Genomic DNA, 230,686 nt, shown 5'->3' on the forward strand with positions numbered 1-230,686 from the left:
CTTGCGCTTAGTTTTGGATCTCGGTTGGGCTTGAACAGCTGGATAGAGGCTGCTCCACCCGGTGGAGATAAACCTGGCTTTATCATTTGATCTCGGCGAGTCTCTTGACTCGAACCTGAAATATCTTAAGAATCGCAAAGTAAGGTTTGTTACCTTGTATCAAAATAAATACGTTGAAAGCGGTCTTGTGATATTCCAAAAAAAGCTAAAGATTACTGCCGCGTCCATATTGGTTGGCATTTCCATCAGCGCGGGCGCGTGTGTTTTGCCTGCTCAGGCGGATACCCTCGACGACGAGTTGGCCGCTGTTAAGCAGAAGATTGCTGCTTCGCAAAGTACCATCGACGAGCATACATCTAGCCTCGAAAAGGCAGACCTCGACGTTAATGCTGCTCAAAAAGATTTAGACGAAGCCAGAATCAAGGTAGCTGAGTCCCTGAAGCGTATGGAAGCTGCCCAGAGTGAAGCCGATGATGCACAGACAGCGTTGCAAAAGGCGCAGCATGATTTCGAAGAGTCCGTCGCTGCGGTCGATTCTGCTAAGGCCGAGGTCGAGGAGCAGAAGAAGCTAGTCGGCGAAGCAGCTAGGAGTGAATTACAGCAGAAATCCACTCTCTCCGGCATATCTATCTTTTTCAGCAGCCAGAACAGCAGCGATCTTGCGAAACGTGCACAGTGGGCCAAAAATGTGGCTGGTTCGACGGATAAAAAACTTACTGAATACGAAAATTCACTGAAAAAGCTTGAAGCGCGTCAAAAAGAGATGGAAGAGGCCAAGGGCGTGGCTCAAAGTGCTAGGGATTCTGCAGTTGCTTCTCTAGTAAATACTCAATCGATCGCCGCTGAAGCTAGACAGGCCGCAGACTCGTTTAACGAAAAACTTCAGGCAGTCAAAGATTCCTATGATGCAGCTTCAAAGCTGCTTGCGGCTGCCGTCTCCGATAACGAGGAGTTGAAGGCGCGATCGCAGAAATTATCTGCTGAGATCTCTGAGCGGGATCGAAAATTAGCGGCAGAAGCCGAGGCTGCTAGGCAAAGAGCAAATAGGACTGCGGCGCAAGCAGTAGGCGATTGGGTAACAACCAATATTGCTCCGGGTCAGATACCTCCGGTTAGTGTGCAGCAAGCTCTGGCAAATGCGCAAGCGCTCAATGGTAACCCCGGATTCGAGGGACTATGCCTCGCACTTGTCGCCAATATGTATGGTTACTCTACCTCGGGCACGATGAGCGCTCAGTTGGCCGCTAACGACATCCAGGCAGCCGGCCAAATGCATACCGGCGGAGATATCCCAGTGGGCGCGCTAGTTTTCTACAATGGGTGGCCGGCCGGCAACCCGTACGGGCACGTGGCTCTTTACGCTGGTAACGGAATGGTTTGGTCTAACGGCGCAAACGGCGGGGTAGGGCTCATGCCTATTTCTACTCCAACCGTAGCTTGGGGCGAACCAATGATTGGCTGGTCTAGCGTTTGGCTGCCGAACGCTAGGTAATTTGTGGCCGTCAGAAGACGGCCACAAGTTCATGCGTTGGGGTTTCGTTCTCCACCGGGAAGCCACAGCACTTCTTCTTTGTGCTCGTTAGCGCACACTTTGCGAGCGAGAATGAAGAAGAGGTCGCTTAATCTGTTCAAGTACTTGATTGCGAGCGGATTAATACCTCCGCTTGGTTCGGTTCCTTCTTCCTCGAGGCCGTAATCCTCTGCAGCACGCCAGGCCGCCCTCTCCGCTTTTCTGACTGCGGTACGGCAAACATGCATCTGAGCAGCGGCTAAGCCTCCGCCAGGCAAGATGAAGGAACGAAGATTCTCAATGCCTTCGTTGAACTCGTCGCAGTATTTCTCCAACCTGTCGATTGACGATTGGATAACGCGCAACGGCTCCCATTTTGGGTTCGGGGTTACGGGATTGGATAGATCAGCACCGACGTCAAAGAGCTCGTTTTGAACTATTCCAAGGGCTTCACGAATTTCTTCAGTTATTCCGGGAGCTAGCTGTTCGGGGAGGCTGAGGGCAATGCCGATGGCGCAGTTGGCTTCATCTACACATCCGTATGCCTCAACTCTTGAGTCAGTTTTGCTCGCAACTTCGTTGTTTGAGAGTCGGGTATTCCCGGCGTCACCTGTGCGGGTATAGATCTTGGTGAGGTTAACCATGCCTAGATCCTACATTCAGCGCCATAACCTGCGTTTCAGGAGTCTTCGCATCGCTGTAGTTACGCGTTCGGGGGCCTCGGCATGAACCCAGTGACCAGCCTGCATGACTACCTCTATGCCAACTGCAGGGAAGAGACGATAGATTTTCGGCAGATCTCTTCTTGTAATGTAATTGGACTGTCCGGCTGCGATGAATTCGCTCGGACCAAGGAAGCGTTTATTAGTGATATCGGGCCAGTCATTGAAATTCTGCATCTGGTTCTTGAGCAGCCTGATGTTGGGCAGCCATCTCCACCCCGTCGCCGAATCTGCGTCGCGGTGCAAGTTTTGTAGCAAAAAATTGCGTACCATCGCATCAGGAATGAATGGTTCTAAGAACTTCGATGCCTGAGCTCGACTTTCGAGCGAGTTCAGGTCGATACTGAGCATCGAGGTGGCATATTTAACGTATAAGTCTACATCGAAGCGTTCTCCTGGAGACATATCCAGCACACCAAGGCGCGAGATCAAATTAGGGTGGGCAAGGGCAACCAGCATTGCGATTCGTCCACCTAAGGAGTGCCCAACCAGGTTAAGCGGGGATTTTTCCGCACCCAACTCGACCAATTTTTCTGCCACTAAGTCAACGTAGTTGTCGTAGCTGACCTCAGCAGTCCAAGGGGATCTTCCATGATCTGGTAAGTCGACTAAATAGACGGTTGCTAGATCGGAAATGTTTTTGGCTATCTGACCGAAGTTTTTCCCTTGTCCGAAAAGGCCATGAAGGAATACTAACTTTTGCGGCCCAGCGCCGATAGTCGTGTGGAAAAGCGTCATAGTTTTCTTTCCCAGCATGCCTTATGCCAATGCCTGCGATGGTCGAGGCCTGAGGAAGATCCGATAGGAGGAGTATGTGGCCATACGACTAAGTGTGCGACTCCTGCGAGGATGTCCTGGTTGCATCCGGGACAAATATAAGTCTTTTCACTTTTACCTTGCCTGATTGGCCTCATAATCCACTTACCGTCTGATTTTGTTGTCGTGGTTTGAGTCGTTCCTAGCGAAAGCGGCCTAAACGGCCTGGAGTACTTATTAGTTCTACGAGCCACATACCCAACAATATCCGCTCAGCATGTCTTCATCTGTTCGAAGCGTTTTATTTATGCTGCAGAGAGTTTTGTTACGAGTAGCAACGGTAAATGGACATATTTTATTGCCCTGTAATAATTAGGGATGTGACGAAATCCCATGTTGTAATTATTGGCGGAGGGTTTGCTGGCCTACACGCGGCCCGCGAACTGACCAGAATAGACCATGAAGTAACAGTTATCGATAGGCACGCCTACACCACCTTCCAGCCGTTGCTTTATCAGGTTGCAACAGCTGGTTTGAACCCGGGTGATGTCACTTATTCTTTGAGAAGGTGGGCATCGAATGACAAGACTAATCTGCTTAGTTTCAGAAGAGCCACGGTTACGGCCATCGATTCCGAGAATAAGCAGGTAATCGTCAGCCGCGGTAAGCCCATTAGCTACGACAAGCTAATTGTCTGCCCTGGCGTTGGCGCCAACTATTTTGGTGTTAAAGGTGCGGCTGAAAATACCAAGCTGATCTATACGCGCAAGAAAGCTCTAGAGGTCCGTGACATTGTGTTCTCGGGGCTGGAACTGATGGCAGCCGAGCGCGATCCGAACAGGAAATTTACTGCGGTCGTCGTTGGTGGCGGGCCTACCGGCGTAGAAACGGCTGGAGCCCTTGCAGAGTTGAAGACGCAAGCATTGCCTGAGCTCTTCCCGGAAATCGGAGTGGACAGCTTCCACGTCGTGCTCGTCGAAATGACAGATAGGCTGCTTGGCCCATTCAACCGGAGACTGCAGCGCTACACAAAGCGCGCGTTGTCCAAGCTAGGCGTCGATGTGAGGCTTGGCAGCGCTGTGCAAGAGGTGCACCCAGACCATGTGGATTTTGCCGATGGCACCTCGCTGGAATCCGACATTGTTGTTTGGGCTTCAGGCGTTGGAGCTCATCCAATTGTCAGCAACTGGGGGTTGCCTCAGGGGCGTGGCGGTCGTATCTTGATCAATCCCGACCTAACTGTTGTAGGTCATGATGACATCTTTGCGGCTGGCGATGCCGCATTGTGCGAGTCGAATCCTTCCCCGCAGCTTGCTCAGCCGGCAATTCAGATGGGCGAGTTGGTGGCGAAGAACATTGCCGCGCAAGAAGAAGGCTCAGCGCTCGAAGACTTTACCTACCACGACAAGGGCATCATGGCGACTATCGGCAGGAATGCTGCTGTTGTCGAACTGCCAAACGGGATAAAGATGACTGGATTCCTGGCTTGGGCAGCGTGGGTTATCGTCCACCTGATGACCTTGCTTGGGGGGCGCAACCGTGTCTCTGCGCTTTTGAACATAGCGGTCAGGTATATGGCTTGGCCTAAATCTGCGGCTGGAATCATCGGTGACTTCGCTGAATCTCCTGCAGCTATTAAGCGCAGCACCGAAAAGCAGGAGGGGTAACTCTCATTGTGCGGTGCGCTAACCTGGTTTAGTGCGTTTAGTAATTGCTGATTGCCAAGTTGATTACGCGGGTAAGCTCACAGCTCACCTGCCCATGAGCAAGCGCTTGATAATGATCAAGGCTGACGGCTCGGTTTCTATACACGCCGATGACCGAGCCTACAAGCCGCTCAACTGGCTAAGCGCACCGTGCACAATGTCTGTTTCTGATCCTAAGGACGACGAACAGGCCGCAGCCCAGATGAATAAATCTGTAAATGAGATCTGGACTGTTAGTTCCAATTACGGGGACACCCTAAAAATCGGCGTAGGTGAAATCTATCTAGACGAAAGCGTCGAACTCGGAATCGACCCTGGTCTACAAAAAGATGGAGTCGAAGCCCACCTACAGGCACTTCTAGCCGAGAACCCAGAAACCTTTGGCGAAGGCTGGACCACGGTGCGTCGTGAATATCCCACCGCAATCGGTCCTGTCGATCTTTTGTGCCGCAATTCAGAAGGCGCTTATGTGGCTGTCGAGGTTAAGCGCCGCGGGGAAATAGATGGCGTTGAGCAGCTGACCAGATACCTGGAATTGATGAACCGGGATCCGCTTCTCGGAGAGGTCAAAGGAGTATTTGCTGCCCAGCTGATTAAGCCGCAGGCCGTAACATTGGCACAAGATCGTGGCATTAAATGCGTGACTGTAGATTACGACGCTTTGCGTGGTATGGACCACTCTGAGGACCGTCTTTTTTAGCTCCAGTCGTGGGTAGGCGTGTTCATGTTTTATTCCAATATGTGAGATGGACGAAATTGCCTAAAAAGGGCTAATCTGTCTCTGTCTGGCAACGATAGACAATATCTGCCGTATTTCCATCGTGGCTAGACACGCGTTATCTCATAATGAGAAACTTCTACCACACAACTAATTAATATCTATTACGAGGAGTGCTAGGTGTCCGAGACACTTGAAAAGCAGACCCAGCCCGGCTGGGAAGGCTTCGTAACAGGTCACTGGGCGTCGGAGATCGACGTTCGAGACTTCATCCAGAAGAACTACAAGCCATATGAGGGCGACGATTCTTTCCTCGCCGGCCCCACCGATAAGACCAAGCGACTCTGGGAAACTCTGGATAGTAACTATCTCAGCGTGGAACGCAAGAGGCGCGTTTATGATGTTGACACCGATACTCCGGCCGACATCGATGCTTTCAAGCCCGGCTACATCAGCGAAGATGATGACGTAATCGTTGGTCTTCAGACCGACACGCCTCTTAAGCGCGCGATGATGCCTAATGGCGGTTGGCGTATGGTCGAAACCGCAATTAACGAGGCGGGTAAAGAGGTAAACCCTCGCGTGAAGGAGATCTTCACTAAGTACCGCAAGACGCACAACGACGCAGTTTTCGATATCTACACCCCTCGAATTCGCGCCGCACGTTCTTCCCACATCATTACCGGTCTGCCTGACGCATACGGACGTGGCCGCATTATTGGCGACTACCGTCGTGTTGCCCTTTACGGCATCGACAAGCTGATTGAGTGGAAGCAGGCGGACAAGGAATCCGTTGCTGATAAGCCCTTCTCCGAGCACTGGGCTAGGTTCCGCGAGGAGCACTCGGAGCAGATCAAGGCTCTGAAGAAGCTTAAGAAGATGGCAGCCGATTACGGCTTTGACATCTCGGTGCCCGCTAAGACTGCTCAGGAAGCCGTCCAGTGGACATACTTCGGCTACCTGGCATCGGTTAAATCTCAAGATGGCGCGGCAATGTCGATCGGACGTCTTTCCGCGTTCTTCGACATCTACTTTGAGCGTGACTTCAAGAATGGAATCTTGGATGAGGCTGGAGCTCAGGAGATCATCGATGCGCTTGTCATCAAACTAAGGATCGTTCGATTCCTGCGCACGGAAGCATACGATCAGATCTTCTCTGGGGATCCGTATTGGGCCACTTGGTCTGACGCTGGTTTCGGCGAAGACGGCCGCACTCTGGTCACTAAGACTTCGTTCCGTCTCTTGCAGACTTTGGCTAACCTTGGGCCTGCGCCTGAGCCGAACATCACGATTTTCTGGAGCCCCGAGCTTCCGGAAGGGTACAAGAATTTCTGTGCCAAGACTTCGATCGACACCTCTTCCGTCCAGTACGAATCCGACGAGCAGATTCGAGCTCACTGGGGTGACGATGCTGCGATTGCTTGCTGCGTATCTCCGATGCGAGTTGGAAAGCAGATGCAGTTTTTCGGCGCTCGAGTTAACTCCGCAAAGTCGCTGCTATACGCGATCAATGGCGGCCGTGACGAGATGAGTGGAAAGCAGATCACCCCGGTTGGCGAGTTCGAGCCAATCCAGGGCGACGGTCCGCTGGACTTTAACGAGGTATGGGATAAGTACGAGCGGATGCTCGATTGGGTCGTCGGAACCTATGTAGAGGCTCTGAATATCATCCACTACTGCCACGACCGCTACGCATACGAGTCTGTTGAAATGGCACTGCACGATCCTGAAATCGTCAGGACCATGGGTTGCGGCATCGCAGGTCTTTCGATCGTTGCAGATTCCTTCTCGGCTATTAAGTACGCGAAGGTTTACCCCGTTCGTGACGAAACCGGTTTGGTCGTCGACTACCGCACTGAGGGCGATTTCCCACGCTACGGAAACGATGACGACCGCGTCGACGATATTGCCGCCACGATCGTCCATACGATCATGAGCAAAATTAAGGCAATCCCGATGTACCGCGACGCCGTTCCGACTCAGTCGGTACTGACGATCACGTCAAACGTCGTTTACGGCAAGGCTACCGGCGCCTTCCCGTCCGGTCACGAGGCTGGAACTCCCTTCGCTCCGGGTGCTAACCCCGAGAACGGTGCTGACACGCACGGAATGCTTGCATCCATGCTTTCTGTCGGAAAGCTCGACTACAGCGATGCTCTAGATGGCATCTCTCTAACCAACACCATCGTTCCTTCTTCTCTCGGTAAGACCGAAGAGGAACAGATCACCAACCTTGTCGGCATCATGGATGCTGGCTTCATTCCAAAAGATTAGGAGAAAAATATGACTATCAAGACTTTTGACGAGCGTCTTGCTTCCATGAAGGCTAGCCGTCCGAGCGAGAACGGTGGCAAAGGCCTCTACCACGCGAACATCAACGTTCTGAACAAGGAGACTCTTGAGGACGCCATGGAGCACCCCGAGAAGTATCCGCAGTTGACCGTTCGCGTATCCGGTTACGCTGTTAACTTCGTCAAGCTGACTCGTGAACAGCAGCTGGACGTAATCTCGCGTACTTTCCACCAGGGAATGTAATTTGGCTACCAATGAGGTAACAAACGAAAGGTCGTACGAGGAATCTCGTACGACCTCCGTTTTTGCTGGCGAAGGATCCACGGGGGAGTATCGTCCCGAAAGAAGCGAAATTGATGTTCCACGAATGACCGGTGCTGGTTTAGCAGGTGTCCAGGACGCCCCACAGATGAGCCGGGAAGAGCATCACAAGGCGGTAAGGAATGGCGAAATAGGGTCGATCCATTCCTGGGAGCTCGTTACCGCTGTAGATGGACCAGGCACGAGGTTGACAGTATTTTTCAATGGCTGCCCGTTGCGCTGTGTCTATTGTCACAACCCAGACACGTTTAAGATGCGCGACGGCAAACCCGTTCTCGCCGAAGACATCGAAAAGCTACTGCTCAGGTATAGGCCAGTTTTCAAGGCATCAAAGGGTGGAGTGACTTTTTCGGGTGGAGAGCCGGCTATGCAGCCGGCGTTTCTAGCGAGGCTGCTGCGATTCGCCAAGGAAAACGGTATCCATACCACGATCGACACGTCTGGCTATCTGGGCGTGAACATAAGCGATCAGATGCTGGCAGATATTGATCTGGTGTTGCTAGACGTCAAGAGCGGCGATGAAGCCACCTATGAAAAGGTGACTAAAGCTAAGCTGGCGCCGACCGTCGCCTTTGGAGATCGGCTAGCTGCGACCAACAAGGCCGTTTGGATCAGATTTGTGCTCCTGCCTGGATGGACCGACAACCCGGAAAATATCCGCGAAGTTGGCAAGATTATCCAGCGCTGGTCGAATGTCGAACGCGTCGAATTGCTGCCGTTCCATCAAATGGCGCGAGATAAGTGGTCAGATCTGGGCTACGACTATCAACTTGAAAACGTCGAGCCGCCGAGTAAGGAAGATGCAGAAAAAGCTCGCGAGATTCTCAGATCGATGGGTCTTACCGTTTACTGATTCTTAGTACTCACTAAGCGCGACGCGGTGTCTCGTAGCGTGTGGCGTTAGAGTCGTTTTGACTGGAGAGGAGATTCTGTGCCACATCCCGGACATTTGCATGGCGGACACGGGCCTGTCGTCAGAAAAATTAAACACGACATCAACAAAAAGCCCTTCATGGTTATTTGGGAGGTGACTCGTGCTTGCCAGTTGGTCTGCAAACACTGTCGTGCGGAAGCTCAGCATCGCCCGTCGCCCAGACAGCTCTCCAATGCTGAGGGAAAGAACCTGCTTGAGCAACTAGCAAGTTACGAAAAGCCACGACCGATGGTCGTGTTCACAGGTGGTGACTGCTTCGAGCGACAAGATCTCGTCGAACTTGTCCAGTACGGCACTGATCTTGGCCTGCACATCTCAATTTCGCCATCTGTTACGCCTCTCTTCACTAAGGAACGTCTAATCGCCTTGCGAAAAGCCGGTGGTAAGGCGATGAGCGTTTCATTGGATGGTGCATCTGCTAAGACGCATGACGCATTTCGTGGTTTCGCTGGAACATTTGAAAAGACAGTCGAGGCAACCAAGATTATTAACGAGGTTGGCTTCAGGCTCCAGATCAACACGACTCTGACTAAGGGGAACATTCACGAAGCCCCTCAGATGCTAAAAAATGCCATAGACCTAAATGCTTTCATGTGGTACACCTTCATGCTGGTCCCGACTGGTAGAGGTTCTCATCTTCAGATGCTCAACCCCTCAGAAAGGGAGGACGTCATGCACTGGCAGCATGACGTTTCCGACCGGATTGCTATTAAAACTACAGAGGCTCCGCAGTACCGCAGGATAGCGATTCAGCGAGCAGACGCAGCTGATGCCGGTGTTCCTCCGGAGGAATTAGCTCGACCAGCGGAACGTGGCGAGCTGTACCACTGGCTGACTAATGAGACGGCCAGAATCATGGGCGAGCATGCGCCAAATCCGCGAACTCCTCGTCCTCCGATGGCCATCAACTCTGGATCTGGTTTCGCGTTCGTAGATCACGAGGGGAACGTTTGCCCATCTGGATTCCTCCCAATTGCGGTGGGAAATATTCGAGAGAATCCTTTCGACGAACTGTATCGGAAAACCAAAGTGATGAAGGACCTTAGAAGCCCCGATCAGTTTGAGGGCAAGTGCGGAGTATGCGGTTTCAATAGGATATGCGGGGGATCACGAGCAACCGCATACGCCATGACAGGTGACTATATGGCGGCAGATCCAAACTGCATCTATATTCCTGATGCATGGGCAGCAAAGCATAGTTAGCGCACATAAATCTTTTGGCTGGCCATATTGACCAGCCAAAAGATTTATGTGTTATTTCTTCTTGTCGGTTTTCAAAATTTTTGTTTTCTCGTCGTCGACTACAAGAGTCTGCTCAGGCTGACCATCTGCTAGCCATTTTTCGTCGTCTGCAGGTCGATCGGGCAGTTCGACCTCGGGAAACGGATCCTCGTCGGGGAAGTCATTGAGCGATTCGAGACCAACCTGTTGCAGTGCCTCGAGCTGACCAATGATCGACTTCTTCCTGCCAATCAAAACGTTTATCTCTCGCTGCAGCTGTTCCTTGCGCCATTCAAATTGTTGCTCGAGACGCTCACGAAGCATCGCAGATTGGCGATGAGCCGAAGCTAACTGCGCCTCGCTCTCGCTAGCTGCACGTGCACGGGCCTCATCGGCTTCCTTGATCGCATCGGCTCTAATAGCTGCTGCCTGTTCTGTATGCTCGACGACAATAGCAGTGGCTTTCTCTGCCTGTTCACGAGCATCTGAAAGGATCTTCTCGACCTCTTCCTTAATGCTGGAGGCTTCTTCGTTAGCTTTGGCTAATTGTTCGCTTGCTGCCTGATGGGCTTCGGCTAGGGTCTTAGAGGCTTCTTCCTTTGCCGTTGCTAACCTGCTCTGTGCATCGTTATCGGCGGTAGCCATGATCGCGTCTGCGTTAGCTCGTGCCTGAGAAACGGTCTTTTTTGCTTCTTGATCGGCGAGGCTAAGAGTTTTGTGAGCATTATTTTCTGCTTCAGCAAGCATCGAATCGGCCACCGTCCTGACCTGCTGCAGGGTTCTGTTGGCTGTTGCTTCGGCATCACCAAGAGTAGTGGAAGCAGCCGCTTCGGTTTCTAAAGTTTTTTGAGCCGCTTCTTGCTCGGCTGCAGCGGTTAGCTGTCTAGCCGTTGCCTTGGCCTCTGTCAGCGCCAGATGAGCTTTGTGATTTGCCTCAGAGACGATCGTTTCGGCCTGCTGACGCGCAGCGGTGACAATGCTGGCCGATTCGACTTGAGCGCTTTCTCGAGCTGCTTGAACATCGGCATCTAATTTTTCTCGGGTCTTGCGAAGATCTTCCGCCGTGGAAACCCGAATGTCGTCTGCCTCACTTTGCGCGTTAGCCCTGAGGTCTGAAGCGTTGCGGCGTCCCTCTTCACGAATTCGCTCTGCTTCTAATCCAGCCTTTGCAACAAGATCTTCGGCCTGGGTTTCAGCGGAACGAAGAATCGAAGTGGCGTGAGCGCCTAGCCGGCTGAAGTCGGTTTCACCCTGAGAAGACTGCGTGATCGAAAGCTCTCGACGTAGATGTCGAGTCAGCTGACGCAGTGTCGAGACTTGTTGTTCTACATCCCTGACATAGGTGTCAACTGCGGTGCGGTCGTATCCAAGCATCGCGTGTGGAAAGCTGCCAGCGGCGCTGGCTCGCTCATCGAACAAGTTGAGCCCGGTCATGTCGGTTTCTTCCGAGACTTCGTAATTGGGCTGCTCATCGTTAGTCGCCATGCGCTCAATTATAGGGAGACCTGCGAATTTGCCTGAGACACTTGCCGCGCACCTGGTGAAAAAATAAATAACCGATGTTCTTCCAGGGAACATTTTGGCTTTTTACAACAAAGATGAACATGTGAGTCAATCAGAACGAGCATTGTGTCTTGTAAAGAATATTTTGGAAGGTGCTGCAGATCTATTTTTAGGTTCTGCGTGTCCCGGATGCGGATTGCCCGGGTTAGGAATCTGCCATGAGTGCCTAGCTAACGCTTTCGCCCAGCCCGTGATTAATAGGAATCTGCTTGGTGATCTGAGTGTGAGCGCTGCTTGCGAATATAAGGAGCCTGTTAATCGACTGATTTTGGTGCATAAGAATCGGTCTGGATTTTGGTTGAAGAAACCGCTGGCAAGGCTCGTCGCGGAGAAGCTAGAAATAGATAAAAGCGCGATCTTGTGTCCGATCCCCTCAGATCCAGCAGCTGTGCGAAGACGCGGCTACGACCATACATATTCGTTGGCGAAAGAAATTTCTTCGATAACTGGTTGCAAAGCTTTGCGTTTGTTAGAACGATGCCGGGCTGCGGGAGACCAGATCGGACGTAATAAAAGTAGCCGTTCATCAGCTCAGAAAAACACGATGAGAGCACGTTCAGGTTTTAATATGCCCGTGCTTCTTTTCGATGATGTCGTTACTACTGGGGCCACACTGAGGGAAGCTAAACGTGCTCTTAGAGATGCAAAAATTTCTTGTGAACAGGCTGTGACTATTGCATCTACGGGTTTACGACTACCAAATTTTCCATGAAAAATTGTTAACAAAGCGGTAACTTCTAATTAAGCGGTTTAAAGCCACTAATTAGTCCGCCACTACCTAGGAGGATGACATGGAAGTCACCATCACTGGACGTCACTGCACAATTACGGACGAACTTCGTGAGCAGATAAGTGAGCGATTAACCGATTCGATCAGCAAGTTGAAAGATCGTGTGATCCGAGTCGAGGTTGAATTCACGGCGCATCCCGCCAAGGGCGACCCCGAAGATGATATTCGCTGCGAGATTACCCTCAGAGGAAAGGGTCCGGTTATCCGTGCCTCCGCTCAGGCAGCAGACAAGCGCACCGCAATGGATCGCGCAGAAGATAAGTTGATGACCCAGCTTAGAAGGGCGGCGGACAGGCGTAAGCACAATCGTGGACTCCGCGAGGCAAGAAGCCTGGCCACAGTACCTCTAGATCTGGGGCTACTGAAAAAGCCAGAAGAAGAAATCTCCAACGAACCGGAAACAAAGACTGTTGCCGGCATAGAGGTAACCGGAGATGGCCCACTCGTCGTTCGAGAGAAGGTTTTCGATACTCAGCCATTGACTCTAGAGCAGGCCTTGGACGAGATGGAACTGGTCGGCCACGACTTCTTCTTGTACGTAGATGAGCAGACGCTGCAGCCAAGTGTCGTTTACCGTCGTAAGGCTTACAATTACGGCGTTATTCATCTAAACGTTGATGGTTCCGTAACTAAGGCAAACTCTTAGTCTGAGTCCATTAAGACTAGTGAATCATGACGTAGTTACACACTGATCGAAACAGGTTGCATGATCGGCCAGCCAATAAGGTTGGCCGATCATGCTGTTCGGATACTATCGTTATGTTGAAATACTATTAATAACAGGGGATAACACGTGAGCGTTATAGATCGCCTACTTAACTTCGGCGAAGGTCGAGTGCTCAAAAAGCTCGAAAAGATCGCCAACCAGGTCACCAGCATCGAAGATGACTACATCGCTATGAGCGATGAAGAACTTCGTGGCCAGACCGCTGAATTCAAGAAGCGTCTTGAGGAAGGCGAAACGTTAGATGACATTCTGATCGAAGCGTTCGCGACTGTACGTGAGGCATGTAAGCGAGTTCTGGGTAAACGCCCATTCGACGTACAGCTAATGGGTGGCGCAGCCCTTCACATGTGCAACATCGCCGAGATGAAGACCGGTGAAGGTAAAACTATCGTCGCGCTGATGCCTAGCTACTTGAACGCACTTACTGGTAAGGGTGTGCACGTCGTTACCGTTAACGATTACCTTGCCGAATACCAGTCCGAACAGATGGGACGTGTTCACCATTTCCTTGGTCTGACCGTGGGCGTGATCCTCTCGAACATGACCCCTGCTGAGCGTCGAGTCGCATACAACGCAGACATCACGTACGGAACTAACAACGAGTTCGGCTTTGACTACCTTCGTGACAACATGGCCATGACCCCAGAAGATCTGGTTCAGCGCGGCCACTACTTCGCGATTGTGGATGAGGTCGACTCGATTCTGATCGATGAGGCCCGAACGCCGTTGATCATTTCTGGCCCTGCCACCGAAAACAAGCAGTGGTATCCGGCTTTCGCGAATCTCGCTCTCCGTTTGACTCGCGATGAAGACTATGAGGTTGATGAGAAGAAGCGCACGATCGCTATTCTCGCACCAGGAATCGAGAAGACCGAGGACATGCTCGGCATCGACAACCTTTACGAGTCGGCTAACACGCCGCTTATCGGTTACCTGAACAACGCAATCAGGGCTAAGGAACTCTTCCACCGCGACAAAGACTACGTCGTGTCGAACAACGAGGTTTTGATCGTCGATGAGCACACCGGTCGTACCCTCGAGGGACGTCGCTACAACGAAGGTTTGCACCAGGCTCTAGAGGCTAAGGAACACGTCGAAATCAAGGATGAATATCAGACCTTGGCGACGATTACGCTTCAGAATTACTTCCGCATGTATACCAAGCTTTCGGGCATGACGGGTACTGCAAAGACTGAAGAGTCCGAGTTCCAGAAGATTTATGGTCTGGGTGTCCTGGTCATTCCAACCAACAAAGAGATGATCCGCAAGGATTATGACGACAAGATCTATCGGACAGAGGACGCCAAGTACAACGCGATCGTGAAGCTCGTCAAGCGGATTCACGATACTGGCCAGCCGATTCTTCTCGGTACTGCATCAGTCAATAAGTCGGAGGAGCTATCCCGTCGTCTGAAGATTGCTGGCATTGCGCACCAGGTTTTGAACGCTAAGCACCACAAGCGTGAGGCTGCAATTGTCGCTGAAGCCGGTAGGAAGGGTGCTGTTACTGTAGCCACGAACATGGCCGGCCGTGGTACTGACATCATGCTTGGCGGTAACCCCGAATTCATTGCTACCGAGAAGCTTAAAGAGCGTGGCTTGGATCCCGTCGAGGACGCAGAAGAATACGAAGCAGCGATGCGAGAGCTTCTTCCTGTTCTCGAGAAGCAGGTTGAGGCAGAACACGACGAGGTCGTGGAGCTCGGTGGTCTTGTCGTAATCGGTTCTGAGCGTCACGAGTCCAGGCGAATCGATAACCAGCTGCGCGGACGTTCTGGCCGTCAGGGTGACCCGGGAGAGAGCCGCTTCTTCTTGAGCTTGCAAGACGATCTGCTGCGTTTGTTTAAGCCTGACGCTGTTGAAAACGCGTTACTTCGTCTGAATGTGCCGGATGATGAGCCCATTGAGATGAAGATGATTTCCAGGGCAATCGAGAGCGCTCAGAAGCAACTGGAAGCCCAGAACTTCGAAATTCGTAAGAATGTTCTTCGCTACGACGACGTCATGAACCGTCAGAGGCACGCCATCTACGGCGATCGTCGCAAGGTTCTCGCTGGTGCAGAATTGTCGGACACCCTAGAAGAGGTCACCGACAAAATCATCGGCGCAGGCATCGAGCGCTACACGCAGGGCTTCGCAGATGATTGGGACATCGACGGTCTGTGGCAGGCGATGAACCAGCTTTACCCTGTTGGTCTGGCCAAGGAAAACTTCGAAGAAGTCGATGACGCTGACGAACTGGTTGAGGCTTTCCGCGAAGATGCGCGTCGCGTCTACAAGGAACGCGAGGCTCTTCTCGGCGAAGAAAACATGCGAGACTTCGAGCGTACGGTTTGGCTTTTCGTCCTTGATAGAAAGTGGCGTGAGCACCTCTACGAGATGGATTACCTGCGTGAAGGCATCGGTCTTAGGGCGATGGCTCAGCGCGATCCACTCGTCGAGTACCAACGCGAAGGCGCACTCATGTTCGACCAGATGCGTGAAGGCTTCTACGCTGAGGTCGTTCAGTTCTTGTTGAACCAGCCGCTGGATGGTCTCGTTAAGCAGAATCAAGAGAATGAAGCTGCTGTGGCTGAGGAAAGCTCCTCAGCTGAAAAAGCCGAGGCACAGCAGGCTCCTGCCAAGAAGAACGAACAGTTGCGATACTCGGCGCCTTCTGAGGATGGTTCTGAAGAAGAATCTAATAGGCAGGTTGTTTCAACCGAGGCAGACCAGGTAGGACGTAATGATCCATGCCCTTGTGGTTCTGGAAAGAAGTACAAAAAGTGCCACGGCCGTAATCGTGGCTAGCTGACCAAAGCAATGATGTGGCCAGTCGACCGGAAGTAGTCGGCTGGCCACTTGTTTTGTTACTTGGCTATCCGGACCTCAGGTTTTGAGAAATTGTGGAAAACTATATGTGTGGATTTAGTTTTCGTGCCTGTCAGCCGTGCCCAACTGGATGAACTTTCTGATTCGGGGAGCCTCAATGGCGCGGTTCAGGCTTTTGTAGCGAACGGACCCTTGAAAGATACCTTCGGAATCGGCGACTACAAAGAGTCTCAAGAAGAAGCAGAGTTAGCTGCCTTGCAGGTTGCTGGCGTCTGGGCGCTGGCCAAATACGGTGAGAGACTGATAGCGGTTATCGACGCTTCGAAAGCAAAACTTTCCGAAGGGTCAGAAGCAGAAAACGGGGGAGTAACCGTTTCTAACATTTCGGCTAAAGCGGTCGTCTCTTGGTTTTCCGATGACCAGGAAGCACCTAGAAGTCTGCTAGAGGAAATGGCCGGTCTAGAACTCGACGATGCCTGGCAAGCCGCGCAGGAATTTATGTCTAGTCATGATTTGGCCTGGCACACGCTCAGCGAAATTTAGCTGAGCCACTCTTTTCCGACTTCCTGCTGTTTATCGATCACTCTCATAACGTAAGGTGAAGCTGTTTCCTCGATTTTTTTGCTCAGAAGTGGAACGCTTACCGTGAAGTCGCATTCATAATCGACAACTGTGAGTTTCTCGTTTCCTCTTAGGATAGCTTTACCCGTTAAAGTGGCGGGCATGTTTTCCACGGTGGAAGATAGATCTGCTTCTGCTCTACCGTCGATTAGATCGCTCCAGGTAGCGACCATCTTGAGGTTGATGCTTTGGCCTACGAATTTTTGCGCTTTACTTGGGGCAGCAATGCCTGCTCTCAGGGTGACTTCTGAATCGTCTTCGGTGACTTCAGAGCTATCTGCTCCTGCCATTTCGGCTACCTTACTTAGGAAATTTTTATCCCTTAGCATTGCGTAGACGGCCTGTGAGCTTGCAGCAAATTCGTGACGTGATGTAATTCGCATACATACATGATGCCATTTCAGGCAGCAGGTACTAATCAACGCGTCTGATCAACTCAGGAGATTCCTTAATGCCTAGCGAGACTCGATTTCCGGAAGATCTTGCCGAATTCGAAGAAATTGCGCGCCAGCCGGACCAAACTCTCATCAGAGTTCGCCAAGGCAGCTTAGACGCTAGCGCCCATGTGACAGTCCAAGTGATAACAGCAGACCGCCCTTTTATCGTGGAGACGATACTGCAGATTGCCAACAGCCTAGGTTTTTTAAATAGAGGACTATCGCATCCTCGGCCTTGGGTGACGCGTAACGAAAAAGGTCTAATAACTGCGTTTGGTAAGAACGCCGAGAAAGCCAGTCGGGAATCCTGGGTAAGGTTAGATCTCTTGAGCCCCCTAGGCGTGCCTACCGATGAAACTCTCCCTGGGTTAGAGCGCAAGCTCAAATTGGCTCTGGACGATCTAACCATCGTCAGCAACGACATGGAACAGATGCGCGACAACATTCGTCAGGTTGCTGAGTCTGCGCAGCAGGAAACGACCAGGCAGATGCTGATTTGGCTTTCTGACCCGAGCCATTTTCTGCCTGTAGGCACCCAGGCTTATCGAATTACTGACACGGGGGCTTTCTGGCCAAGATCGAACGGATTGGGAATTCTCAACGATGTGGTTAGAGCTACAAGGCGTTTCCATGCTTCGCTACTTCCCGGCGAAGATCCCGAGGAATTGATCGTAACTAAGGATTCAGAACGGTCAAGGATCAGGCGAGGGGGATACCTCGATTACTTTGGGGTAAGGATCTTTTCTCAGGGAAAGGTCATAGGAGAACACAGGTTCTTGGGTCTCCTGACTTCCACGGCGTACTCGGAGTCAATTTTTAATGTGCCGTTGCTCGCGCAAAAGTCCAACAAGATGATGGAGGAACTGAAATACGACCCGGAGTCTTTCGCCGGGAGGAGTCTGCTCGCAGCGATGGAGACTTTCCCTCGCGAGGAACTGCTTAGGGCAACTCCGAAAGAACTGTATCCGATCTTGGCTCAGGTGGGACAACCGGAGGAGCGCAGAGAGCTAAGAATGTTCTTGCGTAGAGGGCGCTGGGGGCGGATGCTGACTGCCGTCATTTACTTTCCTCGGGACCGTTATAACACGACGGTTCGAGAAAAGATGATCGAAGTGCTGAAGGCTGCAACAGGAGCTAAAGAAGTTGAGTGGAGCCTTTTGGTTAGCGAATCCGTTCTAGCTCGCGTTTACATAAGCCTGCGAGTCGAAGAGGGCAGACAACTACCTCATGTAGATCCGACAAGACTAGAAAATTCTATTAAGCACGCAACTAGAAGCTGGTCGGATCGGTTTGCTGAGATCGCGGAAAGATTCCCCTCGTCCGCTAGGGGGATTGATTTCTCAGATGCCTATAAAGAGGCATACACGCCGTTGGAAGCGGTGACAGATTTGGCGGAGTTTAACAAAATACAAAATTCCGATGATTTAGGCCTGCTAATTTATCAGCCAATCCCTCCACAAAACGGTGTCGACTTCCGGTTGAAGATATTCCGGGTCGGTGCCGAAATGAAGCTCTCCGAATTAGTCCCTGAGCTAGTTGGGTTTGGCGTCGATATCGTCGATGAATTTCCGTTCAAGGTGAAATTGAGAGGAAAACCCGCGGTTGTCTACGACTTCGGGCTGAGCCTGCCCGCAGGAGTCTCTAGAATCGAAGAGTGGCCTTATGACGACAGGCAAAAATTTATGTCTGCGTTAGAGGCAAGCTTCAGGTTCGAAAATGTTACTGGGGGACAATGATGAAAATCGACTTACATACACACTCAACGTTTTCCGATGGCACCGACACGCCAACCATGCTTGTTGCTAATGCGCAGAAAGCCGGTGTCGGCGTTGTAGCACTTTGCGATCATGACACTTTCGACGGGTTATCCGAGGCCATGGAGATGGGCAGGCGCATTGGCGTCAGAGTCATCCCCGGAATTGAAATAAGTGCTTGCTCGGGAGAAGATTCGGTTCACCTGCTTGGCTACGGTACTGACATTCACAATGCTGATTTGCTCGGAGAGTTAAGCAAGTGCCTGAAAAGCCGTCAAGAGCGCATCCCTCAGATCGTTTCAAAGCTAACCGAAGAGGGTATAAAGATCTCAGTTGAGGACGTTCAGGAAAAGGCAGCAGGCAATTCTATCGGTAGGCCCCATGTGGCCGACGCAATGGTCGCAGCGGGCTATGTGAAGCATCGCAATGAGGCCTTTGAAAAGTATCTCGCCTACGGCAAACCCGCTTACGTGGGACGCTACGAAATTCCTGTCGAAAAGGCTATTGATCTTGTCCATTCTGCTGGCGGGGCAGCTGTTTTGGCTCACCCACTTATTAAGGGCAGAGGTGAAAATATCAGTACCGAACTCATCGAAAAATTGACGCTGGAAAATGGCTTGGACGGAATAGAGGTCGACCACCCGGAGCAAGATAACGTGAGCAGGGATCTTCTTCGGCAACTCGGGCATCGACTTGGCCTGATGCGCACTGGTGGAAGCGACTATCACGGCACCGGCAAGATCGGTCACGGCTTAGGCAGCGAGACCACAAGGCATAGCGCTCTGCAGGGGTTGGTGACTCGAATCCGCAGTCATGGCGGAAAAATCTCTGTGCTCTAGAATGATTGCCATGACAGATCAGTACAAAGATAACAAAGAGCCAATTACCGAAGATAGCGTGGAAAAAAACCTGGCTGATTCGACTTCTGAGGCTTCTTTACAGGCTAGCTTGTCTCGCAGCAAGGCAATTGAGGACGACCTCTCAGTTAATCCTGAAAAATACCGAATGCTAACGGGCGACAGGCCAACCGGTGAGCTGCACATTGGGCACTATTTTGGTTCGCTCGCTAATCGCGTGCGTCTTCAAAACGCGGGTGTCGAGAGCTTTGTACTGATTGCTGATTACCAGGTTATTACCGACCGCGATGGCGTCGGCCCTATCAAGGACCGTGTCTACTCGGCGCTTGCTAACTACATAGCAGTCGGGATCGACCCTGACAAGAGCACTATCTTCACGCACTCTGCAGTGCCGGCTCTCAACCAGTTGATGCTTCCTTTCTTGTCTGTCGTCACAGACTCGGAGCTCTACCGCAACCCAACTGTGAAGTCTGAACACGAGGCGACTGGCGGTCGTCCGATGAGCGGTCTTTTGCTCACCTATCCGGTCCATCAGGCGGCAGACATCCTGTTTTGCAAGGCAAATTTGGTGCCCGTAGGCAAAGACCAGTTGCCTCACCTGGAACAGGCTCGCGTGATCGCTCGTAGATTTGATGAGCGTTACGGTCGTGTTGATAAAGACAAGCCAGTATTTCCGTCTCCGGAGGCTTTGCTGAGCGGGGCTTCAAGCATTCTCGGTCTCGACGGTAAAAAGATGAGCAAGTCTCATGGAAACACGATTGAGATCGGCATGAGCTCTGACGAGACCGCTAAACGGATCAAGAAGGCCGTCACCGATTCCGAACGTCACATCACTTTCGACCCGAAGAACCGTCCTGAGGTATCTAATCTGGTTAATTTGGCTGCGCTATGCGCTGATCAAGATCCCGTAGCAATTGCTGAGGAAATCGGCGATGGCGGAGCCGGACAGCTGAAGAAGCTGGTTACCGAGTCCGTCAACGAGTACTTCGCTCCGATTCGTGCCCGCAGGGCAGAATTGGTGGCAGATCACGGTTATCTAGAGAAGATCCTTGCAGACGGTAACGAGGTCGCGAACGAGGTTGGCAACAAGACACTCAACGAGGTTCGCTCTGCCATGCAGATGATTTACTACTAGAAAACGTCTAAATTAGCCTTCCGCCAGCTCTGAATTAAAGTTGAAGCATGCGTTTTGCGATGATCGGAGCTGGCGGGCTAGGCGGTTTTTATGGCGCCAAACTGTTCGCAGCCGGAAATGAAGTTGCCCTAATAGCTAGACAGCGCACTGTTGATGCGATTCGGAACAATGGTCTGAGGGTTATTGGTGATACCGAGCTACATTTAGATGTCTTTGCCACAACTGATGCTAACGAAATCGGTGAGGTAGATTACGTATTTTGCACTCCTAAGCTTCATCAGCTGCCTGACGCGTTGAGGCATCTGAAGCCGTTAGTCGGGAAAGAAACGGGCGTAGTCACACTCCAAAATGGAGTTGAAGCGCCTTCGATTGTCGCCACCGAAATTGGTGAAAACCATATTATGCCTGGTGTTGCAAGAGTTTTTGCCAATGCGGATCAGCCCGGCGTTATATCCCATAGAGGGGGACCAGGCTCGCTATCTTTCGGTGAATGGGATGGCAGCCAATCCGGCAGATCTGAGCGGTTAGCTCAGGCCGCAAAGTCTGCTGGTATTCCGGTGCCGAGATTTGACAATGAGTGGTTGGACGTATGGCTTAAGTTTGCTTTCGTGGAGCCATTCGGTGTTTTGGGTGCTATGACGCAAAAACCGATCGGATTCCTCCGGAAAGAACTTCGGTGCAGCTTAGGTGCTGCAGTTTCAGAGGTGCTGAATTTAGCTACTGCTAGGGGAGTGGACGTCCCCGATGCTTCCCTAGACCAGATAATGAAATTCCTCGATGCGCAGCCAAAAGATTCGACATCCAGCCTGCAACGAGACCTATTGACAGGTGTGCCAAGCGAATTCGAAGGCCAGCCGGGTGCTGTAGTGCGATTAGCTGGGGAGTCGGGAGTAGACGTGCCTATCCATGACCTTGCATATGAAACGTTAAAACGAATCGCAAAATGAGCCCGGTCAAAGCACGGATAGGAATATCGCTTTTCTTCTTCACCAATGGAGCGATTTTCACAAACATCGTTCCTAGGCTGCCAGAGATAAAACGAGACTTTCTCCTTGGCGACAGCGCCTATGGCTTTATGATCGCCTTGATCTCTGTTGGCTCCTTGCTGGCTGTAAGCGTCACGGTGCAGCTGCTAAAGCGTTTCGGAGCGATAAATACCGGACTTTGCGGGACGTTTTTGCTGTGCGCAAGCGCTGCACTAATTGGGTGGGCTTCAAACCTCATAGTCCTCGCGTTAGCTTTCGCGTCTTTTGGTTTTCTGGACGCAATCGTCGATTCCGCTCAGAACGTCCACGGAGTGCGCGTAGAAGATTACAACGACCGTTCGATAATGAATTCGTTGCACGCCTTATGGAGCTTGGGAGCTGCCCTCGGCTCCCTTATGGGATCTGCTTGTGCAGGATTGGGTATAGGCCGCGGAGTCCATCTGAGTGTCGTAGCTTTGGCCCTGGCTATTGTGGCATTCTTTGCCTGCAAAATGGCAAAAATACCTGAGGGCTTCAGCGTCAGCTCTAATCAGAATCCTGAGCAAAAGCTTAAATTCCGGTTGCCACGGCCGGTGCTTGTGACTCTTCTAGCTCTGGGCGTTTTAGCCATCGCTGGTGTGGTGATCGAAGATCTCGGGAGCGGGTGGTCCATCCTTTATTTGATACGAGAGGTAAGCGCACCAATCGGTATAGCTGGACTGGGATATACCGCCATCATCGGAGCGCAGTTCGTAGGCAGGATCTTGGGCGACCTGCTAATCGATAAGTATGGGCGAAGAAGAATTCTGCTGGTTGGTGGTTTAGCAATTTGCGTAGGTGGAGTTCTAGTTGTCGGACTCCCAACTACCTGGACCGTCATGTTGGGCTATCTATTTGCTGGCTACGGCTGCGCCACAGTGGTTCCGACTGCCTATGCTTCGGCCGGTAGAATTCCTGGTCTCCCGGAAGGCTTCGGCATCACCGTCGCGAGCTGGATGCTAAGAATCGGGCTGCTTCTTAATCCGCCAATTGTTGGTCTCATTTCGCAAGCTACTTCATTGCGTGCGGCCATGTCATTAATGCTCGTTTCAGGTTTGGTCATTGTAGCGCTTGCAGGAAAAACTCGAATACAATCTGTTCGTTGATTTTTTTGAGAGGACATCTGATGAGAAAGATATCTGCAGCAATCGTAGGGTACGGAAATCTCGGAAAGAGCGCTGAGAAAGTTATTGCCTCGAGTTCTGACATTGACCTCTACGGAATTTTCTCCCGACGCGACAGTCTTGACACCGGTAGCCCGGTTTTCAATGTAGCCGACGTGGAGAAACATTCCGAAAATATTGACGTCTTTTACCTATGCCTTGGAAGCGCTACTGATATTCCGGAAATGTCTGAGAAATTCGCTAGGCTGGCCTGCACCGTAGACACGTACGATAATCACCACTATGTAGCTAAGCACTACGAGCAGATGGACGAGATAGCAAAGGCCTCTGGCAACGTTTCTATCGTCTCCACCGGCTGGGACCCGGGCATGTTTAGCCTGAATAGGGTATACGCCTCTGCAGTATTGCCGAACTCCGACCAGCACACCTTCTGGGGGCCGGGGGTATCTCAGGGACACTCTGACGCATTGCGTCGAATCGACGGGGTGCAGAAAGCAGTCCAGTACACTTTGCCGGACGAGGGCGCGTTAGATAAGGCTCGCCAGGGCAACGCTCAAGGTTTGACTGGTCAGCAGGCTCACAAGCGTCAATGTTTCGTTGTTGCTGATGAGAGCGAACACGCCCGCATCGAAAAAGAGATCAGGGAGATGCCCGATTATTTCGTTGGCTACGAGGTAGAGATCAATTTCATCTCTTCTGAAGAGTTCGACCGAGATCACGCAGGGATGCCACACGGCGGATACGTGATCACGACTGGCCAGGCAAACGGCACCCAAGACACCATCGAGTACAGCCTGAAGCTTGAAAAAAACGCCGACTTCACCGCCGCTGTTGCTGTTGCATACGGACGTGCCGCGGTACGGATGAAAGAGCAGGGTGTCAGTGGTGCGAAAACGGTGCTGGAGGTGGCTCCTTACTTGATCCACCCAGCACCGCTTAGCGAATTGATTTCTAAAAACGTTTAGTTGCTTCGTTCGCGAACAACTTTTCCGTTCTTGGTGCGCCGCCGCGTCCTCTTGGGGCGCGGCTTGGCGTTCCGAGTCTTCTTCTCAGCCGGCTTCTTGTCGTCCTCATCGGATGACTTCTTGAGGCGTCCCTTGGTGCCCTTGGGGATCTGCAGGTCGTTCAAGAAGTTTTCGCTGGTCGAGTAAGTCTCGGGAGGGTCTGCAAGATCCATTCCCAGAGATTTGTTGATTACGTTCCAGCGAGTCACGTCCTGCCAATCGACAAGTGTCACTGCGAAGCCGGATGCGCCAGCGCGTCCGGTGCGACCAATCCTGTGGACGTATTCCTTTGCGTCGTCCGGAACCTCAAAGTTGACAACGTGAGTGACATCACTGACGTCGATTCCGCGGGCTGCAACATCTGTGCAAACAAGGATCTTCATCTGGTTGTTGCGGAACTTCTTAAGGGTACGTTCACGCTGTGACTGGTTAAGGTCCCCGTGGATCGTACGGGCGTTGAAGCCTCTATCAACTAATTCGTCGGTCAACCTCTGCGCCGAACGCTTGGTGTGAGTGAAAATCATCACTTTGCCGACGTTCGGGGCCTGGAGCATTTTGCCAATCATCTCTGGCTTATCTAGGTCGTGCGCCTGATAAATCAGCTGTTTGATGTCGGGCACGGTCGCCTGTGCGTCTTGTCCCTCAGCGCGGATGTGTACCGGATTATGCAGTCTCGAACGGACCAGAGCCATGATTGCGGCGGGCATCGTCGCTGAGAAAAGAAGCGACTGCCTATCGTTGGGAGTTCGGTCTGTCAGATTCTCGACGTCGGGCAAGAACCCTAGATCGAGCATCTCGTCTGCCTCGTCTAACACGAGAATTCGCACGTGCGATAAATCGAGCGCCCGCTGGTTAGCCAGGTCAAGTAGTCGTCCGGGAGTGCCCACTACGACGTCTACACCTTTTTTAAGCTGGGCTAGTTGCTCATCGTATGAAACGCCACCGTAGATAGTCACGAACTTGGCTCCGGTCTTTCGAGCTGCAGAACTAAGATCTCCAGAGACCTGCTGCGCAAGCTCGCGGGTGGGGGCCATGACTAAAGCCTGCGGCTTACCGTAATGCTCGAACTCATCGAAGCCTTCATTGCCTGGAAGAATAATTCGCTGCAGCAACGGTAGCCCGAAGGCGAGAGTCTTACCCGTTCCGGTCCGTGCCTGACCAATCAGGTCGGAACCGCTAAGAGCGATCGGAATGGCCATTTCCTGAATTGGGAAGGGCTCATTAATGTTTTGCTCTGCAAGAGCCTCGCAAAGGAGAGGATTGATGCCCAAAGAAGCGAAGGTCTTCGAGTCTTTGTCCTCATATTCTTTAGTAGTTTTGCTTTCATTCATCACTAACGATGCTACTCGTAAACTTCAGATACTTCCTATAACATGCCTAACCGCTGTCTGCGCGCCTCGGTAAATACGCTCATTTTCCCGTTAAACTCTTATTTGTGAGCGAAAACAAACTGGTGAGCCTGATGTCCTACGCCAATCTTTGTCTGCACGAAGATCTAGTTTCTCGTGCTGCAAGGGCAGGCGAACTAGAGGATAGGCTCCGAATGAACACTCTCGGTGCAGGACACTTCGCTCGATTCGCTGAACACGCGGGCACGTTAAAAACCATGAAGGCGAGGTTTGAACCGATAGCTGGTCCTATAAATGAGTTCGGTAGGCTCACAGATCCTAAGGATGATGTCGAGGCAATGCTGAGGGTGTGCCTGGTCGTCGGATTTATGGCGGATCTGGTGAAAGCCGTTGAGCAAAATTTATCCAACAAAGACAAAGATGCCTTGAAAGTTAGCACGCAACTTTGGCGTAGCCACGATTTCGCTAGTTCGAAGGTAGTTAGTTCTCTCGACGACGAAGGAGCGGTTGACGTTTTGTCGTTGTACGGCCGTCGAGTTATCTCGGAACTAACTCTGACCGTACAGAGCCTCGCTGCTGCCGATCAGGAGCTAAGCAACATCCTTAGCGGAACTAAGGACGATGGTTTAGCAGACATTGCTGGCGTGAGTAATCTGATGGATCAACTGTTAGAAAAAGCCCGCTCCAGGATGAGGCATCTTGGGTTGCGGGCCTAATCTATTAAATTTTTAAACGCCGAAACCTACCGGGCGTTGATTCTGGGCACCCATGTCTATGTATCCGATTTTTTCTACCGGAACGACCAGCCGCCTGCCGTTAGATCCATCAAGGACTAACGGGTTGCCGCTGTTGCGAGATTCCTGAATCTTTTCGATGATCTGCTCGGAGGTCAACTCAGTTTCTATTTCTAGCTCTCGAGCAATTTGAGTTACGCCAATTTTGATATCCACGAGTTCAAATCTACAAGATCGTGCAAGTAGACGAACCCAATAAGGTCAGCGTGGTTATTAATCTACAATTTTTACGTGATCAGCCTGGTTCCCCTTCGGGCCGCTGACGATATCGAATTCTACCTTCTGTCCTTCATCTAGTTTGCGGAACCCGTCCGCCTCAATCGCGCTGAAGTGTACGAATACATCTTCGGAGGAGCCCTCCACGCTGATAAAACCGAAACCTTTGTCTGCATTGAACCACTTAACGATTCCGTTAGCCATGACTTTCTCCATTCAATAGTGTCGTTGGCGCTTTAATCTTATGTGACTTGGTTGCCTCCAACCTAACTGGGGAGGCCTAAGTGGTCGTTAAAAATGTCAGTGCGACCTGATTGAATGAAACTATGCAGTTTTCAAAGGCGACCTTGGTTGTAGGAGCGGCAGGCAGCGGTAAGACTACGATGCTGATAGATGGTGTTTCTACGCGTGTTATATCCGGAGAAGGGCTCACCAATCTTCTGGTCTTTGCCGCATCAAGGTCGCTTGCTCAGGAACTACGGACTCAAATCCTGGACAAGATAGGTCGGACCCAAGGCAGTCCGAAAATCATGACTATGCATGCTTGGGCAAGAAGTGTGCTTGAAAGATTCACGCCAGAGTCGGATAAAGTCCCCGTGATGCTGACTGCTCCACAGCAAGAATTCAGACTTCGCGAGCTGTTGGCCAACTTTCCTATCGAAAACTGGCCACAGTGGCTAAGACCCGGTGTTAAAACTAAGACGTTCACCAGGCAACTACGAGATAAACTCTCTGAGCTTCGGCATCGCGGCCTCGACCCCGAGGATCTAATGGCAGGGAGCGAACTTGATCGAAGCGTAGGCAGATTTTTCTCCGAGTATCTTGATGTGCTCGATAGCGAGGGCGCGCTTGATTACTCAGAACTTATTCACCGTGTCCGGCTGATTCTTGCTGATGGTGCAGCCCAGATTCTGTCGGGGGAGATATCTGCCGTCTTCGTAGACGATTTCTCCGAGTTGGACGAATCCCAAATCAGGCTGTTATCCGATTTGCACGCTGCCGGTTCACAGATAATCGCATTCGCTAATCCAGATACGAGTGTTTTCGGGTTTCGCGGCGCCTATCCCAGGGCCATCAGCGATTTCGGAAAAATTTTCGGTAGCGACTTTAAAAGAATCGAATTGGTGAAGAATTTTCGTTCTGATTCGAAGATCGCCCTGGCTGCGAAAAGCGTCGCAGCAAAATTGCCTTATCGTGGCGGGGTCCGACCTAGTGACTATGTCGTTTCAGAAAAAGATGATTCCGGCGTTGTGCGAGCCATAACAATTGATAATGAAAATTTCATATACGACGAAATTGCCGGAATCTTAAGACAGGCGCATGCGAAAAACGGGATTGCTTGGGACGAAATGGCTGTGATCATCAGGGAAGGGCGATCAGAAATCAGTCGTCTTTCTCGAGCCTTCGCTTCAGCTGGGATACCGGTTATTGCTAGGGGAGACGAGCTGGCTCTTGGCCAAGAATTAGCGGTTCGTCCACTTATTTTCTCCCTACGTCTGGCCTTGGATCTGATGCGTGGGCAGAAACTTCGAGATGAAGATCGTTTCTGGCTCTTAACCAGTCCAATCGGTTCGGTCGACACGATTGAGGCACGAAAACTTTTGCGTCAGGAAGAGGACTTCTCAAAGCAGGTGACTCCTGTTGACGAACTGCTTTCCCAATTGGCGAAAATGATCGAAGAAGGCCAAGATCTGTCAAACCTTTTGTGGCGAATTTGGACTCATACTGATTGGCCGATTCAGCTAAGATCTGCTGCTCTTCGTAACGACGAGGATTCTCAACGGGCTAATCGAGACTTAGACGCAGTAATCGCTCTTTTCGATCTTGCCGAAAGATCGCATTTGAGCGGTGAAAAGGCAGTTTCACAATTTTTGGACGAGTTAGATAGTCAGCAGATCGCCGCCGATACCACTCGCGAATCCGATCATGCCAGGGAAGGCGTTTCCGTGTTGACCACACACAGGGCTGTCGGCCGTCAATGGCGTTTGGTGGTAGTAACTGGGCTGCAAGACGGCCAGTGGCCGAGGACTGCGCCGCAAGTCAAAATTTTCGATGACGCGATGAGCGCGGCAGAGCAAGTTGCTGCTGAGCGCAGGGCCTTCCTCTTATCGATCACTAGAGCAAGCGAACAGCTTTATCTTGTGGCTGCAAACGGAGATGACGGTTCAGGCGCTAAAGAATCAAGATTTTTGTACGAACTGGGCGTTGATGTGGAGCGTCACAAGGCCGAAGAAGTGAATAGTCTGCCCGGCATGGTTGCCCTTCTCAGAACCGCGGCGAGCGATAGATCAATATCCGAAGGTCTGAGAAAGGTGGCTATCTCGAAGCTCGTTGAACTAAAAGACGCAAAAGATAGTTTCGGGAATCCGCTTGTTGAGGTTGCTGATCCCCAGAATTGGTGGGGAATACTGCCCATATCTGGTCAGGATCGGTGTGTTTTCAAAAAAGGTGCCCCCATTCGGCTTAGTGGAAGCGATGTCGAAGTATTGATCAAATGCCCGAGACGGTGGCTGCTTACTAGAAAAGCTAATGCAAACCCGAGTAATGAGTTTTCATCCATCTTGGGAATGCTGATACACGAGCTAGCCGCCAAAGCAGACGATCTGGATCTTTCTGGTCTTGAAAAAATTCTTTCTGAGACCTGGCCAAAAATTGCCCCTGAAGTTGAATGGTACTCGAATGCTCAGTACCAGAAGGCTCAGTTAATGGTGCAACGTCTAAAAGCCTGGATCGAAGAGGATGATTTTGAGTTAGTCGGCACTGAGAAGCGCTTTGAGGTCACGACCCATGTTTCGGGTGAAGAAGTGAAGCTAGTTGGTGTCGTCGACAGATTAGAAAAAGACCGTGATAATAATCTTCGGATTATCGATTTCAAGACTGGAAATAGCGTTCCGTCCAAAAAAGAAGCAGAGTCTCATGTGCAGCTTGGCATTTATCAACTTGCTGCGAAGCTGGGAGCATTTGAGGATATCGCACAGAGCAATGCTCTGGCCGATGCCCACCTTGTCTACCTGAGCGATAAAGATAGGTCTGGGACACTGCCGAAAGTCTTAACTCAGCCATCACTTGATTCCCGTCCAAAACTGAAAGATCAACAAACTGAAAGCGAAACGTGGGTGCACGAACTTTTAGAACAGGCCGTGTCAATAATCCAGCGAGACAATTTCGATGCGGTCAAATGCGATCTGTGCAGGACATGCGTTTTTTCAGTTGATTGCCCGGTTATGTCAGGGAAGGAATCGCGATGAAAATAGCCAGTGAAGCCGAACTCTGCGAAGCCCTAGGCATTCTATTTAGCGATGAACAGCTAAAAGCTATAATGGCACCCCTGAGCCCTAACGTAATTATTGCTGGAGCGGGCACCGGGAAAACCACAGTTATGGCAGCGCGCGTCGTTTGGCTGGTTGCCACTGGGCAAGTCGCGCCAGGAGAAGTTCTCGGCCTTACCTTTACCAGGAAAGCTACGGCCGAGCTTAGCGACCGGATCAGCGCATCTTTGAAAAATGCCGGTTTCGAGAATTCTGCGGAGGCAGAGGCAAGCAATGAGCCTTTTATCGCGACTTATGATTCTTTCGCTGCCTGGCTGGTGAGAGAGTTCGGATTCCACGCAGGAATAGATTCTGATTCAAAGCTGCTGACTAGGGGGCAAAGCTTCTTAATAGCATCTGAAATCGTTAATGATTCATCATGTGATTTCGAACATTTGAAGAGGCTAAATCCGTCGACGATTATAGAAAGATTGATCAACTTATCCGAAAATGTCGAATCCAATCTATTGAGCTATTCAGAGATTCGAGAATTTTCCGAAGAATTCATCAAAGAGCTTGACCAGGAGCCGTTGAACAGGCAAAAGAAGGTTTTTGCTCATATTAGAGATGCAAAGGCAACAGCGTTAGAGAGACTGGAATTACTTCGCTTAGCCGAAAAATATCAGGAACTTAAGTCCAATAGACGGCTAACAGAGTTCTATGATCAGATGGCTACCGCGGCAAAGATGGTAGAAGAAGCTCCGGTGATCGGAAAAAGACTACGCGATACATTCAAAGTAGTACTTCTTGACGAATACCAAGACACATCTAGCGCACAGGCAAAACTATTAACTGGCCTATTCGTTGATCCGCAACATGGCGGGCATGCAGTAACTGCGGTCGGGGATCCGTACCAGGCAATTTATGAGTGGCGGGGAGCATCCCCCAGTAATATCTTGAAGTTTCCGCAAGATTTTTGTGTGGCTGGACAACCAGCATCTATCTACACTCTCCAGGTAAACAGGCGCAGTAAGCCCGATATTCTCAAGGTCGCTAACGCTTATGCGCAACCGCTTAGAGGAGAAAACCTTCCGCAGGCATTTGACGAGGAGAATAACCAGATAAGCATCTATCTCACGCCTCCCGATGTCTCAGGAGAGTCTTTGAGCAAATCAGACCCACGCGTCATGGGTGTAGTAGAAGCCCACAGCTTTGTCTCATGGCCCGAAGAGGCATCTTGGGTTGTTGAGCAGATCAGGGACTGCTACGAATCAGGGGAAGTAGCTAGTTGGAGTGATATAGCAATTCTGCTCAGAGACAATTCCTCAGTTGCGCAGATCTTTAAGAACTTGGATCAGGCACAGATTCCAACCGAGCTGGTCGGTCTAAACGGACTTTTGGTGTTGCCCGGAATCAGTGATTTGGTAGATATGTTGCGTCTGCTCAATGACGTAACCGACGATCCTGCTGCTGCTCGTTTGCTAACGGGGTTGAGATGGCGTCTAGGGCCAGCCGATTTGGCCGAGCTCGGTCGTAGGAAGAAAGAGCTGTGTCTTCTGGACCGAGTAGTTGAGCTAAGCGAGTCTCCGGGAGACAAAATTTCTTCAGAAGGGCTCGAGCGGTTAAGGAATTTCCTCGGCGTCTTTAATTACTTGTTGAGATACAAAGATGAGCATGTCGTAGATCTGGTTGGCAGGGTCATAAATAAGATGGGACTTTCTTCGGAAGCCAGATTAAGTAAGGCGCAATCCTTGCAGCTCAGAAAGCTCACCGACGAGATTAACTCGTTTGCGTTAAACGATCAGAAATCGAATCTGAGCGGCCTCGTTGCATGGCTTAACTCTGAGATCGAGAACGGCGATGGCCTGGAGCAAGCTGCGGTCTCTGAAGAAGATTCTGTGAAGCTACTGACTATGCACAAGGCTAAGGGCCTTGAATGGGACGTAGTTTTCATTCCTCGCCTTGTAGACGGAACTTTTCCTTCTTCCAGAGTCACAGATAACTGGGTTAAAAATCCGGTCGAGATACCGGCACCGCTGCGTAGGGACGCGGAATGGATACCTCAACTGAACGGTCAATCTCGAGAAGAACTTGGCGAATTCGCGGATGAGTTGAAACAAAAGACTATGTATTCAGAGGACCGGTTAGCATACGTCGCCGCATCGAGAGCAAAAAATAGGCTCGTGCTTACATGCAGTCAGTGGAACGGTGGAAAATCTCCGAAACAACCATCTGAGTATTTTGAAAAGGTCATCACGTCATTTGAAGATCGCCAACCCATAGCAGGCAAGATGAGTATCGCCGAACTAACTGAAGAAGATCCACTCTCGTCTGATCAAGGCTCGAGTGCTTGGCCGCCTCCATTAGACGATTCAGAAGCATTAGAGCAGCAGGAAGTCGCGTTAGCCGTAAGTGAGTGGGAAGACGATCAAACGATTCAACTCAATTTTGATGAACAAAAAATCGCTGATTCCTGGTCTGATTCTGTGAAAATGCTTCTGGAGGAAGCCCTCGAAAATCGCAAAGGAGCAATGCCAAAGGTGATGCCGAAATCTATCTCTGCTAGCCAGAGCATTCTTTACGAGAAAGATCCTGAAAAATTCTGGGCAGACATTACAAGGCCAATGCCGCGAAAAGTTAACAAGATGTCTTCGGTTGGAACCAGGTTTCATGAATGGCTAGAAAAAAGATTCGGTCTATCAAAACCGCTCGATGAAGATTATGAAGATTTCGTTGTTTCAGAAGACGATTTTCCCGAACAACGATTCCAAAAACTGTTACATGATTTCGAAAACGGGCCTTACGCGGACAGGGTTCCAGTAGCCATCGAAGCTGGCTTCGTCCTAGTGAAGAAAAATGGCCAGCAGATTAGGGGACGGATCGACGCGGTTTTCCCCTCAGAAGAACCGGATTTTGATTATCAGGTGGTCGACTGGAAGACTTTTGATTCTCCTGGAGAACCGATGCAGCTAAGTCTTTACCGGGCGGCATGGTCTGACATGACAGGCGTTCCCGAAGGTAGAATTGACGCAGTTTTCTATCACGTTGCTTCGAAAAAAATCGAGCGCCCGCAGCTACCAGAAATTAATTAAATCTTGCCAGGAGAAAAGTCGGATTTTAATGATTTTAGATCAATTTTTTAAAGGCCAATCAGGGGTAAATTCTTGGTACGCACCAGCACTATTGGATCATGCGCAAGACGCTAGGGCCAACGGCGAGTACGAAGACTTTTTCGCCAGTGGAAAAGCTAGATTAATAAAAGTTGATGATAAAAATTTGATCGAATTTTCTTCACACAAGGTTGCTGCTGGAACTAGTTATTCGTCTGACTGCATATTTATTGGGAAAATCAAAGACGAATACTGGTTCGCAAAAAGGGACGAAATTAAAACTGGAGTAGCGCTTCGGGATGCAGAATTAAGCGATGCAGAGTTACAGGCTGCTACGTCTGCAATTGCTATTTTGAATTGGTGGGATAGAGCGAAATATTGCCCCGAATGCACTGGTGAAATCAAGCCCAGACACGGAGGATTTGAGGGCGAATGCGAAGCCTGCAATAAGCTGCACTTCCCACGTACGGATCCGGCCGTAATCGTCGCGATCCTCGACGAAGACGAAAGAATTTACCTGGCTCACAACTCGATGTGGAAAAAGAATCAAGTCTCTATCCTCGCTGGTTTTGTCGAGTCTGGAGAATCCGCAGAACAGGCTTGTTTCCGCGAGGTCGAGGAAGAGGCCAAGTTGAAAATCAACAAACTAACCTTTTTTGGTAGCCAGCCGTGGCCTTTTCCTCGGTCGTTGATGCTCGGATTCTTTGCTCGAATATCAAATCGCGACGCAGCGAAAGCTGAGACTGATGGCACAGAGCTCGAGTGGGGAGACTTCTATACCAGGGAAGAAATAATTGAATTGGCAAAAAGTGGGAAACTCATCCTTCCGACGAAAGCCTCGATCGCAAGCCGAATGTTAAAGGCTTGGCTTGAAGGCCAGGAGCCGATTCGTTAGACCAGAAGCTCGCCTAGCAGGGTTCTCGATTGCCGCGGCGACCGCTTGCTGAGTGCCGATAATTCGGATAGCTTTCTTCGCCCTAGTCACTGCTGTATAAAGCAGTTCTCTGGTGAGAATCGGGGACTCATGGCTGGGGAGAATAAGAGTGACTTTTCCGTACTGACTTCCCTGAGATTTGTGAACAGTCATTGCGTGTACTAACTGATAAGAGTCCAACATCGATGGCGGTATCAGCTTGAAATCTTCCTTAGAACCTATTGCCGCCTGCAGTGTTCCGTCTTTGAGAACCACCACTCCAGTGTCGCCATTGAAAATCCCTAGATCTGGAGAATTCGAAGTAATTATCAAAGGCATTCCAGGATAAATCTCTTCTGTGCTGGACCAGCCAGCTAATTGGGTTCGCAAGAACGCATCGATAGTTGCCTGCCAATTGCTAGCTCCATAAATTCCATTTGCGTGTGCGCACAGTAACCTGTGCGAATCTAGGGCCTGTAGCGCCTCACTGACCAGCCCCGAATTAGCGCATTTGAGCATTTGTCGAGCAGAAACTAGCACGTCGCTAGCGGCGGATTCGTTTGTGCCAAATGAGATTTCGCTGGCATCGGTATCGATGTATTCGATCCCTCCCTCGTTCTTATTGAGGATCTCAATGGCACCCTCACAATCGCCCAAGCGAATTCTCTCTGCGAGCTCAGGGATATTGCCCGAACTCCGTAAATTGATTTCTAGTCTCGAGACTAGGGGAATTTCATTGAATTTATTGCCTGGAACATCTGCATCCACGATGTCGGCAAGGACGGTTCCGACATCGATTGATGTCAGCTGATCTGGGTCTCCGATCAGGATCAGCCGGGTATTACTGCGTAGCGCAGACAGAAGCCGCTTCATCATCGGTAACGACAACATAGAAACTTCGTCAACGATGACTACATCATGAGGGAGCCGGTTAGTTGCATCGTACGTGAACCCGTTCAGCGTCCCTCTGGAGCCAAGAAGCTTATGGAGAGTTACGCCTCTATCTATCCGGATGTTAGCTAAACCGGCCGAAAGGACGTTCTGGGCTAACGACTCGTTCATACGTGCCGCCGCTTTACCACTGAACGACGTCAACGCGACGTGCAGTTTGGTAGGGCTAGAAGCTGATAGCGCAGATAACAGCGCTGCAAGAGTATGAGTTTTTCCAGTACCTGGGCCACCTGCGATTACTGATATCCAACTGCTAATGCAGTTTCTTACTGCATTGCGCTGATTGACGAGCGCACTGCGTAGGGGCTCAGGTTTCTCAGCTCCGTCGAATATTTCTTCTAACTCTTTTTCCAGAGCAGCCTCGTCGACCTCGGGCGGGGGAGTTTTAATTTTTTCTATCAGGTCGTCAACAACATCTGACTGATAAAGCCAGTTACTCTCTAAATACAAGTTGCTGTCAATAAAACGAAGAGGCAGTCGGTTAGGAGCGTCTTCTTGTGAAGTGGAGACTATCTTTGATGAGCAGAGAACTGCACGCCAACTAGAAAAATCGGGCCAGTCCAATTCGGCAAGAAGATCGAGGCGTTCCGGATCAGACAATTCTTCTTCGGAAAGCAATAAATCTCTTAGGGAGTCTTTAGATTCCATCGGCAAACATGCAGAGCCAAGTTGCGCTGCCTGGACACACAGGCTAGCGGCTAGCAGCACTAACTCGTCAGATTCTCCGTAGAGCAATTCGATCGAGCGTGAAGCGTGAACCGCGGCCTGCCCGATCAGTCCAGCGGAATTGAAGCGGGCCAGCAAGCCGCGTGCGATTACACTTTCTTTGTTTTTCATAATTGCGCTCCAGAGATTATTTCGGAAGCTCGTACAGCTATCTCGGGGTTGGGACGCCACGTGAAGACCCCGTAATGCATATCCGATTCAGTGCTCGATTGTCCCACCATTCCACGGACGAATAAGTAACCTGCGCCGCGAAGATGCTTTGCCGGATCGTACGAAGGAAGTCTCCAGCTAAGGAATCTGTGCAGAGCAACCATGTATATGAGTGCTTGAAGGGGATAGTGAGATTCGCGCATGATCTTCTCCATGCCAGCTGAATCGTATTTATCGGCTGTCAAAACTTCGTCGCCTTGCAAGGCAATGCGGTTCGTCTTGTAGTCAACCACCGCGAATGCGTCTTTCACCTTTAAAACCGCATCTATCGAACCTGTTAGGAAACCGTGCAGCGTGCTGCTCGCCGCGCTAGTCGCAGCAAGTTGTTTGCCATAGCCAACTAGCACTCCTCTAGGGTCTGCCAGAGACTCATCGTCGAAGAGCCCAGCCAACTGTTTTAGAGTCGAATAGCCTCTCTCACTTCCCATAGACATCTCGAATTCCAATTCCGCGAGCCTGTTTTTTGCGCCGATGTCGCGGAGCGAAAATCCCTCAGTGAGATCTCCAAGTCCGGTTGTCACAACTTGGGAAAGTCCCGCAGCTAGTGTGTCTGCGTCAACTCCTTCGATAGGGAGTCGGTTAAGAGCGGTGCTGCTTTTTTCAAGCAGATCCGCTTTCAGATCTTTGGCTGCAGGATCGTTCTTTTCAAGAATCGAGTGGACCAATGTGCCAAAGTTAACCCCACCCGGAAGACCAGCTAGGGCCGAGATAGGTTTATCGGTCTTTTCGTGCATAGCGGATTCCGCATTGGCCACTTCTTCTAGTGGTTCATCAACATCTTCAAGTAGAGGTACGCCATGAATTTCTGCAGTTAACCCTGAGTACGAAGTTCTACGGAACGAATTATCGATGACGCGTGTGAACTGATTGATGTGAAGAGATTTCTGGGTTCCCTCAGCTTGGTCGAATAAGACGCGTTTAGGGGGAGCGCTCGTAAAGGAATCACAGAAAAGAACATGTTTTCGATCGGTTCCGGGGCTTAGCTCGTACAGAAGTCGATGAAGCGGAGACTTGAGCGTGTTCGTCTTTGTAGATGAATACCAACATACGAGGAAGCTAGCCGCTCGCGTCGCAGAAACGTAGAACAGTCGTAAGCTCTCGGCTAGCTCTTCTTCGAAATAACTGGATGAGCGTTCAGATCCGAAGTCCAGATCGATTACCCTTTCGCCGTTCCAGTGGCCGGTGGAGAGCCTGCCGGGCTGTGGCTTTCCAGACCAGTAATACTCGCTAGCTTCTGGAAGCAAGACAATCGGAAATTCGAGGCCTTTTGCTTGGTGGATTGTAGTTAAAGTGACAGTTGGCCTGTCGGTCTCCAACCTTCTAGTAATCTCGTCGCTTTGTTCCTTTGACTTGGTAATTTGCTCGCTTAGCCATGCTGATAGTCCTGCTGAGCCTAAATGATGTTTGCGTGCAGCCTCGTCTAATAATTCCGCTGCATGCTGAAAGTCGGTAACTTGTCTTCTGCCGGAAGGCTCAGCTAAAAGACTTGAATAGAAGTCACTTTCTTCTACGATTTTCTCGAGAACCGCGATTGGTCCGAACTCATCCATCAGATTGGCATACTCGCGCATAAGCATGAATGCTCTAGTTCGACTTGTTTCGTTGTTGGCTAGCTCCACACTGGTTAGCCCGAAAAACGACGTTAGGGTCGCTCTCGTCATGTCCTGTGTACGCTGCGTGGCGAGAGCGGTCAGCAACGTGTTCCATTCGTAAGCAGCCGTAGATGCGTAGACACTGTCGGATCCGGAAAAGGTAGCTGGTATTCCTGCTTCTTGAAGAGAGCTAAGTATTTGTTCTCCTCGTTTATTCCTTCTCACTAATACCGCTATGTCGTTTAGCTTGATAGGCCTTAAAGAATCATTTGATTCGAGTTCATAGTTTTCGACCAGATCATAAATCTGGGCAATAACATCCCTATCGATAGCCTCTCTAGAATCCGAAGCGGAAAGACGAGAGCCCGGAATTCTACGTACTAGGACTGGTTTGTCTAGGCGTTCTGAAGATCGAAAAATACGGTTTGATTTCCGGTTAGCGGATACTGGAGGCAACTGAATTGGGGAGGAATCAACCCCAAGATTTGCCGAACCGAATAGTTCTAGAACTCCGTCTGCAACACCCGGATCCGATCGATAATTGACGCTCATCGTACGGATCGAAACTGGGACCCAGTCTTTTTGGGATTTTGCTTTTTGATAGGTTTCTACGTCGCCGCCACGGAACCCATAAATAGCCTGTTTTGGGTCACCGATAAGAATAACTCTGCAATGCTTGGCGAATGCTTTCTCAATAATTCGCCACTGTTGCGGATCTGTATCTTGAAACTCATCGACCATAACGATAGGGAATCTTTTTGATAGCACTCGAGCTGCCATGTTCCCGGTCTCTGGGTCATCAAGAGCATCCGTTAGCCGATCCACCATATCGTCGTAGCCATATATGCGCATGGAGCGCTTACGTCTGTCGAATTCCGAACGAACCTTATGAGCGAATATCCCCTCCTCAGTATCAGAGGGGATGATTTTGAAACTGGGTTTGAAGCAAACCTCTTTGCCGATTGTTTGTGCACGCTTCCAATCTCCCTTTGCTTTGTGGTCCCAAGAGGACAGGTATGTGTCAGCTACCACATCTTCGATCAGCTCGCTCATGTCGTCAACGAAAGTGCTCGAATCGTCGTGATCTACAAGAACACCGAGCTCGGCAATCATCCGAGAACTGTATTCGTGAATTGTCGCAATAGTGGCTTCGTCAATTTTTCCCAAAGCTGTATTTAACCGCTCACAAATTGATTCGACGTCACCTTCTGCAAGAGCCTTGTCTATTTCATCCTCAGGCTGCTTTCCGATGCTAGAAAAAGACACCAAACTAGAAAGCGTGCTCGCCAGCCTTTGGTGCACTCTCGATTTAAGCTCTCCAGCAGCGGCCCGGCTAAAAGTAACGATTAGAAGGGATTCAATGGGAAAACCTTCGGCAATGAATCTTGTGGCCAGCGCAGCAATTGCATAAGTCTTTCCAGTTCCGGCGCTCGCCTCCAGAATCGTTACTCCTTGATCTGGCAGGGGACCGGTTAACTCGAACTTTTCAGGCGTACTCATTTCAGCATCGCCCTCCTTATCGGTTGAAACAGCCAAGCAGCTAGCTGTTTAAATCTGCAATCGAAGTGGTCAGTATTGAAGGGGGTTGGGTCCAGCGGTTCTGGACGCGCTACGAAAAGTTCCTCGGGTGCGGAGAAGAAATGCTGCCAGGACGGATCGGAGTCATATTCTCCGAAGCCTTTGAAATTGTGCCATGCAGACTTCATCCTCCAGTCCGGAGAATCAGACGCTCTGCCTTTGAATATGGCCCCTGTGTAAGCAGCTGCCGTTTCGATGGGAAGCGGGATTAGTTTCTTCAGGCCGTCCTCAACGAGAAGCACCAAATCGCTCAGCCAGTGCTCTGCACTGACTGAATCTGGGACAGAAAGCTTGACCATTGAATCCGTGCACACGATTGTCGCGCCTTTAGCGCTTTCGCCGTTAACGGCCAATAGGCATAGCTGAATCCATGCCTCTATTAGAGTGATTGCTTTTAGCTTCCCTGCCCGAAAAATCACTACACGATCGTTCCAAGTCCTAATATCTGCGCTCAAGAATATAGATTCAGTTCTTCTTCCGGAGAAAGACGTAGTCACGTTAATGTCTTTACCGGAATCTGTTCCTCTGGCAGAAAGAACATCTTTTGCGATATCTGCGGCTTCATCGGCAATCGCATCGATCAGTTCTTTTCCTTGATCGTTGAGTAGCACTTTCCCAGAGAGCCCAGCGACGTATATCGAGGTGTTTATATCGACGCCAGACAGCAAATCGTCGATGATCTTTGAACGAATCGAATAAGTAGATAAGCCGTCGGGAGCTATCGGAAGCTCGTTCGCTGTCTCGTCTTCGTAGGTGTTTAAGTTTAAGTTACTCGCGCTCGACAGTAATTCGGCTGCAGGATTCCTCAAGAACTTGAGTATTCGCGGCAGAGAAAGCTCGCTGAGAATCTCATTTCCAAATTCAATTTTCCACAGTGCAGTTTCTTGATTCTGTTTCTCCAAATCGGTTTCGATGTTCGCCCCAGAAAATGCAAGTTTGTCGAAACTCGCATTTGCGCCGTCGAAATTGGTTTTGCTTTGAGAAGAAAGCGGGTGGGAGATCAGGAGGCGTTCGTCCGGACTGTCCCAAAGCTCTTGCGGGTTGTCGATGCCGCAGGCTGCCAACAGATCGAGAATAGCGATCGGGGGAGCTAACTTTTGGCCCGTCCTCGGGCTAGCGGCTTGCGTTATAACCACGAATTTATCTTTTGCTGCTAGCAAAGCATCCAACAATTGCTGCCTAGACTTACGTTTTGCATCGTTTATGCTGCTTTTGCTCGTGACTAGATCGTCACCAAGCAGCTTGTTTCGTGCAGGAAAATCTGAATCGTTCAATCCGAGTACGCAAATAACTCTGTGCTCTACTGCCTGCAATTGGCCTAATTGCGCAACCAGCAATGAACCGTTACCAAAATTGGGGCGGGCTGAATAAGGCCTATTCGCCTCAGCAATCCAACCTTTCACGTCTGCCGCGGTTAATGTGAAGCTAGAGGAGCTATCTGGGCCACTAAGCGTGGATATTTTGCTGATTGCCTGTGACATCTGCCATTCATCAAGTGGGCCTACGAATGATAATTCGCGGGCTGCAGTTGTGAGCCGGTCGATCCAATCAGTTGTAGAGCCGGGCTGGCCAAACAGGTAAATGCTCTTGCGTATCCTTGCCACGGCTTCTGCTAATTTTCCAATCGTTGAGAGCATGCTCGATTCGATCTGGGGCAGCGGAGCTACTTCTTTAACAGCGGTGGGAGGCTCGTCAGCGAATAAAACGCCCGTCAACATCCTCTGAACGCCGTTCCACCAAGTTCCGAGAGTCTGAGAGCTCAGCCCGTAGCGGCTTCTGTGCGGGGAGTCGATTCCCCAACTGACGTTTGCCTTTTCAAACAGCTCCTGAATTAGCTCGATTTCGTCAGCAGAAAAATCGAACAATGCCGAGACTGTAGGCAGCGTCAAGAAATCGAGTAGTTCTGAGACATGTCCTCGGCCCATGGACATGGCCAATAGCTGATCGATCATGTCGAGAATCGGATTCGTCTGCATTAGCGATGCTGTCGCCAGCTGAACCCTAAGTTGTTTTGCTGGATGACTCAGCTTTGTCGAGAAATCGTTCTGGAAAGCGGATTTCAGGTAAGTGGCGAACCTTTCGAGGTTGGGGACTAAAACCAGCACATCCCGAGGTTCCAGTGATTGGTCGTCTTCAAATATTTTTGAAAGCGCGTCCCTTAGCACTTCGACTTGTCGGTTAGGGCCGTGACTGGCGTGGATCTGGATCGTGCCATCCGCGGTTAAATCTCCGGGGCCGGAATCATTAAAAATGCTTGCCTGGACTGCTCGCAGCATGGCCGAGACGCCAGATTCCGGAGGGTCGATTTTTCCGTTTGGCCGTTCGACGCCATATCTAGCTAAGAAGTCATTATTAGCTGTAACAGGTAAGCCAAGCTGCCAGGTCATCAGGCCGGCATATTCTGACAGCGACTTCAGCAACTTTGAGTCAGATTCCGAAAGCGAGGTAATAATTCCAGCTAGGAAAGGTGCTGGGATATTTTCAGATATCTCTGGGATCGACTCGATCAAAGCGTCTTGACGCTCAAAAGGGTTAAGAACTTTTGTCGATTCGACAAGACGACGCCAAATTTGTGGCTGCCATTCTTGATGATCGGGGACTGCCGATCCGTCGAAATCGGCATCTTCGTTTTTTTGCCATGATGCGAGCATTAGTGGCGCTTCTTCGCAGTAGTGAAGAAACAATCTGGCGATACGACGGGCTGTTGAACTTATCCGACCTGGCCGGGTAGCGGCGTCCCCTAGGTGCTTAGATAGCGGGGCAAACCAGCTTTGGCCATTACTTTTTTGAAGTATCTCAGCTATGCGCAAAGAAAGGTTTGATACAGACCAGGGGTCTGTATCAGGTGCTATGGCCAGGTAGTCTTCGTAAAGCTTACGCTTAAAACTATGTAGGGTAACGAAATCGATCCCAGAGCAAATACCGAAGCCGTTTTGCGTAGCGATTTTTTGCGACAATTTTCGGCCATGACCGACCGAAGGAACGATGACTAGAGCCTGCTGAAGAGGATCGGAAATCCCAGAATTAAGCTGAGAAAATATCGCGTCTTCTATCTGCGCCCATGTGGCGACTAGTCGTGATTGCGCTTCGATTTCATTCACGAATTACACCCTAGTGTCTGGCACTGACAAATTTAGGACTATGCATCCCGTAGCGTGGAAAAGGATGTGTCAGTGGCAAGACATATCCTTGGTGGCATGAGTATCGATCCGGATCAAATGCTGGCAGGCCTGAACGACGAGCAGAGACAAGTAGCGACTACTTTCGGCGGGCCCGTGGCGGTTTTAGCAGGAGCAGGAAGTGGAAAAACCCGCGCCATTACGCATCGGATCGCATATGCAGTTGCTAGTGGAAGGCATAAGGCAAACGCAAGTTTAGCCGTGACTTTTACCACCAGAGCAGCGGGGGAGCTTCGAGCTCGATTAGCTAAGTTAGGCCTTCCGCAGGTTTCCGCAAGGACTTTTCATTCTGCAGCGTTGAGACAACTCAGATACTTTTGGCCGATCGTGGAAAAAACCGAATTGCCCGAAGTGACGAGTAAAACTATCGGCATCGTTTCTCAGGCCTGCAAATATATGGGTTTAGGAGACGATCTATCTCTGCTCAGAGACCTAGCGTGCGAAATTAGTTGGGCAAAAGTATCAAACGTAACTGCAGAACGGTATCCACAAATTGCTGAAAAACTCTCGCGCAAAGTGGCCGACTTGGATCCCGAACAAGTTGCAACGGTCTTTAAAAACTACGAGATTTTCAAGCGCCGCCGTTCAGTGATTGATTTTGACGACATACTTCTATGCACGGTCGCAATGCTTCATGAACATCGAGAAGTCGCCGAGCAGGTTAGAGAGGGATACAAGCACTTTACGGTCGACGAATTCCAAGACGTAAGCCCTCTACAGCACACGCTTCTTGAACTATGGGTTGGTGACAGGCAGGATCTTTGCGTAGTAGGAGACCCTGATCAGTCCATTCACGCTTTTGCGGGGGCTGATAGAGGGTTATTAACAAATTTTAAAAAGTACTATCCGAATGCAGTTGTTTTGCATCTATCGAAGAATTACAGATCAACGCCACAGATTCTTGAAACGGCTAATGGTCTCTTGGCTCACCAGAAGAACAGAGTTCCGCTAGTGGCAACTAAAGACCCTGGGCGTGTAGTTGAGTTGGTCAGTAATTCTGATGAGAGCGAGGAAGCTAGCCAGGTTGTTGAATGGCTCGTCGAGAAACACCGCAACGGTCTTGATTGGAATCAATGCGCCATCCTATTCAGAATTAATGCGCAGTCCATGGCGCTTGAAACTTGCCTTAACGACGCAAGGGTTCCATATACCGTCAAAGATTCGGAAAATTTCTATGAACGGCCAGAGATCCTACGTGCTCTCAAGCTTTTGAAGAACAGCGGCGTGAAGTCGCCGGAACTAACGGGTGACGATGCCAAGAACCAAATAGCTGAGATTCTCGCTTCGCTTGGTTGGAAACCGCTCGCACCGGAAGGCGCAGGAATGGTTCGAGCGCGTTGGGAGGCTCTAAACGCTTTACGTGATAGAGCCACACAGATTCTTGATGAAAGGAAATGTTCGTTCAGACAGCTAGTCGAAGAACTCTTAAAACTTGCCAGTATCAAACAGATCCCGACCTCACAGGCTGTCACACTTTCGACAATGCATTCAGCTAAAGGGCTCGAATGGCCTGCGGTTGCCGTTATCGGCGTTCGTGAAGGCATGGTTCCATTTTCCATGGCTAAAACGCCAGCCCAGTTGGCTGAGGAACGAAGGCTGCTTTACGTAGCTCTGACCAGAGCAGAAGAATCTCTACGAATTTCTTGGACCGGGGCAAATAGAAAATCCAGGTTCCTGAATAATTTCCATTCCCAAAAACAAGATAAGAACCTTAAAAAAGAGAAAATGAAGAAAACCTCTCGCACATGTTACGTGTGTGGGAGGGCGCTGACAGGTGGCAGCCAAAATAAACTCGGCAGACACGAATATTGCGAAGCGACCTTCGACGAAGAGTTTTTGGAAGAACTCAAAGAGTGGAGAAAAGCCCAGGCGGATTCAGAAAAAGTTCCTGCATTTGTAGTATTTACCGACAAAACGCTTCAGGCTATCGCTGAACGCAAACCTCAAAGCATGACTGAGCTTAAAAGAATCTCTGGAATCGGCCCAGTTAAGGCTGAGAAGTACGGGGAAAAGGTTTTAGACCTAGTAGCTCAAAACTAAAAAGGGAGGCGACGTGAATTATTACGTCGCCTCCATAAAGAACTTAATAAATTAAGCGCGTCCAAGAATGCGGTTTAGGTTGGTGCCGCACTCAGGGCACTTCGACTTGGCCATCTTGGTGCCACGATCGTTAACAACAACGCGGCCCTCTGCCTGACGCTTCTGCTTGCACTTAACGCAGTAGAACTCGCCACTGTAAGTCTCGTCAGCCATGCTTCCTCCTAGTTACTTTCAAACTTGGTTGACATTAGCGACTCTTGTGGCTGCTGCCAACCCCTTGCATCTCATAAGCATATAGCCCATGACCAAGACCTACGAAAATTACCAACGGTATATTTGCTTAACCTGGAATCCGAAGTCAAAGCCATATCGATCAATTATGCGCCACAGAGCGAAGTGATATTGCCCGCATACGCAACAATGCTTGGGGAACCGGAGCACAGCGAAGTAGTCGGCTTTAAGCCGTCATTTGTGCTTAACGGGATGCTGTGTCCGTACACTCGAGTCTTTACGCCCAATAGCGAAGCTAGTCCAGTTGGGGCAGAAGGCGTAATAACTTTTGTATCCTCGGGATCGACGTTATTGATCTCTGCGGCTTTTCGGAAGGCAGCTTCTCTTGGCATAACCTCGTCTATAAGTTTCTTTTCCACCGCACGATGCTCGTCGAACATGAATGCTCCCAAGTCGTTACGAATGGTTTCCGGATCGATTCCTCGTCCTTGGGAAACGATATTCACGAAATCGTCGTAAGCGAGTTCAAGATTGTGGGTGTAATTTGCCCGTTCTTCTTCAGACATCTCCCTGAAGGGGTTTCCAAAGTCTTTACCTTTGCCTTGAGTCAGGTATTCCTGAGTGATTCCACCAGATGTTGTGACTCCAGATTCCAGGATGTTTCCAGTGGTCGCAGTCACGTCTTTGTAATGCATTATTGGGCCCATGATTACGCCTATGGAGCCGGTGAGTGTGCCGTAGTCGGCAGCAATGTAGTCCGCGCCGGCCATTGAGTACATACCGCCGGAAGCCGACATCGACTGAACATATGCGAAAACTTTACGGCCTGTGCGCTCTTGGTAGCGTGCGACTGCATCGTGGATCGCTCTGGAGCCCGTGATGGTGCCTCCGGGAGTGTCCATGAGGAGAACAAGGCCTGCGTAATCGTCTGCTTCGATCTGATCGATTTGCTTGGCGATCTCGTATCCGTATACGCCAGAATTGAAGGCGCTTGCCCCAGAATTCGTCATGATCGCGCCGTTAATAGCAATCGCGAAAAGAGTGTTCTTGGCGTTACTGGGGCCCCACACGTGAGTCGTGGCGCCCGTGTCGGCGGTTGTACCGATGCTATTCGCGGCGCTAGCAGCGGTGACAATCAGGCCGAGCATCATGACTATAGACATGACGACGCTCAGTATCCCAAATCCGATTGATGCGCCAAGACCGACGCCAAATCCTTTGAAAAACGAGCTCTTGCGGGGTTTAGATGAGTTAGGTACCTTCGGGGAAACGAGAGGCGGGAGCTGAGTCGGCGGAATTTGAGTTGCGGTTTCCGGCGGATCCCACGATGGGGCGCCCTGAAGTTCTGGGCGCGCACCAGGAGTTTGTGCGTTTGTGTTTTCGTCCATATTTCCTACCTAGTTATTTTCGCTATCGTCGAGAATCTTTCGCAGCGCCTCATCAAGTTCGTCATCGGTGCTGGAAGAATGTTCGCCGTTTGCATAGCCGATTGGATCGTCCAGGTCTTCGGCGGTTGGGATTAGGTCTGGGTGAGACCAGGTCTGATCCCTCTTCTCCGCCCCCCTTTTCTCGGTGAGAGCCGCCCACAAGTTCGCTGCATCACGAATTCTGCGCGGGCTAATTTCCATGCCCACTAGATTAGAGAACGCCTCTGATGAAGGATCGTTTGTGACCCTTCTTCTTTTTATAGTCTCAGAGAGCTGATTGGCAGTTTCTTGCATCCAAGGGGTAGTTGCTCGCGAGGTGATTTCGTCCACCCACCCCTCGATGAGCGCCAGAAGCGTCTCTAGTCGTCCGAGAATCTCTTCCTGTTCAGGCGTTTTTGTGGGGGAGAAGAGCCGACCCTGCATTTTCTCGCCGATTTCAGCAAGCTTTTCTGGGTTCATTGTCTCTAAATCTTGTGGATCGAATTCTTGCGTCAGCGCAGAAGAGTCAATCTGAATTTCGCGGGCATAGTGTTCGAGCATCGTGAGCAGTTGTGGCCCGAGCCAGCCAACGGAGCTAAACAGTCTTTGTCTGGCCGCTTCTCTCACGGTCAGATAGATGAGAATGTCTTCAGGGCTATTCTCTAAACCCTCAGAGAACTCTCCGATGTTCGTGGGGATCAGAGCAACCTGTGGTTTCTCCAAAAGCTGAAGCCCGATCTCGCTACCAGAAAGCGTGGAGGTCGCCAAATTACCGATTGCTTGAGAAAGCTGCATTGCATACATCGAAGCTGCAGCATTCCTAAGCAGCGGAGCCATCAACTTGTTCAACTGGGTAAGCTGATCGTCTCCGAACTCGTTTCCGGAGCCAAGCATTTTTCCCATCGCATCAGCCAATGCGGTGACAATTGGCGAGACTATCTTTCGCCAAGCTGGCATGGTCGATTCGACCCAGTCGGATCTGCTCATGGCCTTAGCTGGGTTTGCTGGCGGGGTCATAGCAGTGACTTCGTCCAACCATTGTTGGGCAAGCCGATCCGCCTCTCCTAAAGCTCTTTGGGTCTGATAATCGACACTTGGATCTGGACCAGATTGGGATACGACACGGTTAATAGCCATCTTCATGGCATTCCAGTTGACGTCTTCCACATCATCGGGGGTTGAACTCGCGGCCTGCTCGAAACTTTTTGCTATCTGGTCCAAAATCTCTGAGAAGCTGCCTCCGCTTACGCCGAATCCGGCAGATTCGAATATCTTTTTAAGGAACTCTTCCGGGCTCTCGTCGTCGCCGGGATTGTTCTGTTGCGACATATTGCTCCTTAGTCTCAGATTCAATTGAACCGCATGGCACCAAGTTATCTACAGCCTAATGCAGATGCTCGGCTACGCTTATTCTTGTAAGTCTTAAACGATTAGATGGGAAAGACCCGAGGAATGACTCGAAACAAACGGTTTTTCGTAACTTTAACGGCTGCTTTCCTGCTGGTCGTTTGTAGCCTGATTATTGGCCTAACTCCCATACCTTTCGTGAGTTGGCAGCCCGGCCAGACCATCGACGTTTTTGGCTCTGACAATAACGGGCGGCTCGTCCAGGTTGAGGGCACTAAGACCTATGACACCACTGGCGAGTTGATCGTTCCGACCGTATCGGTAACCAGCTCTCAAACGTTCCTTAGCCTTCCACAGGCTGTTATCTCTTATTTCAAAAAAGACAGTTCGGTGCTTCCGCGCGACTATGTTTATCCTCTTGAGCCTTCCAAATCTGGCAAAGACACCAAGAACCGTCTAGAGGATGAACGCAACAAACAGATGTCTGATTCCCAGGATGCAGCTTTGGTAGCTGCGTTGAGCCTTGCGGGGCAGCCGGTTCAGCAAACGGTTAAGGTCAAACGGGTCTCGAGTTCAGGGCCCGCCGCAGACAAACTAAATGCGGGCGACACGGTGAGAAGCCTGAATGGGATTGAGGTAAAGACAAAAACCGATTCCCAGGCCATTATCAAAGGTCTTCGTCCTGGCGATGAGTTAGAGATTGCCTTAACCAGACAGGGGGAGGCGCTTACCGTGAAGATTTCTACGGTTGCCGGGAACGAGAATCCTCAGGCTGCACGAATTGGGGCCGAGTTCGAAGACAGCTATCAGCATCCTGCGTCCGCAAAATACCGCATAAATAAAGACGTAACCGGACCTAGTGCGGGGCTATTGTTCGCCTTGGGGATCTACGATTCGATTACCCCCGAAGACATTATTGCAGGACGTAGCATCTCAGGGACTGGCAAAATCTCTCCTTCAGGAGATGTCCGCGCGGTGGGTGGAATTCGTCAAAAAATATTTGCGGCGGAATCTGCCGGGGCTGAATATTTCCTTGTTCCTGCCGGCAACTGTGCGGATATCGACACAGAAACATCAATGAAATTAATAAAGGTTTCAAAGCTCGACGATGCCGTATCGAGTCTCAAACTATTAGAAGATCCGAATAACCTTGAGAAGGTGCCAACTTGCTAAATTCAGATAGCTCAGCTTCCCTAGAGGCTTGCCTACTAGAGATTGAACGATACGCGGGCAGATTTGGTTGGGATCAACCTGCCAGGCTGTTTGCACTTGTTCCGACGGCAGAATTGCTGGCTAGCTCACCGGAGCTGGCGGACCAGATCACGGAAAACTCTCCCGGGTCTTTTTCATCTGTGGAACAGGAGGATTTCCATTCGAGTACCGACCTGTTCAGCGACTTGATTAACCTGACCTGGCCATCTGCGGTAAAAGGTTGCGCTTTGGTAACAGAGAGGGCTTTTCTTTCGAGCGAATACGAGGGGCAGATTCCCGAAGACCCCGCACAAGCAGCTGATTTTGTGACTAACCATCCCGAGCGCCAAGATCTGAGGATCGTTGCAGGCGCTCTTAGAGACGGGACCTCAATCTGCATCGCAAGGCTGCGCAAGCAACCGGAGGAAATTCTGCATGGTGATCTCGTGCCAGCCCTGACGGCTGTCTTGAAACAGACTCTAAACTAATAGACTTGTAGGTAATTGTGCTTTGTGTAGTAAGTAACGAAAAGTAAAGGTAGAAATGACGACCCAACCGAATGCGCAACCGAGAAGGGGAGGCAGGGCACTAGCGCCAACGTTGGCTGTGCTCGCGGTCCTGATAATCGGTTTTTTATTGTTCTCTAGAATCTGGACCGATTTCTTGTGGTTCAGGTCGGTAGAGACTCCGCAGGTATTCACGATTAGGTGGACAAACACGATTCTGCTGTTTGCCGTTTTCTTCGTCCTAAGCGTCGCTGTGGTGCTGATTAACCTGCTGGTTGCAAGAAGGCTCGATGCAGGCAAAAGAGCCAAAAACAAGCAGCAGCAGACTGGACTTTTTGTTCTTGTCTCGATAGCTGTCGGTGTGGTTAGCGGACTTTCCGCGATAAACCAGCTGGACACGTTCCTGGGCTGGCGCAACAAAACAGATTTCGGCCGCCCCGCGCCTTTCTTTGAATCGCTTGATGCGTCGTTCTTCGTATTCGATATTCCCTGGTGGCGGTTTGTGGTTCAGCAAGTCGGCTGGATCTTTGTCTTTGGCTTGATGGCCGCAGCTGTCTATTACTTCATGAGGGCTAACTCGGGATCCATAAAGATTGATCCGATTCAGCTGCAGCGCGGTCAGATGCCTCAGATGCAGCTGAACAATCCGTTTAATGCGAAGGCTCAATCTCACTTGTCTGCGCTAGCGGGCATTCTCTTCCTAGTTTTGAGCGCCTGGATGGTGCTGCACAGACTGTCATTCGCATTCAGCGATAATGATGCGCTGTTCACTGGTGTCGGCTATACCGATCACCACAGCAGGATCGTTGCCACGACGATCATGGCTGCAGTCTTGCTGGTCATCGCCATTGCGTTTTTCGTGAACATTAAGCTGCGGCGCTGGCTGATTCCTGGTGCCGGTATCGCTGTCGCTTTGGTGACGGCACTAATCGCGCAGATGATCGTTCCTGGGCTTATTCAGAGCCTGCGGGTTAATCCGAGCGAACCTGTTATGGAGCGGCCATACATTGAAAAGCAGATCGCCGAAACTAGATTTGCTTATGGCATCGAGGACACTGAAGTTGTTGACTACCAGGCTAAAACCGACGTCAGCGCAGGTCAGCTACGTGCCGATGCCGTAGCACTTCCCGGCATTCGATTGATGGACCCCGAGGTCATCGCACCTACCTTCGAGCAGTTGCAGCAGGTTCGTGGTTACTACTCGTTCCCTGATGTCTTGGACGTTGACCGCTACACGATCGACGGTCAGGAGACTGACGCGATCGTTGCGGTACGCGAGATTGATCGCAAGGGCCTTCCTGAACAGAACCAGACATGGAACAACATCCACACGGTTTACACTCACGGTTACGCTCTAGTTGGCGCATACGGTAACCGTAGGCAGGCAAGTGGTGAGCCTGAATGGATCACTCGGGACATTCCTCCGGTTGGCGAGTTGGATCAGGATCAGGCGAGGATCTACTTCGGTGAAAAGACCGATACATATTCGATCGTCGGTGCACCTGAAGGAACCGAACCTGTTGAGCTCGATACTCCCGGTGGTAACGAAGAAAGCGGTGGCGAGACCTACACCACTTACAACGGTAAGGGCGGAGTGCCGATTGGTAACCTTCTAACACGAGCCGCGTACGCAGCTCGCTTTGGCGACATCAACATGCTGCTGAGCTCTCGAGTTAACTCCGAGTCTCAGATCCTTTACGACCGCACTCCCGCCGAGCGAGTTAGGCAGATCGCCCCTTGGCTCAACATTGACCAGGATCCTTACCCGGCCGTCGTCGATGGCAGGGTGGTCTGGCTACTCGATGGCTACACGACTTCGAACACCTTCCCGAACTCTCAGAGGGTGGATCTGCGCGATGCGACCTCCGATTCCAGTTCTAGCTGGAGTTCTACAGGAGTCGCCCGCGAAGACGTCAACTACATGAGGAATTCCGTTAAGGCCGTTGTGGATGCATACGACGGCACGGTCTCGCTGTACGCATGGGACGAGGAAGATCCGATTCTTCAGACCTGGAACAAGGCTTATCCGGGCATCTTGAAGAATAAGTCCGAGATCAGCGATGACATGCTGAACCACCTGCGCTACCCGCAGGACATGTTTAAGGTGCAGCGTCAGGTTCTTGGTCGCTACCACATGACCGACCCGATGGCCTGGTACCAGCAGTCCGATCTTTGGGTCATTCCTAACGATCCTCGTGCAAAAGACACCAAGGAACCGCCTTACTTCCTGTCCATTAAGTGGCCAGGCGAAGAAAAAGCAGTCTTCAGTCAGACTGCGGTTTTCGTTCCTAACGAACGAGAGAACCTTGGCGCTTACATGGCTGTAGTTGCAGATGCGGCGGACGAGGATTACGGAAAGATCCGTGTCTTGAGGCTTTCTGACACCCATCAGGTGCCCGGTCCTAACCAGACCTACAATGCGATCCAGACTGATCAACGCGTGCAGCAGGCTTTGCTGCCGTTCACCACTCAGGGTGCTGCAGAGGCAGTGTACGGCAATCTGCTAACGCTTCCGTTAGGTGGCGGTTTGATCTATGTCGAGCCGATTTATACCCGAGGCAAGACACAGGGCGCTTACCCTGTTCTAAGGTTCATCGCGGTTAGATTCGGCGACCATATCGGAATTGGTGAAACCCTTCAGGAATCCCTAGATATGGTTTTCGAGGGTGATGCTGGCGTCGATACCGGTGAGAAGATCACCCCGAGCGAGGGTAATGCCGGGCAGACGGAACAACCCAAGGTCGGCCGCGAAGCGTCTAAGGCTAAGTTGCAGGAAGCAGCCAGCGCATATCAGGCTGCTGACAAGGCCCTTAGAGATGGAAACCTAGGCGAATACCAAAAGCAGATCGGTATCGCCAGGCAAAGGATGGAAGAAGCCGATAAAGCGCTTGGCTAAAGCGGTTTGAATAAAATTTTTGGGCGGGTGGCCAGTTAGATCACCCGCCCAAAAAAATATGCCTAGATAAGTTCTGCCTTGTAACCTATCTGAGCCATCGCGGGGACAATTTTTTCTGCATTTCCCACGATCACGATGTTGCAATCCTTCGGCGAAACCACGCTGGTAAATGCAGTGTTAGCAGCTGCTGGATTCACCTCTTGGATGAGCGAGTCGAACCGCGAAATATAGTCGGTTTCTAAGCCAGCTGCTATCAGAGCGCCTACCTGAGAAGCGATCGCGCCGGATGTGTTGTAGACCATGGGCGAGATTCCCAAGATGTAGTTTTTCGCGTCTTCTACTTCTTGTTCAGTCAGCGGGTTGGCTTCGATGCTCAGTTGTTTGAGCGTTTGGTCGATCGCGTCGGCAGTCACCTCAGTTCTAAAGCTAGAGGAAAAGTTGTACATTCCTCTGTCACCGACTGGAGCTGCGGACAGCCTTGCGCCGTAAGTGTAGCCGAGGTCTTCTCTTAAAAGACTGTTCAGGCGCGAGCCAAAGGAACCGCCTACGGCCAGACAAGCCACTGAGAACGCGGGCCAGCGCTTGTCGTCTCGGCCGATTCCCATTGCGCCAATTTGGACGTTCGCCTGCACGGCTTCGGGCCTATCTACCACCCAAATGAACGGACCGTCTGCACGTTCCTCGATTTTTTCAGGAGTCAGGGGACCGAGAGTTTTCTTTTGCCAGACAGAAAATGCTTTTTCAGCCACTTCCAACAGGTCGTCTGGCAATTCACCCGCTATGACCAGCGTCGAACCTGTAGGGGACCAGAGACCTTGGAAATCAACCACGTCATCGACGCTAATTCGATTTAACTGTTCCGCATCGCCTAGATTCGGTCGGCTCATCCTCATCTTTTCGGCTAAAAACGCCGAAGTGAACGTCTTTGAGCACAAATAACTCGGGTTAGAGTTCAGCTGGTCGATGTTGGCGAGTTGAAGTTTCCTCTGCCTTTCTACCTCTTGCGCAGCAGTTTCAGGAGCGCCCACTACCTCCGCGAAGAGGCCGAGCGCGGCTTCGAGACGGCTAGCGGCGAAATCAGCCTGGAAGAAGGTGGCGAAATGCCCAGGCTTAGAGCTCAAACTCATGCCTTGATCCTCGACCGCTTCGGCGAATGAGATACCGGGGTGCTGATTCGTTCCAGATAGAGCCACGTTCTGGGATAAAGCAGAAACTCCTTCTTTCCCGGTGGGCTCGGCGGATAAGGGAACAGGAACTACGAGCCTGCAGGAGATTATGTATTGTCCTGGCAGGTTAAAGCCCAACACCCGTATTCCGTTGCTAAGAGATTCATCAATGCACGGTTTGGGGAAAGAGTATGGAGTAGGTTTTGCCAATTCTGGGCGGGCGATAGGCATATTAGTCCTGCCTTTCGTAGTGAAGCTCAGCTACATTTTCTGGCGATAGCCATTTGGCCGCCGCGTCAGATATCTGTTCAGGAGTTATAGACAGAAGCTTCGGTAGCTGAGTATTGACGTGTTCTGGATCACCGTAAATCGTGGCGGCTTCGCCTAATTCGTCTGCCTTGCCCGAGACGGTACCCAATAGCGCTAGGGCACTATGTTCCAGGTTTGCCATGACCCGGGATAGTTCTTTTTCGGTTGGCCCATTTTCAATTATTTCGGAAACGTCGTTGAGCATCTTTTCTGCCAACGAGTCAGTATTGATTCCAAGAGGAGCTCCCGCGCTGATCATCGCCATAGAGGTGCCACGCACTAAATCAAAATCTGCTCCGCTAACGTATTCGGCAATTTGCTCATCACGCACCAACTTGCGTACGAGCCTTGAGGATTCTCCGGAGGCCAACACGTCCAGCGCCAGCTGCACGGCGGGCGCGTCTTCGTGAGTGCAAGCTGGGGTTCGCCAAGTCAAGATGACTGCGTCTCTAGGGACGTCGCGGCTTACTCTTTGCACGGGGTGCCCAGAATGCTTATCTAGGCGCTTAGGACGAGTTTGGCTGGGCACACTCCCGGCCTCGAGATGGCCGAAGTATTTTTCTACTAACTCGAAGCCCTCCTCAGGTTTAACCGGGCCAGCGATCGAAAGTACTAGTCCATCCGGCCGATACCAGAGATCAAAGAATGCCTGCACGTCGTCCAGGCTGGCCGCGTCGAGATCATCCATGGAGCCAATCGTCGGATGACCGTATGGATGTGCTGCAGGGAAATTTAGCTCTAACAAAAGCCGGAGCATGTCGCCGTAAGGAACATTGTCGTAGCGCTGGCGCTTTTCTTCCTTAACGACTTCGCGTTGGTTATCCAGGTTTTCCTGGTTCACCTTTAGACTCGACAGCCGATCGGATTCTAGCCAAAGAGCTAGCTCCAATGCCGTGGGAGGAACGGTCTCGAAATAGTTTGTTCGATCGAAGCTCGTCGTTGCGTTGCACTCTCCGCCGATGGCCTGAATTTGGGTCAAGTGCTCACCAGAAGAAACCTGCTGTGAGCCTTGGAACATGAGATGCTCGAATAGATGAGCAAAGCCTGTAGCACCTGGTTTTTCTTCACCCGAACCCACTCGATACCAAAGGTTTACGGCGGTAGAAGCCGCATTCGGATCGGGGCTTACTTGAACTTTTAGACCATTAGAGAGCGTATGGGTGTGTACCGGAACGCTCAGGCGCGAATCTCCCATGCCGGCCATGTTACTTGATTGGCAGCCGAGCCTATCAAAGTGCCATTTTGCGGAGAATCAATGTTGTCCTCTACATCTGCGACAATGACCGTGACGTTATCTCTTGTTTTAGATAGCGCCTTATCCATTAGCTCATCGACGCAATCTTGTGGTGCATTTTTAGCTCTAACCGCGTTGAGTATTTCACTGTATGTCAGATAGCTGCTCAACCCGTCCGTGGCAATTAGCCAGCGGTCACCAACTTTGCAGCTGATCGGAGCGATAGCTGCCAAAGAGGCGTCCTGAGGGGCTCCACTGATGGAATGCAGGAGCATGTTACGCATCGGGTGGGTTGAGATCTCTTCTTCGGTGAGCATGCCTTGCTCGATGAGCATCTGCACCCAGGTGTCGTCTCTTGTTATCTGCTCTAAACGCTCGCCTCGAAGCCGGTAGATCCTAGAGTCCCCGATGTGGACCGCGAATAGGGCTGTTCCGTTGTAGAAGAGGCCAGAAAACGTTGTGGCCATTCCTCGGTAATCTGGATTCTTGAATGCTATTTCTGAGAGCTCACGGTTTGCCTTCGTCAAGGCCGCACGAAGGGTGCGCATATTTATTTTCTCTAATGCATTTGTGTACTCAGCCATCAGGGAGCAGATCGTCGAAGAAGCGACGTCTCCGGCGCTGCAGCCGCCAACTCCGTCAGCGATGAACGCACTTTTTGAACTGAAAAATCCAGAATCTTGGTTATCACGCCTGACAGGGCCAATCTCAGAGCGCCCGAAACTATGCAGTTGGAGCGCTTTAGGATCGACTTGATTCACGAGCAAGAGGTTATCTTAGTTAGTCTTATATAGCGCAATGGACGTCTCAACCTAAGGTTTAGACGTCCATTGCGCTTAATTGATTTTAGGCGTCGACGAGGTGATCACCTGCGTTATCGAACACCCTAGTTGTCCCGTCGGAGTGCTTAGCCGCAATGACGATTTTGTCTTGACCAGAGTCCTTATAGATAAGTAGCTGCACCGGGCCACCAGCTGCCTCTGCCTCGGAGCCGTAAACCTTCGCGATAGCCTCTGCAGAGAGGTCAGAAGCCGAGAACTCGGGTCGTTTCTTATCCGAATCGACTTTCTTCAGGGAGAAGGCGCTTGTGGTGCCTACCGAGTAGCCGATGGAGAATTCGTTGGCGTATTCAACGTAAATTCCCTGCTTTCCTTCTTCTATCTGACCGATTCGTATACCGGTGAGGGGCTTATCAGTCAACGCGCTGAACTGCTGAATCAGGCCTGCAAATTGGGTGTGATCGTAAAAGTCTGTACTCTTCGAGAGGTTCAAGTCGCCGATTTTTAGCTGATCATCGCTCAGCCCGCAGGTGCCCAAATAAATATCTTGAGAGATCGCCTCATGAGCATAGACACGAAGGTCTGGCTGAGCGCAGTTGTTTTTTGCGTCCGTGGCGAACGTAGCCAAATCGCTCGCATAATCCTGAAGCGATTTACTAAGGCTTTTGGATCCGCTAGCAGCCAGGTCTTCAGAAGCGGTCTTTACACGCTGGTTTTCGTCGATCTCAGCGGTATAGCTTTTGTCGGGGCCAGAGTAATTCGTAGACAGTTTATTGGAGCTCAACTGCACCTGCCATATGCTTGAGCCTTCTGCTACCTGGGGGGTGATCTGCTCGGCTAAGAAGACAGCGGTTTCGGAAGAATAAGCGTCCGAAGAAGGAGCCTTAGGCGAGCTAGAGCAGCCGGTTAACAAGGCGCCAGAAACGCACAGAGCCAGAAGCGAAAGTTTTTTTGAATTCTTGCTCATATTTTTAAAACCCTATCCGAAGCGTTACGTAAGACAGCGCTGCCAGAGCGATCACTAGCACGATAATTCCCGGCCAAGCCGTCTTTTTGCCAGATTTCATCTCGTAAAAAATCAATGCCGAGGCAAGTGCGCCACATATCAAACCGCCTAGATGTGCTTGCCAAGCGATTCCCGGCGAGATTAACGTAATAACCAGGTTAACCCCGAGTAAGGTCCAGATGCTGGTCATAGGCAGTTTCATGGCTCGATAAATCACTGCGTAAGTTCCGAACAAGCCGAAGATGGCGCCGGAAGCGCCTACTGCGAAACTCATCGGGCTCGCAAGAAGCAAGAAACAGACGGAACCGCCCAATGCCGAGACGAGATAGAGAGCTAAAAACTTTGCTCTGCCGAGCAGCGGTTCTAGATTCTTTCCCATTACCCACAGCGTAAGCATGTTACATGCGATGTGAGCCAGGCCACCATGTGCGAATGCGGAGGTGAGCAAACGCCAAGGCTGTCCTGCCGAAAGCGCTCTGTTGAGTGCGATGTCGCCAGTGAAGGATGGAACGACCAGCTGGAGCAACCACACCACGAAACAAATCGAGATGATTGCAGTGGTCACAACAGGACGTGACTGTGTCGGGACATTACTGCTGGCTTGTCTCCAGAACCGTTCGTTTGTTTCCTGACGATCGCGCTGGTTGTGATAATTGCTGCGCTGGACCTCTTCGTCGTAATGAGGGTTATACGACTGCCCGGATGAGCCTCCTTGACTAGGCGGAAGGAAATCAGGCCAGGAATCACTTTGGTGGTTAGTCACAACTTCCACATTACCTAAGGTGTCTAAGCGCTACATGTGATGATGCTGTGAATAACCGGTGCTCAAGTCGGTTATCTGAAGCGAAATGATTCCATTGGAATCGATTCGGTAGAGCTCTTCGATCGTGTCCATCTCACCGATTCGCTCTATGTCTGCCTCGGATGAGTCTTTGCCCTGCAGACTGGCGTCGTACGGGAACGTCACGGTCGCGAACGGCATGATGTCGCCGATGGGCTGCCAATCGCGCAGCTTGCTGTATTCGACGAACCGGAATTTTCCGATGTTGTGAATGGGTCGGTAGGTCCTGCGTTTTTCTAATCCATTGGCTCCCAAAACTTCGTCCCTGCTGAAAATCGGGTCGAAGGTGACTTCCGTGCCCTCTTTACCCTCACGGAAAACCCCGAAACCTCTTGAGACTCGGTCGCGCAGGGCAAAACCGCTATCTGGGTCGGCAGCAATTGCAAGTCCTATCGCTGTCGATGCGCTGGGGTAGGGAGAGCGCTGAACGCGTCGTCCGAATTTATTTCTCAGGAGCCTCGGAACAATGGGCAGTGAGCTGGCACCGCCGACGAGGTATATGCCCGCTAAGTCATCTAGGTTTTCCAGTAGTGGGGCCATAGCTTCCAGTGTTCGCCCGACAAGGCCAGTTACCGCATCGTAGAAATCTTGAACGGCGATGATTACTGTTTCACCGGCAACGTCAATCGCGATTCGCCTGGATTGAGGCGCCAAGCCTTCCTTAGCGATCTGGGTGTCGGCGATCAACTCGCTTCGCTGGTGTTCGTCGAGTTCTGGATTGCCCGCAGCCTGCAAGGCTAGGTCTGCTAGGACCTCGTCAAAATCATCGCCGCCAATGTTGTTGATGCCGACTGTGTCCATCACGTTGTGGCTCAGATCTTCAACATCGATGCGGGAGGCGTCGAATGTGCCGCCCCCAAGATCGTAAACGACGACACGGTTGCGCCTGGATGTGATCGTTTTTGGTTTTCTGTGCGTGTATTCGAAACCTGCTGCTGAAGGCTCGTTGAGTAACACGCTGACTGGCAAACCGGCTGTTTTGAACGCTTCGAGGGTCAAAAAACGCTGTGTGCTGCCTGCATGCGCAGGGACGGCCGCCACCACATTTTCGATTGGGTCGGTTTCCAACTGATCTGCGATAGAGGAATCAGTATGGAGCGCCTCGACCAGGCCCTTAAGAAAGGTAGTAAACAACTCTAGGAGGGGGTATTTTCTACCGGCGAATTCGATCTCGTCTTGAGTGGTCAGGTTCTCATCTGCGAAGTGTCGCTTCAAAGACCGAAGAACGGGTGCGCCCGATTGGGCAAGGTCCATTGCCTCGAAACCTGTCACTAGTTCACCGTCGTTAAAAGCTATTACCGACGGAAAAAACTCGTGAACATCTCCGCTGGTGTCGCAAAAGATAACCACGGGATAGTTTCCGCGGTCGGCGTATACGACGACTGTTCGAGTCGTACCTAGATCAATACCCACATGCATGCCTTAAACTTACCGGGGAAACACCGCCTTGTTGTGAAAGGGGCACGCGTGATTGCAAATCTTGATGGTCTAACTAAGCGAGAAGTTGCTGATCGCGTGGGAAAAGGGCTTTCAAATGACTTGCCGAGCAACAGTGGTAAAAGCGTCGGGGACATTCTTAGAAGCAACATTTTCACTCGCATTAATGCGATCCTCGGTGTGCTTTTAGTGATTGTCGCCCTGACTGGCTCATGGATGAACTGCGCATTCGGTTTACTCATCATCGCCAACTCGATCATCGGCATAATCCAAGAACTGCGCGCTAAAAAGACTCTGGACAAGCTTGCGGTTGTAGCTGACACGAAACCAATGGTTAGGCGAGCAGAGGCAACCCGGAGGATAGATAAGACAGCCGTCGTGGTCGACGACATAATCGAAGTCGGTCCCGGAGATCAGATCGTTGTCGACGGAGTACTCGTAGAATCAGAAAACCTGAACATCGACGAATCTCTGCTGACTGGGGAGTCCGAGCCTGAATCTAAAGCACTCGGTGACGAAGTACTTTCTGGTAGCTACGTCATATCCGGTTCTGGAGCTTACAGAGCCACAAAAGTTGGTAGCGCGTCCTATGCGGCTCAGATTACCGAACAGGCCGCTAAATTCTCGTTGGCTCATTCAGAATTACAGGCCGGAATCAACAAAATTCTTAGGGTGATCACCTGGATCCTAATCCCGGTGGGCATCGCGACGATCGCTGTCCAGCTGACCCAGACCACCAGTGGCTGGCGATCCGCTGTTCTTCGAATGGCCGGAGCCATCGTTCCCATGGTTCCGGAAGGTCTGGTGCTCATAACAGCGACCGCCTTCGCCCTGGGAATCATTCGGTTGGGGAAGAGAAACTGCCTGGTTCAGGAACTACCAGCCATCGAAGGTCTAGCGCGAGTGGACGTCCTTTGTGCAGACAAGACTGGCACTCTAACTGACAACAAGATGAGCCTGCGAAGCATCGAGACTCTAGGCAACTTCGATGAGTTGCTCGTAAACGATGTATTGGCGACTATGGCTGAGGCGGATCCTTACCCGAACTCATCTATGCAGGCGATCAAGAATGCGGTTGGTATCCCATCTGATCAGCTTGAAGTCGTCAGCAGGATTCCGTTCAGTTCCGTAAACAAGTTCTCTGGAATCGAACTTTCAAGCGGCGAAAGCTGGATACTTGGTGCCCCAGACGTTCTTGCTGATGGGCCAGCAGAGATCCGCGCTGAGGAGTTGGAGAAAACTGGCTTGAGGGTGTTGCTGCTCGGGATGGGGTCTCCAGCACGGTGTGAACCGGCCGCGCTCGTCGTGCTTAGCCAAACGATTAGGTCTGACGCGCAAGAGACCCTCGACTACTTCGCCGATCAGGGTGTGGAGGTAAAAGTGATCTCCGGTGATAACGCCAGGGCAGTAGGTGCGGTCACCAATGAGCTGGGAATAGATGAGGAAAATCCGCTAGATCTGGCGGAAGTCAAAGACGATGATTTGGTCGAAGCAGCCACCTCCCACAGGGTTTTTGGCCGTGTTAAGCCTCAGCAGAAGCGCATGCTAGTCAAAGCTCTCCAAAAAGCGGGGCACACCGTTGCAATGACAGGTGACGGAGTTAACGATATCCTCGCGCTAAAAGATTCGGACCTCGGCATTGCCATGGGCTCGGGTGCGCCGGCAACGCGTTCCGCCGCAAAGATAGTTCTTCTTGACGACAAATTTTCGACTCTTCCACACGTCGTCGGCGAGGGGAGAAGGGTACTAGGAAATATTGAGAGAGTGGCGAAGCTCTTCCTCACAAAGACCGTATACTCGGCGATTTTGGCGCTCTTAGTGGTTATCTGGCGGCTACCGTTTCCGTTCCAGCCGATTCACATCACCATCACAGGCTGGTTCACTATCGGAATTCCGGCCTTCTTGCTTTCGCTTGCGCCTAATAACGACCGAGCTCGGCCTGGTTTCGTAAAACGCGTTCTTGCGTTCGGGCTGCCAGCCGGCTGCATTGTGGGAGCGGCCACATTCGTCACTTATCTGTTGGGGCGTCACTTTTTCCCGCAGCAGGCGAATCAACTGACTATTTCGACTGGTGCGCTTGTGTGCCTCATTTTCTCCGCCACCTGGCTACTCGCGGTTGTAGCTCGTCCCTATAACTGGTGGCGAATCTGTCTTATCCTTGCCGCCTATTTCGCTTACGGCGCAATTTTTGCTCTTCGAGTTCTGCATTCATTGTTCAAGCTCGACACGAGCAATATTCAGATGATTATTCTTGGAACGGTTGTCGGGGCTATCGGTGCCGGGTTGATAGAGGTCACCTGGAGGCTTCTTCAAAGATTCAGAGAGCGACAGCCGGCTTAGTAAATTTTTCTTCTCTCTTTTCTCTAGGCAGTGATTATTCATAGGGTATTCACAGTTTTGAATTTTTCGGGATAGTATCAAACTGTGACCATGGTGGTCATTCGTTTAATAGACGTTTTTTAGTAGGAGGCGTCATGGAAGAGTTCTTTAAGGGCGTTGAGAGCCCTGGCATGATCGATTGGTCGGTTATGCCGACATATAACACGATTATGGCGGTGGCAGCAGGTGCTGCGCTGATTGCTTTGGCGATGATGCTGGGGGACCTGAGGAAGTCGCTGGAGGGCAAGCCGTTTAAGGCTGATGGCTACTCGATGGCGTTCGGTGCTCTCGGGCTGATTCTGTTGACCACTGGTTTCCACATGACCACTACCTGGCCACTAGCAGCTGGCGGCTTCCCGTATGACAACATCATCTTCGGTGAGACCTGCCTCGGTTTCGGTGCGTTGTTGATTTTCGCTTGTTTTTACCTTTGGAAGCGTCGCAGTGACCTTCTGGAGTCTGAGGACGCTTACTCAGATCTGTTGAGCACCGCTAAGCCGCTTTCTATCTTCGCAGGTGGCTTGGGCTTGGGCCTTTGGGGCTGCTCCCTGGCCGGCGTCATGTATAGGCTGTTCACCGCACCGCCTCAGGAACCAATCTCCGGTTTCTTCGCTACCTGGCCCTGGTTTGAGGCAATCTTCATGTCGGCCTTCTTCTTCGTCATCGGCCTGGCTTGCTTGTTGTTCCCGTTCGGCGTTTTCCGCGCCTCGAATGAGGCCAACAGCGAGGCTAAGGGCGGCGGCCTAATGGCTCTCGTGATGCGTTTCTGGATGGTTTGTGGAATTCTGATCGGCCTGTTCGGCTGCCTGAACTTCTACACGCACATCGGACTCATCATGAACACGATGTAGCATTTTGTAACTTCAAAAATGTGGGGGCTTTAGCTCCCACATTTTTTATGTCAGGACGGAGTAGAGAGTCCCCGTCGAGACGCCCAGAAGCAGCAACGCGAAGATTCTGGTGAGTATATTTTCCTTGACCTTTCGAGACGCCGGAGCCCCAATCAGCCCGCCCACCATTGATGCCAGGGCGAAGGCGATGATGATCGGCCATTCCATGGTGAAATCTGCCCCGATACGCGAGATCAAACCTGTTGCAGATGAGATAACCATGACCAGAAGAGAGGTGCCTGAAGCGTCCCTGATGTTGAAGCCGAGCGCTAGGATCAGCATGGGAACGACGACGAACCCTCCGCCCACACCGAAGAAACCGGTCAACAGCCCTGTCAGGCTTGCGCACGCGATGAGAGCCAAAACGCTCTTTTTAGCTTTGCCTTTCAACGAATCGTCTGCCGGCTTCTTGTTTTTGAAAGTGCTGCGGAAAAGGATGATTCCGACCACGGCTAGGAGAATCCCCAGCGCTAGCATAAGAAGATTCGCGCTGACAAGTAACGAAAGCCTGGAACCGAAAAAGGTTGCGACGGTAGATAGGGCTCCAAAGGTGATGCCCTCTTTCCATCGCACCTGATTGTCCATGGACCTGGGAATTAGCGATATCAGCGAGGTGGTTCCCACGATGATCAAAGAACCAACTGATGCCTCATGCGGAGGTTGCCCCAGCAGGAAAACAAGCGCGGGTATCGAGAGGATTCCGCCGCCAGCGCCCAGGGCACCAACGACCAGGCCGATGACCAGGCCGATAACGAGTGCAAAGACGATAGACATCTACAGAATCTCTCGCACTTTCTGCGCGAGGAAGTCGGCGACCGCGCTGTGTCCTTCAGGAGTCAGGTGAATGCCGTCTACATTGTTGGTTGGGAATCGTTCATCGTCGCAGACGCTCGCGAAATGTGTGTTGGTGTATTGCGCGGTCCACATCAGCACCTCGGAAAGCTCAACATTCTTTCCGGTCATGTCCTGAACGGAATTCGTCGACCAAGGCCAATACGGGTCGCTCTCCATCTCGACTCGTTTGCCCTCGACAGGAGCGACTAGGAGAATCTCGGGCTCGCCGCTTCGGCCACATTCACTGTTTTGGATCAGCTTTACCGCTCGTTGAGCAGCTCTTCCAACCTCTCCGGGGCTCATGCTGAAGCGATCTTTCAGGTCGTTGGTGCCCAGCATGAAGATCACAAGGTCGATTGGCCTATGCGATTCGAGGCATGCAGGTAGATATGAGATACCGGACATCCTGCCGGTCACCGGATCGTCATTGACGATCGTCCTGCCCGAGAGGCCTTCCTCAATGACGAAGTAGTCGTCGCCGAGCAGCTTTTGAAGCCTTCCGGTCCAGCGCACGTCTCGGGGGAACCTGGCTCCCTCGTTCTCACCGTCGTAGCCAAAGGTGTTTGAATCTCCGAAGCACAGGATGTTTTTCATGGGATCCAGGCTACCGTTGTGTGTGCAACATCGGTTATTCGGCGGTTGCCTTTGCATACAGCGAGAAGAGGTGAGCAACGATTGCCGTCTCGTCACCGTCGAAGTCGACTCCGTAGGCCGCCTCGACGGCACGATCCAGGCGTTTGTGGGCAGAAGTCAGCTCTGGATATAGCCAGTCGTTGTCGGGATCGTAAAGGTCGGCAAGCGTGGCGGGTGCGTTTTTTTCCCGAGCTTCCAGCACGGAGGCCGCTTCGGACTCTATTTCACTTCGCTGCTCTGGCGTTGGGGAGGGCCAGACGAACGTGTTGTAGACGGTTGTGTTGCCGTATCTATAACGCATCTCGAGTCTTCCCGCGACAGTTCGCATCCAGGCGTTGTGGAACTGAGAACTAATAACGCCGAAAAAATAGATCTCGCCTGTCGGTATGAAATAGAGCTGATTTCCAGGGATCATGCCGTTGTCGACAAAGCCGATAGGAACGTACTCTCGGCGTTCTGAAGAAACTACAGGGAAGCCGATGTAGGTTTCATCCCTGAACTTCCCGCATGGCCTTAGCAGGTGTGGTCGATCAGCAAGCTTGAACGCGTCGCCTGTTGGTGTCTGCTGTAGACGCCACTCACGACAGGCGTCAACGTGCTTGCGAACCTCAGGAACCTTCTGCAATTCAGCGCCTGTTATCTCGGGTAGCCACAAACAGTATCGGTCGACCCCTTTAATGAATTCGGCGCCCATCGAGAATGGTCTGACCCATTTTTCTGCCTCAGGTTCTTTCGCCAGCAGCTCGTCTTTCTGCTCGGAAGTGAGGAGCAGATTTTGGCCGTCTGCCGGTTTAAATCCCTGGGCCATAGCCGGAACGTCAGATAAAGGTTTTGTTTGTTTATCCACGAACACATCAGGCGCCTCTGCCAGATATCCGTTGATGTGGCTCACCTGGCGACGAATCTCCTTCTCGCCCTTGGGGTAGGCGAACAGGTATTTAGGAGTCACGTCGTCGTAGGAGAAGCCGATGATTACCACGTGCACGTGCGCCTGATCTTCGGCCTCGTTTCCCCACACAAAACTGCGGTGGGCGAAGTTGAAGCGGATTCCCTGATCGAATAGCGGCCGCCAAAGAGGGGTTACCTGTTGGCCCTGGCAGATGCTGTTCGTGGACACCAGTGCGGCGCGGATGTGAGTGCCTTGCATGTAATCGGCGGCCTTCTTGTACCAGCAGGCCACGTAGTCGAGCACGCCACCGCCCTTGCCGAACAGCTCGGCGCGATCCTTTTTCTGCTCGGGCGAGTGATTCGAATAACCGATAAACGGTGGGTTCCCGATTATGTAATTGCACTCTTTGGCGGGCAGAATATCGGCCCAATCGACCCGTAGCGCGTTTGCGCGAGTCACTCGGGCGTTGTCTTTGAGCGGTAGATCCTCGATGTCTTGGGTCACCACCACCTGGGCCTCCGCATTTGCTTGAAGCTCGGCGATCCACAGCGCGGTGTTCGAAACCTGAACCGCGAAATCATTTATCTCGATGCCGTGGAATTGACTCAGCGAAACCTTCAGCGGCGAATGGCTCTCATCGAAGACCATCGAGGTCTGGCCGTGGCTCAATTCGCTTAGAACCTTGGTCTCGAGCCTGCGCAGAGAGATGTAAGTCTCCGAAAGAAAATTTCCGGATCCACATGCTGGATCGCACAAAGGTCTGCTTTGGATACAATATCCGTGGTGTCGATGTTGGCGGATTGAAGCGTGTTTCCGCTTGTCAGCGCGCGAAAGTAGACCTGTAGGGCCAGGTGTATCGCGCGCCTCCTGCCTGTAATCTGTTTGAGCTCTCCTGTAAACGAGACGGTACCTTGGCGCCTTTGAACCTCTTGGACGCATCACCGTAGAGAGTCGCGTAAAGGTGCCCGAGTCGCTAAAAGGTAATGCTTATCGGGGATCTGACTGGATATTTAGCTGTTTTAGAGCGTGTATGTAACTGAGCAATTATCAGTCCAAGTAGGTGGTGGTACACGAATTGAAGCAGCAGATTTCAGCGCAAGGGCGTCGCATGGATTACTCGATAACGAATTTTTACCTCGACAATCTTGCTGTCGTAGGAGCTATCAGCTGTGATGAGCTTCGGGCGGCTCAAGATTTTATTTCTGCCGAGCTTAAGGTATTCAACGCAGTCCGGAAAATTGCTGGTTTCGGCAAGCCAGTCTCTTTTGGCAGGCAGCTTTCCGGGCGAATCGAATGTGAAGATTGCGGCGCTAACTACGGTCACAAGACCTGGCATTCTGGTACGCCGAACCGGGCAGACGTGTGGGAGTGCGCAACAAACCATAAGAAACGCGGCAGTTGCGTTACTCCACATATTTATCAGGAGATACTGCAGCGCAAGCTGGTCGAAAGCCAGCAGATTCTCGCAGAGCGGCATCCAGATTTACGCAAAAGAGTAGTGGAGGTTCTGCGTGAAATTGGGTGTGCCGCCACGTCTCAGTTCTTGCATGCCCGTATGCGTAGTTTTGAGCGTAGCGGTGATGCGGTGTTGTTCTTTCCTGATTTTCTTGAAATTCTCGAAGGCGGGATGGTGCTTACTAGTAACCAGCTCGGCCTGGTTTTCATCACTGGGGAGGCCGTCACTCTCGACCTCCCGCAGCGATGGACTCCTGTGCTATATGCAGATGGTTTAGCGGCTACAAGGCATTAGTGACCGGCTGGCTAAAAGCCTTGAGATCTTCCCAAGAATCCGCCCTGGCGTTGTCTTGTTCGTAGGCGATTAGGTATCCCCACTTTTGGTCCGCGTAAGCGTCCTCTGCTACCAGGCGGCGAACTAAAGCTTCTGCTGCTTTGCGTTTGGCCTGCACCTGGGCATCATCGCGGCCCAGCTCGGACTTGCCTTCGATTATCCAGTGCACGCCGTTGGTGTCTAGCGCGACGAAGTCCGGGAAATAACGGTCCTTGGAGTTGTAATAGACGAAGGCCCCATCTAGTGGGTGTAGCCGTTGCCACCACACGATTCCTGGTGAAGTGTTCAACAATCGTGCTAATACGTATTCGCCGGTGTAGGAGTCGAAAGATTCCTCAGCGAAAAGGGACTTAAAGCAGCTGCTGTATAACCGCCCGCGCACGAACTACTGCTCACGCGTATCGATCTGGTCCACTGGGACGCTCATTTTTATACAAAGTGGGCGTTCTGTTTTTGTGTTGTGGGACGTGGTGTTTTGGCTGTCAGCAAAGATTCTGAGTTTTTGCTCGCTTGTCTATATGCATCTGTTGGGGTTGCTGAAGCGCCGCGCTTAGGGCTGGTTTCAGCTCACAGGCGCGCGATTGGGCAGAGCCGATAATAAGTATTACTGGCGCTAATAGGTGTGCTGTACCGACATTACGGTCGCACATCCTGTTCACGATGAATACCAGAAATCTGTTCGGAGGGAGTCCACCATCAAGCGCTGATACCCGCTGTGCCTGGCGATTTCGTGCCTGAATAGGTGGTTGGAGTGCTGGACTACCATGCTGTCACGAAAGTGACTCCTCGAAGTACTGGATGGACGCCGTAATGATTATTTCTGATCGGTGTTGTGCTCCCCTTTGTCTTCATGTTCATCGTTCGTTTACCCGTCCCAAGCCTCCATCGCCGAGCCTCATACTCCGCGATGACGCCGCACAGTAGGCTGTTTGTGTGTATGGAAAAATGTCGCCGCTGGCAAAGGCCCTTCTAAACGAACTCAGAGACATCCGGCTAGGTCAGGGTAAAACTCCCGAGCAAGTTGAGTCTGACCTGATTATCGGACCAGGGTGGATTGAGGAAATTGAAACGGGAGTTGTCGAGCCGCTCCTCGACGATTTTCTCTACTTAGCGCACAGTTTCGGCAAAGAACTATCTGGGATCTATCCGAAAGGGCACCAATTTAGCGCAGACGCGTTTCCGACTGGGCTATCGCGCACTATGCGCGCAATAGAAGTTGACGGAGCGTTAGAGATTCATTTTAAGTATTCTCAGTATGATGCCACCTATATTTTGCCCGGGGCGACACTTTCGGAGTACGAGGAAGTTATAAGGAAACTGAGAGACGGGTTGGCCCTACTGGATGCAGAAGATGCTCAGACTCATCGCCAGATTAAGGCGAATGCTGTGACTGCTGCCTTCCTCAGGGGCGTCAGTCTATGGCCCGATGCCAACCCATCCGATATTTGGTGGTTCATAATTTATCGAGCCTATTGTGAACCGTTTAACCACCCTGCAGCGTTCTCAAGACTCTCATTTGACCAGTCATGGAAGCGAACTGGCGGTTGGGCACTGGAGAAGATACTTGTACAGCATTACCAGAACGCTCTTAAGCAGCACGACGTCAATATTGAGATCGTTGAGGGGCAAAGGAAACGTGACCTTTTAGACAGTCTAAATATTCCTGAGAGACTTGAGTCAGATAAGGTGGATGTTTACCTTACAGATGATCGTGGGAAGTGCTTCGGAATTGTCAATGTCAAGGCCAGCTTCGCTGAACGGCGAACAGACGATGTTCCCATGAGCCAGGCCCTGATTCGAGCTGGATACTACTCGGCGCTTTGGACCATGGACTGCAAATCCACGCCTAGTAAGACACCCGTTAATCGAGGTGAGCTTGGTGCTGTCGAAGGAAAAAGAAGCGCAAAACGTGTCGATATCGAAGACGACGGGCTTTTCTCAGCTTGCTTCTCCTATAATCGCAACACAGCTGCTACACCTGAAGACCGGGATGCCAAAGCGCGCGTGATAGTCTGCAATTTCCAGGATCCGAATGATGCCTTCTTAGAAAATGTGGTCGCAGCTAAAGACGCGTTTAAGAATCGCACTTCTAACTAAAAAGCGACGGGCGGCTGAGAGCTTTATTCAACCTTTCATTCGAGGCTTCAACTTGCTGAGGGTCTATCTCAAATCCGATGTAACTACAACCCAATTCAACGGCAGCGAGTCCGGTTGTGCCGCTGCCCGAAAATGGGTCCAGCACCACGACATCCTCGCCCTTTCTTCCTAGTGCATCAATGCACCTGCGCGGCAATTCTGTTGGAAATCGAGAGTAGTGAGCAACGCCATCAATTTTCTCGTTTGCAATCTCCCAAACGCTCTTTACTGGAGGTGAGGTTCGGAATGAATGCTTCTCTGATTTTGCGAATAGATATATTGACTCGTGCCCCCTGTGCGGCCGCCTTGCACGTCCCTCGGGCATCGGATTACGTTTTTTCCAAATCACCTCCCCTCGAAATACCCATCCATCATCAGACATAGCCGTAACCAGCCTGTAAGGAAGTGCCAGTAAATTTCCGTACGACAACCACGGGGATGATTTGTCAATGAAGGCTTTTCGCTTAGCTCTCGGTTTTGTGTATGCAGAATTGCTCGCATTTAACCCCTTCTTTTCTGCCCCCAGAGAGGAATATTCATAGTCTTCTCGGCGCCAATTCACAGGGGTGTTGTAAGCGTCACCAATGTTAATCCAAATGATTCCATCATCTTTGATTTTAGGCAGGACTGAACGGAATATTTTCCTGAGTGTCATCAAATAGTCTCGTGGGTCAGTCTCCACTCCCATCCCTTCGGATGTGCGCTGTCCCCAATAAGGCGGGGAGGTCACAAGCACATCAATCGAGGCGTCAGGGAGCTGTTCGATGAGAGTTTGACAGTCACCTTCGGCGACAGAGTTTATTTGAAATGGACCGATATTAGACGACATATAGTTTCTTTCTAAGTTTAAATCAAGGTGGAGACCAGGGACGTATTAGAGATTGCAATAGCTGGGTGCTAAAGTCCAGTCACAGATTGTTCGAATTATGCCTGGGGTGCTTAGTGCATCGTTGGATGGTTCGTTGAAGGTGCGGATGAGGTATTCGTAGAGGTCGCCCATTTCGGCGTTGCTGACGGTATCTGGGTGAAGATCGATGTTGGCGAAACGCTCTACCACGAGATAGAGGATTTTCTTTTCGGCCATGGTGCTGATCTCGTCGGCTAGTTTTAATCGTTCGAAAACGTCCATGTTGTCGGAAAAATCATTGACATACTGTTTCAGGTTCGCCTCGAGCATTTCCGGATCGCCCAGCAACGTGCGTAGCGTCCAGGGGCTGGTGTTGTAGAACGGCAGCCCAGTGGAGCGCTGGACTTGGGCGGCCAACAACTCAGGTTTGGTGTTGAAGCGTGCTACCAGTGGTTCGATGGTGGTTTGATGGTCTGTTAGCACGCAGTTGAGCCTGCGGAGGATCATCATTGGCAGAATAACGTTGCTGTATTGGCTGGCCTTGGATGGCGCGCGGGGTATATCGGCGGTGCTCAAGATAAAAGATCCGAGCTGGCCCATGCGTCTTGTTCTTTCACTTCGGTAGCGGGCATGACTTCTGCGATGTCCCCGATCTGGCAGTCTAAGACCTGGCAGATTCGTAGCAGAGTATCGGTTTGAATGTTGGCTCCCTTACTGAGCTTTGCGATAGAGCCCGAGCTTATTCCTGTCTTGGCTTGAAGGTCTTGTTTGAGTAGTCCTTTGGTTTTGAGAAGGTCCCAGAGCTTGTCGTAGCTCATCCGTAACCGCAGCTTTGGCGGGGTTTCTATAGTGGCCACTGTTGGCTCCTTACCGTGTTGGCTAGGTCTCGCTGGTCTTCTGCTTCTTGCTGGATCTCTTCTTCTGGTGCTGTTGCTCCTTGCCGGTTCCATGCGAATCCGTAGAGCGCGTGCTCGTCTTCTCCTAGTTGGATAACGGTTGTTTGTTCGATATGAGCTTGGGTTCGTTCGGTGTAGGACTGGTCCTTGTCGAAAGCGATGAAGATTTGCTTGGTTGTGAAGGTTCGATACAGGTCAAGAATTCTTTCGACTAGGGCATCACTAATGTTTTTGATCAACGGTGAGTCATGGATTACTGCTGGTAGATCAGTCAGTTCCAGAATCACGAGATCGAACAGAATAAGGTTCTTATCTGAGGTTCCGGTGCCGTCATCAACTGGTGAGCCGTAGCGATATTTTTTGTTCTCATCGAAACGAATAGTCGGCGGGATTCGTCGCGTGTCATAAAGCTTGGAATCAAACTCGGCAAGTTGGGTATTTATTTCCTTTGCCATTTGATCCAACAGGGATGGGCGTTCGGAATCTAGGCGTTCTTTGGTTTTCTCTTTTTCTGCCCTGACCTCTTGGCTGGTTTCCCACGCGTCTACTTGTTGTTGGAATAGTTCAACACGTTGCGCGACCTCACCGATTTCTTTGTATTTTTCGGCTGATAGCTCTACCGGAATATTCTTGCGGCGCAGTTCTGACTCGATATGTCCGATAGCGGCGTCGAGACTATCGAGCTCATTTTGGAAGACTTGCTTTTGGGTTTCTAATTCCGCCTCGAGGATTTCGGCGAGTTTTTCGTGAAAAGCTTCTACTTGTTGGATGCGACGTACATCTGCTTCGGGGAAGAAACGCTGTAGTTGGTCAAGCTGAGCTTGCTTAGTAAGGACTTTGCTGTCTTGCTGCTCTTCGATACGCCTGATGCGGTTGCGTGTGATTCCTGCCTTAATTCGCAGGGAATGGCGCTGTTGGTAAAGATTCTCGACGTCCTTTTCTTGCTGATATTGAAGGTCAAGGAGTTGCTGATCAGACTCTCCATTGAGACCAGCGAGGGTCTGACGCTCCTTTTCGAGTCGCTTCTTTGCCTCGGTATATTCGGTTTTATTTCTCAAAGCCATGGTTCGGATCAAGCCATGCTCACGAACCGCATTCAACGCACGCAACTGTCTGTCTGCTTCCCGATACGGCTTTTCCAGAGCAATAATCTGCTCGTAAACACCGAAAAGTTTCTCCAGAACTGCGATACCTGCGCTTGATGGCTCGTCTAGGTCAACTCGCATGGGCTGGGTTACCAGCCCGGCAGCGTGTTCTTGAATCCGGAAAAACCGCCCCACAATGTCGTCGAAGGTCGCATCAATGCCACGAAGCCCGTATTTCTCTTTCAGGTCACTGCGAAACTCGTCAATGCTTATGCGCTCAGCCCGCCTTAGGCCCGCGACGTCTTGGTAAGTCTGAACATATCCTGGTTCGTCGGTTGCGCGTGAATATGTGCGGTCTTCACCGTCGAAACGGAAAGTGAAAAAGATCGAGTGATGACCGACTGCCCCGATAGCGGTTGAGGTGAGGAAATCGTCGACGCCGAATGCAAAAGCAACGATTGATAAAAGTGTGGACTTACCGATTGAGTTTTCCGCTCGTGTGCCGCCCCTCACCGTATTGAGACCGAGATGAAAATCGATAGGCGGTCGAACCTCACCAGCATTCATGAACTTGTCAGACCACAGTCGGACCAACATGAGCTATCACCTGCCTTTCATCATTGATCTCCACAGCGCCGAGCGCGTAGAGACACTCCATCGTGTCAAGGAACTCGTCAACCCCACCAAAGGATGCTTCCACGCCGTGATAAAGATCAAGGACAGGCATCGGTCCAGACTCAAGCAGCTGCAAGATGACGGGCAGGTTAGCGAGTGTGGATTCCTCGAAAGAAAACAATTTATTTGGAAGTCTCATCGGAATACCTGACAATTCTGCACAAAATAGCTGATCACAGCCTCACACGCCTCCACGCCACCGTGGGTTTTGTCTTCTAGCCACGAAACAAGATGACTAAAAATCTCTGCCTCAGTTGCTTGTGTCTGATCCATACAATCAAAAAGTTCAGCGACAGTTCGGCAGAAAGCATCGAAACCTCCTGGACGGATGAACTCATTGCTTTTCAGTACCGTGTCGATGTGATCGAAATAGACAGCAACGTATTGCAAAATCTTGGCTGCCAGCATGAAGTTTTCTTGTTGAGGCAGTTTAGTTTTGACCGTCAAGGGCTGTTTGATATCGATGTAAAGGTCAGCTTGATCTGCTTCTGGCAGCTTACGGATAACTTTGGCGATTGCTTCCTCTACGTTTCGCTTAGAAACAATATCGCTGATTTTATGTTCTCGTTGCTGTGTTTCCTTGATGCCCAAAGCTTCTGCGATGTCTTCTTGTGATGGTTCTGGGCCATATTTAGTTGCGCAGTCATGACAGCAGGCAAGAAGGTTCGCTGGGTTTGCTCCATCGCTTTGGGGGTTGATGACGATGATCTCGAAATCGGTGACGGGTTTTCCAGAAGAAGTGGCTAGCAACGGCTTCTTACATGACGTGAATGAGCAGCGCCCTTGAGCCTCACCCAACAAATAGTTCGCGTACTCGGTCTTTGCGAAAGCTTCACGGGCAAGACTGACTTTCTCTGACGCGATTTCTTGTGCATAGTCTTTTTCGCTGCTGGCGGCGATCAGCTCGGCAGCTTTATCGCCAATCCACTCCGCCAGATTCGTCCGGCCAATATTGGTATCGAACTTCTTCAACGCCCTAGCAAGACGATCTTTAACTCTCGGAGTAAGAGCACGTACCTTCTTCTCCAACCCAGTCGTGTCTAGATAATCGAGGATCTGGTCAGCATAATCCGGTTGTAATCCACTGGGCTTCTCGATGATGTAACGCATCGTTGCGTCACCGTATCGATCAACTGGGTAGTCCTTGCGTGTGTCTTCGAATTTGGCCTCGTACGGCAGATCTGTAATGAGTTCGACAAAAATGCGAGCTATATCGGCATTCGAAGAGCCGAGGCGCAGGTGTTCTCCGAGAATTTTGATGAAGTCGGCGATCTGTTCTGCCACAGACCCAAGAGCGGTATCTGCCGCTACTAGAAGTGATGTTGACAACAGAACCGCCCCCTTCTTTTGCCTTTCACAAGCTTTCACAAAGAATCACAAAATCGCTTCACAAGCCGGTTCCTAAGGTCAAACCATGAAGGACATCGACTAAGTAACCGCGTCGTTAGACCCAAGTCAAAGTCTACTCGATCTTCACGTTCGTAGAGATAGCGACTGCCCATATCTATTCAGACAAAGTCTCCGCAAATCGATGTTCAGCACCCGAATGAACTGAGTGCTGCAGCACCCGAATCATTCATCTGTCCAGGCGTTGAAGAAGGATCGCTACCGGATTCACCGCAAACTACGAGGGTCTGGCGTTGATCGGCCGGGCAAAAACTGAGCTCAGGTTTCCAATCGTTCTAAGTCGGAGCGATCTGCAGGAGCCGCTGGGGCGGGCATCCCATATGGGGTGTCCGCCCACAAGCATGCTCCCAGACCAGACCTCTAACTAGATAACGAATGGCAGTGGCCCCTGTGGGTCCTCCGCATTAAGCGAGAGGAACCACAGCGATGCGCGTGGTCGACAAACAAAGTCAGAACAAGCCAAACAACGACAAGACAAAAAAGCTCTGCTACGAATTCGTCGACGGTGAGCACGTCGAAGTCGAAATCGAGGCAGGTAGCCAGCTTGCCGAACTTATCGATGAATTAGACGCCTACTGGAAGAGAATAGATCGGGCTAATTCGCGCCGAGACCGCCACTCCTCGCTTTCGGAGTTTCCGTGGGCGGGGCCGCGTTTTACTAGCCCGGTTGATATCGAGGCTGAATACATCCTCAAAGAACAAGTATCCGAAGCACTTGATCGCTTATCTGAGCGCCAGCGCTTCCTGCTATGCGCGGTCGAGCTAGACGGGTATTCGTTTGCTGAGTTGGCGCGGGCTGAGGGCAAGGACGAATCAGCTATCCGGCATGCATATAACCGCGCTATCAAGCGAGCACGAAAGATTCTTGAGCCCGGTCGTCCGGAAACGGGTGCGCAGGTGGCTTATAGCGCAAGAGGACCAGTCGTGAAAGACAAGGAGTAAAAGCGTGAAACGAAAACTATGTTTACGCCATCGGATAGCCGCCTTTTTCGGCAAACCGAGTAAACGAATCAACGGAACCGGTGTGGTTAAGGCCAATCATGAGCCCAAAAGGGTGGATTTGGTTGATGACGATGATGACCTGATGACACTGGCCAAAGCCTTGTATCCGGAACGGTTCCAGACAAGGGGTGAGGCCAGATGAGTCGCCCAGAAAACATTCGCAAACTACGTGAAGCATCTGATGCTTATTTGCAGGCTTTGGAGACCCAAATTAAGGCTCATCTTGGTGCTGCTGAAGCGTTGGGTGGGATTTGTGATGCCACTAGTGGCCTGTTGGCTGCCCAGCTTGATTGGGCAGACCCAACCGAAGGCGACTACCCATGCGCGCAAGAAGATGCATCAACAGAATCTGATGCTGTCGAGCCTTTGTTGGTTGGGTTGGAGGATGCTCGCGGTCAGCTAGCTGAGCTGTCGCGTGCTGGCCTTACAAGCAAGATCAAGGAGCTGATTGCTGCTCACGGTAAGACCCGGCTTTCGGAGTTGAGTCTGGAGCAGGTTAATCAGGTGCTCGTGGCGGCTCGGGAGGCGGCTAATGGCGCCGGCTAGTCACGCCGTGTTGTCGGCCTCGAGTGCTCATCGTTGGCTTCGTTGCCCGCCGTCTGCTCTGGCGTGTGCCGGAAAACCCGACGTTGCTAGTGATGCGGCACTGCAGGGTACGGCTGCTCATGAGTTGGCGGAGTGGAAACTACGTCGCGCACTCCACCAGGACCCGAGCATCAGGCCGGTGTCGGATTGGCAAGACACCGAGATGGAAGAAGCCACCGACGACTACGTTTCCTTCATCCAGGAACAAGTCGCTAAAGCTCGAACTAGCGGTGGGCAGCCGTTGGTGCTGGTGGAGCAGCGGGTGGATTTCTCTCATCTGGTGCCAGAGGGTTTCGGGACCGCAGACTGCATTATCGTTGCAGACCGCGTGTTGAGCGTGGTTGATCTGAAATACGGTGTTGGCATTCTTGTTGAGGCCGAGAACAATCCGCAGTTGATGCTCTACGGGCTGGGTGCGTTACGCCTGTTCGATTCGCTCTATGACATTGAACAAGTAACACTCACGATTTTTCAGCCCAGGCGCGAGAGTGTCTCAACCTGGCAGCTATCGGTGGCTGAACTAAACGAGTGGGCTTCTGGCACGTTGCGGCCTCAAGCTGTGTTGGCTGCTGAAGGTGCCGGTGAGTACCGGGCGGGGGATTGGTGCCAGTTCTGCAAAATCGCTCCAACCTGTCGGGCCCGTGCCGAGGCAAACCTGGCGCTGGCCAGGCACGAGTTCGCCAAACCAGCAACCCTGGACAACACCGAGATAGCTGAGGTGTTGGCCAAGATCCCGGATCTGACCTGCTGGGCAGGTGACGTGCAGGACTATGCACTAGCACGTGCGCTGGCTGGTGAATCCTTTGAGGGTTTCAAGCTGGTGGAGGGTCGCTCGATACGCCGCTACACCAACGAGAAAGCTGTCGCTCAGGCTGCTAGTGATGCCGGTTTCACTGACATCTACAAGCGCTCCCTGTTGCCGATCACGGGCATGGAAAAACTCATGGGCAAACGAAAATTCGCTGAGACCATCGGCAAATACGTCACCAAACCTGCGGGAAAACCCACGCTGGTGCCCGCATCCGATAAACGCCCAGAACTCACACGTAGTTCTGCGGCCCACGATTTCAAGAAAAGTAACTAACAAACAGAAAGGTTGAAAAAGCTATGACAAAAACAATCAACAACCCAACCAAAGTCGTCACCGGCGAAGTTAGGTTGAGCTACGCGAATGTTTGGGAACCCAAGTCCATTAATGGCGGCCGCGAGAAATACTCTGTGTCCTTGCTTATCCCGAAAGATGACAAGTCCACGTTGGAGGCTATCGAGAAAGCCATTGACGCGGCCATCAAGGAAGGAGCCGGTAAGTTTGGTGGCAAGATCCCACCTAAGGCCGCGTTGAAGCTACCGCTGCGCGACGGGGATGTTGAGCGCGATGACGAGGCCTATGCCGGGCACTATTTCGTCAACGCCAACAGTATTAATAAGCCCCAGATTGTGGATGCCAATGTTGATCCGATCCTGGATCGCTCTGAGGTCTACTCGGGCTGCTACGCACGCGTGAGCATTAATTTCTACGCTTTCAACCATTCCGGTAACCGAGGCATCGCTTGCGGGTTAGGCAACCTGCAAAAAACTCGTGACGGTGAGTCTCTTGGTGGCAATGTTGCGGCGTCTGCCGAGTTCGACACTTGGAGTGGCGGAGACGATTTCCTCAACTAGCCAGTAGCTCGATAGCTAGGCGGGGCGTGGCATTTTTTCAGCTACGTCCCGCCTGCCCTTTTTTAGGTTAAAGAAAAATAAGAAGATATGGATTGCCTAGCCCTAGATTTAGAAACTTTCAGCCCAGTAAGCCTCGCCAAGAGTGGCGTCTACCGCTACGCAGACGACCCAGCCTTCGAGATTCTGTTGTGCACATACGCAATCAACGACAAAGACGTTAAGACGGTTGATTTGCCTTGTGGCCAGAAACTACCCAAAGAACTCATCGAGGCGTTGCGGGATCCGGGTGTGGTCAAGTGGGCATGGAACGCCGCCTTCGAACGAATCTGCCTGAGCAGATACCTAGAAAACCAACTTGACCCGAAAGGGTGGCGCTGCTCAATGGTGTGGGCCGCCACACTAGGGCTGCCGCTTTCACTCAAAGATGCTGGTGCTGTGCTTGGGCTGGATAAGCAGAAGATGGGGGAGGGCAAAGACCTCATCAAATATTTCTGCACACAGAACAAAGACGGTGGCCGTCATTGTCCGGGCGATGACCCGGCGGCATGGGAATTATTCAAAACGTATAACGGCCGCGATGTTGAGGTAGAAACAGCGATCCGCCACAAACTCTCACACCACCCAGTACCTGAATTCGTGTGGAGCCAATACGAGACTGATCAGCGCATAAACGACCGAGGCATCCGAATCGACACCACCTTGGTGGAAAACGCGATCGTCATCGACGAACAACACCGCCAAGAAACCTTGAAACAGGCACGAGAATTAACCGGCTTGGAGAACCCGGCTTCACCAATCCAGCTTCGCCAATGGCTAAACGACCAGGGCTGCAGCATCGAGACAATGAGCAAAACCGACGTCGAACAGGCACTTGAAACAGCCGAGGGCGAGGTGCGGCGTGCCTTAGAGCTGCGCCAAGAGCTATCGCGCTCATCGGTGGCCAAGTATCAGGCCATGGCCAGGGCTACCACGAGTGCGGGTCGAGCACATGGGCTGTTGCAGTTTTATGGTGCTAACCGCACCGGCAGGTGGGCAGGACGCCTCATCCAAGTACAAAACCTGCCCAGAAACTACCTACCCGACCTGGCACAAGCCAGAGCCCTAGTGCGCGACGGAAACCAAGAAGCACTCGAACTGCTCTACGATTCAGTACCCGACACGCTTTCCCAGCTGATCCGCACCGCATTTATTCCCAGCACCGGCCACCGCTTCATCGTCGCCGACTACTCAGCAATCGAAGCCAGGGTCCTAGCATGGCTTGCAGGGGAAGAAACCACCCTCACCGCATTCCGTAATGGAGAGGATCTTTACTGCGCGACCGCTTCCTCAATGTTCGGGGTGCCGGTTGAAAAGCATGGAGCCAATAGCGAGCTGCGGCAGAAAGGAAAAATAGCGGTTTTGGCTTGTGGCTATAACGGCTCCGTTGGTGCGTTGAAAGCCATGGGTGCTTTGGACATGGGGCTGAAAGAATCCGAGCTCAAGCCGATAGTGGATGCGTGGCGGGCAGCAAACCCACATGTTGTCCAATTCTGGCGGGATGTAGAAGGAGCGGCTATCGAAGCGATTACCACTCGCAGCACCGTGGTACTTGGCAGCATTGCGTTTACGGCCACTAAAAGCATGCTGTTTATCACCCTGCCCTCAGGTCGGCGCTTGGCATATGTAAAACCTGGGCTCGGCACCAACAGATTCGGCAACACGTCGATCACATATTGGGGGCAAGGGCTGAACCGTAAATGGGTTCAGCTGGAAACATACGGCGGCAAACTAGTCGAAAATATCGTCCAAGCGACCGCTAGAGACCTGCTAGCCGAAGCGATAACGCGCATCGAAAAAGCTGGTCACCAGGTAACGATGCACGTCCACGACGAGGTAGTCATTGACGAACCGAAAGACTCTGTCACCACCGTCGCGGATATTTGTCAGAGCATGAACCAACTACCAGACTGGGCGAAAGGTCTGCCAATAGATGCTGCTGGCTACCAATGCGTTTTTTACATGAAGGATTAGAGCCACTAGCCCTCACCAGATTACGTAAGTACTGGTAGGTCGGATCATTGAGGGTTGGCTTACTGTCTCTGATGGACGAGTCTCTGAAGAATCTCAGATAGTCGCCCACTAGCTTTTTCAATCATTGATTGTTTCGTATGATCCATGCGATCACCATGACTGCGATATAGGGTTCTGGCGTTCTATCGCCTGACAGTTGGTTAGTAAACAACAGCATGGGTGTAATCGGATAGGCGCCGGGCGGATCGATCGGGGCGGGGTCACCTACTAGCTCCTACCAACGTAGCGTCGCTTCCCACTTCTTGATTTCGACTAGGTCATGCACGTTATTGTGGAGCGCCGATAGGATAATCAACTCTTGTACGCACTCGGTGCGAATAGTCTCCATTGCGGTGAGGAATTGGTTCTCCACGTTCTCGTACATGCAGATACGCGTGTGCGCCAAGTCAGCATCGGTCAGTCATTCGATCATGAACCGATCAATGACAGGTAACTGGCGGCGCGTATTCTCCCGTCCGTCGTGATTGTGACAAATATTTGTGGCCATTCCCCGATCACAATCGAACAGCCCCGCAATGGCGAGGGGATATACCCCGCATTTTCTATTTCAAGGCCGGAGGCGGCACGATGTTGCCGTGCCGGTCAATGTATCGTGCTGGCGGGAGCGGCTCTTGGTGTTCGAGTTCATCGAGCATGCGGAGCACCTCTGTGGCACATGCACGACGCTGCGCAGGATTGAAGTTAAGGGTTTGGTTACTCAGGTCGATTTCATGGCCCCATTGAGCGAGCGCTTCTTTTATCCGTAATGCTGGGTTATCTTCCAAACCCTTACCGATGAAGTTAAGGAGGTAGTGACGGCATTGTTCGACATCTGTTGGCCACTGGCGTAGCTTGCGACCCGTGAGCCGCTCAAACCATTCGTAATTGTCGCCCATCGTTTCATAACTCCAGTCCGGCCAATTCCCCTTGAACGTGTCAATGCCAAGAAGACCGTCTTGGAAACCCCACCAACGGATTTGTTCCTGGATGAAATCGATGTGAATTCCATTTTCGGGAAGATCATCAGGGTGCTGGTCTTCCCACGCCCAGGGCTCACCATTATCGATGCCGTGGCGTACCTTGAGCGCGAAACGATACAGCTCGTCAGGGCCGAACGCGAGAACGTCTTCTAGGAGTACTTCGTTGTGCCACAATAGCGTTTGCCCATCACGGTACGTCACAGCCATAGCATCTGAAGGATCGAATTCGTCCCATGGGCCAAACCACGAAGAATCCTCCATCGTTCTGTGTTCCGGATTGCCCTGTTCAATCATCGAAGCAGGATCAATGCCCATGGCTCTTAGCGCACTGTGCACGTCTTCCACATTCCATACCGCGCGCCACCCTGGCCAGGTGTGTTCAATCAAGTGGTTAATGATTCGTGGAAGATACAGCGCTTCACTTTCCTCGGCCCAAAACACGGTCTTGGTTGTTTCATCGATGACCAGAGTCCCTTCAAGAAAGATGATGCCGTCCACCTTGTTCGGATGGTCAATGTCGAAGGATGTCATGCCTCTGACGCGCTCCATCGTCGCCTCGTAACCATCGAGTGCAATATCCCCACCTATGGTCTGTGCAGCCCAATGGTCGTAATAAATCTCCCATCCGTTACTGGTGCGCACGAAAATGCCCAGTCTCGACCCCATGTCAACCACCTAACGTCCACATGCTCCTGCTCTCATTGTCCCAAAATATCTTCCGCAGTCTAGAAAGAATTGGCGCGACATTTAACTTTCAACCAACCCGTCCGGTTTTGGCTTCTGCCGTGGCTTAAGGCGAGAGCACAATCCTGCGCTCTCTGAGACCCCGATGGAAGGGAGCCACAATGGCAGCGCAAACAAGAGACAGTGAAGCAGCATGACCACCGCATCTTTAGATTATGGGATCCCGCGCTTGAACGAGAAAGGCTACCGCGACCCCACCGCCTACAAGGCATTGAAAGATATCCAGCAGACAGAGTTCGACAACCGACCGCTGACCTATATTTGCTCGCCATATTCGGGCGATGCGAAGACGAACGCAAAGATCGCGAGAGACTTGAGTGCTTATGCGGTGCAATGCCGCCGCATCCCGCTCGCACCCCACTTGCTGTTTCCACAGTTCATGGATGACACCAACCCAGTAGAGCGGGAAACCGCGATGTGGTTCAACCGAGTCCTGCTGACCCGCTGCGATTCCATGTGGGTGTATACGCCACGTGTCTCGAAAGGTATGCGGCTTGAGATCGACTGGGCACATCAACTCGTAATCCCCATCGCCTATCTTGACCGCAATTTTGAGGAGGTGCTTTCCGATGACTAAATTCCATCTCTGCTTAGCTTCCGTGGCGCGTGTGCAACGAAACCTGCATTATCCAAACCACGTAAAGATAGAGGGTGCTGACGGCCTGAAAAGGGCGGCACGCATGGATCACGTCGCCGCAGTATTCGAGGGTGATATGCGAGGTAACGGGAACTTTTTGTCTTCGGATTGCGTGGTGATGGATGTCGATAACGACCACTCTGATAACCCGGCTGATTGGGTGAGCCCTGAGAGCCTGGCTTTGGTGTTTCCGGGCGTGGGCTTGGCGACGGCCACTAGCCGAAACCACCTGAGGGTTAAGGGTGAGAAGTCTGCTCGGCCTCGTTTCCACGTCTACTTCCCGATCCAACAAACCAAGGACGTTGAAGCTTATGCGGGTGTCAAGCGCCAGCTTGCTTCTTATACAGGGGTTTTCGACCGCAACGCGCTGGATGCGGCACGCTTCATCTACGGGCACGATGCTAGCGAGATCACCTGGGTTGAGGGTGTTATGACGGTCACTGATTTCTTGGATGCTGACCGGTTCGCGGCCCTTGCTATGCCCGAGACCGAGATCCGTGAGGGGTCCCGCAACGCTACTATGTCGCGGTTTGCTGGGCGGGTTGTTGTGCGGTTCGGAAACACTACTCAAGCCCAAGAGCTGTTCGAGGCGAAAGCCGCCCATTGTGTCCCGCCGCTTGCCGATAGTGAGTTGGCGGAAATCTGGGGCTCGGCGCTCAAGTTTGGTGCCAAGGTCGCGGCCACTCCCGGCTACATCCCGCCCGAACGGTATGCCGAAATGACGGGGCTGCGCCCAGCAGATTTCACCGATGTCGGGCAGGCAACCGTCCTGGCTGATGAGTACGCAGCCAAACTGGCGTATTCAGAGGCGACGGATTGGCTGGTCTACAACGACTCGTTTTGGGAAGAAACCCGGCCCGGAGCCAGAGCTGTCGCCCAAGAGTTAACCGGCCGACAACTCGAACAGGCCCAAGGGCTGAAAGAACAGGCCCGCCAGCGCTGCGACGCCACCGGGGTGGGGCAGTTGCTGGCGGCGATGAGCCTGGCCAAAGCACGAGCCTGTTTCAACAAAACCCAGCAGGCGGCTTTCGTTCAGCTTCAAGACGCCGAAGCCTATGAGAAGTATGTGCTCAAGCGCCGTGACTCGAAAGCCATCACCGCCTCCCTAAAAGAGGCGACCGCGATGCTGCAGGTCACTCAGGCCGAGTTGGATGCTGACCCGTTCGCGCTTAATACGCCTTCTGGGACAATCGACCTGGCGACAGGGGACAGCAGGGGCCATGATTTTGGTGATTTTATTACCAAGCAAACAACGCTGGATCCTGCATACCAGGGAAGTCAGGTGTGGGCTGACGCGCTCAACGTGTTCTTTCAGGGTGATGGTGAGCTGATTGAGTATGTGCAGAAGGTTGTTGGTTTGGCGGCTATCGGCAAAGTCTATGTTGAGGCGTTGATTATCGCTTACGGGGATGGCCGAAACGGCAAATCGACTTTTTGGAACTCGGTCGCTAGGGTGCTTGGTTCTTATTCTGGGCACCTGTCGGCCGATGTGTTGACTATCTCGAATCGGCGCAACGTCAAACCCGAGCTAGCCGAGGCTAAAGGCAAACGCCTGCTGATCGCAGCAGAGATGGAAGAAGGCATGCGCCTTTCCACCTCCAACGTCAAACAACTAGCCTCCACCGATGAGGTGTATGCGGAGAAAAAGTTCAAAGCACCGTTTGCGTACCAGCCCACGCACACCCTCGTCCTCTACACGAACCATTTGCCCAGGGTTGGTGCGATGGATGCCGGTATTTGGCGCCGGCTGATTGTGATTCCATTCGAAGCGAAAATCGAAGGCAACTCGGATGTAAAGAACTATGCCGACCACCTCTTTCACCATGCCGGTGGCGCGATACTACATTGGATCATCAATGGTGCAGTCAAAATCATTAGCGAAGATTACGTGCTTAAGCCACCACCCAAAGTTCAGGCTGCTATCGCGGCATACCGCGAATCTAATAACTGGCTAGGGCACTTCCTGGATGATGAATGTGATGTGGGTGAGGGGTTATCGGAGAAATCTGGTGCCCTCTACGACGCGTACCGGGCTTTCGCACTGGGGCGCGGTGAGTATGCGCGCTCTACGACTGATTTCTACTCGGCTTTAGAGAACCAAGGCTTTGAACGGCGTCGTTCTAAGAGCGAGCGACGTGTTTTCGGTCTGCAGCTCAAGAGTGAATTTGACCTCTAGTCATGGGTGGGTGACGGTCTATGACGGTCTATTACTAATCCTTACATAGGGGCCATTTTTCAATATCCCTATATATAAAAGGTTAGTAAATGACCGTCACCGACTGTCACCACATGAACCACTAAGGACTTCATGTGATGAAAGAAAAACAAATCGAACAAGCTCTAAAGCAGGCAGTTGAGGTTCGTGGCGGAATCTGCTGGAAACTCATCAGCCCAGGCACTGTTGGTGTTCCAGACCGGATGATCCTGATGCCAGCCGGCCGCATTGGTTTTGTGGAGGTCAAAGCACCCGGAGGAAAACCCCGTCCCATCCAGAAATACCGGATGAGGCAGCTGCGACATCTCGGCTTCACAGCCCTGGTGCTTGATGACCTGGATGATATTGAGGCGGTGTGCGATGCAATACAGGCCGCATAACTACCAACAGCAAGCCACCAGCTTCATCGAAGACCACCCCCAGGCCGCACTCCTGCTAGGAATGGGTCTAGGCAAGACCGTGATCACCTTGACCGCGATCTGCAACCTAATGTTTGATGCCTTCGAAACCCGCCGTGTTCTGGTGATAGCGCCGCTTCGGGTCGCCCGCGATACCTGGCCTGGTGAACAAACCAAATGGAACCACCTAGGCCTGCTGCGTCTAGCCGTCGCCGTGGGTAACGAGGGTCAACGCCGTGCAGCACTCAACTCCGGTGCTGACGTTGTAGTGATCAACCGCGAAAACGTCGACTGGCTGGTAAACCGCTCTGGTATCGACTGGTGCTGGGACACGGTCATCATCGACGAACTATCATCCTTCAAAAACCACCGGACAAAACGCTTCACCGCGCTATTGAAAGCCCGCACCAATGTGAAACGCATCGTCGGGCTAACCGGAACACCAGCAGCCAACGGGCTAATGGACTTGTGGGCACAATTTCGACTTTTGGATGGTGGCCAGCGGCTGGGACGCTACATATCCCGATACCGCGACAAATGGTTTATGCCCGATAAGCGAAACGGTATGCAGGTTTTCACCTACAAGCCACGTGGGGGAGCGGAGCAGGAAATCTACAAGGCGATCTCCGATATCACCCTGTCCATGAAGACCAGCGACCACCTTGTTCTTCCGGAGCTCACAGTCACAACCCAACAAGTGCAGATGAACCCATGTGAGCGGCGGGCATACGACCAGCTTGCTGCCGACCTCGTGGTGGAGCTGGACGGGCAGATGGTTGATGCCTCCAATGCTTCCGTGTTGGCGGGCAAACTGGCCCAAATGGCGACAGGTGCAATCTACACCGAAACCGGCGAGTGCATCCGCATTCATGATCGCAAACTCGATGCCCTCGAAGACCTTATCGAGGCAGCCAACGGTAACCCCGTTTTGGTGGCCTACTGGTACCAACACGACCTGGCGCGCATCCAGCAGCGTTTCCCGAATGCCAGACAGCTGAAAACCAGTAGAGACATTACCGACTGGAACGAAGGCAATATCCCAATCGGGCTTATCCATCCGGCTAGCGCGGGTCACGGCCTCAACCTGCAGGCCGGAGGTTCCATCCTGATCTGGTTTTCACTGACCTGGAGCCTAGAGCTCTACCAACAGACCAACGCCAGGCTGTATCGGCAAGGACAAGCCCGGCCAGTCACCATCACCCACATCGCGACAAAGAACTCAATAGACGAACAAATCCTCAAAGCCTTGGAAGCCAAGAACACCACGCAAGCAGCGCTGATCGACGCGGTAGCGCACAACCTGAAAGGAGAAACCCGATGAGCCTGACCTACCAAGAAACCGATATCACCTGGCGCTACATAGACCGGCAAGCAGCCGCCATCAACGCGCTACGCGACTACGCCACAATGGAAGCAATAATCGCGGCCACCCCCGAGGACCTCAAAGCAATCAAAAACGACATCCCCACCACCGGATCACCTAAGTTGGACGGTGTTCCTGGCGTGTTCAACCCGCACTCGAGCGAGGATCGGATTGTTCGACACTTGGAGCGTTTCGATAACCGCACACGTAAATACCTGCAAGCCCGTGACTACATGGCGTGGTTCGACCCGGCATGGCAAGCCCTAGACGACGAAGAACGCCTCATCCTTGAGACCTGCTTCCTGTCCGGATACGAGTCCGCTACCGACGCGATCTTGGCGCTACAAGACGCGCTGCATGTGGAACGCTCCACCGCCTACAACCGCAGGCGCGCAGCCCTAACCCACTTCACCAACCTGCTCTACGGCAGATAAAACCGGCTTGGACAAACTCCGGATGAAAAACCCGATACACCCCTCTACAGTGGTAAGTGGATAAAAATAAAGAAACGACCCTCCGGCGACACAGCACTGAACTGCTGGCCGGAGGGTTTCGCTTACCCAGGCAAAAAGGACAGTGGGTGCAATGCCAAGCAAACCAGCCCGTCCCTGCTCGGCCCCCGGCTGCCCCGAGCTGACCCACGAACGGTTCTGCGAGACTCACGCGAAAGCCGAGGACACCCGCTACCGCACGTACCAACGCGATCCGAAGATCAACAAGCGTTACGGTGCCCGCTGGCGACGCATCCGCGCTGCTTACATCACCCAGCACCCCTTGTGTGAAGACTGCCTAGCGCAAGGCAAGACGACACCGGTGCAAGAGGTTCACCACATCCTGCCCTTAGAGCACGGCGGCAGCCACGACTTCACCAACTTACGCAGCTTGTGTAAACCCTGCCACTCGCGTCAGTCGGCGTTGGATGGTGACCGGTGGAGGCAAGCACCCCAGGTCTACACTTACTGATTTTTGTTGAAATCGCGGCGTGTGCGCCTTAAACGTTGCCGACCTCAAAGATGCTGGGCTGGCTCTTGTTCGTGGCTTACGGTCCGACGTGGCGCGTCTGGTTTGGGGGTGGGGCCATCGAATCGCTACGACCTTGTCAGAGGTCAGCGGGCGTGGCCAACCGTGCGCAAAAAGTCCGAATCAAACGCGGTATTGCCCCTCATTTAGGGATGTTGACGCCATGGCGCTTTAGGATCTGCATAGGTTTCCAGAATCAATTCACACCACAAGGCAGCAGCATTAACAGCTAACCGAGCGTGTCGGGGATGCAACCCAACACGTGCTGTTGCTGGACCATGACCGGTTCCATGTCCCGCATTCCTTAGTTCATTTAAACCGAACGCAATACTTGATGCGCCACCTAAAATCCGCTTTGTAGATTGCTCACCATCAACTCCGCTTACCGTACTAGGGTCGAGGCCTAACGCTGCTTGGACTTGCTTCACCAGCACATTGAATTTTGCCTTGGGTTCAACAGTCTTGTTCAGTTCATTGAGAATCACTTTTGCTGTGGATTCAATAAGCTCTTTGGCAGCACCAATAACAGCAGCAGGGTCATCTTGAGATCTGCGTAGGCGCTCAAGCTGCTCATGGATGGCACTAGCATCTTTCAGCTCAACTGCGGACAACAGAGATAGGTGGTTTATATAAGGGAGCGGAGAGATCTCTCCTTTCAAGTTTATCTCCCACCCGTCTTCTCGGAGATATCGGGTAAACACGTCCCAAGTTGTTGTGGTGTACGAGAAGCTCATCTCTGGAGAAATCGGGATGAGGATTCGTTCCATGGCCTTTATCGCGCGGTTGCACTGATTTGCATCAGTCCAGTCGATGGCATTGAGATAATCATTCGTCCTTGTACGCCGAGCGCTGGAGTCTTCGAAGCCTGCTTCTGGCACGGGATAAAACCCTTCATCTCTGAACGCATCATCAATTTGGCCAAGGGTCGATCCCGTCGACAGCGTCCTAAATTCACTCCGTGTTCTGCGACTTATTATTTCACGTTCCATAGCTACCTCTTCAGCAATTCTAAGAGGTCAGCTGATGATCACTAGCAAAGGAATAACCCAGTGGCGAAAGATGGCACTAACCGTGGCGGCCGGCGGGTGCGGGCTGGCGCGAAACCCGACCCCCTCAACGAGAAGTTGGCTAAGGGCATGCCAGCTACCCGGCTGGAGGATCCACTCGACATGCCTTTCGTTTTCGAAGGTGCCGATGTTGGTGAGGGCGCGGTGTTGGCTGGTGAGGTCATGCCCGAACCCTCCGAATACTTAAGCGATATTCAGCGTGATGGTAAGCCGCTGGGCGCTGACATCGTCTACAAAGAAACCTGGCGGTGGCTGGATGAGCGCGGCTGCACCCGCTTCGTGTCGAAACGCCTGATTGAGGCCTACGCGCAGGCCTTTGCCCGGTATGTGCAGTGCGAACAAGCAATAAGTAAGTTCGGGCTGCTGGGTAAACACCCCACCACTGGTGCCGCGATAGCGTCTCCGTTCGTTGCGATGAGCCAGTCTTTTGGTAAGCAGGCGAATGTTTATTGGTATGAGATTTTTGAGATTGTGCGGGCTAACTGTACTACTGATTATTCGGGTGCGGCTCCGGGTGATGAGGTTATGGAGCAGTTGTTGAAGGCCCGCTCCTAGCGGGGTGGTTTAGATCTTGGCGGGCCAGTTGGAGGGTTTTGTTTCGCTGAAGCCTGCCCCTAGCGCGATCCCAACTCCTGTGCCGATAGCTACACCTAAGGCAATATTGTTCATAATGAACCCAAAGATTATGCCGGTCATCATCCCGGCAATTATTCCGTAGGCCACGGCCGAACCATCGCCGCCAGACGTTTTTTGACGATCAGTGCCGGCAGTTTCATCTTCCATAGTTTTCAGTATCGCACAAAGCCCTGACCACACCGGGCTATCTTCACGCGCCGACTGCTCAGCTGCGGTCCTGTTCTTTTGTTTTCGTTTTCTAGTGAAAGGCCTGAACTAGTGTCTGTGGTTAAAACTGCTGAAGCTGTATGTATCGGTCACCCCGATAAACTCTGTGACCTTATTGCTGACCAGATCCTCGACGAAATCCTGTATGAGGACCGTAATGCCCGCGTGGCAGTTGAGGTCATGGCTGCCGGGCGGCGAATTATCGTGACCGGTGAGGTGTCGGCTAACGTGCGGGTGCGCTCTGGGATTAGGGCTTCTGTTCGCACAGCGCTCAGTAACGCTGGCTATAAACCGTGGTGGTTCCTGGTTTATGTGTGGGTGCGTCACCAATCCCAAGACATCAGCGACGGCGTGACCACTTCTTTGGAGGCCCGCGCTGGTGACGATAGCGCTTACTGCCTGCAGGGTGCTGGTGATCAAGGCACCGTCTACGGATACGCCTGCAACGAGACCCCCGAGCGCCTACCACTGCCTCTGGTGTTGGCTCACAAGATTTGCCGCCGGTTGGATGAGGCCCGTGAGCAAGGAACGATCAAAGGCATCTTGTCGGACGGTAAAGCACAGGTGAGCGTGCGTTACGACGACGCAGGAAAACCGCAAGCCGTAGAGACGGTAGTGGTGTCGATCCAGCACAGCGAACTAAAAGACTCCGATGAGTTGCGTCGTGAAATCACCTCACTGATTATCGGCCCAGCCTGCGACACGCACCTGCCCATCGGTGATGAGACGACTGTTTTGGTGAATCCGTCTGGGCGCTTCGTCGAGGGCGGGCCCAAAGCCGACACGGGTTTGACGGGCCGCAAGTTGATGGTTGATACCTATGGTGGCCTGGCGGGGCATGGTGGTGGCGCGTTTAGCGGTAAGGACCCAAGCAAGGTTGACCGGTCTGGGGCTTACATGGCACGCCTGATCGCCAAGTCGGTGGTGGATGCGCGCTTGGCTGATGAGTGCCAGGTGGCTATTTCTTATGCGATTGGTAAGGCCGACCCAGTCGCTTTCAGCGTGGACACGCTCGGCACCGGCCAATACACCGACCAGCTACTCACGGCTGCTGCGCGGGATGTGTTTAATCTTCGTCCGGCAGCAATCATCGACCAGCTCGGACTGCGGGCTCCCGGGTTTGTGCGGTATTCGACGTATGGGCATTTCGGTGACCACACACGCAGGTGGGAAAACACCCTGCCATACGCAAACAAGCTACAGGAGGCAGTGAAAGCTCATGCAGCTCAAAAACCTACCGCTCGCTGAATTATCTCCGGCTGACTACAACCCACGCAAAAACCTGAAACCCGGCGACCCCGACTACGAAAAGTTGAAGCGTAGTCTCACGGAGTTTGGGTATGTAGAACCAGTCATCTGGAACAAAGTAACCGGGCAGGTCGTAGGTGGCCATCAGAGAATTAAAATTCTGCGCGATTTGGGCTACGAGTCCGTGGATTGCGTGGTGGTTGAACTCGACGAGACCCGCGAGAAAGCCCTCAACGTCGCGTTGAATAAAATCTCGGGTGATTGGGATGAATCTAAACTCGCCCTGCTGATCGCTGACCTGGATGCAGCCGATTTTGATGCCGAACTAACCGGCTTCGATGAGGCAGAAATACAGTCCCTCATCGGCTCCCTCGACGACAGCATTGAGGATGACGGCTTCGACCTCAACGCCGCCCTAGAAGCGGCAGCCTTTGTTGACAAAGGCGATATTTGGAGGGTCGGTCGGCACCGGCTGATGTGTGGCGACGCCACCAACCCAGCCGACGTCGAAACACTCATGAACGGGAAGCGCGCGAATCTGGTGGTCACGGACCCGCCTTACAACGTCAACTTCAAATCATCTAGCGGATTGAAGATCGCTGGTGATAAGCAAGACGCAGACGCGTTTTATGAGTTTCTGTTGACTGCGTTCACCAATATGGCAGGCGCGCTTGCTAAGGGTGGGTCTGCCTATGTGTTCCATGCCGACACCGAAGGCCTCAACTTCAGGCGCGCCTTTGGTGATGCTGGTTTTTATCTGTCGGGGTGTTGTATCTGGGTGAAAGACTCCCTGGTACTGGGTAGGAGCCCGTATCAGTGGTGTCATGAACCGGTGCTGTATGGCTGGAAGAAAGACGGCCGTCACGCTTGGTATTCGGATCGTAAGCAGACGACGGTGTGGAACTTCGCCAAACCCCGCAAAAACAGTGACCATCCGACTTCTAAGCCGCTGGATTTGCTGGCGTATCCGATCCGAAACTCCACCCAAGCCAACGCGATCATTCTCGATACTTTTGCTGGTTCTGGCTCGACTTTGATGGCTGCAGAAGCCACTGACCGCACCTGCTATTGCATGGAGCTGGACGAGAAATACGCCTCCGTGATCCTGCGCCGCTATGCCGAAGCGACCGGGGATGCCGCTGGTATCACCTGTACTCGTGGCGGCAAAGAATACGCGTACCTGGATTTGGTTAAGCAGGTGGACAGGGACAAATAAATTCTTGGCATTCTTCGCGAAATGGCTGGATATTTCTGCCAAATAGAGCGTGTATGTACATGACCAAAAACAACCCCGGCAAAGGGAAACACGATGAAGGAGTGTTGGTCATGATCAGCGAACTACACCTCGAACTGGTCGAGCTACTAGAGGCAGGAATCGAACTAGAGAATCTTGAAGAAACCTACCGAAAAGCTCGCGAGCGCGGATCAGAGCTGACAGCCGAATGTATACGCCGCTACCCAGACGACTATCTAGAGATCATTCGGGCCTGGTTTGAGGATTTGGAGGTGGCGGCATGAATACCTTTGATTTCGAGAAGCCGCTGAGAAGCGAAAGATTTTCCGAGACTGGAGAGGAGCTGGTAGCAGGCCGGCGGGTGCGGCTGGTGTGTTGCGAAGACCCCTACACTGATCTGGAACCCGGCAGTGAGGGCACAATCTTGTTCGTCGATGCCGTGGGCACCGTTCACGTCGACTGGGATAACGGCTCCGCGCTGGGACTAGTTGAAGGGGTTGATCAATGGCAACTCATCTAGGTAGGAAAATACCTGAAAAATAACGGTTGACTAGGGCAAATGCGACTGGATAAGTGTGCGAACCTATGGCTGTATGTACATAACAAAACAACAAGCCGGAAGGAACCGAGATGAACAGCGAACTCACCGTCTTGAGGACTGCCGCCCAAGTCAAGAAATATTTTAAGGTTCTCGGTCACGCCATGGTCTACGGCGATCAGATTATTGCCTCCAACCGCATTTGGAACGACGAGGGCGGCGCTTACGATCATTTTGCGGCGATCTTTGACATCCTCGAGCGCGGGGACAACGATACCCACACGTTGGTCGCTCTCGCTGCCGAGTCCGACGAAGCCTTCACCGATCAGGGGCACGCTTTTGCCTGGGCTATGGGCATGGTTACCGCCCGCGACTAGCACAGGCATCGCTTGAACAATTTCAAATGAATGCGGCCCAACCAGGTGTGGTTGTGCCGCTGGTTAAGGAGGTCACTATCGCGGTGGCCATTTTTTATGCCCAAAAGATAAGGAAGCGTTGCCGTGAGTCATGAAGTTAGCTTCTATGAGCCGACCAGGTTCATGGCCGCAGGCTCCACCTACAACAAGACCAAAGCCGACTACGCGGTCGCGTTCATCCAAGCGCTCAAGCACACGAAGGGCCGCTGGGCCGGTAAACCTTTCAAACTGCTGGATTGGCAAGAAAAGATCGTGCGCGACCTGTTCGGCACCGTCAAGCCGGATGGTTTCCGCCAGTTCACGACCGCGTATGTGGAGATTCCGAAGAAGATGGGTAAGTCGGAGTTGGCCGCCGCCATCGCGCTGTTGTTGTGTTGTGGCGATGGTGAGGAGCGCGCTGAGGTTTATGGCTGTGCGGCTGACCGGCAGCAGGCCAGCATTGTTTTCGAGGTGGCCGCGGACATGATCCGCATGAGCCCAGCACTCTCACGCCGGGTGAAGATTCTGGCGTCTCAGAAGCGGATTATTTACAAACCGACCAATTCCTTCTACCAAGTCTTGAGTGCTGAGGCGTATTCCAAGCACGGCTTTAACATTTCCGGGGTGGTCTTCGACGAGCTCCATACCCAACCCAACCGGGCATTGTTTGATGTCATGACGAAAGGTAGTGGGGATGCAAGAACCCAGCCGCTGTATTTTCTGATCACCACAGCAGGCACCGACACCCATTCGATTTGCTTTGAGCAGCACCAAAAGGCTGAGGACATCCTGGCGGGTAAAAAGATCGACCCAATGTTTTACCCCGTGATCTACGGCGCTACGCAAGATGATGACTGGACTGACGAGGCGGTTTGGTACAAAGCCAACCCGTCCCTGGACGTAACCGTGCCTGTTGAGAAGGTGCGGGCGGCTTTCAACTCTGCCCGCCAGAACCCGGCCGAAGAAAACACGTTCAGGCAACTGCGGTTGAATCAGTGGGTGAAGCAGTCGGTGCGGTGGATACCCATGCACGTCTGGAACAGCAACGCTCATCCGTTTGACCTGGGTGAGCTTGAGGGGCGTGTTTGTTACGGCGGCCTCGACCTCGCCTCCACGACCGACATCACCGCGTTCGTGCTTGTTTTTCCACCCGACGGTGAGGATGACAAGTACACGGTTGCGCCGTGGTTTTGGATTCCAGAAGACAACCTCAAATTGCGAGTTGCTCGCGATCACGTCCCATACGACCTGTGGAACCAACAGGGATTCTTAGAAACGACCGAGGGCAATGTGGTCCACTACGGGTACATCGAGAAATTTATTGAGGAGCTGGGCACCAGGTTCGATATTCGTGAGATCGCGTTCGACAGGTGGGGTGCCGTTCAAATGTCCCAAAACCTGCAAGACATGGGTTTCACTGTGGTTCCGTTTGGGCAAGGCTTCAAAGACATGTCCCCACCCTCCAAGGAACTGATGAAACTTGCCTTAGAGGGCAGGCTCGCCCATGGCGGGCACCCGGTGCTGGCTTGGATGGTCGATAACATTCACGTGCGCACCGATCCTGCCGGCAACATCAAACCCGACAAGCAAAAATCCACCGAAAAGATCGACGGCGTGGTCGCAACCATCATGGCTCTAGACCGAGCGATCAGGGGTGGCAGCGCAAGTGCGGGCGGGTCGATTTATGACTCACGCGGGCTATTGGTTTTGTGAATTAGAACCAGTTGTGTATTTCACCGGAACCGATTTCCCAGTCCTGGAGGGCGGTTTTGAATTCTGAAAGTGAAGTAAATCTTGACTTGATAGCTGAGATTAGCTGGTCGTGTGTTACCTCAAGGTTTCTGCACATTTTGGCTACTTGGTCGTTAGAGAAGATCTCGACGGATTCGTATTCGTCGCTGTCTCCGAAGGTCGTTGAGCCTGAGTCATGAATTTCTATTGCAGCAGTTCCGTCACTTTGAAGCCTGAAAGCACTGTATCGACTTTCACCTGTTGAACGGGAATTCTCGAAAACGTGCGTAGCTGACAACTGAACCCACCTCCGCATTCGGTTCTTTTCGATGAGTAGCTAAAGAGAAATTCTATTGAAACCTGCAGCCTCGTTTAACAGAAGGAAACAGATATGGGTTTAATCAACTGGCTCCGTGGCACCAGTAGCCGCAAGAGTGATGATCATGTGATCGGTTCTAGCTACAGCTTCTTGTTTGGGCCAACATCTTCTGGCCGTCCGGTGACTGAGCGAAGCGCGATGCAAATGACTGCCGTGTATTCGTGCGTTCGGATTTTAGCTGAGGCGATAGCCGGCCTACCCCTGCACGTATACCGTTACAAGGACGGTGGCGGCAAGGAAAAAGCAGTCGATCATGGTTTGTACCGCTTGCTTCACGATGAGCCTAACCCCGAGATGACGTCGTTTGTGTTCCGGGAAACGTTGATGACGCATTTGTTGTTGTGGGGTAACGGGTTTGCCCAGATCGTGCGCAACGGCTTGGGCGAGGTGATCGGCTTGTATCCGTTGCAGCCAAACCGCATGAGCGTAGGCCGTGACCTGGACACTAAGCAGCTGTATTACGAGTACCAGACTTCCTGGGATGAGCCGGCAGGCGAATACAAAACTATCCGGCTGACCCCGGCAGACGTTTTGCATATCCCAGGGCTGGGTTTTGATGGTTTGGTGGGTTATTCGCCGATTGCGATGGCTCGTAATGCTATCGGCCTGGCACAAGCCACCGAGGAATACGGCGCGAGTTTTTTCGCTAATGGTGCCGCTCCTGGTGGGGTGTTGGAGCATCCTGGCACTATTAAGGATCCTTCTCGGGTGCGTGAGTCCTGGCAGGCGACCTTTGGTGGTGCGAAGAACGGCAATAAGGTTGCTGTTTTGGAAGAAGGGATGAAGTACACGCCTATTAGCGTGTCTCCGGAGCAGGCTCAGTTTCTTGAAACACGGAAGTTTCAGCTCAACGAGATCGCCCGGATTTTCCGTATTCCGCCTCACATGATTGGTGATCTTGAGAAATCTAGCTTCTCTAATATTGAGCAGCAGAGTTTGGAGTTTGTGAAGTACACGCTTGATCCGTGGGTAATCAGGTGGGAACAAGCCATCACGAAAACTCTTTTGAACCCGCGTGAAAAGCAGCAGTTGTTTGTGAAGTTCAATGTTGAGGGGCTGCTGCGCGGGGATTACCAGTCGCGTATGGAGGGCTACGCGGTAGCCAGGCAGAACGGTTGGATGAGCGCCAACGATATCCGCGAGCTAGAAAATCTTGACCGCATCGACGAAGCCGATGGCGGGGATCTCTACCTGGTCAACGGCAACATGCTGCCGCTACCAATGGCAGGCGCTTATGCCGCCACCAAACAAGCCGAAGAAGCCAGGGGTGGTGGTGAATCACCAGAAGAACAACCTGAAGAGAACCAAACTTTGAGGAGGAGAATGTGAAGCGTTTCTGGAACTGGCTACCCCCAGAAAACACTGACCCGGACGATCAAGGAGACGTCCGGGTTTTGCGTATTAACGGGGCTATCGCCGAAGAATCCTGGCTCGACGATGATGTAACACCAGCTGTTTTCGCGTCTGAGTTGAATGCTGGCTCGGGTCCGGTCACTGTTTGGCTTAACAGCCCCGGTGGTGATGTGGTTGCGGCAGCCAGGATTTACAACTTGCTTCTGGACTACCCAGGCCAAGTGCGAGTCAATATTGACGGCATCGCAGCATCCGCAGCGAGTGTGATCGCCATGGCGGCAAGCCGGGTGGCGATGAGCCCGGTGTCGATGCTGATGATCCACAACCCAGCCACGCTGGCCATGGGCGACAAGACCGAGCTATCGAGGGCTCTTGACATGCTCGAGAGCGTTAAGGACTCGATTATCAATGCTTACCAGCTCAAGACTGGGTTGAGCCGCGCGAAGTTAAGCAAGCTTATGGATGCTGAAACGTGGATGGACGCAACCGCCGCTATTGATCTTGGTTTTGCCGATGAGATTCTTACAGGTAAACGAGCACCCGTCCCGGACGAAGACGACAAAGACGAAGACGAGCCGGATGAGGATGATTCCGGCGGGGATGACGAGCAAGGCCCTGCCCGTAAGAAGCCGCCGTTGCCACCCAAAAACACAGGCAGTGGTGTGGTGTTTTCCAGAAAGGCCGCGGAACAGCATCTGGTCGCGCAGTTAGCTAGGCATGCTCCGCCTGGCTCACCGCCATCTCCTGATATCCGTTGTTTTTTGCAGCCCGCTGTCCCTTGTGGTCGGCGGGTTGTTGATTTATACGCCCAACTAACTGATCAACCCCACTAAACCTGAGAGGAACTTTTTACCATGACTACTGTTACTGATCTTTATGCCCGCCGCGCCGAAACCTGGAATAAGGCTAAGGCGTTCCTTGATGAGCGCCGCAACTCTGAGACCGGCTGCCTGAGCACTGAGGACGATGCGGCTTACGCGAAGATGGAGGCTGATATCGAGGCGCTTTCAAACGAGATCGCTCGCAGTGAGCGAGCCGAACGCCTCGAAAACTCCCTCGCGCAGGCGACTCGGGCACCCATCACTGCTACACCCGGCACCAGCCCTGATGAGGACAGCAAGGCGAAACCGGCTCGCGCTACCGCCTCTTACAGCCGTGCGTTTTGGGATGCGATGCGCCTAAACACCTCGCCGGTGGAAGTAAGGAACGCTTTAAGTGAGGGTGTGGATTCTGAGGGCGGGTATCTGGTGCCTGACGAGTTCGAGCGCACCCTAGTGCAGTCTTTAGCCGACCAAAACGTCATGCGCACCCTCGCCAAGGTCATTCAGACCACTAGCGGGGATCGCAAGATTCCTGTGGTTTCTACTCACGGCACTGCGACCTGGCTGGATGAGGGCAAGCCGTATTCCGAATCGGATGAGGCCTTCACCCAGATTTCCCTAAGCGCCTATAAGTTGGGTACTTTCCTCAAGATTTCTGAGGAGTTGCTCAATGATGCTGCGTTCAATGTTGAGCAGTACCTGGCTAGTGAGTTTGCTCGCCGTATCGGTGCGGCCGAAGAAGAAGCATTCCTTGTAGGCGACGGGCAGGGTAAACCCACCGGCATCTTCAACACCACCGGTGGAGCAGAAACTGGCGTCACCACTGCAAAACCCACAGATATTAGCGCTGACGAACTCATCGACCTGCACTATTCGCTTCGTGCCCCGTACAGGGCGCGGGCGGTGTGGTTGATGAACGATGCAACCGTCAAGACTGTGCGCAAGCTCAAGGACGGTAATGGCCAGTACCTGTGGCAGCCAGCCCTGACCGCTGGCACACCGGACATGATCCTGGGTCGGCCGGTTCACACTTCGGTGTTTGCGCCCGAGTTGAAGGCAGGGGCTCGCACGGTCGCGTTTGGTGATCTTGGGTTTTATTGGATCGCTGACCGCCAGGGCCGCTCCTTCAAACGCCTCAACGAACTATTCGCCACCACTGGGCAGATTGGGTTTCTTGCCTCTCAGCGTCTTGACGGCAAGTTGATTTTGCCTGAAGCCGTCAAGGTATTGACCCAAAAGAACGCCGGATAAAGCAAGACAGTAGTTAGGAGGTGGCAGCAATGAACAACGACGAACTCGTGGCAGTAGTGAAGCAGAACCTCATCATCGATCATGATTCCGATGATGGGCTGATTGGTTCGTTTGTGGAGGCTGCCACCTCCTACGCCACCGGCTACCAACACCTCGATGCCGGCTTCTACGACAAGCAGCCGATGTCGGAGGCGACCCGGCAGGGTGTGGTTATGCTCGCCACCCACTTCTATGAGTCCCGCGACGGCGCAACAGCCGGGTTTTGGGCTGACAAACCAGAAGCCGCCCGGGCCGTCTGGGGCGCAGTCAATACGCTGTTGCGGCTGGATCGGAACTGGAAAATCTAGGGAGAACCGTTATGGCTTCGCTTGGGAGAATGACCGAACACGTCGACCTGATAGCACCAGTAGTTACAAAGGACGCTGCCGGGTTCGCTAGCGTCCACGACGAGATTGTCGCCTCAGTACGGGCCTATATCGAGGTGCGTCACGCTTCTGGCGCGTGGGTGAACCGGGCGGCCTACTGCAAGGCTGACGTGCTCTTCCGCATTCGAGTAATACCGGGGCTGCGAGTTACTGAAGCCATGGAGGTCGCCTGCGCTAGCGGCCGGTACGTGATTGATGCGGTTGAGGTTATGGGTCGGTATATCGAGATCATGGCGCACCGTATTGAACCGGAAGGAAACAGCCATGGCTAGAGTCCAGATCCGTCTACCCAACACTTTCATCGACTCACTTGGCGCGGCCGGCAACGTTCTAGAGTCGTCGGCTGAGGAAGTCCTGCAAGCTGGTGCTGGCGTGGTAGAACCTCGGATGCGAGCAAACCTCGCCGCCGCAATAGGCTCTGGCGCTAAGCAACCTTCGCGTTCCACTGGACAGCTGCTCGCAGCGCTTGGCACAACCACGGTGAAGGTCAACAGTCGCGGTGACCATAACGTGAAGGTCGGCTTCGCTGAAAACCGCTCCGATGGCCGCTCCAACGCCTTGATCGCCAACGTCCTCGAACACGGCCGCTCCAACCAGCCAGCTCGTCCGTTTCTGGCACCGACGCGTTCACAAACCCGCAGGCCCGCAGTAGAAGCCATGAAACAAGTACTCGCGGCGCGTATCGAGGCGGTGAAACCATGACCACACCGTTGCTAGAGCAACTAAGCCGCATGGCCCAGAAACTTGAGCTGCCGTATGCAGTCGGGCTGTATGGGAACACTCCGGCACCAGACTCCTACCTGGTGTTCACGCCGCTGACCGACTCGTTGGGGGTTTTCGCTGACAACCAGCCCGGTATTGAGGTCGAAGAAGTCCGCATCGCACTGTTCACGAAGACCAACTACCTGGGGCTGCGTAACCAGCTCACCCGAGCCCTAATTGATGCAGGGCTGACGGTGACCGCCCGCCGCTATATCGGATACGAGGCGGATACCGGTTTTCACCACTATTCCATCGATGTTTCGAGTTTTAGAGCCTGTCCTTAAGAGTTTGCAATGATCAGGAAAGTCAAAAATCCGATGAACAAGATCTCCAGGACTAACCCGATGACGTTAATGACTTTTTCGCTCTTTTCAGGCCAGAATCTGGCTAGCAGAGCAAAAACTACTAAGCCAGTAGCGGCTCCAGCAGTGTTCATTATGACATCGGTGATATCGCTGATCCCAATAGCGAAAACGTACTGAACGACCTCGAATGCCACACTTGCTAAAAACGGTGGGAGCAATTGAATTAACCATGAGCGCCGTTTCAACAACATCCTCATGTACAAGCCAAACGGGATGAAAACAAGGAAGTTGACCACGATCTCATCAAAGAAGAGCGACCCGTAAAGATTCGCAGAATCTGCAAATGGGATCAGATTTAAGTAGCGCACATGCCGCATGGCCAGTATGTCGTCAACGCTGGTGGCGAATTTGAACAGCACCATCCACGACAACAAGAGCAGATAAATCCCGAACACCGCATAGGTCAAGCATCGCGTTTTCTCTCTCATGCCCCAATTCTATCTCTCGATGACATCTAAAGACCCATGTCACGAAAATCACTACCCAAAAGGAGAAACATCATGGCCACTATTGGTCTAGACAAGCTCTACTACGCAACCATCACTGAGGATCCCACCAGCGGTGAGGAAACCTATGCCACCCCGAAATCGCTGGCAAAAGCAATATCCGCCGAGCTGTCCGTTGAGGTTGCTGAAGCGATCCTTTACGCCGACGACGGGGCATCCGAGATTGTTAAAGAATTCAAATCCGGCACACTCACCCTGGGCGTGGACGACCTCGGATCAGAATCAGCCGCAGCACTAACCGGTGCAACCTTGGATGCTAACGGTGTGCTCATTAGTGCTTCCGAAGATGGCGGCACACCTGGTGTTTGCATGGGGTTTTTGAGACGTTTGAGTTTGTTTGAATCTCGTAGTGACTAGACATCACAGTTCTGCTGAAGTCAACACCGCTTTAGCAGGGATTTTTATAGTTTTTGCTTCTAATCATAAAGAGATTATTTGCGGAACTCGGGATGGTAAAAACTCAGCAAAATTGCCGCAGCTATCAGGACTGTGCAACATGTCATTGGTAGCCACGGAGAGAGTCCGTAAAGTGCGGTAGAGGCTATCGGTGCCACTACATAGGCAGCACCATTGTTAGCATTAATCAACCCGGCCAGCCCACCTTGCTCTTCGGGCTTCATTTGCAAAGTAGGCGCCGTGTTGTAGCCAGGCATCGCCAGGCCTAGACCAAAGCCTGTCAAGATGCTGGCCACGATGAACAGTCCAAGATTTAGTGGATAAACCAAGAGTAGTAACCCGAGAAGAACGATTATTAATCCTCTTCTAAAGAGTTTTTTAGCACCCCAGTTTAACCTTGGAGCCACCAAGGCCTGCGCCAGTATCATCACCACACCCATTATTGACATGCACAAAGCGGTGAGCCCTGCTGTTGCGCCGGCCGCTAGCTTCAAAACATCCTGCAGTAAAAAGCCGAAAAGTGTAGCCACGGTAGAAAAAGCAGTAAACATTAGGAAACCGCAAGCCAGGAACACGAATACTCTTGAATCAAAATAGGAAACTTTTGCCGGTTGAGCGACTTTTTCTTCGCCACCTGTGGGTTTGAATGTTAGAAGCAAAACGGCAACGCCCAAAAGCATGACCAAAGGCATCACCAGCAAGGGCATCATGAAACCTCCTATGGCTGCAAGGCTGCCACCCAATAAGGCTCCAAGAATAGACGAGAATCCTTGTGCAGCGCCCAAGACTCCCAGACCTTTTACCCGTTGCGTCTCATTGTAGGTATGAGTCACAACGTAGGTTTGCGCGGCTGGGGAAACTGATGCGATGGCACCGCCGTACAGCACGCCCCTAGTTATGACTACTCCTATGATCAACGCTATGCCGGTGAGCAGACCCTTAAATCCTAGCCACACCACCATAGCGAATCCGCCTAGAGCCAGGATTCCGGCAAGCATGCCAATAAGCAAGATACGCCGAGATCCCCATCGCAATGAGACCCGTCCCCACCTGGTGGAGGTAAGAGAAAACATTACGGCTGCTAACGAAATGGTGGCGCCAATGTGCCATTCCTTCAACCCGATTTCGCGCGATAGCGGAGCCAGAATTGGATTAAGAATCATCTGCCCCATATATGCCAGTAAAACCGTCAAAAACAAGGGAAACAGTCCCGCTATTTTTGATTCGACTTTCTCGTTTCGTTCATTAGTGGCGCACATTAAAACATCCTTTCCAAAGTGAGCAGCCAATCAAACCTCGACAATACTAGAACAATGTTCTAGTATTGTCGAGGTTAAGGATATGCTGTTTTCGTGGGAAATAAAGACAAGCGGGTAAACACGGGTAGACGCGCCTGGCTGACGCAGGAAAAGATCATGTACACCGCAATGGAACTGACCCGAGAGTGCGGTCTAGAAAAATGGTCGATTCGCGACCTTGCGCAGCATCTGGGAGTAGTTCCATCTGTCATCTACCACCATTACCAAAACCGTGACGCCATTACCGCTTCTGTAATAGGCGAAATCACTAGCACCATCGAGCTACCGGACGAGCAGCTGGAATGGAAAGATTGGTTCATCTCCCTAGCAAAAAATGTCAGGCCCGTCTTTCTTGAATTCCCCGGAGTCACCGACAAACTGATGTATGGACATATGAACGCCGCGTTTATACCAATCTTGGAGGTGGCTTACGAAAAACTACGGGACGCTGGTTTTAGCAAGTACATTCACATCGCATACTCAATTATCATCAACACGATGCTGTGGAGCATTACTGCTCGCAACTTGCGCAGCCCAACCAAGCAGGAACAGCGCCACGACCTAGGCCAAATGATTACCCAACTTCAGCCCCTAGCTGCCTGCTCCACAACGCTGGCTGACATCATCCAAGGCTACTTAATTCCGCTAGCCAACCCGAAAAACGAAGACCGCATGAGTCAGGAATACTTTGAAATCATCATAGAAGTCGTACTCGCCGGTTTAGAGATAGCAATCTTGCCTCGCGAAAACGCCTAACGAACCCGTGAACAAGAGAAATCATCAATACTCATAAAATATTTCCCAAAATCGCAAGGCATCCAGCTAAGAGCAGAGCCTTTCAGCCTCTCCCTCTATTTCCTGCGATTTTCCAATAAATACAAGAAGATCCACTATATCCAGAGCTTCCCAAACAACTGGTACGACTACATCAAATACGGCACCACCAATGAACTAGCTATCGGTCTTCACAGTACACAGGCTTCTCCCAGGAATCCGCAGCCTATATTGAAGACTGAGCCCACCCTATTGCGTATGGACGAAGAGGAAACCTCCATCTCGACTTCTGGCTTACCTCTTCGACGAACATCAACGTAAAGAAAGAAGCCGACGAAATCTTCCACTATTGGCTTCCTCTCGCTTATAAAGCTGGGAAAGTTGATCGCGGCGTGCAGAGGTGAGAATGCCCGTCCAATCCGCTATCCCCGCAGTAGCCATACCACCTGGGGTTCCATCAACCAGAAAAAGCTCTACCGCCTTACCACGCGCCATCACAACCACGCCCCTCGTTCACGCCCACCTACCCTCAAGAATAACCGAGAAAAACAGATCACCCCTCAATATGAGGATCCAAAAGAAAGGAAACACCATGGCAACTATTGGTTTAGACAAGCTCTACTACGCGAGCATTAGCGAAGATCCCACCAGCGGTGAGGAAACCTATGCCGTTCCTAAACCGCTCGCTAAAGCAATATCTGCAGAATTGTCTGTGGAGGTGGCTGAGGCAATTTTGTATGCCGACGACGGGGCAAGTGAGATCGTTAAGGAATTCAAATCCGGCACCCTCACCCTCGGCGTGGACGACCTCGGATCAGAATCAGCTGCAGCACTAACCGGTGCAACCTTGGATGCTAACGGTGTACTCATTAGTGCTTCTGAGGATGGCGGCACACCTGTTGCTATCGGTTTCAGGGCTGCGCGCTCTAACGGTAAGTATCAGTATTTTTGGCTGTACCGGGTGAAGTTTGCTCTACCTGCCACGACCCTGGCGACGAAAGCTGACTCCATTACTTTCAGTACTCCGAGTATTGAGGGCACGATCCTGCGGCGTAACAAGCCAGATAGCAATGGTCGTCATCCGTGGAAGGCCGAGGTTACTGAAGGCGCATCCGGGGTAAAGGCAGAAACGATTAGCGGTTGGTATAAGCAGGTTTACGAACCTGCAGCAGCCACCACGCCTAGCCGTGCCGCAAGCCACTAAAAGAAGGGCAGTTTTATGGGAAAGAAACCCACAACAACCAATGCGGTCGATTCGTTTCGCAGCGCCACCATAACTATCGGTGGCCAGGATTACGAGCTGGTCTTGACGACTCGTGCGACCAGGTTGATTGCGCAGCGTTACGGCGGACTCGAACATCTAGGCGATGCCCTCGAAACCTCCGAAGACGTCGATAAATCGTTGGGTGAAGTGATCTGGCTAATCACCCTGCTCGCCAATCAATCTGTCGCAATCCATAACCTCACGCACCCCGACGATCAACGCACTGAACTAACCGTGGACGCGGTGGAGTTGCTGACGGTGCCGGCTGATTTGGCTGACTATCGGGCTGCGATCAGCGAAGCACTACAACGAGGCACCAGACGAGCTATCGCTACCGAGACACCGGCCCCAAAAGACCAGAACAAGGACGAGTCCTAGATAGTGATGAGGCGGCCTTCACCAGGCTGGTTTATATCGGGCTGGCCCACCTAAACATGAGCCGCACTGAGGTCGAGCTGGCTGTGTTTGGTGAACTGCTAGACCTAGTGGATTGTTGGCGGTTAGAGACCGGCCGGGCAAAGCAGAGACGTGTCTGGTTTATTGATGATGTGATCCCGGCTGGAATCTAGTTGGCTAGGTGGGTTTTGAGTGTGGCAGCGAAAAGTTCGGGGTGCGTTTGGTGCCATTGATGGCCAGCGCCGGCAATAATGTCGAGGCATGCGTGGGGGATGAGCCGGGCGGTAGCGCGGGCGGCTGGAAGATTCGCTTTATCTTTACTGCCGCAAACCACTCTGGTTGGCACCCCAATACTTGCGAGCCCTGCGCTTAGGTCTAAATCGGTGACTGCTTTGAGGACTGCTAGTACTTCGGGCTTAGAAGTCTCGGGAGGGCACACCAGTCTTTCTGGCAATATTCGCATCACTAAAGACTGTAGGCGCATGAGTGTGCGGGGCGGCTTGTATTGGGGTGCCGAAACGAGAAGTGAAGTTACTTTTTCTGGGTGGCGGACAGCGATATTCAACGCGATCACAGCCCCCAGTGATAGGCCGACTAGATGAACCTGTCCGGCAAGAGTTTCTACGATCTGGTCGCTAGCCTCATCCAGTGACCATCCACCTGAGTGCCGGCCAGCATCGAGCACGTCGACGCAACAACTGGTGAACTCAGGAAGCTGCTGGATGACTGAAGCCCAGGCCTGCCTTGTTTCACCAAGGCCGTGAAGGAAAACAATCGTAGGGTCAGTGCTCATTTACGTAGCGCGAAAAACCCTAACGCAATGCCGGTAAGCAGGAATCCGGCGACGTTACCAATCATCGTGACAGGCGAAATCGCATCCACGATTCCAAGCAGTGCGAAACAAACTGCCGCAACAAAAAGCAGCGCGGCTGCTACCCATAGCCATATACGAGCCTGCTTGCTTCTAGTTTCCATCGTCATCCTTCCATCAGGTTTTCGCTGCTTGCAATTCCTGTTAATTATCGGCAACTGCACATTACCTGAAATGAGGTTAACACATCATGGCCGACTCGTCTTTTGGTCTCAAGATTGGTTTGGAAGGTGAGCGGGAATTTAAGCGCGCCATCACCGACATCAACCGCGAAATGCGGGTACTCGGCTCCGAGATGAAGCTGGTCGCTTCCCAGTTCGACAAAAACGACTCCTCGGCCGCAGCGCTGACGTCTCGTAACCAGGTGCTGGGCAAGGAGATCGAAGCGCAACGGGCCAAGGTCGAAACCTTGCGGTCTGCACTTGAGAATGCTGCCTCGTCTTTTGGCGAGAATGATTCGCGCACGAATAATTGGCAGATTCAGCTAAATAACGCCCAAGCCACCCTCAACTGCCTAGAAAGCGAACTCAAAGAAAACAATGCTGCGTTAGCGAAGTTTGGTGACCAGGCTGACGGGGCCGGTAATGATGCCAAGACTGCCGCTAAAGACACTGCCCATCTTGAGAACGCGGTTGGTGAGTTGGGTTCCGAGATGGACGACACCTCGGGCAAGACCCGGCTTTTCGGTGACGTTCTTAAAGCTAACCTTGCAGCCGAAGCAATCGTTGGTGGGGTTAAGGCTATCGGGCACGCCATTGCGGGTATCGCTAAGGGCTTCGCCGGGGCGATGAAGGATGGGGTGGAGTACAACGCTCGCATGGAGCAATACACCAGCTCTTTCACGACGATGCTGGGTGATCAGGCCAAAGCCCAGAAACTAGTCAACAACCTCAAACTTGAAGCCGCCAGGACTCCGTTTGGGATGGAGGATCTGGCTAAGGGCACCCAGACTCTGATGGGGTTCGGTATGAGCGCTGAAGAATCCCAGATCAGGCTCAAACAGCTCGGCGATATCTCTCAGGGTGATGCCCAAAAGTTCGAATCACTCACGCTGGCGTTCGCTCAAATGTCCTCGACCGGTAAGTTGACTGGTCAGGATCTCAATCAGATGGTTAACGCCGGTTTCAACCCCCTCGAAGAGATTTCCCGCAAGACAGGTAAGAGTATCGGTGAGTTGAAAGAGGAGATGGGTAAAGGCGCTATATCTGCGGATATGGTTGCTGATGCTTTCGCTTCTGCCACTAGTGAGGGTGGGCGGTTTTATGGTGCGATGGACGCCCAATCTAAAACCTTCTCCGGACAATTGGCCACCTTGCAGGACGGCGTAGCAAACCTCAAAGGCCTGTTGGCTGGTGGTTTGACCACGGCGTTGGCTGGGACGGTGATGCCGATAGTTAACGGTTGGGTCGATGAACTAACGAGCGCTTTCGAGACCGGCGGGGCGCCAGCCCTGATCGACACCTTCGGCGGGATCCTTCAGGAGGCACTGGCATTTATCGCCGAACAACTCCCACAAGTAGTTGAGACCGGCATGACAATACTGACCAGCCTGCTTGAGGGGATTATTGCGGTGCTGCCGTCCCTGGCCGACACCGCCGTAACCCTAATCGTGGCGCTTGTGGAGGCGATCATTGAAGCGCTGCCGAGCCTGTTGGAGGCTGCGGTGCAGATCATTACTACGCTTGTGGCCGGTATCGGTGAGGCATTGCCGCAGTTGATTCCGGCGGCGGTCGAGATGCTGACCACGATGATCCAAGGGTTAGTGGATAACCTGCCGCTGATTTTGGACGCTGCCTTGCAGTTGATTACCGGTCTTGCTGAGGGCCTGATCGCGGCAATCCCTGTGTTGATTGAGGCTTTGCCGCAGATTATTCAGGGGCTGGTGGATTTCCTTGTGGGCGCTATCCCGCAGATCATCCAAACCGGCATCCAACTACTCACCAGCCTCGTAAGCGCTCTGCCGGAGATTATTACTGCGATAGTGGCAGCCCTGCCGCAAATCATCACAGCCATCATCAACGGCGTGCTCGGTGCTATCCCGCAACTGATTCAGGCTGGTATTCAACTGTTTGTTGCGCTGATCGGTGCCTTACCGCAGATCATCACCACGATTGTCGCGGCCTTACCGCAGATCATTGGTGCGGTAATCTCTGCCGTGATTGGTGCGATTCCGCAGTTAGTGCAGGCCGGTATCCAGCTATTAACAGCACTTATTGGTGCGCTACCGCAGATTATTGGCACGATTGTCTCGGCTATCCCGCAAATTATTGGCGGGATTGTTTCTGCTGTTCTGGGTGGTGTGGGCCAGATGATCAATGCTGGTGCCTCCTTGGTTTCTGGTTTGTGGCAGGGCATCCAGTCGCTGGCGGGCTGGTTGTGGGACAGGGTTTCTAGCTGGGTATCTAGCATTTGGGATGGGATCCTCGGATTCTTCGGCATCCACAGCCCCTCCAAACAAATGGCATGGGTCGGCGACATGCTCGTAGCAGGCCTAGCCGGAGCAATCACCAGTGAGGGCCATAAGGCAGCAGACGCAGCAAAAGACATGGCCAAAGACACCCTCGATGCAGTAAGCGAACTTAGCAGTGGCATTGATGTGCCAATCAACATCAACGACACGGACTTGCACCTACCGAATGTAGATCTGGCACCAGCAGCCATTCGACACCCCGATGCCAACCCATCACCAAATAAGACTTCGCCTGTGGATGTGGAGGGCATCGTTGATACCACTGCGAGGCGGATTCTCGGTGCCCTAGATGTTCAGGTGGTGCTCAATGACGGCACCCTGGTGGGCAAGCTCGCACCCCGTATCGATCAGCAACTCTCACGCCTATCAAGGCGATCCAACCTACTGGCGGGAGTGTAGAAGTGTTTGGGTTTGTTCTCGACCACAAGACAACCTCTAGGCAGCTCGGCCTGCGGTTCACCGCACCACTAGAAATCCCTGCCGCCACTAGGCAGGTGGACGATATCGAGGTGGCAGGTCGCGCCGGTTCTTTAACCCGGTTTGCTGGCTGGGCCGACACCGAAATCAGCCTGCCACTAGCAGTCCAGGGTGGTCCGGAAACCTACCGGCAAGCATGTTTTGCATTGATGGATGCTTCGGCGATTTCGTTTAGTGGCGAGCCTGGTTTGTTCAGGTATTTGAAGCACGTCGAGGTGTCGCCGCTTGCCCGGGAAATGGGTTCTTGGGGCATGTTCCAGGCAGAGCTGACATGTGCCCCGTTTACCTATCTGGATGTCGGCTTGAAACCAGTCACGCTCAATGCTTCGGGAACCATCACGAATCCTGGGTTGTTGCCTGCTGATCCGGTCATCACTGTGTTTGGTACCGGACAGTTGGAGTTGACGATCAACAGCACCAAGCATGTGGTGGCATCCCCAGCTGGACAGGTGACCCTCGATAGTGCCCGGTTGGTGGGGCACGTGGCTGGTAAAGCCCAAAGCGACGCCCTAACCGGGGCCTTCCCGCAACTGCAACCTGGTGCTAACCAAATCGAGTTCGGTGCTGGGGTATCGAAGATTGTGGTGCAGCCCAACTGGCGCACCCTATAGCAGAAAGGCCTATTGATGATTAGCGTTCATGAGCGCAGCACAATAACTTTCACCTCGACTGGGCTAGCAGTGTTGGATCGCGAGATTATTGATCCGGTTGTGGCAGAGGAACTAAACGGGGGCTTCACGCTGAGGTTTAACTATCCGGCAGACGGCTCGGCCGCGCAGTATCTGGTGTTGGAGAATATCGTCGCAACACCGGCGCCTGGCATACAGTCTCGTCAGGGTTTCCGTATCACCGAGGTAACCACCAACCTGGACGGGTTACTCGAAATCACCGCGCATCATGTGTTTTATGACCTTGCCGCCAACCTGATCGCCGACACTTATGTCGTCAATAAGACGGTTGTTGATGCGCTAAAGCAGCTTCTTGATGCTGCTAATAGCAAGCACGGGTTTACTGCATCTAGCTCCGACACCAGCACTCGTGCTTCGGCTCGTATCGTGCGTGAGCCTCTAGCTGCCGCGATCTTGGATGCCAAAGCCGACAATAGCTTTGTCTCGCGGTGGGGCGGCGAACTGTCTTTCGATAATTGGCACATCCACCATGCACCCCGCAGGGGTGGCAATCACGGCGTGGTGATCAGGGATCGTAAAAACCTAACCGGCTACGAATCGGCACTGGATTACACAACTGTGGTGACCCGGATTCTGCCGGTCGGTTATGACGGGTTGGTGCTGCCGGAACTGTATGTCGACAGCCCCCGAATCAATGATTACCTCACGCCGCGTATCAAGGTGATCCGGTATGGGTCTGTTAAGGCTATTAAGGATGCGGAGAAGCCGCGTGAGGACGAACTACCCTTGACGCAGGCATACGAAAAGTTACGCCAGCTAGCTAAAGCAGAATTCGCGACACGTCATGTCGATCAACCGCATTGCGCCTACAAGATCTCGTTCGTGGATCTGGCTTCGACGAAAGAATATGAGGGCTTTCGTGACCTGGAAACCGTGGCCCTGGGCGACACGGTAACCGTCCGCCACGATGACCTCAACGTCGCACTCACCGCCAGGGTTATTGCCTATGACTACGATCCACTCGTCGAAGAATACCTCAGTATCGAGCTTGGGAATGTGGCCGCTAAGTTCACCGACATCACGCATACCATCAACACAGCACGTGCAGAGGCTGCTCAGGCTGGGGTGCTGGCTGGTGTGGCTCTGGCGTCGGCTGATGGGAAGAACACCAACCATTACGGCGCGACCCAGCCGGCACAGGCTCAGCTGGGCGATATCTGGTTTAAAGAGGACGGTGAGCAGACCGAGATTTGGATTTACAAGAGCACCGATACTGGCCAGCCGGGCTGGGTGGGGTTGGCTACGGATCTCAACCACGCCCAAGTGTCGGCGGAGCTGAGTAAAACCCGCGCCGAAGTATCCCAGGTTAAGCAGGCTGCTGAGCAAGCCCAAGCCAAAGCTGGTGAAGCTCAAAAGCTAATTAATCATGCTGCGTCGCAGGCGGTGGAGGCTAAGGGGCAGGCGGATGCTGCGGTAGCCAAAGCCACCAGCGCCGAAAACTCGGCCGCAACCTTGTGGCAGATGGTGAACGCCACCAATAGCCAGGTTTCTTCTCAGCTGACGATGCTTTCTGATGACATCAACCTGAGAGTCAAAAACGGTGAGATCATTGCTCAGATCAACATCAGCCCCGAAACAGTTTTGATTGATGGTAAACGGGTGCATATCACCGGCCAAACCACTATCGACAACGGCATTATTGGCTCGGCGATGATTGCTAATGCTGCAATCACGAACGCCAAGATTGGTGCGGTGGATGCTGCCAAGATTACGACCGGAACCTTAGCGGCGGGCAGGATCGCTGCCGGCTCGATCACTTCTGACAAGTTGACTATCAGTAATGGGTTTATTCAGACCGCGATGATTGCTGATGGGGCTATCACGAATGCGAAGATCGGGTTTTTGGATGCCGCGAAAATCACGACCGGATATTTGAATGCTGCCCGTATTCGGGCCGGTAGTATTTCGGCCGATAAGTTGGCTGCTAATGCGATTCAGGTTGGGTTGGCTGGCTGGGATCAGTCGATTCGTATTGACCCTGACCGGATTGAGTGGTTTGAGTCCCAGACTCGTCAGGGCAGTCTTTCTGGGCGCGGTATGCAGTTTTGGTATGGCAGCCGTTTTATTGGTGAGATGACTAGGGGCTCAAAGGCTGGAAACCCAGATGTGCAGGGTATTGGTATGTCTCTTGGTCAAGGAGGGGACTATGTGGCCTGGAGCTACCAAAATCAGCAAGACGGAAATTTTTCTAGCTGCCTGACGCTGGACCCTAAGGGTAAATTCTATGGCACCCCGGGTATCCATCTGGGTGTGGATCTGCGCACCCGGGGCCACAAGTTCTACACCTCAGGCGACAGGTTCGTTTCACTACAAGATGTGTCTTTGACCGATCGGGGTACGCACCCGGGCTGGGTCGGTCAAACAGGCCTTTCGAAGATTGTTTTCCACACCTATGACGTGATGGTTGTCACGAATGGTTCTTTTTATAACATGAGCCGGGTTATTGATCGGCTAAATGATCTGATGAACAGGGTCAATAAACTGCTGGACCTTTTTAATAGAGGCTGGGTTACCCGCATTGAGCGCAAAGGCTCTGATATCACCTGGGGCTATTTCAGCAGCACCGGCTACAACCGAATGTCTACCAACCTGACCTAAAAAGAAAGTGTTTTGTCATGAAAATTTTGCTACCAAACAATCAACTGGCAGGCGTTGCTGACCTGCTGGAGACCATGTCTTTAAAACCCGCCGCATCTAGGGCACGAACCAAACTGCTAAACCTTGTCCGTGAGGCAACAACACGTTTCGGGGCCGATGAGTACGAACTGGTTAGCCAATACGCCCGCCTAGATGAACAAGGCAGACCCCTAATCGATAAGGACGGCACGTTTTCGTTAGCCGATGAGGCTAAAACAGCAGAATTTTTCACAACCCGGCAACAACTACTTGCTACTCCCGTCGAGGTAGAAGGCCCAACATATGAAGGCCATCTCAAAGACCTAAAAGACATGCTCGATACATACGATGAAAAGCTATCTGGCGCCAAAGCGCAAGCCTACGATTGCCTCTACGAGGCTGTAGCCGAAGCAATCAACAAAAACGAAGAACACAACTAACAAACCAAAGTGTCTGTAACGTTATCCGATGCCCATACAGGCTAAAGGCCCACCGTTCATCCATGCCCGCCAGCAGGTGGGCATCTTTCTTTAACACCCAAACCCCTCAAGGGGCTGGTGGGTGTTTTTGTTTCCCTAAATTATTTTTGAAAGGACTTGCTTGCGCCATGAACATCAAAGTCATCTGGGCCACCATCCAAGCAATCTTTACCGCAACGGGAGCCTGGCTAGGGGCATTCCTGGGCGGAACCGACTCCCTGCTATACGCAATCGTCGCGTTCACCATCATCGACTATCTAACTGGCGTGCTAGCAGCAATAAACGCCCACCGACTCAGCTCCTCGGTCGGGTTTAGAGGCATCGCCCGCAAAATCCTCATCTTCACGCTCATCGGACTAGCCCACCTGCTCGACGTCCACATCCTAGGCACACCCGGAGTGCTGCGCACCGCCACGATCTTCTTCTACCTATCCAACGAAGGCATCTCCATCCTCGAAAACGCTTCGCTGCTGGGGCTGCCGATCCCAAACGGACTGCGGCGGGCACTGGATGTAATCAAACAACGCGGCGAAGACCAACCAGAGACAGAAACCACTGGTGTTTCCGGTAGCGGGGCTGCCGTTCCGGCAGGTAGCGGAAGCGGCGTGAACTATCCGATACCCGCACCTGGCACCGGGGCCACCCAATCAGGCTACCGGCCACGCCACGCCAAACCAGATGAGTTGGAGCAATCATGAAAAACCGACTGACCAAACTCGCTAAAACACTCGCCCTCATCACAGCTTTAGCGACCTTTATAGCCGGGATGTGGCTACTACTCGGGCTCATCCTCTCCTGGGCGCTAGCCCCATTGATTTACCTGCTTGCACTGATTACTTACACGATTCCCTAAACAACAGAAAACTGGAGGAACCCCTTATGAAGAACTGGAACAGTCTTGATGCTGACATCAACCTGCTACTCGAGTGCCACTACACCAAAGGCAGGCAAAGCAGGACAATCGACAAAATTATCCTGCATCACAACGCCGGAAACCTCTCCGTGCGCGGCTGCTTTGAGACCTGGCAAACCCGCCAAGCATCCGCACACTACCAAGTACAGTCCGACGGGCTAATCGGGCAGTTAGTGTGGGATGGTGATACTGCCTGGCATGCCGGCAACTGGGAGGCGAACCTCACCAGTATTGGTATCGAACACGCAGACGTCTCTAGTAGCCCGTGGCGGATCTCGGATGCTTGCCTAGAAAACGGTGCCCACCTGGTTGCAGCACTCTGTGTCTACTACAAGCTCGGCCGACCCGAGTGGGGACGCAACGTCTACGGACACAGCCACTTCAGTTCGACCGAGTGCCCAGCCTCCATCGCCGGCAACCAGCGTGCAGCTTATATGGCGCGGGCCGGGTTCTGGTATGACCAAATGAGCGGAAACAAACCTGCACCAACGCCGGCTCCAAACGTGCCGAATATTGATGTGCTGGCTGATGCGGTGATTCGGGGTGAATACGGTAACGGGGATACCCGCCGTGCTCGCCTCGGTGGTTTATATGACGCTGTCCAGCGGCGTGTGAATGAGAAGCTAGGTGCAGGATCTAGCTCTGGCGCGAATATTGATGCTTTGGCTGATGCGGTGATTCGTGGCGACTACGGCAACGGTGATGAACGCCGACACAGACTCGGCAGTCTCTACGATGCTGTTCAGGCCCGTGTGAACCAGAAACTCAGCTAACTAGCCTTTACTTTTTCTTTCTCCCTTTTGGCCCCGTTGCTGCCTCACATTCGAGGTGGTGGCGGGGCCTGTTTTTGTTTTCGGGGTTGCCCGTCCGGTTTGGGGTTTTGGTGTGGCTTATATCGAGCAGAGTGCATGCGAAAGGTTGATAGTGGACGATCAGGTCAAGCAGTTGGTGAAGAAAATGCGAATACACGGGGCTAGCACCGCTGTGATTGCAAAGCATCTGGTACTTAACCCAAATAGTGTTAAGACGCTTTGCCGCCGCCAAGGCTGGGCCCCTGATGCCTGTTTTGAGCAGGTTAGTGATCCTCGTGGGGTGTGGTGTCGACAGTGTGGCGAGAAAATCATGGTCGGTATGGGGATGAAGCGGCGGTGGTTTTGTTGTCAGGAATGCCGACGCGTTTGGTGGAAGAACCATCCAGAGGAGTCTAGGCGTAAAGCTTTCTACCATTTCACTTGCTGCTGCTGCGGCAGAGGGTTTGTGGCTTATGGGAACGTGAAGCGTAAGTACTGCACTCACGCCTGCTATATCCGTGATCGTTTCCATCGGGCAGGTGAGGTGGGGTGAACAGCGCGCGGTTAGCTGCCGAGGCAGGGTTTGGGCAGGTGAGCTTTCAAGTCGACCAGCTTGTTGAGCGTGGCATCCTCACAAGGCCTGAGTCTCTTCGTGTTTTACAGCGGCTTGCTGTCGTTTTTGGGGCTGAGATTGGTGGGCTGAAAACTGCTGTTCGACTGGATAAAGCGCGTGGTTAGAGCGTGTATAGAAGCGGCAAGGATACAAACAGAGAAAGGGCAATGGTTATGGTTCAGTTGCGAAGAATCAGCCCACCCCCAGAAGTGAAAAAGGCTAAGCGTGTAGTGGCTTATGCGCGTATATCTTTTGAGACTGAGCGCACTCCACGATCTTTGTCGCTGCAGGTTTCTTATTATTCGAAGCTGATTCAGTCCACTCCTGGCTGGAGGTATGCGGGTGTTTTCTCTGATTCAGGGGTTTCTGGTACCACGACTAACCGGGCGGGTTTTCAAGAAATGCTCGCTAAAGCCCGAGCCGGTGGAATCGATCTGATTATCACCAAATCGATCTCTCGGTTCGCCCGTAACACGGTCGACCTTCTGGAGGTGTGTCGTGAGCTTAAAGGTATTGGTGTGGAGGTGTTTTTCGAGAAAGAAAACATCTCCACTTTTAGTGACGACGGGGAGCTGATGCTCACCTTATTGGCGTCGTTTGCGCAAGCTGAGTCGGAGCAGATTTCAGCTAACGCGAAATGGCGGGTTGCTAAGAAGTTTGAGCAAGGTTTAGCTAACGGATTCCACCTATACGGCTATAGCCCATCGGCTGATGCAGCCGACGTGCAAATAGTGCCAGAGGAAGCTGATGTCATTCGCTGGGTGTTCAAGAGCTATATGGAGCAGGTGTCGTGTGAGGCCATGGCTCGCGAACTCACCAAACAAGGTGTTCGTCTGCCAAACCAACCCACAGACAATGTCGCCCCTGAATCGCTTCGTTTCATTTTGAAAAACCCCACCTATACCGGTGACCTACTGTTGGGACGGTGGTTCGTGCCCGAAGGCAAAATCGGTCGAACGATCAAGAACACTGGTGAAAAACCCAAGTATCTGGTTGAAAACGCGATCCCAGCAATCATTCCGCGTGAACAATTCGACCAGGTGCAGCAAGAGATTGCCAGACGCCGTGCTCTTGGTGCTCGGGCGAACTGGTCGATCAAAACCAGTTGTTTCACCTCACTGATTAAGTGCGGGATCTGTGGGCGTAGTTTTTCCAGGTCCGGGAAACGAAACACCCAAGGTGTCGTCAATTATGTGTGGATCTGCCGGACCAAACGAGACGGACCAAAACGCACCAAAGGACGCCGCTGCACAAACAAGACGATCCCCGAGGTAATCCTGCAAGAAACCACCACGAAAATCCTGGGGATAGAACAGTTTTCTACTCAAGCCGTAGAGGCTCGGATTGAACGTATTGATGTGCCTGAGGCAAACAAGCTGATCTACACACTCAAAAATGGCACTCAAATAACTACTGAATGGTTATCGGATCTTAAGAAGCGCTGCTGGGATGATGCGGCTAGGGCTAAGAAAAGTCGCGACTTAAAACGCTACTGGGCAAGTAAGCAACACAAAACCAAATAGAACAAATAGGGCAGAGGAGAGGAAGTAATGGCTCGCACGGTCACTGCGATACCGGCCACCAAACGCCTGCACACGCTGGCTCCGATCAACCAGCCCACCATCAGGCGGGTGGCAGGTTACGCGCGCGTGTCCACAGACCATGAAGACCAAGTATCGTCCTACCAAGCCCAGGTTGATTACTACACCAGCTACATACAAAACCATGCAGGCTGGCAGCTCGCCGGCATCTACACCGACGAAGGGATCACCGGCACCAGCGTGCGCAAACGCGAAGGCTTCAAACAAATGCTCACCGACGCACTCTCAGGGCGCATTGACCTGATCATCACCAAAAGCGTGTCTCGATTCGCCCGCAACACCGTAGACTCCCTAACCACCGTGCGCAGGCTCAAAGATGGCGGGGTGGAGGTGTTTTTCGAGAAAGAAAACATTTGGACTTTCGACGCTAAAGGCGAACTACTGATCACCATCATGAGCAGCCTGGCCCAAGAAGAAGCCCGCTCCATATCCGAAAACGTCACCTGGGGACACCGCAAACGCTTCGCAGACGGCAAAGTCACCATCCCATTCTCACGTTTCCTAGGCTACGACCGCGGCCCAGACGGCAACCTCGTCATCAACCCAACTGAGGCCGTGATCGTGCGACGAATCTACGACCTATTCCTCGACGGGCAGTCTTACACAGGCATCTGTAAAACCCTCACCGACGAGCACCTTGCCAATCCGACCGGAAGCCCCTGGTCGGTAACCAGAATCAAAGCTGTACTAACCAATGAGAAATACAAAGGCGACGCACTATTGCAGAAAAGCTACATCGCCGACTTCCTCACCAAGAAACAAGTCAAAAACCAAGGTGAAGTCCCGCAGTACTACGTGAACGCAAACCACGAGCCGATCATCAGCCCGGCCGTATTCGACTTCGTCCAAACAATGATTGCAGAGATCAGCAAGAAAGGCCGCTCTTACTCACGTCACCGGATCTTCTCAGGCAAAATCCGCTGCGGGGCATGTGGCGGCTGGTACGGACCGAAAACCTGGCATGCCGGAACAAAATACGAAAAACGCATCTGGCGCTGCAACCACAAATACAACCACGACACCCCCTGCACCACACCCACCCTGGGCGAAGACGACATCAAAACCGCATATCTGAAAGCACTCCAACAAATAGCAGCGGACGGTATGAATGCCAATCAAGCGATGCTGGACGAAGCACTACAGGCAGAACTCGACACCAGCGCTCTCGAAACCGAAGCAGACAAGCTATTCGCTGAAGTAGAAGCCGCCAGCGCAGCCATCGACAAACTCATCGACCGCAACGCCAGCACCGCCCTCAACCAAGACGAATACACCCGCCAATTCCAATCGCTCACCACTCGCCACAGTCACCTAGCCGAACAACACCAGGCCGTAGCCGCACAGATAGTAGACAAACAAAACCGGCTCAAAGCCTACGAATACTACAAACAAGAAATCAGCGAACTCAACGAGCAGCCACTCGAATTCACCCCGTACCTGTGGCACGCGCTCTTAGATCAGGCAACAGCTAAGGATTACGACACGCTCGCATTCGTATTCAGAAATGGAAGCAAAATCAATATCTTTGCCAAATAAGCTCGCTTACTAAAACCATCGAGAACCGCACCCTAATCGTTGGGATCAGCTATTACTTGCAAGTACTGGACTCCGCCCTGGTTGATAAGGTCTCGTGCTAGATCATTCACGGTCGGCAACATTTCAGCGGGTGAGCTAAGTGGATCAACCTCTGTAGTCACCGGCTGGAACCTGACAATAGGCTCCACATACTCCACATCAAGAAGCAAATTGGTCATCCCCTCAGTGGTGCGAATATAGATCGGCTCGTTGCTCATACCAACGAGCCCGGCTCGAATACGGAAACCCCCGTTCGCTGTCCGTTCTTCCGCGTACTTTCGTAGAGCCGTGATGAAGTCGATGACCGCGATCTCGACGTGTACAGACATGCAATGATTGCTCAACCCTACAGGATAGTAAGAGTTTGCTCCTTCTCCGCTAACAAGCGAACCTAACTGGTAAGCACCCAATACAGTGCCATCGTCGTACAAAAACTTGCGAAACCCATGCGACGAGCTCGAACGATTCCGCATCACCCACTGCCGCATGCCTTTCTTGACCTCGCCAATATTCCACCAGCTGTCTGCTTGTTTTCTTAGCAGTTCGGGCAAGAGTGGCCTCCCCATGAACTCGTAAACATCGTTGAGACTGGCTGATTCGCGCTTGCTCACAAGCTCGATAGGAACCGCAGCCATGGCAAGAAACACGCCATCCTCTGGACGTAGTGCTATACAGGCCCGTTCAAAACGATCCTGAAGGAGACGCTCTTTATCATCCGCATACTGGAAACGTTCTCGAAATCCGCGCTCAATCTCGCGATCACTCATAGGGACGGTATGAGGTCCGTTACGACGTGGAGCAACAAAGGCATCATCGCCCTTCTTCGCGAAATGTGGGGCATCACGAGAATCAGGAACTCGCATCGCTACAACGCACCCCTCATTTTCTGCATCATTGATTGCGATCGTGAAGAACTGTATACCTAGAACCGGAGGTCCAATTTTCGCATACGAAACCCTAAATATTCTCTGTTGAATATCGGAATTCCACTGAACTGGGTAAAGCCTGGCGGCGGCACTATTTTCTTGATCTTCTTCAACACCAAAAAAGATCCAACCACCTCCACTATTCGCCATAGCAGCGATGTCTTTAGCCGCCTCATAATCCCAGCCGGGTTTTCGTCGATCATAGATGCTTCGTTTCCAATCAAGATCCGCAGTTTCTTCAACTCTGCTATCGACAGCTTGTTGCAGAATGCCTAAGGTCAGTTCACCTGGCGGAAGTCCTAATTCCCTATGTATCGGTGTGAACATTCCTGCCTTACCTCCTTGCGCTTACGAAAACTGGAAAGTGGCTAACAAACTTAGTGAACCCTCGCTGCCCATTTTGAACCCCTTAAGCAGCTAGCACTACAGACTCGCTACTTTGTATCCAAACCAGGTGGAAAGCTTCGAAAAATGTCAGGGACGCCAACTTGTCGTGGTACTTTTCCAGCCTGTTCCTTCGAGCCCTCTCACCCAATGAAGAATCATTGAGGATGCCGGCAAGCTCACCTTTCAGATCGTCCAAGAAAAGAGGGTCGATGACCTTGTGGATGTTCTCCGGAGACGTGTAGTGCATTCCACCGCTGCGGCGCGTCTCGGGGTTGAGGGTGGACTCGAATACGCCACCGAAAATCGTGGGGGAGATCTGTGACCAGTTCGTGCCTTCGCTCACCTCGTTGAGCAGGACGCCCAAGATCTCTTCGGTGAACTGTGGGATCTCCACGTCATGGGCGAAAAGACCACCGTTTACGTAAGGGAAGCGTTTTAGCTCTTCGGAAACGTACGGGTCGCGATCTTCCGGCTTTGTGTCCAAGTATCTGAACAATTCCTTCAGGGCTACCCGCACCTGTCTGGCAGGCAGACCCTGCAGATAGTTGTAGAAAGCATCCTTAGGAAAGATCTCCGCGTCCTCGGCAAACAAGCAAAAGACCAGGCGCACGCAGAGCACGTTAAGGCTGTGCTGGCTTTCCGGCGTGTCCGGGTCGTGGTATTGCCCACGCAGCATCTCGTAGATCTTACCGATTAGGGCGCCTGCATCTAACGAAACCTTCTCTTCGCGCTTACGACGTGAATGCTGCGGATCGATTAGGAAATCGAGCAGGTAGATCTGCTCGGGAAGCTCGGAAAGCTGGAATTCGACGTATTCGTTCGCCGGGTCCTCGCTCTCGAGACTGTGGATTCTGAAGGTCTCGAAGTTGCAGACGATGATGGTGTCGGGGCGCTGCGAGTTCGGCATGGAGTCGGCGTAGGCCTTTGCCTGCTCAAAAGGCGTGACCAGGCGGCCCTGCCGCTCTTCTGGCCTATCGAGATCGACTCCTAAGGACTTCTGCTCGATGAAAGTTTTGGCGTCGGGGACTATGACGTCCACAAAGCCTTTTTTGGAGGTGCGGTGCTCGAAATGGACGTTCGAGGTAACGTCCTCCATGCCGATGACGTCTCCGAGGAGTTCTAGCCAAAAAGAACCCGTATCGCCCTTCTCGTAGCCCCTGTCAGCCCACTTATCAGCAAATTCCTTAGCGGTCAGCTTTCTGTTTCTCGCCGCCACATTCCACGAAACATCCACCCTGTGTACCTTAGCGGTTGTAGCGGCGAATAGCCGTTAGCAAAAAGGTTTTATTTATTGCGCGTGGTCAGCTCTATGAGCGACGGTACGTCAGCGACTTGACCAAGAAAAAGCCACCTGCACAAGCCAGCGCCGCTCCCAGCCCTGTATAGAAGAACGAAACAAAAGTGTCTGGCAGCACTCCTGCACCGCGAAGACCGAAGCCAGCCGTCATCATTATTGCCATGATCAAGTAGGCGCGAGCATCAAAGAAATGCCAAAATGGTCTTGCTTTGGCAGGGTTCGATCGGATCCGGTTCACGTGCTTGCCCGCTGACTTTGTGAACATCGCCCCGAACGCCGCAAACACCACAACTGGCATGAGACAAATCCACGGGGCTGGCAACGTGCTGCTGGACAGCGCGGAAACGCCGATCCGAGTCACATTGAAGCCCGCAATACACCAGACAATGCCTGCTAGTGCAATTAGAAAGGGCTTAGAGATACGAAAATGTGGGCAATCGTTCATTACAGACTCGCTAACGCAGTGGATAATTCGCTCAAGCAATCCTAGCGCGACACCCTGTCTCATCAATAAAACAAGCTCTGAATTATCAGTCATTTAGTGACAAAATCAGCCCTGGCAAAGTCCAGCACTTTACTCGGGCAAAGCCTGCTTGTAACTGCCATGACGATCAATCGCCAAGCGGTAGAACTCGACGAGCTTTTCCGTGGCACCGCGCCACGAGTGACGTTCGGCCTCTGCACGGGCGAGCTTAGACATTTCTGCTCTCTTGCCAGGATCTTCGATTAACTGATTCAGCCGATCAACATAGGCATTAGTTTTTTCTTCGCCCTCGGGCGGGACGAGAAAACCGGTCACGCCTTCATCGATGAGATCGGGAATCCCACCCGCGTTAGCGCCGATGACGGGAACGCCTGAAGCCATGGACTCCAGACCCGCAAAACCGAGAGTCTCGGTGGTCGACGGAAACAAAAAGACGTCGGCGCTGGCATAGGCCGCCGCTAGCTCGTGGCCGCGCAGATAGCCGGTGAATACGGTCTTTGTGCCGCTGAACATCACCCTCAACGTTGCGGGCAACGTGGACTCCATTCCCTCCCACGGACTCGTCCTGTCCGACAATCACTTTGTTAACGGTAATTTCTACTCCAACATGGCCACAGGATTTAGCTGGTACTTGGCTGCTATCAACTGCGAGGATCTCGACATCAACATCGGCGGCAATGTTGGTTCCGAAACGGCTTCGACAAGCCAGGTCAACTACAACGGAAAGACGGCTCCCATCACTGCCGCGTCCTATGGTTTCACCTCCCATTTCGACAGGAATCTACCGGGTAGCAATACGGCTCCCTGGAAGAAGCTGCGGGCTCAGTACCGTGACAATAACAATCCGGCTCCGCTGCGAGATACCGGGCACGTGCAGAATCTTTCCTTAACCGTCGGCGGGAACATCCAGGCGGTCTCGAACAACCTCGCCTACGCCGCTGGCCTTTCCAACGACGTGGCCTCCGCCTGGGTAGACAATGCGAAGATCGCCGTCGGGGGAGACATCGCCGCCGTGATGAACACGGATTTCAAGCATCCTTGGCGCACCGAAATGCCCTATGCCTACGGCATTGCCGAGAACACTGGCGTGTTGATGAATTCAAGCCTGAACGTGAACAACATCCGGTTCTCTAGCCCGGAGACTCTCGACGGAAGTGCGTCGTCCGCCCCGGCCAATAATGTCGGCAAGATCGGAGTGGTCGGCTACGACGATAACCACGGATACCACACGAACATCAGCAACAACACCTTCAATATCAAGGAATCGGTGACCGCGAAGACAGGACTGCACCTGATATCACACATCGGGCACGGGATGCGCTGGAACTCAAGCAGTAAGTATGGCTTGAACTGGGTTGTCGTAAACAAGGACAACAAGTACTCCGTGGGCAAGGTCGAGCTGACCGGCACGAAGGGTGCCCAGATCGTCTTTGACGCACTTGGCGAGAAGACCCGCACCGGCGAACGCGATGACGCCAGGCTCCCGAAGCTACCGGAAGCGGCCTTGGAGAACACCACGCTCAATGTAGGCGAGCTCAAGATATCGAACCTAAAGGGCTCGACCTGGGCTAATTTGGGGCAGAGCAACATCGCTGGGGCCAAGCACAACTCCTTGACATATGGGAACATTTCAGTCGAGACGAATATCCTGCCTGAGTTCAATGGCTTGGGTGGGTTGAAGAACGAGGAACCCGAAACAAACGTCTACGAGCCGATTACCCAGAACAACCATCTGGTCACTGGCGACATCATCCTCACGGCGAACGACGCCAGATATGTTTCGTTGATGTTTGGTATTCAACCCACGGATCACTCCGTACGCAATAACAGTGCTCGGGTGAAATCTTTCGCGCTTAACGTAAATGATGAAAATGCAACGCGCCAGACCCTGGTCGGAGGCATCACCCCCTTCGCAAGAGGTGAGCTCACCGGCAACCGTGTTTACGTCGGAGACTTCACCGTAAATAGAAAGAAAACTAATCGGACCTGGATTTCACCGGGCATTGCTTTCGCTACAGGCGCAAAGATCACCGATAACAGCGTTTTCGTCGATAAAAACATCAGCATCGGGCACGCTGGCAAGGGCATCATCGGCGGGTTCATGGGCCGGGCTGCAAAGGCCACCAGCGTTACTGGTTCTTCTTTCCAGCTTGGCGGTGTTCAGAAGACGAGCGGCAATGGTTTGATTTACGGTGCTTTCGCGGGACAGCTGGCAGACGGCTCCACTGTCTCAAACTCTAGCGCATTAAATCTCAATGATTTTGCTCCCTTCGTTTATCAGAGCACTGGGAGCACCACGACTCCATCTACCCTGGACGGGGTAGCGCTGTACAACAATGCAGCTCTGCCCAACAACCTGCCCGCTCTGCAGCTGTCTGGCTCCACGATGTCCGTGGTGAAGAACTCCACGCTGCTAGTTCCTGCCGAACACGCTGATTCTCCGCTCTACTTTGCCGATCGCGTTATTGGCGACCAAAGCGTGAACAACTACGTGGTTGCCGTCAACGATAAGGACGGGGAGCTGAACCGGATTGCCTACAGCGCGGCAACCGAGAAGACCGTACAGGTTGATGATCAAGGTACAGAAAAGCAGGTAATCGCGCGTGCTGCAGAAGCTGAGTCTGTGGGCTCGATCAACATTTCGGAGCGCGCCTTTCAGAGCAAGTACTGGACCAATGATGTTTCAGCCTACGTGACGGGCGCAAACGAATCTGACTTTAGCTACATGAACAAGGATTCTTCTAACAAGACGATAGAGGCATTCTTGGTGGACAAGGGGGTCGTCTCGGCTGACCTCAAGCAGGGCAAGCTAGCGGACTACTACCACCGTCACGCGGGCCTGCGGGTTGCGGGCGGGCCGGTCTACGACCTGCTTGGGATCCCGGTAGCGGACAAGTTGCTCAAGCCCACACCGGAACCAACTCCGAGCCCGACTCCGACTCCGAGCAAAACGCCGAAGCCCAAGCCCGGCAAGCCGAAGCGCAACGGGCTGCCCAAGACCGGCGGTGATCTGGTTGACGGTCTCAGGGCTGTAACGCTGCTGCTAGCTGCCGGCAGCCTGGCCATGTTGGCACGCAGGCGTCGGGGCTAAGCCAAGATAGGTTCACCCCCGGCCTAGCTGGGGGGCGAACTTGACAACACGTTTAGAACCAAGAGGGACATCAAGTTTCACAAGAACGGTTCTTGGCAAGCCGCTATTTCTGGCTAGCAAAGATAGCCAGCTTAGCTGCTCGATTTTCCAGCCGGGAGCGCGGCAACTAAAATCAACTAGAATCAACCTGTCGACAGCTACCCCTGTCCCGACAACATTTTGAAGGGGAGAAGGCATGAGCCTGCGCCGTAAACTATTTACTTTCGCCCTGGTCTTGGCGATGATTTCGCTGATTGTTCCGCAAGCGCGGGCGCAAGGCGACACTTTGCACTTTCACGCCACGGTTTATTCGCGCGAGGCGCCTACGAGCCTAAAAGTCCAGCTTGGTAGCGGCTGGTTCGGTGATGTCTATGAAGTTGATGCATCTGACGTAACAACATCAACACAGCTCGCCAACGGGTTGAATCGATATGAGATTGAATTTGGTCTTGACCCAGAATACTCAGAGGGCGAGACCGTTCCGATCAAGTTGTTGAAGCCGGGTGGCTGGCTCGGCACCACTCTCAGCGAGACGGTAAATGTTCCTGTCAAGAAGAATGCAAGCGGTGAGCTGTCCCTCAGCGTGGTATTGAAAGAAAAGATCAAGCAACGCTTCAACGTGAGCTTCGAGGACGTTTCCGGTGCCGCTATTACCGGTAGCCCAAGTATGTTTAACCTGCCGCTGACTGAGGGAAGCACCGGCTTTAGCTATCAAGTTAAAACTGATCAGAGCGGCACGTATTTCGAACGCGACGCTGACTACGACGAGAACGGCCAATTCATTTCAGCCGCGCCAACCGTTGACCAAGCAGCTACTTACCCCAACGTTACTTTCGGCAGTGGCAGCAGCTCGAAGCTATATGCCATTGAATCCGTTGCCCCCGATGGTAATAGCGGATTTAAGGTGGGCGTTCGCGAGGTCAAGCTTGAAACCATCAAGTACAAGGTAGCCATCGACCGCCCGTTCGATGTGCTGGGTTACAACGTCAACTGGCAGTTCAATTTGAACGGCGAGAAATCCACTAAGACAAATCCGAAGCTGAATATCCCTGCGGGTAGCGGCGAGTTCAGCACCGAGATTACGGCGGTGGATGTTCCTGAGGGCGCACGGCTAAGTCTCGGTGCGTTGCCCGATGAGTACATGTACTACTCGGTAGCCGATCAAAACTTTGACCCGGCCACGAATACCTTGCACGTCACGCTGGGTAAGAAGGTCTACTTCACCGCGTCTGATATTAAGGAGCTGAACTACAACGATTTTGGTGTTGAGCACGCCAGATCCGGGTTCGAGCTCGGCCTTTTTGACTCCGCGGGCAAGCTGATCGAGACGTCAGCTTTCGATAATGGATATCCGCCAAGGTGTCTATTCGAGAAGGTCGTTCCCGGTGAGTACACGGTGAAGGTACTGAAGGCTCCCGCTGACATGCAGGCAGGCTACGACCTAGAGAAGGGGCAGGCTTTCAAGCTAACCGAGGACGGCAGGCTCCAGATCAAGGCGATCTCTAGCGGAAGCCCCGAAACCGAAACCTGGATCAACCCCGACGGTGGCACCGACTCTCGCTTCGACAACACAGCGAAAGCGAAGGCGCTTATCGGGTACAAAACCCCGCTTCGCATCCTGGTGCCCAAAACCACCAAGTTCGAGAAGGCCATCTCGAACCCAGCCGATAATCCAAAACAGGCTGTGGTTAGCGTGGGCGACGAGGTCGAATTCACCATCTCCGGCACGATTCCCGGCGATCACCGCCTGATCATGAAGCATGACAAGTGGGTGGACTTCGGCGTCAAAAACGACATCAGCGTGGTCGACACCCTAGATGAGCGCTTTGAGTTCGTGGCAGGCAGCTTAAAGGTGCTCGAGGACGGGCAGCAGGCCACAAATTACAGCGCTAAATATGACGAGGGCAAGCGCCAGATATCTCTTGTAGACAACGAGAAAGCACATGTTAGTGAGTTCGATTTCAACAAGAAGATTTCCTATCGCGCAGAGAAAAAGGTCTCAGTAACTTTCAAGGCTAAGGTCTTGCAAGTTGGCGATAAGCCGCTGCTCAACGTTATTCCCGGTGACGAGGTCGAGGTCGTGCCGTACCTGGATCTGCTGGTCAAGAAACGCTGGAACGGCGGCGACGAGCTAATCAAGGATCTTGACCCAGAGAAGTACCTGGACAACTTTCAGATCGAGACCTGGCAGAACGATCAGAAGGTCAAAAGCGAACCGGTCAGGACGTATCTGAAACAAGGCAGCCTAAAGACGGAGGGAAAGAACTTCGAATTCAGGCTGGTGAAGCTACCCAAGTACTCAACAGACGAGCTAGCGAAGCCCGCAAACCAGAGGGTGCCGTTTAGCTATAAGGTCGTCGAGAATCTGCCGGAAGAGCTGCAGGGCAAGTTCGAGGTTAAGAGCTCGGTTCGGGCTGGTGAATACCCGGAAACGAGCATCGTGGAATTCGAAAATGCCTTTGTCCCGCCCACACCGGAACCAACTCCGAGCCCGACTCCGACTCCGAGCAAAACGCCGAAGCCCAAGCCCGGCAAGCCGAAGCGCAGCGGGCTGCCCAAGACCGGCGGTGATCTGGTTGACGGTCTCGGGGCTGTAGCGCTGCTGCTAGCTGCCGGCAGCCTGGCCGTGTTGGCCCGCAGGCGTCGGGGCTAAGAGGCGGTTTTCGTAATATTTGGTTACGCTCTTTACAGGTGTTGCCCAAAATATCTGACTTATATATGGTGAGCCCTAACCGAACCAATATTTTCGCCGAAAGACATTTAACGAGGAGGAGTCTCGATGAAATCGAGAGTCAGTAAAACCTTGAGCGCATCGGCTGCCATCGCGCTCGCTACTACCTTGCTGGGGGGAGTAGCTAGCGCGGCTCCTCCGCCGGCCGCCAATAACAGCTGGACTCTGGATGTCAGGTGGAAATACCTGGACAGCAACCAGTACTGGGGATTCGACGAATCTCGGATGGGACAGAAGACCAATCTTTTGTTTTACTGCAATATCAAAGGTAAAACTGCTCCTGGCGCGGAAGAGCAGGTGATTAGCCATAAGTGGCCAGCTATTCAAGTCGAATACGGGAAGAAGGCCACTTACGAAATTAAGACCGAATCTGAGGTCACCGTAAACGGCCAAAAATACGTTGATGTAAACGTCGGGCCTTGCTTCCACTACATGTGGGACGGTGATGGATTCGCGCGCGATCTAGCCACCTCGGTTTCAGAAGACGCGACAACTCGAGTGCAGGAAGTGACAATTCAGCAGATTGCAAATACTGATTTCCAGTTTGCCCTGACCGAGGGCAAGATCCACCCGGACGATCGTGGCACAGCCGTGGGGCAGACCACAGTACCGATCACCATCGGCCTGAATAAAACTTATAAAGGCCAGACAGCCGCCCACAAACTTAAAAATGGAGAACTGGCTGAAAACACCTACAATTTCGCCGACAAGGCGGTTCACCACCCCAGCGCTGAATATGCAAACGGTAAAGAAACACCAATCACTAGGGGTGCCAGTGGCAACGAATACGACCTCTATAGCTTTTACACCGGCAAATATCAGAGCTTTAAGCTGACCGCTAAGTTCGGCAACGGCAAAACAAAGACCGACGACGGGCGCTACGAGATCCAGAGCGTCACCGGCGACGAGACGACCGGCTGGACCGTGAACGTTAAGTCGAATGTAAAGGAACGCACTCCTGAAGCTCCTACCGTTACTGCATCCACCGAGGTAGGCGTGCTGGGCACGGTTAACATTCCGGTCGAGGCTGATCCCGCCAACCCGGTCTGGAAGTACGAGCAGGTTAAGGTGAACAAGGCCGGCCAGGAGGATCCGAATGGCACCTTCGTCAAGGTGACTGCCTCCCTGGTTGACCCGGTGCTGAACTACATCCCGGAGGGCACCACCACCGAGTGGACGCTGAACGTCTCGCCGAAGGCGGCCACTCTGACCCCGGCAAAGCCCATCGCGAAGGCACCGAACTGGAACGACACCAGGACGCCAGCCGACACCTCGGTGACCATTCCGCTCGACGGCGGCAAGGTGCAGCCCGGCACCACCGTGACCGCCACCGGCCCCGGCACCGCAACGCTGAACACGGATGGTTCCATCACGGTTAAGCCCAACGCAGGTGCTAAAGCCGGCGACGTCATCAAGGTTGTCGTGCTTGACCCCAGCGGAAACGTGATTGACGAGATCACCGTCACCCTGGATCCTGTGAAGGCCAAGAAGGTCAAGAAGACCAAGAAGAAGGGTCTACCGCAGACCGGAATGAACGGCGGCATCGGCGTTCTCTCCATCGCTGCCCTTGGCGTAGCTGGTCTGGCAGTTGCAAGGCGACGCAAGGTCTAGCATCAGCAGCTATCACATAACAAAATGATCCTTGGCAGAGCCAATATGTTTCTGCCAAGGATCTTTGTTTGCCCGAAAACTACTCGGTGAAATCTTCTGGTGCTCTAAAGGCCGCCGGCTAGGTCATTTACCTAGTGCAGGTCGACGGCCTGCTGGTAGAACTCCACTAGCTTCTCGGTGGCGCCGCGCCAGGAATGCTTTAGCGCCTCCTCGCGAGCCAGCTTGGACATCTGCGAGCGTGCCTGCTCATCGTCAATCAAGCGCGTGATCAGTTCGACGTAGGCCTCGGTTTTTTGTTCTCCGGTCGGAGGCACCAGATAGCCGGTCACACCGTCGTCGATCAGGTCAGGAATGCCACCAGCATCCGCACCGATCACCGGCACGCCTGAAGCCATGGACTCCAGACCCGCAAAACCGAGAGTCTCGGTGGTCGACGGAAACAAAAAGACGTCGGAGCTGGCATAGGCCGCCGCTAGCTCGTGGCCGCGCAGATAGCCGGTGAAGACGGTCTTTGTGCCGCTAAACATCGATTTCAGACGGTCGGAGGCCGGGCCGGAACCGATGAAAGCGAATCGAACATTCGGCATCTGGTGCACGACTGGCAAAAGGTCTTCAAGATTTTTCTCGCTGGACAAGCGGCCAGCGTAAATAGCCAGGGGCTGATCCGGATGCCCATCGGTCAGGCGACGACGCATCTTCTTAGAAAACGCGTCGGGGCTATAGGTCTTAGTGTCCACGCCCTTGGGCCAAAGATCCACCCGCTCCACACCAACCTGCTGGGCGCGCTCCACCATTTGAGGAGACGTGCAGAGATTGACCTCGGCCTTATTGTGCAAATACCTGGTCCACTTAGTGGCGGTATTTGTGAGCAATCCAAGATGCAGCTTCTCCGTATAGCTGCTCAGCTGGGTGTGATAACTGGCTAGGAGAGGTATATCCCTTCGCTTTGCAGACAGCACACCATACGCTGCTAAAGCAGCTGGATTGACTGCGTGCACTACGTCGGGGGCGAACTTGACCATCTTCCGTGCGATATTCGGGGTTGGCAGACCAACCTTGATCTCCGGATACCACGGTCTAAAAGAGAACGACCTAACCCTGACTATCTTGAACCCTTTGTATGACGGGGGAGGGGAGCCGGGCGCGAAGACAATAGCTTCGTGTCCCAGCTCAGCCAACTCGTCGAGAGTTCTAACTACTCGAGTCACTACACCGTCGATCTTCGGCAGGAAGACTTCGGTGAAAATCGCTATCCGCATTAATCCAGATTGTCGGGAACGCCGGCCTTTTGATTCTTGGTCCACAAAGACCGAGCAGGAATCTTGCTTAGATCCGCACGATCTTTGTACTTCATGGCGATCTCGTTGATCTCCATGAGCAGACCCTCGGAAAGAGTCGTCGGGTTGAGGCCAAGAGCCAAGAAGTTGTCGTTCTTGACGTGCAGTTCATTCTCCTGAGCTTCGTTACGCGGGTCCGGAACGTTAGCGATCTTCGCGCCTGTCAGTTTTGAAACCAGCGCAGCAAGATCGCGAACCCTGTGAGTCTCGGTCATCTGGTTGAAGATCTTGACTCGGTCCCCACGCTGGGGCGGGTTGTTAATAGCTAGTTCTATGCATCGAACGCTGTCTTGCAGGTGAATGAACGCCCTGGTCTGGCCGCCCGTCCCATGGACGGTCAAGGGGTAGCCCACCGCGGCCTGCATTAGGAACCTGTTCAAAACAGTTCCGTAATCGCCGTCGTAGTCGAAGCGGTTGATGAGACGATCATCCAGCTGGGTCTCTTCGGTGTGGGTGCCCCAGATGATGCCCTGGTGAAGGTCGGTGATGCGCAGCGAATCGTTTTTGGCATAGTACGCGAATAGCGTCTGATCCAGCACCTTGGTCATGTGGTAGATAGACCCCGGGTTAGTGGGGTAGAGGATCTGGGTTTCGATGGGGTGAGGCTCAACCTGGTTGCCGTGCTCATCCTCATCGCTCATGACCTGAATGTCGAGGTAGCCTTCGGGGATCTTCATGCCGGCAGTGCCATAACCGTAGACACCCATCGTGCCCAAGTGAACTAGGTGAATGTCGAGGCCTGACTCTACAATCGCGCAGAGCGTGTTGCTGGTTGCATTGGTGTTGTTGTCCACCGTGTAGCGCTTCTGCTTGCTGCCCTTCATCGAATAAGGGGCTGCTCGCTGCTCGGCAAAGTGGATGATGGCATCGGGGCGCTCGTCGATAAGCAGCTTAAGGAACCTGTCGTATTCCTTGGCTACATTCAGCGTCACAACATTCAGATCTTTGCCGCTAACTTCCTTCCAGGCCTTCTTGCGCTCGACCATGGAACGGATAGGGGTAAGAGACTGCACACCTAATTCCTCGTCGATTACCCGGCGAGAAAAGTTATCTACGATCGTGATGTCGTGACCAATCGCTGAAAGATGCAACGCCGCGGGCCAGCCGCAGAATCCGTCGCCACCGAGCACGAAGATCTTCATAGTGCGCAACTCCTAACTGAAAGTCTCTCAAACCACCTTAGCCGGTATCGGAGTCGCTTTTACCCTCAAAGTCTTCAGAATCCGCATCGTTAAGCGAAGATTCATCTTCAGTTATCTGACGCAAGAATTCCTCGACTTCAGCTCCGATCTGATCGGCCGTCGGAATCTCGTCACCTGATTCGGTTAGTGTGCGCCTGGCAACGAACTCGTCGTAGCGGCGTTCTAACTGTTCGATGACCTCTCTAAGATCTTCGGAGCTTTCCACCTGAGAATCGATGGCGGCATGGGTAGTCTCCGAGATCTTCTGCAGCCCGCCCTCCGGCAGATCGAGCTCCTCCATCTTTCGAAGAGTTTTGATTAGCGCTAGCGGCCCATCGACGAATTCGAGGTCTGCCAGATAGTGCGGGATGTGAGCAACCAATCCCAAAACGTCTTGGGAAGCCTCGCCTAGGCGCACAGCCAACATGGCAGTAAAGGAAGACTGAAGCTGAATGGATGCGGGTAGCTTGTCCCAGTCCGATATCAGGCCAGGCCTAGACGCGTACGCGTTAATGAAGACAGGACGCGTGTGAGGCGTGGGCGCGGGTATAGCCTGCAGAAAGATCGTCTGCTCTATACCTAGCTGCTCATTGAGCGCCTCGATACTAGAGGCCATCCGTTCCCAACGGAGGGAGGGCTCTGGACCAGTTAAAAGCAAAAATGGGACGCCCTGATCGTCAGTGACCTCATGTAGCACTATTTGTGGAGTCTGGTAGTCGGTAAAATGATCAAACTCAAAAACAATTCCTGGACGGTTATCCTTGTAATCGTGCAGCTGGTCGAAATCGAACTTGCCGACCTCGTGATTAGGCAAAGAGTTCAATATGTGATTGTTCAGAAGCCGCTGGGTATGACCCGTATCTCCGAAAGCGTTTAGGGTTACGACCAACGTTTTCAGGCGCTCATCAGCAGCCAACTCTGACTGACTGATGTGATCAGCGAATTCAAACAAGTTATAACCAGACATACTCACCTCCTGATAGTTACTTACATCAACGTAAGATGCGAGTTAACTATTCCAGAGAGCCTAGTTGATCAAACCCTCGTCGTCGCGGATATCCACTTTCAACGAATCATCCAAGTCGCCCTTAACGACTGACAGGTGGCCGCTTGGCTCGAGCAAAATGAAGTTCACCTCAGACAAGTCGTGGATGCCTTTTTCGCGAAGGTTGGAGCGAAGCTGGCTGGGCGTGATGTGGTAGCGACGCATAGTGCGATCTACCGGCTCGCCGTTCGCATAAATAATTTCTGCTCTGCGAGCCCTACGCCTGAAACCAAGAAGGTGACGTACACCGAATATGCTTTCCATGATGATCACTATGGTTAGTGCCACCATCCACCCGAATAGGGTAGGGGCATTTCCCAGCATGGCACGGGCGGAGATGGAGCCCAGAACGAGAGTTACGACAAGGCCACTGCTTCGCCTGTTGGCGTAAAACCGCTGACCAAGCGTGTAGAGCAATGCGGTAATCGCTAAGTAGATGACCACCGTAGCCACAGCCACACCCAGCAGCTGTGCGGGAGAAATACCAACTTGATGCCAAAATTGTTCCCAAAAATTCATGATTTGTATTTTAGAAAATTTTCGTCGGATCTGTTATTTGGCCGTTTACCCAGGTTGAAAAGTGCAGGTGGCATCCGGTGGACCAACCTGTTGTGCCAACCGTTCCAATTAGCTGGCCAGCCTTTACCGTTTGGCCCGGCTGCACGGCGAATCCGGAAAGGTGGTTGTATGTGGCCTTATACATACCGGAATCTACGAGAACCCTATTTCCGTAGCCTCTTTGATAGCGAGCGCTGATGACGACACCTGGCCATGCAGACTGGACCGGCGCGCCACAGGGGGCTCCGATGTCGGTGCCGTCGTGAAGTTCTGAAAAACCGACTACGGGGTTAACCCGGTAGCCGAATGGCGAAGTGATGGGGCCACTCGCTGGCCAGATTCCCTGCCCCTTTCCTGTAGGTAAGCCGGTTACTCCGCTAAGATCGAAATCTCCCTCGGCAAGCGAGCCCTCTAGAAGCTTGGAAGTCCTGTTCTTAATGGTCGTATCGTTAAGCTTCTTTAACAGATCCAATTGGCCGGGCGAGAGCTTTTCTAGCACCTCTTCGGCCTGTTTAATCTTTGCCTCGTACTCAGCCTTCAAAGCCTTCTGCCTGTTAACCTCATCGGCGGCTTTCTGAGTGAGCTCTTTTCGAATTGTCTTAAGGTCAGCGAGCCTTTCGCATTCAGACAGGCTTCGACGAAGCTGCTCATTGGTGATGTCGCCCACGTTGCGCATGGTGGCCAACTTTGACAGGAATCCTTGCGCGTCTTCGCTCTTAAGTAGGACGTTGGCCGTCGCCATAGTCTCGTGCCCTTGCTGCTGGGACATTGCAATCAGTCCGAGTGAGACTTTCGCATCATCGACTTTCTTTTGCTGAATTGAAAGCTGATCTTCTGCTTGAGAAAGCTTCTTTTCGGCCTCCTCCTGAGTCTTCTTAGACTTTTCAAGATTCTGCGTTACTCGCATCGCACGTCCCTGAATCTCGAGGATCTCATTCAAGGCATCGATTACCTTTTTATCCGTTGTTACGGAAGCAGCGTCTGCGAGTGTAATTTTGTCGAATCCGTCCACCGGTTTGATATCTGAGGAACCTTTAGAGCCAGAAGCTGATTCAGAATTTTTTGTGCTTTCTTTCTTTTCATCCTTGTTGGTTGTTCCGGAATCAGGTTTTGTCTTTTCTTCGTCCCGATTCGGCTTATCTGGGTGTCCAGAAGAATCAGTGCCATCATGATCTTTGGAGTTGTCGGCTGGATCATTATTGTCCGGGGCCGGACCGGTAGGCTCTTGCGGTGCCGCAGAAGAGGCTGCAGGGGCTGGGGTGTCTGGTTGAGCTGTTTCATTAGCCCACGAAACTGAAGTTAGCCCCGAAACTAAAAGAGCGATCGAAGCGACGCCTGAAACAAATCTGATTCCCCTAGCCATATCTGCAATTATAGAGTGAGAACTCATTAGTGGCGAAACGTCCCAATCCGCTCGTGTACTCATCAATAAATGATTAGTGGCCAAGGCGGATTGACTTGGCAACAGGCATCGAACTATTATCTTGCGCTTGTTAATAACGCGGATCGCAATCTTTTAGGAGATTCATTATGGAATCTAAGGTGCAGTTACTAGCTAGAGAGATCGGCTTCGACCGCGAAAAGTACATAAAGCTTCAAACCGAAAAGATCCTTAAGAGAAGGTCGAAGTTTGGTGGCAAACTGTACCTAGAATTTGGCGGCAAGCTATTCGATGATATGCATGCGTCTCGGGTTCTCCCGGGATTCACGCCGGATAACAAGATCAAGATGCTCGAGCAGGTCGCCGAAGACGTCGAAATAGTCATCGTCATCAGCGCAAACGATCTTGGGAACAACAAGGTTCGCGCAGACCTCGGAATCTCCTACGAAGAAGACGTGCTCAGGCTAATCGATGCCTTCCGTGGCAAAGGTCTCTACGTGGGTAGCGTGGTGATCAGCCACATAACTCCGGACAATCGTGATGCCAAGACCTTCAAGAGAAAGCTCGAAAGGGCAGGCATCAAGGTATACCGTCATTTCTTGATAAAGGGATACCCCTCAAACGTTGATAAAATCGTAAGTGACGAGGGCTATGGCAAGAACGAGTACATCGAAACAACTCGAAATCTTGTTGTCGTGACAGCTCCTGGCCCCGGTAGCGGCAAAATGGCGACTTGTCTGTCGCAGATCTATCACGACTACAAGCGTGGAATCACTTCTGGCTACGCAAAGTTTGAGACATTTCCGATCTGGAATCTTTCGCTTAATCACCCCGTGAACATGGCTTATGAGGCAGCCACAGCGGATCTCGACGACGTCAACATGATCGACCCGTATCACCTGGCCGCTTACGGCGAACAAGTGGTCAACTACAACAGGGACGTCGAGATTTTCCCTGTGCTGAATAGGCTCTTCGAGAAGATTCTTGGCGCCTCTCCATACAAGTCGCCAACCGACATGGGCGTTAACATGGCGGGCTGCTGCATCAGCGATGATCGGGTCTGCCAAGACGCCGCGAAACAGGAGATAATTCGTCGCTACTACAAGACGCTTGTCCAGGAGAGGCAGAACCTCTCTGGCTCTGAGCAGTCCGACAAGATAGCTTTGCTCATGTCCTCCTTGGGCATTAGCGGCGTAGACAGGCCGGTAGTGCAACCCGCCCTAGATACGCAAAAACGAACGAAAGGCCCGTCCTCAGCTATCCAGTTGCCAGATGGAAAGATCATTACTGGCAAGACTTCGGAGCTACTTGGTTGCTGCTCTGCGATGCTTCTGGATTCGCTGAAATATCTCGCTGGCATCGATGATTCGGTAAAACTGCTTGCCTCCGAGAATATTGAGCCCATCCAAATGCTTAAAACGCAGCATCTAGGTTCCAAGAACCCTAGGCTGCACACCGACGAGGTCCTGATTGCTCTGGCGGTTAGCGCAAATAGGGACGATAATGCGCGCAGAGCGCTCGATCAGCTTTCTGGACTCAACGGGTGCGATGCACACTCCACGGTTATCCTGGGCAGCGTCGATACAAACATTCTGCGTAATCTCGGAGTACAGATCACCTGCGAGCCGGTTTACCAGTCAAAGTCTTTGTACAAAAAGCACTAGGTTGGACTTACTGCTCGCATCCTGATCGGTGGGGGAGACGCGCTCGTTTGGATGTCTGCTATCTGTCTGATTCCAGGCATGTTCCAGTTTTGACTCAGATAAGTTCGATGTTCGGCCAATTGGGGCAGTTGGCGTCGGCTGTTGTGTTAGTGAAAATCCTTGCCTACGAAGGCTGGACTTCTTCTTTTCTAACTGTCGCGGCAGTAGCTATCGTTGCGATGATTTGTAGCGCAGCGGTTATCAACGATTCTCCGACGGGCCAGGTAACCCGAAGCGACGTTCGACTTTCAAGAGATGATCTACGAATAGTTATACGAAATCCTGGAGCCTGACTTGGTTTTTCGTGTACATGTCAGGAACATCAACATGGCTGATGTTTGCGTCGATGTGGGGATGTAACTATTTGGAGCAAGGTCAGGCAAGGACACCGCAACAGGCAAGTGGCTTCTTTACCGTCTTGGTGATTTCAAGCTTAATCGTTAGCCCGATTATCGGTGTTTTTACTTCACGCGTGGGTAATCACTGAAGCGAGCTAGCGCTAATAGGAAACAGTCCCACCAGCTGGCGTGCAGCAATGAGCTGCACGCTACCAGTTATGTGCTTATCAGTCTTAGGGATTCGTGGTGCCAGAGCCAAAGCTCTTTCTGTCAGATGAGTTCTAGCGGAACTCCATTTATCTTCACGTCTACGCTGGCCTCAGGGGATAACTGAATATGCGCCACGAGCGAATTATCACCATTCTCGACCCGGTAGGAAATCCATTCGTTCTGCTTGTCTAAAACACTCAGTTTTCCGTTAGAAAGCCACGTGTTCGCGTTTCTCATCGACGTGCATTTTTTGTAGGTCGAATAGATTCCTTGCTGCTCTCCAGTTACCTCGATGGAATCGGGGAGGGGAGGGCGAAGTGCGTCGTCGGCTGAAAGATCGGCACCCTTGGCTCCGACGTAGCCAACTTCGTCTCCGTAGTAGATGCTCGGGCATCCCGGAAGCGTGAAGAGCAACACCGCGGCCACGTTAGCTAATTCGCCAACTTGGCTAGCGATGCGTGTCACATCATGGTTTCCGATGAAAGTTTGGGGGATGAAACTCTCGCAGAACTGCTGATGGCGCTCTAATGCGTGGGCCAGCTCCCACATATTCGTTTCTTTTAGGCTGCTCCAGATTGCCTTCCAAAGCTCATACTGAGTTAGTGAGTCAATTGTGGTTTCTTCGACGATCTTCGGATAGTCCCCGTGAATCACTTCGCCGATGAATAGCGCGTCTGGATATTCCTTACGTACCTCCGAAAGGGTCTCGCGCCAAAAGTCTGCGGGGACGCTATAGGCGGCATCTAGGCGCCAAGCATCTGCACCCAAAGCTAGCCAATGCTTCATTACAGAGATGATCAGCTCTTTAACCTCGGGGGAGTCGTGGTCCAAAACGGCGAGGTCTAGATTGCCTTCCCAGTGCTGCGGGTTAGGGCCGGCTAGCTTCACTAAGCCATGACCTGCGCTCAGAGACTCGCTAACTAGTTTGTTTTGTACGCCTACGTGGTTGAAAACGCCGTCCAAGCAAATCTTCAGGCCAAGCGTTTTTGCCTCCGAGACGAAAACCTGCCAATCTTTTGCATCTCCGAGCCTGGGGTCTAGTTCGAAGTAATCGAGCGTGTCGTATCCGTGAGCCGTTGATGTGAATATGGGGCCTAAAAGAATTCCTGAGCAGCCAAGTTCTTTTGCGTAGCTCAACCAGGGAATCAGCTTGAGAATACGATGTCCTGAATCGTCTCCTTGACGGTCGCGAATGGGAGCGCCAACGGCGCCTAATGGATAAAGGTGCCACCAGGTGGTTTCCGTAAGGATCTGCTGAGCTGTCATCCAAATTCCTTTGTTGTTGGGTCAAACAAGTCTACTTGCAAAGCGATGCCTAGGTTGCTCGTTGATGCCAACTGGAAGTTGGGGAAGAGGTGCGGAAGCTGATTTGCCGGGCAGAACCGGAAAACTACCTTAAAATGACATAATGTACATTATCGGACAAAGATACGTGTTCGCGAAAGCGGTAGATCTACGCCCTAGTGCTGTTGGAATGGAATATAACCCTCACGGTCCCTGTCTCGTCTTTGTACACCTCGGCGTCTACCTCAAAAACCTTTTTGATTATCTGAGGCGTAATAACTTGCTCCGGCGTGCCTGACATCTCCACGCGTCCGTTTGAGAGCAAAAAAATTCTGTCGCAGTACATTGCGGCGACGTTCAGGTCGTGAATGGCCGCAACGACCGTCCTGCCGGAGGTCTTTATCATATCCATCAGCTGTAGCTGATACTTGATGTCCAGGTGGTTCGTGGGTTCGTCCAGGATCAGGCAATCCGTTTGTTGCGCCAGAGCCCTGGCCAGAATCACACGCTGGCGTTCGCCGCCAGAAAGCGTGCTGAAGCTGCGAGTCGAAAAATCGCTCATCTCGACTGCAGCCAGCGCCTCGTCAACGATCCTCATGTCTTCTGCATTGTCGGACTGCAGCGCGTGTTTGTATGGCTCTCGGCCCATCAAGACGATGTCTTTAACAGTGAAGTCGAAGCTATAAGAATTGTGCTGAGCTAATACCGCCAGCTTCTGCGCCGACTCCTTGTACGACATCTTGCTGATTGGCTCACCGGAAAGGTCTATCCAACCTGCGTCAGGCTTTAGCGTTCTGTATATGCACTTCAATAGCGTCGACTTGCCAGAACCGTTAGGGCCAAGAACACCGACGAATTCGTTGCTCCTCGCATCAATGCTGGTGCCGTGCAGAATCTTGTTTCCGCCGAGCGTTATTTCTACTTGGTTGGCTGAAACGTCCATGTTAATTCTCACCGAAGTTATAGCGGCTGCGCGCCAGCAGATAGACGAACAGCGGTGCGCCTATTAGCGAGGTCAAGATTCCGATCGGAATCTCCGATTGGGCAATGACGACGCGGCAGGCGACGTCCGCCCAGATCAGCAGCAACGCCCCGCCCAAAGCCGAGATCGGTAACAGCTTTTTGTGGTCCGTGCCGAAACACATGCGCACGATGTGCGGTATAACCAGGCCGACGAAGCCGATCATGCCGGCTGTAAACACCGAAAAACCGATCATCAGCGACGTCACCACTATGTAGCCGATTCGCCAGCGTCTGAGGTCGGTTCCCAATGTGATCGCGGTATCATCGCCCAAAAGCATCAGGTTCAGCCTGCGCGACTGCGTCCAGAAAAATAGTGTGCCCAGCAGGATCACCACGCCGATTACCAGGTTGGTCACCCACTGCGCACCTGCGAGCGATCCCATCCCCCAGTGCACGAGCTGTTTTGTCGCGTTTGCATCGTTGCTCAGGAATATTACGAAGTTAGAGACCGCGCCGCACAACGCGCCGACGGCCAAACCTGACAACAGCAGCTTAACCGCAGTGGTTTTGCCGCCGAGTCGGGACAGGAAAAGGACCAGGAACGACGAGCCCAGCGCCCCGAAGAACGCCATCACGCCGATCGCATTCGAGCCGAAAACCGCCCCGAAGCCGAGCAATGTGGCGAACGTAGCGCCAAGAGTTCCGCCCGATGAAATGCCAAGAATGTAAGGGTCTGCAAGCGGGTTTTTGACTATCGCTTGCATGACAACGCCGCACGTCGCGAGAGCCATGCCAACGAACGTCGCAAGGATCAGGCGTGGCAGACGAATCTGCCAGACGACATCACTGAGAGCGTCGTTCGCGGTAGGCCCGGACAGGATGTGCAGGTAGACGTCGGAGAAGGAAATGTTCACCGTGCCGAAGGTGACCGCCGCCATAAGCGACAACGGAACAGCTACCAGCAAGGCCACGAATACCGTGGTGAAAGAAATCTTCGATACCAGGCTCTTGGTGCTCCGAGGACTACCTGCCATCCCTATCCCCTACTTCTGCAGACCGGCGGCGATGGTCTTGATGCCATCGAGTGTGCGCGGACCTGCCGCGTACATGTCGCCGAGCATGATCAGGTGAACGTTGCCGTTCTTGACTGCTTCGACGTTGGCCAGCGCCGGGTCCTCGGTGATCAGCTCGAGCTGGGTCTTCTTGACCGTCTCGGGGTCATCGCCAGCGTAGGCCATGTAAACGACGAAAATAACCTCTGGGTTAGCGCTTACAATGTCTTCCTTGCCGACCTTCTTGGCGTCAGGATTAGCCAGCTTTCCGCCGAGTTTCGTCACCATGTCGCCAGCCAGGCTGGTCGTACCGTAATTGGTGATCTCACCTTTGATCGGCTCCAGAATCATCACCGACTTGGCCTCGCCGCTCTGGGCGGCAGCGGTCTTCTCTATCTCCGACTTCATTTCGTCGACCAGCTTCTGCGCCTTGTCTTCGACGTTGAAGATCTTTCCAATGTTCAGGATGTCAGTGTATTCGTTCTCCAATGTGCGAGGGTGATCCCCTGCCCTAGTGTTCGTGTTGATGTAGGTGTTGGTGCCCTTGGCGTGCCAGCCATCGACATCGCCCAGGTTCTTCTCGCCAAACAGCGAGCCCCACGACAAGATCATGTCCGGCTGCATTACGGTGACGGTCTCCTTGTCGGGAGCGAACGGTTCTTCCTTGTAATTGATCTTCTCGAAGCCCGCCTTCCACTCCGGTTTGACCTCGTTATCCAGGCCGTACGCGGCTACGACATGATCTTCAAGGCCGAGTGCGATCATGGTCTCGATGCTGCCCTGGTATACGGCAAGGACCTTCTCCGGTGCCTTTTCGTATGTGGTTTTCACCTCGTCGCCAGCGTAGTTATACGTGGTTACTTCTACCGGGTAATGGCCATTTGCGGCAGTCGCTGCGGTGGCTGACGCCTGAGGCTTTTCATTGGTCGCGTTGCCAGAGCAGCCAACCAACATCATCGAAGCGGCTAGAGCGGCACTTACAAGACCTACGATTTTGGTCTTTCCGAACTTCATCATTCTCTCCTGTAGGTTCCAAGCTGGGCTACTGAGAAAATGAAAACTGTTCGCCTGACTCGGAAGCATCGAAATGGTTAGGCAAGCATTCTGACTTCGGTTATTTCTAGTTATTTCTGAACGCGAAAATAACACTTCACAGTGACCGGCTCGTCCAAGATTCTCGCTTGGTTCCCTTGCCTATTTGCATATATTAACTGTTCGGTAGGCAGAACTCATAAAAGTTTCGTTTTTCGCTATTTGATAGGAATGGTTCTAGAAGCCTGCAGCTCGTATTTCTTGCTGGATTCGGCTCTTTCGGCTTCGGGGCGATTAGGGCATTGTTCGCACCGGTAGTGCCCCAGATGGATTAGGCAACAAGTTGTTCTGAGGAACGCCAATCGCTTTCCATCAGAACCTTCGACGACGTAGGGATCGATAAGCCAGCCATGCTTGCCATATGTCAGCGGGGATTTTGTCCTTAGCAACCGGATGGCTTTATCGATCGCAAAATCCCGATCTTGAACTTTATGGCTCCGAACAATTGTTGACAAACCGCCTGCTAGTGATGCCGCCATAGAGCCCCACACGACGTCGCTAATCAGCCTGGATTGGGTTAGCGAGAAATTTGCGATGTCGCGAAGATGCTCTACGAGGGTTGAGAGCAACTCCCCCTCGTCGCCGAAACTAATGAATCTGGGTTTGGAGCAACGAACCGATAGCGTTGCTCCCCTTTCGTCTATATCTGCGAACCATATGCCGTGAGAGCAGTCAAGAATCTTGCCAGTTTTCCACCAAAGAGCGAGAATCACCGGAACCCAGCGTCCGGAATAGTGCTGTGCTGCGCAGGCTGCGGCTGGTTCAATCGTTCGAGTGCCCAAGTAATTCTGGTAAGCACTTAAAATCTGCTCCCAATTTTTCAGTAGCTCCCCAACGGACATCCAATTTGCCCTGGCTGAGGGAAGGTCATACTCCAGCGAGGAATTTTCGCATAGGGATTTGAGAACTACGTCCGCTTTCATCACTACCCTCTTCCGAGAATATTTGGCCGCAATCATACTGCGAAGCATGAATACTTTTTATGCCGACAAAAGATTAACGGGCCGAGGCGATTGCTATCCTCGGCCCAATAATCCTTCTGATTACCAAGACAAGTGGCAGTACTCAGTAGGTGAAGTCTCGGTCTGCAAAGTTGCGTGCTCGATTGAGTGTTTAGACTGAAGTACCTTTTGCGCCATCTCGAGACTGTCTTGGGGGTCAGCGGAACCATCAATCAAGAGGTGTGCGGTCGCCACGTTCATTCCGCTGGTTAGAGTCCAAACGTGCAGGTCGTGTACTCCTTCGACACCGGGGACTGTCTCGAGATCACTAATCACGGATTCGATTGCGATGTCTTCCGGCGCCTGCTGGCCTAGAACAGCCAAGACGTGTTTCCCAAGAATTAGCGCTCTGGCGGCAACGAAAATTCCTATCGCCAAGGCGACAATAACATCCCATAGTCCGTTTCCAGTGAGCTTAATTAATACTCCAGCAAGAATCACTCCGACGCTTCCTGCTGCGTCAGAAATTACTTCCAAATAGGCGCCTTTGACATTCAAGGATTCTTTAGAACCGGAATGTAAAATGAAAATTGAAATCACATTAATAGCCAGGCCGAGAACGCCGACCACCATCATCTGGCCAGTGGCAATTTCTGCGGGATGCCCGATGCGCTGAATGGCTTCCACCACAACGTAAACAGAGACGGCTAGCATCACTAAAACCGTGAACCCGGATGCAAAAACCTCAGCCCTGAATGAGCCGTAAGTTTTCCGCCCCGTTTTATCTGTTCTAGTGGCGATGACTGTTGCTAACAAAGCAACTCCGAGGGTGATTGAATCTGCGCTCATGTGTCCGGCGTCGGAAATTAGAGCTAAAGACCCAGATAAAAATCCGAATACAAATTCGACAATCATGAAAGAAACGACCAGAGAAAATGTTATCGCCAATCGAGTTCTGTATTTGCTTCCTACGTGCCCTTTGGGTACGGAATGAGAATGATTATGATGACCCATTTATTTATTTTCCTTTTCGTTTTTTAAAATTCTAAAAGCCAGAATATAAATAATCAACACGTTAATTAGATTCATTTTCAATATCACTTTTTCGGATCAATAAGCCCGTGCTCTGACTTGAAAATTTCAAAACAGCAACTAGTCTCTTAGACCGGATGAGTCATCGACAAAGAAGGGTCTAACCATGTCTCTGATAAATACTGAAATAGTGCCGTTCACGGCGCAGGCCTACCACGCTGGTGATTTCTGCGAGGTTTCCTCCGATGATCTTGCCGGAAAATGGTCAATTTTCTTCTTCTACCCCGGTGATTTCACATTCGTCTGCCCCACCGAGCTTGGCGATTTGGCGGACCACTATGACGAGTTCAAAAAGCTCGGTGTTGAGATCTACTCCGTTTCCACCGACTCGCACTTCGTGCACAAGGCTTGGCATGACGACTCTGAAGAGGTCGGCAAGGTGCGGTACTTCATGCTTGGCGATTCCAACGGCGTACTGACCAATAATTTCCAGGTCATGCGCGAAGGCCAGGGCCAGGCAGACCGTGCTACGTTCCTGGTGGACCCGAACGGAGTCATCCAGTACATCGAACAGACTGCCGAGGGCATTGGCCGTAGCGCTTCCGAACTACTGCGCAAGGTTAAGGCTGCTCAGTACGTTTACACGCATCCGGGCGAAGTCTGCCCGGCCAAGTGGGAGCAAGGCGAAGACACTCTGACCCCGGGCATCGATCTGGTCGGCAAGATCTAGAAGATGACCAAAAAACTTCTAGACAAAAACCTCTCGGCGCAACTTTCGGCTCTCGTCCCCCGGATAGTTCACGACGTTGAATTTGTCGTTTCCTTGGACGAAAGGGAAGCCTCGGCAGAGCTCGAGCTACTTCTTGAAGATGTAGCCTCGCTGTCGAATAAAATTTCCGTTCGCCGTGATGACGAAGCTAATCAGCGCAAGCCTGGGTTTCAGATTAGGCGTGTCAACTCCGAAATCGCCGTCACCTTTGCCGGCATACCGATGGGACACGAGTTCAGCTCGTTCGTTCTGGCTCTTCTACAAGTGGGTGGAAACCCAATTAAAGAAGATCCAGAAGTTATCGAACGGGTTAAAAACTTGCCCGGCGACTTCAAATTCGTGACTTACATGTCGTTGAGTTGTCAGAATTGCCCGACGGTGGTTCAAGCTCTGAACACCATGAGCATCATTAACCCTCGGATCAAGCACACTGCAGTTGAGGGGTCTTTATTCCAAGACGAGATTGATGAGCTCAAGATCCTCTCAGTTCCTGCCATCTATCTTGATGGTGAGCTATTCAGTTCTGGACGGGCGACAATTGAGGATTTCTTGGCGAAATTGGATGAGAACGATTCGACAATTGCCGCTGAGAAGCTCTCTTCTTTGGAGCCCTTCGATGTTCTCGTTGTGGGCCAGGGGCCAGCGGGTGCGTCTGCTGCAATCTATGCGGCTCGTAAAGGGCTCAGGACCGGCATAATCGGCGACCGATTTGGCGGTCAGGTTAACGACACTATGGCAATCGAGAACTACATTTCTCAGCCGTACACTGAAGGCCCGAAGCTGGCTCGAGAACTGCAGGCGCACGTCGCTTCCTACCCGATCGAAATTATCAACTCGCAGACTGCTACAGGATTAGTTCCAGCAACCACCGGCGGAGGCAATCACACAGTCGAGGTGGGAGAAGCGAAGCTTTCGGTAAAGCAGGTGATCCTTGCCACTGGCGCTAATTGGCGTCTGCTGAATGTGCCAGGAGAAGAGGAGTACCGCAATAAAGGGGTTACTTTCTGCCCTCATTGCGACGCTCCCCTATTCAAGGGCAAACCGGTCGCGGTAGTTGGAGGAGGAAACTCTGGGATCGAGGCCGCTATCGATATCGCTGTATATGCGAGCCACGTCACGGTCGTCGAGTTCATGCCAGAATGCCGAGCAGACGAGGTTCTTCTCGAAAAGCTAAATGCTCTGCCCAACACATTCGTTGTTACGAATGCTGCCACTAAGGAAATCGCTGGTGACGGCCACCAGGTTACCGGTCTCGTGTATACAGACCGTTCTACCGGCGAACCGAAGAGGATCGACGTCTCTGGCGTTTTCATCCAAATCGGTCTGCTGCCAAACACCTCATGGCTTGCAGAAACGTGTGAGCTGAACAGTAAAAAAGAGATCGTTACGGACGGCTGTGGCAGGACTTCCATCCCCGGCATATATGCTGCTGGTGATTGTGCAGATACTGCATACAAGCAGATTGTTGTCGCCCAATCTTCGGGAGCCACTGCTGCACTAGCGGCTTGGGATGACCTAGTCAGAGCAGGATAGAATAACCGTCGGCCAGAAAATCAGCTCTCAAAGAATCGTTGCGTAAAACATGAGAGTCGAATTTTCTGGCTGATACGTGTATTCTCAGCCGTAGCGTTTTAAAGAATTCTTTGGAGGATCGATGCGGCGAATGCTCAGCGCGGGATGGGCTATCTCTCGATAGCGTCATGCCGCACGTGTAGCCATGCTTCGTAGGTCCTATCAACAAAGAGTTCAAAGTGATTGAAATATCTAATCTTACAAAGGTTTACCCGGCAGCTAGCCGTGACGAAGAACCCGTAACAGCGCTAGACAACATCTCTCTTACCGTCGATCACGGCAATGTCATGGGCATCATTGGCCCTTCTGGTGCAGGTAAGAGCACGCTGGGCCGCTGCCTAACTCTTCTTACCAAGCCAACTTCCGGAACAATAACTGTTGACGGCATCGTTATGACCTCGCTTCATGGTGCCAAACTTAGAGACGCTCGTCGTCGTATCGGGGTTATCTTTCAGTCCTTCAATTTGCTCGACTCTCGCAGTGCTCTCGGAAACGTCGAACTGCCACTCCAGCTGTCTGGCGTTGCTAAGGAAGAACGCCGTGCCAAGGCGATGGAGATGCTTGAGCGAGTTGGGCTTGCAGATAAGGCGAAAGTTCATCCGGCCCATTTATCAGGTGGCCAGCAACAGCGTGTGGCAATTGCTCGCGCCGTAGTTTCCAGGCCAAGCGTCCTAATCAGCGACGAAGCGACCAGCGCGCTCGACCCTGCGACGACAGACTCAATAATCAAATTGATTCGTGACTTGACCGACGAGTATTCGCTAACCACGATCTTAATTTCCCACCAGATGGAAGTCATAACGAAGGTGGCTGATCAGGTCAGCGAGATCCGAGCTGGAAAGATCGTGACTAAAGGAGGTCTAGCATGACCGGCGAACAAATGCTTAGCCTTCTCGGCCAAGGAACATTAGACACCTTGGTCATGGTCTTGCCGTCGCTAGTTTTAGCGACTTTGCTCGGACTCCCCCTCGGTGTCGGTGCTTACCTGACTGCTCCCGGGTCTCTTCGGCCTAATCCTGCCGTTAACAAGGTGCTCGGCGCAATAATTGATATGGGGCGTTCTCTTCCATTCATCATCATGCTGGTCATCGTCACGCCGTTAACAAAACTGCTGACTGGAACTTCTATTGGACCCATCGCAGCCATAGTTCCTTTGACTATTGCAGCTGCCCCGTTCGTCGCCAGGCTTTTTGAAACTTCGCTACGTGAGGTAGCCAAAGGCAAGATCGACGCGGGCGAAGTCATGGGGGCATCATTGTGGCAGTTGATCTGGCATGTTTTGCTGCCTGAAGCATTGCCCAGCCTGGTCAGCAATGTGACGGTTCTGTATGTGTCTTTGATTAGCTACTCCGCGATGGCCGGCGCAATCGGTGGCGGCGGTCTCGGTGACATCGCCATGCGCTATGGCTACCAGAGAAACGAATGGACGATCACCTATATCGCGGTAGTAATTTTGCTCGTGCTTACCATGGGCATGCAGTGGGTCGGCGATCGATGCGCCCGCGCACTAGCCCACCGCTGACGCTGATCCCCGGCCCTTACCAACCCTCTTCCATGGGCTGGCCATGAAGTTTTATATCTTCTTAGACTTATTTTTGAAAGGAACTCGAAATGAAAATCAACAAACTAATTGCAGCAGGTTCGGTACTCGCTCTTGCATTAGCGGGATGCTCCTCTTCTGGCGACGCAGAAGAAAAAGAATTCCCCACTAACGCCGAAGGCCTAACCGCTCTGGTTGTCGGCGCCACTCCTACCCCGCACGGAGAAATTCTCCAGCACATCATCGACACCCAGGCAAAGGACGCGGGGCTGGACATCCAAATCAAGGAGTTCAACGACTACGTTCAGCCTAATGCTGCTTTGTCCGACGGTTCTATCGATGCTAACTACTTCCAGCACAAGCCCTACCTAGATGAGGACTCGAAAAAGAAGGGCTACGATCTGACCTCGCTTGCAGCCGTGCACTTAGAGCCGCTGGGCGCCTACTCGCAGAAGGTCAAGAGCCTTAAAGATCTACCGGAAGGCGCTAAGGTTGGCGTACCGAACGATCCCACAAACGAGGCGCGCGCACTAAAGCTTCTGGTTAACGAGGGCGTAATCGAGTTGAAGGATCCGGAGGACCTGAACGCAACTCCGATCGACATCACTTCCAACCCCAAGAACATCGAAATCGTAGAGCTCGAGGCTCCGCAGGTTGCCCGTTCGCTTGGCGATCTTGACGCAGCCATTATCAACTCTAACTTCGCGCTGATCAATGGCCTAGATCCCGTAAATGGCACCATCGCGACCGAAAAGGTCGAGGGCAACCCTTATGCAAACATTCTCGTCGTTCGCACCAAGGACAAGGACAACGAGAAACTCCTCAAGCTCAAGGATCTGCTCTGCAGCACTGACACCCAAAATTGGATCAAGGACAAGTACCAAGGCACCGTGGTACCTGCTTGCTAATTTGTGATAGCTAATATTTTGGTGGTTAGCCCCAGCTGGGGCTAACCACCATTATTTTTTGTTAGATTTTTTTAATGGACGCCTACGTAGTTCCGGCAAAGATGAAACATCGGCCAGTCGAGATTGAGATAAAACGTTCTCGATTCATTGGTTTTGTGGCTCGAGTAGAAGACGAAGAAGACGCCAGGCAATTCCTCTCTAATATCCGCAACGAGCATCCACAGGCCAGGCACGTTTGCCATGCTTTCGTGATCGGAGCAGATAGGCGAACCCAGCGATTCAGCGATGACGGAGAACCATCCGGAACCGCAGGAACGCCCATCTTAGAAGCGATAACTCATCGTCAAACTAGTGAGGGGAAGACGGAGCTATCCGATGTGGCAGTGGCGGTCGTGAGATATTTTGGTGGAATCAAATTGGGCGCGGGTGGGCTCATCCAGGCTTATTCGGATTCCACCGCAAGAGCGCTTGATTCTGCGAAATTGGTGAAGCGGGCGAAACTAGGCATCGTCAGTTTGACCGTTCCTTACGAGGATGCAGGAAGACTCGAAACAGATCTGAGAAACAACTTCACTTTGCGGCAAACCCAATATGGTGCCTCCGGTGCAATCCTGACCATCTGTTATCCCTCTGGAACTTACGAAAAACTTGAAACCAAGATTGCGGAGCTCTCGGCGGGTAAAGCCATGCTCGAAAAACAGGGTTTCGAATGGATGGACTACGAAAAATAAAAGTCTGGCTCGAGAATTCTCGAGCCAGACTTTAATTTGACCAGCTTAGAGGTTGATCATGTGTCCTTCGATGCCCTCCGCGGCTTCCTTCATGGCTTCGGAAAGAGTCGGGTGAGCGTGGACCACGCGCGCAATCTCTGCGGTAGTCAGATCCCACTGCTGAGCTAGCTGGAATTCTGGAAGAAGTTCGGTGACGTCGGGTCCGATCATCGTCAGACCCAGAATTTCGTTGTAGGTGCCATCTGCGATCACCTTGACGAAACCAGTAGCCTCCCCCAGGCCCCATGCCTTGCCGTTGGCGCTGAACGGGAATTTAGACACCTTGACGTCGTAGCCGAGTTCTTTAGCCTGCTCCTCTGAGTAACCGAACGTGCCGATCTGCGGCTGACAGTAGGTTGCCCTCGGAATCATGGCGTAATTAACCGGCATGGTGTCGTGACCGGCGATAGTTTCGGCAGCGACGACGCCCTGCGCTTCCGCAGTGTGCGCGAGCATGATCTTTGCAGTCACGTCACCGATCGCGAAGACCCCGTCGACGTTCGTACGGCAGTATTCGTCGATATCGATTGCGCCACGTTCGGTTAGCTTTACACCAGTGTTCTCAAGGCCGTAGCCCTGGGTGCGAGGAGCGAAGCCCATAGCCTGCAGCATCTTATCTGCCTCGAGCACCTGCGGCTCGCCACCTCCAGCGGGTTCTACAGTTACTCGGACACCAGATCCCATGTCCTCTACAGTCTTTACCGCGGTGCTGGTCAGAACCTTAATGCCTAGCTTCTTGTAAGCCTTAAGCAGCTCCGCGGATACTTCTTTATCTTCGGTCGGAACCATGCGATCGAGAAACTCGACGATAGTCACGTCCACTCCGTAGTTGGCCAGAACATAGGCGAACTCGGTGCCAATTGCACCAGAACCACCGATGATGATCGAGTCGGGAAGTTCCCTAGCGAGGATCAACTCTTCGAAGGTAAAGACGTTCTGGGATTTGCTGGTGCCGGGAAGCATCTTCGCGGTTGCGCCTGCTGCAATGATCACGTTGTCTGCAGTAACGGTCTGCGTCGATCCGTCTTTGGCCGTAACATTGATCGTTTTCGCGTCGGAGAAAACACCAGTTCCGTGGATTTCAGTGATCTTGTTCTTCTTCATCAAGAAGTGAATGCCGTTGGTCATCCGTTCAGAAACAGACCGACTGCGATCGAAAGCAACGCCGTAATCCATGGTTACGTCGCCGTTGATTCCGAAAACGTCCTTCTTAGTGCGCAGAATGTTATAGATTTCTGCGTTACGGAGCAGTGATTTTGTGGGAATGCACCCGACGTTGAGGCAGACACCGCCCCACCACTGCTTTTCGATAATTGCGGTCTTCTTGCCTAGCTGCGCGGCGCGGATTGCTGCTACATAGCCACCTGGGCCGGCGCCTAGCACAACTACATCGTAGTGAGAGCTCATGGAATCAACTCTAGAACAAATGACCGCTGATGACAGAGGGAGTTGTTAAATATCTTATATGAGTTAAACTGGCACAATGACTAACGACTTTTCGGGTGAAGCATCTCCGGCCAACGTCGGACGTCTGATTCGGGACGCTCGTAAACAGCGCGGCCTGACCCAGTCTCAACTTTCCAAGGTTCTAGGTACCAGCCAGTCTGCAATTCATCGCATCGAGTCTGGTCACCAGAACCTGTCTCTAGATTTGATAAATCGGATCGCGAATGCATTGGAATCCCAAATAATTGTTTCCGGTGATCGCGGCACTATGAACTTCAGGATTACCGGTCAGCGAAATCTCTCTGGCGAGATCATGGTTCGTTCCTCCAAGAACGCTGCGGTCTCCTTGCTGTGCGCAAGCTTGCTGAATAAAGGAACAACCGTTCTGCGCGGCATAGCACACATCGAGGAAGTCAATCGTCTCCTTGAGGTGCTAGACAGCATTGGCGTCGATGCACAGTGGTCCGAAGATCGTAGGGATCTGACCATCAAGCGTCCGGATGTCTTAGATCTTGACAACATGAATGAAGAAGCTGCTCGAAGGACCCGCAGCATCATCATGTTCATGGGCCCGCTGATGCATTTCGCTAAGGAATTCAAGCTCCCCTATGCGGGTGGTTGCAACCTGGGCAACAGAACGGTCCAGCCTCACATGCAAGCGCTGCGGGCATTAGGGCTGGATATTGTTGCGACTGAGGGCGCCTACAGGGCAAGCGTTAAACCGGTTAATAACAAGTCTCGTAGCATCGTTCTGACTGAACGCGGAGATACCGTAACAGAAAATGCGCTCATGGCTGCCGCTATGACTCCGGGTGTGACCACAATCCGCAACGCATCTCCTAACTATATGGTTCAGGACTTGTGCGTATTTCTGCAGATGGTCGGCGTAAAAATCGAAGGCATCGGGTCTACGACTCTTCACGTAACCGGCGTTGACGAGATAAACAAAAACGTCGAATACGTCATTTCCGAAGATCCGATTGAAGCGATGAGCCTCATCACGGCCGGCATAGTTACTAAATCCGAGATCACCGTCACCAGGGCGCCGATCGAATTTCTGGAGATCGAGCTCGCTGTTCTAGAAGCGATGAACCAGAAGTACACGATTAGCCCCGAGTATTTCTCAGGAAATGGCTACACGCGGCTCGTCGACATTACGGTGCACCCTAGCGAGCTAACTGCCGCGGTGGATAAGATTCATCCGATGCCATTCCCAGGGCTGAATATCGATAATCTGCCGTTCTTCACCGTGATTGCGGCGATGGCAAACGGTAGCACGTTGATTCACGACTGGGTATACGAGACTCGCTCAATTCACTTGCTCGAGTTGGCGAAGCTTGGCGCAAACGTTCACCTCCTAGACACACACAGGCTGAGCGTTACAGGGCCCACGCGTTGGCGTTCGCGAGACATGTTCTGCCCGCCAGCCCTGCGTCCAGCAGTCTGCATCATGATTGCCATGCTCGCGGCTAGCGGCACGTCGACACTAAGAGATGTTTACGTGATCAACCGCGGCTACGAAGACCTGCCGCACAGGCTGAACGCCCTGGGCGCTGAAGTCGAGATCTTCCATGAGTAATCACTAAATCGCAGTGGCCTCGAAGCGTAAGCTCGGGGCCACTATTTCGTTCTGAGCCTGAACCAAAGCCAACTGTCGCCCCGAAGTGTTCCGGAGTATCCCATATACAGCTGAAGCGGTATGGGAAAGCGCTGCAGATAGATCGTCGCCGTTTTGCAATCGTGCTAAAAGAATCGCAGTAGTTACGTCCCCACAACCAGAAAACTTTCTGTCTAGCTTGGGAGTGCTAACCATCCACTGGCCGCTCGCATCTACCGCGATCATTCTTGCGTCTTTAGTTCCGCCAGCAGAAGTTACTACGACCGCCTCTGGCCCGAGCGCCAGAAGAGATCTAGCTGCATTAACCACTTCGGATACAGACTGCGGTTTGGTGTTCGTCATGGTGCCAAGCTCAAATAAATTTGGAGTCAGGACATTGAACTTTTCTACATTCCGGCAGAAAAAGTCTTTGACCTCGGACTTGCAATAGAAACCTGTGTCTAGATCCCCCATCACAGGGTCAACGCAAAGAAATGCTTTCGGGTTATACCTGTGTACTTTTTCTATCGTTTCTAATACGGCATTACCCATCTCCGCTGTTCCAAGGTAACCAGACAAAACTGCGTTCACCGATGCTAAAACACCTATCTCGTCGAGTCCCGAAACTATGTCAGTGATTTGGGCGGCATCTAGAACCATGCCATGGACGCTTGGGTAAGAGGTGTCATTAGAAAAAACCACTGTTGGGATCTGAATCACCTCAAATCCGAGCCGCTGTAACGGGAACACTGCGGATGAATTGCCTGCGTGTCCGTATGAAACAAGCGATTGGACGGAGAGGATCATGACTAAATTTTAGCTGCCTGTAGATGACGAGGTTACATACGGTAGCTGCGGCTAAAGTTGTTTACATGGCATTCTTTGAATCCTTTGTAGCTATGGCGCATCGGGGTGGATATGTGGATCCCGCTGATAAAGATAGAGAGAATTCTCTGTTCGCCTTCAACGCCGCAGTAGAACTAGGTTTTAAATATCTGGAAACCGATGTTCATGCCACCAGAGATGGGAAACTTATCGCTTTTCACGATGATCGTCTTGATCGCGTCACTGACCGGCATGGGTTTGTCGCAAAGCTTCCATTCAGAGAAGTGAGAAAGGCAAAGATAGCGGGAATCGACCAGATTCCGACCCTAGATGAAGTTCTAGAGGCTTTCCCAAAGACAAGGTTCAACATTGACATAAAGGCTCCCCAAGCAATTTGGCCGCTAGCGGAGACCCTTAAGAAGCACAATGCCCGAAACCGAGTATGCGTTGCTTCGTTCAGCCAGCGAAGACTCAACAGGTTCAAGAGGCTGATGCCTGACGTGGCGACTTCGTTTAGCACGCTGGCTGTTGTCTGGAACGGCTTCGTGCCTATTTTGCCTAAGCTCCTAAGCTTTAAGGGAGAGGCTTTCCAGGTTCCTGTAAGCCAGCACGTGGCCGGAATGGACATAACGGTCACAAGCAAGAGGCTCGTAGAAACAGCCAAGAGGGCTAACAAGATGGTCCACGTCTGGACGATCAACGATGCAGATATGATTAGGAAGCTGATTGATTTAGGCGTTAATGGAATTATTTCTGATAGGCCAGATTTGTTGAAACAAATCGCAATTGAAAAGGGCGTTTGGCGCGCTTAGGCAAGATATGGAAGAAAAAGCCGTTCTACGGCGTTAAATGACTTGACGGATATTTTTATTAGGAGGCAGGACGGATGTCAGATCGCGCATTACGCGGAATGGGTTTGGGCGCTAAGAGTTTCGAAGACGAAGAGGGCGTTGAGTTCGCCAGCCGACAGGTGCTTGGTTTTATATGCAAGAACGACCACGAATTTGAGATTACTTTTTCAGTAGAGGCCGACCTCCCCGCAGAATGGGAATGCCCCCGCTGCGGCGAAATTGCGTTACGCACGGATGGCACTAAACCCGAAGAGAAGAAGACAAAACCTGTTCGTACTCACTGGGACATGCTACGGGAACGCAGAAGCATCCCTGAGCTAGAAGAACTGCTCCAAGAACGTCTTGAAGCGGTCCGAAACGAATTTCACTACTAAAAATATTGGCCACAGGTTCAAACCTGAACTGTGGCCAATATTTGTACTCATTTTATTTGTTAAATAGATCAGTTAGCTGATTCCAGCGGCGTTTAGCGCCCCAACCAGCGGTTTTTACTAGTGCCTCTAGGATGATGTTTCCGCTCATCTTGGAGTCTCCAAATTCGCGATCGGGGAAATAGATAGGCACCTCCGCCACCTTGCCCCCAGCAGCTATAACGCGACGAGTCATGTCGACCTGGAAGGTATAGCCCTTGGACTCAATCGAGTCCAAATCGATTTTGCGCAGGATGCTTGACCTGAAGGCGTTGTATCCACCTGTAGAGTCTCTGACTGGCAGATCCATGGCCATCTGGACCCAAATATTTGCAGCCCGACTAAGGAATTCCCTGGACTTTGTCTGGAAAGTGGAGCCGCCCTTAACCCACCGCGAACCTTTGACCATGTCTGCGTCTTTGAGCGCTTCCAGAATGTTCGGAAGCAGCTCTGGCTGGTGTGAGCCGTCGGCATCCATTTCGACGATCACGTCGTAGTCGTGCCCCAGAGCCCACTTAAAACCAGCGATGTAGGCAGCACTTAATCCGTCTTTGGATTTCCTGTGCATTACGTGGACATTCTCGTCCTCGGAGGCTAGCCGATCAGCGATCTGGCCTGTGCCATCGGGAGAATTGTCATCAGCGATGAGGGCATGCGCACTCGGCACAGCTGAACGGAGCCTAGCTATGATGGCCTCGATATTTTCGGCCTCATTGTAGGTAGGGATAATAACCAATACGCTTTTTAATTCATCGGCACAGTCAGTCATGAAAGTTGATTTTAGTATGACGAGGACGCCTTTTTACCACTGTTGCCCCAATAGACAGCAAAGTCACAGTTAGGCATAGGTAATCGACTACTTTTCCTACGTAAACCGCAGGAGTCTTCACCGTTCCAATCGGAACCTTATAAATTCTTGAAGCTGATGTCGCCTCTTCGGTTCGATCGATGACCCGGCCATGCTCGTCTATATGTCCAGAGAACGAACTGGTCGTAGACACGACGATTGGCTGTGCCAGTTCCATTGCCCTAACCCTGGTTATTTGAAACTGCTGCTTTGGCTGAAAAGTGCCTGTGTATGTCGAATTGTTCGATTGAACGACAATCAGCTGTGCGTCTTTTTTTGCTAGATCGTAGATGGTGTCATCGAATGCGAGCTCGAAACAAATGATCGTTCCGACTTTTAGCGGTTTTTCGTTTATTAAAACGTCTAGGACTCCTGGCTGGGAGCCTTCGACAGTTTGTCTACCAACCATTTTGGCCATCGGAACCAACTTGAACACCAAGTCTTTAAACGGCGTGTACTCGCCGAATGGAACAGCGTTTCTCTTGTCATGCCTGCCGATTATGGCCCCGTCAGCGTCATACCAGAGGCTCGTGGTTTGCCTCTCGTCTTCTCCGGGGCCCTCCATCACGGCACCCATGAAAAGAGGACTCTGACCCAGCTCGATGGTCTTTTGAACCATCTGTTCGGTTTTAACGTCGACTGTTGGATCGTGGTCAGAAGAGTTCTCAGGCCACAAAATAAAATCTATTGGGATGTTCTCGGAACGTGCTTTCGCCAGCAACAAAACGGTCTCGGAAAAATGATTGTTGGTTACGGATCTTGCGTATCCAAGAGCCCTTGGGCCAGCAGAACCAGCTACGTCGCCCTGGACCATCCCTACAGATACCTGCTGTTCCCCGTCCTTAGAGGGAATGAACGTTTGGCCTATCACACCAGCAACGAAGATAGCTGATACCGGAATAAGCCAAAGGACAGACCGGTGCTTCCCCAGGACTAGCTTAGAAACCATCGCAGCCAGACAAGAGGCGCAAAAAGCGATCAGATAGCCGATCCCTGAGGCAGCTAGCAGCCAGAGAAGACCGCCAATGGGTTGATCAGGCGAGGTGAAAGCTAATCGAACCCAGCCGAATCCACCGAGCGGGAAGCGCGACCAGCAGAATTCCATCGCGACCCAAGCTGCCGGCACCAGCAGTGGCCATATTTTAAAGCGTTGAATCTTGTTTTGGACTATGCCGTAAATCGCTGTGTAGAGGCTTAGCACCGCCACGAGCGCCACGCCTATCCATATACCCATGACAGATACGTAAGAAACCGTCACACCGAATAGGCCTATCCCGAAGGAATAGCCTGCTAGAGCGCTCATGCGGCCAGAACAACGAATAGTAAAAACCATGAAAGCGGCGAGCCCGGCTATCGTCATCGGCCAGATGCCGAATGGGACGAAACCAAGACTTGCGATTAGCCCGAAACAAAACCCAAATAAGGCAGTTACGAGCACTCTCAAGGTTCTCACGATCAAGAGCCGATTCGCTCGAGAACGTATATCGCAGAGCCAGCACGCAGATTCGGGAAAACGCTACCTAAGGGAAGAATCTTTCCGCTTTCTGCAAGTGGTACTCGCCCTGCTACTCTCAACTGGGCCACTTCGAATAGAGGCGGCATGTCCACCAAAGTTGAGTGGTGAAGGTTAGGGGTTTCGTACCAATTGAACGGAAGATCCTTAGACTGAGGCATGTGACCACTCAGCAGCCTTGTGCGGTTACGCCAAAAACCGAAATTAGGCATGGTGACGATCAAACGAGGAGCGATCTTTCGCATCTGCTTCAGTGCGATATCAGGTCTACGTATCGCCTGCAGAGTTCGGCTTAAGACCACATAGTCGTATGAATCCGGGGCAAACAGATCCAGCTGCGTATCAATATCGAGGTCCAGCACCGGAACCCCAGATTCCATCGCCTTAAGTACGGAGCCGGGCTCGTGCTCGACGCCAGTACCGCTGCAGGCCCTATTCGTGAATAGCCAACGCAGTAATTCCCCTTCCCCGCAGCCCAGGTCGAGGACGTGGGACCCGAGCGGAATCCGGTTAGCGACCTGGTAGAGATCGTTCCTCACGCGCGACATTTTGCACCTCGATTCCTATCTTCCCACTGTGATGTGGAGCCGTGATCAGCCTCTACGAAAGCCTTGACGGTGCTCAAATAAGGCTTGATATCAAGCAAGAATGAATCGTGGCCCCAGGGCGAAGCGATTTCTCGGAAGTTTACGGGGACCTGCGCGCCTAGCAATTTTTGAACTATCCGCAGGCTCTGTTGCGTGCTGAAACGCCAGTCTGTGCTGAAGCTTAGAACCAAGAAATTTACTGGGCTAGCGTGCAATTTTTTGGTCGCCTTCGAATCGCTGAAGGGATCGAAATAATCCATTACGCGAGTCAGATATAGATAGCTGAGCGCATCAAAACGAGTCAGAAACGAAGTGCCCTGGTAATCCAGGTAGCTTTCGACGGCAAAGTCGATCCCGAACCCTGGCTCGCGGTCTTCGAACTGAGGACGCCTGCCGAACTTTTCTTGGAATCCTACTTCCGAAGTGTAGGTGATGTGCGCCATCATCCTAGCGATGGCAAGGCCAACATCTGGATTCTTACCGTGCGAAACAAACTCCCCGTCGTCGAAATTTTCGTCGCGCATAATCGCTTCGCGGCCTACGGCAGAAAAAGCGATGTTTTGAGCTGTGAGTCTGCTGGACGTGGCAGCGAGCACGGCGTTGCTCATTTCTTCGGGATAATCCAGCGCCCAAGCCAATACCTGCATTCCGCCGAGAGACCCGCCTACCGCAGCGTGGAGACGTTCGATGCCCAGATGTTTCAGCAATGCCCTGTGGGCCTTAACGAAGTCCCGCATGTCTAGTAGCGGGAAATCGAGCCCCCAGGGATTTCCGGTATCTGGGTTGATAGAACTTGGGCCAGTGCTGCCCTGGCATCCGCCCAAAAGATTGGAACAGATGACAAACCAGCGATCTGTGTCGATCGCTTTACCAGGGCCTATCAGGGTATTCCACCAGCCCGCATGCTTGTCGCCATCTTGCCAACCCGCAGCGTGAGCTTCACCCGTCAATGCGTGGCAAATATATACGGCGTTGTCTCGGTTTTCGTTCAGTTCGCCATAGGTTTCGTAAGCGATCTCAACTTCATTCAGCCGTTCCCCACCCTCCAAAATTAGTGGGTTATCGGCATCGAACAGCTTTACCTTCTGGACACCAGATATCCGAAGCCGGTCATTTAGTTTTTGTTTTTCTTCACTCAGCATCGTCACTAATTTCTTTTGATTTCTTATCTGAAGGGTACAAGACAGCTACTGCTATGGCAGAAACCGTCACCGCAGCTCCACAACCGATTAGCGCCCAGCTCATGCCTTCAACGAATCCTGCTTTGGCGAGGTAAATTATTTTCTCCCCAAGCGGACCAGTGAAATGATCTGCTGCGTTGACGGCACCGGCGTATGAGTCCAGCACGGCTTGTTTCCATTCGCCAAGTTGCTCAAAGATAGAACTGTTCGCCACGGTGTTTTGATACCTGGTTGAAAGCAGTGCGCCACCGAAAGCGACGCCCATCGCGCTACCAACCTGCATCAGCGAACTGTTGGTCGCAGAACCAACGCCCGATGCCCATTGCGGTAGAGCGTCCATAACGGCCTGGGTTGCTGCAGGGTTGAGCAATCCAGCACCGATACCGAACGCTAGCGCACCGATCAGCATGTGTGAATAAGTGGATTCAACGGTGACGAAGCTCATCCAGAAGAAACCGGACGCTACAAATACCAGACCAATTAAAACAGTGTTTTTCAGCTTCAGCGATGAAATTAGTTTCGGCGCTGAGAACACTCCGATTCCTAGAGCCACTGCTACGGGCAAGATCCTGATTCCCGATTCAAGAGGATCGTATGCCAAGTTGAATTGCAGGTATTGAGTCAGGATGAAAAGCGCCGCTGATCCCCCACCTGTGACAAGGCCAGCGACCGAAACCGCGACGGAAAACCTTCGATTTTTGAACAAAGATAGATCCAGAATCGGTTCCGAGAAGTTAGCCTCCCAAGAAACGAAGCCGATCATCAAAGCTAATCCTAAAACTGCAGAAATAATGATCGGAGCGGACAACAGCCCAAATCCTGGCGCGGAAATAACAGTCCAGCAAACAAGCGCAAGAGCGATAGTCGACAGTAAGGCGCCAACGATGTCTATCCCCTTCAAGCTGCTATCAGGTTTGAAATGCTGCAGCACGAATGGCCCGGCGATCACGATTATCAAGGCCACAGGAACGTTGATAAAGAAAATGGAGCCCCAAGAGAAATGTTCTAAAAGAATGCCGGATAGCAGTGGACCAGCGGCTCCCCCGGCAGCGTTTGCGCCAGACCAAATAGCGAATGCGAGAGTACGTTCTTTCGGCTCGTGAAATATCGCAGATACCAACGCCAGGGTGGAAGGAGTAAGAAGCGCTGCGCCTATGCCCATTAGTGCCCTGAATACGATTAGCAGCTCAACGTTGGGGGCTAAGCCTGCGAGCAATGAAAATAAACCGAAAACACCGGCACCCGTTAAGAACGTCTTAGTCCTGCCCCAGCGATCTACGAATGCTCCTGCCACGAGCAAAAGTCCGGCAAAAGTGACTTGGTAAGAATCAACCGTCCATTGAAGCTGCCCTGTGCTTGCCTTAAGCTCTTTAGCTAGCGTTGGCAAAGCAACATTGAGGATCGTGTTGTCCAGGCTCGCCATAAAAAGAGCCAAGCTGAGCACGCCTAAGGCGAGCCAGCGTCGAGCAAAATGCTTGTTATCTTGCTCTTCTGTGGAAGACGCAGGACTAGTCATGTTTTCGAGCGTAACGGCAATACAAAAAAATTAGATGTCTAACACTCTTGAATCGCCGAAAGCTACTACCGTTTTGGCTATGGCCAAGCTGAAAGTTGTCCTAGGGGATATAACCAAACAGCATGTCGATGCAATCGTGAACGCCGCGAACAATACGATGCGCGGCGGAGGCGGCGTCGATGGAGCAATTCATCGCGCTGGCGGTCCGGAAATTCTCAAAGACTGCATAGCTCGATTCCCCAACGGACTCGCAACCGGAGACGCAGGATATACGGTCGCAGGTAAGCTGCCTTGCCAGTGGGTCATCCACACAGTTGGCCCAAATTATCGAGCAGGTCAGACCGATCGAGAGCTACTAGAATCTTGCTACAAGCGTTCATTGAACATTGCGGACGAACTAGCAGTTGCCACGATAGCCTTCCCGCTAATTAGCGCAGGTGTCTACGGTTGGCCTAAAGAAGACGCGGCAAGATGTGCCGTCGACACCTGCCACGACACCGAAACTAATGTTGAAGAAATACTCTTCGTCGCCTTCGATGAAAAGACGTTTGCGCTTCTTGAAAAACTGGTTTAGAAAACCGTGGCTCGATTGAAGAAGATCTTCTCCTGCTAAAGGAGATAGGCACTCTAAAACGCTTGGTAGGCTATTGCCATGTCAGTTTCGGAGTTAACTGTAGCGACTCAAGATTATCTAAAAGCCATTTGGTCGCTTCAAGAGTGGACTGACAAGCCAGTAACGCTGACTGCGCTGTCTAGAAGAGTCGCGGTAGCGAAATCTACAGCTTCAGATGCGATAAAAAAACTGGCGGAGGCTGGGCTCGTAGCGCACAATCCGTACGGGGCGATTGAGCTTACTAATGAAGGAACCAAGAACGCCCTTGCTATGGTTCGCAGACACAGAATATTAGAGCTGTACCTAGTTGAAGAGCTCGGATATCAGTGGGATCAGGTAGATGCCGAAGCCGAGAAACTGGAACACGCGGTTAGTGACTTCTTAATAGAGAAAATGGACGAAAAGCTTGGTCACCCGACGCGCGATCCCCATGGTGATCCGATTCCGTCTTCGACTGGAAAGATAAATAAGCCTGACGCATTACCCCTTTGTGAAGCCAAGACAGGTTCGTACCGGGTCGAGAGAATCAGCGACTTCGATCCCGGACTGCTCAGATACCTGGATTCAAACGGGATAGATGTTCTATCAAGCTTCGAGCTTTTAGAGACTAACCCTTACAGCGGTTCATTCGATCTGCTATTCAAGGACGGCAGGAAAGTCGAGTTGAGTGAAAAAGCTGCTAACTATTTGTGGGTAAGCAAAATTAATTGATTACTTGCCCATTGAGATAGTTATTATCTTGTTTCGCGGCTGGTTACCATGATGGATGAAGCTTTTTCTGATTAGGGAGTCGAAAATGGCTGATACTCGTAGCGAAACTGATCTGCTGGGCACAATTGAAGTACCTGCGGATGCTTACTACGGAGTACACACGGTCCGAGCAATCGAGAACTATCAGATTTCTGGGAGAACCATTTCCGATGTTCCCGAGTTCGTCAGAGGCATGGTACAGGTTAAAAAAGCTTGCGCTATGGCCAACGAGGAACTAAAGGTCCTCCCCCACGACATCGCTCAAGCGATAATTAGCGCCTGCGACGAAATTCTCGAAACCGGAAAGGCCATGGATCAGTTCCCTAGCGACTTGTTCCAGGGTGGTGCCGGAACTTCCACCAACATGAACACCAACGAGGTCATCGCTAACCTCGCCCTTGAGAGGGCTGGTTTCGAGAAGGGCCGTTACGACGTCATTAACCCCAACGACCATGTCAATAAGTCGCAGTCCACAAATGATGCATACCCGACTGGACTTAAACTTGCTGCCTATGCTCTAGCCCAACAACTTGCGGAAGAAATCGATAAGTTAAATGTTTTGATTCTCGAGAAGGCAGATGAGTTCAAAGATGTTTTGAAGATGGGACGTACCCAGCTTCAGGACGCAGTGCCCATGACCCTAGGCCAGGAATTCCACGGGTTCGCAAGCAACCTTCGAGTGGAAAGCGACATCGTTCGTCGCTGCGCAAACAACATGCTCAGCGTGAACCTCGGAGGTACCGCCATTGGTACAGGGCTTAATACCCCTGTGGGTTTCGCGGAAAAAGCCGCTGAGAAACTAGCAGAGGTAACCGGTCTTCCAGTTACCAGCGCTCCCGATCTAATCGAAGCAACCTCCGACACAGGTTCCTACGTATTGATGCACTCAGCCATCAAACGTTTCGCTACGAAGCTTTCTAAGATCTGCTCCGATTTGAGGTTGCTATCGAGCGGTCCACGGGCCGGCATAAACGAGATAAACTTGCCCGAGCGAGCAGCAGGTTCTTCGATTATGCCCGCTAAAGTTAACCCTGTCATTCCCGAAGTGGTCAATCAGGTTTGTTTCAAAGTAATTGGCAACGATGTGACTGTCACCATTGCCGCTGAGGCGGGCCAGCTTCAACTCAACGTCATGGAGCCGGTGATAGCACAATCGCTGTTCGAGTCTCTCAGTCTCCTGACCCGTGCCGTAGACGCACTCGGCAAAAAATGCATTGAGGGCATTACTGCCAACAAAAAGCATGCTTACGACCAAGTGATGAGCTCAATTGGCATCGTCACCTATCTAAACGAGGTTATTGGGCACGCAAACGGAGACTTGATCGGTAAGACTGCTGCTCAAAATGGTAAAACAGTTCGTGAGATTGCCATAGAACTTGGCCTGATCACAGAAGAGCAAGCTGATATTTACCTGAGCGAGGATGCACTCAAGAAGGACCACTACTTTGGCAAGACTTACGAAGACGATGAAAAGGGATTACCCGAATGCTGATTAATGCATCGGTTTTGACGAGCTTTGACCCGTTTCGATGGCGTAGGTGAAATTTTCTAATCCACCTATTACGTCTAACTTTGGAGATCTTGTGCAAAAAGAAAGTCCGTCTGCGCTAAAGCGAGGATTAAAAAATCGACATATTCAAATGATCGCCCTAGGCGGTGCGATCGGAACAGGACTTTTCTACGGCTCTGCTGACTCGATTCAACTAGCTGGCCCTGTAGTTCTGATCGCCTATCTGCTGTGCGGCGCTGCGATCTACCTGGTAGTCCGTGCGATGGGCGAGATGTCGGTTGATGATCCGAACTCGGGTGCATTCAGCCACTACGCCTATCAAAACTGGAGCCAGCGAGCCGGTTTCGTCTCGGGCTGGAACTACTGGTTCAATTACATCGCGGTCGCGATGGCCGAGCTCAGTGTGGTCGGCCTGTACATCAACTACTGGCTTCCCCAGGTGCCGCACTGGGCCTCGGCTGCGTTCTTTATCGTCGCGATTACCACCGCGAACTTGATCGGCGTTCGTGCCTACGGTGAGTTCGAGTTCTGGTTCGCGATCATCAAAGTGATCGCCGTTGTCGGCATGATCGTGCTCGGCTTGATCGTGATTATTTTTGGCATCACTAACAACCCGGAGCTTTCTCCCCCATCGTTCAGCAACCTGATTGCAGACGGCGGGTTTGCCCCGTTTGGCCTTGTCGGACTCATCGCTGCGCTGCCCCCGGTCATGTTCTCATTCGGCGGTCTGGAGCTGATCGGCATTACCGCCGGCGAGGCGGTTGACCCCAAGCGTTCGCTGCCAAAGGCCATCAACGGCGTGATCTGGAGGATCCTGATTTTCTACATCGGTGCCATCACGATCATCATGGCGGTCATCCCCTGGCGAACCATCGACGGCAAGATGAGCCCGTTCGTGCAGATCTTCGACAACGTCGGTATCGGCGGGGCCGCGCACATCCTCAACTTCGTGGTCATCACTGCGGTGCTCAGCGTCTACAACTCCGGTCTCTACTCCAATGGCAGGATGCTTTACTCGCTGGCTTCGCAGGGCAACGCGCCTAAGTATCTGACGAAGCTATCGCGCAATGGTGTTCCCTGGGCCGGCGTGCTGACGTCCTCGCTGATCACCGTTATCGCGGTGGTCGTGGTATTCCAGTGGCCAGAGTTCGCGTTCAAGTACATGATGTCAGTGGCGGTGATCGCAGGCATCATTAACTGGTCGATGATCATGATTACCCAGGCTAAGTTTCGCAAGCGGATTGGCCCAGAGGCGGCCAGCAAGCTGACGTTCAAGCTGCCGGGTGGACTGTTTACTACGTTTGGCGTACTGGCATTCCTCGGCCTGATCGTTGTTCTGATGGCGATGTCGGAGGGTTATCGGATGGCGGTGATCGTCGGACCAGTATGGCTCCTGATACTTCTGGTCTCTTATGAGATAAAGACAAGACGAAAGCTAAAAAACTAAAGTTTTCCAACGATCCTGATTGGGAAGTTCTTTTCGGCGTTCCTACTTTTTGATCCCTTAGGGTTGATATGCTCAACCGACACTTTTCAGCATGGTTGATCTTGCCGCAGAGTTCAATATCAATCTTGAGTAAGGATTATCCAGCGAAGAAGCAGAGGCGCGTTGGATCAGTGCGACTGGTTGGATTCTTCTCGAACAAGTGGCTCTGGGCGTCGATAGCTATGGCACCGACTGTCTTTTGGAGTGAGGAGCTCGCCAAACTAATAAGGATAGCCGGAGCCAAATAGCTTCAGATTTAAATAGTGATTCTTGAATAAAAAGACTATGGTCTTATACTTTCGATTTGCCGAACTTTATTTTTTGAATCATCTAACTAAATCTATGAGGCTACTAATGGAAGACGTCTCCCCGGACGCAAAGACCGCTGTCAAGAAGAGCGTGGGCCCAATGTTGGGCCCTGCCTTTGTGGCAGCGGTCGCATACGTCGATCCTGGAAATGTTGCAGCAAATATTACTGCTGGAGCCAGATACGCATACCTATTGGTGTGGGTTTTGGTATTGGCAAACGCTATGGCTGTTTTGATTCAATATCAAAGCGCGAAGCTTGGGTTGGTTACTGGCATGTCGCTCCCCCAGCTGTTGGGGCAGAGACTGTCTAAGAAAAGCAGGATCTCGTTTTGGATTCAGGCAGAAATAATTGCTGCCGCCACCGATCTGGCTGAAGTCATCGGAGGAGCGATAGCCCTCCAGCTACTATTTGATCTTCCACTTCTCGTGGGCGGTGCCATCGTAGGCGGAGTATCTCTTACGCTCCTTATCTTTCAAAACGAAAAACGCCAGCGCCAATTCGAGGCGATAGTTATCGCTTTATTGGCGATAATCACACTTGGTTTTGTTGCTGGACTTTTTATTAAGCCTCCGGATCCGGTGGGCATGATCGGCGGTCTCGTGCCTAGATTCCAGGGCACTGAAACGGTTTTGATTGCGGCGTCCATGCTGGGAGCCACCGTGATGCCGCACGCGATTTATCTACACTCATCTCTGGTTAACCATCGTTTTTCGAGACGTGCAAAGCAAGACTTGCCTCATCTTCTCCGAGCTAGTCGCCATGACGTTGTTTATGCGCTGATAATAGCCGGGGCGGTTAACATCGCATTGCTGCTATTAGCGGCATCGGCGCTTTATGGCCAGACTGGCACCGACTCGATTGAGGGTGCGCATCACGCAATTGAATCAACTCTCGGCCCCGTTATTGGAGTGATTTTCGCGATCGGTCTTCTTGCTTCCGGACTCGCCTCCACATCAGTTGGCTCCTACGCGGGTTCCGAGATCATGGACGGGCTCCTTCACGTCAGGGTTCCGATTTTTCTTCGACGCATTGTCACTCTGATACCTGCGTTACTTATTCTTTGGCTATACCCAAACCCGACCTGGGCATTGGTTATTTCCCAAGTCGCGCTCTCCTTCGGCATCCCGCTAGCTATCATTCCTCTTGCTGCTTACACGCGGAACAAAGAACTTATGGGCACGACCGCAGATAGCAACGGAACCAAGTGGGCGATGAATGTGATTGTGTTTTTGATCGTAGCTTTGAACGCCGCACTTATTTTGTTGACTTTTCTAGGCGTGGACGCTTGAGGCCGGAAGAATTAGTTCAAAGTGCCTAGTTTCGTCTTGGTATTTTTGCGTATACCACTCCCCTAGTCCTTGGGTATAGCCAGCCTTCTTGTGTAATCTGCGCATTTCTATCCAGGTATTCTTTTGCTCGATCAGATAGAAGTTTCTGGGAATCTTTCAAAAGCGTTGCTAGCTGATTGGCTGTAACCTTTCGCTTTTCGGTAATTAGTTCGATTCCCACTGGAATTCCTAATTGGGCAAATCCGCCGGCTAACAGCAGAGTTCTAGCCTGAGTAGGTTCGGGCTCTTTGCCTTGAGAGATAGCGATAGCTTCGTCCAAAACGTTCGGTGCGCCCGTGGTGTCAATAGCGAAAGCGATGCTTCTGGTCTGCTCGACCATCGCTCTTAAAGCCCCTAAAAGATCCCTCTGCCTATATAGCGACCACGAGGCTACGGTGTATTCAAAACTCTTTTCTAGCCTTATCGGCCAAGAAGAATGTACGAATTCTATTTTCAGTCCTCGTTGTTTAGCTTCGGCCTCAGCTACTTCAAGCATGTCAATAGATGCATCAAGCGCCGTAACTTTACAACCGTGTTCTGCAAGGTCGAGAGCTATCCTCCCCGTACCTGTGCCGATGTCTAAGACGCTAGTTCCCGGTTTAATGACGGTTCGAAGATACGCAAGAGTGTTTACATGCTCAGCAGGATTGCCTGCGCGCTGATTGTAGCTTGACGAGTTTTTTGCCCAGAAACGAAGATCATCGGGCTCGGCGACTCTACGATTTTTGTCTGCCGCAAGGTCTTCTTTCCAAAGACGCCCGAAATCAACGATTTTTGTCATTGCCTAAATCACCAACAAATTAATCTGAAGTTCCAGGTTAAGCAATAAGTTTAACGCGCTCGTTTCCTATTTCCGAGTGCCTTCTAAAGCCAGCGAACTATACAGCTGCAAAAAATCGCCAGCACAAAAAATTTAGAGAATCTAGTTTCTCTAACGTTTCAAAAGATGAATTAGAGGTTTCAAAACCGCCTCTGACTAGGCATTATGCCTTGTCGGGCTGACAGGATTTGAACCTGCGACCCCTTGACCCCCAGTCAAGTGCGCTACCAAGCTGCGCCACAGCCCGCCGGGTCGTTTGTGACCCAATAGAGAAGAATAGCGTATCCAATACGCTTTTTACAAAGCGAACTACTTACGCTTCGCTCTAGGCCGCACGCTGATGGGTACAGGGCTCCCCTCAAAGCCAAATTCTTCTCTTAGCCTGCGCTCCATGAAGCGAACATAGCTCGCGTCCATGTCTCCGGTGGTAAACAAAACAAACGAAGGCGGTCGGCTCATTGGCTGTGTCGCGAAAAGGATTCTCGGTTGCTTTCCACCACGAACAGGGTGAGGATGAGCGGCAACAACTCGACCTAGGAAAGAATTGAGTTGACCAGTCGATACGCGAGTGTCCCAGCCCTCAAGAGACTTTTCGATTGCCTTGCTGAGTCGCTGCACCCCCCTACCTGTTAGAGCAGAGATGTTGACCTGGGGAGCCCATGACCACGCATTCAGGTCGCGCTCGATTTCCCGATCTAAATAGAAGCGTCGCTCCTCATCAGTAATGTCCCATTTGTTGAAGGCAAGAACTAGAGAACGGCCAGATTCCTCGACGCTGGACAAGATCTTAAGATCTTGCTCAGTCACGGGCTGGCTGCCGTCAATAACCACAATGCAGCATTCCGCACGTTCGATGGCTGCTTGCGTCCTAAGAAAGGCGTAATACTCGCTCCCGGAAGCCTCTTTAACGCGTTTGCGAATACCAGCCGTATCGATTAAACGGTATGGGGTGCCGTCGATATCTACTAGTTCGTCAACGGGGTCTACGGTCGTTCCGGATACGTCACTCACGACAGAGCGATGCTGCCCAGCAAGTTTGTTCAACAGCGAACTCTTACCGACATTTGGTTTACCTACGATGGCTACCCTGCGAGGCCCGCCAATTTCTTCTTCATGCTCGCTCTGTTCTGGAAGTATCTCTACAAGTGCATCAAGTAAGTCGCCGCTACCCCTGCCGTGGAAAGCGCTCACTGGCCATGGCTGCCCCAAACCAAGATTCCATAGTGAAAGTGCATCCGCCTCTCCCCTGGAGTCATCAACCTTGTTCGCTGCCAATACAACTGGCTTTTTCGACCTGCGAAGAATTTTTACGACTGCTTCGTCGTCATCGGTGATGCCGACCGTGGCATCCACGACAAAAAGAACTGCATCGGCAAGCGAAATAGCGATTTCCGCTTGCTCAGAGATGCGGGCAGCCATTCCTGTTGCGTCCTGGGCCCAGCCACCGGTATCAACCAATATGAAATCACGGCCGTTCCAGTTAGCGTCGTAGCTGACCCTGTCACGAGTAACACCCGGGGTATCTTGGACCACAGCTTCGCGCCTGCCAAGAATTCGGTTGACAAGAGTCGATTTGCCGACGTTAGGGCGACCAACGACAGCAACTACCGGACGGCTAGGAACATTTTCACTCACCTATTCAGGCTAGCCGACATGTCCAAAGCTGAACAAAGAAATTTAGAGCAAATCTCCGGGAACCAGAGAAATAACCTTTTCGATTACTTCTTGGAGGCTGAGGTCAGAATTGTCTAGAAGCTCAACGCCAGGTGCCGGTTTTATAAACTCATTCACCTTCGAGTCAGCTTCGTCGCGCCCAATCACCTGCTCAGTGACGGTCTCTAGATCAGCTGCCTCAGCAACCTGGGCCGCACGCCTAGCCACCCGTTTCTGCGGATCCGCGACAAGAAGAACACGCAACTGAGCATCGGGAGCCACGACAGTCGTAATGTCCCTACCCTCCACTACAATCCTGCCGGAGTTCTTGATGGTCTCACGCATCTGGGCAGTCAAAAAGTCGCGAATGGGCTGGATGCGGGCATATTTTGAAACTGACCCCGAAATATCGGGTGAATGGAGCTTAGCCGTCACGTCTTTACCGTTTAGCCGAACTCTGAAATCTTTCGGATCAGTGATGAGCTCGAGAACGATTTTCTCAATAGCCTCCTGAACCTGCTTTTCATCATCAGCTTCGACGTTATTTTCGAGACCGTACAGAGTGAACGCACGGTACATCGAACCGGTGTCCAAGTAATCAAGCCCTAGTTTTTCGGCTACGCCTTTAGAAGTTGAAGATTTTCCCGAGCCGCTTGGCCCATCCATGGCAATAACCAAATTAGTCATAAGAGAGTCTGCCTTCTTCCCAATGCTGGCGCAGAGCAGAGCGTAAGATATCGGCTTGCTCGATTGCTACCTGGATCCTTAAGAAACCAAAGTTCCTGTGTACATCGTGCTCCATCGAAATGTCTTCGATGTTCACTCCGGCCTCTTCAGCAACTCTAAACATGTTAGCCATTGCACCAGGCTTATCAGGAATCTCTGCCGTGACAGTGACCAACTGGTCAGGAGACTTGCCAGCCCTAGCAGGAAGAGCCTTCCTGCCCTGACGTCCACGTGAAAGCAAGTCTGTGACGATCCGAGGATCGTCCAGATTCTCGATTAGCCTCGACAGGTCTTTTTGCACCTTAATCAACTGATTGCGAATCTCTTCTGTATTGGCAGCGATAATTTGTGACCAAAGTTCTGGGTCCGAACCAGCGATCCGCGTTACATCTCTGACTCCCTGGCCCGCCAATTGCAAATCTTCTGAGGGAACGTCCGTGAGGCGAGCCGCTGTCAAAGAACTCATTATTTGAGGAACATGACTGATTTCGGCAACCGCACGATCGTGTTCCGTCGCGCTGCGAGTAACCGTGCGTGCGCCTGCAGCGGTGCCAAGCATGAAAGCGCGTCTCACTACCCAATCGGGGTTGCCATAGGAAGCCGTGACTACCCACGTCCGATCTTCAAAAAGATCGGACGTTGCGGTTAGCGGTCCAGTATGAGCGGATCCTGCCATTGGATGCGAGCCGATGTAACGCTCTTGGTCTGTGCTGCCATCAAGCTCTTTTTCAATTTGCTTTTTGATGGACGCTACATCCGTCACTACGGCATTTGGGAATTCTTTAAGAGAGATACGAACAACCTCTGAAACGTCCTGTGGGGGTGTAGCCACCACGACCAGTCGAACTTCATCTTGAACCGGTCTCTCCAAAACTCCTGCACCGCGAGCTGCAGCGATCTGCGCATTAGCCGTTGAGGAATCACGGAGGTGAACCTTCACACCCCTCGACATCAAAGCGCAACCTATCGAAGCTCCGATTAAACCGGCGCCGACAATTACGGTCGGCGAAATTTCCGCGAAGCTCGGTTCAGATAATTCTTTCGTATCCATCGTGATCAAAGCTTAGTCGCAAGCCCTGACGGAGGTTTTCACGTCCGGGCAAGTGGGACAAACGGCTGTCAGAACCTCCGATCAGTCCTTCATAGTGGAGAAATACTTAGCCTCTTTGTGGTGCACAACAAATGCATCTGTGGATTGTTCAGGATCCAGCTGGTACTCCTCAGATAGGTGAACACCAATTCGTTCGGCGTCTAGCGCATCGACGATTTGCCTTCGCATATGCAAATCTGGGCATGCGCCATAGCCGAAGCTATATCGGCTTCCCTGGTAAGCCTGCTTAGCTACCTGGGCTTCGATTTCCCCGTCCTCACCAGCAATTCCTAGTTCCTGACGGATCCGATGGTGAGTCCATTCGGCAAGTGCTTCTGCAAGCTGACAGGAAAGTCCGTGCATCTCCAGATATGCGCGGTACTCATTTTTTGCGTACATCTCGGCCGTCTTTTCGCTGACCTTGCTTCCGATGGTAACTATCTGAAGACCGATTACGTCTAGACCTTGCTCTTCAGCTTCTTGCCTATCGCGAAAGAAATCCGGAATGCACAATCTGCGATTACCGTTTTGGCGAGGAAATGTCCAAGTGAAAAGTTCATTCTTGGTATCTGGATCGCAAACGATCAGATCTTCGCCCTCTGAAAAACACGGGTAATAGCCGTATACGACGCCGAAGTCGAGAAGCTTTTCTGACTGCAGAGTTTCCAAAAGTCCCCTGAGCCGAGGCCGCCCCTCACTCTGAGCTAGCTGCTCATAGGTCATCCCGTCTTTGGTTCCTCGCAGGCCCCAGCGGCCCATGAGCGTTGCCTTCTCGTCAAGCCATTCGGCAACGTCTGAAAGCGTCATCCCTTTTAGAACACGATTGCCATAGAACGGAGGTTCAGGGACAGGGACGCCGCGGGCTACCTCTGAGCGTTCGGTTGAATGCTCGGTATTCTTCTTAGCTACCTTTTTCACTCGCCGTTTCCTAGGCTCGGGCAGCTCCGCACCAGGTTTTCCAGCCTTGATGTCCATGATGGTGTTCATCAGAGTCAGACCCTCAAACGCGTCCTTGGCGTACTTAACGGTGCCCTTGTACAAAGCGGTCAGATCTTCGTCAACGAACGTTCGAGTCAGCGCTGCTCCACCAAGAATCACCGGATACTTAGAAAGTCCTCTAACATTCAACTCTTCTAGATTGTCTCGCATCACCATTGTCGACTTAACGAGCAATCCGCTCATGCCGATTGCATCTGCGTGGTGCTTTTCAGCAGCCTCGACGATTGAGGAAATAGGTTGCTTAATGCCTAGATTGACTACGGTGTATCCGTTATTGCTCACGATGATGTCAACAAGGTTCTTACCAATGTCGTGTACATCGCCTTTAACCGTTGCTAGTACAAGCGTTCCTTTCGAGGTCGCCTGCTCGTCCGATGTCATGTGCGGTTCAAGATACGCTACAGCTCTCTTCATGGTTTCAGCTGCCGCTAGAACGAATGGAAGCTGCATCTTTCCCGCGCCGAATAATTCACCAACGGTTTTCATCCCCGAAAGAAGGTCCTCATTGATGATTTCAATGGGTTCTTTTTCTTTCATGGCAAGGTCGAGGTCATCCTCGAGACCCATATCGTTGCCATCGATGATTCTCTGCCCAAGCCGTTCGTTCAGCGGCATGGAGCTCAGCTTTGCTTCACGCTCAGCTTTAACGTCTGCCTTAGAGACGTTCTCGAATAGCGTCAGCATCTCGCTTAGAGGATCGTAACCATCTTTGCGTCGGTCATATATGAGGTCTAATGCCACTTCGACCTGACGCGGCTCGATCTGATCTAACGGCATAATTTTTGCGACGGAAACGATCGCAGAATCCAGCCCTGCCTTGACGCATTCATCTAAAAACACACTATTCAGCACGACTCGGGCAGCGGGGTTCAGACCGAAACTGATGTTTGAAAGGCCAAGAGTAGTGCCTACTCGCGGATGAGATTCTTTTAGCCGCCGAATGGCCTCGATGGTTTCGATGCCATCGCGACGGGTTTCGTCGGCACCTGTCGCAATCGGGAATGTAAGGCAGTCGACAAGGATATCTCCCTCATCCATCCCCCAGTTTTCCGTCAGATCTTTAATCAGTCGCTCTGCAACCTCGACCTTATGGTCTGCGGTTCTCGCCTGACCGGTTTCATCAATGGTCAGCGCAACCACGGCCGAACCGTGTTCGCTGACCAGCTTCATCATTTTGTTAAAACGAGAATCCGGGCCATCGCCGTCTTCGTAGTTAACAGAGTTTACGATGCATCGTCCAGCAAGTTTATTCAGCCCCGCTTCAATTACTGCGGGCTCGGTGGAGTCCAGCATCAACGGCAGTGTGACGGACGTGGCGAATTTGGCTGCACCGTAAGACATATCTTGCGATCCATCGCGACCCACGTAGTCGACGCACAGGTCAAGAACGTGCGCCCCCTGACGCAGCTGTCCCCTGGCGATGTCTAGGCACTCGTCCCAATTGCCCTCCAGCATCGCCTCTCTAAACGCCTTCGAACCGTTGGCATTCGTACGCTCGCCAATTGTGAGGTAGCTAGTATCCTGCTTAAGCGGAACGTCAGAGTAAAGAGATGAAACCGAGTTTATTTTCTTTACTACTCGGTCTTTTAACGGGTGGTTATCACCAATGGCCTCACGAACCATTCGAATGTGCTCGGGTGTGGTGCCGCAGCATCCACCGACCAGGCACAAACCGTCTTCGGCAATAAATTCGCTAAGGGCTTTCGAAAGCTGATCGGGAGTAAGATCGTATACCGCTCCTTGTGATGTCAACTGTGGAAGACCCGCGTTAGGCATTGCAGAAACACCCATCTTCGAGTTTCTAGATAGGTAGCGAAGATATTCCCTCATCTCTGTGGGCCCAGTAGCACAGTTCAATCCGAGAATGTCGACGCCAAGCGGTTCGAGAGCGCATAGTGCGGCACCAATCTCAGATCCAAGAAGCATAGTTCCAGTGGTCTCGACTGTTACGGAAACAAAAATTGGGAGGTCAATGTTTGCGTCCGACCTTGCGCGTTTAGCTGCGATGACAGCTGCCTTAGCCTGAAGAAGATCCTGCGCGGTCTCGATCTGGACCGCGTCGATACCGCCTCGAATCATCGCAGATATCTGCGTGTAATAAGCGTCACGCATATCAGTGAAATCGATTTGTCCAAGCGTGGGCAACTTAGTGCCAGGCCCGACACTACCCAAAACGAATCTCGGCCACTGCTCCGTCGAAAATTCGTCAGCTGTTTCTCTGGCTAGTTTCGCCGCACGAAATGCCAGATCGTCTATCTGGTCTTCGATTCCATATTCGGCGAGTGCAGCCAAGTTCGTGCCGAAAGAGTTGGTCTCAACCAGATCGCTTCCTGCCTCGAAATAGGCACGATGAATGTCCTTAACTACATCGGGTCGGGTGCGGTTAAGCACCTCATTGCAGCCCTCGAGTCCTTCAAAATCCTCAGGTTTGATGTCTGCAGCTTGCAGCATCGTCCCCATCGCTCCATCGGCTAGCAGAACTTTGCTGAATAAAACATCAGATAAACGCACGCCAACTAGACTAGTTGGCCGCCCAAGCGGCTTACTAATGCGTTTGGCATTAGAGTTAACACATGCGTATTACACCCAGCATTCTAAATGCAGATCTAGCTAACATTGCCGGCGAGGTTGCCCGCATTCCTAGCGCTGATGGCGTTCACGTTGACGTGATGGATAACCACTTCGTTCCTAACATGACCCTGGGGCTGCCAGTGGTTGAGGCGCTGAGGGATCACACCGACCTGCCCATGGATATTCACCTAATGATTGATAATCCGGACACCTGGGCTCCGGCTTTCGCTGAGGCGGGCTGTGAATCAGTCACTTTTCACGTTGAGGCTTCAAACGCCCCGATTAGGTTGGCTCGGGAAATCAGAAAAGAGGGAGCCCGAGTTTCGATGGCGTTGAAGCCCGCCACTCCCATCGAACCGTATGCCGACATGATCAATGAACTAGACATGATCCTGCTCATGACAGTTGAACCAGGATTCGGAGGCCAAAAGTTCTTAGATCTGGTTCTCCCCAAGATTCGCCGAACTCGAAAGTTGGTAGAGGCAGCAGGTAAAGAAATCTGGATCCAGGTCGACGGCGGAGTTTCGCTCGAAACGATCGAGCGTTGCGCTGAAGCGGGCGCAGATACCTTCGTAGCTGGATCCGCCGTCTACAAGGCAGACGACCCAGACAAGATGGTAAACGACCTGCGCCAGAAGGCAGAAGAAGCAGTTAAGTAATTCTTTTAGTCGCCACCGTGGCCGTTTTGGTCGCGGTGGCGCAAAAACCGTTCTAGTTCATCGGCGATTTCGTCGCCGGTGTTTTCTTTGAGGTCTTCAGTATCTTTAAGATCTTCCAAGCGATCCACGTATTCCCTAATGTCTGGGTCGCTGCCGGCGGCAATCTCAACGTTTCTTTCCCATTGGACTGCTTTTTTAGGCAACTCAGCTTCGTCTAGACAAATGTCTAGCGCGTCAGAAATCTTGCGAATCAAAGCCAAAGTCGCTTTTGGGTTCGGTGACGTAGCGACATAATGCGGAACGGATACCCACATCGAAACGGTTGGGATACCAGCCGCCTGCAAGCTACTACGTAAAATGCCTGGGATACCCGTTGGGCCCTCATAGGTAGGCTCCTCACAGCGAAGACGATCTCGCAGAGCCGCGTCATCACTGTAGACGCGAACAGGCAACGGCCTTGAATGCGGCGAATCCGTGAGCATGGCTCCCAGTATGACTGCCTGGCTTGGATGCAAGCTCTCGACTTTCTCCATCACTTGCTTCAGGAACGTTTTCCATTTGAAGTTTGGCTCCGGCCCACCGAGAAGAATTAAATCCCTGAACCGGGTACGAACAAGCTGAAAAGTTGTTTCGGGCCAAATCGTTGCGGCACCTTCCGGACCACGCACGACCTTAGGGCGGTTAACTTGGTAATCGTAGAAATCCTCGCCGTCAATCTGACAAATCGTGGAAGTATCCTTGTAGGTCTCAGATAAATGATTGAGAACGTCGCTAGCTGCCTCCGCTGCATCGTTCCAGCCACTAAATGCAGCGATGAGCGCAGGAGAGCGCAACCCCAACGAGTCGAGATCGTCAAAACCAAATTTCAACGCCATGATTTTCAATTCTATGCAAACACACCAAGCTGGTTACGACTCTTCGTCTAGCCTACGGATCAGTGCAGCGAACATAGCATCCGTTCCGTGAATGTGCGGGAAGAGCTGGATGCATTTGGAATTCAGCCTGCTTTTAGCTTCGGGAACCTCTGGTAATAAATCTGGAGCATCGAGAAGCTCGTAGCCTTCGGGAAGGTTGCGGACTATTTCTACGGTCTCCTGCGGATGTGGAGAGCAGGTTACGTACGCCACTACCCCGCCCGGAGATACTGAGCTAAGAGCGGTTTCGAGTAATTGTTTCTGAAGAGGGGCCAGCTCCGCCAGATCTTCCCTTGTGCGTCTCCAGCGTGCCTCGGGTCTTCTGCGTAATGCGCCAAGGCCCGTGCAAGGAACATCGGCTAAGACTAAAGAGAAGGCAGCAGGTTTCCATGACGGATAACGCCCGTCTGCGACGATTACTTGCCAACGGTCTTTGTACGCCCGCAACGCAGAGCGAACTAGGCCAGCGCGATGCTCGTGTAATTCTGCTGAAACCAGCGTTTTAGGCGCCAAGCCCCTAAGCAAGGCGGATTTACCACCTGGTCCTGAGCACATATCTAGCCAGACTCCCGAAGCGTTAGCTGCTCGGGAGGCGGCAAGAACAACTAATTGACTACCTTCGTCTTGCACCGCAGCCTTGCCGCTTCTTACGAGAGAAAGCTCGCTAGGGTTACCCGGTCTGCTTGCCGCCCAAGGAGAATACCTAGCGGGGCTGGCGCCAGAAAGATCTTCCCTTTCGCACAAACCTGGCCTAGCTACAAGCATGGGAATAGTTGGCTCGTTATCGGCCTCAAGCCAATTCTCTAGCTCCTCAAGGTCTGGCTCTTCGCCCAATGCCGAAAGTAGCGAATCTACAATCCATCTTGGATGAGCGTGTTTGAAACCTAGCGAATCAAGATCATCAAAGTCCTGGGATATTTCTGCTACGACCTCAGCAAAGGAGACTCGACAAAGCTTACGAACAATTGCGTTGACTAAGCCAGTAACTCGCTCACCAACAACGATGCCTGCTAGGTCGACGGAAGTTGCGACTGTAGCGTGCGATGGCGTGCGCATCTTGAACGCCTGGTGACAAGCTAGGCGAAGGATATCGACCACTTCGGGCTGCAGATCGTAAAGATCTCTACCGCTTACGAACTCGATTATCTCGTCGTACGTGCCTTGCATACGACAAGTGCCAGCCACCAACTCGGTGACGAACGCCGCATCCTTGCCGCTTAGCCCACTGCTCGAAAGCCTTTTGTTTAAGGCCAGGTTTGCGTAAGCACCGTCTGCGTTAATCTCCTCGAGAACCTCGTAGGCGACACGCCGAGGCAAATCTATCCGACGGTGTCGAGATTTATACGAGCCTGACATTTTCCAGTTCATCCTTGGGTATACCACGAGCCCAGTCAGCGCCGCTCATCGGCTTCTTGCCGGCAGCCTGCACCTTCAACAACTCCAACTCGCCATCCTTAGCGCCCACCCAAAGATGCTTTCGGTCAGCAAACATCTGTCCTGGCTCAAGCTGGACAGGTGCCTCATCGGGGCTAGCCAGTAGAATCTTAAAACGAGCGCCATTCAGCTGGCACCAAGCTCCGGGGGCAGGGCTAGCTCCGCGGACTATATTGCAGATTTCAGCTGCAGGCCGCTTCCAATCGATTCTCACTTCAGAAGAGCTGATCTTCTTTGCGTAGGACGTTTCCCCCGGCGGCTGAGGCTTTGGTTCCTTTCCTGCGGCGATTTCATCGATAGTCCGGACCATAAGGCTTGCTCCACTGATAGAAAGTGCCTTAAGCACGTCGCCGGCGACATCCAGCGGACCAACGTGATGCGATATTTGACGATAAACCGGGCCTGCGTCTAGCTGCTTAACTAGCCTGAATGTTGTTGCCCCAATTTCTGTTTCTCCTGCCATCAAAGCTCTCTGTACAGGAGCCGCCCCCCTCCAAGCTGGGAGCTTAGAAAAGTGCAGATTGATCCACCCGTATTTGGGGATGTCTAAAACCTCTTGAGGCAGTAACGCGCCAAAAGCAACAACCGGGCAAACATCCGGTTTGAGTGCACGCAATTTTTCAACAAACTCTGGACTTGAACGGTCGATCTTAATGACGTCTACGCCCATTTCTTCCGCCATCTCGGCAACGGGAGAGGCGGTGAGCTTCTTCCCACGGCCTGTCGTGGCATCTGGACGAGTGACAACTGCCGCTATTTCGTGGCCGGCCTTAGCCAGCGCAGCTAAACTTGGGACGGCCACCGACGGGGTGCCAGCAAAAACTATCCTCACCAATTCAACGATAGTCCTAGCCGAGGCAAATAGTGAATTGGATCCCCTACCTAAGCGGTCAAAAACCTAGTTTGAGGCCAAATCCGGATAGGACGATGACGCTAATTCCTAGCAGTACGGTCAGACCTACCACAGTAAAAATAATGTAGGCGAGAACCCGTCCTGCTTTGTGTTTAGGCCCAGGATGCTCAGGGGTGTCGCCGCGCTCTGCCCCGGCTCCCCAGGCAAGCAGTCGGATACCAACCGAATATAGAACTGGTAGGCCTGCACCAAGGACCAGGCCAACTATTAGGACGAGGGCGAATTCTCGAACGATGTTTATCAGAAAACTCAACAATCATTTCTGTTCACCTGCCGAGGTTCGCTTAGCGAAAACATCGTTTTCATCTGCAAAATCGATTTCATCGTTTGGCTCAATGTTGCGATTATCAGACCACTCGTCATTTACGTTGCTCGGGTCGACCCTTGTTGCGTGCGAAAGTTTGTACATTCCAAAAGCTAGGCCAACCATGATCAGAAATATCAGAATGCCGCCCGTAACAGCACCAACGAAGTAACCTATGTACCAAGCGAAAGCACCGATAAGTGCGGCGCACGGAAGGGTGGTTGCCCATGCGACAAACATTCTCGCGGCAAGCGACCATCTAACTTTTGCACCTGGCCTTCCAACTCCAGAGCCCAAAATTGAACCAGTTGCTACGTGAGTCGTGGAAAGCGCGAAGCCCCAGTGACTCGAGGCCAAAATTACCGCAGCGGATGCGCATTCAGCAGAGAATCCTTGAGCAGGGGTAATCTCAACCAAACCCTTACCAAGAGTGCGAATAATTCGCCAGCCGCCTACGTAGGTGCCGCTTGCTATAGCGAGAGCACAAAGGATCTTTACCCAAATCGGTATGGCGTCCGTCTGATGCCAGGCTCCCGAACCGATCAATGCAAGCGTGATGACGCCCATCGTCTTTTGGGCGTCGTTTGTGCCGTGCGAAAGAGAAACAAGCGCCGCGCTGCCGATCTGAGCCCACCTGAACCCCGCATCCACGTATCGCTTAGCCGCGCCCTCTACAACCTTGAAGACCAACCTCACGCTGATTGAGGTGATGATAATTGCTACTAATGGAGAAATAAGACCCGGGACAACGACCTTGCCAATGACGCCATCGATGGTTCCGTTCTCACCAATCCACTTGACTCCTCCGAATCCTAAACCTGCTACTGCGGCTCCAACTAGACCGCCGAACAGAGCGTGAGAAGAGCTAGATGGTAGGCCTCGTAGCCAAGTGAAAATATTCCATACGACGCCCCCCACCAAACCGGCTAAAAGGATCAGCAGCAACGCGGTCCCATTGTCTCCGGTTAGATCAGCACGCGGTGTTCCGTCAGGATTTTGAATGTTAATTACAGCGTTAGTGACCGTCAATGCCACCTCCACTGAAAGGAACGCTCCGATCAAGTTTAAAACCGCGCAAAGTGTGATTGCCTGCTTTGGCCGTAACGCTTTAGTGGCGATCGAGGTGGCCATCGCGTTGGCTGTGTCGTGGAAGCCATTAGTGAAATCGAAGCCTAGAGCGGTAACAATTACCAGCAGCAGAAGCACGTGATCGGTGAGCACAATTTCATGTTATACAAATATTAATAAAAGGTTACATTCGAGTGAATACTTTTCAGCCAATATAGCCCCGACAAGCATCAGAGCTAAAGGTCTTCAGGATCAACTTCTACTCGCACCGCAGGCTGCTTCTTCGCTGATCTTGCCGCAGCGGTGGCTTTGACATTTTTGACTAACTCTCCAGCCGCTGTGAGCGGTGCGCTGATTAGCAAACTAGATAGTTGCTCATCAGATAGCTTTTCTTGCTGCAGCGGTACAGGCCCCAGCATTACAGTTTCTCCGCTAACGGGCAGATGCTTAGCGAAATCAGAGACCGCTTCGTTAGAACCTTGTATACGAACCATCTTTTTAGCCGGCGGGAAACCAGCCTCGACTCGATCTCGGAATTCGCGAACTGCAAACTTCGCGGGGTCCAACTGAACGAGCGACTGCACCGCCCTATCGCTGTTTTCCCCTACGACGCAGACAGTGCCACCGTCGGCTGCCTGCCTGACTAGTGATACCGCGTTGAGCCATCTTCTTAAAGTTTCCTCTCCGGCTCGTAGATCTGGTCTAGAAAGCATTCGGTCGCCGTCCAGAAGGACGGCGGCTGAATAACCAAATTCCGCTACCGGTTCTGCCCCTGGCGTAGCAACAACTATCGACGGATTTTCATCCACGCTTTCGATGATTCGATTGCCAGAGCTAGAAATAATTCGATGTCCGGGAAAAGCTCTGCCCAACTCCTCAGCGGTACGCGCTGACCCAGCGGCAGGAGCCCTCAGCCTAGTGGAATGACAATTAGGGCACTTCCAGCCGAGAATCAATGTGGCACACCAGCTACAAACAAGCTGCCTACCGGCGTTAGGCGAAACTTTCATACCAACCGGACCATTGCACTTGAAGCAGCGGACCATCTGACGACAGTTATCGCAAATGAGCGTAGGCAGGTAACCAGCTCTCGCAACTTGTACTAGCACTGGCCCACTAGTCAAACCGATCCTTATAGTCTCCACCGCTCTCAGTGGGATCCTCGCCAATCGAGCAGCAGGGTCCCGCTCTAAGGCAATGTCAGAATCGACTGCGGCTCGCACAGCCGGTGAAATTTTTCTAGTGGCACCTGGGTCTCGTTCTATCCCTATGAGCCAGCCACGATTCAGCCACGCCTGCATCTCGGCTGTACGAGCATGCGAGGCAAAAAGCAGTGCGCAATTTTCCAAGTTAGCTCGAAGCGCAGCGACATCTCTGGCGTGAGGGTACGGCGCTCTTTGCTCTCTAAGCAAATCATCGCCATCGTCCCAAAGACATATCAACCCTAGATCGTGCATCGGCGCATAGACGCACGCTCGAGTGCCTATGACTATCTTCGCCTGTCCCCTAGAAACAGCAAGATAATTTCGGTACCTAGCAGATTTACCAAGATTCGAATGAAGCTGCGCGATTGCGCCTGTACCGACAATTTTGGCCATCCGCTGCCTGAGCCGTTCAACATCTTTAGCATCGGGAACGACAACTATGACTCCACGGCCCGTTTCTAGAGTCGCGGCAATCGCCTGGATAAAACCAGTGATCCAGTCATTTTCTGGCCTAAAAACCGGCGAGGCCAGCCAGTGAGCTCGAAGACGGTTGCCTTCCCGAAGTCTCTGCAAAAATTCTGCTCCTGCCGGCATCTCTAACAGCCCACCGGAAGGGATCCCGTTCGTTTTTGGTGCCGGCCATTGCCTTTGTGCAGCCTTTTCAGTCGTTGCGTGCCTTGGCACAACTGCAAGACGAATTACGTCTGCTAGCACACCTCCGTAATGAACTGCTACTGCCCTAGCTAGCTCATATTGTTCGGGGCTTAAGACCTGCTCCGAGGAAACAATTGTGCTTAGCGGAGCTGGTTTTATTCCAGGAGCCGCCTTATCGGCGAGTTCAATGACATAGCCATCGACAAGGCGGCCCGAAAATCTGACTCTGACACGAACGCCAGGTTTGACTGACTCCTCGTATTTATTTGGAACCGAATAGTCGAAAAGCCGATCCAAATGAGGCAGCGAAACGTCAACTAAAACCCTGGCAATGCTCATTTAGCCTCTAACCATATTGGCAAGCTTGTCAGCTAGGCCGGTCTCCTCCCAAGCCATACCTGGGCGCTTCACACCGAAGTGACCGTAGCAAGTGAAATTAGAGTAGATCGGCGACCTCATTGCGAGATTCTCAACGATCGCAGCAGGACGCAGATCAAAAAGCTCGTTAACCGCTGAGGCAATCTGCTCTTCAGGGACAGAACTCGTGCCAAAAGTATCTACATAGACGCTGGTCAGACGAGCCTTACCGATGGCGTAGCTCAACTGGACTTCGCACTTTGAAGCAAGACCGGAACTAACAACATTCTTAGCCACCCAACGAGCAGCATAAGCTGCAGAGCGATCTACCTTAGAGGGGTCCTTACCGCTGAAAGCGCCACCGCCATGACGAGCCATTCCGCCGTACGTGTCGACGATGATCTTCCTGCCCGTAAGTCCCGCGTCACCCGCCGGGCCACCTGTAACGAAACGTCCAGTCGGGTTAATCAGTAGAAGAGGGGCCTTGCCACCAAAACCATTTTCTTCCAAAACTGGGCGAATGACGTAACGCTCAATCTCTGGAGCTAGAACTTTTTCAAGATCTACATCCGGAGAGTGCTGTGTCGAAACCACTACCGTGTTCACGTTCGTGGGGAAGCCGTCCACGTAATCGATGCTTACCTGCGTTTTACCATCGGGACGAAGATAGTCGAGCTCGCCATTCTTACGAACTTCAGTCAGCCGGTACGCCAGTCTATGGGCAAGCATAATTGGCAGCGGCATTAGCTCAGGAGTCTCGTCGCATGCGTAACCGAACATCATCCCCTGGTCGCCAGCACCTTGGCGATCGAGATCATCAACCGCGAGGCCGTTTCTGATCTCCCAAGAGTCGTCAACGCCCTGGGCGATGTCCGGAGACTGCTTATTCAACGAAACCATGACGCCACAAGATGCGCCATCTATACCTTTCAGAGCAGAGTCATAGCCGATCTTCAGTAACCGCTCCCTGACTAGCTGAGCGATGTCAACGTAGGCTTCGGTGCTGGCTTCTCCAGCGACAACAACCACTCCATTAGCAACCATCACTTCAATAGCTGCCCTAGTGTTCGCATCTTCTAAGAGCATGCCGTCCAACACGGCATCAGCAATTGAATCAGCTACCTTGTCAGGATGGCCTTCGGTAACAGATTCCGAAGTGAAGGTTCGCATCCAGTTCTCCTAGTTATTTTCGGTGTGTTTCTTTATAGCTTCTATGATCGCCCAAGCCACTGACATTTTTTCGCCCTGACTTTCTGCGAGCACACCTTCAGAATTAATAATTATTACCTCGTTTGAGTCCTTGCCGAACACATTTCCATCAGAAACGTTGTTCAAGACCAAGAGATCAGCGCCTTTTCGCTGAAGTTTCGCCTTACCCAGCTCTAGTAATTCATCATGATTAGAAGCTGTCTCAGCAGCAAAACCAACGACCAATTGCTCAGGTTCTTTAGCTTCCACCAATCCAGCAAGGATATCTTCGGTCTGCTGGAGGCTGAGGCTGATCCCCTGATCGCCATCTTTTTTAATCTTTTTTGAGCTGGCTTCAACCACAGAAAAATCTGCAGGAGCGGCCGCCATGATCGCAATATCATTCGAGGGCAGAAGCGACTGCATTTTTGCGTTCATATCGCCGGTGGTGACTACATTCTCCACAGTAGTTGCGGCCGGATCAGGCAAACTCGTATTTGCCGAAACCAGAGTTGTTTCTGCGCCCCGAAGCCTAGCTGCCTTCGCGATCGCGTAGCCCATTTTTCCGCTGCTTCGGTTTCCTATGTAGCGAACTGGATCAATCGGTTCTTGGGTTCCTCCAGCGCTGACCAAAATCCTCTTCCCCACGAGATCTTGTTCAGCAGCACTTCGAGCTGCGTCCGGATGCTCAAGAAAAAGAGCGGCCGCCTCGACGATCTCATTAGGATCTGGGAAACGCCCAGCGCCTGAGTCCCTACCGGTCAAACGACCACTGGCTGGTTCCTTAACCACTACTCCCCTAGAACGCAGAGTTTTTACGTTCTCTACTGTTGCCGGGTGCTCCCACATCTGAGTATGCATCGCTGGGCACAGCAAAACGGGTGCTTGAGTAGTGAGGAGAATCGAAGTCAACATGTCATCCGCCCTACCGCTTGCAGCCCTCGACAAGAAATCTGCAGTAGCAGGTGCAACGATGACTAGATCCGCACTAGTGCCGAGCCGGACATGAGCCACACCGGGTACGTCTTTAAAGACGCCGGAGTAGACGGCGTTTCCAGATAGAGCTTCCCAGGTAGTCTCGCCGACAAATTTTAGAGCCGCCTCTGTGGCGACAACCGTGACGTCAGCGCCCCTCTCACGGAGCCGTCTAACGATCTCGGTTGATTTGTAAGCAGCGATACATCCGGTGACGCCAAGCACCACACGCATTTTGAGTACCTCTAACGCTTAAGCGGGATCGATATCGCCGAAAGGATCCTCGAAATTGAATTCCGGATTTACAGAATCGTCCTGAGACGCTGCTGCGGCGAGAGGATCAATTTCCTCATACTCGAGCTGACCAGCTTGAATCTCGCGCAAACCGATCGACAGGGGTTTTTCCTGCGGATAAGTCTCGACAAGCGGGCCAACGTTTTCGAGAAGACCTTCGCCTAGCTGAGAGTAGTAAGCGTTGATCTGGCGAGCACGTTTAGCCGCAAAAAGAACCAGACGATACTTAGAGTCGACACGCTCAAGCAGATCGTCAACCGGCGGATTAGTGATGCCTTCAGGAATGTCAGTGCTCAACACAAGCCTCTTTTAGAAATCTAGGGTTTAGTAATCAGCTGCTGTAGGCAGCCCCATTAACTCTACCAGTTGATCAACTGTACGGTCGATTTCATCATTGACAACAACAGCGTCAAATTCATCTGCCGCGGCCAATTCGGTCTTCGCGCTCTGGAGTCGTCTCGCTTGTTCCTCTGCAGATTCAGTGCCCCTACCGGCTAGTCTGCTCACAAGTTCGTCCCAGCTAGGCGGAGCCAAAAAAATTTGGAACGCGTCAGGCATTGTCTTACGAACTTGGCGAGCACCCTGCAGATCAATCTCTAACAGGGCGATGTTTCCGTCAGCCACCGCTTTTTCGACAGGTCCACGTGGAGTTCCATAACGATACTTCTTATGGACGCGAGCCCACTCAAGTAGCCCATCGTTATTTACTAGCTCATCGAATTTTTTATCATCCACGAAGTGGTAATGAATCCCGTTGGTCTCCCCGGTACGAGGAGGCCGTGTAGTCATTGAAATTGATAAAAAGAGATCGGGATACCTAGCCATTAAATTTGATACAACGGTTCCTTTACCGACACCAGCAGGACCGCAAATAACAAAAACTTTAGACATGTTTATAAATACGCCACGTCAAAATAATTAAACACGAACTGACTAGGCACTTTATCCGAATTCTTTTGACAAACTCGCAATCTGGTTAGGGCCTAAACCTCTGACCCTTCGATTTTCCGCAATTGCATGTCGATCCATTGCTTTAGCGGCAGTAACTGGGCCAACGCGCGGTAAAGATTTAAGCAAATCGATTACCCTAATGTGCGCTAGGCTGTCATCATTTTTGCATACTCCGAGAGCCTCGCTCAGGTTAATTTCACCATCGCGGAGCTTCCTCTTGAGCTCCGCTCTAGCCCTACGCGCTCTCGTCGCAGCAGCGCGTGCAGCTTGCAACTGCTCATCAGTTAAGTTCGGAACGGCCACTTTATCCTCTCCATTGAACAAGATTAAAGCCAAACCTCTTGGACAATTGACGAGATTATCAACTATCCCCTAGGTACTAACTGTAATCTCAATTCGGTCGGAACTCCTATTTTTTGAGTATCGAAGCAATTGATTTTGAAACATAGTCGATATTCGATGTGTTTAGGCTCGCAACACAAATTCTGCTTGTATCTGTGCCGTAAATACCGAATTTCTTTCTTAGCAATTGCATCTGTTCCCTAGTCAGACCTAGGAAGCTAAACATACCGGCCTGTCTTACTATGTGGTCCATGTTTTGTTCCACACCTGCGTTTTCAAGTCCCCTAAGTAAGGCAGTCCTCATCTGTTTGATCCTGTCACGCATCTGACCTAGCTCAATCTGCCAGCTATCGTAAAGATCATGATCGCCCAGTACTCTGCTGACCATCATGGCGCCGTGCGTCGGAGGATTTGAAAAGTTCGTCCTGATCACGATCTTTACCTGAGATTCAACCTTCTTGGCCTGCTCAGAGTCGTCGCAGATTATCGACAAGGCGCCAACTCGTTCTCCGTATAGAGAAAAGGACTTGCTGAACGAGTTAGCGATGAAGACATTGGGCAGCTTGGCTGCGAATGTGCGAGGCACATAAGCATCCTCTTCCGTGCCATCGGCGAATCCCTGGTATGCCATATCTACGAATGGGACTAAATGACGTTCTGAGATAATCGAAGCAATCTTGTCCCACTGAGCGTGCGTTAAATCGTATCCAGTCGGATTGTGGCAGCACGCGTGCAAGACAACGATGGTTCCGCTTGCTGCGGCCTTCAGATCGGCGCACATGCCCGCGAAATCAACCTGCCGGTTAATTTCGTCGTAGTACCTATAGGTTTCGACCTGGAAGCCGGCACGCGAGAATATTCCCCTGTGGTTCGGCCAAGTCGGCGAAGAGATAAGAACCTTTACCCTTGGGGTAAGACGGTGCAAAAAATCTGCTCCGATCTTGATGGCTCCAGTTCCGCCAAGCCCCTGTACGGTAACAACACGACCGTCACTGATCAGGGACGAGTCCTCACCGAATACTAAACGCTTAACGCTTTCGTTGTATTCGGGGATACCGGTGATCGGCAGATAGTTTCGCGGGTTAGCCTCCTTAACCATCTGTCGTTCGACTTGGCGTACGCAATCTAAGAGCGGAAGTCGTCCTTCTTCGTCGTGGTACACGCCCACACCAAGGTTAACCTTGTTCGGATTGTCGTCATTCCTGAATGCTTCGTTTAAGCCCAGAATGGCGTCTACCGGTGCTTGTTCCACGCTAGTGAACATTGACATGTTTGAAATCTTCCTGGTTTATTAATTGTTGTTTCAGGCTTCTAATACTGCAGCTCGGAGCTTGTCCGCATCGGGGCCGGCGGAGAGAATCCCGCGCGAAGAACTAGGCAAAACCTTATTTACTGCTTTCCCAAACAGCCGGTCTAGTTCAGAGATCTTTCCACCCTGTGCTCCGATGCCCGGGGCAAGAATGGAGCCAGCGAAATCGCCCAGAGAAACGTTGCTATCCTTCGTTGCCCCAATTACTAGGCCGACGTAGTTAGTGCCCGCTGCAATGTTTTCAGCGTGAGCTGCGGCAGCGATATCGTCAGAAACGGTAGCTCCTGCCTCCACCTGCGCGCGCTGCAATCTCTCGCCCTCGGGGTTAGAAGTGCGACATAGAACGTAGACTCCGCGATCATTTTCTTTTGCTAAGTCCAGAGCCGGACGTAGTGCCTCGAAGCCACAGTATGGGCTAAGAGTAATCGCGTCTGCGGCAAGCGGAGCATCTGCTGAAAGATAGGCGTTTGCATAGGCAGCCATGGTTGACCCGATGTCTCCTCGTTTCACATCGAGAATGCTCAACGCACCAGCTTGCCTAATGTCCTCTAGCACCCGTTTGAGTGCCATAGTCCCCTCAGGGCCAAAGCATTCGAAAAACGCTGACTGCGGCTTGAAAACACCGACAGTCTCGGAAAGAGCAGCTACGGTGTCGCGGGCCATCTTTTCGGCACCCTTAACGTCGTAATCAAGGCCCCACTTTTCAACGAGATTTTTATGTGGGTCGAGTCCGACGCAAAGATGTGCACGCTCGCGACAAATTTTCTCTAGTCGGTCGATATAAGGTGCCAAGATAACTCCTACGGCTGGGTTAGCGTATTAATTCCGGATACTAGGGCAGGCCCGTTGAAAATGAAGCCTGTGTAGATCTGAACAAGTTGAGCGCCCACGTCAAACATTGATTGCGCATCTTTCGGAGTCATGATGCCGCCAACACCCATGACAGGAAGCTCGGTTCTGCTAGTGATCTTTTCGACCATTTGCAACGAAATCTTAGTCAGCGGAGCTCCAGAAAGACCCCCGGCTTGGTTGGCTAAATGGACATCGTGCTGGTTCAGATCACCGCGAGTAATCGTCGTATTGGTGGCGATGATTCCTGAGGCTCCGGCCTCTTCACAAATGCTGATTATCGAAGCCAGTTGATTATCGCTCAGATCAGGAGCCAACTTCACGAAGATCGGAAGCGGGTCGTCTTGATTTAGATTCTCGGCCTGTTCAACCAGGGCGGAAATCAGTTTGCCAAGAGATTTGTCGTCTTGAAGATTTCGCAGTCCAGGAGTGTTCGGGCTGGATACGTTAATAGCAACGTAGTCGGCGTAATCTGCAAGAATGGACAGAGCGGTTAGGTAGTCGTCGGTAGCTTCTTCTAGCGGAGTTACCTTGTTTTTTCCGATAGAGATGCCTAGAGGCAGACCGACTTTTTGGTTACCTCGTCTGATTCCGGCCGCAGAGAGTCTACGTGCCATTGCCTCGGCGCCTCGGTTATTGAAACCCATCCGATTGATAATTCCCTCGGATGGAATCAACCGGAACAACCTTGGTTTATTATTTCCAGGCTGCGGGCGAGGCGTTACCGTTCCCAACTCGGCGAAACCGAAACCTAGTTTCGCCCAAGCCCTAACCGCTCGAGCATCCTTGTCCAAGCCAGCAGCAACGCCTACCCTGCCTGGAAACTCAACGCCCGCTACTGTGACGGGATTACGCCTAGGCCCGATTACCTGCGCGCAAAGATCTAAAACCCCTTCTGGCAGATCGCCAAGGGCCCTAATCATCTGCTCGTGGATTACCTCTGGGTTTCCTTTGTAGGATTTGAAGAGAATTCCGCGCAAAACGTGCTTGTATCCGTTCAGCAGGAACCTGGCACGTAGCTCATCAAACATTGAAACTCCTAGCTATTGATCTTCCAGGCCGAGCCGGATTTCTTAGCCCAATCTTGCAAAGAGCAGACTGAGATGTTGCCCGCCTTTTCGGCGACAATTCCTTGAACTGCTGCTTCCAATCCCTGGACAGTGGTGATAATCGGAACCTGAGCCAAGATTGCGGCAGTACGAATCAAATAACCATCAGCTCGTGGAGAGCCGCCGCTAGTTTCGCCGGTTGGCGTATTGAAGATGAGAGCGATTTCGCCGTCTTTGATGAGATCGGTGATGGTTGGTTCGCCGTTAGGTCCGATGCCCTGAGAGTGTTTGCGCACCTGAGTGACAGATATTCCGTGCAAGTCGAGCATCGATGCGGTGCCTTCTGTTGCCAGCACCTCGAAGCCCATGTCAGCGAGTATTTTGACCGGGAAAATGATGTTCCTCTTATCTCGGTTAGCTACCGAGACGAAGACCTTACCGCTTGTTGGCATGGAGCCGTAAATGGCCGACTGTGATTTGGCGTAGGCGACTCCATAAGAGGTATCGAGGCCCATGACCTCGCCGGTGGAACGCATCTCAGGGCCGAGGATACTATCTACAGTTCTCCCCTCAGGCGTCTGGAAACGGCTAAAGGGCAGAACTGCTTCTTTAACCGAAATCGGCATTCCACGCCAGGTAAACGCGCCGTCGTGTTCTGGCCTCAGCCAGCCTTCCTTGCGAAGATCGGCGATGGACTTACCGAGCATAATCAACGTTGCGGCTTTAGCCAGCTGAGTATTAGTCGCCTTAGAAACAAATGGGACAGTACGTGAGGCACGAGGGTTAGCTTCAATCACATAAAGCATGTCGGATACCAAGGCGTACTGAATGTTGACCAGTCCCCTAACGCCTACGCCCTTGGCGATCTCTTCAGTAGCGTGACGAATCTCTTCGATCACCGAACGCCCAAGCGTAGCGGCGGGCAAAGTACAAGAGGAATCGCCGGAGTGGACACCTGCCTCCTCGATGTGTTCCATCACGCCACCGAGATAAAGTTCTTTGCCGTCATAAAGTGCGTCGACGTCGATTTCGATCGCGTCATCCAGGAACCTGTCCACTAGAACTGGCAGGTCGGGGCTAATCTGAGCAGAATTTTCGATGTAGTACTTCAGCGCTTCATCGTTGTAGACGATCTCCATGCCGCGCCCGCCCAATACATAGCTAGGACGAACAAGAACCGGATATCCAATCTCGTTTGCGATCTCCTTGGCGTCCTCGAAGCTGTGAGCCATGCCATGCTTAGGGCTGTGCAAACCCGCGTTCGTGAGGACTTCACCGAAAGCTCCGCGCTCTTCTGCAAGATCGATAGCCTCAGGGCTGGTACCGATGATCGGCAAGCCTGCTTCGGCAAGATCCTTAGCCAGCTTGAGTGGTGTCTGTCCACCGAGCTGGACGATGACGCCGGCAATCGGTCCTGCCTGCTGCTCGGCATAGTAGATCTCCAGGACGTCTTCAAGCGTCAGAGGCTCGAAGTAGAGACGATCGGAGGTGTCGTAGTCGGTGGATACGGTCTCGGGGTTGCAGTTGACCATGATCGATTCATAGCCAGCGGCAGAGATCGCCATAGCTGCGTGCACACATGAGTAATCGAACTCGATGCCCTGCCCAATTCGGTTAGGCCCAGAGCCGAGGATGATGACTGCAGGACGGTCTCGCTTCTGAACCTCGCTGACCTCGTCGAATGTTGAGTAATGGTACGGGGTTCGCGCGGAGAATTCTGCGGCGCATGTATCGACAGTCTTGTAGACCGGATGGATGCCAAGTCCCCATCGAATCTGCTGAACAGCTTGTTCGGAGATATTTCTTAGTTCTGCTATTTGCACGTCAGATAGCCCGTGACGCTTAGCCTCGCGAAGCAGTTCGGGGGTGAGTTCCTTTGCCTGCCTGACCTGGCCTGCGACCTCAACGATAAGAAGGAGCTGATCCAAGAACCAGGAATCGATCTTGGTTGCTTCGTGTAGTTCTTCGACGCTGGCTCCTGCTCGGAGCGCCCGCACTAGGTCGGCGCACCTGCCATCGTAAGGACGAGATACCTTCTTAAGCAGTTCGGACTTATTTCCGGGATCTGCGCTGAAGTCGAAGGGTGCGTCGCTATCCTCTAGCGACCTCAATGCCTTACCCAATGCCTCCGTGAAGTTTCGGCCAATAGCCATGGCCTCACCGACCGACTTCATATGTGTCGTCAAGGTATCGTCTGCGCTCGGGAATTTCTCGAAGGCGAAACGAGGAACCTTTACAACCACATAGTCGAGAGTCGGCTCGAAGCTTGCTGGGGTTTGCTGGGTGATGTCGTTAGTGATCTCGTTCAGCGTATAGCCAACCGCAACCTTCGCCGCGATCTTAGCGATCGGGAACCCGGTCGCCTTAGATGCCAAAGCCGATGACCTGGACACTCGAGGGTTCATCTCGATGACGATCATTCGACCGGTCTTGGGGTCAATCGCGAACTGGATGTTGCAGCCACCGGTGTCTACACCGACCGCGCGAATGATCGCGATGCCCGCGTCGCGCATCAACTGGTACTCGCGATCCGTCAAGGTCATAGCGGGTGCAACAGTGATCGAGTCGCCAGTGTGCACGCCCATTGGATCAAAATTCTCAATCGAGCAGATAATAACCACGTTATCGGCGCTATCGCGCATCAATTCAAGCTCGAATTCTTTCCAACCCTGAATCGATTCCTCAACCAACACCTCAGTGACGGGGCTCGCATCGAGACCGATCTTCGCCATCTGTTCTAGCTCTTCAGCATTGTGCGCGAAACCGGAACCTACGCCACCCATGGTGTAAGAAGGCCTCAGAACGACGGGGAAACCTAGCTGCTCTGCCGCGTCGCGGATCTCGTCCATTGTGTGGCAAACAACACTTCGAGCCGATTCAGCTTTACCGAACTCGAACTCGGGTAGGTTCTCCACAACCTCCCTGAATGCTTCACGGTTCTCGCCCCGAGTGATTGCCTCAACGTTTGCGCCGATTAGCTCTACACCGTATTCAGCCAAGACACCGCGTTTATCTAGCTCGACTGCCGTGTTAAGCGCTGTCTGGCCCCCAAGCGTAGCCAACAGCGCATCGGGACGTTCCTTCTCGATTACTTTGGCAACCGCTTCCGGTGTGATCGGCTCGACATAAGTCGCGTCCGCTAGCTCCGGGTCGGTCATAATCGTTGCAGGGTTGGAGTTAACGAGGATTACCCGGTATCCCTCTTCCCTGAGCACGCGGCAGGCTTGAGTGCCTGAGTAATCGAATTCAGCTGCCTGTCCGATCACGATCGGGCCCGAACCGATAACAAGAATTGATTTAATGTCTGTGCGTTTAGGCATTCTGCATTAACCTCACAAATCGATCGAACAGGTGCTCTGCGTCGTGCGGACCAGCCGCTGCTTCTGGATGATATTGAACGGAGAAAGCTCGAAGCTTTCCATCCTTGTGTAGCTCCAATCCCTCGACCACGTCATCGTTCAAGCAGATGTGGCTGACTTTGACCTCGCCAAACTCTGTCTTGGTTGTTTTATCGAGAGGGACATCCAACGCGAAGCCATGGTTGTGTGCGGTGATATCAATTCGACCGGTCTCACGCTCGAGAACCGGCTGGTTGATTCCGCGGTGGCCATATTTAAGTTTGTAGGTATCGAATCCAAGCGCTCGGCCAAGAATCTGGTTTCCGAAGCAAATGCCGAATAGCGGCAAGCCCTCTTCTAGTACCCTCTTGGTGAGCTCTACTTCTTGGTCGGCCGTAGCAGGATCCCCTGGCCCATTCGAGATAAAGAACCCATCCGGGTTAACTTTGAAGATCTCTTCCCACTCCGTTCCAGCAGGGAAGATATGCGTTTCGATCCCCCTCTTGGCCATCTCGCGCGGAGTGTTTGCCTTAATTCCTAGGTCTAAAGCAGCGACAACAAACTTCTTTTCACCCATCGCCGGAACTACGTATGGCAGGCTTGCTGTTACTTCCTGAACCAGGTTGGCCCCAGCCATTCGTGGCTGGTGTCGGACTTTTTCAAGCAGCTTTTTCTCGTCGGTGTCCTCCGAGCTAATAGCCATTCTCATTGCTCCAGATTCACGCAGGTGGATCGTGAGTGCGCGAGTGTCCAGATCGCAGATGCCGACAATTCCCTGGTTAATGAGCTCATCTTCCAGGCTTCTATCGGCACGCCAGTTGCTAACCACTCGAGCTGGGTCCCTGACCACATAACCGGCAACCCAGATACGGTTGGATTCGTCATCCTGATCATTCCATCCGGTATTACCAATGTGCGGCGCGGTAGCCACGACAATTTGACGGAAATAGCTCGGGTCGGTCAGTGTCTCTTGGTAGCCAGACATCCCAGTCGAAAAAACTCCCTCGCCGTAGGTTTCGCCTGTCGCACCAAAACGTCGGCCGTGAAAGACCCGCCCGTCTTCTAAAACCAATATTGCTGGTTGACGATTAAAATTCATCGCTGGGTCCTTTCCCTCAAGCGTTAACGCTTGGTTCTAACGGCCTTCGCCAATAGTCCGTTTAGGAATTTGACTGAATTATCTGTGGAAAATTCATCGGCGAGCTCTACGGCTTCGCTGATAACTATCTTGTCGGGCGTCTCTGTGTGGTCGATTTCCCAAATGGCGATTCTCGCTAGGCAACGATCGATAGCCGGCATCCGTTCCAGCGTCCAATCGCCAGAAACGCATTCGTCGATTCGATCGTGAATAGCATCGAGATTATCCATGACGCCGTGCACGATCTCTTTCGTGAACGGTCTCATGCGCTCAGGCACGCGGCATGACTCGTCGACTAGCACCTCTAGAGGATCAGTCTGGCGAAGCTCAGACTGATAAAAAATGTCTAACGCGGCTTTACGAGCCTTGGTGCGGGCACTGTGATGGCGTTCAGCCATGTCCTCCGAAGAGATTTTGACCGCACCAGGCACGGGCGGGATTTCAGACATTAGTTAACGCGGCCCTGGTACTCGCCGGTGGAGGTGTTCACCTTGATGCGCTCACCCGTTGTGATGAACAGCGGAACCTGAATTTCACGGCCGGTCTGCAAAGTAGCAGGCTTAGTGCCACCGGTAGAACGATCGCCCTGCAGGCCAGGCTCAGTGTAGGTAACTTCCATTTCGACGTTGGCGGGAAGTTCAATGTACAGTGGGTTGCCCTCGTTGGTGGCGACGTTGACCATCATTCCGTCAAGCAAGAAGTCCTTGGCGTCTCCGACCAGGGCCTCGGGAACGATCAACTGTTCGTAAGTATCGGTATCCATAAACACGAATCCGGTGGCATCCTCGTACAGGTACTGCATGTCCTGACGGTCCACGTAAGCCATATCAATCTTGGTATCTGCGGGGAAGGTTCGATCTACCACCTTGCCGTTAACAACGTTACGGATCTTGGTACGTACAACCGTGTTACCCTTGCCGGGCTTGTGGTGCTGGAACCAAAGCACCTGCCAAAGCTCGCCATCGAGGTCGAGGATCGTGCCGTTTTTGATGTCATTAGTCGTGGCCACTTGGATGCCTTTCAGATCAATTATTTATTTACCCGGGCGCTTGAACCCAACCCTGTATTCTAGCGATTGGCGTTAGCTACAACCAATCGCTTGATTTTAAGCGTTATATACAGCTGCTGAGAATTCTAGTTGACTAGCTCCTTTAATTTACCAATCTAGGTAGCCAACCGCGCTTTACTCGTCAGATGAACGCAGGTTTCGCACTCAGCGTTTATCCTTCGCATCCAAAACGGCCTGCTCTCTTGCCTTTGCGTGTGGCAAGCTGACCTCTCGTAAATATTTCTGGGTTTCTTCACCGTGCCCGGCTTGGGCAATAGCGTCGGCAAGGTTCAAGATGTCGGAGGCAGATCTGTTTTGGCTCATCTTGGCTTTTCCAATTACCTCTGAAACGCGTATTTCAACACCAACTAGCGCTCGAGTCATTTTGGCCAGTTTATGCGAGCTGATGGATGAGAAATCCCATGAAGGGTCATGCTGTTGGGAGAGCTCGAAAAGCGACTGTTTGATCCATTCTGGGTCTTCGTGCGCAAGCAGTTCCCCACGCATATGAACGGTGATGTAATTCCAGGTCGGCACTACCTGCGGTCGTCGGAGAAGATCCTGTTCAGAGCCAGATTGAGGAGTCCACCTGGGCGGTATGTATAGATCAGGACCGTTGAAAATAACCAGCGCCTGTCCTTCATGGCTCCACTGCTTGTTCACCTTAGATAAATGGGCTTTGAGCGTGCATGACTCGTCGTGCCACGTAACGCTGAAGGGTAAAAAGGTTGCTTCGAGACCGTCTGGGCCAGTCGTCACGAGGTCTCCGGCTAATCGGGAGTTGACGAACTCACGAGCCTTGTCGGCTGGCATTTTAAAATGAGCTGGGACGTACATTTTAGCCTCGCAAAGACTCGTAGCATTGCCTGAGGATTTCCTCATCAGGATTTTCTATCAGAGTCGGAGTGCCTAGCGACTCCAAACCAATGAAGCGCAAGGTCTTACCCCTAGACTTCTTGTCCAGACTCATCAGCAGCCTTAATTCGTCGTAAGGCGCAGCCGAATACGCAGTCTCTAGCCCCAATGCACCAATCAGCTCTCGGTGAATTTTCAGGTCTTCAGCTGACAATCCGGCAATTCTATGAGAAAGTTCAGCTGCGAACACCATGCCGAGTGCCACTGCTTCGCCGTGGCGCATCTTGAAATTCTCGAAACGCTCAATCGCATGGCCCATCGTGTGACCATAGTTGAGCAGTTCTCTGCCAATATTGCCCTTCGACGAGGTTCTCTCGCGCAAATCAGCGCTCACCACCTCTGCTTTGAAGGAGATTCCTCGTGTGATTAGTTCTTTCAGTCGATCAGACCCGACTTTTTTGGCGTCCTGCGGATCTTCTTCGATCAGATCGAGTATTTTCGAATCCCTCACGAACCCTGCTTTAACCACTTCGGCGAGCCCCGAAGTTACCTCTCGGGCAGGAAGAGAAGCGAGGAAATCTAAATCGGCAACGACCGTCCTCGGCTCATAGAAAGCACCTACGAGGTTCTTCCCCTGAGGCAAATCAATGCCAGTTTTTCCTCCAACCGCGGCGTCAACCATACTAAGTACTGTGGTTGGGACGCTGATGTAACCGACTCCCCTGAGATACGTTGCGGCCACGAACCCGGCCAGGTCGGTAAGGGCTCCACCTCCGACGCCGATGACGACATCGTTCCTGGTGAGCCCATGCGAAGCCAGCGTTTGCCAACATTGATCCAGCGTCTGCACATTCTTGGCATGTTCGCCGTCATTGACTTCGATCGAGTAGGTATCGACGTCTAGGCTCTTGGCGACCTCCAGGGCATAATTCTCTACAGAAGCAGTATGAAATATGGCAACACGATTCGCATCACCCAGGTAATTCGCTACTTGGCGGCGGGCACCATGACTGACATGCACTTGATACGGATTATCGGCAGCGACCTGGATCATTTCACGCTTCCTCGAAATTTCGAATGATTTCGTCTACGACTTCTTCGGCGGCCAAACCATCGGTAGAGACCTGCCACCTCGACACCTCTTCGTAAAAAGGGCGCCTTTCTGCATAAAGCTTTTCCAATTTAGCCAACGGATCTCCTGTAAGCAGGGGCCTTGAATCTGCAATACCGACACGGCCTGCCGCACAGGTTGAGGAGACTTTCAACCAAACAACCGGGTAGTTCTTAAATATTTTTCGAATAGCGGGATTGGTCACTGCTCCACCTCCAGGTGAAAGGACGGACTTGCTATTCAAAAGTGCACAGATCGTATCGACCTCTAGATCTCTGAAATGCTTCTCGCCGTTTTCAGCAAAAATCTTCGAGATCGTCTTGCCGGTGTCTTGCTCGATTTTCTCATCGATATCAAGAAAATCAACGTTCAACCGCTTCGCTAGCAGACGCCCTACCGTGGTCTTCCCAGCTCCAGGAAGACCAACGAGAATAATCGGGAACCTAGAACTCATGGATCGAAAGTTTACGATCTGCTATTTGGCGAAGGTAGGAGTGGAAATTGCGCTTGGTCTCCACGAGACTATCTCCACCGAACTTTTCTATCGCCAACTCAGCGATGACTAGGGCGACTGCGGCTTCAGCGACTACACCAGCTGCTGGAACTGCACAGACGTCCGAACGCTGGTGATGGGCCTTGGCCTCCTCACCTGTGGCGACATCGATCGTGGTTAATGCGCGCGGGACAGTGGCGATTGGCTTCATAGCTGCACGAACCCGCAGCACCTCACCGTTACTCATGCCACCTTCAGTTCCACCAGAATGCTGGGTGCGGCGAATTATTGCTCCGTTAGCATCTCGCAGGATCTCGTCATGAGCTTGGCTACCAGGCACACGGGCCAGATCAAAACCGTCCCCGATCTCCACCGCCTTGATCGCTTGAATTCCCATTAGAGCGCCGGCGAGTTTAGCATCCAATTTTCTGTCTGCTTGCGAATAGCTGCCAAGACCCGGAGGAAGACCCCATGCAAGTACCTCTATCACACCGCCTAAGGTGTCTCCCGCCTTATGGTACTCTTCGATTTTTTTCTGCATCTTCTTGCTGGCGTGCGGGTCGAAGGACCTTACCGGATCGGCATCGATTTGGGGCAGGTCAGCCATTCTCGGGAACCTGTCGTAGTTAGCTTCTACGCCGCCCAACCCTACGACGTGGCTGAGCACGGTGATGCCGAAAGCCTGAGCCAAAAAATTTTGCGCAACTCTTCCGATTGCTACCTTCGCCGCAGTTTCTCGTGCACTAGCGCGTTCCAGTACTGGACGCGCCTCAGAAAAATCGTACTTCTGCATTCCGGCTAAATCTGCGTGGCCTGGACGAGGCTTAGTCAGCGGGGCGTTCCGAGCAAGTTTAGAAAGAGCCTCTTCTCCTACAGGATCCGGAGCCATAACCTGCTGCCATTTAGGCCATTCAGTGTTACTGATCATGATCGAGATCGGAGTCCCGATGGTTTTTCCGTGACGCACACCGGCGAGAATCGTTACCTCGTCCGCCTCAAACTTCATGCGAGCTCCACGACCGGCGCCCAGACGTCGTCTGGCTAACGCGTCAGAGATGTCTTCCGAAGTAACTTTTACGTGGGCTGGGATCCCCTCTATCGTCGCGACAAGCGCTTTACCATGAGACTCACCAGCGGTTATGTAACGGAACATGGGTTCCATTATGGCCGAGAAAGCAAGCTTTTTATATTTGATCTCGCTGAGCAGCCTGCGCCAATGCTCTTCCAGATCGTCTTACCAGCTCTCGGAGCCGGTCGAAGTCATATTCTCTTTCGACCTGTCCGAAAGCGTTCTGAAGAAGCCCTAAAGTTAGAAACGACCAGCGCCGAGCATCCGCTTCGTCTTTTACAATCGCTTTCCAGCAACCGTCCAGTTCGCCCCACAGCACTCTGTGAGCGAAGCGAGCAACGTCCTTAGTCGCGTTGCTGTTCTTAGCCATGTGAGAAATATTCATCAACCAGTTATGCCCAGTTAGTTTCGCCTGGCAGAGGTTTGTGTCGAGCCAAACCACCAACCGATCAATAGGATCATCGATTTCTTTCAAAGCCTCGACAATAGCCTTCTCCCAAGCCGGAACGTATCTGGCCAGTACCAATCCGCGTAGGTCATCAACCGAATCAACGTACCTGTAGATGGAGTTCCTGGCGATACAAGCAGAAGAGCTAACCTCAGCTGCGGTCAGCTTTTGGCTGGACCTAAGGATATTGTCAGCTGCATCAATTAAAGTCTCGAGAACTTTTTCCCGGTGGCTAGGCTCAGCAGCCATCGTGCTCCCTGCAATACTGCTGGAACATCTTTACGTTTTCGCTGTGTTCTTCCTCGGTCGCAGCGAAGCGGGTCTCTCCCGTCTCGATGTTCACTGTGACGAAAAACATGTAATCCCCCTTACTAGGGTTTAACGCAGCAGCCAGGGCAGTTTTTCCTGGATTACAGATTGGCCCAGGCGGAAGACCTTCGTATTTATACGTGTTGTATGGGGAATCAATTTGACGCTGCTCATCAGTCGTCATGACAGTCTCGCCGCTGTCCCCAACGGCATAGTGAACCGTCGAGTCCATTCGTAGCTTCATGCCTGCCTTCAGGCGGTTGTAGATCACCTGAGCGACGTCCGGAGCCTGCTCGGGATGCCTGATCTCTTTTTCAATTATGCTGGCGATCGTCACGATCTCTTGAGGCGTGTAACCGAGCTTTTCAGCTTTGGGCACCAGCTCGAGTTCTCCCGCGACATTCTTAAAGTGAGTCGTCATTTGGGACAAAATCTGTTTCGCCGAAGGGCTCTGATCGAACTCGTAGGTTTCTGGGAATAGGTATCCTTCTGACCCCGATGCGTAGGACGGCAATCCGATCTCGCCACTTTCCATCGCCGAAGAAACTTCGTCAGTGGATATGCCCGTGCTCGCAGAAATCAGAGACGCTACTTGAGAATTACGTAGTCCCTCTCGGAAAGTGATGTTGTTACGAAGTCGATTATTCGGGTCAATCAGGATGGACAAAGCATCATCGGCTGTCATCTGCAACTTCATCTTGTAGCTTCCGACCTGAATGCTACTGGACAGCGGCTCGGCCTTTGCCGCCTTCACGAAAGCCTTTTGAGAAGCGACCACGTCTTTATCGGCTAGCTCAGCGCCTATGTCGGTTGCCGTCCATCCTTCCTCCACAGAAATGATGACCTCACCGCTGCCAGGACCCGGATAGTCGACAGCAGTGTTTGCACGCCAATAATTCATTACTTTTGCGTAAACGAAATATCCACCACCGAAGATGATCACCAAAGACACAAACACAGCAATGATGCTTTTCAGCCTGCTTTTGCGCTTTCGGATTTCTCTTTTTTCTTTTGGCATCTCAGCAGTTTTTTCCAGCGCATGCTCGAAAAAACCAGGGCCTTCGCTGTACCCGCGCTTTGGTGCATGGTCTTTCAAAGCTAACTCCCGTCTGGGTCATCAATACGAAATAGTTTGCCAGCCGGAAGACCAGTTTGTCTTTCCTTCTCTAAGGCCTGCTCCAAAATCGACACAGCAGCAGCTTGGTCGATTACTGCTCTGCGTTTCTTAGTATTACGGCCAATTTCTTCAAACTGTTTCGCAACCGTGGCAGTAGACAACCGTTCGTCCACTACCCGAATTGGAATTGACAATCTCTGTGACAGCATAGCTGCAACTTTTGTCATGTGCTGAACTGCTAAACCGTTTTTGCCCCTGAGATCGATAGGCCAGCCAAGAATTAACTCAAATGGATCGTATTCGCTTACTAACTCATCGATTCTTCGCAGCGCAGGTTCAGGATCTTTCGCGCTATTCGGGACTGTCTCCACCGGATAGCAGAGAAGACAGTCCCGATCGCACGAGGCGACCCCGACTCGGGCTTTGCCCCAGTCGATTGCCAGTCGCACGCCTTTTCTGATCATTTATGAGAGGGACCTGCCAGTGGCAGCAATTACTTGCTCCAAGGCTTTTTCAGCGCCAGCAGGATTAGATCCGCCTCCTTGAGCCATATCGGGCTTACCGCCACCTTTGCCGCCAAGTTCTCCCGCAGCGACCTTGACCAGATCGCCAGCCTTTAGACCACGATCGCGTGCTTCTTCGTTCGTCGCAACGACTACAGAAACCTTTTCGCCTAGGCCGATCAGGGCTACAACTCCAGCGCCTTTGATCCGATCACGAACGTCGGAAGCGAGATTTCTCAGCTCTCCTGCGTCCACATCTGTGACTGTCTGGGTTACGACACTGACGCCGTCGATATCATTTGCCTGTTCCAGATAGCCAGCGATATTGGCTGAAAGCTGCGCGGCCTTCAGCGATGCGATCTGCTTTTGGGCGTTCTTTAGTTCCTCGATTAACGAACTGATGCGTTCTGGCATTTGCTCAGGCGAAACCTTAAGAACATCAGTCAGCTGGTTAACGAGCGCACGTTCTGCAGCCAAGTGGCTGAACGCATCCATGCTAACAAGGGCTTCCACCCTTCTGGTGCCCGAGCCGATCGACTGCTCTCCTACCAGGTCGATAAGGCCAATCTCTGCGCTTGAGGAAACGTGCGTTCCGCCGCAAAGCTCGCGGCTCCAAGGCCCGCCCATCTCGACCATTCGGACCACATCAGGATACTTTTCACCGAAAAGGCTCATCGCGCCTAGCTTCTTAGCGTCAGCAAGCTTCATCTGCTGAACGCTGACCTGCAGGTTATCGTGAATCGCTACATTGCAGCGTTCTTCGATCTCTTTACGAAGCTGGTCGGAAAGTCCCTTCTGGCTTGAGAAGTCAAACCGCAAGTAACCGGGCTTATTGTAAGAGCCAGCCTGGGTAGCAGTTGGCCCAACCAATTCACGCAGTGCGGCATGCACGATGTGGGTAGCACTGTGCGCCTGACAGCTACCGAGGCGGTGAGCCGCATCTACCTCAGCGAAGATCTCCTCGCCAAGCGCAAGGTCGCTGTCAAGTTGCACCTTGTGGACGATCAGGCCTGGAACAGGACGCTGCACATCCAGCACCTCTAGGTCTCCGGCAGCCGTCTTAATTACACCTGCGTCAGAGTCCTGGCCGCCAGACTCGGCATAGAACGGAGTTTCGTCTAGAACGATCTCCACCACGTTGCCACCCTTAGCGGACGAAACAACCTGTCCATTCTGGATGAGACCGCGAACAGTAGTCGGTAGGCTCAAATCTGTGTAGCCACGGAACGGTGTCTCGCCATCAGCGCGTAGCTGCTGGTATGCGTCAATAGAGGCCGCAGCGCCCTTCTTAGCCCTGGCGTCAGCTTTAGCCCTAGCTTTCTGATCTGCCATCAGCTTAGTGAACTGCTCTTGATCGACTTCCAAGCCTTGCTCGGCAGCCATTTCGAGCGTCAAATCGATCGGGAACCCGAAAGTATCGTGCAGCTGGAAGGCTTTGTCTCCGGAAAGCTTCTTGCTTCCTGCCTTCTTAGTATCGATAACGGCGTTCTCGAAAAGAGTCGTGCCCGATGCCAAAGTGCGGTGGAAGGTGGATTCCTCATTCGCAGCGATTTCCTTGACGCGCGGCCACTGTTCATTGATGTCTGGGTAGGAGACATTCATCTGATTGCGGCTAACGTCGAGAAGCTCGACAAGAGACTCCGAATCGTTGCCCAGCAGCCTCATCGACCTGATCGAACGACGCAACAGGCGACGAAGAACGTACCCACGAGCCTCGTTACCGGGAGTAACGCCATCGGTCATCAGCATCAGAGCGCTTCGCACGTGGTCGGCAATGACTCGCAGCTGAACATCGTCGCCATTATCGGCACCGTATTTCTTGCCAGTAAGTTCCGATGCGCGCTCAATCACAGGGAAGATCTCATCGATCTCGTACATGTTGTTCTTGCCCTGAAGCAAATACGCGATGCGCTCTAGGCCAGCACCAGTATCGATGTTTTTACTCTTCAAAGGGGCCTGTACATCGAAATCGTCCTTTGCTCGAACTTCAGAGAGCACCTCGGTCTCAAAGACCAAGTTCCAGATCTCAAGGAATCGATCCTCATCGGCCTCAGGGCCGCCGTCCTTGCCGTAAGCAGGACCGCGGTCTACGTAGATTTCGGAGCATGGGCCACCAGGACCGGGAACGCCCATCGTCCAATAATTGTCTTTCAACCCGCGGAATTGGATGCGCTCCTCAGGAACCCCCATTTTCAGCCAGGTTTCCTTGGCTTCGATATCTCCCTTAGGGTACGACGGATGCAGCCCTGGGCCAAGAACAGTTACCCAGATCTGATCTGGAGAAAAACCGAAACCACCATCGTCTTGGCTGCTGGTTACGAGCTCCCAGGCCCACTCTATAGCTTCTTTCTTGAAGTAATCGCCGAAGCTGAAGTTACCAAGCATCTGGAAGAAAGTGCCATGCCTGGTGGTCTTACCCACATCATCGATGTCCAGAGTGCGCACGCACTTCTGGATGCTGGTGGCTCGTGGCCAGGGGGAAGGCTCCTCGCCAACCAGGTAGTGCTTGAACGGGACCATACCTGCGTTAACGAATAACAGCGTGGGATCGTTGTACAGCAACGATGCGCTTGGCACTACGGTGTGTGCTCGGGCCGCAAAAAAATCTAGATACCTGCGGCCAATTTCTGCTGCTTTCATTTACCTTCCCTCTTTGTCCTCAGAGCATAAAAAGCACTTCTTAACTCGCTAAGCCTAGCGCTTAAAGCAATAAATAAACACAACCGCTTATGTAGGCTGTAACAGTGACCACTACCAAACAGATAGATTCACCCCGTCCTAGCCTTAACGCGAAGGACAGGAAATTCGCTCTTAAAGCTACGCTAGCTCGCTTTAGCGAAAATCAGACCACTGACGTAGCTGCAACCCTTACTTACTTCACCGTGCAGACGATCTTCCCTGCTCTCCTTGCACTTGTATCGATATTGCAACTCATCGGACAGTCCGACAAGGTGATGCCGGCCATATTCTCAATGATCGAGAATTCGATGCAAGATGAGCAGGCGGTCGGAATGATAAAAGGCATCGTCGAGGGGTTCCTAGATTCGCCGGGCGCACCAATCGCGTTAATCGTCGGTATTTTGGTGGCTCTTTGGTCGGCTAGTGGTTACGTTGCTGCTTTTTCTAGAGCACTGAACAAGGTGTATCGAATCGAAGAAGGACGAAACAGTATCAAACTGAAAATCTTGCAGTTCGTAATAACGATAGTCCTCGTGTTCACCTTGGTTATCGCTCTGCTTGCTTTAGTCCTATCAGGACATATTGCGGGGGCTGTCGGAAGATTCATCGGGTTAGGCGACACAGCAATTCTCGTTTGGAACATCGTCAAGTGGCCCATTTTGCTTGCAGTGCTGATCGCGATGGTCTCAGTGCTCTATCACTTCGGGCCAAACCTGAAACGCGGAAAATTCCATCCACTTACGGCAGGTTCCGCAACCGCTGTAATCGTCGCATTAGTTTCTGTTGCAGGATACGGTTTCTACCTGGCCAATTTCGGAAACTACAACAAGACTTACGGCACGTTTGCCGGAGTTATTATTGCCCTACTGCTCTTCTGGGTGACGAACATTGCGCTGCTCCTCGGAGCGACTTTGGACGCAGAAATCGAAAGGACCAGGCAGCTCCGGCTAGGGATGCCTGCAGAACGTAAGTTACTCAAGACGCCTCAAGAATCAGACGGTTTGCGAGCCGCTAAGGAAAAGGCGGATCGATTGGCTAAAGAAGCGCATGAAATTCGAACAGGCATAACCGATTAGGCCTTTTTTTGGGGGGGTGTCGATCGAAAGGTCGACGACCCCTACTTTTTTCCAAGTAATCCCCGGAGAGTGTTTAGTCTTTCTGAAATTTGAGCCTCATTGCCATTCGCGCTTGGTTTGTAATATTCAACATCGCGTAGTTCATCAGGTAGATACTGCTGTCGCGCAACATTGTGGGGAAAATCGTGAGCGTATTTATAGCCTTTGCCATGACCGTAGTTCTTCGCAGTCGCGTAATGGGCGTCTCGTAGATGAGCAGGTACCTGACCGATCTTTCCGGCTCTGACATCAGCCTGGGCAGAATCGATGGCGGTTATCACAGAGTTCGATTTCGGCGCAGTAGCTGCTGCGATTGTTGCCTGAGCCAGATTTAGCCTGGCTTCCGGCATACCGATAAGCTGAACGGCTTGAGCAGCGGCAACACAGGTCTGCAAAACCGAAGGGGCCGCCATCCCGATATCCTCGCTAGCAAGTATGACCAGACGGCGGGCGATGAATCGTGGGTCCTCCCCTGCTTCTGTCATCCGCGCTAAGTAGTGCAGAGCAGCGTCTACGTCAGAGCCCCTAACCGACTTAATAAACGCGCTGATGACGTCGTAGTGCTGATCGCCATCGCGGTCGTAGCGCACCGCGGCCCTGTCAACAGATTGTTCTAGAACCTCAGCGTCAATGATGGTTTGCCCTTTAGCTTCCGCTGCCCTTGCCGCCTCCTCTAGGTAGGTAAGGGAGCGCCTAGCGTCGCCACCTGCCAACTGCAGAATCGAATCTCGGGCCTGCGCATCGAGTTCGAACTTGCCTTTTAAGCCTCGATCATCTGCGAGTGCTCGGTCCAGAAGAACTCCGATATCCTCAGCTGTAAGCGGTTCTAGTGTCAGAAGCAAAGATCTTGACAGCAGCGGAGAAATAATCGAGAAACTTGGATTTTCTGTGGTGGCAGCAATGAGTGTGACTAGCCGATTCTCCACCGCGGGCAGCAAGACGTCTTGCTGCGCCTTATTAAATCTATGCACCTCATCTACGAAGAGAACCGTCGAATTTCCCCTGGCTAGTTCACGCTTTGCGGTCTCTATTTCAGAGCGGACCTGCTTTACTCCAGCACTAACTGCAGATATCTCCACAAACCTGCCCTTAGTAGCGTTGGCAACCACAGAAGCGATCGTTGTCTTTCCAACACCAGGAGGCCCCCATAGGAACACAGACATAGCTCCTGTGCCTTCGACCAGCCTGCGCAGCGGTGAACCCGGAGCCAACAGGTGTTTCTGACCGACGATTTCATCGAGGATCCTGGGACGCATGCGCACTGCAAGCGGGGCCTGAGCATTATCCCCGTCCGACAGCGAATTCACCGTCGACTCGATAGGGTCAGACGTTATATTTCCGAAAAGATCTTCGCTCACGACATCCAGGCTAGCTTGTAAGCAAGAAGTTTCGCGTCAAACATATAATCGAAACGAATTCCACTGCTTCTTAATTAAATAAGCTTTCACCCGAATCAAAAGGTTCTAGCCCAATACTTTTTCTTCCAAATTGTTCTGATCAGTCTGCGTCCAGCCATTTCGATCAAGCCAATTGTTCAGTCCACCAATCTTTTCTTCGATCAGGCCGAGTAGCAACTCCATTGCTTTCGCGGGCGTGGACTGGGACGATACTCTTGCGTCCATCTCAGCAGAACCTGCTGCGGCTGCCTGACCTAACCGCTCAAGAATCGCAGGAACTTTGGCATTAGATTCTGCGTATTCTTCGATCACCTGATCGTCCGGGATGCCAACGGCCTTCAACAGGACTGCACACGTCGTGCCGGTCCGATCCTTACCCGCAGCGCAGTTAATGATCGTTGCACCGTTAGCAGAAATTACTGTTCGAAGCGCCTCAACCAGATTTTCAGGACGCCACTTGAAGTAACCAAGATAGTGATTTGCAGTTCGATGGGCGTGATCGCTCGGAGCTATAGCTTCTCCGCCAATTTCGCCCGCCCAGGGCGGTAGCGGATCTGATGGATCGTCCTCGGGATAAAGACTTAGATGATGGCGCTTAACCAACTCGCCAAAAGGCCAGGCGGGGTCGATTTGCAATTCACGGTTAGTGCGTAAATCGATTACGTCGCTCAAGCTGTAATCGCTTAACAGAGTATTTTGAGCATCGTCGCTCAAAGCGCCCAGATTGTCAGAGCGCAAAACCACACCGGACCGGAAAACTCGCCCATCTTCTGTTGTGCGACCACCTAGGTCCCTCATATTCACAACGCCAGCAAGATCTATCCAATTCGTCTTCATACATGCGAATCTAGCAAGCGCAGAGAAACAAAAAGTAAATCGCCGGTGAAGAGACCAGAATGAGAAAAAATTAGGGCCGCCCAAAAGACGGCCCTAACTCAAATATTATTTGGCTTCTTCAGCCTTTTCTTTCTTGTCGTCCTTCTTCGGCTTGAAGTCGACGCCCGTCTCACGACGCTGCAGCTTTGTAATTGGAGCAGGTGCGCCGGTAAGCGGGTCGAAGCCGTTTCCGGTCTTCGGGAATGCAATGACCTCGCGGATAGACTCGGAGTGCGTCAGCAGGGAAACGATGCGGTCCCAGCCAAAAGCGATTCCACCGTGCGGCGGAGCGCCGTAGGAGAAAGCGTCCAGAAGGAACCCGAACTTTGCCTGAGCCTCTTCTTCGCCGATGCCCATGACCTTGAAGACACGTTCCTGGATATCCTTGCGGTGGATACGAATTGATCCACCACCGATCTCGTTGCCATTGCAAACGATGTCGTATGCGTCAGACAGAGCGTTAGCTGGATCTTCCTCGAAGTTATCCAGGTACTCCGGCTTGGGTGAAGTGAAAGCGTGGTGGACAGCAGTCCATGCGCCTTCACCAACCGCCACGTCTCCCTCGGCCTTAGCCTCGGATGCCGGTTTAAACAGCGGAGCATCGACAACCCAGCAGAAGCTCCACTGGTTGTCGTCGATTAGATCGCAACGTTTCGCTATCTCCTGGCGAGCCGCCCCCAGAAGCATCTGAGAAGCTGTCTTCTCACCCGCGGCAAAGAAGATGCAGTCTCCTGGCTTAGCCGAGGTGGCTTCTGCCAGGCCATTGCGTTCTTCTTCCGAGATGTTCTTTGCTACCGGACCGCCGAGATTGCCTTCACCGTCGATGGTGACGTATGCAAGGCCCTTGGCGCCACGCTGGCGTGCCCAATCCTGCCAAGCATCGAACGTACGACGCGGCTGGGATGCGCCTCCCGGCATGACGATCGCGCCTACGTAGGGATTCTGGAAGACCCTGAACGGTGTGTTAGCGAAGAATTCGGTCAGATCAACCAGCGGCAGATCGTAACGAAGATCTGGCTTGTCGGAGCCATACTTATTCATGGCGTCCTCGAAGCTGATACGAGGCAGCGGGGTCGGAATGTTGTAGTCGATCAGCTGCCAAATCTCGCTGACCAGCTGCTCGGCTAACGCCATGACGTCTTCCTGGTTTACGAAGCTCATCTCGATATCGAGCTGAGTGAACTCAGGCTGGCGATCTGCTCGGAAGTCCTCGTCTCGGTAGCAGCGCGCGATCTGGTAATAGCGTTCCATGCCAGCGACCATCAACAGCTGCTTGAACAGCTGCGGGCTCTGTGGAAGCGCATACCAAGATCCTGGAACCAAACGTGCGGGAACTAGGAAGTCGCGGGCACCTTCTGGGGTGGAACGCGTAAGAGTCGGAGTTTCGATTTCGACGAAATCATGCTGCTCCAGAACCCGGCGAGCCGCCTGGTTAACTTTAGAACGCATGCGAATAGCCGCAGCGGGCTTTGGGCGACGAAGATCTAGGTAACGATAGCGGAACCTCGCGTCTTCGCCTACGTTAACCCTCTCGTCAATGGGGAACGGCAGAGGATCAGACGTGCTCAGCACCTTTAGTGTTGCCACACCAATTTCGATCTCGCCGGTCGGCATCTTCGGGTTGATGGTTTCCTCGTCACGAAGCTGCACCTCGCCAGTGGCCTCGATGCAGAACTCGTTGCGCAGCTTGTGAGCACCGAGTTTTTCCACCAGGTCTTCGCGAAACACCAACTGGGCAATACCTGTGGCATCGCGAAGATCGATGAAAACAACGCCACCATGATCTCGGCGGGCGTTCACCCATCCGGCCAAAGTCACGGTTTTACCGATGTCTGCCTTGGTGAGCGTGCCGGCGTCATGTGTGCGAATCATATTTCCCTTTCAAAGATAGGCCCGTATAGACAGTACGGGCTAGCTTGGTCAGTTTAGATCTAGATGTCGTTCAAAACTAGTTAGAGACAACTTGGGGGTAGATGTCGCTCTCTTCCGGCATCCACTCCGAAGCACTAGCCGGATGCTGGTCACCCGACCTGATGTCCTTAACTTCGCCGTTCAAACCGCCGAACCAGACAAAAGGAATTCCCCTTCGATCAGCGTGCCGAATCTGCTTGCCGAACTTAGCCGCGTTCGGGGCGACCTCGCATGGGATGCCGCGGTGACGAAGAGCAGTTGCTACGTCTGTGGCTTCCGCCCGCTCCTCCTCGTTTGTTACCGCAACCAGTACTGCGCTCGGGACGCTTCTGCTACCAATCAGTTCTCCACGCGAGAGGATAGGTCCGAGCAAACGAGTCACGCCCATGGAGATTCCAACTCCTGGATAAGTGGTTTTACCATCGCTGGCGAGAGCGTCGTACCTGCCGCCCGAGCAGACAGAACCCATTTTTTCGTGACCGACCAGTTCGGTCTCGTAAACAGTGCCTGTGTAGTAGTCAAGACCTCGAGCGATCTTCAGGTCGGCGACCACGCGTCCCGCAGCGATACGGTTGGCTGCGACTACTACATCCTCAAGTTCTTTGAGGCCCTCATCCAACATCTCGTTCTCGACGCCCAAAGCGCGAACATGCGAAACGAAACTTGAATCGGTGCTGCTTATCCCAGCGAGCTCAACACACTTCTGCGCTACCTCCTCAGAGAGGCTTAGCTCGTCAACAAGAAGTTCTTTAACTGCATCTGCGCCGATCTTGTCGTATTTATCGACGCGCTGAAGCACTTGGTCGGTTTCCTCGATGCCTAAACCACGGTAAAAACCTTCAGAAAGCTTCCTGTTGTTAACGTGTATCCGCACCTGCGGAATTCCGATCTTCTCGTGCAGAGCCTCGAACGCCTCTAGCATCACTAGCATTGCCTCAACATCGTGGTGGGCGGATAGGGCGCCATTTCCGACGATGTCAATATCCGCCTGGCGAAACTCACGATATCGTCCCTCTTGGGGACGCTCGCCACGCCAAACTTTCTGGATCTGGTAGCGCCTAAACGGGAATTGCAAATGTCCAGCGTGTTCAACCACGTACCTTGCTAGAGGAACAGTCAGATCAAAGTGAAGACCGAGCTCATCGGGCTGATTGCCTTCGGCGTGAAGGCGACGAACCGTATAGACCTCTTTGGTAATTTCACCTTTACGGTTTAGAGATTCCAGCGTTTCAACTGCTCGCGTCTCGATGTTCGCAAATCCGTGCAGCTCGAACGTCTGACGCAACACGTCAATAACACGCTGCTCAACCAGACGCTGCGCTGGCAAAAACTCCGGGAAGCCTGACAGAGGCTTAGGACGAGCCACTACTTTCTCCTCTTATCTCTTTAGAATCCTGCGCGCCCAGTCAAGAACGCGTTGTTGGCTAATTCCTCTTGCATGGTCGAAGTCGGCCCGTGACCGGGTGCGAGCATCGCATCGCTAGGCAGTTTTTCAACCAGCCGCTTAAGACTATTGCGCATCTGGTTCGGATCGCTACCTGGCAGATCAGTCCGGCCAATTGATCCGTTGAATAAAACGTCGCCGGTGAACACCAAAGGCGCCTGCTCAGTTTCGGTAACTAGATTAACGCAGCCCGGAGAATGCCCTGGGAAATGGTGAATTTTGAAATCCAGCCCGCAAGTAGACAGCTCCTGGCCATCGGAAAATTCCTCGCGCAATTCTGGTTCGTCCAAGCTCAGTAGGCCTAGCTCAGTGAGCAACCCTCTTGAACTCTCCCCCAGGCCCGCAACCGGGTCAGTAAGCATAAAATCGTCACCGGGATGCATCCACATGGCAACTTTTGCCTCGTTTGCGAGAAGCGCAGCACTTGCAATGTGGTCGATGTGTCCGTGGGTGGCGATGACCGCGCCTATTTTCATATTTCTTTCTGCCAAGGTCTTCCTGACGACATCGGCAGCATCCACACCGGGGTCGATGACCACCACTGGGCTCGTCTCGTCTTTAGCAATTAAATAGCAATTCGTCTGCCAGATACCGGCAGGAAATGTGGCAATGAACACAAAACCAAGTCTATCGTGCAAAATAGATGTCATGAGTGATACGTCTAGGCCTGAAGCGTTCGGCCGAGTGGATAACGATGGAAAAGTATTTGTTAAGACCACGGATGGAGAACGCGAAGTAGGTCAAATACCCGGTGCAGATCCCGAAAAGGCGCTGGCTTTCTTTGTTAAGCGCTTTAGGTCTCTAGAAACCGAGGTTCAGTTACTGGAGCAAAGAGTTAAATCAGGCACGCTCGCCAGAGACGCTCAGAAGTCTGTCTCTGCAGCTAGGGCAAACGTCGTGGCCGCCAATGCAGTAGGCGACCTGAACGGCCTGATCGCGAGGCTAGATGCGCTTGTGCCGATCATCGAAGAGAATGCACAAGAGCGTAAGCAACAGCGGCTCCAGCAGAACGAAGAGACTAAAGAACTCAAAGAAAAAATGATTGCTGACGCTGAAAAGATTGCCGATTCTGGCGACTGGCGTCGAGGCATGTCTAAGTTCCAGTCTCTAGTCGATAAGTGGAAGAAACTACCTAGGATTGACCGCAAGACCGACGACGATCTTTGGGCGCGCTTCAGCGCTGCCCGTAGCAAGTACACAAAGGGACGTAAGGCCTACCAGTCCCAGCAGAATGAGCGCCGCGATCGCGCCCGGGTGATCAAGCTAGGAATAATCGAAGAGGCGAAAAAGATCGCAGATTCGACTGATTGGGGCCCCACTGCTGGAGAATTCCGTGATCTCATGAGCCGCTGGAAAGCTGCCGGTTCCGCTCGCCGAGAAGACGAAGAAAAGCTTTGGAGCGAATTCCGTGGGCTACAAGACAAGTTCTTCGATGCAAGGACGGCTGCTTTTGCTGCCCAAGACGAGGAATATGAAGGCAACCAGAAGGCTAAGGAAAAGCTGCTCGACGAGTACGAGGCAAAGATTCTTCCTGTTAAGGAGATCAAGGCCGCCAAGGCGTCATTCGCCGAGTTCCTGGAAAAATACAACGAAATTGGCCGAGTACCTCGCGACGCCATGCGTCCGCTCGACCGCAGGGTAAACGCGATCGAACAGGCTATCAAGCAGGTTGAAGAGGCCGAATGGAAGCGCACTGATCCCGAAGCGAGACAGCGCGCTGAAGACACTGTTGCTACGTTCACCGAGCAGATTCAAAAGCTGACAAGGCAGGCCGAAGAAGCGGAAGCAAAGGGCGATAAGAAGGCAGCTAAGCTTCGCGACCAGATTGCTATTTACTCAAGCTGGCTAGAACAAGCCCAGAAGACGCTTGACGAGTTCTCTGCCTAAACTCAAACAAAAATTATCGCCTGTCGATTGACAGGCGATAATTTTTTATTGTTTAACTCGGTATACGTCGTATACGCCGGAAACCTTCCGGAGGGTTTCCACAAGATGCGCCAGATGATCGGAGTCAGAGCCCTCGAAGGTAAGACGAATCTTCGCCGTCCGATTCTTCGAGGTGTGGACATTCGCCGCGGTGATTGAACCGCCCTGATCGGAAACGAGTCGAGTCACGTCGCTCAACAGGCCCGAGCGGTCGAGGCACTCAATCTGGATGGTAACCAAGAATCCAGAGGTATAGCTAGTCGGAGCCCAATCTACCGCGACGATCCTGTCGGGCTGATTCAGTAGATCGGCTGCATTAGTGCAATTCTTTCGGTGAACCGATACACCTCGTTCGCGGGTGATAAATCCGATGATCTCGTCGCCTGGAACCGGAGTGCAGCACTTTGCCAGTTTTACCCAAAGATCAGGATCGCCTTCGACCATCACACCGTTAGCGCTGGAACGCTTTACGTGCTTTGTGGTCACGCCTGCCAGTTGATCTTCCATCGCTTCATCGGCGGTGTCTTCGATTCCGCCCTCGATCTCGATGAGCCGCTGGACGACAGACTGAGCACTGATATTGTTCTCACCAATTGCGGCGTAAAGACCGTTTACGTCAGGAACTTTGAAAGTATCCGCCACCGAGGTCAGATATTCGACGGTCAGGAGACGTTGCAGCGGAAGGCTTGCCTTGCGAATCTGCTTGGCAAGCAGATCTTTTCCGATCTCGATGGCCTCGTCCCTACGAGACTTGGTGAAGAAAGACTTAATCTTGCTTTTAGCCCTGGAGCTAGCAACAAAATTTAGCCAATCTCGGCTTGGCCCAGCGTCGTCGGCCTTACTAGTCAGGATCTCAACTTGGTCTCCGTTGTTCAGCTTTGATTCAAGCGGAACAAGTCTGCCGTTTACCCTAGCCCCGATGCAATGGTGTCCAACCTCAGTGTGGATAGCGTATGCCAAATCCACTGGAGTCGAATCTTGAGGAAGCGCTACGACGTCACCCCGAGGAGTAAATACATAAACTTCGGTGGCGTTGATCTCATAGCGAAGTGCGTCGAGGAACTCCCCTGGGTCCTTTGTCTCGGCCTGCCACTCGGATAGCTGACGGACCCAAGACAGTTTGCTGGTTGTTTCGTCAGCAGCACTTGTGGCGTTTGGATTAGCCTTGTATTTCCAGTGGGCGGCAACACCGTATTCGGCACGTTTATGCATCTCGTGGGTTCTGATTTGGAACTCAACCGGACGTCCGCCAGTACCCAAAACCGTGGTGTGGAGCGACTGGTACATGTTGTACTTCGGCATCGCGATATAGTCTTTGAACCTACCAGGTAGCGGGTTCCATCGGGTATGCATTACGCCCAAAGCCGCGTAGCAGTCGCGAACTTTATCGACAAGAATTCGAATGCCTACCAAGTCATAGATATCGTCGAAGTCCCTGCCTCGCACAACCATTTTTTGATAAATCGAGTAGTAATGCTTAGGTCTGCCATAGACCGTAGCTTTTATCCCGGCTTTTTCTAGGTCGCTCTTTACTACAGTGATAACTTCCCTGAGCTGTTTTTCTCGCTGCGGAGCTGCTTGAGCAACCATCCTGACGAGTTCTTCGTAGACCTTCGGCTGCAGAGTAGAAAAAGATAGATCTTCCAGTTCCCACTTAATCGCGTTCATGCCTAATCGGTGAGCGAGTGGAGCGAATATCTCAATTGTCTCTTTTGCAATTCTCTGAGCCTTGTCAGGGCGCAAAAAGCCGATAGTGCGCATGTTGTGCAGCCTGTCGGCAAGCTTGATGACTAAAACGCGGATGTCATGGCTCATCGCAATGATCATCTTGCGCAAAGTCTCAGCTTTTGCAGATTCGCCGTATTGAACCTTGTCGAGTTTCGTTACTCCATCGACAAGATTAGCAATTTCTTCTCCGAAGTCTGCGGTTAGCTGTGCCAGGGTATAGCTGGTGTCTTCAACAGTGTCGTGCAGAAGTGCTGCGCAAAGCGTAGCCTCTGTCATTCCCAGCTCAGCAAGAATCGTGGCCACTGCAAGCGGGTGGGTGATGTAGGGATCGCCAGACTTGCGTTTCTGACCCTGGTGATAATGCTCGGCAGTGCGGTAGGCACGAGTAATCTTATCCAGGCTTGCCTGAGGATGGTTAGCTCTGACAACAGCGAAAAGCGGGTCAAGGACCGCAGACTGCGGAGACTTGTTCCCACCTAGGAACGACCACCGGCTGCGCATGCGAGTCCGCGGTTGCTCTGGGCCTGTGCTTACGCGTTCTAATGTCGACGACGTAGGCGCTCCTGGCGCGCCGCCCTGCCCGTAGGGACCATAAACACTCGTTTGGTCCTGCGAATCAGCCTTGTCGTTCATCGCTTATTCGCCTCCCTGACTTGCTATAAGAGGCTATTTTATCTCTATTCGCTGCCCTTGTCCGTGACTACCGCACTGAATGGCGCCGAAGTGACCTTTGCTAGGTTTTCCCGGCCACCAAGACCACATAGCTCGACGAGAACCTGAATCTGAGCTAATTGGGCGTCGAAACGATCGATCAATTTAGCTGCTGCGCTCAGGGTGCCGCCTGTTGCTAGTAAGTCGTCAATTAGCAGCACCCTCTGCCCCTTCTCTAGAGCATCTTGGTGGATGTTTAGCACACTAGAGCCGTATTCCAGATCAAAACTTTCCTGATAAACATCAGATGGGAGTTTGCCAGGTTTACGGATCGGAACGAATCCGACGCCGAGTTCAAGTGCGATCGGCACCCCGAAAAGGAAGCCGCGGGTCTCAATTCCGCAAACCGCATTTACCCCGTCAGGGACTTTCTCCAGCATTGCTTCAATGCTGGCTTTCAATCCTTTAGGGTCCCCAATGACGGGCGTGATGTCCTTAAACAAAACACCCGGCTTTGGAAAATCTTTGACGTCCCTGATCAGGGAAGCTACGAATTGCGGATTGCTAGTCATTAGTGTTTTTTCCTCTCGCTCCTAGGACGACGAGCCGGTTGGGGTCGTCCAGAAGCGCCCTCAGATCTTTCCACATTCTCAAGAGTGTCCTCGCTTAGAGCGTAACCGGCTGGTCCGCTCGCTGCAGGCTCAGAAAACTTGACCTGTTTCTTATCTGGCTTTTCTTCGTTTCTAGCTGCCTTATTGGATGCCGCTTCTCGATCGCGCAGCACCTTCTTGGTGTGCTTTGCTATTTCGGGATCGCGTTCGCGAAGCATGCAGGTGATTGGCGCCGCGATAAACAGTGAAGAATATGCGCCGGCAACTAGGCCAACGAACAGAGAAAGACCTAGATCTGCAAGGGGGCCTTCGCCGTTCAGAACAACTAGGCCAGCAATCAAAAGAGCAACGACCGGCAATACGACGATAATCGTAGTGTTGATCGAACGCGTCAAAACCTGGTTCACCGCGAGGTTGGTCTGCTCAGAATAGGTGCGATCCTGCTTCAGGATACCCTTAGTGTTCTCGGCTACCTTGTCATAAACAATAACCGTGTCATATAGCGAGTATCCAAGAATCGTCAGAACGCCGATTAAGGTCGACGGGGTAATCGTAAACCCGAATAGCGAGAAGACACCCATCGTCAATATAACGTCGTGGATCAAAGAAACAATCGCACCGAGAGACGTGCGCCAATCGCGGAAATAGATCCAGATCAGTCCGAAAACTAAAACGATGAAAACGCCGAGCGCACCAAGAGCTTGATTAGTAATCTGTTGTCCCCAAGAAGGGCCAATCAACGTGTAGGCAACATCGTCTGCCTCACAACCTGCCTGGTTTGCGATCGCCTCACGGACCTGCACTACTTCTTCTGTACTCAGGCTGCGTGTCTGGACACGTACGCCGCTGCCGCTCAGGGTGCTCACCTGGCTGCCCAGTTCCGAAACTCCAGAATTAGCAACAGCGTTAGAGAAGTCGCCAACTGTCTGGTTTGTAACCGTCGTCGGTGCCTGGAATACGGAGCCACCCTTAAACTCGATGCCCCAGTTGAAGCCCCTAAACAAGAAGCTTGCAAAACAGATAAGGATCAGTACCGCAGAGAACGCGAACCATATCTTGCGCTTACCAACAAAGTTAATGTTGAAATCGCTTCGGTAAAGTCGTTTAACGAAGGATTCGTTCTCGGGAACCTTGGTCACGACCTCTTCCTTTTCCTCAGTTAGCATTTGCAGCCTCCTTAGCTAGACGGGAGCTGCGTCGCCGCCCAAGCAACGTCTTACGCGAAACTCCCATGTGCTCGGCGGAGAAGCCAGACCACTTGTGGCCCTGACCAAAGAACTTGGTGCGGCCGAAAATCGAGAGAAGCGGGTGCGTAAAGAATACGATCAGGAACAAATCAAGACCGGTGGTGATACCGAGCGTGAAGGCGAATCCCTTGACGCTACCGATCGACAGGAAGTAAAGAACCACTGCGGCCAGAAGCTGAACGCCGTCAGCCATCAAAATGGCATTCCTAGCTTTTTGCCAGCCAGTTTCGATTGCGGTTCTAAGCGGTCTGCCCGAACGAACTTCGTCTCGGATTCTTTCAAAGTAAACAATGAAGGAGTCCGCTGTCATACCGATACCGACGATGAAACCTGCCACACCAGGAAGGTTCAAAGCGAAACCGACGATATCACCCAGCAGCACCATGACGGAGTACGTCATCAAAGACACAGCAACCAGAGAGCCGAGAACAACTAGCACCAGGCCTCGGTAATAGCTAAATGCATAAAGCAAAACGAGACCGAGACCGATGCAGCCCGCAATAATGCCGGCAGTAAGCTGCTCACCACCCAAGGTCGGTGAGATGGTGTCGACGCTAGAAACCTCTAGATCGATAGGAAGAGCACCATAGCGCAACGTGCTTGCCAAAGAGTTCGCAGAGGTTTCGTTGATGTTCTCTCCGCTGATCTGGGCGTTTCCGTCTGAAATAACGCTTTCGATTCGAGGAGCGCTGACAACTTTGGAGTCAAGAACAATTGCGAACTGATTACGCGGTGACCGCTGCTGGTACAGCTGCTTAGAGGTCTGAGCGAAATCAGCAGCGCCGTCCGGATTGAGGCTCAAAGAAACGATCCAGTTTAGCTGCCCTCGCGGAATGCCTGCCTTAGCATCGGTGAGATCCTCACCGCTAACCAGCATCGGACCGAGCAGGTATTTAGTCTGACCTTCTTCGTCACACGCAATCAACGGCTGATCGACGACATCGGGGAAGTCCATCCCGCACTTGAAAGCCTGGAATTCTGACATATCCTGCTCACTCGGCTCATAAGCAAGACGTTTCTCAATCGGAGCGAGTTCCGCTGCGGGTTCAGTCGGACGCGGAGTGAACGATTCAGGCGGCTGTGCAGGCAGCTGGGGAGCCATCCTAGGCTGAGCTCCTTCACTGCTCTTAGAGGCAGAATTACTGTTCTTAGACGAGCCTGCCGAATCAGTTGATTCGATCGATTCAGCTTGAGATGCAGCAAGTACAGCACGGAAGTTCAGCCGGGCCGTCGAACCTACCAAATCGATAAGCTCGTCGCCATTCATATTGGGAACGGAGACCTCAATCTGCTTATCGCCCTGAATAGTTACGGAGCTTTCACCGACACCGAGACCGTCGACACGCTGAGAAATAATATTGGCTGCTACTTCGAGAGACTTAGGATCTACCGTTCCTCCGCCTGCGTCTGCAGCGGTCAGCTGAATCGTCGTACCGCCACGAAGGTCAAGACCTAATCGTGGCGTCCAAGTCTGCAGAAGCGCCATGAGCGCTACCAGCACAACAAGTGCAAATAAGAAACCGCCAATTTTTCTTTCTGCCTTGGCGGCTGGTGTCGAGCGAGACAAGTTACTTCTCCTCAGTTTCAGTTATCTCGACAGTTTCAGAATCGATAACCGGATTGTTTCCAGGGGTGTCCTCAGATTCTCCAAAAGAGAATTCCTCAGAGCCGGTAGTCAATTCAGAGTCGATTGCAGGATCAAATTCGAAGTCGTTTACTGATTCGAGCTGATCGTCAAACTGGAATTCTTCTTCACCATCGTTGACCTTGCGAACCATGACGTGTTTTAGAACCGGAACGTCCACACCAGGAGCGTATTCGACGATGAGCTGCCGATCGCCGACCTCTCGGACGGTGCAATAAACACCGGACTGAAGCAGCACTCGGTCACCCGGCTGCACCGCTGCAAGCTGCTGCTGTTGTTCCTTCATTGCTTTGCGCTGCGGACGGCTCATGAGCCACATAAAGCCGATACCGACAGCCAAAATTAGAAGAAGAGACATACTCACCTAACCAATCAATTTTTAAACCCTTGGAAGTCTATCCTTATTCAGTTAAATCTGCTTATTTGAACTAACAAACTAGCAACTAGTCGAACAAATTAGGCTCGCTGGGTGGCTTCAGCCCCAAATGCGCCCAGCCTTCTTCGGTCGCTACACGTCCCCTAGGCGTCCTCATGAGAAAACCTAGCCGAACCAAAAATGGCTCAGCCACCTCCGACACGGTATCCGTCTCTTCTCCCACCGCAATTGCCAGCGTGGATAGTCCTACTGGCCCACCGCCAAACTTGCAGCAAACAGCGTCGAGAACTTGTCGATCTAGCTTGTCCAGCCCCAGGGAATCCACTTCATAGAGTTCAAGAGTGGCAACCGCGATATCTTTAGTGATCTTTCCGCCATTCTTTACTTGGGCGTAGTCCCTAACCCTGCGCAGCAGTCGGTTGGCAATACGCGGCGTTCCCCTAGATCTCCGGGCGATCTCTACCGCAGGTTCCTTCCCAAGATCGATCTCTAGCTTCTGGGCTGACCTCAAGACGATGCTCGTGAGGTCAGCTGACTCGTAGAAATCTAGTTGAGCGGTGAATCCGAAACGATCGCGCAATGGACCTGGCAGCAGCCCGGAACGAGTTGTTGCGCCGACGAGTGTGAAGGGCGGTATCTCGAGAGGAATAGCAGTCGCGCCTGGCCCCTTTCCAACCACCACGTCTACTCGGAAGTCCTCCATTGCTAGATATAGCATTTCTGCCGCAGGACGACTCATTCGATGTATCTCGTCCATGAAGAGAATCTCGCCCGAAACGAGACTAGAAAGTATTGCCGCAAGGTCCCCAGGATGCTGTATAGCTGGACCGGATGTAATTCGTATCGGAGCTGATAGCTCGTTGGCAATGATCATCGCCAACGTAGTCTTTCCCAATCCTGGAGGCCCTGAGAGCAACACGTGATCGGGGGCCGCATTGCGGTGCTTTGCCGCAGCAAGCATCAAACCGAGCTGATCTGCCACTCTTGGCTGTCCGGTGAACTCAGCTAACGACGAAGGACGAAGGGCACCGTCAACGACCTTATCGTCGGAATCAGCCGCAGGATTTACCGCTGCCGCCTTCTGCTCGTCGCTAATTCCAAGCGACTCGGGATCGATCTGACCTGGCAAATTCATCAAAAATTCCTATTTCGCGAGAGTTCGCAGCGCTGCTTTGAGCAAATCCGCCACAGACGTTTCTACCGTCGCCAAACCACTAATCTGATTGCAGGCATCTTCAGCGACGCTTGCTGAATACCCCAGCCCGACTAAACCAGCAGTGACCTGTTCTTTCCAGCCTATTGGCCCATCTGCATTAACGTCAGAAGGTTCCACGCCAAGTTTTGAAACCTTGTCCTTAAGCTCAAGAATTATTCGTTGTGCGCCTTTACGGCCGATCCCGGGGACCGAAGTGATTGCTTTCTCGTCCTCATTCAAAATCGCAGAAACGATTTTTTCCGGACCGAGCGTGGCCAACATTGCCAAAGCAGTTTTCGCCCCAACTCCAGAGGCAGTCTGGACCAGATCGAAAGTCTCTCGTTCGAGGCGCTCCGCGAAACCATAGAGGATGATCGCGTCTTCTCTAACGACCATGGCCGTATGCAAAGTCGCTTCTTTGCCCAGCCGCTGCTTAGCGGAGGTAGACGGGGTGACGAAAACTTGGTATCCGACTCCCCCAACATCGATAACCACGAATGAAGAAGTTCTTTCAACGACCTCGCCGCTTAACCGCGCTATCATCTATCTCCTTTAAACCCGTACATTAGTTCGAATACAATGTTATCTCGAGAACTAAGAACGCATAGCCCGGGTAAGCCTGTTTGTAGTTTCGCCCCTCCAAATATGGCAGATAGCTAAAGCCACGGCGTCAGCAGCATCTGCTGGTTTTGGTGGGGCGCTCAGGCCTAAAATTTTTGTGACCATATTCGCCACCTGAGCTTTATTGGCGGTGCCAGATCCGCTTACCGCTGCCTTGACTTCGCTGGGGGTGTGGTAGGTGGCGGGTACCCCCTCTTGAGCTGCGATTAGCATTGCTATGCCAGCCGCTTGTGCCGTTGGTACTACCGTGTGCAAATTGTGCTGAGCAAATACCCTTTCGATAGCAATCTGATCGGGCTTAGTTTGCTTGACCCAACTCTGCAGGTCGTTATTTATCTTTAAAAGTCTCTTCGAAAGATCTGTATTGGGGCTAGTCCGGATAACACCAACAGCAACAAGACTAGGGCGTTGACCTGGCTGCGCTTCTACAACACCAACGCCGCAGCGCGTCAGCCCAGGGTCAACGCCTAAAACTCTCATCGCTAGTCGTCGGACTCCAGAGCTTCACGGACCTCGTCAGACATAGCAGCGTTGTGGTAGACCTCTTGCACATCGTCGCAGTCTTCCAAAGCGTCCAAAATGCGATTGAGCTTCTCCGCGTCTTCGACGCTGGTGAGCATCTGATCGTAGGTGGCTACGAATCGAGTCTCAGCGGAGTCGTAGTCGAAACCAGCGGCCTGGACAGCCTTGCGGACTTCAACTACATCGGTAGGTGCACTGATCAGCTCGAAAACCTCGTCCTCGTCAACGATGTCTTCAGCGTTAGCCTCGATAGTTGCCTCAAGAAGATCATCTTCACTGACGGTTCGAGTCAGGGTCTTCCGGCCTTCCTCATATTCCTGGTTCTTCGCTACCGTAACGACGCCTTTGCGCTCGAACAGGCGCTGGACGGAACCTCCGTCAGCGATTGTGCCACCATTACGGGTAACTGCAACACGCACGTCAGAGATAGAACGATTGCGGTTATCGGTAAGGCACTCAATAAGGATCGCCACGCCTTCAGGGCCGTAAGCTTCGTAAATAACCTCTTCGTAGCTGACTGCGTCAGCGCCCTCACCGGAGCCGCGCTTTACTGCACGATCGATGTTATCGTTCGGAACAGAGCTCTTCTTAGCCTTCTGGATAGCATCGTATAGAGCCGGGTTTCCGCCAGGATCACCGCCACCAACTCGAGCAGCAACTTCGACGTTCTTAATCAGCTTGGCGAAAAGTTTGCCGCGCTTAGCGTCGATGGCTGCTTTCTTGTGTTTCGTGGTTGCCCACTTAGAGTGTCCAGACATTCCTGGCCCCTTTCTCTATCTAAAACGACAGTTAATAATAACGGGTTAGTCCCTAAAACTCGCGCCGTACAAGACTACGCGGTCCGCAGAGACGTATCCCAACGAGCTAAAGAGGTCAGCGCTGCCTCCGGCATTTTCTGTGTCAACACCAATTCCAGCAAAATTGGCACCATTTTCAGCGAATGATTTTATTGAACTGCACAGAAGATTCGCACCTATCCCCTGGCTTCTAAACTCCGGAACAACGCCGAGCATATCAGTCCAGCCTTCGCGGACATCGTGGTCTTCCTCACGCAACTGAGAATTAATGATATATCCGGCTATCTGACCAGTAGGTTCATGCACAACCACCCAAGACCAATCTTTTCTACATTCCGGTCGGTTAACAAGGGCGTACCAATCTTCTTGGCTGATATCCTTAGTGCCCTCGCGCGTGCTGAAAGCCAGATTATGAGCGTTACGAACTGATTCGCTCAATTCTTTCGAAAAGCATTCAATCCGAAATCCTTCAGGCAGCTGCACCTTAGGGTAATCGTTGGCATCGTGGATCTGCCGATGCATGTCGAAAAACCATCTTTGCGGCTTCAACGTGCCATTTTGGACAAGATCTTCTTGAATACGAGAACCCTCATCGACGACCATGGTGATCTTGAGACTATTCACCGTTTCGTTGGACTGTTCTCTTCGAGCCTTGATGTATTCGAACCACATCTTTGCTCGCTCAATCGACCAGTCGACTAGACGCTCGCCGATTTTTCTGTGTCGCCAGCCAGGATGAACCCCTATTTCGAGCCAGACCTCAAGATCGTCTAGATCAGAGCGCGACGGGTGGTTCCACGCGTAAGCGACTATCGTTCCGGCTTTGTCGCGACCAACAACACTATGCTGTTGCGGATGGCTATGCGGAGCATGAAAGTCACGACGCATCTGCTCCAGGCTCCGGTGCTCAACTGGATCATCGAAATATTCGATGGCCACCCGAAGCTCTGCCACGGCTTCCAGATCCCCTTCGGACAGGAACTGCCAGTCCAGACTCGGCTCGACGAAAGCCTCAGCCCAAGTTAAGGCCATTTAGAAAATCATCCCCTTGGATTAGCCGCAGCGACTAAAGCATCTTCCAAAGTGAAATTGCCTAGGTACAAAGCGGTGCCGATGATAGCACCCTCCACTCCGATAGGAACCAGGCCAGAAAGCTGGCGAATCTGCTGCAGGTCAGAGATTCCACCGCTTGCGACCACTTTAGCATCGGTGTGGGCACAAACCGCACCAAGCAATTCTAGATTTGGACCAGTCAACATGCCGTCGCTTGCCACGTCAGTTACTACGTAGCGCACACATCCGGCATCGTCCATTTTCGAGATCGTCTCAAAAAGATCGCCGCCTTCGCGAGTCCAGCCGCGAGCAGCCAATTTCGTGCCACGAACGTCGAGGCCGATAGCCACCTGTTCAGGATATTTCGTGATGATCTTCTCACACCACTGCGGGTTCTCTAGAGCAGCTGTGCTCACGTTAACGCGGGTGGCTCCGGCCTCCAGCGCACGCTCCAGAGATTCGTCATCGCGAATACCACCAGACATCTCGACTTTGATGCCCATCTGCGAAACGATGTTCGAAAGTATCTCTGCGTTAGAGCCCCTGCCGAAAGCTGCGTCGAGGTCAACCAAGTGAATCCATTCGGCGCCAGCATCCTGCCAGCGCTTCGCCGCCTCCAACGGGTCGCCGAAAGTACGCTCGGTGCCAGCAATGCCCTGCACGAGCTGTACGGCGCCGCCGTCCTGGACGTCAACTGCAGGAAGAAGTTCTAGCTTCTTAACTTCAGGATTCACGTTTTCGCTCATACTAAAGAGATTATCTTATGACCCAATTTTTCAGTAGGGTTGCCCCGGCCTGTCCAGATTTCTCCGGATGAAATTGCGTGCTGGTTACTGTTCCATATTGAACGCCCGCGATGAACTCGTCATCGCCGTGGCAAGCGTAGATTACTTCAGCGCCCACTGGCGTAGATAATGCTCCGTTGCTGTATCGATGTGCGGCAAAACTATGCACGAAATAGCATTTTTGCCCTTCCAGACACCCGAACATTTCTGAGGAGCTTTCAAAGAGGAGATCGTTCCAGCCGACGTGTGGCAGCCTCGTCGCGTCTAGCTTCTCAACTACGCCTGGGTACAACCCTAAACCGGGGCATCCGCTGTTCTCGACGCCTTCAGAAAATAGCACCTGGTGACCGACGCAGATCCCTAGGACAGGCTTCTGATCATCGGCGAACGAAGCAATCAGCTCATCTCCACCAAGTGATTTGATGCCACGCATGCAGACATCGAACGAGCCAACGCCAGGCACAACAAGCGCATCCAGCCCAGCTAATTCAGAACTTTTTGAGGAGCACGTAACGTCAGCACCCGCGTTGCTGAGCGCTCTGCAAGCTGAAGCTAGATTGCCTGATCCGTAATCTAAAACTCCGACTTTTCGGCTCAAAGGAGTCCCTTAGTGGATGGAACGCCTGTGACCCTATCGTCGTATTCGACCGCTGCCCTTAGCGCACGTGCGAACGCCTTGAACTCAGCCTCAACGATGTGGTGAGAATCGCGGCCGGCAAGAAGCCTCAAGTGGATGCAGATTCCGGCGTTGAAAGCGATCGCCTCGAAAACGTGGTAAGTCATGGACCCTATGTAGTGAGGTTCGAGTCCACCGATACGAGCGTTGATTTGGCTTTCCGGTTCCCCGGAAAGGCTCGCGTATGCTCGACCTGCTACATCCACTACGCACTGTGCTAACGCTTCATCCAGCGGGACCATTGCGTCGCCGAAACGACGAATTCCTCTCTTGTCTCCTAGCGCTTGTCTGAGAGCCTGACCGATCGCAATAGCGGTGTCCTCGATTGTGTGGTGGCCATCGATGTGGATATCTCCTTTTGTCGAAATATCCATGTCGATCAAGGAGTGCTTAGACAATGCAGTCAACATGTGGTCGTAGAAACCGACTCCAGTTGAGATGTTCGAGCGACCAGTTCCGTCCAGATTTAGCTTGACGCTAACTTGGCTTTCGCTAGTTGACCTAGAAACCTCGCCTATTCTTTCCTGTTTTTCTGCCACTTCTAGCCTTTCAGTACCTTGACTTCATCAAGCACCTCGGAGAGCGCCTCCTGAAATTTTGACATTTCTTCAGGAGTTCCTGCGTTAACGCGCAGGTAGCCATCCGGGCCTACTTCTCTTATCAACACGCCTCGATCAACAAGCTTCTGCCATGCATCGTGACGATCTTCAAACCTGCCGAACAGGCAAAAGTTGGACTGGCTGGGCACTACACGCAGCCCCTTAGACTTCAGCCACTGCTGCGTCCGCTGAATCGTTTCTCGAAGCTCTCCCACCTTGTTGAGCATCTCGTCAGCGTTTTTTAGAGCTACGAGAGCAATTGCCTGGGACATGCTCGAGAGGTGGTAAGGAAGACGTATGATTCGGCATGCGTCGACGACTGCTGAGCTAGCCGCCAAATAGCCAAGACGGCCACCTGCAAGCGCGAATGCCTTACTCATGGTGCGAACAACAACAAGCCTAGGATATTTAGGCAAAAGTGTGATCGCCGAATCGAGGGGTTCTGCAGCAAACTCTAGATAAGCTTCGTCGACGATCACCATTCCGTCGAAACCCTCGCAGATTTCCTCGATGGTCTTAACTGGAGTGATAGTGCCAGTCGGGTTATTTGGCGTGGTGATGATCAAGACATCAGCATTATTTTCACGAGCCGCTTTGAGGACATCCTCGCTGTCAAGACCGAAGTCCTCACGCCTAGGAACCGCCACGAAATTCGTGTGAGTATTGCGCGCATACTCTGGGTACATCGAATAAGTCGGCGAAAACGTTAGAACGGTTCTACCTGGGCCACCGAAAGCGCCAAGCAGCTGAACCATGATCTCATTGCTGCCGTTAGCGACCCAAATGTTGTCCTTCATCAGCTGGAAGCCAAGATAGTTAGCTAGCTCCTGTCGAAGCTCAGTCGCCTCTCTATCGGGATACCGGTCGATATTCCGAGCCACCTTCTCAGCGGCATCTGCCATCTGCCTGCGCACTCTCGGGCTAGGCGGATACGGGTTTTCGTTAGTGTTTAGCTGCACTTCGACATCAAGCTGTGGCGCACCGTACGGCACCTCACCAACTAGTTCTGGACGAAGCGGCAAAGAATCAAGACGATCGGACATTTTTATTTATCCTCCTGCGTTCGTACGGCGATAGCGTATGCGTGTCCGGGCAGCCTCTCAGCGTGCGCAAAATCTTGGATTCCAACTCCGATTCTCGCTAGTGCTGCTCGATCGTAATTGATCAAGTGCACGGAACGCATGAAGCTACGAACATTCAGCCCCGAAGAGTACCTCGCTGCTCCCCCAGTCGGTAATACGTGGGTGGATCCTGCTGAGTAATCACCGAGCGGCACAGGTGAGTAAGAGCCGACGAAAATAGCTCCCGCATTGGAAACTCGATCCGCGACTTCTTGAGAGTCGGCGGTCTGGATCTCCAGGTGCTCTGCACCATAATCGTTTACGACGTCTAAGCCTTGTTCGATATCACGGACCAAAACAATCGCAGACTGCTGACCCGATAACGCTTCTTTGAGACGATCTCGCGTCTCAAGACGATCCACCTGCCTTGCAACCTCATTCTTTACGGCAGCAGCCAGCTCTTCGGAATCAGTAACCAACACGGATGCAGCCATAGGATCGTGTTCTGCCTGGCTGATTAGATCAGCCGCGACGAACGCAGGATTTGCACTTGAATCAGCTAGTATCCCAATCTCCGTAGGCCCGGCCTCTGAGTCAATCCCTACTCTGCCCCTTAGGTAGCGTTTTGCCGCGACAACGAAGATGTTACCTGGCCCAGTGACCAAATCTGCTCTGGGGCATAGTCCAGAAACACCGTAAGCGAACATCGCGACGGCTTGTGCCCCGCCGACCGCATAAACCTCTTCGACCCCTAATAGCGCGCACACGGCGAGCGTCGTCGGATGCGGAAGCCCCCCAAACTCACTCTGTGGAGGTGTCGCGACTGCTAGAGATCCAACGCCTGCGACCTGAGCGGGCACGACATTCATAAGAACGCTGGAGGCAAGCGGAGCAAGCCCGCCAGGAACATACAGCCCAACCCTGCGAACAGGAATCAGCTTGTCGGTTACGACCGCACCGTCATCGAGAGCGACAGTTTTCGGCCCTTCCTCTAGCTCTGCTTGCCTGCAGACTTCCCTACGCCTTCTGATCGCTTCTTCGATAGCCGCTCGAAGGTTCGGATCTAGATTCTTAAGGGCATTGTCCAAGGCGTGTTTAGGAACCCTGAAATGCTCAGGAACCACATGATCGAACTTCTCGCTGAAACGCTTCAGGGCCTCAATGCCCTCAGCCTTCACAGCTTCGCAGATCGGGCGAACCGCATCCACGGCTCGTTCTACATTAAATTCTGCTCGCGGAACTGCGTCTGTGTAATCGTCAAGATCAGTCTCACGTAAATCGACAGTGGTTAGCATGTCTGAATCTTACGGCAAAGGGCAAAGATAAGCTTTTTCTGCCCGAAAGACGACTACTCTGAACGCTTAGCCCTTGTCGATTCAGGAGAGTTTTCAAAGGCGCTAAAAAGCACTACCGCTAGCAAAGCGCCAAAAACCCAGACCGCCAGGATGGAGGGACTGCGTAACGTGAAGTCGACGGGCACCTCAACACCAATGGCAGCCTCCGCTACTCGATAGGAGAAATCCCTGGGACCGAGCAAAAATCCAACTACCCAGCAAAGTAAGCCTGAACAGAGCGCTCCGAATAATGCCGCAATTATCGACAGCAATCCCCGCACGCGAAAAAATGCCCAAGAGATTGTTCCTATCGCCCCGCCAACGATCAATCCGATAAATACGTTTACAAGATCGGACTTGAAGATCTTGCCAGCCGCAGCTTCAGTTAGGATCGCTGATCCGTCTTGTGCGATAACGAAAGCGGGTGGTGTCACCAGCAAATTCCAAATAATTCCGCATACAGCACCTAGCACCATGCATATCGCTGCGAAAAGCAGACCTCTAAGGAGCAAGGATCTTTTTAGCCTGGCTCGCTGAAAATCGGCCAGCACTCTTCCCGTGTCGATCTCGTTCATTTAGTTCCTCGCCGTCACGGCAGCAGGGCCTAACAGAGCTTTCAAGTCGGCCATCAACGGTTGAGATGGCGTGACTCTAAGGCTATCGGCGAGCTGATAAATCTTGTTGCGTACAGAACTGGTTATTTTCAGTTGAACTTCGGTGGAACCGGGATGTGCGCTGAGCACGTCGTGGAGATTATCGAGCACCACGGGTGTGCACCTTGACGCTGGCACCTCAAGATGGATCGGCCCGGCTTCTTCCTCGGCGGCGGCGTTGAGGACAGTGATCTCGTTTGCTTGTATCTCGGCTACATCATCTCGCACAGACACCCTGCCTCGTACTCGAACTAGCACGTCCGTGGCCAATGACATTGCGGCCTGCTCGTATACCTTGGGGAACACCAAAACTGTGACGGAGGCATCTAGATCTTCGATGGTTAAAGTTGCCCAGGGAGCGCCCGCCTTCGTCTGACGACGAGCGACCGTTGTGATGAGCCCGCAGATCACCTGAGTGGAACCGTCAGTGGCGTTTTCTTCCAGATCCGCAAGAGAAATCTGACGATTAGCGGCAAGAATATTCTCCATACCATTTAGGGGGTGATCCGAAACATAGAGACCAAGCATCTCCCTTTCGAATCCAAGCTTGACCCTCTTGTCCCACTCTGGAACATCAGGTAGCTCTCTTTCGGAAGTTTCTTCCGACTCCGTGGAGAGAAGCCCACCTAGCAGACTGTCTTGCCCGTTCTCCTCGTTGCGCTTGATGTCAGCAACTTGATCAACTGCCTCTTCGAATACCTCCATTAAGGCCCTGCGCTTATGCCCCATAGAGTCGAATGCTCCAGACTTAATCAAAGATTCCAACATTCGCTTGTTACACACAGACAGTGGCACGCTGTCCAGGAATTCATAGAAGTCGTTAGCTGGGCCGTGCTCGTTTCTTGCCTCGATGATTCCCTCAACAACTTGGGCACCAACGTTACGAACTGCTCCTAGGCCAAAGCGGATGTCGTCACCGACAGGGGTAAACATATCTTCGGACTCGTTGACGTCAGGCGGCAAAACCTGAATATTCATGCGGCGGCATTCGGCAAGATAGATTGCCGATTTCGATTTATCATCTTTCACTGACTGCAGCAAAGCCGCCATGTACTCAACCGGATAGTTGGCCTTAAGCCACGCTGTCTGATAGCTAACAAGACCATATGCTGCAGAGTGAGATTTGTTAAACGCGTAGTCGGAGAATGGGACGAGAATGTCCCAAATCGTCTGGAAGGACTCCGCCGAATAACCACGATCAAGCATTCCTTGCTTGAACACGTCGTATTGTGCGTCCAGTTCTTTCTTCTTTTTCTTACCCATTACGCGGCGCAGCTTGTCTGCCGCGCCAAGCGTATAGCCTGCTAGTTTCTGAGCGATCATCATGACCTGCTCTTGATAAACAATCAGACCGTAAGTTTCAGAAAGAATATCCTCTAGAGCATCGGCAAGTTCAGGGTGAATCGGTTCAATTTTTTCGCGCCCGGTCTTGCGTCGTGCGTATTTGTTGTGAGAATCAGCACCCATCGGCCCAGGTCGATAAAGCGCAGAAACCGCCGAGATGTCCTCGAACTTGTCCGGCTGCATTGAACGCAGTAATGCGCGCATCGGTCCACCATCAAGCTGGAACACTCCTAGAGTGTCACCGCGCTGCAGCAGCTCGAACGTTTTTTGATCATCGAGTTCAATCGAATCGATGTCGACGTCGATGCCCTTATTGCGCTTAATATTGCGCAAGGCATCATCCATAATCGTGAGGTTTCGTAGACCAAGGAAGTCCATCTTCACCAGGCCGAGAGACTCAGCACTCGGGTAATCGAACTGTGTGATGATAGCGCCGTCCTGCTCACGCTTCATGATCGGAATGACGCCCGTTAGAGGCACTGAGCTAACGATTACGCCGCAGGCGTGCACACCCCACTGGCGTTTTAGGCCTTCGATGCCCTTTGCGGTATCGACCACCTCTTGGACTTCTGGATCAGATTTATAAAGATCTCGAAACTCAACGCCCTCTGCGTAGCGCTTGTGTTCTGAATTGAAAATCTGATTGAGCGGTACGTCCTTGCCCATGACCGCGGGAGGCATTGCCTTAGTGATCTTCTCACCAACGCTATATGGCTTATCCAGCACACGGGCTGAGTCTTTCACCGCCTGTTTGGCTTTAATAGTGCCGTAAGTGACGATCTGGGCAACGTGATCTTTGCCGTACTTCTCGGTGACATAATCAATCACCTTGCCACGTTGGCGCTCGTCAAAGTCGATATCGAAATCGGGAAGCGAAGGACGCTCAGGGTTCAAGAATCTCTCGAACAGAAGACCGTAACGAAGCGGGTCCAACTCGGTGATCTCCATCGCATAGGCGATGATTGAACCTGCACCGGATCCACGACCAGGACCTACTCGAATTCCATTGCGTTTAGCCCAAGTAACGTAGTCAGAAACGATCAAGAAATATCCGGGGTATCCCTTTGTTAGGATAACTTCCTTCTCGTAGTCGGCGCGCTCCTGAATCTCTTTCGGCAGCGGATCTCCATAGCGTTTTGCCAAGCCCTCGTCTGCCTTTTTGATGAACCAGCTCTCCTCGGTCTCGCCCTCCGGGCAATCGAAGACGGGCATAAACGTTCCGGAGCCCTCGTCGAAATGGGTCTGGCAGCGTTCAGCTATGGCCAATGTGTTGTCGCATGCCTCAGGATAATTGCTGAAGAGAGTTCGCATCTCTTCAGCGGTCTTCAGGTAATACCCCGTACCGTCAAATTTGAACCGGCCAGGCGTATTGATCCTGGATCCAGAGGAAACGCAAAGCAGAATATCTTGGCTTCTGGCGTCTTCCGAGTGCACGTAGTGCAGGTCATTACTGGCGACGAGCGGGGCTCCGATTTTCTTAGCTACTCGAAGCAGATCTCCGCGAACTTTGGTCTCGATATCCAAACCGTGATCCATCAGTTCTACAAAGTAATTTTCTTTGCCGAAGATATCTTGGAATCGGGCAGCCGCCTTAACTGCATCATCAAACATTCCGAGACGAAGAAGCGTCTGGACTTCTCCCGAAGGACATCCTGTCGTCGCGATCAGCCCTTCGTGGTATTCCTCTAGCAAGGCGTCATCAGCACGTGGCTTATAAAAATATCCGTCCAGCGAAGACCAGCTAGCAATTCGGAAAAGATTGTGCATGCCAGCACGGGTCTCGCTCCAGATAGTCATGTGCGTATAGGCGCCCTTAGCAGCTACATCATCGCCGGTTCCGTCGCCGAATCTGACCCTCTTGCGCTGCTGCCTTGGAAGGCCCGCAGGAGTGACATAAGCCTCTAGACCGATGATCGGCTTAACATCGTGCTTCTGCCCAGCTTTAAAGAAATCGAATGCACCGAACATGTTTCCATGATCAGTAATGGCTAGGGCTTTCATTCCTTGCTGGCTTGCAGCAGCCATCAAATCGTCGATGCGTGCCGCGCCGTCAAGCATCGAGAAGTCGGTGTGATTATGCAGGTGTACGAACCCGCTAGCCATATTCGAACCCTTCCTTATCTTGCTGTCGACTCTACATCGAAGATTACTTGTTGCTACCGGCGAACGGCTTGGTCTCCTGCCCCGGGCGCAACTTCGACAGGACTACGAAACCTACCACCGAAACGCTGAACATGATGAGCGATGTGTAATTGTTTACTCTCAATCCACCAATATGGTTGGCCGGATCTATCCTCAAGGCTTCAATGAAGAATCTGCCGAACGAATACCAGCAGACGTAAAGCACACACAGCCTGCCTCTGCCGATCTTGAATCTTCTTTCGGCCCATAGAAGGAAAGCAGCACCGGCGAAGTTCCATATCATTTCGTAGAGGAAAGTCGGATGGAACGTCTCGAACTGTTCAAAGCCATCCGGGCGATGGGCACGATCAATCTGCAAACCCCACGGAAGATCTGTGGGTCTGCCGAAGAGTTCTTGGTTAAACCAATTTCCGAGACGACCTATGCCCTGACCAATTAACAGAGTTGGCGCAATGCAGTCGGCTAAGGTTGGAAAGTTTATTTTGTACCGCCTAGCCATGATCCATGCACCTAAAGCCCCCAGAGCGATTCCGCCCCAAATGCCTAAACCACCGTTCCAAATTTTGAAGGCGTCCCAGGGGTTCCTTCCTGGACCGAAATAAAGTTGATGGTCCGTTATCACGTGGTACAGGCGAGCACCGAATATGCCGAATATTATTGCTACCAGAAGGAGATTCTGGAATTTATCAGCGTCTCCGCCTCTTTCGACGAATCTACGCTGAGCTATCCATCCGGCTACAACCATGCCTGCGATCAGGCACAAAGCATAGAAGTGGATTGTAAGCGGCCCAATGCTGAAGCTGGAGATCGGAGGGCTAGGTATCTGCAATAAAATCACAGCACCAATTTTGCCCTCCGATGCTCTACTTATCCAACTAGTTTTTTACGCCTTCACCAAGGTCTGCTGCCACCTCAGGAAGCTTTCCCAGCGGCTGGTCACTACCCTCTGCATCGATCAGGCATTTAACTAGGGCTGATCCGACAATCGCTGCATCCGCGTATTTGCCGGTTTCGTGCGCTTGCTTGCCATTGGAGATTCCAAGACCAACGCAGACAGGCAGATCGTTGCGAATCTTGCGTGCACGTTCGACGATTACAGGCGCCGCGCTGGAGGTCTCAGTCCGAGCCCCAGTAACACCCATGACGCTGGTAGCGTAGACCCATCCGCGGCAGGCGTCCATGGTCATCGCGATTCGCTCATCTGTGGAGCTAGGCGCGATCAGGAAAACTCGATCCAAGCCATATTCGTCAGAAGCCTCGACCCATTCGTCGGCTTCATCCGGGATCAGATCAGGAGTGATAAGCCCTGCTCCGCCAGCGTTAGCTAGGTCGCGCGCAAAAGCCTTCACACCGTAGCGCTCTACTAGGTTCCAATAGATCATCACTGCAGGAGTCTTACCCGCAGAACGAACCGCTTCGGTGGCCTTAAATATGTCGGTAGTGCGAACCCCAGATGCCAGTGCCTTAGTGGTGGCGTACTGAATTGCCAATCCGTCCATCATCGGATCGGAATATGGCATTCCGATTTCAATGATGTCAGCGTGCTCGGCTACGGTCCGCATCGCGTCTAGCGAACCCTCAACGCTGGGGTAGCCTATGGGAAGATATCCGATCAGCGCGGTGCGATTATCGGCCTTAGCCTCCATCAACACCTTGCCCATGATCCCTAAACGATCGCTCATGACAGCCTCCCAGTGGTGTGGTCTGCCACACCCTTAATTCCGAAATACTTCATTGCAGTGTAAACGTCCTTGTCACCACGGCCAGAGATGGTGACCAAAATGCAAGGCCTACGATCTGGCTTTTCCTCGAGCATGCGCAGCGCCAGACGGCGAGCGCCTGCGAGTGCGTGAGCGGATTCGATGGCAGGCATGATGCCCTCAGTCTGGGAAAGATCTCGGAAGGCGTTCATAGCCTCCTCATCGGTAACCGGTTCGTAGTTAGCGCGATGGTGATCGGCCAGCCAAGAGTGCTCTGGTCCCACGCCCGGATAGTCGAGACCCGCAGAGATGGAATGCGACTCGATGGTCTGGCCATCCTCGTTCTGTAATACGTAGGTTCGCGCACCGTGCAGAACTCCCACGGAACCTCCGCTGATGGAGGAAGCGTGTTTACCGGTGTCAACGCCGTCGCCACCTGCCTCGAAGCCATACAGAGCGACCTCGGGGTCATCGATGTAGTCGTAGAAGGAACCGATGGAGTTTGAACCACCGCCAACGCAAGCGCAAACGGCATCTGGGAGCCTGCCGTACTGCTCGAGCATCTGAGCACGGGACTCGGCGCTGATCACTCGCTGGTATTCGCGAACGAGCATCGGGAAAGGATGCGGGCCGGCAGCCGAACCGATCAGGTAGTGAGTGCTATCAACGTTCGTCACCCAGTCACGCATGGCTTCGTTCATAGCGTCTTTCAGCGTCATGGACCCGGCTTCCACTGAGACCACTTCTGCACCGAGAAGCTGCATCCTGGCAACGTTAAGTGCCTGGCGCTCGGTGTCGACCTTACCCATGTAGACGCGGCACTCGAAACCAAAAAGGGCTGCGATTGTTGCGGTTGCTACGCCATGCTGGCCAGCGCCCGTTTCTGCTATAACCCTGGTCTTCCCCATGCGCTTAGTCAAGAGCCCCTGGCCGAGAACGTTGTTGATCTTGTGGCTGCCGGTGTGGTTGAGATCCTCACGTTTAAGAAGAATCTGTGCGCCACCGCAGAACTCTTTACCGTATCGCTTGGCCTCTGTGAGCAGAGATGGCCTATTTGCATAATTTTGCTGAAGCTCGCGCAGTTCGGCCTGGAATTCGGGATCCTCTTGGCAGGAGGTGAAGACTTTTTCTAGTTCATCCAAAGCAGCATGAAGAGCTTCCGGAACGAACTGCCCACCGTATCGATCGAAGTGACCATGCTCATCGGGCAGGCCTGTGCCTTTTCTTCTCTCAATCATCGTTTTGCCTCCTGGATCATGGCCGCGACGGCCTCAGATGGTTTTGAATTCTTAACTAGCGCCTCACCGACCAAAATAACGTCGGCACCTTCAGACGCTACTCTTGCAGCATCTTTGGGGCTCAAAATCCCAGATTCGGCTACCTTTATTGCCTGATCATCAAGTGATCCCACCAGTCGTGAGAACTGCTCGAGATCGACGTCCAGCGTCTTTAGGTTACGGTTATTAACGCCCACGACCTCTGCTCCGAGATCTCGGGCTCTGCGTGCCTCGTCTTCAGTATGAACCTCGACGAGAGGGGTCAAACCGAGATTTAGCGCAAGTTTGTAGAGACGGTTTAATTCTTTATCGTCAAGAGCAGCAACGATAAGCAAGGCAAGATCGGCGCCGTGGGCGCGGGCCTCGTAGAGCATATATTCGTCGACGACAAAGTCTTTTCGAAGCACCGGAATATTAACTGCTGTTCGAACTGCGTCAAGGTCTGCCAGCGAACCATTGAACTTGTGTTTTTCCGTCAGAACCGAGATCGCGCTGGCTCCCCCCGCCTCATATGCGGAAGCCAACACCGCCGGTTCAGGAATATCGGCAAGAGCACCCTTGGAAGGGCTGGAACGTTTAACTTCAGAAATAACGGACAGTTCATTAGATCTAAAGGCCGGTATCGGAGAAATAGGTTCTGGAGCCTTCTCGATTAGTACTTCGAGGTCAGCAATGGAAACCTTCTCTGCGCGTTCGGCCATGTCCGCGCGGACGCCCTCAATGATTTTGTCTAAAACCGTCATCAATTCTCCTCTAAAAGGTATCCGCCTGTGTCGAAACAGCTTAGCTCCCCGGTATGACAAGCAGCTCCGGTCTGGTCGATGTGCAGCAGTAGGGTGTCTCCGTCGCAATCTATCTCTATGCTTCGCACCTTTTGTGTGTGTCCGCTAGTCGCGCCCTTACGCCACAACTCTTGCCTGCTTCTCGACCAGTAAGTTGCCTGTCGGGTTCGAAGTGTGATTTCGAGCGACTCAAGATTCATCCATGCCACCATCAGCACTCTGCCGCTAGTGGCATTTTGAGCAACTGCAGGAATTA

General features: G+C 52.3%; 202 protein-coding genes, 1 tRNA gene and 4 pseudogenes (2 of these 207 running past the window's edge). 89 read left to right on the forward strand and 118 right to left on the reverse strand.

All coding sequences use genetic code 11. The annotated features are described in order from the left end of the window. Together HMPREF1255_RS10145 and HMPREF1255_RS01830 are read left to right on the forward strand one after the other, a co-directional pair. Nucleotides 1–90, forward strand: partial view of a DUF2550 domain-containing protein gene (locus HMPREF1255_RS10145; protein ID WP_028822567.1) — the end only. Its footprint begins 345 nt before the window's first position; only the last 90 of its 435 coding nucleotides appear in the window; its start codon lies off the left edge, out of view; its stop codon occupies nucleotides 88–90. Nucleotides 91–187: 97 nt separating this feature from the next. After that, the gene (locus HMPREF1255_RS01830) at nucleotides 188–1,492 is read left to right on the forward strand and encodes a CHAP domain-containing protein (protein WP_155948422.1); all 1,305 of its coding nucleotides are present in this window, start codon (nucleotides 188–190) and stop codon (nucleotides 1,490–1,492) included. A gap of 29 nt (nucleotides 1,493–1,521) precedes the next feature. Here HMPREF1255_RS01830 and HMPREF1255_RS01835 read toward each other — a convergent pair whose 3' ends face one another. Further along, nucleotides 1,522–2,154 carry a cob(I)yrinic acid a,c-diamide adenosyltransferase gene (locus HMPREF1255_RS01835; protein WP_016456213.1) on the reverse strand — a complete coding sequence of 211 codons (633 nt, stop codon included), beginning with the start codon at nucleotides 2,152–2,154 and terminating at the stop codon, nucleotides 1,522–1,524. A gap of 15 nt (nucleotides 2,155–2,169) precedes the next feature. After that, a complete protein-coding gene (locus HMPREF1255_RS01840) occupies nucleotides 2,170–2,988 on the reverse strand; it encodes an alpha/beta fold hydrolase (RefSeq protein WP_024110626.1) in 819 nt (272 codons plus the stop codon). 344 nt (nucleotides 2,989–3,332) lie between these two features. Between HMPREF1255_RS01840 and HMPREF1255_RS01845 the strand changes: the two genes are divergently transcribed. From HMPREF1255_RS01845 to HMPREF1255_RS01870, 5 genes and pseudogenes are all read left to right on the forward strand, one after another. After that, the gene (locus HMPREF1255_RS01845; RefSeq protein WP_016456211.1) at nucleotides 3,333–4,655 is read left to right on the forward strand and encodes an NAD(P)/FAD-dependent oxidoreductase; all 1,323 of its coding nucleotides are present in this window, start codon (nucleotides 3,333–3,335) and stop codon (nucleotides 4,653–4,655) included. Between the two features lie 31 nt (nucleotides 4,656–4,686). Then, the gene (nucS, locus tag HMPREF1255_RS01850; RefSeq protein ID WP_016456210.1) at nucleotides 4,687–5,394 is read left to right on the forward strand and encodes an endonuclease NucS; all 708 of its coding nucleotides are present in this window, start codon (nucleotides 4,687–4,689) and stop codon (nucleotides 5,392–5,394) included. A 198-nt stretch (nucleotides 5,395–5,592) separates the two neighbouring features. Next, a pseudogene (gene pflB, locus HMPREF1255_RS01855) lies at nucleotides 5,593–7,947 on the forward strand (formate C-acetyltransferase). Between the two features lies 1 nt (nucleotide 7,948). Continuing rightward, entirely contained in the window at nucleotides 7,949–8,878 is a 930-nt protein-coding gene (gene pflA / locus HMPREF1255_RS01865) for a pyruvate formate-lyase-activating protein (protein WP_024110987.1), read from the forward strand. Between the two features lie 78 nt (nucleotides 8,879–8,956). Beyond that, nucleotides 8,957–10,162: a TIGR04053 family radical SAM/SPASM domain-containing protein gene (locus HMPREF1255_RS01870; protein WP_016456206.1), complete on the forward strand. Its 1,206-nt coding sequence runs from the start codon at nucleotides 8,957–8,959 to the stop codon at nucleotides 10,160–10,162. Between the two features lie 51 nt (nucleotides 10,163–10,213). On the opposite strand, the gene HMPREF1255_RS01875 is transcribed toward HMPREF1255_RS01870, so the two are convergent. Further along, nucleotides 10,214–11,665 (reverse strand): DivIVA domain-containing protein, encoded by a 1,452-nt coding sequence (locus tag HMPREF1255_RS01875; protein ID WP_036916737.1) that lies wholly within the window; start codon nucleotides 11,663–11,665, stop codon nucleotides 10,214–10,216. 94 nt (nucleotides 11,666–11,759) lie between these two features. Here HMPREF1255_RS01875 and HMPREF1255_RS09740 point away from each other — a divergent pair, with 94 nt between their 5' ends. The 4 genes from HMPREF1255_RS09740 (at nucleotide 11,760) to HMPREF1255_RS01895 (ending at nucleotide 16,614) form a co-directional block, all read left to right on the forward strand. Then, nucleotides 11,760–12,455: a ComF family protein gene (locus HMPREF1255_RS09740; RefSeq protein WP_016456204.1), complete on the forward strand. Its 696-nt coding sequence runs from the start codon at nucleotides 11,760–11,762 to the stop codon at nucleotides 12,453–12,455. A gap of 79 nt (nucleotides 12,456–12,534) precedes the next feature. Then, entirely contained in the window at nucleotides 12,535–13,179 is a 645-nt protein-coding gene (gene hpf / locus HMPREF1255_RS01885; protein WP_016456203.1) for a ribosome hibernation-promoting factor, HPF/YfiA family, read from the forward strand. Between the two features lie 156 nt (nucleotides 13,180–13,335). Next, nucleotides 13,336–16,050: a preprotein translocase subunit SecA gene (secA, locus tag HMPREF1255_RS01890; RefSeq protein WP_036916943.1), complete on the forward strand. Its 2,715-nt coding sequence runs from the start codon at nucleotides 13,336–13,338 to the stop codon at nucleotides 16,048–16,050. 111 nt (nucleotides 16,051–16,161) lie between these two features. After that, nucleotides 16,162–16,614 (forward strand): hypothetical protein, encoded by a 453-nt coding sequence (locus tag HMPREF1255_RS01895; RefSeq protein WP_024110594.1) that lies wholly within the window; start codon nucleotides 16,162–16,164, stop codon nucleotides 16,612–16,614. Here HMPREF1255_RS01895 and HMPREF1255_RS01900 read toward each other — a convergent pair. Continuing rightward, nucleotides 16,611–17,075, reverse strand: a complete 465-nt coding sequence (locus HMPREF1255_RS01900; protein ID WP_081717313.1) for a DUF2505 domain-containing protein — start codon at nucleotides 17,073–17,075, stop codon at nucleotides 16,611–16,613. The genes HMPREF1255_RS01895 and HMPREF1255_RS01900 overlap by 4 nt on opposite strands. A gap of 68 nt (nucleotides 17,076–17,143) precedes the next feature. Between HMPREF1255_RS01900 and HMPREF1255_RS10150 the strand changes: the two are divergent. The 7 genes and pseudogenes from HMPREF1255_RS10150 to HMPREF1255_RS01930 form a co-directional block, all read left to right on the forward strand. Continuing rightward, a pseudogene (locus HMPREF1255_RS10150) lies at nucleotides 17,144–17,437 on the forward strand (hypothetical protein); the annotation flags it as partial. 18 nt (nucleotides 17,438–17,455) lie between these two features. Further along, a complete protein-coding gene (locus HMPREF1255_RS01905) occupies nucleotides 17,456–18,865 on the forward strand; it encodes a hypothetical protein (RefSeq protein WP_369793281.1) in 1,410 nt (469 codons plus the stop codon). Beyond that, a complete protein-coding gene (locus HMPREF1255_RS01910) occupies nucleotides 18,865–19,722 on the forward strand; it encodes a PHP domain-containing protein (protein ID WP_024110635.1) in 858 nt (285 codons plus the stop codon). The genes HMPREF1255_RS01905 and HMPREF1255_RS01910 overlap by 1 nt, the downstream gene beginning before the upstream one ends. A 1-nt stretch (nucleotide 19,723) precedes the next feature. After that, nucleotides 19,724–20,875 (forward strand): tryptophan--tRNA ligase, encoded by a 1,152-nt coding sequence (trpS, locus tag HMPREF1255_RS01915; RefSeq protein ID WP_231477445.1) that lies wholly within the window; start codon nucleotides 19,724–19,726, stop codon nucleotides 20,873–20,875. Between the two features lie 47 nt (nucleotides 20,876–20,922). After that, nucleotides 20,923–21,822 carry a 2-dehydropantoate 2-reductase gene (locus HMPREF1255_RS01920; protein WP_024110802.1) on the forward strand — a complete coding sequence of 300 codons (900 nt, stop codon included), beginning with the start codon at nucleotides 20,923–20,925 and terminating at the stop codon, nucleotides 21,820–21,822. Continuing rightward, entirely contained in the window at nucleotides 21,819–22,985 is a 1,167-nt protein-coding gene (locus HMPREF1255_RS01925; RefSeq protein WP_024110741.1) for an MFS transporter, read from the forward strand. Before HMPREF1255_RS01920 ends, HMPREF1255_RS01925 begins: the two co-directional genes overlap by 4 nt. Before the next feature lie 20 nt (nucleotides 22,986–23,005). Further along, nucleotides 23,006–23,968: a diaminopimelate dehydrogenase gene (locus HMPREF1255_RS01930; RefSeq protein WP_016456194.1), complete on the forward strand. Its 963-nt coding sequence runs from the start codon at nucleotides 23,006–23,008 to the stop codon at nucleotides 23,966–23,968. Here HMPREF1255_RS01930 and HMPREF1255_RS01935 read toward each other — a convergent pair. After that, nucleotides 23,965–25,338: a DEAD/DEAH box helicase gene (locus HMPREF1255_RS01935; protein ID WP_016456193.1), complete on the reverse strand. Its 1,374-nt coding sequence runs from the start codon at nucleotides 25,336–25,338 to the stop codon at nucleotides 23,965–23,967. The genes HMPREF1255_RS01930 and HMPREF1255_RS01935 overlap by 4 nt on opposite strands. 104 nt (nucleotides 25,339–25,442) lie before the next feature. Between HMPREF1255_RS01935 and HMPREF1255_RS01940 the strand changes: the two genes are divergently transcribed. Next, nucleotides 25,443–26,072, forward strand: a complete 630-nt coding sequence (locus HMPREF1255_RS01940; protein WP_024110530.1) for a ferritin-like fold-containing protein — start codon at nucleotides 25,443–25,445, stop codon at nucleotides 26,070–26,072. A gap of 12 nt (nucleotides 26,073–26,084) precedes the next feature. Here HMPREF1255_RS01940 and HMPREF1255_RS01945 read toward each other — a convergent pair whose 3' ends face one another. Further along, nucleotides 26,085–26,306, reverse strand: a complete 222-nt coding sequence (locus HMPREF1255_RS01945) for a DUF3107 domain-containing protein (RefSeq protein ID WP_016456191.1) — start codon at nucleotides 26,304–26,306, stop codon at nucleotides 26,085–26,087. Nucleotides 26,307–26,363: 57 nt separating this feature from the next. Continuing rightward, entirely contained in the window at nucleotides 26,364–26,570 is a 207-nt protein-coding gene (locus HMPREF1255_RS01950) for a cold-shock protein (protein WP_016456190.1), read from the reverse strand. A gap of 122 nt (nucleotides 26,571–26,692) precedes the next feature. On the opposite strand from HMPREF1255_RS01950, the gene HMPREF1255_RS01955 reads away from it, so the two are divergent. Genes HMPREF1255_RS01955 through nudC form a run of 3 tightly spaced genes read left to right on the forward strand, consistent with a single transcriptional unit; the run spans nucleotide 26,693 to nucleotide 33,619 of the window. Continuing rightward, a complete protein-coding gene (locus HMPREF1255_RS01955) occupies nucleotides 26,693–29,614 on the forward strand; it encodes an ATP-dependent DNA helicase (RefSeq protein WP_016456189.1) in 2,922 nt (973 codons plus the stop codon). Continuing rightward, nucleotides 29,611–32,706: an ATP-dependent DNA helicase gene (locus HMPREF1255_RS01960; protein WP_016456188.1), complete on the forward strand. Its 3,096-nt coding sequence runs from the start codon at nucleotides 29,611–29,613 to the stop codon at nucleotides 32,704–32,706. The genes HMPREF1255_RS01955 and HMPREF1255_RS01960 overlap by 4 nt, the downstream gene beginning before the upstream one ends. A gap of 28 nt (nucleotides 32,707–32,734) precedes the next feature. After that, a complete protein-coding gene (gene nudC, locus HMPREF1255_RS09325) occupies nucleotides 32,735–33,619 on the forward strand; it encodes an NAD(+) diphosphatase (protein ID WP_016456187.1) in 885 nt (294 codons plus the stop codon). Here the strand turns inward: nudC and recD are convergent. From recD to HMPREF1255_RS01980, 3 genes are read right to left on the reverse strand one after another with little or no spacing between them, the layout of a single operon-like run. Then, nucleotides 33,581–35,425 carry an exodeoxyribonuclease V subunit alpha gene (gene recD / locus HMPREF1255_RS01970; RefSeq protein WP_024110815.1) on the reverse strand — a complete coding sequence of 615 codons (1,845 nt, stop codon included), beginning with the start codon at nucleotides 35,423–35,425 and terminating at the stop codon, nucleotides 33,581–33,583. The genes nudC and recD overlap by 39 nt on opposite strands. Next, nucleotides 35,422–38,652: a UvrD-helicase domain-containing protein gene (locus tag HMPREF1255_RS01975; RefSeq protein WP_155948424.1), complete on the reverse strand. Its 3,231-nt coding sequence runs from the start codon at nucleotides 38,650–38,652 to the stop codon at nucleotides 35,422–35,424. The genes recD and HMPREF1255_RS01975 overlap by 4 nt, the downstream gene beginning before the upstream one ends. Beyond that, nucleotides 38,613–41,795, reverse strand: a complete 3,183-nt coding sequence (locus HMPREF1255_RS01980; protein WP_016456184.1) for an exodeoxyribonuclease V subunit gamma — start codon at nucleotides 41,793–41,795, stop codon at nucleotides 38,613–38,615. Before HMPREF1255_RS01980 ends, HMPREF1255_RS01975 begins: the two co-directional genes overlap by 40 nt. Before the next feature lie 72 nt (nucleotides 41,796–41,867). On the opposite strand from HMPREF1255_RS01980, the gene HMPREF1255_RS01985 reads away from it, so the two are divergent. Then, a complete protein-coding gene (locus tag HMPREF1255_RS01985; protein WP_016456183.1) occupies nucleotides 41,868–43,913 on the forward strand; it encodes an ATP-dependent DNA helicase UvrD2 in 2,046 nt (681 codons plus the stop codon). A 51-nt stretch (nucleotides 43,914–43,964) separates the two neighbouring features. Here the strand turns inward: HMPREF1255_RS01985 and HMPREF1255_RS09890 are convergent, their stop codons facing one another. The 3 genes from HMPREF1255_RS09890 to HMPREF1255_RS01995 form a co-directional block, all read right to left on the reverse strand. After that, the gene (locus HMPREF1255_RS09890) at nucleotides 43,965–44,126 is read right to left on the reverse strand and encodes a DUF5679 domain-containing protein (protein WP_016456182.1); all 162 of its coding nucleotides are present in this window, start codon (nucleotides 44,124–44,126) and stop codon (nucleotides 43,965–43,967) included. A gap of 164 nt (nucleotides 44,127–44,290) precedes the next feature. Beyond that, complete coding sequence (locus tag HMPREF1255_RS01990) at nucleotides 44,291–45,532, reverse strand: S49 family peptidase (protein WP_024110956.1); 1,242 nt, start codon at nucleotides 45,530–45,532, stop codon at nucleotides 44,291–44,293. Between the two features lie 9 nt (nucleotides 45,533–45,541). Further along, a complete protein-coding gene (locus tag HMPREF1255_RS01995; RefSeq protein ID WP_024110916.1) occupies nucleotides 45,542–46,879 on the reverse strand; it encodes a zinc-dependent metalloprotease in 1,338 nt (445 codons plus the stop codon). Between the two features lie 216 nt (nucleotides 46,880–47,095). Between HMPREF1255_RS01995 and HMPREF1255_RS02000 the strand changes: the two genes are divergently transcribed. Genes HMPREF1255_RS02000 through HMPREF1255_RS02010 form a run of 3 tightly spaced genes read left to right on the forward strand, consistent with a single transcriptional unit; the run spans nucleotide 47,096 to nucleotide 51,490 of the window. Continuing rightward, nucleotides 47,096–48,070: a PDZ domain-containing protein gene (locus HMPREF1255_RS02000; protein WP_196801456.1), complete on the forward strand. Its 975-nt coding sequence runs from the start codon at nucleotides 47,096–47,098 to the stop codon at nucleotides 48,068–48,070. Continuing rightward, a complete protein-coding gene (locus HMPREF1255_RS02005) occupies nucleotides 48,064–48,576 on the forward strand; it encodes a PPA1309 family protein (protein ID WP_016456178.1) in 513 nt (170 codons plus the stop codon). Before HMPREF1255_RS02000 ends, HMPREF1255_RS02005 begins: the two co-directional genes overlap by 7 nt. A 55-nt stretch (nucleotides 48,577–48,631) precedes the next feature. After that, the gene (locus HMPREF1255_RS02010; RefSeq protein ID WP_024110775.1) at nucleotides 48,632–51,490 is read left to right on the forward strand and encodes a UPF0182 family protein; all 2,859 of its coding nucleotides are present in this window, start codon (nucleotides 48,632–48,634) and stop codon (nucleotides 51,488–51,490) included. Nucleotides 51,491–51,552: 62 nt separating this feature from the next. Here the strand turns inward: HMPREF1255_RS02010 and HMPREF1255_RS02015 are convergent, their stop codons facing one another. The 6 genes from HMPREF1255_RS02015 to HMPREF1255_RS02040 all read right to left on the reverse strand — a co-directional run bounded on the left by HMPREF1255_RS02015 (nucleotide 51,553) and on the right by HMPREF1255_RS02040 (nucleotide 58,244). Beyond that, complete coding sequence (locus HMPREF1255_RS02015) at nucleotides 51,553–52,887, reverse strand: pitrilysin family protein (RefSeq protein ID WP_024110564.1); 1,335 nt, start codon at nucleotides 52,885–52,887, stop codon at nucleotides 51,553–51,555. 1 nt (nucleotide 52,888) lies between these two features. Continuing rightward, a complete protein-coding gene (locus tag HMPREF1255_RS02020; RefSeq protein ID WP_036916950.1) occupies nucleotides 52,889–54,160 on the reverse strand; it encodes a pitrilysin family protein in 1,272 nt (423 codons plus the stop codon). Beyond that, nucleotides 54,142–54,960 (reverse strand): PP2C family serine/threonine-protein phosphatase, encoded by an 819-nt coding sequence (locus tag HMPREF1255_RS02025; RefSeq protein ID WP_024110902.1) that lies wholly within the window; start codon nucleotides 54,958–54,960, stop codon nucleotides 54,142–54,144. The genes HMPREF1255_RS02020 and HMPREF1255_RS02025 overlap by 19 nt, the downstream gene beginning before the upstream one ends. 85 nt (nucleotides 54,961–55,045) lie before the next feature. Then, nucleotides 55,046–55,945: a lipoprotein gene (locus HMPREF1255_RS02030; protein ID WP_024110979.1), complete on the reverse strand. Its 900-nt coding sequence runs from the start codon at nucleotides 55,943–55,945 to the stop codon at nucleotides 55,046–55,048. A 4-nt stretch (nucleotides 55,946–55,949) separates the two neighbouring features. Next, nucleotides 55,950–56,747, reverse strand: coding sequence for a rhomboid family intramembrane serine protease (locus tag HMPREF1255_RS02035; protein WP_024110528.1), 798 nt, complete (start codon nucleotides 56,745–56,747; stop codon nucleotides 55,950–55,952). Between the two features lie 30 nt (nucleotides 56,748–56,777). Further along, on the reverse strand, nucleotides 56,778–58,244 hold the full coding sequence (locus HMPREF1255_RS02040) for an Hsp70 family protein (protein WP_036916759.1): 1,467 nt from the start codon (nucleotides 58,242–58,244) through the stop codon (nucleotides 56,778–56,780). A 48-nt stretch (nucleotides 58,245–58,292) separates the two neighbouring features. Between HMPREF1255_RS02040 and HMPREF1255_RS02045 the strand changes: the two genes are divergently transcribed. Continuing rightward, nucleotides 58,293–60,602: an HAD-IC family P-type ATPase gene (locus tag HMPREF1255_RS02045; protein ID WP_024110599.1), complete on the forward strand. Its 2,310-nt coding sequence runs from the start codon at nucleotides 58,293–58,295 to the stop codon at nucleotides 60,600–60,602. A gap of 134 nt (nucleotides 60,603–60,736) precedes the next feature. Further along, nucleotides 60,737–61,492, forward strand: coding sequence for a DUF981 family protein (locus HMPREF1255_RS02050; RefSeq protein WP_016456169.1), 756 nt, complete (start codon nucleotides 60,737–60,739; stop codon nucleotides 61,490–61,492). Nucleotides 61,493–61,537: 45 nt separating this feature from the next. Here HMPREF1255_RS02050 and HMPREF1255_RS02055 read toward each other — a convergent pair whose 3' ends face one another. From HMPREF1255_RS02055 to HMPREF1255_RS02065, 3 genes are read right to left on the reverse strand one after another with little or no spacing between them, the layout of a single operon-like run. Next, nucleotides 61,538–62,305 carry a sulfite exporter TauE/SafE family protein gene (locus HMPREF1255_RS02055; RefSeq protein ID WP_024110619.1) on the reverse strand — a complete coding sequence of 256 codons (768 nt, stop codon included), beginning with the start codon at nucleotides 62,303–62,305 and terminating at the stop codon, nucleotides 61,538–61,540. Next, the gene (locus tag HMPREF1255_RS02060; protein ID WP_024110555.1) at nucleotides 62,306–62,959 is read right to left on the reverse strand and encodes a GDSL-type esterase/lipase family protein; all 654 of its coding nucleotides are present in this window, start codon (nucleotides 62,957–62,959) and stop codon (nucleotides 62,306–62,308) included. A 34-nt stretch (nucleotides 62,960–62,993) separates the two neighbouring features. After that, nucleotides 62,994–64,826: a class I SAM-dependent DNA methyltransferase gene (locus HMPREF1255_RS02065; protein ID WP_369793282.1), complete on the reverse strand. Its 1,833-nt coding sequence runs from the start codon at nucleotides 64,824–64,826 to the stop codon at nucleotides 62,994–62,996. 124 nt (nucleotides 64,827–64,950) lie between these two features. Between HMPREF1255_RS02065 and HMPREF1255_RS02070 the strand changes: the two genes are divergently transcribed. Then, entirely contained in the window at nucleotides 64,951–65,637 is a 687-nt protein-coding gene (locus tag HMPREF1255_RS02070) for a zinc ribbon domain-containing protein (RefSeq protein ID WP_051394961.1), read from the forward strand. Here the strand turns inward: HMPREF1255_RS02070 and HMPREF1255_RS02075 are convergent. Then, nucleotides 65,624–66,058: a hypothetical protein gene (locus HMPREF1255_RS02075; protein ID WP_024110872.1), complete on the reverse strand. Its 435-nt coding sequence runs from the start codon at nucleotides 66,056–66,058 to the stop codon at nucleotides 65,624–65,626. The genes HMPREF1255_RS02070 and HMPREF1255_RS02075 overlap by 14 nt on opposite strands. Nucleotides 66,059–66,609: 551 nt before the next feature. Here HMPREF1255_RS02075 and HMPREF1255_RS02080 point away from each other — a divergent pair. Continuing rightward, nucleotides 66,610–67,773 (forward strand): BsaWI family type II restriction enzyme, encoded by a 1,164-nt coding sequence (locus tag HMPREF1255_RS02080; RefSeq protein WP_024110779.1) that lies wholly within the window; start codon nucleotides 66,610–66,612, stop codon nucleotides 67,771–67,773. Here the strand turns inward: HMPREF1255_RS02080 and HMPREF1255_RS09330 are convergent. The 6 genes from HMPREF1255_RS09330 to HMPREF1255_RS02105 are packed head-to-tail and all read right to left on the reverse strand — an operon-like array spanning nucleotide 67,766 to nucleotide 72,599. Beyond that, nucleotides 67,766–68,641, reverse strand: coding sequence for a site-specific DNA-methyltransferase (locus tag HMPREF1255_RS09330; protein ID WP_024110757.1), 876 nt, complete (start codon nucleotides 68,639–68,641; stop codon nucleotides 67,766–67,768). The two genes, HMPREF1255_RS02080 and HMPREF1255_RS09330, sit on opposite strands and share 8 nt — an antisense overlap. A 45-nt stretch (nucleotides 68,642–68,686) precedes the next feature. After that, nucleotides 68,687–69,235 (reverse strand): type I restriction-modification system subunit M N-terminal domain-containing protein, encoded by a 549-nt coding sequence (locus HMPREF1255_RS02085; RefSeq protein WP_197016956.1) that lies wholly within the window; start codon nucleotides 69,233–69,235, stop codon nucleotides 68,687–68,689. Next, a complete protein-coding gene (locus HMPREF1255_RS02090; RefSeq protein WP_231477441.1) occupies nucleotides 69,232–69,516 on the reverse strand; it encodes a helix-turn-helix transcriptional regulator in 285 nt (94 codons plus the stop codon). The genes HMPREF1255_RS02085 and HMPREF1255_RS02090 overlap by 4 nt, the downstream gene beginning before the upstream one ends. Then, nucleotides 69,504–71,237 (reverse strand): DUF2326 domain-containing protein, encoded by a 1,734-nt coding sequence (locus HMPREF1255_RS02095; protein WP_024110806.1) that lies wholly within the window; start codon nucleotides 71,235–71,237, stop codon nucleotides 69,504–69,506. Before HMPREF1255_RS02095 ends, HMPREF1255_RS02090 begins: the two co-directional genes overlap by 13 nt. Next, entirely contained in the window at nucleotides 71,215–71,454 is a 240-nt protein-coding gene (locus HMPREF1255_RS02100; RefSeq protein WP_024110975.1) for an ABC-three component system middle component 7, read from the reverse strand. Before HMPREF1255_RS02100 ends, HMPREF1255_RS02095 begins: the two co-directional genes overlap by 23 nt. Beyond that, a complete protein-coding gene (locus HMPREF1255_RS02105) occupies nucleotides 71,451–72,599 on the reverse strand; it encodes an ABC-three component system protein (RefSeq protein WP_036916773.1) in 1,149 nt (382 codons plus the stop codon). The genes HMPREF1255_RS02100 and HMPREF1255_RS02105 overlap by 4 nt, the downstream gene beginning before the upstream one ends. Nucleotides 72,600–73,148: 549 nt before the next feature. Between HMPREF1255_RS02105 and HMPREF1255_RS02110 the strand changes: the two genes are divergently transcribed. The 6 genes from HMPREF1255_RS02110 (at nucleotide 73,149) to HMPREF1255_RS02130 (ending at nucleotide 77,981) form a co-directional block, all read left to right on the forward strand. Continuing rightward, nucleotides 73,149–73,664 (forward strand): RNA polymerase sigma factor, encoded by a 516-nt coding sequence (locus HMPREF1255_RS02110; RefSeq protein ID WP_024110603.1) that lies wholly within the window; start codon nucleotides 73,149–73,151, stop codon nucleotides 73,662–73,664. 4 nt (nucleotides 73,665–73,668) lie between these two features. Beyond that, entirely contained in the window at nucleotides 73,669–73,866 is a 198-nt protein-coding gene (locus HMPREF1255_RS09745) for a hypothetical protein (RefSeq protein WP_024110561.1), read from the forward strand. Continuing rightward, a complete protein-coding gene (locus tag HMPREF1255_RS09750; protein ID WP_024110726.1) occupies nucleotides 73,863–74,270 on the forward strand; it encodes a hypothetical protein in 408 nt (135 codons plus the stop codon). Before HMPREF1255_RS09745 ends, HMPREF1255_RS09750 begins: the two co-directional genes overlap by 4 nt. Next, nucleotides 74,257–75,393: a DUF2800 domain-containing protein gene (locus HMPREF1255_RS02120; RefSeq protein ID WP_024110856.1), complete on the forward strand. Its 1,137-nt coding sequence runs from the start codon at nucleotides 74,257–74,259 to the stop codon at nucleotides 75,391–75,393. The genes HMPREF1255_RS09750 and HMPREF1255_RS02120 overlap by 14 nt, the downstream gene beginning before the upstream one ends. A 23-nt stretch (nucleotides 75,394–75,416) precedes the next feature. Beyond that, entirely contained in the window at nucleotides 75,417–75,971 is a 555-nt protein-coding gene (locus HMPREF1255_RS02125; protein ID WP_024110605.1) for a DUF2815 family protein, read from the forward strand. Nucleotides 75,972–76,058: 87 nt separating this feature from the next. Next, nucleotides 76,059–77,981, forward strand: coding sequence for a DNA polymerase (locus HMPREF1255_RS02130; protein ID WP_024110568.1), 1,923 nt, complete (start codon nucleotides 76,059–76,061; stop codon nucleotides 77,979–77,981). 602 nt (nucleotides 77,982–78,583) lie between these two features. Here the strand turns inward: HMPREF1255_RS02130 and HMPREF1255_RS02135 are convergent. Then, on the reverse strand, nucleotides 78,584–79,666 hold the full coding sequence (locus HMPREF1255_RS02135) for a hypothetical protein (protein WP_024110821.1): 1,083 nt from the start codon (nucleotides 79,664–79,666) through the stop codon (nucleotides 78,584–78,586). A 211-nt stretch (nucleotides 79,667–79,877) separates the two neighbouring features. Between HMPREF1255_RS02135 and HMPREF1255_RS02140 the strand changes: the two genes are divergently transcribed. The 6 genes from HMPREF1255_RS02140 (at nucleotide 79,878) to HMPREF1255_RS09570 (ending at nucleotide 85,320) form a co-directional block, all read left to right on the forward strand. Then, nucleotides 79,878–80,321: a DUF4406 domain-containing protein gene (locus HMPREF1255_RS02140; protein ID WP_036916776.1), complete on the forward strand. Its 444-nt coding sequence runs from the start codon at nucleotides 79,878–79,880 to the stop codon at nucleotides 80,319–80,321. Next, complete coding sequence (locus HMPREF1255_RS02145) at nucleotides 80,314–82,557, forward strand: phage/plasmid primase, P4 family (RefSeq protein ID WP_024110968.1); 2,244 nt, start codon at nucleotides 80,314–80,316, stop codon at nucleotides 82,555–82,557. The genes HMPREF1255_RS02140 and HMPREF1255_RS02145 overlap by 8 nt, the downstream gene beginning before the upstream one ends. A gap of 137 nt (nucleotides 82,558–82,694) precedes the next feature. Beyond that, on the forward strand, nucleotides 82,695–82,976 hold the full coding sequence (locus HMPREF1255_RS02150) for a VRR-NUC domain-containing protein (protein ID WP_024110520.1): 282 nt from the start codon (nucleotides 82,695–82,697) through the stop codon (nucleotides 82,974–82,976). Then, the gene (locus HMPREF1255_RS02155) at nucleotides 82,957–84,315 is read left to right on the forward strand and encodes a DEAD/DEAH box helicase (RefSeq protein WP_024110584.1); all 1,359 of its coding nucleotides are present in this window, start codon (nucleotides 82,957–82,959) and stop codon (nucleotides 84,313–84,315) included. Before HMPREF1255_RS02150 ends, HMPREF1255_RS02155 begins: the two co-directional genes overlap by 20 nt. After that, entirely contained in the window at nucleotides 84,312–84,791 is a 480-nt protein-coding gene (locus HMPREF1255_RS02160) for a hypothetical protein (RefSeq protein WP_024110625.1), read from the forward strand. Before HMPREF1255_RS02155 ends, HMPREF1255_RS02160 begins: the two co-directional genes overlap by 4 nt. 151 nt (nucleotides 84,792–84,942) lie before the next feature. Further along, complete coding sequence (locus HMPREF1255_RS09570) at nucleotides 84,943–85,320, forward strand: HNH endonuclease (protein WP_024110680.1); 378 nt, start codon at nucleotides 84,943–84,945, stop codon at nucleotides 85,318–85,320. 203 nt (nucleotides 85,321–85,523) lie between these two features. On the opposite strand, the gene HMPREF1255_RS02170 is transcribed toward HMPREF1255_RS09570, so the two are convergent. Beyond that, entirely contained in the window at nucleotides 85,524–86,366 is an 843-nt protein-coding gene (locus HMPREF1255_RS02170) for an abortive infection family protein (RefSeq protein WP_036916779.1), read from the reverse strand. A gap of 60 nt (nucleotides 86,367–86,426) precedes the next feature. Between HMPREF1255_RS02170 and HMPREF1255_RS02175 the strand changes: the two genes are divergently transcribed. Continuing rightward, on the forward strand, nucleotides 86,427–86,999 hold the full coding sequence (locus tag HMPREF1255_RS02175) for a P27 family phage terminase small subunit (protein ID WP_024110785.1): 573 nt from the start codon (nucleotides 86,427–86,429) through the stop codon (nucleotides 86,997–86,999). A 9-nt stretch (nucleotides 87,000–87,008) separates the two neighbouring features. Here HMPREF1255_RS02175 and HMPREF1255_RS02180 read toward each other — a convergent pair whose 3' ends face one another. Next, the gene (locus tag HMPREF1255_RS02180; protein ID WP_024110762.1) at nucleotides 87,009–87,227 is read right to left on the reverse strand and encodes a hypothetical protein; all 219 of its coding nucleotides are present in this window, start codon (nucleotides 87,225–87,227) and stop codon (nucleotides 87,009–87,011) included. Nucleotides 87,228–87,338: 111 nt separating this feature from the next. Here HMPREF1255_RS02180 and metK (HMPREF1255_RS02185) point away from each other — a divergent pair, with 111 nt between their 5' ends. From metK (HMPREF1255_RS02185) to HMPREF1255_RS02250, 13 genes are all read left to right on the forward strand, one after another. After that, the gene (metK, locus tag HMPREF1255_RS02185; protein WP_024110819.1) at nucleotides 87,339–88,535 is read left to right on the forward strand and encodes a methionine adenosyltransferase; all 1,197 of its coding nucleotides are present in this window, start codon (nucleotides 87,339–87,341) and stop codon (nucleotides 88,533–88,535) included. Continuing rightward, nucleotides 88,507–89,751 carry a site-specific DNA-methyltransferase gene (locus HMPREF1255_RS02190; RefSeq protein ID WP_024110875.1) on the forward strand — a complete coding sequence of 415 codons (1,245 nt, stop codon included), beginning with the start codon at nucleotides 88,507–88,509 and terminating at the stop codon, nucleotides 89,749–89,751. The genes metK (HMPREF1255_RS02185) and HMPREF1255_RS02190 overlap by 29 nt, the downstream gene beginning before the upstream one ends. Nucleotides 89,752–89,861: 110 nt before the next feature. Next, nucleotides 89,862–90,053: a hypothetical protein gene (locus HMPREF1255_RS02195; protein WP_024110559.1), complete on the forward strand. Its 192-nt coding sequence runs from the start codon at nucleotides 89,862–89,864 to the stop codon at nucleotides 90,051–90,053. Next, nucleotides 90,050–90,289 (forward strand): DUF4314 domain-containing protein, encoded by a 240-nt coding sequence (locus HMPREF1255_RS02200; protein ID WP_024110560.1) that lies wholly within the window; start codon nucleotides 90,050–90,052, stop codon nucleotides 90,287–90,289. The genes HMPREF1255_RS02195 and HMPREF1255_RS02200 overlap by 4 nt, the downstream gene beginning before the upstream one ends. A 110-nt stretch (nucleotides 90,290–90,399) precedes the next feature. Next, complete coding sequence (locus HMPREF1255_RS02205) at nucleotides 90,400–90,684, forward strand: hypothetical protein (RefSeq protein ID WP_024110658.1); 285 nt, start codon at nucleotides 90,400–90,402, stop codon at nucleotides 90,682–90,684. Nucleotides 90,685–90,846: 162 nt separating this feature from the next. Further along, nucleotides 90,847–92,415, forward strand: coding sequence for a terminase TerL endonuclease subunit (locus tag HMPREF1255_RS02210; RefSeq protein WP_051394987.1), 1,569 nt, complete (start codon nucleotides 90,847–90,849; stop codon nucleotides 92,413–92,415). A 409-nt stretch (nucleotides 92,416–92,824) separates the two neighbouring features. Beyond that, the gene (locus HMPREF1255_RS02220; protein ID WP_024110601.1) at nucleotides 92,825–94,141 is read left to right on the forward strand and encodes a phage portal protein; all 1,317 of its coding nucleotides are present in this window, start codon (nucleotides 92,825–92,827) and stop codon (nucleotides 94,139–94,141) included. Continuing rightward, nucleotides 94,138–94,998, forward strand: a complete 861-nt coding sequence (locus HMPREF1255_RS02225) for a head maturation protease, ClpP-related (protein WP_024110531.1) — start codon at nucleotides 94,138–94,140, stop codon at nucleotides 94,996–94,998. Before HMPREF1255_RS02220 ends, HMPREF1255_RS02225 begins: the two co-directional genes overlap by 4 nt. Nucleotides 94,999–95,019: 21 nt before the next feature. After that, nucleotides 95,020–96,237, forward strand: coding sequence for a phage major capsid protein (locus HMPREF1255_RS02230; protein ID WP_024110972.1), 1,218 nt, complete (start codon nucleotides 95,020–95,022; stop codon nucleotides 96,235–96,237). A 29-nt stretch (nucleotides 96,238–96,266) separates the two neighbouring features. Further along, on the forward strand, nucleotides 96,267–96,584 hold the full coding sequence (locus tag HMPREF1255_RS02235) for a head-tail connector protein (RefSeq protein ID WP_024110885.1): 318 nt from the start codon (nucleotides 96,267–96,269) through the stop codon (nucleotides 96,582–96,584). A 29-nt stretch (nucleotides 96,585–96,613) separates the two neighbouring features. Continuing rightward, on the forward strand, nucleotides 96,614–96,934 hold the full coding sequence (locus HMPREF1255_RS02240; protein WP_231477442.1) for a head-tail adaptor protein: 321 nt from the start codon (nucleotides 96,614–96,616) through the stop codon (nucleotides 96,932–96,934). After that, on the forward strand, nucleotides 96,927–97,364 hold the full coding sequence (locus HMPREF1255_RS02245) for an HK97-gp10 family putative phage morphogenesis protein (protein ID WP_024110820.1): 438 nt from the start codon (nucleotides 96,927–96,929) through the stop codon (nucleotides 97,362–97,364). The genes HMPREF1255_RS02240 and HMPREF1255_RS02245 overlap by 8 nt, the downstream gene beginning before the upstream one ends. Then, nucleotides 97,361–97,708 (forward strand): hypothetical protein, encoded by a 348-nt coding sequence (locus tag HMPREF1255_RS02250; RefSeq protein ID WP_024110513.1) that lies wholly within the window; start codon nucleotides 97,361–97,363, stop codon nucleotides 97,706–97,708. The genes HMPREF1255_RS02245 and HMPREF1255_RS02250 overlap by 4 nt, the downstream gene beginning before the upstream one ends. Here HMPREF1255_RS02250 and HMPREF1255_RS02255 read toward each other — a convergent pair. Continuing rightward, complete coding sequence (locus HMPREF1255_RS02255) at nucleotides 97,705–98,217, reverse strand: VanZ family protein (protein ID WP_024110597.1); 513 nt, start codon at nucleotides 98,215–98,217, stop codon at nucleotides 97,705–97,707. The two genes, HMPREF1255_RS02250 and HMPREF1255_RS02255, sit on opposite strands and share 4 nt — an antisense overlap. 72 nt (nucleotides 98,218–98,289) lie before the next feature. Between HMPREF1255_RS02255 and HMPREF1255_RS02260 the strand changes: the two are divergent. Beyond that, nucleotides 98,290–98,613: pseudogene (locus HMPREF1255_RS02260) on the forward strand (major tail protein); the annotation flags it as partial. Nucleotides 98,614–98,726: 113 nt separating this feature from the next. On the opposite strand, the gene HMPREF1255_RS02265 reads toward HMPREF1255_RS02260, so the two are convergent. Then, a complete protein-coding gene (locus HMPREF1255_RS02265; RefSeq protein WP_024110886.1) occupies nucleotides 98,727–99,950 on the reverse strand; it encodes an MFS transporter in 1,224 nt (407 codons plus the stop codon). A gap of 93 nt (nucleotides 99,951–100,043) precedes the next feature. On the opposite strand from HMPREF1255_RS02265, the gene HMPREF1255_RS02270 reads away from it, so the two are divergent. The 3 genes from HMPREF1255_RS02270 to HMPREF1255_RS02280 all read left to right on the forward strand — a co-directional run bounded on the left by HMPREF1255_RS02270 (nucleotide 100,044) and on the right by HMPREF1255_RS02280 (nucleotide 102,405). Continuing rightward, nucleotides 100,044–100,745, forward strand: a complete 702-nt coding sequence (locus HMPREF1255_RS02270; protein ID WP_024110545.1) for a TetR/AcrR family transcriptional regulator — start codon at nucleotides 100,044–100,046, stop codon at nucleotides 100,743–100,745. A gap of 610 nt (nucleotides 100,746–101,355) precedes the next feature. Further along, on the forward strand, nucleotides 101,356–101,967 hold the full coding sequence (locus HMPREF1255_RS02275; RefSeq protein ID WP_016455236.1) for a major tail protein: 612 nt from the start codon (nucleotides 101,356–101,358) through the stop codon (nucleotides 101,965–101,967). A 15-nt stretch (nucleotides 101,968–101,982) separates the two neighbouring features. Beyond that, nucleotides 101,983–102,405 carry a hypothetical protein gene (locus HMPREF1255_RS02280; protein ID WP_024110526.1) on the forward strand — a complete coding sequence of 141 codons (423 nt, stop codon included), beginning with the start codon at nucleotides 101,983–101,985 and terminating at the stop codon, nucleotides 102,403–102,405. A gap of 187 nt (nucleotides 102,406–102,592) precedes the next feature. Here the strand turns inward: HMPREF1255_RS02280 and HMPREF1255_RS02285 are convergent, their stop codons facing one another. Further along, on the reverse strand, nucleotides 102,593–103,216 hold the full coding sequence (locus HMPREF1255_RS02285) for an alpha/beta fold hydrolase (protein WP_024110796.1): 624 nt from the start codon (nucleotides 103,214–103,216) through the stop codon (nucleotides 102,593–102,595). Continuing rightward, nucleotides 103,213–103,398 carry a hypothetical protein gene (locus tag HMPREF1255_RS02290; RefSeq protein ID WP_024110830.1) on the reverse strand — a complete coding sequence of 62 codons (186 nt, stop codon included), beginning with the start codon at nucleotides 103,396–103,398 and terminating at the stop codon, nucleotides 103,213–103,215. Before HMPREF1255_RS02290 ends, HMPREF1255_RS02285 begins: the two co-directional genes overlap by 4 nt. Nucleotides 103,399–103,484: 86 nt before the next feature. On the opposite strand from HMPREF1255_RS02290, the gene HMPREF1255_RS02295 reads away from it, so the two are divergent. From HMPREF1255_RS02295 to HMPREF1255_RS02320, 6 genes and pseudogenes are all read left to right on the forward strand, one after another. Beyond that, nucleotides 103,485–106,163: a tape measure protein gene (locus tag HMPREF1255_RS02295; RefSeq protein WP_024110760.1), complete on the forward strand. Its 2,679-nt coding sequence runs from the start codon at nucleotides 103,485–103,487 to the stop codon at nucleotides 106,161–106,163. A gap of 2 nt (nucleotides 106,164–106,165) precedes the next feature. After that, entirely contained in the window at nucleotides 106,166–106,852 is a 687-nt protein-coding gene (locus HMPREF1255_RS02300) for a phage tail protein (protein ID WP_024110694.1), read from the forward strand. Between the two features lie 15 nt (nucleotides 106,853–106,867). Next, nucleotides 106,868–109,528: a phage tail spike protein gene (locus HMPREF1255_RS02305; protein WP_024110743.1), complete on the forward strand. Its 2,661-nt coding sequence runs from the start codon at nucleotides 106,868–106,870 to the stop codon at nucleotides 109,526–109,528. A gap of 17 nt (nucleotides 109,529–109,545) precedes the next feature. Continuing rightward, complete coding sequence (locus tag HMPREF1255_RS02310) at nucleotides 109,546–109,986, forward strand: DUF1617 family protein (protein WP_024110944.1); 441 nt, start codon at nucleotides 109,546–109,548, stop codon at nucleotides 109,984–109,986. A gap of 173 nt (nucleotides 109,987–110,159) precedes the next feature. Beyond that, nucleotides 110,160–110,570: pseudogene (locus HMPREF1255_RS02315) on the forward strand (holin family protein); the annotation flags it as partial. A gap of 334 nt (nucleotides 110,571–110,904) precedes the next feature. After that, the gene (locus HMPREF1255_RS02320) at nucleotides 110,905–111,711 is read left to right on the forward strand and encodes an N-acetylmuramoyl-L-alanine amidase (protein ID WP_024110547.1); all 807 of its coding nucleotides are present in this window, start codon (nucleotides 110,905–110,907) and stop codon (nucleotides 111,709–111,711) included. Nucleotides 111,712–111,718: 7 nt separating this feature from the next. Here HMPREF1255_RS02320 and HMPREF1255_RS09755 read toward each other — a convergent pair whose 3' ends face one another. Then, entirely contained in the window at nucleotides 111,719–112,261 is a 543-nt protein-coding gene (locus HMPREF1255_RS09755) for a hypothetical protein (protein WP_197016957.1), read from the reverse strand. A gap of 254 nt (nucleotides 112,262–112,515) precedes the next feature. Here HMPREF1255_RS09755 and HMPREF1255_RS02335 point away from each other — a divergent pair, with 254 nt between their 5' ends. Both HMPREF1255_RS02335 and HMPREF1255_RS02340 read left to right on the forward strand, forming a co-directional pair. Beyond that, nucleotides 112,516–113,865 carry a recombinase family protein gene (locus HMPREF1255_RS02335; RefSeq protein ID WP_024110602.1) on the forward strand — a complete coding sequence of 450 codons (1,350 nt, stop codon included), beginning with the start codon at nucleotides 112,516–112,518 and terminating at the stop codon, nucleotides 113,863–113,865. 27 nt (nucleotides 113,866–113,892) lie between these two features. After that, nucleotides 113,893–115,479 carry a recombinase family protein gene (locus HMPREF1255_RS02340; RefSeq protein ID WP_024110664.1) on the forward strand — a complete coding sequence of 529 codons (1,587 nt, stop codon included), beginning with the start codon at nucleotides 113,893–113,895 and terminating at the stop codon, nucleotides 115,477–115,479. A 32-nt stretch (nucleotides 115,480–115,511) separates the two neighbouring features. Here HMPREF1255_RS02340 and HMPREF1255_RS02345 read toward each other — a convergent pair whose 3' ends face one another. The 4 genes from HMPREF1255_RS02345 to HMPREF1255_RS02360 all read right to left on the reverse strand — a co-directional run bounded on the left by HMPREF1255_RS02345 (nucleotide 115,512) and on the right by HMPREF1255_RS02360 (nucleotide 119,125). Continuing rightward, nucleotides 115,512–116,771, reverse strand: coding sequence for a helix-turn-helix domain-containing protein (locus HMPREF1255_RS02345; RefSeq protein WP_024110722.1), 1,260 nt, complete (start codon nucleotides 116,769–116,771; stop codon nucleotides 115,512–115,514). A gap of 82 nt (nucleotides 116,772–116,853) precedes the next feature. Further along, on the reverse strand, nucleotides 116,854–118,065 hold the full coding sequence (locus HMPREF1255_RS02350; protein ID WP_024110752.1) for a type IIL restriction-modification enzyme MmeI: 1,212 nt from the start codon (nucleotides 118,063–118,065) through the stop codon (nucleotides 116,854–116,856). 73 nt (nucleotides 118,066–118,138) lie between these two features. Next, complete coding sequence (locus tag HMPREF1255_RS02355; RefSeq protein ID WP_024110926.1) at nucleotides 118,139–118,666, reverse strand: hypothetical protein; 528 nt, start codon at nucleotides 118,664–118,666, stop codon at nucleotides 118,139–118,141. A 36-nt stretch (nucleotides 118,667–118,702) separates the two neighbouring features. Continuing rightward, nucleotides 118,703–119,125 (reverse strand): glycosyltransferase, encoded by a 423-nt coding sequence (locus HMPREF1255_RS02360; RefSeq protein ID WP_304412441.1) that lies wholly within the window; start codon nucleotides 119,123–119,125, stop codon nucleotides 118,703–118,705. On the opposite strand from HMPREF1255_RS02360, the gene HMPREF1255_RS02365 reads away from it, so the two are divergent. The 3 genes from HMPREF1255_RS02365 to HMPREF1255_RS02375 all read left to right on the forward strand — a co-directional run bounded on the left by HMPREF1255_RS02365 (nucleotide 119,097) and on the right by HMPREF1255_RS02375 (nucleotide 126,084). Beyond that, entirely contained in the window at nucleotides 119,097–121,703 is a 2,607-nt protein-coding gene (locus HMPREF1255_RS02365) for a hypothetical protein (protein WP_155948429.1), read from the forward strand. The genes HMPREF1255_RS02360 and HMPREF1255_RS02365 overlap by 29 nt on opposite strands. A 235-nt stretch (nucleotides 121,704–121,938) precedes the next feature. Continuing rightward, nucleotides 121,939–124,395 carry an isopeptide-forming domain-containing fimbrial protein gene (locus HMPREF1255_RS02370; protein WP_024110839.1) on the forward strand — a complete coding sequence of 819 codons (2,457 nt, stop codon included), beginning with the start codon at nucleotides 121,939–121,941 and terminating at the stop codon, nucleotides 124,393–124,395. Nucleotides 124,396–124,521: 126 nt separating this feature from the next. Then, nucleotides 124,522–126,084: a hypothetical protein gene (locus HMPREF1255_RS02375; RefSeq protein WP_024110949.1), complete on the forward strand. Its 1,563-nt coding sequence runs from the start codon at nucleotides 124,522–124,524 to the stop codon at nucleotides 126,082–126,084. A 131-nt stretch (nucleotides 126,085–126,215) separates the two neighbouring features. Here the strand turns inward: HMPREF1255_RS02375 and HMPREF1255_RS02380 are convergent, their stop codons facing one another. Genes HMPREF1255_RS02380 through HMPREF1255_RS09340 form a run of 5 tightly spaced genes read right to left on the reverse strand, consistent with a single transcriptional unit; the run spans nucleotide 126,216 to nucleotide 131,631 of the window. Further along, nucleotides 126,216–127,343 (reverse strand): glycosyltransferase family 1 protein, encoded by a 1,128-nt coding sequence (locus HMPREF1255_RS02380; protein WP_024110873.1) that lies wholly within the window; start codon nucleotides 127,341–127,343, stop codon nucleotides 126,216–126,218. Further along, entirely contained in the window at nucleotides 127,343–128,563 is a 1,221-nt protein-coding gene (locus HMPREF1255_RS02385) for an NAD-dependent epimerase/dehydratase family protein (RefSeq protein WP_024110579.1), read from the reverse strand. Before HMPREF1255_RS02385 ends, HMPREF1255_RS02380 begins: the two co-directional genes overlap by 1 nt. A gap of 37 nt (nucleotides 128,564–128,600) precedes the next feature. After that, on the reverse strand, nucleotides 128,601–129,569 hold the full coding sequence (locus HMPREF1255_RS02390) for a PAC2 family protein (protein ID WP_024110523.1): 969 nt from the start codon (nucleotides 129,567–129,569) through the stop codon (nucleotides 128,601–128,603). Nucleotides 129,570–129,629: 60 nt separating this feature from the next. Further along, the gene (locus HMPREF1255_RS02395) at nucleotides 129,630–130,166 is read right to left on the reverse strand and encodes a DUF421 domain-containing protein (RefSeq protein WP_024110698.1); all 537 of its coding nucleotides are present in this window, start codon (nucleotides 130,164–130,166) and stop codon (nucleotides 129,630–129,632) included. A 10-nt stretch (nucleotides 130,167–130,176) separates the two neighbouring features. Then, nucleotides 130,177–131,631 carry a M23 family metallopeptidase gene (locus HMPREF1255_RS09340; protein WP_081717317.1) on the reverse strand — a complete coding sequence of 485 codons (1,455 nt, stop codon included), beginning with the start codon at nucleotides 131,629–131,631 and terminating at the stop codon, nucleotides 130,177–130,179. Between the two features lie 104 nt (nucleotides 131,632–131,735). Here HMPREF1255_RS09340 and HMPREF1255_RS02405 point away from each other — a divergent pair, with 104 nt between their 5' ends. After that, nucleotides 131,736–133,250, forward strand: coding sequence for a DUF1846 domain-containing protein (locus tag HMPREF1255_RS02405; RefSeq protein ID WP_024110851.1), 1,515 nt, complete (start codon nucleotides 131,736–131,738; stop codon nucleotides 133,248–133,250). Between the two features lie 647 nt (nucleotides 133,251–133,897). Here the strand turns inward: HMPREF1255_RS02405 and HMPREF1255_RS02410 are convergent. The 6 genes from HMPREF1255_RS02410 to HMPREF1255_RS02435 all read right to left on the reverse strand — a co-directional run bounded on the left by HMPREF1255_RS02410 (nucleotide 133,898) and on the right by HMPREF1255_RS02435 (nucleotide 140,183). Then, the gene (locus tag HMPREF1255_RS02410) at nucleotides 133,898–135,103 is read right to left on the reverse strand and encodes an alpha-amylase family glycosyl hydrolase (protein WP_024110758.1); all 1,206 of its coding nucleotides are present in this window, start codon (nucleotides 135,101–135,103) and stop codon (nucleotides 133,898–133,900) included. Between the two features lie 187 nt (nucleotides 135,104–135,290). Further along, the gene (locus tag HMPREF1255_RS02415) at nucleotides 135,291–136,064 is read right to left on the reverse strand and encodes an ABC transporter ATP-binding protein (protein ID WP_016456156.1); all 774 of its coding nucleotides are present in this window, start codon (nucleotides 136,062–136,064) and stop codon (nucleotides 135,291–135,293) included. A 1-nt stretch (nucleotide 136,065) separates the two neighbouring features. Next, nucleotides 136,066–137,118, reverse strand: a complete 1,053-nt coding sequence (locus HMPREF1255_RS02420) for an iron ABC transporter permease (RefSeq protein ID WP_024110805.1) — start codon at nucleotides 137,116–137,118, stop codon at nucleotides 136,066–136,068. Between the two features lie 9 nt (nucleotides 137,119–137,127). Further along, on the reverse strand, nucleotides 137,128–138,150 hold the full coding sequence (locus tag HMPREF1255_RS02425) for an ABC transporter substrate-binding protein (RefSeq protein WP_024110708.1): 1,023 nt from the start codon (nucleotides 138,148–138,150) through the stop codon (nucleotides 137,128–137,130). 236 nt (nucleotides 138,151–138,386) lie between these two features. Continuing rightward, nucleotides 138,387–139,199: a hypothetical protein gene (locus tag HMPREF1255_RS02430; RefSeq protein ID WP_155948431.1), complete on the reverse strand. Its 813-nt coding sequence runs from the start codon at nucleotides 139,197–139,199 to the stop codon at nucleotides 138,387–138,389. 72 nt (nucleotides 139,200–139,271) lie between these two features. Further along, nucleotides 139,272–140,183: a cation diffusion facilitator family transporter gene (locus HMPREF1255_RS02435; protein WP_016456152.1), complete on the reverse strand. Its 912-nt coding sequence runs from the start codon at nucleotides 140,181–140,183 to the stop codon at nucleotides 139,272–139,274. 184 nt (nucleotides 140,184–140,367) lie between these two features. Here HMPREF1255_RS02435 and ahpC point away from each other — a divergent pair, with 184 nt between their 5' ends. The 6 genes from ahpC (at nucleotide 140,368) to HMPREF1255_RS02465 (ending at nucleotide 145,721) form a co-directional block, all read left to right on the forward strand. Further along, entirely contained in the window at nucleotides 140,368–140,931 is a 564-nt protein-coding gene (ahpC, locus tag HMPREF1255_RS02440) for an alkyl hydroperoxide reductase subunit C (RefSeq protein ID WP_016456151.1), read from the forward strand. A gap of 3 nt (nucleotides 140,932–140,934) precedes the next feature. Continuing rightward, nucleotides 140,935–142,503 (forward strand): alkyl hydroperoxide reductase subunit F, encoded by a 1,569-nt coding sequence (ahpF, locus tag HMPREF1255_RS02445; RefSeq protein ID WP_024110869.1) that lies wholly within the window; start codon nucleotides 140,935–140,937, stop codon nucleotides 142,501–142,503. A 218-nt stretch (nucleotides 142,504–142,721) separates the two neighbouring features. Further along, complete coding sequence (locus tag HMPREF1255_RS02450) at nucleotides 142,722–143,411, forward strand: methionine ABC transporter ATP-binding protein (RefSeq protein WP_016456149.1); 690 nt, start codon at nucleotides 142,722–142,724, stop codon at nucleotides 143,409–143,411. After that, entirely contained in the window at nucleotides 143,408–144,064 is a 657-nt protein-coding gene (locus HMPREF1255_RS02455; protein WP_016456148.1) for a methionine ABC transporter permease, read from the forward strand. Before HMPREF1255_RS02450 ends, HMPREF1255_RS02455 begins: the two co-directional genes overlap by 4 nt. 89 nt (nucleotides 144,065–144,153) lie before the next feature. After that, nucleotides 144,154–144,990, forward strand: a complete 837-nt coding sequence (locus HMPREF1255_RS02460) for a MetQ/NlpA family ABC transporter substrate-binding protein (protein ID WP_016456147.1) — start codon at nucleotides 144,154–144,156, stop codon at nucleotides 144,988–144,990. A 74-nt stretch (nucleotides 144,991–145,064) separates the two neighbouring features. Next, nucleotides 145,065–145,721 carry a YigZ family protein gene (locus tag HMPREF1255_RS02465; protein WP_016456146.1) on the forward strand — a complete coding sequence of 219 codons (657 nt, stop codon included), beginning with the start codon at nucleotides 145,065–145,067 and terminating at the stop codon, nucleotides 145,719–145,721. 45 nt (nucleotides 145,722–145,766) lie between these two features. Here the strand turns inward: HMPREF1255_RS02465 and lpdA are convergent, their stop codons facing one another. Next, a complete protein-coding gene (lpdA, locus tag HMPREF1255_RS02470) occupies nucleotides 145,767–147,167 on the reverse strand; it encodes a dihydrolipoyl dehydrogenase (RefSeq protein ID WP_016456145.1) in 1,401 nt (466 codons plus the stop codon). A gap of 76 nt (nucleotides 147,168–147,243) precedes the next feature. Between lpdA and HMPREF1255_RS02475 the strand changes: the two genes are divergently transcribed. Beyond that, a complete protein-coding gene (locus HMPREF1255_RS02475) occupies nucleotides 147,244–148,785 on the forward strand; it encodes a UDP-N-acetylglucosamine 1-carboxyvinyltransferase (RefSeq protein WP_016456144.1) in 1,542 nt (513 codons plus the stop codon). 3 nt (nucleotides 148,786–148,788) lie between these two features. On the opposite strand, the gene pdxY is transcribed toward HMPREF1255_RS02475, so the two are convergent. Then, nucleotides 148,789–149,610 (reverse strand): pyridoxal kinase, encoded by an 822-nt coding sequence (gene pdxY, locus HMPREF1255_RS02480; protein ID WP_016456143.1) that lies wholly within the window; start codon nucleotides 149,608–149,610, stop codon nucleotides 148,789–148,791. A 65-nt stretch (nucleotides 149,611–149,675) separates the two neighbouring features. Here pdxY and HMPREF1255_RS02485 point away from each other — a divergent pair, with 65 nt between their 5' ends. Continuing rightward, nucleotides 149,676–150,440 (forward strand): glycerophosphodiester phosphodiesterase, encoded by a 765-nt coding sequence (locus HMPREF1255_RS02485; RefSeq protein ID WP_036916984.1) that lies wholly within the window; start codon nucleotides 149,676–149,678, stop codon nucleotides 150,438–150,440. 74 nt (nucleotides 150,441–150,514) lie between these two features. Beyond that, on the forward strand, nucleotides 150,515–150,853 hold the full coding sequence (locus HMPREF1255_RS02490; protein WP_016456141.1) for an RNA polymerase-binding protein RbpA: 339 nt from the start codon (nucleotides 150,515–150,517) through the stop codon (nucleotides 150,851–150,853). A 52-nt stretch (nucleotides 150,854–150,905) separates the two neighbouring features. Here HMPREF1255_RS02490 and HMPREF1255_RS02495 read toward each other — a convergent pair whose 3' ends face one another. Genes HMPREF1255_RS02495 through HMPREF1255_RS02515 form a run of 5 tightly spaced genes read right to left on the reverse strand, consistent with a single transcriptional unit; the run spans nucleotide 150,906 to nucleotide 156,533 of the window. Then, nucleotides 150,906–151,658, reverse strand: a complete 753-nt coding sequence (locus tag HMPREF1255_RS02495) for a polyprenol monophosphomannose synthase (RefSeq protein ID WP_016456140.1) — start codon at nucleotides 151,656–151,658, stop codon at nucleotides 150,906–150,908. Then, nucleotides 151,651–153,189, reverse strand: coding sequence for an apolipoprotein N-acyltransferase (lnt, locus tag HMPREF1255_RS02500; protein WP_155948434.1), 1,539 nt, complete (start codon nucleotides 153,187–153,189; stop codon nucleotides 151,651–151,653). Before lnt ends, HMPREF1255_RS02495 begins: the two co-directional genes overlap by 8 nt. A 2-nt stretch (nucleotides 153,190–153,191) precedes the next feature. Beyond that, nucleotides 153,192–153,797: a methionine biosynthesis protein MetW gene (gene metW, locus HMPREF1255_RS02505; protein ID WP_016456138.1), complete on the reverse strand. Its 606-nt coding sequence runs from the start codon at nucleotides 153,795–153,797 to the stop codon at nucleotides 153,192–153,194. After that, nucleotides 153,785–154,978, reverse strand: coding sequence for a homoserine O-acetyltransferase (locus HMPREF1255_RS02510; RefSeq protein WP_016456137.1), 1,194 nt, complete (start codon nucleotides 154,976–154,978; stop codon nucleotides 153,785–153,787). The genes metW and HMPREF1255_RS02510 overlap by 13 nt, the downstream gene beginning before the upstream one ends. After that, nucleotides 154,968–156,533, reverse strand: coding sequence for an MFS transporter (locus HMPREF1255_RS02515; protein ID WP_016456136.1), 1,566 nt, complete (start codon nucleotides 156,531–156,533; stop codon nucleotides 154,968–154,970). The genes HMPREF1255_RS02510 and HMPREF1255_RS02515 overlap by 11 nt, the downstream gene beginning before the upstream one ends. Nucleotides 156,534–156,612: 79 nt before the next feature. Here HMPREF1255_RS02515 and HMPREF1255_RS02520 point away from each other — a divergent pair, with 79 nt between their 5' ends. From HMPREF1255_RS02520 to HMPREF1255_RS02545, 5 genes are all read left to right on the forward strand, one after another. Continuing rightward, nucleotides 156,613–157,107, forward strand: a complete 495-nt coding sequence (locus HMPREF1255_RS02520; protein WP_036916986.1) for an O-acetyl-ADP-ribose deacetylase — start codon at nucleotides 156,613–156,615, stop codon at nucleotides 157,105–157,107. 78 nt (nucleotides 157,108–157,185) lie between these two features. Next, nucleotides 157,186–157,857 (forward strand): metal-dependent transcriptional regulator, encoded by a 672-nt coding sequence (locus tag HMPREF1255_RS02525; protein WP_016456134.1) that lies wholly within the window; start codon nucleotides 157,186–157,188, stop codon nucleotides 157,855–157,857. Nucleotides 157,858–157,942: 85 nt separating this feature from the next. Next, on the forward strand, nucleotides 157,943–159,388 hold the full coding sequence (gene aspA / locus HMPREF1255_RS02530) for an aspartate ammonia-lyase (RefSeq protein ID WP_036916988.1): 1,446 nt from the start codon (nucleotides 157,943–157,945) through the stop codon (nucleotides 159,386–159,388). Between the two features lie 148 nt (nucleotides 159,389–159,536). Then, a complete protein-coding gene (locus tag HMPREF1255_RS02535; RefSeq protein WP_016456132.1) occupies nucleotides 159,537–160,853 on the forward strand; it encodes an amino acid permease in 1,317 nt (438 codons plus the stop codon). 393 nt (nucleotides 160,854–161,246) lie between these two features. Further along, nucleotides 161,247–162,491, forward strand: a complete 1,245-nt coding sequence (locus HMPREF1255_RS02545) for an Nramp family divalent metal transporter (protein ID WP_016456130.1) — start codon at nucleotides 161,247–161,249, stop codon at nucleotides 162,489–162,491. A 25-nt stretch (nucleotides 162,492–162,516) separates the two neighbouring features. On the opposite strand, the gene HMPREF1255_RS02550 is transcribed toward HMPREF1255_RS02545, so the two are convergent. The 6 genes from HMPREF1255_RS02550 to metH all read right to left on the reverse strand — a co-directional run bounded on the left by HMPREF1255_RS02550 (nucleotide 162,517) and on the right by metH (nucleotide 170,329). Beyond that, on the reverse strand, nucleotides 162,517–163,311 hold the full coding sequence (locus HMPREF1255_RS02550) for a class I SAM-dependent methyltransferase (protein WP_016456129.1): 795 nt from the start codon (nucleotides 163,309–163,311) through the stop codon (nucleotides 162,517–162,519). Nucleotides 163,312–163,523: 212 nt separating this feature from the next. Continuing rightward, nucleotides 163,524–163,597 (reverse strand) — tRNA-Pro (locus HMPREF1255_RS02555). 62 nt (nucleotides 163,598–163,659) lie between these two features. Continuing rightward, on the reverse strand, nucleotides 163,660–164,985 hold the full coding sequence (gene der / locus HMPREF1255_RS02560) for a ribosome biogenesis GTPase Der (RefSeq protein ID WP_016455989.1): 1,326 nt from the start codon (nucleotides 164,983–164,985) through the stop codon (nucleotides 163,660–163,662). A 42-nt stretch (nucleotides 164,986–165,027) separates the two neighbouring features. After that, on the reverse strand, nucleotides 165,028–165,690 hold the full coding sequence (gene cmk / locus HMPREF1255_RS02565; protein ID WP_016455988.1) for a (d)CMP kinase: 663 nt from the start codon (nucleotides 165,688–165,690) through the stop codon (nucleotides 165,028–165,030). Beyond that, the gene (locus HMPREF1255_RS02570) at nucleotides 165,683–166,780 is read right to left on the reverse strand and encodes a prephenate dehydrogenase (RefSeq protein WP_016455987.1); all 1,098 of its coding nucleotides are present in this window, start codon (nucleotides 166,778–166,780) and stop codon (nucleotides 165,683–165,685) included. The genes cmk and HMPREF1255_RS02570 overlap by 8 nt, the downstream gene beginning before the upstream one ends. Before the next feature lie 81 nt (nucleotides 166,781–166,861). Further along, complete coding sequence (gene metH / locus HMPREF1255_RS02575) at nucleotides 166,862–170,329, reverse strand: methionine synthase (protein WP_024110622.1); 3,468 nt, start codon at nucleotides 170,327–170,329, stop codon at nucleotides 166,862–166,864. A 62-nt stretch (nucleotides 170,330–170,391) separates the two neighbouring features. Here metH and rpe point away from each other — a divergent pair, with 62 nt between their 5' ends. After that, nucleotides 170,392–171,048: a ribulose-phosphate 3-epimerase gene (gene rpe / locus HMPREF1255_RS02580; RefSeq protein WP_016455985.1), complete on the forward strand. Its 657-nt coding sequence runs from the start codon at nucleotides 170,392–170,394 to the stop codon at nucleotides 171,046–171,048. A gap of 5 nt (nucleotides 171,049–171,053) precedes the next feature. On the opposite strand, the gene HMPREF1255_RS02585 is transcribed toward rpe, so the two are convergent. The 26 genes from HMPREF1255_RS02585 to alaS form a co-directional block, all read right to left on the reverse strand. Further along, on the reverse strand, nucleotides 171,054–171,923 hold the full coding sequence (locus HMPREF1255_RS02585) for a PAC2 family protein (RefSeq protein WP_016455984.1): 870 nt from the start codon (nucleotides 171,921–171,923) through the stop codon (nucleotides 171,054–171,056). 33 nt (nucleotides 171,924–171,956) lie between these two features. Next, entirely contained in the window at nucleotides 171,957–173,318 is a 1,362-nt protein-coding gene (locus HMPREF1255_RS02590) for an RsmB/NOP family class I SAM-dependent RNA methyltransferase (protein WP_024110738.1), read from the reverse strand. Continuing rightward, nucleotides 173,302–174,228, reverse strand: coding sequence for a methionyl-tRNA formyltransferase (gene fmt / locus HMPREF1255_RS02595; protein WP_016455982.1), 927 nt, complete (start codon nucleotides 174,226–174,228; stop codon nucleotides 173,302–173,304). The genes HMPREF1255_RS02590 and fmt overlap by 17 nt, the downstream gene beginning before the upstream one ends. A 58-nt stretch (nucleotides 174,229–174,286) precedes the next feature. Then, nucleotides 174,287–174,562, reverse strand: a complete 276-nt coding sequence (locus HMPREF1255_RS02600) for a hypothetical protein (RefSeq protein ID WP_155948436.1) — start codon at nucleotides 174,560–174,562, stop codon at nucleotides 174,287–174,289. Nucleotides 174,563–174,565: 3 nt separating this feature from the next. Next, on the reverse strand, nucleotides 174,566–175,834 hold the full coding sequence (locus tag HMPREF1255_RS02605; RefSeq protein ID WP_024110955.1) for an inorganic phosphate transporter: 1,269 nt from the start codon (nucleotides 175,832–175,834) through the stop codon (nucleotides 174,566–174,568). A gap of 83 nt (nucleotides 175,835–175,917) precedes the next feature. Next, nucleotides 175,918–177,879 (reverse strand): primosomal protein N', encoded by a 1,962-nt coding sequence (locus tag HMPREF1255_RS02610; RefSeq protein WP_024110563.1) that lies wholly within the window; start codon nucleotides 177,877–177,879, stop codon nucleotides 175,918–175,920. Then, entirely contained in the window at nucleotides 177,880–179,067 is a 1,188-nt protein-coding gene (gene metK / locus HMPREF1255_RS02615) for a methionine adenosyltransferase (protein ID WP_024110630.1), read from the reverse strand. A 9-nt stretch (nucleotides 179,068–179,076) separates the two neighbouring features. Further along, nucleotides 179,077–180,294 (reverse strand): bifunctional phosphopantothenoylcysteine decarboxylase/phosphopantothenate--cysteine ligase CoaBC, encoded by a 1,218-nt coding sequence (coaBC, locus tag HMPREF1255_RS02620; RefSeq protein ID WP_024110522.1) that lies wholly within the window; start codon nucleotides 180,292–180,294, stop codon nucleotides 179,077–179,079. Nucleotides 180,295–180,312: 18 nt separating this feature from the next. After that, a complete protein-coding gene (rpoZ, locus tag HMPREF1255_RS02625) occupies nucleotides 180,313–180,651 on the reverse strand; it encodes a DNA-directed RNA polymerase subunit omega (RefSeq protein WP_024110691.1) in 339 nt (112 codons plus the stop codon). A 27-nt stretch (nucleotides 180,652–180,678) separates the two neighbouring features. Continuing rightward, nucleotides 180,679–181,245, reverse strand: coding sequence for a guanylate kinase (gene gmk / locus HMPREF1255_RS02630; protein WP_024110674.1), 567 nt, complete (start codon nucleotides 181,243–181,245; stop codon nucleotides 180,679–180,681). Nucleotides 181,246–181,296: 51 nt separating this feature from the next. After that, entirely contained in the window at nucleotides 181,297–181,608 is a 312-nt protein-coding gene (gene mihF, locus HMPREF1255_RS10025; RefSeq protein WP_036916789.1) for an integration host factor, actinobacterial type, read from the reverse strand. Nucleotides 181,609–181,714: 106 nt separating this feature from the next. Continuing rightward, nucleotides 181,715–182,917 carry an amino acid aminotransferase gene (locus tag HMPREF1255_RS02640; RefSeq protein WP_024110860.1) on the reverse strand — a complete coding sequence of 401 codons (1,203 nt, stop codon included), beginning with the start codon at nucleotides 182,915–182,917 and terminating at the stop codon, nucleotides 181,715–181,717. Nucleotides 182,918–182,950: 33 nt separating this feature from the next. Further along, nucleotides 182,951–183,748, reverse strand: coding sequence for an orotidine-5'-phosphate decarboxylase (gene pyrF / locus HMPREF1255_RS02645; protein ID WP_016455972.1), 798 nt, complete (start codon nucleotides 183,746–183,748; stop codon nucleotides 182,951–182,953). An 8-nt stretch (nucleotides 183,749–183,756) separates the two neighbouring features. Further along, nucleotides 183,757–184,836: a quinone-dependent dihydroorotate dehydrogenase gene (locus HMPREF1255_RS02650; protein ID WP_024110788.1), complete on the reverse strand. Its 1,080-nt coding sequence runs from the start codon at nucleotides 184,834–184,836 to the stop codon at nucleotides 183,757–183,759. Between the two features lie 8 nt (nucleotides 184,837–184,844). Further along, on the reverse strand, nucleotides 184,845–188,174 hold the full coding sequence (carB, locus tag HMPREF1255_RS02655) for a carbamoyl-phosphate synthase large subunit (RefSeq protein ID WP_024110904.1): 3,330 nt from the start codon (nucleotides 188,172–188,174) through the stop codon (nucleotides 184,845–184,847). Next, nucleotides 188,167–189,291 (reverse strand): glutamine-hydrolyzing carbamoyl-phosphate synthase small subunit, encoded by a 1,125-nt coding sequence (gene carA, locus HMPREF1255_RS02660; protein ID WP_016455969.1) that lies wholly within the window; start codon nucleotides 189,289–189,291, stop codon nucleotides 188,167–188,169. The genes carB and carA overlap by 8 nt, the downstream gene beginning before the upstream one ends. Nucleotides 189,292–189,314: 23 nt before the next feature. After that, entirely contained in the window at nucleotides 189,315–189,779 is a 465-nt protein-coding gene (gene nusB / locus HMPREF1255_RS02665) for a transcription antitermination factor NusB (RefSeq protein WP_016455968.1), read from the reverse strand. Then, nucleotides 189,779–190,339: an elongation factor P gene (efp, locus tag HMPREF1255_RS02670; RefSeq protein ID WP_016455967.1), complete on the reverse strand. Its 561-nt coding sequence runs from the start codon at nucleotides 190,337–190,339 to the stop codon at nucleotides 189,779–189,781. Before efp ends, nusB begins: the two co-directional genes overlap by 1 nt. Before the next feature lie 204 nt (nucleotides 190,340–190,543). Then, nucleotides 190,544–191,260, reverse strand: coding sequence for an FMN-binding negative transcriptional regulator (locus tag HMPREF1255_RS02675; RefSeq protein WP_024110767.1), 717 nt, complete (start codon nucleotides 191,258–191,260; stop codon nucleotides 190,544–190,546). Beyond that, nucleotides 191,217–192,287, reverse strand: coding sequence for a 3-dehydroquinate synthase (gene aroB, locus HMPREF1255_RS02680; RefSeq protein WP_016455965.1), 1,071 nt, complete (start codon nucleotides 192,285–192,287; stop codon nucleotides 191,217–191,219). The genes HMPREF1255_RS02675 and aroB overlap by 44 nt, the downstream gene beginning before the upstream one ends. Before the next feature lies 1 nt (nucleotide 192,288). Then, entirely contained in the window at nucleotides 192,289–192,798 is a 510-nt protein-coding gene (locus HMPREF1255_RS02685; RefSeq protein ID WP_016455964.1) for a shikimate kinase, read from the reverse strand. Beyond that, complete coding sequence (gene aroC, locus HMPREF1255_RS02690) at nucleotides 192,788–193,990, reverse strand: chorismate synthase (RefSeq protein ID WP_036916996.1); 1,203 nt, start codon at nucleotides 193,988–193,990, stop codon at nucleotides 192,788–192,790. The genes HMPREF1255_RS02685 and aroC overlap by 11 nt, the downstream gene beginning before the upstream one ends. 31 nt (nucleotides 193,991–194,021) lie before the next feature. Further along, on the reverse strand, nucleotides 194,022–194,603 hold the full coding sequence (locus HMPREF1255_RS02695) for a TetR/AcrR family transcriptional regulator (protein WP_016455962.1): 582 nt from the start codon (nucleotides 194,601–194,603) through the stop codon (nucleotides 194,022–194,024). Then, entirely contained in the window at nucleotides 194,593–195,621 is a 1,029-nt protein-coding gene (gene mltG, locus HMPREF1255_RS02700) for an endolytic transglycosylase MltG (RefSeq protein ID WP_197016960.1), read from the reverse strand. The genes HMPREF1255_RS02695 and mltG overlap by 11 nt, the downstream gene beginning before the upstream one ends. 140 nt (nucleotides 195,622–195,761) lie before the next feature. Next, nucleotides 195,762–196,229, reverse strand: a complete 468-nt coding sequence (gene ruvX / locus HMPREF1255_RS02705; protein WP_197016961.1) for a Holliday junction resolvase RuvX — start codon at nucleotides 196,227–196,229, stop codon at nucleotides 195,762–195,764. 15 nt (nucleotides 196,230–196,244) lie between these two features. Beyond that, nucleotides 196,245–198,923: an alanine--tRNA ligase gene (gene alaS / locus HMPREF1255_RS02710; protein ID WP_024110737.1), complete on the reverse strand. Its 2,679-nt coding sequence runs from the start codon at nucleotides 198,921–198,923 to the stop codon at nucleotides 196,245–196,247. A gap of 104 nt (nucleotides 198,924–199,027) precedes the next feature. Here alaS and HMPREF1255_RS02715 point away from each other — a divergent pair, with 104 nt between their 5' ends. Then, nucleotides 199,028–200,038, forward strand: a complete 1,011-nt coding sequence (locus HMPREF1255_RS02715; protein WP_016455958.1) for a YihY/virulence factor BrkB family protein — start codon at nucleotides 199,028–199,030, stop codon at nucleotides 200,036–200,038. 41 nt (nucleotides 200,039–200,079) lie between these two features. Here the strand turns inward: HMPREF1255_RS02715 and HMPREF1255_RS02720 are convergent, their stop codons facing one another. The 5 genes from HMPREF1255_RS02720 to HMPREF1255_RS02740 all read right to left on the reverse strand — a co-directional run bounded on the left by HMPREF1255_RS02720 (nucleotide 200,080) and on the right by HMPREF1255_RS02740 (nucleotide 206,322). After that, a complete protein-coding gene (locus tag HMPREF1255_RS02720) occupies nucleotides 200,080–201,435 on the reverse strand; it encodes a replication-associated recombination protein A (RefSeq protein WP_016455957.1) in 1,356 nt (451 codons plus the stop codon). A 105-nt stretch (nucleotides 201,436–201,540) separates the two neighbouring features. Continuing rightward, nucleotides 201,541–202,311, reverse strand: a complete 771-nt coding sequence (locus HMPREF1255_RS02725; RefSeq protein ID WP_024110575.1) for a tyrosine-protein phosphatase — start codon at nucleotides 202,309–202,311, stop codon at nucleotides 201,541–201,543. A gap of 105 nt (nucleotides 202,312–202,416) precedes the next feature. After that, nucleotides 202,417–204,222 carry an aspartate--tRNA ligase gene (aspS, locus tag HMPREF1255_RS02730; protein WP_016455955.1) on the reverse strand — a complete coding sequence of 602 codons (1,806 nt, stop codon included), beginning with the start codon at nucleotides 204,220–204,222 and terminating at the stop codon, nucleotides 202,417–202,419. A gap of 76 nt (nucleotides 204,223–204,298) precedes the next feature. Then, the gene (hisS, locus tag HMPREF1255_RS02735) at nucleotides 204,299–205,627 is read right to left on the reverse strand and encodes a histidine--tRNA ligase (RefSeq protein ID WP_016455954.1); all 1,329 of its coding nucleotides are present in this window, start codon (nucleotides 205,625–205,627) and stop codon (nucleotides 204,299–204,301) included. A 20-nt stretch (nucleotides 205,628–205,647) separates the two neighbouring features. After that, nucleotides 205,648–206,322 (reverse strand): MBL fold metallo-hydrolase, encoded by a 675-nt coding sequence (locus tag HMPREF1255_RS02740; protein ID WP_024110551.1) that lies wholly within the window; start codon nucleotides 206,320–206,322, stop codon nucleotides 205,648–205,650. Here HMPREF1255_RS02740 and HMPREF1255_RS02745 point away from each other — a divergent pair. Beyond that, on the forward strand, nucleotides 206,315–207,592 hold the full coding sequence (locus HMPREF1255_RS02745; RefSeq protein WP_036916793.1) for a DUF349 domain-containing protein: 1,278 nt from the start codon (nucleotides 206,315–206,317) through the stop codon (nucleotides 207,590–207,592). The two genes, HMPREF1255_RS02740 and HMPREF1255_RS02745, sit on opposite strands and share 8 nt — an antisense overlap. A 45-nt stretch (nucleotides 207,593–207,637) precedes the next feature. On the opposite strand, the gene HMPREF1255_RS02750 is transcribed toward HMPREF1255_RS02745, so the two are convergent. From HMPREF1255_RS02750 to hisI, 22 genes are all read right to left on the reverse strand, one after another. Further along, nucleotides 207,638–209,992, reverse strand: coding sequence for a bifunctional (p)ppGpp synthetase/guanosine-3',5'-bis(diphosphate) 3'-pyrophosphohydrolase (locus tag HMPREF1255_RS02750; RefSeq protein WP_024110834.1), 2,355 nt, complete (start codon nucleotides 209,990–209,992; stop codon nucleotides 207,638–207,640). A gap of 44 nt (nucleotides 209,993–210,036) precedes the next feature. Next, nucleotides 210,037–210,582, reverse strand: a complete 546-nt coding sequence (locus tag HMPREF1255_RS02755) for an adenine phosphoribosyltransferase (protein WP_024110973.1) — start codon at nucleotides 210,580–210,582, stop codon at nucleotides 210,037–210,039. Next, a complete protein-coding gene (gene secF, locus HMPREF1255_RS02760; RefSeq protein WP_024110640.1) occupies nucleotides 210,582–211,787 on the reverse strand; it encodes a protein translocase subunit SecF in 1,206 nt (401 codons plus the stop codon). The genes HMPREF1255_RS02755 and secF overlap by 1 nt, the downstream gene beginning before the upstream one ends. Then, nucleotides 211,777–213,354 carry a protein translocase subunit SecD gene (gene secD, locus HMPREF1255_RS02765; RefSeq protein ID WP_051394988.1) on the reverse strand — a complete coding sequence of 526 codons (1,578 nt, stop codon included), beginning with the start codon at nucleotides 213,352–213,354 and terminating at the stop codon, nucleotides 211,777–211,779. The genes secF and secD overlap by 11 nt, the downstream gene beginning before the upstream one ends. Nucleotides 213,355–213,436: 82 nt before the next feature. Next, nucleotides 213,437–213,871 carry a preprotein translocase subunit YajC gene (gene yajC, locus HMPREF1255_RS09345; RefSeq protein WP_016455947.1) on the reverse strand — a complete coding sequence of 145 codons (435 nt, stop codon included), beginning with the start codon at nucleotides 213,869–213,871 and terminating at the stop codon, nucleotides 213,437–213,439. Between the two features lie 85 nt (nucleotides 213,872–213,956). Next, nucleotides 213,957–215,024 (reverse strand): Holliday junction branch migration DNA helicase RuvB, encoded by a 1,068-nt coding sequence (gene ruvB, locus HMPREF1255_RS02775; protein ID WP_024110818.1) that lies wholly within the window; start codon nucleotides 215,022–215,024, stop codon nucleotides 213,957–213,959. 9 nt (nucleotides 215,025–215,033) lie between these two features. Further along, nucleotides 215,034–215,627: a Holliday junction branch migration protein RuvA gene (gene ruvA / locus HMPREF1255_RS02780; RefSeq protein ID WP_024110884.1), complete on the reverse strand. Its 594-nt coding sequence runs from the start codon at nucleotides 215,625–215,627 to the stop codon at nucleotides 215,034–215,036. Nucleotides 215,628–215,678: 51 nt separating this feature from the next. Further along, nucleotides 215,679–216,185: a crossover junction endodeoxyribonuclease RuvC gene (gene ruvC, locus HMPREF1255_RS02785; protein WP_016455944.1), complete on the reverse strand. Its 507-nt coding sequence runs from the start codon at nucleotides 216,183–216,185 to the stop codon at nucleotides 215,679–215,681. Nucleotides 216,186–216,187: 2 nt separating this feature from the next. Beyond that, entirely contained in the window at nucleotides 216,188–216,985 is a 798-nt protein-coding gene (locus HMPREF1255_RS02790) for a YebC/PmpR family DNA-binding transcriptional regulator (RefSeq protein WP_016455943.1), read from the reverse strand. Nucleotides 216,986–217,030: 45 nt separating this feature from the next. After that, the gene (locus tag HMPREF1255_RS02795; RefSeq protein WP_024110636.1) at nucleotides 217,031–218,056 is read right to left on the reverse strand and encodes a GNAT family N-acetyltransferase; all 1,026 of its coding nucleotides are present in this window, start codon (nucleotides 218,054–218,056) and stop codon (nucleotides 217,031–217,033) included. A gap of 8 nt (nucleotides 218,057–218,064) precedes the next feature. Beyond that, on the reverse strand, nucleotides 218,065–218,823 hold the full coding sequence (gene priA / locus HMPREF1255_RS02800; protein WP_024110696.1) for a bifunctional 1-(5-phosphoribosyl)-5-((5-phosphoribosylamino)methylideneamino)imidazole-4-carboxamide isomerase/phosphoribosylanthranilate isomerase PriA: 759 nt from the start codon (nucleotides 218,821–218,823) through the stop codon (nucleotides 218,065–218,067). Nucleotides 218,824–218,833: 10 nt separating this feature from the next. Continuing rightward, nucleotides 218,834–219,460 carry an imidazole glycerol phosphate synthase subunit HisH gene (gene hisH / locus HMPREF1255_RS02805; protein ID WP_024110797.1) on the reverse strand — a complete coding sequence of 209 codons (627 nt, stop codon included), beginning with the start codon at nucleotides 219,458–219,460 and terminating at the stop codon, nucleotides 218,834–218,836. Beyond that, on the reverse strand, nucleotides 219,457–220,077 hold the full coding sequence (gene hisB / locus HMPREF1255_RS02810; RefSeq protein ID WP_016455939.1) for an imidazoleglycerol-phosphate dehydratase HisB: 621 nt from the start codon (nucleotides 220,075–220,077) through the stop codon (nucleotides 219,457–219,459). The genes hisH and hisB overlap by 4 nt, the downstream gene beginning before the upstream one ends. Before the next feature lie 2 nt (nucleotides 220,078–220,079). Next, a complete protein-coding gene (locus tag HMPREF1255_RS02815; RefSeq protein ID WP_016455938.1) occupies nucleotides 220,080–221,180 on the reverse strand; it encodes a histidinol-phosphate transaminase in 1,101 nt (366 codons plus the stop codon). Nucleotides 221,181–221,182: 2 nt separating this feature from the next. Beyond that, the gene (gene hisD, locus HMPREF1255_RS02820; protein ID WP_016455937.1) at nucleotides 221,183–222,493 is read right to left on the reverse strand and encodes a histidinol dehydrogenase; all 1,311 of its coding nucleotides are present in this window, start codon (nucleotides 222,491–222,493) and stop codon (nucleotides 221,183–221,185) included. A 53-nt stretch (nucleotides 222,494–222,546) separates the two neighbouring features. Further along, a complete protein-coding gene (locus HMPREF1255_RS02825; protein ID WP_024110893.1) occupies nucleotides 222,547–223,107 on the reverse strand; it encodes a hypothetical protein in 561 nt (186 codons plus the stop codon). Further along, a complete protein-coding gene (gene dnaE / locus HMPREF1255_RS02830; RefSeq protein WP_024110629.1) occupies nucleotides 223,108–226,632 on the reverse strand; it encodes a DNA polymerase III subunit alpha in 3,525 nt (1,174 codons plus the stop codon). A 43-nt stretch (nucleotides 226,633–226,675) separates the two neighbouring features. Then, nucleotides 226,676–227,509, reverse strand: a complete 834-nt coding sequence (lgt, locus tag HMPREF1255_RS02835) for a prolipoprotein diacylglyceryl transferase (RefSeq protein ID WP_016455934.1) — start codon at nucleotides 227,507–227,509, stop codon at nucleotides 226,676–226,678. Nucleotides 227,510–227,546: 37 nt separating this feature from the next. Further along, nucleotides 227,547–228,353 (reverse strand): tryptophan synthase subunit alpha, encoded by an 807-nt coding sequence (gene trpA / locus HMPREF1255_RS02840; protein WP_016455933.1) that lies wholly within the window; start codon nucleotides 228,351–228,353, stop codon nucleotides 227,547–227,549. Then, nucleotides 228,350–229,609: a tryptophan synthase subunit beta gene (trpB, locus tag HMPREF1255_RS02845; protein ID WP_024110765.1), complete on the reverse strand. Its 1,260-nt coding sequence runs from the start codon at nucleotides 229,607–229,609 to the stop codon at nucleotides 228,350–228,352. Before trpB ends, trpA begins: the two co-directional genes overlap by 4 nt. Continuing rightward, nucleotides 229,606–230,391 carry an indole-3-glycerol phosphate synthase TrpC gene (gene trpC / locus HMPREF1255_RS02850; protein ID WP_024110669.1) on the reverse strand — a complete coding sequence of 262 codons (786 nt, stop codon included), beginning with the start codon at nucleotides 230,389–230,391 and terminating at the stop codon, nucleotides 229,606–229,608. Before trpC ends, trpB begins: the two co-directional genes overlap by 4 nt. Then, nucleotides 230,391–230,686 carry the 3' portion of a phosphoribosyl-AMP cyclohydrolase gene (gene hisI / locus HMPREF1255_RS02855; RefSeq protein WP_036916796.1) on the reverse strand. 52 nt of this gene lie beyond the right edge of the window, so the window shows 296 of its 348 coding nt (coding positions 53–348); the start codon falls outside the window, past its right edge — the gene reads right to left on this strand; the stop codon is at nucleotides 230,391–230,393. Before hisI ends, trpC begins: the two co-directional genes overlap by 1 nt.

The sequence above is a fragment of the Propionimicrobium sp. BV2F7 genome (genome assembly GCF_000510445.1).
GTDB lineage: Bacteria > Actinomycetota > Actinomycetes > Propionibacteriales > Propionibacteriaceae > Propionimicrobium > Propionimicrobium lymphophilum.

Coding starts and splice junctions, on each gene's coding strand:
- HMPREF1255_RS01835 (WP_016456213.1), bottom strand. CDS start 2,154: ATGGTTAACCTCACCAAGATCTATACCCGCACAGGTGACGCCGGGAAT.
- HMPREF1255_RS01840 (WP_024110626.1), bottom strand. CDS start 2,988: ATGCTGGGAAAGAAAACTATGACGCTTTTCCACACGACTATCGGCGCT.
- HMPREF1255_RS01845 (WP_016456211.1), top strand. CDS start 3,333: ATGGACATATTTTATTGCCCTGTAATAATTAGGGATGTGACGAAATCC.
- HMPREF1255_RS01875 (WP_036916737.1), bottom strand. CDS start 11,665: ATGGCGACTAACGATGAGCAGCCCAATTACGAAGTCTCGGAAGAAACC.
- hpf (WP_016456203.1), top strand. CDS start 12,535: ATGGAAGTCACCATCACTGGACGTCACTGCACAATTACGGACGAACTT.
- HMPREF1255_RS01900 (WP_081717313.1), bottom strand. CDS start 17,075: ATGCGAATTACATCACGTCACGAATTTGCTGCAAGCTCACAGGCCGTC.
- HMPREF1255_RS01910 (WP_024110635.1), top strand. CDS start 18,865: ATGAAAATCGACTTACATACACACTCAACGTTTTCCGATGGCACCGAC.
- trpS (WP_231477445.1), top strand. CDS start 19,724: ATGATTGCCATGACAGATCAGTACAAAGATAACAAAGAGCCAATTACC.
- HMPREF1255_RS01920 (WP_024110802.1), top strand. CDS start 20,923: ATGCGTTTTGCGATGATCGGAGCTGGCGGGCTAGGCGGTTTTTATGGC.
- HMPREF1255_RS01925 (WP_024110741.1), top strand. CDS start 21,819: ATGAGCCCGGTCAAAGCACGGATAGGAATATCGCTTTTCTTCTTCACC.
- HMPREF1255_RS01930 (WP_016456194.1), top strand. CDS start 23,006: ATGAGAAAGATATCTGCAGCAATCGTAGGGTACGGAAATCTCGGAAAG.
- HMPREF1255_RS01935 (WP_016456193.1), bottom strand. CDS start 25,338: ATGAATGAAAGCAAAACTACTAAAGAATATGAGGACAAAGACTCGAAG.
- HMPREF1255_RS01950 (WP_016456190.1), bottom strand. CDS start 26,570: ATGGCTAACGGAATCGTTAAGTGGTTCAATGCAGACAAAGGTTTCGGT.
- HMPREF1255_RS01955 (WP_016456189.1), top strand. CDS start 26,693: ATGCAGTTTTCAAAGGCGACCTTGGTTGTAGGAGCGGCAGGCAGCGGT.
- HMPREF1255_RS01960 (WP_016456188.1), top strand. CDS start 29,611: ATGAAAATAGCCAGTGAAGCCGAACTCTGCGAAGCCCTAGGCATTCTA.
- nudC (WP_016456187.1), top strand. CDS start 32,735: ATGATTTTAGATCAATTTTTTAAAGGCCAATCAGGGGTAAATTCTTGG.
- recD (WP_024110815.1), bottom strand. CDS start 35,425: ATGAAAAACAAAGAAAGTGTAATCGCACGCGGCTTGCTGGCCCGCTTC.
- HMPREF1255_RS09890 (WP_016456182.1), bottom strand. CDS start 44,126: ATGGCTGACGAGACTTACAGTGGCGAGTTCTACTGCGTTAAGTGCAAG.
- HMPREF1255_RS01990 (WP_024110956.1), bottom strand. CDS start 45,532: ATGGACGAAAACACAAACGCACAAACTCCTGGTGCGCGCCCAGAACTT.
- HMPREF1255_RS01995 (WP_024110916.1), bottom strand. CDS start 46,879: ATGTCGCAACAGAACAATCCCGGCGACGACGAGAGCCCGGAAGAGTTC.
- HMPREF1255_RS02010 (WP_024110775.1), top strand. CDS start 48,632: ATGACGACCCAACCGAATGCGCAACCGAGAAGGGGAGGCAGGGCACTA.
- HMPREF1255_RS02015 (WP_024110564.1), bottom strand. CDS start 52,887: ATGCCTATCGCCCGCCCAGAATTGGCAAAACCTACTCCATACTCTTTC.
- HMPREF1255_RS02020 (WP_036916950.1), bottom strand. CDS start 54,160: ATGGGAGATTCGCGCCTGAGCGTTCCGGTACACACCCATACGCTCTCT.
- HMPREF1255_RS02030 (WP_024110979.1), bottom strand. CDS start 55,945: ATGAGCAAGAATTCAAAAAAACTTTCGCTTCTGGCTCTGTGCGTTTCT.
- HMPREF1255_RS02040 (WP_036916759.1), bottom strand. CDS start 58,244: ATGCATGTGGGTATTGATCTAGGTACGACTCGAACAGTCGTCGTATAC.
- HMPREF1255_RS02050 (WP_016456169.1), top strand. CDS start 60,737: ATGGAAGAGTTCTTTAAGGGCGTTGAGAGCCCTGGCATGATCGATTGG.
- HMPREF1255_RS02055 (WP_024110619.1), bottom strand. CDS start 62,305: ATGTCTATCGTCTTTGCACTCGTTATCGGCCTGGTCATCGGCCTGGTC.
- HMPREF1255_RS02060 (WP_024110555.1), bottom strand. CDS start 62,959: ATGAAAAACATCCTGTGCTTCGGAGATTCAAACACCTTTGGCTACGAC.
- HMPREF1255_RS02065 (WP_369793282.1), bottom strand. CDS start 64,826: ATGCGTCCAAGAGGTTCAAAGGCGCCAAGGTACCGTCTCGTTTACAGG.
- HMPREF1255_RS09330 (WP_024110757.1), bottom strand. CDS start 68,641: ATGTCGTCTAATATCGGTCCATTTCAAATAAACTCTGTCGCCGAAGGT.
- HMPREF1255_RS02095 (WP_024110806.1), bottom strand. CDS start 71,237: ATGTTGGTCCGACTGTGGTCTGACAAGTTCATGAATGCTGGTGAGGTT.
- HMPREF1255_RS02100 (WP_024110975.1), bottom strand. CDS start 71,454: ATGAGACTTCCAAATAAATTGTTTTCTTTCGAGGAATCCACACTCGCT.
- HMPREF1255_RS02110 (WP_024110603.1), top strand. CDS start 73,149: ATGCGCGTGGTCGACAAACAAAGTCAGAACAAGCCAAACAACGACAAG.
- HMPREF1255_RS09750 (WP_024110726.1), top strand. CDS start 73,863: ATGAGTCGCCCAGAAAACATTCGCAAACTACGTGAAGCATCTGATGCT.
- HMPREF1255_RS02120 (WP_024110856.1), top strand. CDS start 74,257: ATGGCGCCGGCTAGTCACGCCGTGTTGTCGGCCTCGAGTGCTCATCGT.
- HMPREF1255_RS02125 (WP_024110605.1), top strand. CDS start 75,417: ATGACAAAAACAATCAACAACCCAACCAAAGTCGTCACCGGCGAAGTT.
- HMPREF1255_RS02130 (WP_024110568.1), top strand. CDS start 76,059: ATGGATTGCCTAGCCCTAGATTTAGAAACTTTCAGCCCAGTAAGCCTC.
- HMPREF1255_RS02135 (WP_024110821.1), bottom strand. CDS start 79,666: ATGGGGTCGAGACTGGGCATTTTCGTGCGCACCAGTAACGGATGGGAG.
- HMPREF1255_RS02140 (WP_036916776.1), top strand. CDS start 79,878: ATGACCACCGCATCTTTAGATTATGGGATCCCGCGCTTGAACGAGAAA.
- HMPREF1255_RS02145 (WP_024110968.1), top strand. CDS start 80,314: ATGACTAAATTCCATCTCTGCTTAGCTTCCGTGGCGCGTGTGCAACGA.
- HMPREF1255_RS02150 (WP_024110520.1), top strand. CDS start 82,695: ATGAAAGAAAAACAAATCGAACAAGCTCTAAAGCAGGCAGTTGAGGTT.
- HMPREF1255_RS02155 (WP_024110584.1), top strand. CDS start 82,957: ATGCAATACAGGCCGCATAACTACCAACAGCAAGCCACCAGCTTCATC.
- HMPREF1255_RS02160 (WP_024110625.1), top strand. CDS start 84,312: ATGAGCCTGACCTACCAAGAAACCGATATCACCTGGCGCTACATAGAC.
- HMPREF1255_RS09570 (WP_024110680.1), top strand. CDS start 84,943: ATGCCAAGCAAACCAGCCCGTCCCTGCTCGGCCCCCGGCTGCCCCGAG.
- HMPREF1255_RS02170 (WP_036916779.1), bottom strand. CDS start 86,366: ATGGAACGTGAAATAATAAGTCGCAGAACACGGAGTGAATTTAGGACG.
- HMPREF1255_RS02180 (WP_024110762.1), bottom strand. CDS start 87,227: ATGGAAGATGAAACTGCCGGCACTGATCGTCAAAAAACGTCTGGCGGC.
- HMPREF1255_RS02190 (WP_024110875.1), top strand. CDS start 88,507: ATGCAGCTCAAAAACCTACCGCTCGCTGAATTATCTCCGGCTGACTAC.
- HMPREF1255_RS02195 (WP_024110559.1), top strand. CDS start 89,862: ATGATCAGCGAACTACACCTCGAACTGGTCGAGCTACTAGAGGCAGGA.
- HMPREF1255_RS02200 (WP_024110560.1), top strand. CDS start 90,050: ATGAATACCTTTGATTTCGAGAAGCCGCTGAGAAGCGAAAGATTTTCC.
- HMPREF1255_RS02205 (WP_024110658.1), top strand. CDS start 90,400: ATGAACAGCGAACTCACCGTCTTGAGGACTGCCGCCCAAGTCAAGAAA.
- HMPREF1255_RS02210 (WP_051394987.1), top strand. CDS start 90,847: ATGGCCGCAGGCTCCACCTACAACAAGACCAAAGCCGACTACGCGGTC.
- HMPREF1255_RS02220 (WP_024110601.1), top strand. CDS start 92,825: ATGGGTTTAATCAACTGGCTCCGTGGCACCAGTAGCCGCAAGAGTGAT.
- HMPREF1255_RS02230 (WP_024110972.1), top strand. CDS start 95,020: ATGACTACTGTTACTGATCTTTATGCCCGCCGCGCCGAAACCTGGAAT.
- HMPREF1255_RS02235 (WP_024110885.1), top strand. CDS start 96,267: ATGAACAACGACGAACTCGTGGCAGTAGTGAAGCAGAACCTCATCATC.
- HMPREF1255_RS02240 (WP_231477442.1), top strand. CDS start 96,614: ATGACCGAACACGTCGACCTGATAGCACCAGTAGTTACAAAGGACGCT.
- HMPREF1255_RS02245 (WP_024110820.1), top strand. CDS start 96,927: ATGGCTAGAGTCCAGATCCGTCTACCCAACACTTTCATCGACTCACTT.
- HMPREF1255_RS02250 (WP_024110513.1), top strand. CDS start 97,361: ATGACCACACCGTTGCTAGAGCAACTAAGCCGCATGGCCCAGAAACTT.
- HMPREF1255_RS02255 (WP_024110597.1), bottom strand. CDS start 98,217: ATGAGAGAGAAAACGCGATGCTTGACCTATGCGGTGTTCGGGATTTAT.
- HMPREF1255_RS02265 (WP_024110886.1), bottom strand. CDS start 99,950: ATGTGCGCCACTAATGAACGAAACGAGAAAGTCGAATCAAAAATAGCG.
- HMPREF1255_RS02275 (WP_016455236.1), top strand. CDS start 101,356: ATGGCAACTATTGGTTTAGACAAGCTCTACTACGCGAGCATTAGCGAA.
- HMPREF1255_RS02280 (WP_024110526.1), top strand. CDS start 101,983: ATGGGAAAGAAACCCACAACAACCAATGCGGTCGATTCGTTTCGCAGC.
- HMPREF1255_RS02285 (WP_024110796.1), bottom strand. CDS start 103,216: ATGAGCACTGACCCTACGATTGTTTTCCTTCACGGCCTTGGTGAAACA.
- HMPREF1255_RS02290 (WP_024110830.1), bottom strand. CDS start 103,398: ATGGAAACTAGAAGCAAGCAGGCTCGTATATGGCTATGGGTAGCAGCC.
- HMPREF1255_RS02295 (WP_024110760.1), top strand. CDS start 103,485: ATGGCCGACTCGTCTTTTGGTCTCAAGATTGGTTTGGAAGGTGAGCGG.
- HMPREF1255_RS02305 (WP_024110743.1), top strand. CDS start 106,868: ATGATTAGCGTTCATGAGCGCAGCACAATAACTTTCACCTCGACTGGG.
- HMPREF1255_RS02310 (WP_024110944.1), top strand. CDS start 109,546: ATGAAAATTTTGCTACCAAACAATCAACTGGCAGGCGTTGCTGACCTG.
- HMPREF1255_RS02320 (WP_024110547.1), top strand. CDS start 110,905: ATGAAGAACTGGAACAGTCTTGATGCTGACATCAACCTGCTACTCGAG.
- HMPREF1255_RS09755 (WP_197016957.1), bottom strand. CDS start 112,261: ATGGAAACGATCACGGATATAGCAGGCGTGAGTGCAGTACTTACGCTT.
- HMPREF1255_RS02335 (WP_024110602.1), top strand. CDS start 112,516: ATGGTTCAGTTGCGAAGAATCAGCCCACCCCCAGAAGTGAAAAAGGCT.
- HMPREF1255_RS02340 (WP_024110664.1), top strand. CDS start 113,893: ATGGCTCGCACGGTCACTGCGATACCGGCCACCAAACGCCTGCACACG.
- HMPREF1255_RS02345 (WP_024110722.1), bottom strand. CDS start 116,771: ATGTTCACACCGATACATAGGGAATTAGGACTTCCGCCAGGTGAACTG.
- HMPREF1255_RS02355 (WP_024110926.1), bottom strand. CDS start 118,666: ATGACTGATAATTCAGAGCTTGTTTTATTGATGAGACAGGGTGTCGCG.
- HMPREF1255_RS02360 (WP_304412441.1), bottom strand. CDS start 119,125: ATGTTCAGCGGCACAAAGACCGTATTCACCGGCTATCTGCGCGGCCAC.
- HMPREF1255_RS02370 (WP_024110839.1), top strand. CDS start 121,939: ATGAGCCTGCGCCGTAAACTATTTACTTTCGCCCTGGTCTTGGCGATG.
- HMPREF1255_RS02375 (WP_024110949.1), top strand. CDS start 124,522: ATGAAATCGAGAGTCAGTAAAACCTTGAGCGCATCGGCTGCCATCGCG.
- HMPREF1255_RS02380 (WP_024110873.1), bottom strand. CDS start 127,343: ATGCGGATAGCGATTTTCACCGAAGTCTTCCTGCCGAAGATCGACGGT.
- HMPREF1255_RS02385 (WP_024110579.1), bottom strand. CDS start 128,563: ATGAAGATCTTCGTGCTCGGTGGCGACGGATTCTGCGGCTGGCCCGCG.
- HMPREF1255_RS02390 (WP_024110523.1), bottom strand. CDS start 129,569: ATGTCTGGTTATAACTTGTTTGAATTCGCTGATCACATCAGTCAGTCA.
- HMPREF1255_RS02395 (WP_024110698.1), bottom strand. CDS start 130,166: ATGAATTTTTGGGAACAATTTTGGCATCAAGTTGGTATTTCTCCCGCA.
- HMPREF1255_RS09340 (WP_081717317.1), bottom strand. CDS start 131,631: ATGAGTACACGAGCGGATTGGGACGTTTCGCCACTAATGAGTTCTCAC.
- HMPREF1255_RS02405 (WP_024110851.1), top strand. CDS start 131,736: ATGGAATCTAAGGTGCAGTTACTAGCTAGAGAGATCGGCTTCGACCGC.
- HMPREF1255_RS02410 (WP_024110758.1), bottom strand. CDS start 135,103: ATGACAGCTCAGCAGATCCTTACGGAAACCACCTGGTGGCACCTTTAT.
- HMPREF1255_RS02415 (WP_016456156.1), bottom strand. CDS start 136,064: ATGGACGTTTCAGCCAACCAAGTAGAAATAACGCTCGGCGGAAACAAG.
- HMPREF1255_RS02420 (WP_024110805.1), bottom strand. CDS start 137,118: ATGGCAGGTAGTCCTCGGAGCACCAAGAGCCTGGTATCGAAGATTTCT.
- HMPREF1255_RS02425 (WP_024110708.1), bottom strand. CDS start 138,150: ATGAAGTTCGGAAAGACCAAAATCGTAGGTCTTGTAAGTGCCGCTCTA.
- HMPREF1255_RS02430 (WP_155948431.1), bottom strand. CDS start 139,199: ATGCTTCGCAGTATGATTGCGGCCAAATATTCTCGGAAGAGGGTAGTG.
- HMPREF1255_RS02435 (WP_016456152.1), bottom strand. CDS start 140,183: ATGGGTCATCATAATCATTCTCATTCCGTACCCAAAGGGCACGTAGGA.
- ahpC (WP_016456151.1), top strand. CDS start 140,368: ATGTCTCTGATAAATACTGAAATAGTGCCGTTCACGGCGCAGGCCTAC.
- ahpF (WP_024110869.1), top strand. CDS start 140,935: ATGACCAAAAAACTTCTAGACAAAAACCTCTCGGCGCAACTTTCGGCT.
- HMPREF1255_RS02455 (WP_016456148.1), top strand. CDS start 143,408: ATGACCGGCGAACAAATGCTTAGCCTTCTCGGCCAAGGAACATTAGAC.
- HMPREF1255_RS02460 (WP_016456147.1), top strand. CDS start 144,154: ATGAAAATCAACAAACTAATTGCAGCAGGTTCGGTACTCGCTCTTGCA.
- HMPREF1255_RS02465 (WP_016456146.1), top strand. CDS start 145,065: ATGGACGCCTACGTAGTTCCGGCAAAGATGAAACATCGGCCAGTCGAG.
- lpdA (WP_016456145.1), bottom strand. CDS start 147,167: ATGAGCTCTCACTACGATGTAGTTGTGCTAGGCGCCGGCCCAGGTGGC.
- HMPREF1255_RS02475 (WP_016456144.1), top strand. CDS start 147,244: ATGACTAACGACTTTTCGGGTGAAGCATCTCCGGCCAACGTCGGACGT.
- pdxY (WP_016456143.1), bottom strand. CDS start 149,610: ATGATCCTCTCCGTCCAATCGCTTGTTTCATACGGACACGCAGGCAAT.
- HMPREF1255_RS02485 (WP_036916984.1), top strand. CDS start 149,676: ATGGCATTCTTTGAATCCTTTGTAGCTATGGCGCATCGGGGTGGATAT.
- HMPREF1255_RS02490 (WP_016456141.1), top strand. CDS start 150,515: ATGTCAGATCGCGCATTACGCGGAATGGGTTTGGGCGCTAAGAGTTTC.
- HMPREF1255_RS02495 (WP_016456140.1), bottom strand. CDS start 151,658: ATGACTGACTGTGCCGATGAATTAAAAAGCGTATTGGTTATTATCCCT.
- metW (WP_016456138.1), bottom strand. CDS start 153,797: ATGTCGCGCGTGAGGAACGATCTCTACCAGGTCGCTAACCGGATTCCG.
- HMPREF1255_RS02510 (WP_016456137.1), bottom strand. CDS start 154,978: ATGCTGAGTGAAGAAAAACAAAAACTAAATGACCGGCTTCGGATATCT.
- HMPREF1255_RS02515 (WP_016456136.1), bottom strand. CDS start 156,533: ATGACTAGTCCTGCGTCTTCCACAGAAGAGCAAGATAACAAGCATTTT.
- HMPREF1255_RS02520 (WP_036916986.1), top strand. CDS start 156,613: ATGGCCAAGCTGAAAGTTGTCCTAGGGGATATAACCAAACAGCATGTC.
- HMPREF1255_RS02525 (WP_016456134.1), top strand. CDS start 157,186: ATGTCAGTTTCGGAGTTAACTGTAGCGACTCAAGATTATCTAAAAGCC.
- aspA (WP_036916988.1), top strand. CDS start 157,943: ATGGCTGATACTCGTAGCGAAACTGATCTGCTGGGCACAATTGAAGTA.
- HMPREF1255_RS02535 (WP_016456132.1), top strand. CDS start 159,537: ATGATCGCCCTAGGCGGTGCGATCGGAACAGGACTTTTCTACGGCTCT.
- HMPREF1255_RS02545 (WP_016456130.1), top strand. CDS start 161,247: ATGGAAGACGTCTCCCCGGACGCAAAGACCGCTGTCAAGAAGAGCGTG.
- HMPREF1255_RS02550 (WP_016456129.1), bottom strand. CDS start 163,311: ATGACAAAAATCGTTGATTTCGGGCGTCTTTGGAAAGAAGACCTTGCG.
- cmk (WP_016455988.1), bottom strand. CDS start 165,690: ATGACTAATTTGGTTATTGCCATGGATGGGCCAAGCGGCTCGGGAAAA.
- HMPREF1255_RS02570 (WP_016455987.1), bottom strand. CDS start 166,780: ATGGATACGAAAGAATTATCTGAACCGAGCTTCGCGGAAATTTCGCCG.
- rpe (WP_016455985.1), top strand. CDS start 170,392: ATGCGTATTACACCCAGCATTCTAAATGCAGATCTAGCTAACATTGCC.
- HMPREF1255_RS02585 (WP_016455984.1), bottom strand. CDS start 171,923: ATGGCGTTGAAATTTGGTTTTGACGATCTCGACTCGTTGGGGTTGCGC.
- HMPREF1255_RS02590 (WP_024110738.1), bottom strand. CDS start 173,318: ATGTCAGGCTCGTATAAATCTCGACACCGTCGGATAGATTTGCCTCGG.
- HMPREF1255_RS02610 (WP_024110563.1), bottom strand. CDS start 177,879: ATGAGCATTGCCAGGGTTTTAGTTGACGTTTCGCTGCCTCATTTGGAT.
- metK (WP_024110630.1), bottom strand. CDS start 179,067: ATGCGAACCTTCACTTCGGAATCTGTTACCGAAGGCCATCCTGACAAG.
- coaBC (WP_024110522.1), bottom strand. CDS start 180,294: ATGCGTGTGGTGCTTGGCGTCACCGGATGTATCGCTGCTTACAAATCA.
- gmk (WP_024110674.1), bottom strand. CDS start 181,245: ATGTCTAAAGTTTTTGTTATTTGCGGTCCTGCTGGTGTCGGTAAAGGA.
- HMPREF1255_RS02640 (WP_024110860.1), bottom strand. CDS start 182,917: ATGTCAATGTTCACTAGCGTGGAACAAGCACCGGTAGACGCCATTCTG.
- HMPREF1255_RS02650 (WP_024110788.1), bottom strand. CDS start 184,836: ATGTTTGATGAGCTACGTGCCAGGTTCCTGCTGAACGGATACAAGCAC.
- carB (WP_024110904.1), bottom strand. CDS start 188,174: ATGCCTAAACGCACAGACATTAAATCAATTCTTGTTATCGGTTCGGGC.
- carA (WP_016455969.1), bottom strand. CDS start 189,291: ATGAATTTTAATCGTCAACCAGCAATATTGGTTTTAGAAGACGGGCGG.
- nusB (WP_016455968.1), bottom strand. CDS start 189,779: ATGTCTGAAATCCCGCCCGTGCCTGGTGCGGTCAAAATCTCTTCGGAG.
- HMPREF1255_RS02675 (WP_024110767.1), bottom strand. CDS start 191,260: ATGAGGAAATCCTCAGGCAATGCTACGAGTCTTTGCGAGGCTAAAATG.
- aroB (WP_016455965.1), bottom strand. CDS start 192,287: ATGATCCAGGTCGCTGCCGATAATCCGTATCAAGTGCATGTCAGTCAT.
- HMPREF1255_RS02685 (WP_016455964.1), bottom strand. CDS start 192,798: ATGAGTTCTAGGTTCCCGATTATTCTCGTTGGTCTTCCTGGAGCTGGG.
- aroC (WP_036916996.1), bottom strand. CDS start 193,990: ATGTTCCGTTACATAACCGCTGGTGAGTCTCATGGTAAAGCGCTTGTC.
- HMPREF1255_RS02695 (WP_016455962.1), bottom strand. CDS start 194,603: ATGGCTGCTGAGCCTAGCCACCGGGAAAAAGTTCTCGAGACTTTAATT.
- alaS (WP_024110737.1), bottom strand. CDS start 198,923: ATGAAAGCAGCAGAAATTGGCCGCAGGTATCTAGATTTTTTTGCGGCC.
- HMPREF1255_RS02725 (WP_024110575.1), bottom strand. CDS start 202,311: ATGAAGACGAATTGGATAGATCTTGCTGGCGTTGTGAATATGAGGGAC.
- aspS (WP_016455955.1), bottom strand. CDS start 204,222: ATGATTCGCACACATGACGCCGGCACGCTCACCAAGGCAGACATCGGT.
- HMPREF1255_RS02745 (WP_036916793.1), top strand. CDS start 206,315: ATGAACACAAAACCAAGTCTATCGTGCAAAATAGATGTCATGAGTGAT.
- HMPREF1255_RS02750 (WP_024110834.1), bottom strand. CDS start 209,992: ATGAACGACAAGGCTGATTCGCAGGACCAAACGAGTGTTTATGGTCCC.
- HMPREF1255_RS02755 (WP_024110973.1), bottom strand. CDS start 210,582: ATGACTAGCAATCCGCAATTCGTAGCTTCCCTGATCAGGGACGTCAAA.
- secF (WP_024110640.1), bottom strand. CDS start 211,787: ATGCTAACTGAGGAAAAGGAAGAGGTCGTGACCAAGGTTCCCGAGAAC.
- secD (WP_051394988.1), bottom strand. CDS start 213,354: ATGGCGCTTCTGCAGACTTGGACGCCACGATTAGGTCTTGACCTTCGT.
- yajC (WP_016455947.1), bottom strand. CDS start 213,871: ATGTCTCTTCTTCTAATTTTGGCTGTCGGTATCGGCTTTATGTGGCTC.
- ruvB (WP_024110818.1), bottom strand. CDS start 215,024: ATGAATTTGCCAGGTCAGATCGATCCCGAGTCGCTTGGAATTAGCGAC.
- ruvA (WP_024110884.1), bottom strand. CDS start 215,627: ATGATAGCGCGGTTAAGCGGCGAGGTCGTTGAAAGAACTTCTTCATTC.
- ruvC (WP_016455944.1), bottom strand. CDS start 216,185: ATGAGAGTTTTAGGCGTTGACCCTGGGCTGACGCGCTGCGGCGTTGGT.
- HMPREF1255_RS02790 (WP_016455943.1), bottom strand. CDS start 216,985: ATGTCTGGACACTCTAAGTGGGCAACCACGAAACACAAGAAAGCAGCC.
- HMPREF1255_RS02795 (WP_024110636.1), bottom strand. CDS start 218,056: ATGGCCTTAACTTGGGCTGAGGCTTTCGTCGAGCCGAGTCTGGACTGG.
- priA (WP_024110696.1), bottom strand. CDS start 218,823: ATGAGCGAAAACGTGAATCCTGAAGTTAAGAAGCTAGAACTTCTTCCT.
- HMPREF1255_RS02815 (WP_016455938.1), bottom strand. CDS start 221,180: ATGTCCGATCGTCTTGATTCTTTGCCGCTTCGTCCAGAACTAGTTGGT.
- hisD (WP_016455937.1), bottom strand. CDS start 222,493: ATGCTAACCACTGTCGATTTACGTGAGACTGATCTTGACGATTACACA.
- HMPREF1255_RS02825 (WP_024110893.1), bottom strand. CDS start 223,107: ATGAACGAGATCGACACGGGAAGAGTGCTGGCCGATTTTCAGCGAGCC.
- dnaE (WP_024110629.1), bottom strand. CDS start 226,632: ATGGCTAGCGGGTTCGTACACCTGCATAATCACACCGACTTCTCGATG.
- trpA (WP_016455933.1), bottom strand. CDS start 228,353: ATGAGCGATCGTTTAGGGATCATGGGCAAGGTGTTGATGGAGGCTAAG.
- trpB (WP_024110765.1), bottom strand. CDS start 229,609: ATGATTGAGAGAAGAAAAGGCACAGGCCTGCCCGATGAGCATGGTCAC.
- trpC (WP_024110669.1), bottom strand. CDS start 230,391: ATGACGGTTTTAGACAAAATCATTGAGGGCGTCCGCGCGGACATGGCC.